Origin of the sequence: Micromonospora sp. DT227 (assembly GCF_049841835.1) — a bacterium.
GTDB lineage: Bacteria > Actinomycetota > Actinomycetes > Mycobacteriales > Micromonosporaceae > Micromonospora.
Window position 1 is genome coordinate 63,449 of the sequence record NZ_JBNCLA010000001.1, and the last position, 225,330, is coordinate 288,778.

General features: G+C 70.9%; 225 protein-coding genes, 3 tRNA genes and 7 pseudogenes (2 of these 235 only partly in view). 109 read left to right on the forward strand and 126 right to left on the reverse strand.

Annotated features, from left to right (window positions below; translation table 11 throughout):
• From ACLQ2W_RS00310 to ACLQ2W_RS00335, 6 genes are all read right to left on the reverse strand, one after another.
• On the reverse strand, positions 1 to 661 hold the 5' portion of the coding sequence (locus tag ACLQ2W_RS00310) for an IS701 family transposase (RefSeq protein WP_425785976.1). Its footprint begins 476 nt before the window's first position; 661 of the gene's 1,137 nt are visible here — the first part of the coding sequence; its start codon is at positions 659 to 661; its stop codon lies beyond the left edge, outside the window.
• 188 nt (positions 662 to 849) lie between these two features.
• Positions 850 to 2,130, reverse strand: coding sequence for an Ig-like domain-containing protein (locus ACLQ2W_RS00315; RefSeq protein WP_425785977.1), 1,281 nt, complete (start codon positions 2,128 to 2,130; stop codon positions 850 to 852).
• A gap of 327 nt (positions 2,131 to 2,457) precedes the next feature.
• Positions 2,458 to 3,957, reverse strand: coding sequence for a twin-arginine translocation signal domain-containing protein (locus ACLQ2W_RS00320; RefSeq protein WP_425784745.1), 1,500 nt, complete (start codon positions 3,955 to 3,957; stop codon positions 2,458 to 2,460).
• A gap of 147 nt (positions 3,958 to 4,104) precedes the next feature.
• Complete coding sequence (locus tag ACLQ2W_RS00325; RefSeq protein WP_425784746.1) at positions 4,105 to 4,743, reverse strand: vitamin K epoxide reductase family protein; 639 nt, start codon at positions 4,741 to 4,743, stop codon at positions 4,105 to 4,107.
• Positions 4,740 to 5,402, reverse strand: a complete 663-nt coding sequence (locus tag ACLQ2W_RS00330; protein ID WP_425784747.1) for a DsbA family protein — start codon at positions 5,400 to 5,402, stop codon at positions 4,740 to 4,742. The genes ACLQ2W_RS00325 and ACLQ2W_RS00330 overlap by 4 nt, the downstream gene beginning before the upstream one ends.
• A 130-nt stretch (positions 5,403 to 5,532) precedes the next feature.
• Positions 5,533 to 6,333, reverse strand: coding sequence for a cytochrome c biogenesis CcdA family protein (locus tag ACLQ2W_RS00335; RefSeq protein WP_425784748.1), 801 nt, complete (start codon positions 6,331 to 6,333; stop codon positions 5,533 to 5,535).
• A gap of 438 nt (positions 6,334 to 6,771) precedes the next feature.
• On the opposite strand from ACLQ2W_RS00335, the gene ACLQ2W_RS00340 reads away from it, so the two are divergent.
• Both ACLQ2W_RS00340 and ACLQ2W_RS00345 read left to right on the forward strand, forming a co-directional pair.
• Positions 6,772 to 7,467 (forward strand): C39 family peptidase, encoded by a 696-nt coding sequence (locus tag ACLQ2W_RS00340; RefSeq protein WP_425784749.1) that lies wholly within the window; start codon positions 6,772 to 6,774, stop codon positions 7,465 to 7,467.
• Positions 7,468 to 7,743: 276 nt separating this feature from the next.
• Positions 7,744 to 8,469, forward strand: coding sequence for a class F sortase (locus tag ACLQ2W_RS00345; protein ID WP_425784750.1), 726 nt, complete (start codon positions 7,744 to 7,746; stop codon positions 8,467 to 8,469).
• Positions 8,470 to 8,610: 141 nt separating this feature from the next.
• On the opposite strand, the gene ACLQ2W_RS00350 is transcribed toward ACLQ2W_RS00345, so the two are convergent.
• The 10 genes from ACLQ2W_RS00350 to ACLQ2W_RS00395 all read right to left on the reverse strand — a co-directional run bounded on the left by ACLQ2W_RS00350 (position 8,611) and on the right by ACLQ2W_RS00395 (position 17,717).
• Positions 8,611 to 9,588: a C40 family peptidase gene (locus tag ACLQ2W_RS00350; protein ID WP_425784751.1), complete on the reverse strand. Its 978-nt coding sequence runs from the start codon at positions 9,586 to 9,588 to the stop codon at positions 8,611 to 8,613.
• Between the two features lie 58 nt (positions 9,589 to 9,646).
• Positions 9,647 to 10,318, reverse strand: coding sequence for a DUF305 domain-containing protein (locus ACLQ2W_RS00355; protein ID WP_425784752.1), 672 nt, complete (start codon positions 10,316 to 10,318; stop codon positions 9,647 to 9,649).
• 2 nt (positions 10,319 to 10,320) lie between these two features.
• Positions 10,321 to 10,893 carry a DUF3105 domain-containing protein gene (locus ACLQ2W_RS00360; protein WP_425784753.1) on the reverse strand — a complete coding sequence of 191 codons (573 nt, stop codon included), beginning with the start codon at positions 10,891 to 10,893 and terminating at the stop codon, positions 10,321 to 10,323.
• A 410-nt stretch (positions 10,894 to 11,303) separates the two neighbouring features.
• Entirely contained in the window at positions 11,304 to 11,681 is a 378-nt protein-coding gene (locus tag ACLQ2W_RS00365) for a hypothetical protein (RefSeq protein WP_425784754.1), read from the reverse strand.
• Positions 11,682 to 11,744: 63 nt separating this feature from the next.
• Complete coding sequence (locus ACLQ2W_RS00370; RefSeq protein ID WP_425784755.1) at positions 11,745 to 12,428, reverse strand: DUF1775 domain-containing protein; 684 nt, start codon at positions 12,426 to 12,428, stop codon at positions 11,745 to 11,747.
• A gap of 94 nt (positions 12,429 to 12,522) precedes the next feature.
• Entirely contained in the window at positions 12,523 to 14,535 is a 2,013-nt protein-coding gene (locus tag ACLQ2W_RS00375) for a cytochrome c oxidase assembly protein (RefSeq protein ID WP_425784756.1), read from the reverse strand.
• Entirely contained in the window at positions 14,532 to 15,125 is a 594-nt protein-coding gene (locus ACLQ2W_RS00380) for a copper resistance CopC family protein (RefSeq protein ID WP_425784757.1), read from the reverse strand. The genes ACLQ2W_RS00375 and ACLQ2W_RS00380 overlap by 4 nt, the downstream gene beginning before the upstream one ends.
• A gap of 72 nt (positions 15,126 to 15,197) precedes the next feature.
• Positions 15,198 to 16,112 carry a cation diffusion facilitator family transporter gene (locus ACLQ2W_RS00385; protein ID WP_425784758.1) on the reverse strand — a complete coding sequence of 305 codons (915 nt, stop codon included), beginning with the start codon at positions 16,110 to 16,112 and terminating at the stop codon, positions 15,198 to 15,200.
• Positions 16,113 to 16,177: 65 nt separating this feature from the next.
• Positions 16,178 to 16,750, reverse strand: coding sequence for a PH domain-containing protein (locus tag ACLQ2W_RS00390; RefSeq protein ID WP_425785978.1), 573 nt, complete (start codon positions 16,748 to 16,750; stop codon positions 16,178 to 16,180).
• A gap of 523 nt (positions 16,751 to 17,273) precedes the next feature.
• A complete protein-coding gene (locus ACLQ2W_RS00395; protein WP_425784759.1) occupies positions 17,274 to 17,717 on the reverse strand; it encodes a hypothetical protein in 444 nt (147 codons plus the stop codon).
• Between the two features lie 71 nt (positions 17,718 to 17,788).
• Between ACLQ2W_RS00395 and ACLQ2W_RS00400 the strand changes: the two genes are divergently transcribed.
• A complete protein-coding gene (locus ACLQ2W_RS00400) occupies positions 17,789 to 18,331 on the forward strand; it encodes a hypothetical protein (RefSeq protein ID WP_123111663.1) in 543 nt (180 codons plus the stop codon).
• Positions 18,332 to 18,345: 14 nt separating this feature from the next.
• Here ACLQ2W_RS00400 and ccsB read toward each other — a convergent pair whose 3' ends face one another.
• The 3 genes from ccsB to ACLQ2W_RS00415 all read right to left on the reverse strand — a co-directional run bounded on the left by ccsB (position 18,346) and on the right by ACLQ2W_RS00415 (position 20,162).
• Entirely contained in the window at positions 18,346 to 19,275 is a 930-nt protein-coding gene (gene ccsB / locus ACLQ2W_RS00405; RefSeq protein ID WP_425784760.1) for a c-type cytochrome biogenesis protein CcsB, read from the reverse strand.
• Between the two features lie 68 nt (positions 19,276 to 19,343).
• A complete protein-coding gene (locus ACLQ2W_RS00410; RefSeq protein WP_082171188.1) occupies positions 19,344 to 19,571 on the reverse strand; it encodes a cation transporter in 228 nt (75 codons plus the stop codon).
• A 159-nt stretch (positions 19,572 to 19,730) separates the two neighbouring features.
• Positions 19,731 to 20,162 carry a hypothetical protein gene (locus tag ACLQ2W_RS00415; RefSeq protein WP_425784761.1) on the reverse strand — a complete coding sequence of 144 codons (432 nt, stop codon included), beginning with the start codon at positions 20,160 to 20,162 and terminating at the stop codon, positions 19,731 to 19,733.
• A gap of 592 nt (positions 20,163 to 20,754) precedes the next feature.
• Between ACLQ2W_RS00415 and ACLQ2W_RS00420 the strand changes: the two genes are divergently transcribed.
• The 3 genes and pseudogenes from ACLQ2W_RS00420 to ACLQ2W_RS00430 all read left to right on the forward strand — a co-directional run bounded on the left by ACLQ2W_RS00420 (position 20,755) and on the right by ACLQ2W_RS00430 (position 23,701).
• Positions 20,755 to 21,789, forward strand: coding sequence for an FAD-dependent oxidoreductase (locus ACLQ2W_RS00420; protein ID WP_425784762.1), 1,035 nt, complete (start codon positions 20,755 to 20,757; stop codon positions 21,787 to 21,789).
• 492 nt (positions 21,790 to 22,281) lie between these two features.
• Positions 22,282 to 23,480 (forward strand): annotated as a pseudogene (locus ACLQ2W_RS00425) (IS110 family transposase).
• A 35-nt stretch (positions 23,481 to 23,515) separates the two neighbouring features.
• Positions 23,516 to 23,701 (forward strand): glutaredoxin family protein, encoded by a 186-nt coding sequence (locus ACLQ2W_RS00430; RefSeq protein WP_425784763.1) that lies wholly within the window; start codon positions 23,516 to 23,518, stop codon positions 23,699 to 23,701.
• Between the two features lie 83 nt (positions 23,702 to 23,784).
• Here the strand turns inward: ACLQ2W_RS00430 and ACLQ2W_RS00435 are convergent, their stop codons facing one another.
• The 6 genes and pseudogenes from ACLQ2W_RS00435 to ACLQ2W_RS00460 all read right to left on the reverse strand — a co-directional run.
• Entirely contained in the window at positions 23,785 to 24,708 is a 924-nt protein-coding gene (locus tag ACLQ2W_RS00435) for a M56 family metallopeptidase (RefSeq protein WP_425784764.1), read from the reverse strand.
• A complete protein-coding gene (locus ACLQ2W_RS00440; protein WP_425784765.1) occupies positions 24,705 to 25,067 on the reverse strand; it encodes a BlaI/MecI/CopY family transcriptional regulator in 363 nt (120 codons plus the stop codon). The genes ACLQ2W_RS00435 and ACLQ2W_RS00440 overlap by 4 nt, the downstream gene beginning before the upstream one ends.
• 204 nt (positions 25,068 to 25,271) lie before the next feature.
• Positions 25,272 to 25,961, reverse strand: coding sequence for a DUF305 domain-containing protein (locus ACLQ2W_RS00445; RefSeq protein WP_425784766.1), 690 nt, complete (start codon positions 25,959 to 25,961; stop codon positions 25,272 to 25,274).
• A gap of 77 nt (positions 25,962 to 26,038) precedes the next feature.
• Positions 26,039 to 26,446, reverse strand: coding sequence for a DUF6153 family protein (locus ACLQ2W_RS00450; protein WP_425784767.1), 408 nt, complete (start codon positions 26,444 to 26,446; stop codon positions 26,039 to 26,041).
• Between the two features lie 76 nt (positions 26,447 to 26,522).
• Positions 26,523 to 26,975 (reverse strand): DUF2752 domain-containing protein, encoded by a 453-nt coding sequence (locus ACLQ2W_RS00455; RefSeq protein ID WP_425784768.1) that lies wholly within the window; start codon positions 26,973 to 26,975, stop codon positions 26,523 to 26,525.
• A 395-nt stretch (positions 26,976 to 27,370) separates the two neighbouring features.
• A pseudogene (locus ACLQ2W_RS00460) lies at positions 27,371 to 28,807 on the reverse strand (HAD-IC family P-type ATPase); the annotation flags it as partial.
• Between the two features lie 134 nt (positions 28,808 to 28,941).
• On the opposite strand from ACLQ2W_RS00460, the gene ACLQ2W_RS00465 reads away from it, so the two are divergent.
• Positions 28,942 to 29,058 carry an SHOCT domain-containing protein gene (locus ACLQ2W_RS00465; protein ID WP_425784769.1) on the forward strand — a complete coding sequence of 39 codons (117 nt, stop codon included), beginning with the start codon at positions 28,942 to 28,944 and terminating at the stop codon, positions 29,056 to 29,058.
• 14 nt (positions 29,059 to 29,072) lie between these two features.
• On the opposite strand, the gene ACLQ2W_RS00470 is transcribed toward ACLQ2W_RS00465, so the two are convergent.
• Both ACLQ2W_RS00470 and ACLQ2W_RS00475 read right to left on the reverse strand, forming a co-directional pair.
• The gene (locus ACLQ2W_RS00470) at positions 29,073 to 30,197 is read right to left on the reverse strand and encodes a sensor histidine kinase (RefSeq protein ID WP_425784770.1); all 1,125 of its coding nucleotides are present in this window, start codon (positions 30,195 to 30,197) and stop codon (positions 29,073 to 29,075) included.
• Entirely contained in the window at positions 30,194 to 30,886 is a 693-nt protein-coding gene (locus ACLQ2W_RS00475; protein ID WP_425784771.1) for a response regulator, read from the reverse strand. The genes ACLQ2W_RS00470 and ACLQ2W_RS00475 overlap by 4 nt, the downstream gene beginning before the upstream one ends.
• A 152-nt stretch (positions 30,887 to 31,038) precedes the next feature.
• Here ACLQ2W_RS00475 and ACLQ2W_RS00480 point away from each other — a divergent pair, with 152 nt between their 5' ends.
• Positions 31,039 to 32,571, forward strand: a complete 1,533-nt coding sequence (locus ACLQ2W_RS00480; RefSeq protein ID WP_425784772.1) for a multicopper oxidase family protein — start codon at positions 31,039 to 31,041, stop codon at positions 32,569 to 32,571.
• Between the two features lie 58 nt (positions 32,572 to 32,629).
• Here ACLQ2W_RS00480 and ACLQ2W_RS00485 read toward each other — a convergent pair whose 3' ends face one another.
• From ACLQ2W_RS00485 to ACLQ2W_RS00520, 8 genes are all read right to left on the reverse strand, one after another.
• On the reverse strand, positions 32,630 to 33,646 hold the full coding sequence (locus tag ACLQ2W_RS00485; RefSeq protein WP_425784773.1) for a C40 family peptidase: 1,017 nt from the start codon (positions 33,644 to 33,646) through the stop codon (positions 32,630 to 32,632).
• Between the two features lie 177 nt (positions 33,647 to 33,823).
• On the reverse strand, positions 33,824 to 35,221 hold the full coding sequence (locus ACLQ2W_RS00490) for an NADH-quinone oxidoreductase subunit N (RefSeq protein WP_425785979.1): 1,398 nt from the start codon (positions 35,219 to 35,221) through the stop codon (positions 33,824 to 33,826).
• 18 nt (positions 35,222 to 35,239) lie between these two features.
• A complete protein-coding gene (locus ACLQ2W_RS00495; protein WP_425784774.1) occupies positions 35,240 to 36,730 on the reverse strand; it encodes a complex I subunit 4 family protein in 1,491 nt (496 codons plus the stop codon).
• Between the two features lie 4 nt (positions 36,731 to 36,734).
• On the reverse strand, positions 36,735 to 38,567 hold the full coding sequence (locus tag ACLQ2W_RS00500; protein ID WP_425784775.1) for an NADH-quinone oxidoreductase subunit L: 1,833 nt from the start codon (positions 38,565 to 38,567) through the stop codon (positions 36,735 to 36,737).
• Entirely contained in the window at positions 38,564 to 38,866 is a 303-nt protein-coding gene (locus ACLQ2W_RS00505; RefSeq protein WP_425784776.1) for an NADH-quinone oxidoreductase subunit NuoK, read from the reverse strand. The genes ACLQ2W_RS00500 and ACLQ2W_RS00505 overlap by 4 nt, the downstream gene beginning before the upstream one ends.
• Positions 38,863 to 39,426, reverse strand: coding sequence for an NADH-quinone oxidoreductase subunit J (locus tag ACLQ2W_RS00510; protein ID WP_425784777.1), 564 nt, complete (start codon positions 39,424 to 39,426; stop codon positions 38,863 to 38,865). Before ACLQ2W_RS00510 ends, ACLQ2W_RS00505 begins: the two co-directional genes overlap by 4 nt.
• A gap of 1 nt (position 39,427) precedes the next feature.
• A complete protein-coding gene (locus ACLQ2W_RS00515) occupies positions 39,428 to 40,360 on the reverse strand; it encodes a complex I subunit 1 family protein (protein ID WP_425784778.1) in 933 nt (310 codons plus the stop codon).
• A complete protein-coding gene (locus ACLQ2W_RS00520) occupies positions 40,353 to 41,096 on the reverse strand; it encodes a hypothetical protein (RefSeq protein WP_425784779.1) in 744 nt (247 codons plus the stop codon). Before ACLQ2W_RS00520 ends, ACLQ2W_RS00515 begins: the two co-directional genes overlap by 8 nt.
• A 6-nt stretch (positions 41,097 to 41,102) precedes the next feature.
• On the opposite strand from ACLQ2W_RS00520, the gene ACLQ2W_RS00525 reads away from it, so the two are divergent.
• Positions 41,103 to 41,555, forward strand: a complete 453-nt coding sequence (locus tag ACLQ2W_RS00525) for a hypothetical protein (RefSeq protein ID WP_425784780.1) — start codon at positions 41,103 to 41,105, stop codon at positions 41,553 to 41,555.
• A gap of 329 nt (positions 41,556 to 41,884) precedes the next feature.
• Here ACLQ2W_RS00525 and ACLQ2W_RS00530 read toward each other — a convergent pair whose 3' ends face one another.
• Both ACLQ2W_RS00530 and ACLQ2W_RS00535 read right to left on the reverse strand, forming a co-directional pair.
• Positions 41,885 to 42,208, reverse strand: coding sequence for an NADH-quinone oxidoreductase subunit A (locus ACLQ2W_RS00530; RefSeq protein ID WP_425784781.1), 324 nt, complete (start codon positions 42,206 to 42,208; stop codon positions 41,885 to 41,887).
• A 224-nt stretch (positions 42,209 to 42,432) separates the two neighbouring features.
• Entirely contained in the window at positions 42,433 to 43,539 is a 1,107-nt protein-coding gene (locus ACLQ2W_RS00535; protein ID WP_425784782.1) for a glycoside hydrolase family 3 N-terminal domain-containing protein, read from the reverse strand.
• 183 nt (positions 43,540 to 43,722) lie between these two features.
• Between ACLQ2W_RS00535 and ACLQ2W_RS00540 the strand changes: the two are divergent.
• Positions 43,723 to 44,118, forward strand: a pseudogene (locus tag ACLQ2W_RS00540) (hypothetical protein); the annotation flags it as partial.
• A 225-nt stretch (positions 44,119 to 44,343) separates the two neighbouring features.
• On the opposite strand, the gene ACLQ2W_RS00545 reads toward ACLQ2W_RS00540, so the two are convergent.
• The 3 genes and pseudogenes from ACLQ2W_RS00545 to ACLQ2W_RS00555 form a co-directional block, all read right to left on the reverse strand.
• Positions 44,344 to 44,715, reverse strand: coding sequence for a HAMP domain-containing protein (locus tag ACLQ2W_RS00545; protein ID WP_425784783.1), 372 nt, complete (start codon positions 44,713 to 44,715; stop codon positions 44,344 to 44,346).
• Positions 44,712 to 44,966 carry a hypothetical protein gene (locus tag ACLQ2W_RS00550; RefSeq protein ID WP_425784784.1) on the reverse strand — a complete coding sequence of 85 codons (255 nt, stop codon included), beginning with the start codon at positions 44,964 to 44,966 and terminating at the stop codon, positions 44,712 to 44,714. Before ACLQ2W_RS00550 ends, ACLQ2W_RS00545 begins: the two co-directional genes overlap by 4 nt.
• Positions 44,966 to 45,598: pseudogene (locus ACLQ2W_RS00555) on the reverse strand (winged helix-turn-helix domain-containing protein). Before ACLQ2W_RS00555 ends, ACLQ2W_RS00550 begins: the two are co-directional and overlap by 1 nt.
• Positions 45,599 to 46,017: 419 nt before the next feature.
• Here ACLQ2W_RS00555 and ACLQ2W_RS00560 point away from each other — a divergent pair.
• The gene (locus ACLQ2W_RS00560; RefSeq protein ID WP_425784785.1) at positions 46,018 to 46,152 is read left to right on the forward strand and encodes a hypothetical protein; all 135 of its coding nucleotides are present in this window, start codon (positions 46,018 to 46,020) and stop codon (positions 46,150 to 46,152) included.
• A gap of 43 nt (positions 46,153 to 46,195) precedes the next feature.
• On the opposite strand, the gene trxB is transcribed toward ACLQ2W_RS00560, so the two are convergent.
• The 6 genes and pseudogenes from trxB to ACLQ2W_RS00590 form a co-directional block, all read right to left on the reverse strand.
• The gene (trxB, locus tag ACLQ2W_RS00565; RefSeq protein WP_425784786.1) at positions 46,196 to 47,125 is read right to left on the reverse strand and encodes a thioredoxin-disulfide reductase; all 930 of its coding nucleotides are present in this window, start codon (positions 47,123 to 47,125) and stop codon (positions 46,196 to 46,198) included.
• A gap of 71 nt (positions 47,126 to 47,196) precedes the next feature.
• Positions 47,197 to 47,604 carry an arsenate reductase ArsC gene (locus ACLQ2W_RS00570; protein ID WP_425784787.1) on the reverse strand — a complete coding sequence of 136 codons (408 nt, stop codon included), beginning with the start codon at positions 47,602 to 47,604 and terminating at the stop codon, positions 47,197 to 47,199.
• Between the two features lie 194 nt (positions 47,605 to 47,798).
• Positions 47,799 to 48,529, reverse strand: a pseudogene (locus ACLQ2W_RS00575) (aquaporin); the annotation flags it as partial.
• 55 nt (positions 48,530 to 48,584) lie between these two features.
• A complete protein-coding gene (locus ACLQ2W_RS00580) occupies positions 48,585 to 49,247 on the reverse strand; it encodes an arsenate reductase ArsC (RefSeq protein WP_425784788.1) in 663 nt (220 codons plus the stop codon).
• Positions 49,240 to 49,932: a helix-turn-helix domain-containing protein gene (locus ACLQ2W_RS00585; RefSeq protein ID WP_425784789.1), complete on the reverse strand. Its 693-nt coding sequence runs from the start codon at positions 49,930 to 49,932 to the stop codon at positions 49,240 to 49,242. Before ACLQ2W_RS00585 ends, ACLQ2W_RS00580 begins: the two co-directional genes overlap by 8 nt.
• Positions 49,933 to 50,060: 128 nt before the next feature.
• Complete coding sequence (locus ACLQ2W_RS00590; protein WP_425784790.1) at positions 50,061 to 50,435, reverse strand: ArsR/SmtB family transcription factor; 375 nt, start codon at positions 50,433 to 50,435, stop codon at positions 50,061 to 50,063.
• Positions 50,436 to 50,585: 150 nt separating this feature from the next.
• Here ACLQ2W_RS00590 and ACLQ2W_RS00595 point away from each other — a divergent pair, with 150 nt between their 5' ends.
• The 9 genes and pseudogenes from ACLQ2W_RS00595 to ACLQ2W_RS00635 all read left to right on the forward strand — a co-directional run bounded on the left by ACLQ2W_RS00595 (position 50,586) and on the right by ACLQ2W_RS00635 (position 60,167).
• On the forward strand, positions 50,586 to 51,056 hold the full coding sequence (locus ACLQ2W_RS00595; RefSeq protein ID WP_425784791.1) for a GNAT family N-acetyltransferase: 471 nt from the start codon (positions 50,586 to 50,588) through the stop codon (positions 51,054 to 51,056).
• A gap of 78 nt (positions 51,057 to 51,134) precedes the next feature.
• Positions 51,135 to 52,553, forward strand: a complete 1,419-nt coding sequence (locus tag ACLQ2W_RS00600; protein WP_425784792.1) for an FAD-dependent oxidoreductase — start codon at positions 51,135 to 51,137, stop codon at positions 52,551 to 52,553.
• On the forward strand, positions 52,553 to 53,887 hold the full coding sequence (locus ACLQ2W_RS00605) for an MFS transporter (RefSeq protein ID WP_425784793.1): 1,335 nt from the start codon (positions 52,553 to 52,555) through the stop codon (positions 53,885 to 53,887). The genes ACLQ2W_RS00600 and ACLQ2W_RS00605 overlap by 1 nt, the downstream gene beginning before the upstream one ends.
• Positions 53,833 to 55,527, forward strand: coding sequence for a tyrosine-type recombinase/integrase (locus ACLQ2W_RS00610; RefSeq protein ID WP_425784794.1), 1,695 nt, complete (start codon positions 53,833 to 53,835; stop codon positions 55,525 to 55,527). The genes ACLQ2W_RS00605 and ACLQ2W_RS00610 overlap by 55 nt, the downstream gene beginning before the upstream one ends.
• Before the next feature lie 403 nt (positions 55,528 to 55,930).
• Positions 55,931 to 56,134 (forward strand): annotated as a pseudogene (locus ACLQ2W_RS00615) (HNH endonuclease); the annotation flags it as partial.
• Positions 56,135 to 56,143: 9 nt separating this feature from the next.
• A complete protein-coding gene (locus ACLQ2W_RS00620) occupies positions 56,144 to 57,781 on the forward strand; it encodes a DEAD/DEAH box helicase (RefSeq protein ID WP_425785980.1) in 1,638 nt (545 codons plus the stop codon).
• A complete protein-coding gene (locus ACLQ2W_RS00625) occupies positions 57,778 to 58,353 on the forward strand; it encodes a hypothetical protein (protein ID WP_425784795.1) in 576 nt (191 codons plus the stop codon). The genes ACLQ2W_RS00620 and ACLQ2W_RS00625 overlap by 4 nt, the downstream gene beginning before the upstream one ends.
• Before the next feature lie 234 nt (positions 58,354 to 58,587).
• A complete protein-coding gene (locus ACLQ2W_RS00630; RefSeq protein WP_425784796.1) occupies positions 58,588 to 59,073 on the forward strand; it encodes a hypothetical protein in 486 nt (161 codons plus the stop codon).
• 17 nt (positions 59,074 to 59,090) lie between these two features.
• Complete coding sequence (locus ACLQ2W_RS00635; protein ID WP_425784797.1) at positions 59,091 to 60,167, forward strand: protein kinase domain-containing protein; 1,077 nt, start codon at positions 59,091 to 59,093, stop codon at positions 60,165 to 60,167.
• Between the two features lie 485 nt (positions 60,168 to 60,652).
• Here ACLQ2W_RS00635 and ACLQ2W_RS00640 read toward each other — a convergent pair.
• From ACLQ2W_RS00640 to ACLQ2W_RS00650, 3 genes and pseudogenes are all read right to left on the reverse strand, one after another.
• Positions 60,653 to 61,455 (reverse strand): annotated as a pseudogene (locus ACLQ2W_RS00640) (IS256 family transposase); the annotation flags it as partial.
• Between the two features lie 165 nt (positions 61,456 to 61,620).
• A protein-coding gene (locus tag ACLQ2W_RS00645; RefSeq protein ID WP_425784798.1) for an IS3 family transposase occupies positions 61,621 to 62,789 on the reverse strand; the annotation gives its coding sequence in 2 pieces (ribosomal slippage) (positions 61,621 to 62,502 and positions 62,505 to 62,789; 1,167 coding nt in all).
• A gap of 115 nt (positions 62,790 to 62,904) precedes the next feature.
• Complete coding sequence (locus ACLQ2W_RS00650) at positions 62,905 to 64,098, reverse strand: helix-turn-helix domain-containing protein (protein ID WP_425784799.1); 1,194 nt, start codon at positions 64,096 to 64,098, stop codon at positions 62,905 to 62,907.
• A gap of 385 nt (positions 64,099 to 64,483) precedes the next feature.
• Here ACLQ2W_RS00650 and ACLQ2W_RS00655 point away from each other — a divergent pair, with 385 nt between their 5' ends.
• The 6 genes from ACLQ2W_RS00655 (at position 64,484) to ACLQ2W_RS00680 (ending at position 70,806) form a co-directional block, all read left to right on the forward strand.
• Positions 64,484 to 65,482 (forward strand): zinc-dependent alcohol dehydrogenase, encoded by a 999-nt coding sequence (locus ACLQ2W_RS00655; protein WP_425784800.1) that lies wholly within the window; start codon positions 64,484 to 64,486, stop codon positions 65,480 to 65,482.
• Positions 65,469 to 66,617: a DegT/DnrJ/EryC1/StrS family aminotransferase gene (locus ACLQ2W_RS00660; RefSeq protein WP_425784801.1), complete on the forward strand. Its 1,149-nt coding sequence runs from the start codon at positions 65,469 to 65,471 to the stop codon at positions 66,615 to 66,617. Before ACLQ2W_RS00655 ends, ACLQ2W_RS00660 begins: the two co-directional genes overlap by 14 nt.
• On the forward strand, positions 66,614 to 67,084 hold the full coding sequence (locus tag ACLQ2W_RS00665; RefSeq protein WP_425784802.1) for an NUDIX hydrolase: 471 nt from the start codon (positions 66,614 to 66,616) through the stop codon (positions 67,082 to 67,084). The genes ACLQ2W_RS00660 and ACLQ2W_RS00665 overlap by 4 nt, the downstream gene beginning before the upstream one ends.
• Before the next feature lie 241 nt (positions 67,085 to 67,325).
• Complete coding sequence (locus ACLQ2W_RS00670) at positions 67,326 to 68,015, forward strand: PIG-L deacetylase family protein (RefSeq protein WP_425784803.1); 690 nt, start codon at positions 67,326 to 67,328, stop codon at positions 68,013 to 68,015.
• Between the two features lie 164 nt (positions 68,016 to 68,179).
• Entirely contained in the window at positions 68,180 to 69,538 is a 1,359-nt protein-coding gene (locus ACLQ2W_RS00675; RefSeq protein WP_425784804.1) for a glycosyltransferase, read from the forward strand.
• A 5-nt stretch (positions 69,539 to 69,543) separates the two neighbouring features.
• Positions 69,544 to 70,806, forward strand: a complete 1,263-nt coding sequence (locus ACLQ2W_RS00680) for a glycosyltransferase (protein ID WP_425784805.1) — start codon at positions 69,544 to 69,546, stop codon at positions 70,804 to 70,806.
• Here ACLQ2W_RS00680 and ACLQ2W_RS00685 read toward each other — a convergent pair.
• On the reverse strand, positions 70,796 to 71,818 hold the full coding sequence (locus ACLQ2W_RS00685) for a phosphotransferase (protein ID WP_425784806.1): 1,023 nt from the start codon (positions 71,816 to 71,818) through the stop codon (positions 70,796 to 70,798). The genes ACLQ2W_RS00680 and ACLQ2W_RS00685 overlap by 11 nt on opposite strands.
• Positions 71,819 to 71,876: 58 nt before the next feature.
• Here ACLQ2W_RS00685 and ACLQ2W_RS00690 point away from each other — a divergent pair, with 58 nt between their 5' ends.
• Positions 71,877 to 72,608, forward strand: coding sequence for a hypothetical protein (locus tag ACLQ2W_RS00690; protein WP_425784807.1), 732 nt, complete (start codon positions 71,877 to 71,879; stop codon positions 72,606 to 72,608).
• An 80-nt stretch (positions 72,609 to 72,688) separates the two neighbouring features.
• On the opposite strand, the gene ACLQ2W_RS00695 is transcribed toward ACLQ2W_RS00690, so the two are convergent.
• Positions 72,689 to 72,913, reverse strand: a complete 225-nt coding sequence (locus ACLQ2W_RS00695; RefSeq protein ID WP_425784808.1) for a hypothetical protein — start codon at positions 72,911 to 72,913, stop codon at positions 72,689 to 72,691.
• 45 nt (positions 72,914 to 72,958) lie between these two features.
• Between ACLQ2W_RS00695 and ACLQ2W_RS00700 the strand changes: the two genes are divergently transcribed.
• The 4 genes from ACLQ2W_RS00700 to ACLQ2W_RS00715 are packed head-to-tail and all read left to right on the forward strand — an operon-like array spanning position 72,959 to position 75,096.
• A complete protein-coding gene (locus ACLQ2W_RS00700; protein WP_425784809.1) occupies positions 72,959 to 73,477 on the forward strand; it encodes a hypothetical protein in 519 nt (172 codons plus the stop codon).
• A gap of 17 nt (positions 73,478 to 73,494) precedes the next feature.
• Entirely contained in the window at positions 73,495 to 74,127 is a 633-nt protein-coding gene (locus tag ACLQ2W_RS00705) for a class I SAM-dependent methyltransferase (protein ID WP_425784810.1), read from the forward strand.
• Between the two features lie 2 nt (positions 74,128 to 74,129).
• Complete coding sequence (locus ACLQ2W_RS00710; protein ID WP_425784811.1) at positions 74,130 to 74,828, forward strand: HAD family hydrolase; 699 nt, start codon at positions 74,130 to 74,132, stop codon at positions 74,826 to 74,828.
• Positions 74,829 to 74,835: 7 nt separating this feature from the next.
• The gene (locus ACLQ2W_RS00715) at positions 74,836 to 75,096 is read left to right on the forward strand and encodes a hypothetical protein (RefSeq protein ID WP_425784812.1); all 261 of its coding nucleotides are present in this window, start codon (positions 74,836 to 74,838) and stop codon (positions 75,094 to 75,096) included.
• Between the two features lie 198 nt (positions 75,097 to 75,294).
• On the opposite strand, the gene ACLQ2W_RS00720 is transcribed toward ACLQ2W_RS00715, so the two are convergent.
• From ACLQ2W_RS00720 to ACLQ2W_RS00770, 11 genes are all read right to left on the reverse strand, one after another.
• The gene (locus ACLQ2W_RS00720; protein WP_425784813.1) at positions 75,295 to 76,137 is read right to left on the reverse strand and encodes a class I SAM-dependent methyltransferase; all 843 of its coding nucleotides are present in this window, start codon (positions 76,135 to 76,137) and stop codon (positions 75,295 to 75,297) included.
• A gap of 128 nt (positions 76,138 to 76,265) precedes the next feature.
• Entirely contained in the window at positions 76,266 to 77,195 is a 930-nt protein-coding gene (locus ACLQ2W_RS00725; protein ID WP_425784814.1) for an endonuclease/exonuclease/phosphatase family protein, read from the reverse strand.
• A 284-nt stretch (positions 77,196 to 77,479) separates the two neighbouring features.
• Positions 77,480 to 78,166 (reverse strand): helicase associated domain-containing protein, encoded by a 687-nt coding sequence (locus ACLQ2W_RS00730; protein ID WP_425784815.1) that lies wholly within the window; start codon positions 78,164 to 78,166, stop codon positions 77,480 to 77,482.
• Positions 78,167 to 78,517: 351 nt separating this feature from the next.
• A complete protein-coding gene (locus ACLQ2W_RS00735) occupies positions 78,518 to 79,267 on the reverse strand; it encodes a class I SAM-dependent methyltransferase (RefSeq protein ID WP_425784816.1) in 750 nt (249 codons plus the stop codon).
• A gap of 20 nt (positions 79,268 to 79,287) precedes the next feature.
• Positions 79,288 to 80,214 (reverse strand): hypothetical protein, encoded by a 927-nt coding sequence (locus tag ACLQ2W_RS00740; protein ID WP_425784817.1) that lies wholly within the window; start codon positions 80,212 to 80,214, stop codon positions 79,288 to 79,290.
• Positions 80,215 to 80,253: 39 nt separating this feature from the next.
• A complete protein-coding gene (locus tag ACLQ2W_RS00745) occupies positions 80,254 to 81,384 on the reverse strand; it encodes a class II histone deacetylase (protein ID WP_425784818.1) in 1,131 nt (376 codons plus the stop codon).
• Positions 81,385 to 81,400: 16 nt separating this feature from the next.
• A complete protein-coding gene (locus tag ACLQ2W_RS00750; RefSeq protein ID WP_425784819.1) occupies positions 81,401 to 82,597 on the reverse strand; it encodes a histidine decarboxylase in 1,197 nt (398 codons plus the stop codon).
• Positions 82,598 to 82,611: 14 nt separating this feature from the next.
• Positions 82,612 to 83,379 carry a hypothetical protein gene (locus ACLQ2W_RS00755; RefSeq protein WP_425784820.1) on the reverse strand — a complete coding sequence of 256 codons (768 nt, stop codon included), beginning with the start codon at positions 83,377 to 83,379 and terminating at the stop codon, positions 82,612 to 82,614.
• 331 nt (positions 83,380 to 83,710) lie between these two features.
• On the reverse strand, positions 83,711 to 85,174 hold the full coding sequence (locus ACLQ2W_RS00760; RefSeq protein WP_425784821.1) for an APC family permease: 1,464 nt from the start codon (positions 85,172 to 85,174) through the stop codon (positions 83,711 to 83,713).
• Positions 85,171 to 85,431, reverse strand: coding sequence for a hypothetical protein (locus ACLQ2W_RS00765; protein WP_425784822.1), 261 nt, complete (start codon positions 85,429 to 85,431; stop codon positions 85,171 to 85,173). The genes ACLQ2W_RS00760 and ACLQ2W_RS00765 overlap by 4 nt, the downstream gene beginning before the upstream one ends.
• Positions 85,432 to 85,661: 230 nt before the next feature.
• Positions 85,662 to 86,267: an N-acetyltransferase gene (locus tag ACLQ2W_RS00770; protein WP_425784823.1), complete on the reverse strand. Its 606-nt coding sequence runs from the start codon at positions 86,265 to 86,267 to the stop codon at positions 85,662 to 85,664.
• A gap of 559 nt (positions 86,268 to 86,826) precedes the next feature.
• Here ACLQ2W_RS00770 and ACLQ2W_RS00775 point away from each other — a divergent pair.
• The 4 genes from ACLQ2W_RS00775 (at position 86,827) to ACLQ2W_RS00790 (ending at position 89,952) form a co-directional block, all read left to right on the forward strand.
• A complete protein-coding gene (locus ACLQ2W_RS00775) occupies positions 86,827 to 87,714 on the forward strand; it encodes a helix-turn-helix domain-containing protein (protein WP_425784824.1) in 888 nt (295 codons plus the stop codon).
• A complete protein-coding gene (locus tag ACLQ2W_RS00780; protein ID WP_425784825.1) occupies positions 87,711 to 87,941 on the forward strand; it encodes a DUF397 domain-containing protein in 231 nt (76 codons plus the stop codon). The genes ACLQ2W_RS00775 and ACLQ2W_RS00780 overlap by 4 nt, the downstream gene beginning before the upstream one ends.
• Positions 87,942 to 88,082: 141 nt before the next feature.
• Complete coding sequence (locus tag ACLQ2W_RS00785; RefSeq protein ID WP_425784826.1) at positions 88,083 to 88,541, forward strand: PPC domain-containing DNA-binding protein; 459 nt, start codon at positions 88,083 to 88,085, stop codon at positions 88,539 to 88,541.
• 34 nt (positions 88,542 to 88,575) lie between these two features.
• Positions 88,576 to 89,952, forward strand: a complete 1,377-nt coding sequence (locus ACLQ2W_RS00790) for a hypothetical protein (protein WP_425784827.1) — start codon at positions 88,576 to 88,578, stop codon at positions 89,950 to 89,952.
• Here the strand turns inward: ACLQ2W_RS00790 and ACLQ2W_RS00795 are convergent.
• Positions 89,949 to 90,734, reverse strand: coding sequence for a phosphotransferase family protein (locus ACLQ2W_RS00795; protein WP_425784828.1), 786 nt, complete (start codon positions 90,732 to 90,734; stop codon positions 89,949 to 89,951). The genes ACLQ2W_RS00790 and ACLQ2W_RS00795 overlap by 4 nt on opposite strands.
• 18 nt (positions 90,735 to 90,752) lie before the next feature.
• On the opposite strand from ACLQ2W_RS00795, the gene ACLQ2W_RS00800 reads away from it, so the two are divergent.
• Positions 90,753 to 90,938 carry a hypothetical protein gene (locus ACLQ2W_RS00800; RefSeq protein WP_425784829.1) on the forward strand — a complete coding sequence of 62 codons (186 nt, stop codon included), beginning with the start codon at positions 90,753 to 90,755 and terminating at the stop codon, positions 90,936 to 90,938.
• 216 nt (positions 90,939 to 91,154) lie between these two features.
• Here the strand turns inward: ACLQ2W_RS00800 and ribD are convergent, their stop codons facing one another.
• The 13 genes from ribD to ACLQ2W_RS00865 form a co-directional block, all read right to left on the reverse strand.
• Positions 91,155 to 92,051 carry a bifunctional diaminohydroxyphosphoribosylaminopyrimidine deaminase/5-amino-6-(5-phosphoribosylamino)uracil reductase RibD gene (ribD, locus tag ACLQ2W_RS00805; protein ID WP_425784830.1) on the reverse strand — a complete coding sequence of 299 codons (897 nt, stop codon included), beginning with the start codon at positions 92,049 to 92,051 and terminating at the stop codon, positions 91,155 to 91,157.
• On the reverse strand, positions 92,051 to 93,253 hold the full coding sequence (locus ACLQ2W_RS00810) for a hypothetical protein (protein WP_425784831.1): 1,203 nt from the start codon (positions 93,251 to 93,253) through the stop codon (positions 92,051 to 92,053). The genes ribD and ACLQ2W_RS00810 overlap by 1 nt, the downstream gene beginning before the upstream one ends.
• An 819-nt stretch (positions 93,254 to 94,072) precedes the next feature.
• Complete coding sequence (locus ACLQ2W_RS00815) at positions 94,073 to 95,539, reverse strand: tyrosine-type recombinase/integrase (protein ID WP_425784832.1); 1,467 nt, start codon at positions 95,537 to 95,539, stop codon at positions 94,073 to 94,075.
• Positions 95,540 to 95,633: 94 nt separating this feature from the next.
• Positions 95,634 to 95,909 carry a helix-turn-helix domain-containing protein gene (locus ACLQ2W_RS00820; protein ID WP_425784833.1) on the reverse strand — a complete coding sequence of 92 codons (276 nt, stop codon included), beginning with the start codon at positions 95,907 to 95,909 and terminating at the stop codon, positions 95,634 to 95,636.
• Positions 95,910 to 95,984: 75 nt separating this feature from the next.
• Positions 95,985 to 96,437: an XF1762 family protein gene (locus ACLQ2W_RS00825; protein ID WP_425784834.1), complete on the reverse strand. Its 453-nt coding sequence runs from the start codon at positions 96,435 to 96,437 to the stop codon at positions 95,985 to 95,987.
• Entirely contained in the window at positions 96,434 to 97,618 is a 1,185-nt protein-coding gene (locus tag ACLQ2W_RS00830) for a DNA-methyltransferase (protein WP_425784835.1), read from the reverse strand. Before ACLQ2W_RS00830 ends, ACLQ2W_RS00825 begins: the two co-directional genes overlap by 4 nt.
• Positions 97,588 to 98,469 (reverse strand): hypothetical protein, encoded by an 882-nt coding sequence (locus ACLQ2W_RS00835; protein WP_425784836.1) that lies wholly within the window; start codon positions 98,467 to 98,469, stop codon positions 97,588 to 97,590. The genes ACLQ2W_RS00830 and ACLQ2W_RS00835 overlap by 31 nt, the downstream gene beginning before the upstream one ends.
• Positions 98,438 to 98,983, reverse strand: a complete 546-nt coding sequence (locus ACLQ2W_RS00840; protein ID WP_425785981.1) for a DNA cytosine methyltransferase — start codon at positions 98,981 to 98,983, stop codon at positions 98,438 to 98,440. Before ACLQ2W_RS00840 ends, ACLQ2W_RS00835 begins: the two co-directional genes overlap by 32 nt.
• Positions 98,979 to 99,869: a hypothetical protein gene (locus ACLQ2W_RS00845; RefSeq protein WP_425784837.1), complete on the reverse strand. Its 891-nt coding sequence runs from the start codon at positions 99,867 to 99,869 to the stop codon at positions 98,979 to 98,981. Before ACLQ2W_RS00845 ends, ACLQ2W_RS00840 begins: the two co-directional genes overlap by 5 nt.
• Positions 99,866 to 100,828 carry a TRM11 family SAM-dependent methyltransferase gene (locus ACLQ2W_RS00850; protein WP_425784838.1) on the reverse strand — a complete coding sequence of 321 codons (963 nt, stop codon included), beginning with the start codon at positions 100,826 to 100,828 and terminating at the stop codon, positions 99,866 to 99,868. Before ACLQ2W_RS00850 ends, ACLQ2W_RS00845 begins: the two co-directional genes overlap by 4 nt.
• Positions 100,821 to 101,696, reverse strand: a complete 876-nt coding sequence (locus ACLQ2W_RS00855; protein WP_425784839.1) for a hypothetical protein — start codon at positions 101,694 to 101,696, stop codon at positions 100,821 to 100,823. Before ACLQ2W_RS00855 ends, ACLQ2W_RS00850 begins: the two co-directional genes overlap by 8 nt.
• A gap of 353 nt (positions 101,697 to 102,049) precedes the next feature.
• Positions 102,050 to 102,940: a hypothetical protein gene (locus ACLQ2W_RS00860; protein WP_425784840.1), complete on the reverse strand. Its 891-nt coding sequence runs from the start codon at positions 102,938 to 102,940 to the stop codon at positions 102,050 to 102,052.
• A gap of 667 nt (positions 102,941 to 103,607) precedes the next feature.
• A complete protein-coding gene (locus tag ACLQ2W_RS00865) occupies positions 103,608 to 103,817 on the reverse strand; it encodes a hypothetical protein (protein ID WP_425784841.1) in 210 nt (69 codons plus the stop codon).
• 1,605 nt (positions 103,818 to 105,422) lie between these two features.
• Between ACLQ2W_RS00865 and ACLQ2W_RS00870 the strand changes: the two genes are divergently transcribed.
• The 24 genes from ACLQ2W_RS00870 to ACLQ2W_RS00985 all read left to right on the forward strand — a co-directional run bounded on the left by ACLQ2W_RS00870 (position 105,423) and on the right by ACLQ2W_RS00985 (position 127,025).
• Positions 105,423 to 105,806, forward strand: a complete 384-nt coding sequence (locus tag ACLQ2W_RS00870; protein ID WP_425784842.1) for a pilin — start codon at positions 105,423 to 105,425, stop codon at positions 105,804 to 105,806.
• A gap of 2 nt (positions 105,807 to 105,808) precedes the next feature.
• A complete protein-coding gene (locus ACLQ2W_RS00875; RefSeq protein WP_425784843.1) occupies positions 105,809 to 106,729 on the forward strand; it encodes a conjugal transfer protein TrbL family protein in 921 nt (306 codons plus the stop codon).
• Positions 106,726 to 107,685, forward strand: coding sequence for a PrgI family protein (locus ACLQ2W_RS00880; RefSeq protein WP_425784844.1), 960 nt, complete (start codon positions 106,726 to 106,728; stop codon positions 107,683 to 107,685). The genes ACLQ2W_RS00875 and ACLQ2W_RS00880 overlap by 4 nt, the downstream gene beginning before the upstream one ends.
• Positions 107,682 to 109,469 (forward strand): VirB4 family type IV secretion system protein, encoded by a 1,788-nt coding sequence (locus ACLQ2W_RS00885; RefSeq protein ID WP_425784845.1) that lies wholly within the window; start codon positions 107,682 to 107,684, stop codon positions 109,467 to 109,469. The genes ACLQ2W_RS00880 and ACLQ2W_RS00885 overlap by 4 nt, the downstream gene beginning before the upstream one ends.
• Complete coding sequence (locus ACLQ2W_RS00890; RefSeq protein WP_425784846.1) at positions 109,466 to 112,009, forward strand: type IV secretory system conjugative DNA transfer family protein; 2,544 nt, start codon at positions 109,466 to 109,468, stop codon at positions 112,007 to 112,009. Before ACLQ2W_RS00885 ends, ACLQ2W_RS00890 begins: the two co-directional genes overlap by 4 nt.
• 257 nt (positions 112,010 to 112,266) lie before the next feature.
• A complete protein-coding gene (locus ACLQ2W_RS00895) occupies positions 112,267 to 113,190 on the forward strand; it encodes a replication-relaxation family protein (protein WP_425784847.1) in 924 nt (307 codons plus the stop codon).
• Positions 113,191 to 113,737: 547 nt separating this feature from the next.
• Positions 113,738 to 114,535, forward strand: coding sequence for a hypothetical protein (locus ACLQ2W_RS00900; RefSeq protein WP_425784848.1), 798 nt, complete (start codon positions 113,738 to 113,740; stop codon positions 114,533 to 114,535).
• A gap of 167 nt (positions 114,536 to 114,702) precedes the next feature.
• Complete coding sequence (locus ACLQ2W_RS00905; RefSeq protein ID WP_425784849.1) at positions 114,703 to 115,116, forward strand: hypothetical protein; 414 nt, start codon at positions 114,703 to 114,705, stop codon at positions 115,114 to 115,116.
• Between the two features lie 135 nt (positions 115,117 to 115,251).
• Positions 115,252 to 115,824 (forward strand): hypothetical protein, encoded by a 573-nt coding sequence (locus ACLQ2W_RS00910; RefSeq protein WP_425784850.1) that lies wholly within the window; start codon positions 115,252 to 115,254, stop codon positions 115,822 to 115,824.
• Positions 115,825 to 115,951: 127 nt separating this feature from the next.
• Positions 115,952 to 116,335 carry a hypothetical protein gene (locus ACLQ2W_RS00915; RefSeq protein WP_425784851.1) on the forward strand — a complete coding sequence of 128 codons (384 nt, stop codon included), beginning with the start codon at positions 115,952 to 115,954 and terminating at the stop codon, positions 116,333 to 116,335.
• 374 nt (positions 116,336 to 116,709) lie between these two features.
• Positions 116,710 to 117,573 carry a hypothetical protein gene (locus ACLQ2W_RS00920; RefSeq protein ID WP_425784852.1) on the forward strand — a complete coding sequence of 288 codons (864 nt, stop codon included), beginning with the start codon at positions 116,710 to 116,712 and terminating at the stop codon, positions 117,571 to 117,573.
• 190 nt (positions 117,574 to 117,763) lie between these two features.
• Positions 117,764 to 118,597, forward strand: coding sequence for a MarR family transcriptional regulator (locus ACLQ2W_RS00925; RefSeq protein ID WP_425784853.1), 834 nt, complete (start codon positions 117,764 to 117,766; stop codon positions 118,595 to 118,597).
• 94 nt (positions 118,598 to 118,691) lie between these two features.
• Complete coding sequence (locus ACLQ2W_RS00930) at positions 118,692 to 119,321, forward strand: diguanylate cyclase domain-containing protein (RefSeq protein ID WP_425784854.1); 630 nt, start codon at positions 118,692 to 118,694, stop codon at positions 119,319 to 119,321.
• 100 nt (positions 119,322 to 119,421) lie between these two features.
• Positions 119,422 to 120,000 carry a hypothetical protein gene (locus tag ACLQ2W_RS00935; protein WP_425784855.1) on the forward strand — a complete coding sequence of 193 codons (579 nt, stop codon included), beginning with the start codon at positions 119,422 to 119,424 and terminating at the stop codon, positions 119,998 to 120,000.
• 214 nt (positions 120,001 to 120,214) lie between these two features.
• Positions 120,215 to 120,718: a hypothetical protein gene (locus ACLQ2W_RS00940; RefSeq protein WP_425784856.1), complete on the forward strand. Its 504-nt coding sequence runs from the start codon at positions 120,215 to 120,217 to the stop codon at positions 120,716 to 120,718.
• Positions 120,715 to 121,830 carry a C40 family peptidase gene (locus ACLQ2W_RS00945; protein WP_425784857.1) on the forward strand — a complete coding sequence of 372 codons (1,116 nt, stop codon included), beginning with the start codon at positions 120,715 to 120,717 and terminating at the stop codon, positions 121,828 to 121,830. The genes ACLQ2W_RS00940 and ACLQ2W_RS00945 overlap by 4 nt, the downstream gene beginning before the upstream one ends.
• 72 nt (positions 121,831 to 121,902) lie before the next feature.
• Entirely contained in the window at positions 121,903 to 122,574 is a 672-nt protein-coding gene (locus ACLQ2W_RS00950) for a hypothetical protein (protein WP_425784858.1), read from the forward strand.
• Positions 122,575 to 122,634: 60 nt separating this feature from the next.
• Complete coding sequence (locus ACLQ2W_RS00955; protein ID WP_425784859.1) at positions 122,635 to 123,144, forward strand: hypothetical protein; 510 nt, start codon at positions 122,635 to 122,637, stop codon at positions 123,142 to 123,144.
• Positions 123,145 to 123,243: 99 nt separating this feature from the next.
• Positions 123,244 to 123,912: a hypothetical protein gene (locus ACLQ2W_RS00960; RefSeq protein WP_425784860.1), complete on the forward strand. Its 669-nt coding sequence runs from the start codon at positions 123,244 to 123,246 to the stop codon at positions 123,910 to 123,912.
• Positions 123,913 to 124,057: 145 nt separating this feature from the next.
• On the forward strand, positions 124,058 to 125,197 hold the full coding sequence (locus tag ACLQ2W_RS00965) for a DUF4314 domain-containing protein (RefSeq protein WP_425784861.1): 1,140 nt from the start codon (positions 124,058 to 124,060) through the stop codon (positions 125,195 to 125,197).
• A gap of 86 nt (positions 125,198 to 125,283) precedes the next feature.
• Entirely contained in the window at positions 125,284 to 125,448 is a 165-nt protein-coding gene (locus tag ACLQ2W_RS00970) for a hypothetical protein (protein ID WP_425784862.1), read from the forward strand.
• Between the two features lie 281 nt (positions 125,449 to 125,729).
• Complete coding sequence (locus ACLQ2W_RS00975) at positions 125,730 to 125,978, forward strand: histone-like nucleoid-structuring protein Lsr2 (RefSeq protein WP_425784863.1); 249 nt, start codon at positions 125,730 to 125,732, stop codon at positions 125,976 to 125,978.
• Positions 125,978 to 126,646: a hypothetical protein gene (locus tag ACLQ2W_RS00980; RefSeq protein ID WP_425784864.1), complete on the forward strand. Its 669-nt coding sequence runs from the start codon at positions 125,978 to 125,980 to the stop codon at positions 126,644 to 126,646. Before ACLQ2W_RS00975 ends, ACLQ2W_RS00980 begins: the two co-directional genes overlap by 1 nt.
• A gap of 28 nt (positions 126,647 to 126,674) precedes the next feature.
• Positions 126,675 to 127,025 (forward strand): hypothetical protein, encoded by a 351-nt coding sequence (locus tag ACLQ2W_RS00985; protein WP_425784865.1) that lies wholly within the window; start codon positions 126,675 to 126,677, stop codon positions 127,023 to 127,025.
• 51 nt (positions 127,026 to 127,076) lie between these two features.
• Here the strand turns inward: ACLQ2W_RS00985 and ACLQ2W_RS00990 are convergent, their stop codons facing one another.
• Positions 127,077 to 127,364: a hypothetical protein gene (locus ACLQ2W_RS00990; RefSeq protein WP_425784866.1), complete on the reverse strand. Its 288-nt coding sequence runs from the start codon at positions 127,362 to 127,364 to the stop codon at positions 127,077 to 127,079.
• A gap of 25 nt (positions 127,365 to 127,389) precedes the next feature.
• Between ACLQ2W_RS00990 and ACLQ2W_RS00995 the strand changes: the two genes are divergently transcribed.
• From ACLQ2W_RS00995 to ACLQ2W_RS01045, 11 genes are all read left to right on the forward strand, one after another.
• The gene (locus ACLQ2W_RS00995) at positions 127,390 to 127,749 is read left to right on the forward strand and encodes a hypothetical protein (protein WP_425784867.1); all 360 of its coding nucleotides are present in this window, start codon (positions 127,390 to 127,392) and stop codon (positions 127,747 to 127,749) included.
• A 193-nt stretch (positions 127,750 to 127,942) separates the two neighbouring features.
• Complete coding sequence (locus ACLQ2W_RS01000; RefSeq protein WP_425784868.1) at positions 127,943 to 129,058, forward strand: AAA family ATPase; 1,116 nt, start codon at positions 127,943 to 127,945, stop codon at positions 129,056 to 129,058.
• A gap of 19 nt (positions 129,059 to 129,077) precedes the next feature.
• On the forward strand, positions 129,078 to 130,676 hold the full coding sequence (locus ACLQ2W_RS01005; RefSeq protein ID WP_425784869.1) for a VWA domain-containing protein: 1,599 nt from the start codon (positions 129,078 to 129,080) through the stop codon (positions 130,674 to 130,676).
• Positions 130,677 to 130,939: 263 nt separating this feature from the next.
• On the forward strand, positions 130,940 to 131,458 hold the full coding sequence (locus ACLQ2W_RS01010) for a hypothetical protein (RefSeq protein WP_425784870.1): 519 nt from the start codon (positions 130,940 to 130,942) through the stop codon (positions 131,456 to 131,458).
• 209 nt (positions 131,459 to 131,667) lie between these two features.
• Positions 131,668 to 132,834, forward strand: coding sequence for an FAD-dependent monooxygenase (locus ACLQ2W_RS01015; RefSeq protein WP_425784871.1), 1,167 nt, complete (start codon positions 131,668 to 131,670; stop codon positions 132,832 to 132,834).
• A gap of 31 nt (positions 132,835 to 132,865) precedes the next feature.
• Positions 132,866 to 133,297 (forward strand): DUF3085 domain-containing protein, encoded by a 432-nt coding sequence (locus ACLQ2W_RS01020; protein WP_425784872.1) that lies wholly within the window; start codon positions 132,866 to 132,868, stop codon positions 133,295 to 133,297.
• Complete coding sequence (locus tag ACLQ2W_RS01025; RefSeq protein ID WP_425784873.1) at positions 133,245 to 135,530, forward strand: ATP-binding protein; 2,286 nt, start codon at positions 133,245 to 133,247, stop codon at positions 135,528 to 135,530. Before ACLQ2W_RS01020 ends, ACLQ2W_RS01025 begins: the two co-directional genes overlap by 53 nt.
• Before the next feature lie 619 nt (positions 135,531 to 136,149).
• A complete protein-coding gene (locus ACLQ2W_RS01030; protein WP_425784874.1) occupies positions 136,150 to 137,166 on the forward strand; it encodes a hypothetical protein in 1,017 nt (338 codons plus the stop codon).
• A gap of 223 nt (positions 137,167 to 137,389) precedes the next feature.
• Positions 137,390 to 137,983 carry a hypothetical protein gene (locus ACLQ2W_RS01035; RefSeq protein ID WP_425784875.1) on the forward strand — a complete coding sequence of 198 codons (594 nt, stop codon included), beginning with the start codon at positions 137,390 to 137,392 and terminating at the stop codon, positions 137,981 to 137,983.
• Positions 137,984 to 138,134: 151 nt separating this feature from the next.
• Positions 138,135 to 138,545 carry a hypothetical protein gene (locus ACLQ2W_RS01040; protein WP_425784876.1) on the forward strand — a complete coding sequence of 137 codons (411 nt, stop codon included), beginning with the start codon at positions 138,135 to 138,137 and terminating at the stop codon, positions 138,543 to 138,545.
• Positions 138,542 to 139,000: a DUF4262 domain-containing protein gene (locus ACLQ2W_RS01045; RefSeq protein ID WP_425784877.1), complete on the forward strand. Its 459-nt coding sequence runs from the start codon at positions 138,542 to 138,544 to the stop codon at positions 138,998 to 139,000. The genes ACLQ2W_RS01040 and ACLQ2W_RS01045 overlap by 4 nt, the downstream gene beginning before the upstream one ends.
• A gap of 314 nt (positions 139,001 to 139,314) precedes the next feature.
• Here the strand turns inward: ACLQ2W_RS01045 and ACLQ2W_RS01050 are convergent, their stop codons facing one another.
• The 13 genes from ACLQ2W_RS01050 to ACLQ2W_RS01110 all read right to left on the reverse strand — a co-directional run bounded on the left by ACLQ2W_RS01050 (position 139,315) and on the right by ACLQ2W_RS01110 (position 150,958).
• Positions 139,315 to 140,340, reverse strand: a complete 1,026-nt coding sequence (locus ACLQ2W_RS01050; protein WP_425784878.1) for a DUF2637 domain-containing protein — start codon at positions 140,338 to 140,340, stop codon at positions 139,315 to 139,317.
• Positions 140,337 to 143,474 carry a BTAD domain-containing putative transcriptional regulator gene (locus ACLQ2W_RS01055; protein WP_425784879.1) on the reverse strand — a complete coding sequence of 1,046 codons (3,138 nt, stop codon included), beginning with the start codon at positions 143,472 to 143,474 and terminating at the stop codon, positions 140,337 to 140,339. Before ACLQ2W_RS01055 ends, ACLQ2W_RS01050 begins: the two co-directional genes overlap by 4 nt.
• Before the next feature lie 31 nt (positions 143,475 to 143,505).
• Positions 143,506 to 143,940, reverse strand: coding sequence for a hypothetical protein (locus ACLQ2W_RS01060; RefSeq protein ID WP_425784880.1), 435 nt, complete (start codon positions 143,938 to 143,940; stop codon positions 143,506 to 143,508).
• Positions 143,937 to 144,326 carry a TadE family protein gene (locus ACLQ2W_RS01065; protein WP_425784881.1) on the reverse strand — a complete coding sequence of 130 codons (390 nt, stop codon included), beginning with the start codon at positions 144,324 to 144,326 and terminating at the stop codon, positions 143,937 to 143,939. Before ACLQ2W_RS01065 ends, ACLQ2W_RS01060 begins: the two co-directional genes overlap by 4 nt.
• Positions 144,327 to 144,432: 106 nt before the next feature.
• On the reverse strand, positions 144,433 to 144,780 hold the full coding sequence (locus tag ACLQ2W_RS01070; RefSeq protein WP_425784882.1) for a TadE/TadG family type IV pilus assembly protein: 348 nt from the start codon (positions 144,778 to 144,780) through the stop codon (positions 144,433 to 144,435).
• A 50-nt stretch (positions 144,781 to 144,830) separates the two neighbouring features.
• A complete protein-coding gene (locus ACLQ2W_RS01075) occupies positions 144,831 to 145,037 on the reverse strand; it encodes a hypothetical protein (RefSeq protein ID WP_425784883.1) in 207 nt (68 codons plus the stop codon).
• Positions 145,038 to 145,048: 11 nt separating this feature from the next.
• A complete protein-coding gene (locus ACLQ2W_RS01080; protein ID WP_425784884.1) occupies positions 145,049 to 145,915 on the reverse strand; it encodes a type II secretion system F family protein in 867 nt (288 codons plus the stop codon).
• Positions 145,912 to 146,775 carry a type II secretion system F family protein gene (locus ACLQ2W_RS01085; RefSeq protein ID WP_425784885.1) on the reverse strand — a complete coding sequence of 288 codons (864 nt, stop codon included), beginning with the start codon at positions 146,773 to 146,775 and terminating at the stop codon, positions 145,912 to 145,914. Before ACLQ2W_RS01085 ends, ACLQ2W_RS01080 begins: the two co-directional genes overlap by 4 nt.
• Positions 146,772 to 148,073, reverse strand: coding sequence for a CpaF family protein (locus tag ACLQ2W_RS01090; protein WP_425784886.1), 1,302 nt, complete (start codon positions 148,071 to 148,073; stop codon positions 146,772 to 146,774). The genes ACLQ2W_RS01085 and ACLQ2W_RS01090 overlap by 4 nt, the downstream gene beginning before the upstream one ends.
• Positions 148,070 to 148,816 (reverse strand): hypothetical protein, encoded by a 747-nt coding sequence (locus tag ACLQ2W_RS01095; protein WP_425784887.1) that lies wholly within the window; start codon positions 148,814 to 148,816, stop codon positions 148,070 to 148,072. The genes ACLQ2W_RS01090 and ACLQ2W_RS01095 overlap by 4 nt, the downstream gene beginning before the upstream one ends.
• A 23-nt stretch (positions 148,817 to 148,839) precedes the next feature.
• Positions 148,840 to 149,451, reverse strand: coding sequence for an SAF domain-containing protein (locus tag ACLQ2W_RS01100; protein ID WP_425785982.1), 612 nt, complete (start codon positions 149,449 to 149,451; stop codon positions 148,840 to 148,842).
• Between the two features lie 59 nt (positions 149,452 to 149,510).
• Entirely contained in the window at positions 149,511 to 150,335 is an 825-nt protein-coding gene (locus ACLQ2W_RS01105; RefSeq protein ID WP_425784888.1) for a hypothetical protein, read from the reverse strand.
• 23 nt (positions 150,336 to 150,358) lie between these two features.
• Positions 150,359 to 150,958, reverse strand: coding sequence for a hypothetical protein (locus ACLQ2W_RS01110; protein WP_425784889.1), 600 nt, complete (start codon positions 150,956 to 150,958; stop codon positions 150,359 to 150,361).
• 449 nt (positions 150,959 to 151,407) lie between these two features.
• Between ACLQ2W_RS01110 and ACLQ2W_RS01115 the strand changes: the two genes are divergently transcribed.
• From ACLQ2W_RS01115 to ACLQ2W_RS01125, 3 genes are all read left to right on the forward strand, one after another.
• A complete protein-coding gene (locus ACLQ2W_RS01115) occupies positions 151,408 to 152,088 on the forward strand; it encodes a prepilin peptidase (protein ID WP_425784890.1) in 681 nt (226 codons plus the stop codon).
• 847 nt (positions 152,089 to 152,935) lie between these two features.
• Positions 152,936 to 153,547 carry an RNA polymerase sigma factor gene (locus ACLQ2W_RS01120; RefSeq protein WP_425784891.1) on the forward strand — a complete coding sequence of 204 codons (612 nt, stop codon included), beginning with the start codon at positions 152,936 to 152,938 and terminating at the stop codon, positions 153,545 to 153,547.
• Positions 153,548 to 153,561: 14 nt separating this feature from the next.
• Positions 153,562 to 154,356, forward strand: coding sequence for a hypothetical protein (locus ACLQ2W_RS01125; RefSeq protein WP_425784892.1), 795 nt, complete (start codon positions 153,562 to 153,564; stop codon positions 154,354 to 154,356).
• Positions 154,357 to 154,710: 354 nt separating this feature from the next.
• Here ACLQ2W_RS01125 and ACLQ2W_RS01130 read toward each other — a convergent pair whose 3' ends face one another.
• The 3 genes from ACLQ2W_RS01130 to ACLQ2W_RS01140 form a co-directional block, all read right to left on the reverse strand.
• The gene (locus ACLQ2W_RS01130) at positions 154,711 to 155,169 is read right to left on the reverse strand and encodes a hypothetical protein (protein WP_425784893.1); all 459 of its coding nucleotides are present in this window, start codon (positions 155,167 to 155,169) and stop codon (positions 154,711 to 154,713) included.
• Between the two features lie 188 nt (positions 155,170 to 155,357).
• Positions 155,358 to 155,636 (reverse strand): hypothetical protein, encoded by a 279-nt coding sequence (locus tag ACLQ2W_RS01135; protein ID WP_425785983.1) that lies wholly within the window; start codon positions 155,634 to 155,636, stop codon positions 155,358 to 155,360.
• 54 nt (positions 155,637 to 155,690) lie between these two features.
• Entirely contained in the window at positions 155,691 to 155,891 is a 201-nt protein-coding gene (locus tag ACLQ2W_RS01140) for a hypothetical protein (protein ID WP_425784894.1), read from the reverse strand.
• A 202-nt stretch (positions 155,892 to 156,093) separates the two neighbouring features.
• Here ACLQ2W_RS01140 and ACLQ2W_RS01145 point away from each other — a divergent pair, with 202 nt between their 5' ends.
• Positions 156,094 to 157,050 (forward strand): DUF5954 family protein, encoded by a 957-nt coding sequence (locus tag ACLQ2W_RS01145; RefSeq protein WP_425784895.1) that lies wholly within the window; start codon positions 156,094 to 156,096, stop codon positions 157,048 to 157,050.
• A gap of 143 nt (positions 157,051 to 157,193) precedes the next feature.
• On the opposite strand, the gene ACLQ2W_RS01150 is transcribed toward ACLQ2W_RS01145, so the two are convergent.
• Positions 157,194 to 157,631 (reverse strand): hypothetical protein, encoded by a 438-nt coding sequence (locus ACLQ2W_RS01150; RefSeq protein ID WP_425784896.1) that lies wholly within the window; start codon positions 157,629 to 157,631, stop codon positions 157,194 to 157,196.
• 535 nt (positions 157,632 to 158,166) lie between these two features.
• Between ACLQ2W_RS01150 and ACLQ2W_RS01155 the strand changes: the two genes are divergently transcribed.
• The 4 genes from ACLQ2W_RS01155 to ACLQ2W_RS01170 all read left to right on the forward strand — a co-directional run bounded on the left by ACLQ2W_RS01155 (position 158,167) and on the right by ACLQ2W_RS01170 (position 161,076).
• Complete coding sequence (locus tag ACLQ2W_RS01155) at positions 158,167 to 158,460, forward strand: hypothetical protein (protein WP_425784897.1); 294 nt, start codon at positions 158,167 to 158,169, stop codon at positions 158,458 to 158,460.
• A gap of 171 nt (positions 158,461 to 158,631) precedes the next feature.
• The gene (locus ACLQ2W_RS01160; protein WP_425784898.1) at positions 158,632 to 159,159 is read left to right on the forward strand and encodes a MarR family transcriptional regulator; all 528 of its coding nucleotides are present in this window, start codon (positions 158,632 to 158,634) and stop codon (positions 159,157 to 159,159) included.
• Positions 159,156 to 160,478: an APC family permease gene (locus ACLQ2W_RS01165; protein ID WP_425784899.1), complete on the forward strand. Its 1,323-nt coding sequence runs from the start codon at positions 159,156 to 159,158 to the stop codon at positions 160,476 to 160,478. Before ACLQ2W_RS01160 ends, ACLQ2W_RS01165 begins: the two co-directional genes overlap by 4 nt.
• A gap of 220 nt (positions 160,479 to 160,698) precedes the next feature.
• Positions 160,699 to 161,076 (forward strand): hypothetical protein, encoded by a 378-nt coding sequence (locus tag ACLQ2W_RS01170; protein ID WP_425784900.1) that lies wholly within the window; start codon positions 160,699 to 160,701, stop codon positions 161,074 to 161,076.
• A 46-nt stretch (positions 161,077 to 161,122) separates the two neighbouring features.
• On the opposite strand, the gene ACLQ2W_RS01175 is transcribed toward ACLQ2W_RS01170, so the two are convergent.
• On the reverse strand, positions 161,123 to 161,503 hold the full coding sequence (locus ACLQ2W_RS01175) for a hypothetical protein (protein WP_425784901.1): 381 nt from the start codon (positions 161,501 to 161,503) through the stop codon (positions 161,123 to 161,125).
• 321 nt (positions 161,504 to 161,824) lie between these two features.
• On the opposite strand from ACLQ2W_RS01175, the gene ACLQ2W_RS01180 reads away from it, so the two are divergent.
• Positions 161,825 to 162,322, forward strand: a complete 498-nt coding sequence (locus tag ACLQ2W_RS01180; RefSeq protein ID WP_425784902.1) for a hypothetical protein — start codon at positions 161,825 to 161,827, stop codon at positions 162,320 to 162,322.
• Positions 162,323 to 162,553: 231 nt separating this feature from the next.
• Here ACLQ2W_RS01180 and ACLQ2W_RS01185 read toward each other — a convergent pair whose 3' ends face one another.
• The 7 genes from ACLQ2W_RS01185 to ACLQ2W_RS01215 form a co-directional block, all read right to left on the reverse strand.
• The gene (locus tag ACLQ2W_RS01185) at positions 162,554 to 163,018 is read right to left on the reverse strand and encodes a hypothetical protein (RefSeq protein ID WP_425784903.1); all 465 of its coding nucleotides are present in this window, start codon (positions 163,016 to 163,018) and stop codon (positions 162,554 to 162,556) included.
• Between the two features lie 95 nt (positions 163,019 to 163,113).
• Positions 163,114 to 164,229 carry a nitric oxide synthase oxygenase gene (locus ACLQ2W_RS01190; RefSeq protein ID WP_425784904.1) on the reverse strand — a complete coding sequence of 372 codons (1,116 nt, stop codon included), beginning with the start codon at positions 164,227 to 164,229 and terminating at the stop codon, positions 163,114 to 163,116.
• The gene (locus ACLQ2W_RS01195) at positions 164,226 to 165,461 is read right to left on the reverse strand and encodes a tryptophan 2,3-dioxygenase family protein (protein WP_425784905.1); all 1,236 of its coding nucleotides are present in this window, start codon (positions 165,459 to 165,461) and stop codon (positions 164,226 to 164,228) included. Before ACLQ2W_RS01195 ends, ACLQ2W_RS01190 begins: the two co-directional genes overlap by 4 nt.
• Positions 165,458 to 166,507, reverse strand: coding sequence for an aminotransferase class V-fold PLP-dependent enzyme (locus tag ACLQ2W_RS01200; protein ID WP_425784906.1), 1,050 nt, complete (start codon positions 166,505 to 166,507; stop codon positions 165,458 to 165,460). The genes ACLQ2W_RS01195 and ACLQ2W_RS01200 overlap by 4 nt, the downstream gene beginning before the upstream one ends.
• A gap of 119 nt (positions 166,508 to 166,626) precedes the next feature.
• Positions 166,627 to 167,349, reverse strand: a complete 723-nt coding sequence (locus ACLQ2W_RS01205; RefSeq protein ID WP_425784907.1) for a tryptophan 2,3-dioxygenase family protein — start codon at positions 167,347 to 167,349, stop codon at positions 166,627 to 166,629.
• A gap of 55 nt (positions 167,350 to 167,404) precedes the next feature.
• Positions 167,405 to 168,031: a hypothetical protein gene (locus tag ACLQ2W_RS01210; protein ID WP_425784908.1), complete on the reverse strand. Its 627-nt coding sequence runs from the start codon at positions 168,029 to 168,031 to the stop codon at positions 167,405 to 167,407.
• Between the two features lie 652 nt (positions 168,032 to 168,683).
• Positions 168,684 to 169,517 (reverse strand): SAM-dependent methyltransferase, encoded by an 834-nt coding sequence (locus ACLQ2W_RS01215; RefSeq protein ID WP_425784909.1) that lies wholly within the window; start codon positions 169,515 to 169,517, stop codon positions 168,684 to 168,686.
• A 283-nt stretch (positions 169,518 to 169,800) separates the two neighbouring features.
• Between ACLQ2W_RS01215 and ACLQ2W_RS01220 the strand changes: the two genes are divergently transcribed.
• Complete coding sequence (locus ACLQ2W_RS01220; protein WP_425784910.1) at positions 169,801 to 170,694, forward strand: DUF6545 domain-containing protein; 894 nt, start codon at positions 169,801 to 169,803, stop codon at positions 170,692 to 170,694.
• Here the strand turns inward: ACLQ2W_RS01220 and ACLQ2W_RS01225 are convergent.
• The gene (locus ACLQ2W_RS01225) at positions 170,677 to 173,115 is read right to left on the reverse strand and encodes an EAL domain-containing protein (RefSeq protein WP_425784911.1); all 2,439 of its coding nucleotides are present in this window, start codon (positions 173,113 to 173,115) and stop codon (positions 170,677 to 170,679) included. The genes ACLQ2W_RS01220 and ACLQ2W_RS01225 overlap by 18 nt on opposite strands.
• Before the next feature lie 643 nt (positions 173,116 to 173,758).
• On the opposite strand from ACLQ2W_RS01225, the gene ACLQ2W_RS01230 reads away from it, so the two are divergent.
• From ACLQ2W_RS01230 to ACLQ2W_RS01240, 3 genes are read left to right on the forward strand one after another with little or no spacing between them, the layout of a single operon-like run.
• Positions 173,759 to 174,721: an ABC-three component system protein gene (locus ACLQ2W_RS01230; RefSeq protein WP_425784912.1), complete on the forward strand. Its 963-nt coding sequence runs from the start codon at positions 173,759 to 173,761 to the stop codon at positions 174,719 to 174,721.
• A complete protein-coding gene (locus ACLQ2W_RS01235; RefSeq protein ID WP_425784913.1) occupies positions 174,718 to 174,987 on the forward strand; it encodes an ABC-three component system middle component 6 in 270 nt (89 codons plus the stop codon). The genes ACLQ2W_RS01230 and ACLQ2W_RS01235 overlap by 4 nt, the downstream gene beginning before the upstream one ends.
• Positions 174,962 to 176,704 (forward strand): ABC-three component system protein, encoded by a 1,743-nt coding sequence (locus ACLQ2W_RS01240; protein ID WP_425784914.1) that lies wholly within the window; start codon positions 174,962 to 174,964, stop codon positions 176,702 to 176,704. The genes ACLQ2W_RS01235 and ACLQ2W_RS01240 overlap by 26 nt, the downstream gene beginning before the upstream one ends.
• Before the next feature lie 211 nt (positions 176,705 to 176,915).
• On the opposite strand, the gene ACLQ2W_RS01245 is transcribed toward ACLQ2W_RS01240, so the two are convergent.
• The 3 genes from ACLQ2W_RS01245 to ACLQ2W_RS01255 all read right to left on the reverse strand — a co-directional run bounded on the left by ACLQ2W_RS01245 (position 176,916) and on the right by ACLQ2W_RS01255 (position 177,776).
• On the reverse strand, positions 176,916 to 177,149 hold the full coding sequence (locus tag ACLQ2W_RS01245) for a hypothetical protein (protein ID WP_425784915.1): 234 nt from the start codon (positions 177,147 to 177,149) through the stop codon (positions 176,916 to 176,918).
• Between the two features lie 427 nt (positions 177,150 to 177,576).
• Positions 177,577 to 177,649: transfer RNA gene (locus tag ACLQ2W_RS01250), tRNA-Arg, on the reverse strand.
• A gap of 36 nt (positions 177,650 to 177,685) precedes the next feature.
• A tRNA-Ser gene (locus ACLQ2W_RS01255) sits at positions 177,686 to 177,776 on the reverse strand.
• A gap of 510 nt (positions 177,777 to 178,286) precedes the next feature.
• On the opposite strand from ACLQ2W_RS01255, the gene ACLQ2W_RS01260 reads away from it, so the two are divergent.
• Positions 178,287 to 179,516 carry a hypothetical protein gene (locus ACLQ2W_RS01260; RefSeq protein ID WP_425784916.1) on the forward strand — a complete coding sequence of 410 codons (1,230 nt, stop codon included), beginning with the start codon at positions 178,287 to 178,289 and terminating at the stop codon, positions 179,514 to 179,516.
• Here ACLQ2W_RS01260 and ACLQ2W_RS01265 read toward each other — a convergent pair.
• Positions 179,477 to 180,250, reverse strand: a complete 774-nt coding sequence (locus ACLQ2W_RS01265) for a CPBP family intramembrane glutamic endopeptidase (RefSeq protein WP_281934165.1) — start codon at positions 180,248 to 180,250, stop codon at positions 179,477 to 179,479. The genes ACLQ2W_RS01260 and ACLQ2W_RS01265 overlap by 40 nt on opposite strands.
• Before the next feature lie 122 nt (positions 180,251 to 180,372).
• Here ACLQ2W_RS01265 and ACLQ2W_RS01270 point away from each other — a divergent pair, with 122 nt between their 5' ends.
• Complete coding sequence (locus ACLQ2W_RS01270; protein ID WP_425784917.1) at positions 180,373 to 181,494, forward strand: globin domain-containing protein; 1,122 nt, start codon at positions 180,373 to 180,375, stop codon at positions 181,492 to 181,494.
• 115 nt (positions 181,495 to 181,609) lie between these two features.
• Here ACLQ2W_RS01270 and ACLQ2W_RS01275 read toward each other — a convergent pair whose 3' ends face one another.
• Positions 181,610 to 183,142, reverse strand: a complete 1,533-nt coding sequence (locus tag ACLQ2W_RS01275; RefSeq protein WP_425785984.1) for a peptide deformylase — start codon at positions 183,140 to 183,142, stop codon at positions 181,610 to 181,612.
• Between the two features lie 318 nt (positions 183,143 to 183,460).
• Here ACLQ2W_RS01275 and ACLQ2W_RS01280 point away from each other — a divergent pair, with 318 nt between their 5' ends.
• The gene (locus tag ACLQ2W_RS01280; RefSeq protein WP_425785985.1) at positions 183,461 to 184,237 is read left to right on the forward strand and encodes a hypothetical protein; all 777 of its coding nucleotides are present in this window, start codon (positions 183,461 to 183,463) and stop codon (positions 184,235 to 184,237) included.
• Positions 184,238 to 184,289: 52 nt separating this feature from the next.
• Here ACLQ2W_RS01280 and ACLQ2W_RS01285 read toward each other — a convergent pair whose 3' ends face one another.
• A complete protein-coding gene (locus ACLQ2W_RS01285) occupies positions 184,290 to 186,059 on the reverse strand; it encodes a hypothetical protein (RefSeq protein WP_425784918.1) in 1,770 nt (589 codons plus the stop codon).
• 208 nt (positions 186,060 to 186,267) lie between these two features.
• On the opposite strand from ACLQ2W_RS01285, the gene ACLQ2W_RS01290 reads away from it, so the two are divergent.
• Positions 186,268 to 186,972, forward strand: coding sequence for a class I SAM-dependent methyltransferase (locus ACLQ2W_RS01290; RefSeq protein WP_425784919.1), 705 nt, complete (start codon positions 186,268 to 186,270; stop codon positions 186,970 to 186,972).
• Between the two features lie 83 nt (positions 186,973 to 187,055).
• Here ACLQ2W_RS01290 and ACLQ2W_RS01295 read toward each other — a convergent pair whose 3' ends face one another.
• Both ACLQ2W_RS01295 and ACLQ2W_RS01300 read right to left on the reverse strand, forming a co-directional pair.
• Positions 187,056 to 187,589, reverse strand: a complete 534-nt coding sequence (locus tag ACLQ2W_RS01295) for a YbhB/YbcL family Raf kinase inhibitor-like protein (RefSeq protein ID WP_425784920.1) — start codon at positions 187,587 to 187,589, stop codon at positions 187,056 to 187,058.
• Positions 187,590 to 187,661: 72 nt separating this feature from the next.
• Positions 187,662 to 187,748, reverse strand: a tRNA-Ser gene (locus tag ACLQ2W_RS01300).
• 70 nt (positions 187,749 to 187,818) lie between these two features.
• Between ACLQ2W_RS01300 and ACLQ2W_RS01305 the strand changes: the two genes are divergently transcribed.
• Positions 187,819 to 188,793, forward strand: coding sequence for an NAD(P)H-quinone oxidoreductase (locus ACLQ2W_RS01305; protein WP_425784921.1), 975 nt, complete (start codon positions 187,819 to 187,821; stop codon positions 188,791 to 188,793).
• 3 nt (positions 188,794 to 188,796) lie between these two features.
• Here ACLQ2W_RS01305 and soxR read toward each other — a convergent pair whose 3' ends face one another.
• On the reverse strand, positions 188,797 to 189,249 hold the full coding sequence (gene soxR / locus ACLQ2W_RS01310; protein WP_425784922.1) for a redox-sensitive transcriptional activator SoxR: 453 nt from the start codon (positions 189,247 to 189,249) through the stop codon (positions 188,797 to 188,799).
• A 46-nt stretch (positions 189,250 to 189,295) separates the two neighbouring features.
• Between soxR and ACLQ2W_RS01315 the strand changes: the two genes are divergently transcribed.
• Together ACLQ2W_RS01315 and ACLQ2W_RS01320 are read left to right on the forward strand one after the other, a co-directional pair.
• Complete coding sequence (locus ACLQ2W_RS01315; RefSeq protein ID WP_425784923.1) at positions 189,296 to 189,979, forward strand: transketolase; 684 nt, start codon at positions 189,296 to 189,298, stop codon at positions 189,977 to 189,979.
• An 8-nt stretch (positions 189,980 to 189,987) separates the two neighbouring features.
• Complete coding sequence (locus ACLQ2W_RS01320) at positions 189,988 to 190,866, forward strand: transketolase family protein (protein WP_425785986.1); 879 nt, start codon at positions 189,988 to 189,990, stop codon at positions 190,864 to 190,866.
• 48 nt (positions 190,867 to 190,914) lie between these two features.
• Here ACLQ2W_RS01320 and ACLQ2W_RS01325 read toward each other — a convergent pair whose 3' ends face one another.
• The 6 genes from ACLQ2W_RS01325 to ACLQ2W_RS01350 form a co-directional block, all read right to left on the reverse strand.
• Positions 190,915 to 191,625 carry a glycosyltransferase family 2 protein gene (locus ACLQ2W_RS01325; RefSeq protein WP_425784924.1) on the reverse strand — a complete coding sequence of 237 codons (711 nt, stop codon included), beginning with the start codon at positions 191,623 to 191,625 and terminating at the stop codon, positions 190,915 to 190,917.
• A 79-nt stretch (positions 191,626 to 191,704) separates the two neighbouring features.
• Positions 191,705 to 192,337, reverse strand: a complete 633-nt coding sequence (locus ACLQ2W_RS01330; RefSeq protein WP_425784925.1) for a hypothetical protein — start codon at positions 192,335 to 192,337, stop codon at positions 191,705 to 191,707.
• Between the two features lie 56 nt (positions 192,338 to 192,393).
• Positions 192,394 to 193,842, reverse strand: a complete 1,449-nt coding sequence (locus ACLQ2W_RS01335; protein ID WP_425784926.1) for a sensor histidine kinase — start codon at positions 193,840 to 193,842, stop codon at positions 192,394 to 192,396.
• Complete coding sequence (locus ACLQ2W_RS01340) at positions 193,835 to 194,527, reverse strand: response regulator transcription factor (protein ID WP_107156506.1); 693 nt, start codon at positions 194,525 to 194,527, stop codon at positions 193,835 to 193,837. Before ACLQ2W_RS01340 ends, ACLQ2W_RS01335 begins: the two co-directional genes overlap by 8 nt.
• A 69-nt stretch (positions 194,528 to 194,596) precedes the next feature.
• On the reverse strand, positions 194,597 to 195,109 hold the full coding sequence (locus ACLQ2W_RS01345; protein WP_425784927.1) for a hypothetical protein: 513 nt from the start codon (positions 195,107 to 195,109) through the stop codon (positions 194,597 to 194,599).
• 70 nt (positions 195,110 to 195,179) lie between these two features.
• Positions 195,180 to 196,352, reverse strand: coding sequence for a thiolase family protein (locus tag ACLQ2W_RS01350; RefSeq protein ID WP_281934145.1), 1,173 nt, complete (start codon positions 196,350 to 196,352; stop codon positions 195,180 to 195,182).
• 112 nt (positions 196,353 to 196,464) lie between these two features.
• Here ACLQ2W_RS01350 and ACLQ2W_RS01355 point away from each other — a divergent pair, with 112 nt between their 5' ends.
• Entirely contained in the window at positions 196,465 to 196,920 is a 456-nt protein-coding gene (locus ACLQ2W_RS01355; protein ID WP_425784928.1) for a PH domain-containing protein, read from the forward strand.
• Positions 196,921 to 197,026: 106 nt separating this feature from the next.
• Here ACLQ2W_RS01355 and ACLQ2W_RS01360 read toward each other — a convergent pair whose 3' ends face one another.
• Together ACLQ2W_RS01360 and ACLQ2W_RS01365 are read right to left on the reverse strand one after the other, a co-directional pair.
• Positions 197,027 to 197,971, reverse strand: coding sequence for a rhomboid family intramembrane serine protease (locus ACLQ2W_RS01360; RefSeq protein WP_425784929.1), 945 nt, complete (start codon positions 197,969 to 197,971; stop codon positions 197,027 to 197,029).
• 25 nt (positions 197,972 to 197,996) lie between these two features.
• Complete coding sequence (locus ACLQ2W_RS01365; protein WP_107156502.1) at positions 197,997 to 198,527, reverse strand: peptidylprolyl isomerase; 531 nt, start codon at positions 198,525 to 198,527, stop codon at positions 197,997 to 197,999.
• Positions 198,528 to 198,611: 84 nt separating this feature from the next.
• Between ACLQ2W_RS01365 and ACLQ2W_RS01370 the strand changes: the two genes are divergently transcribed.
• A complete protein-coding gene (locus ACLQ2W_RS01370; protein WP_425784930.1) occupies positions 198,612 to 199,433 on the forward strand; it encodes a hypothetical protein in 822 nt (273 codons plus the stop codon).
• Between the two features lie 99 nt (positions 199,434 to 199,532).
• Here the strand turns inward: ACLQ2W_RS01370 and corA are convergent, their stop codons facing one another.
• Together corA and ACLQ2W_RS01380 are read right to left on the reverse strand one after the other, a co-directional pair.
• The gene (corA, locus tag ACLQ2W_RS01375; protein ID WP_425784931.1) at positions 199,533 to 200,681 is read right to left on the reverse strand and encodes a magnesium/cobalt transporter CorA; all 1,149 of its coding nucleotides are present in this window, start codon (positions 200,679 to 200,681) and stop codon (positions 199,533 to 199,535) included.
• 285 nt (positions 200,682 to 200,966) lie between these two features.
• Positions 200,967 to 202,061, reverse strand: coding sequence for a PLP-dependent aminotransferase family protein (locus ACLQ2W_RS01380; protein ID WP_107156499.1), 1,095 nt, complete (start codon positions 202,059 to 202,061; stop codon positions 200,967 to 200,969).
• A gap of 198 nt (positions 202,062 to 202,259) precedes the next feature.
• On the opposite strand from ACLQ2W_RS01380, the gene ACLQ2W_RS01385 reads away from it, so the two are divergent.
• Positions 202,260 to 203,138 carry a 3'(2'),5'-bisphosphate nucleotidase CysQ gene (locus ACLQ2W_RS01385; RefSeq protein WP_425784932.1) on the forward strand — a complete coding sequence of 293 codons (879 nt, stop codon included), beginning with the start codon at positions 202,260 to 202,262 and terminating at the stop codon, positions 203,136 to 203,138.
• Positions 203,139 to 203,242: 104 nt separating this feature from the next.
• The gene (locus ACLQ2W_RS01390; protein ID WP_425784933.1) at positions 203,243 to 204,922 is read left to right on the forward strand and encodes a hypothetical protein; all 1,680 of its coding nucleotides are present in this window, start codon (positions 203,243 to 203,245) and stop codon (positions 204,920 to 204,922) included.
• Between the two features lie 63 nt (positions 204,923 to 204,985).
• On the opposite strand, the gene ACLQ2W_RS01395 is transcribed toward ACLQ2W_RS01390, so the two are convergent.
• From ACLQ2W_RS01395 to ACLQ2W_RS01410, 4 genes are read right to left on the reverse strand one after another with little or no spacing between them, the layout of a single operon-like run.
• A complete protein-coding gene (locus ACLQ2W_RS01395; RefSeq protein ID WP_107156496.1) occupies positions 204,986 to 205,900 on the reverse strand; it encodes a glycosyltransferase family 2 protein in 915 nt (304 codons plus the stop codon).
• Positions 205,897 to 206,895, reverse strand: a complete 999-nt coding sequence (locus ACLQ2W_RS01400) for a sulfotransferase family protein (protein ID WP_107156495.1) — start codon at positions 206,893 to 206,895, stop codon at positions 205,897 to 205,899. Before ACLQ2W_RS01400 ends, ACLQ2W_RS01395 begins: the two co-directional genes overlap by 4 nt.
• Positions 206,892 to 207,470, reverse strand: coding sequence for a glycosyltransferase (locus ACLQ2W_RS01405; RefSeq protein WP_425784934.1), 579 nt, complete (start codon positions 207,468 to 207,470; stop codon positions 206,892 to 206,894). The genes ACLQ2W_RS01400 and ACLQ2W_RS01405 overlap by 4 nt, the downstream gene beginning before the upstream one ends.
• Positions 207,470 to 207,946, reverse strand: coding sequence for a UDP-N-acetylglucosamine--LPS N-acetylglucosamine transferase (locus ACLQ2W_RS01410; RefSeq protein WP_281934126.1), 477 nt, complete (start codon positions 207,944 to 207,946; stop codon positions 207,470 to 207,472). Before ACLQ2W_RS01410 ends, ACLQ2W_RS01405 begins: the two co-directional genes overlap by 1 nt.
• Positions 207,947 to 208,446: 500 nt before the next feature.
• On the opposite strand from ACLQ2W_RS01410, the gene ACLQ2W_RS01415 reads away from it, so the two are divergent.
• The 14 genes from ACLQ2W_RS01415 to ACLQ2W_RS01480 all read left to right on the forward strand — a co-directional run.
• Complete coding sequence (locus ACLQ2W_RS01415; RefSeq protein ID WP_425784935.1) at positions 208,447 to 210,303, forward strand: Wzz/FepE/Etk N-terminal domain-containing protein; 1,857 nt, start codon at positions 208,447 to 208,449, stop codon at positions 210,301 to 210,303.
• Entirely contained in the window at positions 210,300 to 211,307 is a 1,008-nt protein-coding gene (locus ACLQ2W_RS01420; RefSeq protein WP_425784936.1) for a DUF3048 domain-containing protein, read from the forward strand. Before ACLQ2W_RS01415 ends, ACLQ2W_RS01420 begins: the two co-directional genes overlap by 4 nt.
• Positions 211,304 to 212,794, forward strand: coding sequence for an O-antigen ligase family protein (locus ACLQ2W_RS01425; protein ID WP_425784937.1), 1,491 nt, complete (start codon positions 211,304 to 211,306; stop codon positions 212,792 to 212,794). Before ACLQ2W_RS01420 ends, ACLQ2W_RS01425 begins: the two co-directional genes overlap by 4 nt.
• Positions 212,794 to 213,999 (forward strand): hypothetical protein, encoded by a 1,206-nt coding sequence (locus tag ACLQ2W_RS01430; RefSeq protein WP_425784938.1) that lies wholly within the window; start codon positions 212,794 to 212,796, stop codon positions 213,997 to 213,999. The genes ACLQ2W_RS01425 and ACLQ2W_RS01430 overlap by 1 nt, the downstream gene beginning before the upstream one ends.
• Before the next feature lie 17 nt (positions 214,000 to 214,016).
• Positions 214,017 to 214,880, forward strand: coding sequence for a sulfotransferase domain-containing protein (locus ACLQ2W_RS01435; RefSeq protein ID WP_396759649.1), 864 nt, complete (start codon positions 214,017 to 214,019; stop codon positions 214,878 to 214,880).
• Positions 214,847 to 216,472, forward strand: coding sequence for a flippase (locus ACLQ2W_RS01440; protein WP_425784939.1), 1,626 nt, complete (start codon positions 214,847 to 214,849; stop codon positions 216,470 to 216,472). Before ACLQ2W_RS01435 ends, ACLQ2W_RS01440 begins: the two co-directional genes overlap by 34 nt.
• Positions 216,473 to 216,500: 28 nt before the next feature.
• A complete protein-coding gene (locus ACLQ2W_RS01445) occupies positions 216,501 to 217,433 on the forward strand; it encodes a sulfotransferase family protein (RefSeq protein ID WP_405091702.1) in 933 nt (310 codons plus the stop codon).
• A 144-nt stretch (positions 217,434 to 217,577) separates the two neighbouring features.
• The gene (locus tag ACLQ2W_RS01450) at positions 217,578 to 218,624 is read left to right on the forward strand and encodes a glycoside hydrolase family 26 protein (RefSeq protein WP_425784940.1); all 1,047 of its coding nucleotides are present in this window, start codon (positions 217,578 to 217,580) and stop codon (positions 218,622 to 218,624) included.
• A gap of 217 nt (positions 218,625 to 218,841) precedes the next feature.
• On the forward strand, positions 218,842 to 221,898 hold the full coding sequence (locus tag ACLQ2W_RS01455; protein ID WP_425784941.1) for a malectin domain-containing carbohydrate-binding protein: 3,057 nt from the start codon (positions 218,842 to 218,844) through the stop codon (positions 221,896 to 221,898).
• Between the two features lie 147 nt (positions 221,899 to 222,045).
• Entirely contained in the window at positions 222,046 to 222,495 is a 450-nt protein-coding gene (locus ACLQ2W_RS01460; protein WP_199199666.1) for an NUDIX domain-containing protein, read from the forward strand.
• Between the two features lie 86 nt (positions 222,496 to 222,581).
• Positions 222,582 to 223,313, forward strand: a complete 732-nt coding sequence (locus ACLQ2W_RS01465; protein WP_425785987.1) for a sugar phosphate nucleotidyltransferase — start codon at positions 222,582 to 222,584, stop codon at positions 223,311 to 223,313.
• Positions 223,301 to 224,368, forward strand: coding sequence for an iron-containing alcohol dehydrogenase family protein (locus tag ACLQ2W_RS01470; RefSeq protein ID WP_281934104.1), 1,068 nt, complete (start codon positions 223,301 to 223,303; stop codon positions 224,366 to 224,368). Before ACLQ2W_RS01465 ends, ACLQ2W_RS01470 begins: the two co-directional genes overlap by 13 nt.
• On the forward strand, positions 224,343 to 225,062 hold the full coding sequence (locus tag ACLQ2W_RS01475; protein WP_425784942.1) for a CDP-alcohol phosphatidyltransferase family protein: 720 nt from the start codon (positions 224,343 to 224,345) through the stop codon (positions 225,060 to 225,062). The genes ACLQ2W_RS01470 and ACLQ2W_RS01475 overlap by 26 nt, the downstream gene beginning before the upstream one ends.
• Before the next feature lie 210 nt (positions 225,063 to 225,272).
• Positions 225,273 to 225,330, forward strand: the beginning of a protein-coding gene (locus tag ACLQ2W_RS01480; RefSeq protein ID WP_425784943.1) for an AAA family ATPase. The gene runs 1,268 nt beyond the window's last position; 58 of the gene's 1,326 nt are visible here — the first part of the coding sequence; it begins with the start codon at positions 225,273 to 225,275; its stop codon lies off the right edge, out of view.

Sequence of the window (225,330 nt, forward strand, 5' to 3'; positions counted from 1 at the left end):
CATAACCCACATCCCGGTGTTCCAGCCACAGCCGCAGCGACTTCGACTGGCCGTAGGCCTCGTCCATGGTCACCCACCCCACCGGCACCCCGGCGTCGAAGGCTCGGGCCAGCATCGTCCGAGCCATCTGCACCTTCGTGGCGAACTCGACGTCGTCCGGGATCCCGGCGGCTCGGCACCGGTCCCGGTCATCGGTCCACGACGCCGGAAGGTAGAGCTGCCGATCGATCAACGCGTGACCCTTGCTGGATCGGTAGGCCAGGAACGTCCCGACCTGGCAGTTCTCCGTCCGGCCAGCGGTGCCGGAATACTGCCGCTGCACCCCGGCCGACCGGGTGCCCTTCTTCAGGAACCCGGTGTCGTCAACGATCAACACACCAGCCGGGTCGCCGAGGTGCTCGACCACGTAGTCCCGCACATCGTCACGGACCGCGTCGACGTCCCAGCCCGCCCACCGCAACAGCCTCTGCATCCCGTCCGGCGACCCATCCCCGGCCTGCTCAGCCAGGGTCCAGCCGTTCTTACGGCCCAGACCCGAGACCAGCCCGCACAGGTACTGCCGCGCCCGCCGCCGCGGCTCAGAACGGCGAAACCGACGCCCGATCCGCGCATGCAACCGGTCCAACTCGCCATGCCACTGATCGACATCAACGTCCGTCACAGCCAGACCAACGAACACGAGCCGAAGGCGATTCGCCTACTGCCGTTGCAGTACTAGGGCACACGGCAGCGCGCCCGCCGGCGTCTTCGCCGACGGGCGTGCGTGCGTGTGGAGTGGTCTTCCAAGGGGCCATCGCAGCGGTGTCGATCAGAGGCCCGGTCCGGGCGGCTCCCGGTGGACTGCGCGGGTCAGTTCCCGCCTGCGGACGGGGTTCGTACCGGCGAAGTGGTGGGCGCTGGGGAACCGCCGGCGGCGGCGCCTGGTTGCACCGGGACGGTCGGCGCCGAGGCCAATCCGGCGGGCACCGGCAGGGCACTGCCCTTGATGAATTCGGCCCAGCTGACGTTCCAGGCGGTCCAGCCGTTGCCGGGTTGCAACTGCACCTCGGTGCCGGTGAAGGTGACGAGGTCGCCGACCTGGGTGATGCCCATGAGCCAGTCGGCGGCGGCGGCGGACACGTTGGTGCAGCCGTGGGAAACGTTCGTCTTGCCTTGATCACCCTCGGACCACGGGGCGCCGTGGATGAACTCACCGCCCCAGGTGAGCCGTTGGGCGTCTTCGACGTCGACCACGTAGCCACCGTTCGGCTCTCCGCGGGTGTCGAAGGTGGTGTACTGGTGTTTCTCCATGATCACCATCTTGCCGCTGGAGGTCGGCGTGCTCGGCTTGCCGAGGCTGACCGGGATCTTGCGGATCAGCTTGCCGTCCTGGTAGACCGACATCTGCTTGGTGGCGTTGTCGACCTCCAGCGACACCTGCCGGCCGATCTTCGAGGTGGCGGTCCGGTCGGCGTCACCGATCGAGTTCTTGCCGATGGGCAGCCCCTCCAGGCCGGCCCGCACGCTGATCGTGGTTCCCGGCCGCCAGAAATCGGGAGCCCGGTAGTAGACCTGACTGCCGTCGTCGAGCCATGACCAGACGCCCGGCTGTGGCGGGTCCGTCTTTACGAACAATCGGCGCTGGACGTCCGCTCTGCCCTCCTTGGGAATAGGCGGGTCGAACGCGACAGTTACCGGCATCGCGGTGCCGTACGTCTGTTTGTTCGCGAAATACAGGGTGCTGATGATAGCGGGCCTTGATGATTTCGCCATCGTGGTGAAGGTGGCCTTGCGGGTGGTGGTCTTGCCGGAGCCGCTGGTGGCGGTGACCTCGGCGCGGTAGGTCTTCTTCGGCTTCAGCGGCACGCTCGGGACCCAGGCGGAGCCGTCCTCACGTGGCCCTGACTTGACCTCCCTGCCGGTGTCGTCGGTGAGGCGCACGGTGGTGACCTGGCCGCCGGCGACCCGGATGCCGATCTCGGCGCTGAGCGGGACCTCCGCGGCCCGGTCGTCCGGGGTCAGCGTGAGTTCCGGTGGCGCGGATCTTTCCTCGGCCGAGCCCGACTTCCGGTCCTCCGTGCAGGCAGTGACGACCAGAGGAGCAGCTACGACAGTTACCGTCAACAGCTTCAACCGCTGTCTCAATCTCATCAGGCATCCCCCGTTGTTTTGCCGTCCGATAGGCAACATTGTCTCGGCGCCGCCCCAGTTGTCTGCCCGGTTCCGTAAATTCGGAGGAGCCTCTTTCGCAGTAGGGTCCGGGCCGCATTCGGATGGGGGGAATGAGAAGGTGTCGAGTCGCCTGATCGATTGTGAGCGCGGACGAACAATTGGGCGCTGGCGGGCGGACAGGATCAACCCGTGCCCATCTGGCAGGTTCCCCTTCCGCCGCACTGCGGCGGAAGGGGAACCTGCAGCGGCTGCGACGGGCACGGTCCGCCCTACGCCCAGGTCGATTCCAGGGCGTGGTGGTGGTTGTTAGCGGACGTGGACGAAGACCGGGTTCGAGTAGAACCACAGGTCCTCCCACGGGCTCTCCAGCCCGTCAGCGAGGGGCTCGGCCTCGTCGGTGTTGGTGCCTCGCACCCGGGCGTACAGGTCACTGTCCACGTCGCGCAGCGTGTGGCGGATGACGTAGTCGGCACCCTGCCTGCGCCAGTCCCGAGGGCCGAAGCGGGCGACGACCTTGGTGGTGGGGTTCGTGTCCGCGTCCGGGTTGGGGTTCGGGCCGGTGATCTCGCCGACGATCAGGTCGACGCGGCGGACCTCCGGGCGGTCGCCGTTGGCGTTGAGGCCGTTGAGCGGACGGAACCGGATCTCGATCTCGATGTCGCGGCGCTGGCGCCGGCTCACCGTGATGGTCTCGCCGGTGTCGGCGGCGAGACCCTGACACCGGGCGGTGAGGTCGAGGCTGGTGATGAGGTCGCCGGTGGTGACCCAGATCCGCCCGTTACGCAGGCCGTCCATGATGTCGCCGTAGTCCTGCCGGGCCAGGACGTACGTCTTGCTGTACTCGCCGGGCCAGAAGTCGGAGCCACCGCGGGTCCAGTGCACGTGCGAGTCGGAGGTCGCGGTGATCCACCAGCGGCGTCCCTCGCCGAGCAGGGAGTCCCACAGCCCGCCGACGCGGGCGGTCATCTGGTCGAAGCCGCCGTGGGTGGGGTGGTTGCCGTAGCCGCCCCGCTTGCCGCCGTTGAGCGGCCCGGCCTGGTGTCCGGGAGCGCCCTCGAAGCCGACGTACACCTCCGGTGCGACGTTGTGGCCGTTGCGGAACTCCCGCGGCGTGTCCTGGCCGTAGACGCCGAGCCCGGTGGCCGACCGGGAGGCGTGGTGGGCGATCACCAGCGGCTTGAGCGGCATGCCACGGGCGACCTTGAGGAACTCGATCATCTTGGCCTCGGTGTCCCGGGCCGGATCGGCCGGGAACGGGTCGCGCTTGGCGAAGCGGCTCTCCAGTTCGAAGAGCATCTTCGCCTCGTCGTCGTGACGCGGGATCATCAGCGTGTGGTGGTCCAGCGCCGGTGCGTCGAACTCCATGCCCCAGAACTGCAGCACCTCGGGTACGAGCCGCCGGGACAGCAGCAGGTCCGGGTACGCCTGCTCCAGGTTGACCTTCGAGTGGGTGGGGCCGCCGTGGTCGGTGCACATCGCCCAGGTCAGTCCGAAGTTCTTCGCCATGATGGCGTTGGTGACGATGGGGTACACCGCGTCGGCGCCCTTGTGGAACGTCGGCGGGTTCGTCGAGGTGTCGAACTCGCCGCTGTACTCGGAGTGGACGTGGTGGTCGCCGGCCCGCCAGGCCCGGTTGCGGGAGTGGCCACGCTTGGTGCCGCTCCCCTGGCCCTCTTCAGCCCATGCGGTGCCGCTACCGACCAGGGGGCCGGCGGCGGCCAGCGTCGCGCCAACGCCCGCGTATTTGACAAGTTGCCGCCGGGACAGCTGCGACCGCCCGGCGTTTTCCAGGTCCTTGTCCGTCAAGACGAGCACTCCTCGATCCAGCAGTTGCCTTGTCAAGCAGCGAGCCTTGGCGAGGCATCTGAATCCCGCCTGCACCAGGAGCGGGCACGAGGTGAACAGCGCCCCGTGGCTGGCTGAAGCCCCGCAGGCGACGCGGGAGCGGCGGAATCAGCCGAGTGTCGTCCAGTACTCCCAGAAGCGATGCAGGACGGCGACGACGATGGCGGCGTACCACGAGACCAGAATCAGGCTGTGGTAGCGGGCCGTCGCGGCGGCCAGCGCGCGCAGGCCCGAGGGGATTGCGCGGGCGTTGTCGTGCAGGTTGTGCACCGTCACGTACAGGAAGATCGCGATGGTGACGGCCCAGACGAGCATGCAGTAGGGGCAGAGGGCGCCGATGACGTAGAGACTCTGGTAGATGAGCCAGTGCACGAAGAGCACGCCGAACGCGGCGCCGGCCTGCACGCCGAGCCAGAACCAGCGCGGCAGCCGCACCCGGGCGAGCAGGGCAACACCGATGGTGGCGACCACGGCGAATCCGGCGACGCCGATCAGGGAGTTCGGGACGCCGAACGCCTGCGCCTGCGCGCTGGACATCACCGATCCACACGACAGGATCGGGTTGATACTGCAGGTCGGCACGTACGCGGGGTCGGCGGCGAGGTTGAGCTTCTCGATGGTGAGCACGGCCGCGGCGAGCAGCCCGGTCAGGCCGCCGGCAGCGCAGGTCCAGGCGGTGACGCGGCCGAGGAACGCCGTGTTGACGGCGGTCGGTGCGGTGCTGCGGTCGGAGACGCTGGTGCTCATCCGGCGAGCGCGATGTCGATGGCGGCGACGAGGTCGTCCTGGGTGCGCACCTGCGTCAGTTGCCGGCTGTTGAGGAAGAACGTCGGCGTGCCCGTCACCCCGGCGGCACGCCCGTCGGTCCTGTCCTTGGCAACGCGTGCCGCGGTCGCCGGGTCGTCGAGGTCACGCTGGAAGCGCGCCATGTCCATCCCCAGCGTGCGGGCGTAGCCGAGGAACACCTCGGTCTGCGGATCGTTGTTGTGACTCCAGCTCGTCTGGTTCTCGAACAGCTGGGCGTACATGTCCGGGAAGCGGCCCTGGTTCGCGGCGGCCTGCGCGGCGCGGGCGGCCAGTTCGGCGTTGGGGTGGCTGGGGATCGGGAAGTACCTGACGACGAACGTGATCCGGTCCTGGTAGGCGGCCACGATCTGCTTGATCGCCGGGTAGGCGGCGGCACACGATTCGCATTCGAAGTCGAGGAACTCCACCAATGTGACCTTGCCGTCTGCGGCTGTGGACAGCCGGTGGCTGTCGTCGCGCACCAGCACCGCCGCGTCCACGGCGCCGCTGGCCTGCGTTGCGGGGCTCGGCTCGTCGCGGCGGGTGACGGTGAGCAGTCCGGCGATGAGCAGCACGAGCGCGGCGGCCACCGCCAAGGTCAGACGGGTGTTCTTCGTCATCGGCGATCCTCATCGATCGGTACCACGGCGGTCAGCCGCCGAGGCGAACCATACGGACGGCGCTCCAGCGTCTGACTGTCAGCTTCCTGTGAGCCACCTCGGCGGTCTGCGACCCGGGTCGAACAGGCTCTCAGATGCCGATCTGTCCTGGCCCGACGGTGGCTCGCAACCAGTTCATCAGCTCGCCCCAGGCCCCGGTCAGCAGGGCCACACCGATCGCGACCAGCAGGGCGCCCCCGACGCGGGTGACCCAGCGTTGGTGACGCCGCACGAAACCGGTGAGGGCCATCGCGTGCCGTAGCCCGAGGCCGACGAACAGAAATGGCAGACCGAGACCGGCGCAGTAGGCCAGGGCGAGCACGGTGGCCCGGGTTGCGGTGGACTCCACGGCGGCCAGGCCGAGCACCGCGCCGAGGGTCGGAGACACGCACGGTGTCCAGGAGAGCCCGAACGTCGCGCCGAGCACCGGTGCGCTGGCCACTCCGGCGGAAGGCAGCCGAGAGGCGCGGACCTGCCGTTGCAGGACGGGGAATGCCCCGAGGTAGCCGGCGCCGAGGAGCACGGTCAGCGCTCCGGCGGCGATCTCGATGGTGCGCGCATTGGTCAGGAGCGCCCGGCCGGCGGCGTTGAATGCGACGGCGACGGTGACGAACACGACGGCGAACCCGGCGATGAACCCCAGCGTGCCGGCCACGACCCGGTGCCTGGCCCGCTGCCGGGCCTTCACCGGTACCGTTCCGGCCCCGGTCTCTGCTGGCCGGGCAGCCGCGGCGAGGTCCGTGCCCGCCAGCCCGGTGACGTAGGACAGGTAGCCGGGCACCAGAGGCAGCACGCACGGCGACAAGAAACTCACCAAACCGGCGGCAGCGGCGACGGCCATCGCCACCAGGAGCGGGCCGGTGGAGGCGATCGCCGCGAACCGCTCACCCATCCGCGCCGACCACCCGCACCGGCAGCTCCGTCTTGTTCCGACGTCGCACGGTCAACCTCCCATACGTCAACTTGAGCCCCAATCCTCGCACCCCTACTACATGCCGTAGTAAGCGGTATCCTGGTTTTCCATCGGGTCACCACGGGATACCGCCAGCCCCGAGACGACCCATGAGCGGGCAGTTTGAGTGTTCACCCAGGTCACGTGATCGCCCGGATTCGGGCACGAGCCGAGCGACGACATTGGCCGTCGCGTCCGTCAACGACGTCCCGCCGCCTGATGTCCGGTTCCGAACAAACGACCAGCGGCTGCGGGTGGAATGCCGGCGGACCGGGGGCGGTTGAACCCGTCCGATGCCCCGAGCACCCCGGCTCGGGATCCCCTGCGGCCCGGTCCCACGCGAGGCCGGCCGCATCCCCCGGACGAGAGGTGAGAACGATGACCACGATCACCCGTTGGCTACCCGACTTCACCCAGGCTCCGGTGGTTCGGAAGGCCGCGCTGGCCGTGGCCGGCCTCGCGGTGGCCGGTGGCGCAATCGCCGGGCCCGCGGCTGCGGCGAGCGCCGCACCGGCCTCGGCCGATAAGTCGACCGTTGCCGTGCAGGAGCAGCGGGACAGCGGCAAGCGGAACGGCGGCAAGGAGCTGGGCTTCACCTACAAGTTCCAGGAGACCTACTTCTACTGTGCGCCGGCGGCGACGAAGATGGCGCTGTCCGCGCTCGGTAAGAACGTGAGCCAGGACGAGCTGGCCAAGAAGCTGCGCACCACCGAGGCGGGCACGAGCTCCGCACTGGAGACCACCCGGGTGCTCAAGGAGGTCAGCGGTAAGGACTACCGCACCGTCGAGATCCCCGGGCAGAAGGCCAGCAAGGCCGAGACCGATCGGCTGCGCGAGGACATCGTGCGGGCGGTGGACGACAAGCGTCCGGTGGTGGCCAACATCATCGGCACCTCGACCGACACCGACGGTCACGGCCACTCCTATGAGGGCGGGCATTACATCGCCGTGGTCGGCTACCGCGACGGCGGAAACACCGTCAAGATCGGTGATTCCTGGTCGGATGAGGGCCAGTACTGGATCAGCACCGACAAGCTGGCCAACTGGATCGCCTCCCGCGGCTACTCCGCCTGATCCGCACACCATCGGCAGGGGCCGGCCCAACATGGCCGGCCTCTGCCGATGCCATTCCGGCTTGCCGCCAACAGCAGGCACGACACCGCCAAGCGGTTTCAGGACGGCAAGGCCACCGTCGACCGCCGCTGCACGACCCAGAGCGGATGGACAGGCGGGCCGCGATCGAGTAAGCACCAACCCGACGGCTCCGCACGAACCGAGGGCATGTCACCTTTAGGAGCATCCAGCTCACTTTGGGCGGCTTGCCCGCCGGTCGCCCGTTAGCGTGCCGACATGGGTGACGAGGCAGTCAGGGCAGCGCCGAGCACCGTGCGCGGCACGTCACGAAGATCGGCACGGCGGACAGCGACAACCTTGGCGCTCGCGCTGTGTGGAATGGCAGCACTCACCGGCGCGGGGATGGTCGGCGCCTCGTGGCCGACCGGCGCTTCGTCCCCACCGCCCCAGCCACCCGCTGCGGCCGCTCCCCCGTCACCGTCGCAGCAGGCTCCCGACGCCTCGCCTGACGCCACGCCGAACCGTTCCGCTCTGGCCGCCTCACCGCCCAGCCGGATCACGATCCCTCGCATCGGCGTACGGGCCGACGTTCTCGCGCTCGGTGTCAACGACGACGGAACCGTGCAGGTGCCGCCGCTGGATCAGGCCATGAACGCCGGCTGGTACAAGCTCGGCGCCAGCCCGGGCGAGCTCGGCAACGCCGTGATCATGGGCCACGTCGACTCGGCCAAGATCGGCCCAGCGGTGTTCTTCCGGCTCGGGGAACTACGCCCCGGAGACACGGTTAGCGTCGAACGCGCCGATCGCACAGAGGTGACCTTCCAGGTCGACGGCCTCAAGTCCTACCCGAAGGATCAGTTCCCGACCGAGTTGGTGTACGGGCCGTCCGACCGGGCCAGCCTTCGGGTGATCACCTGCGGCGGCCGGTTCGACGAACAGAAACGCAGCTACACCGACAACGTCATCGTCTTCGCCACGATGACCGGTGTGCGGCAGCGTTGACGCGCCGGGGCTCCGGCAGCCGGCGTGGCCGCCCCGATCGCCGCTGCCAGGCGCCATCCCGCTCGGGCAGGACAGCTCTGACCCGGGCGGCGTATCGGGGACGGCCGGACCTCACCGACAGAAAGTCGGTGGCACGGGTCCTCAGCCGGGCCGGCGGAAGCCGACGACCGGCATGATGCTGATGGGAGAAACCTGGATCAGCTTGCCCGTGCGAGGGGCATGGACCATCAGGCCGTTGCCCAGATACAACCCCATGTGGTGCAGGTCGCTGTAGAAGAAGACCAGATCTCCCGGACGGGCCTCGGACCTGGACACCGGCCGGCCCTCGTTCCACTGAGCACCGGTGAAATGGGTCAACGCGACGCCAGCCGCCTTGTAGGCGAACTGGGTCAGTCCTGAACAGTCGAAGCCGTCCGGACCGTTGGCTCCCCACACGTACGGGTCACCCACCTGTTGGCAGGCCACCCGGATCGCCGTCTGTGCGGCCGTGCCCACCACGCCGGTGATCGTCGGGCATCCTGGCACCTTGACGGTGGTTTTCGGCATAATCGCCTGCAGCCGTTTGATCTCCGTGTTGATTTGAACCTTCTTCGCCGCAAGTTCCTTTTCCTGAGCGGCCTGGCTGGCGATGAGGGTCTCCAACTTCTGCTTTTCGGCCTCGTAGCGGCTACGTGCGAGAATGACGTCCGCTACCTCGCGGCGCTGCGCGGCAGCCAGGCGATCGAGAATCGTCAACTGTTCGGCGAGCATGCCCGGCCTGGTGGCGGTCAACAGGGCCGCCACGCCCCGGGGCGGGCCGGTCATGTACTGCTGGGCGGCGAGGTCACCGATGCGGTTCATGGCCAGCGCGGTGGTCAATGCCAAGGGTTCGATCTTGCGCTGCAGGGCCGCCGCCTTGCCACGGTTGACCTTCAGCTGGGCGCGGACCTTGTTGTAGGTCTCGATGGTCGGTTCGAGCTGTCTCCACTGCTTGTCGATGGCCGCCTCGACCTGCTCGGGCGACGGTGCGGCCGGGGAGGCGACCAGGCCGACACCGAGTAGGGCCAGCGCGGCGACACCGGCAAGACGACAGGCGGTACGGCGTACGCGCGAGGTCCAACGAGGGTGGAAGGGTGACACCGGAGTTGAGCTCCTTCACTCCAGGGAAAGGTAATCTCGTGGCAGGTCGGTGGCGGGTTCAGTCGCCGCCGGCGCCGTTTGCGGCACGGTTGTCCGTGGTGAGCCGGTGCAGCAGGTCGCGCATCGCGGTCAGTTCGGCGTCCTGCCCGGCGCGCATCTGCGCGGCGAGGTCGCGGACCTCGGATCGCGGCTCGGCGGCCAGCACGGCGTCGACCATGGTGATCCCTCCTTCGTGGTGACGGATCATCAGTTGTGTGAACGAGATGTCCAGGTCGCGGCCGGCCGCCCGGCGGAGGCTGTCGAGTTGCGCCTTCGTGGCCATCCCGGGCATCGTCGCGGCGCCGCCGTGGTCCATACCGGGGGTGTCCTCGGGTGTCTTCATCCAGGCCATGGGTTCACGGCCGGTCGGGGACAGGTTCCAGGCGGTCAGCCAGGCGCGCATCGTGCCGATCTGCGCCTGCTGGGTCAGCGCGATGTCCTGGGCCAGTGTGGTCACCTCAGGGCTAGCGCTGTTCGCGTAGGCGATCATCGACATTTCCACCGCCTGCGCGTGGTGGGTGGCCATGTCCCGGGCGAACCCGGCCTCAGCGGAAGAGTCCGACGGCGCCCGGGTGCCGGGGACGAGTAGCCCGATCGCCACCCCCACGGCCAGGACCAGCAGAAACGCCCCGACGCCGAGTGCGAGACGGCGTAGGAGGTTCTGTGTGGGCTGGGGTTCGATGCCGGCCACGGTCACATCCCGGCGCTGTCGCGGGGCGTGGTGCCGGTGGCGGTGATGCCACCGGAGCAGGTGGCGCCGCGCTCGGGCCCGGCGTTGATCCGGGCGGTGCGGATGAAGTCGTCGATGCGCTTGTCGTCGGCGGAGGTGACGGTGAGTCGGTAACCCCAGGCCTGAACGCTGATCGGCGCGTCCAGGCCGTCGGCGGGACTGAGCATGAGGTAGTCCAGTCCACGTACCCGGTCGGCGAGGCTCTGCACCTGGTCCGCGGGCAGATCCGGGCGGTGGGTGATCCACACGGCGCCGTGTTCCATGCTGTGGGTGGCGTGTTCGGCGGCGATCGGCGCGTCGTAGACGTCGCCGGTGCAGTTCTGCCACGCGCTGTTGTGGTTGCCGCCCACGGATGGGGTGATCTTGTAGGTGAGCTGTCCGCTCTTGTGCTCGCGAGTGAGCCAGTCGGCGGAGGTGTAGGAGGTGACACCGGACAGTGCGGTCAGCCGCTCGGACCAGGGACGGCTTCCCTGCCAGGTGGACAGGGCGGCGTATCCGATGATGCCGGCGGCGACCAGGCTGACGGCCGTCACCATGCTGATGACGCCCCAAGGTCGAGAGGGTCGGACCGCGACGGGCTTGCGGCGACCGCCGCGGGTGGGCGAAGAGGTCTTGCTCATTGATGGTGCCTTTCGCGACAGCAGGAAATGACCGCCTGGTGCGGTGGCGGCGAAAGGTCACGCCGCAGGGCCGGCGACCAGGCATTCGTGCACGTGGAGACGGCGGTGGGTGCGAGGGGTGGCGCGGCCGCGGCGTGCCGGATGGCCTGCCGTAACCCGACCTACGGGTGGGTAACGCCGACTCAGAATTCCGAAGCAACCAGCGACGGGGATGTCGTCGGGTTCGCCGCCTCGAGTTCGAGGGCGCTGACCGGTGGTAGGCCGACACGGAGGTCGTCACCGCAGGCGGGACGGGACACGCAGCCGGCGCGGCCGGCGCGGCCGGCCTATGTGCGGTAGACGACCATCTGGGCGAGGCGTGGGCGCAGATGCGCGGGTGGCACCAAGGCAGGGGCGGTGACGTCGGTCATGGGCGCGACGATCAGCCGCGTCAGGGTGGGGCTGATCGGCTCGGCGACCGGCACCGCGCCTGGCGATTCCGCCGGGCACGTGCCTGTGACGTGGCCGGGCACGTCCTCGGGACAGGGCTGCAGGTGTAGGACGACAGACGACGAGGACGAGTCTGCGCTGGCCGCTACGGCCAGGTCGAGGCTTCCGTGGGCCACGATCGCCGTGACGACGGCGGCAACGATGAGAATCAACAGCCGGCGCAGACGGAGGCCGCCGCGTCGGCCGGCCGCGTCGTCCCACCGGTGTGCCAGCACAGGTCGCAGCCTACCGGCGCCGCTGTGGGCGGCGGACATCGGCGTGGCTGCGGAGTCTGGTACTCACGAACGCCGTCGCCGTAGCGCGACGACGATGCCTGCGAGGGCCACCAAGGCCAGGGCGACACCGGCGAGTAGCACCAGCATCCCGCTGTTGTCGGCGTCCGCCTGAGTGCTGGCCGCCGGCGCGGCGGTGACGGGGGCGTCGGTGGCGGGCGGCGCGCTCGGGCTGCTCGACTCGACGGTGGGGCTGCTGCTTGGCGCGGCGGTAGGTGCGGCGGCGAGCTTCACCGTCGGGGCCGGGTTGGCCGGCTCCGGGTTGGCGGAGCTGGGCACCTCGATCCACCGGTCGATACGCCCGTCGCCGTACTTCTGCAGGATCTTGAACGACACCTGCGCAGTGTTGGGCAGCTGCCGCACACGTACCTGGTGTTCGGCGTCCTGCCCGACCGGGACGGCCGGTCCGGCGACGGTGTAGCTGTTCGGCGTGGTGGTGGACAGTTTCCAGCCGGGCGGGGCCTTGAGCAGGGTGATGTCCGACGCGGCGATGCCCTCGGGCAGGTAGACCTGCACCGAGGTGGTGCCGGCGGTGCGGGACTCGGCCTCGGCGTCGACGGACAGCACGGCGTTGGCGGCGCCCGCGCGCGCCGGCGTCAGCTTCGCGTCGGTGTGGGCCCACGCGGGGCTGGCCGCCGTGACGGTGGCGGCCGCAGCGGCCAGTGCGACGATCGCCCATCGGTGTCTCATCCGAACCAACCTTCTGCCTCGTGTGCCGTCGTCGACAGGTAGTCGTTGATCGCCCGCTGCCGGTTCCCGGCACCGGCATTCGGCGGGCGGCGATTCACCGGGGAACCTGCCGGTCACGTTCGGCGAGCCCGGCGAGCATGCGGTTGTAGGCGGCCAGTTCGTCGTCCTCGCGGCCCTCCGCTTCGGCGCGGTCGGCCGCGCGGTCACGGCGGCGGGCTTCCCGCTCGTCGGCGCGGATCCACTGCAGCATCAGGGCGCCGAGCACGATGACCGTGGGCAGTTCCCCGAAGGACCAGGCAACCCCGCCGGCGTTGCGCTGGTCCTGCAGTGGGGTGGGCCCCCAGGGACGGGCGAGGGCGGTCCACCAGTCGGCGGCGAGAACGCCGCCCGACTGCATGAGCGCCACACCGAGGAAGGCGTGCAGCACCATGCTGATCAACAGCAGGATCGCCTTCAGCGGGTGTGGCACCCGCCGGGGGGCGGGGTCGATGCCGATCACGGTCCAGAAGAACAGGTACCCGACGCCGAGGAAGTGGCCGATCATGGCCAGGTGGGCGGCATGCGAGCGGACCGCCAGCTCGTACAGGCCGGTGAAGTACAGGACGTAGAGGCTCGCGACATACAGCGCCAGGGTGACCAACGGATGGGTCAGCGCGCGGGAGACCTGCGAGTGCAGGGCGGTCTGCAGCCACTCGCGGGGGCCGGGCCACCGGGGGTCGGTCGACGGGGGCAGCGCGCGCAGGGCCAGGGTGACCGGCCCGGCGAGCACCAGCAGGATCGGGGCGACCATCATCAGCAGCAGGTGCTGCACCATGTGCACGGCGAACAACACGGGACCGTAGCGGGCCAGGCCGCTGGACGTTGCGATGACGATCACCGCGCAGCCGGCCAGCCACAGCGCGGTGCGGGCGGGCGGCCACGTGTCACCGCGGCGGCGCAGTCGCCACACCCCGGCCAGGTACAGGCCGGCGGCCGCCACCGCGGCGGCGATGATCAGCGGATCGGGCAGCCACAGCCTCGCCACGGTCTCGATGCTCAACGGTGGCGGCATGGGGAAACCGAGCAGGGCCGCCAAGGGTTCCCCCTCCGCCTCACCCAGGGGTGCGGGTGTACGCGACAGCGCCACAGCGGCGCCGAGGGTGGCGGCGAACAGCAGCGTCTCCACCACCGCCACCCGCAGGAACGGACGCCGCCGTCCCGCATATAGGGCGGGGATCGCGCGGCGGCGGTGCAGCAGCCCGGCCACCCCGACCGCGGCGAGCGCCGCGATCTTGACCAGCAGCAGTTGCCCGTAACGGGTGGTCAGCAGCTCCGCCGGGGCGGACAGGCGGGTGGCGGCGGACACCAGGCCGGAGGCGCCGACGACGACCAGGCAGGCCAGCGCGAGCGGCGAGAACCGGCGCACCGCGACGGCCAGGTCGGCGGTCGACCCGCGGGCGGTGACGGCCAGGGCGAACAGCCCACCGACCCACAGGGTGACCGGGATGACGTGCAGCAACTGCCCGGACACCGCGACCTGGTGGTTGCCGGACCCGGCGGCGTGCCCGGTGAACACCGGCGGGATCGTCGCCGCCACCGCGGCGCACAACGCCGCCAGGGCACCGCCCGGACGCAGGCTCCTGGCGGCGATCAGCGCCACGAGCAACGCGAGGACGCCGCTGAGGGCCAGCGCCTGCCCGAGCGCCACGCTGAGCGCGAAGTGCAGCACCGCCCGCACGGACAACACCTGGGCGGCGGGCAGCCCGAACAGGTCGACCAGGGTGTAGCAGACCGCCACCGCGGACGCCGCCGCCCAGGCGGCGGCACTGAACGCCGCGGCGCGCAGGCGGCGGTAGCCCAGGGCCGACAGGCGACCTTCGTCGTCGCGGGGCGACAGCATCACCACGGCCAGCAGCAGCCCGACGGTGATGACCGCACCGACCTGCATGCCCAACCGGGCGGCCGGCAGGATCCACGCGGTGGTCGGGCCCGGGTCCGGCAGGCCGGGCACCGTCTGGGGTACCGCGCCGCCACCCCACCACAGCAGTGCCGCTCCGACTGCGGCCGCGACGAGGACAGTGCCGGCGGGCACCAGCACCGGACGCCGCACGACGCTCTGCATGCTCATCGCCGGGCCGCCCGCTTGCGCCACAGCAGCAGACCCGCCCCGGCCGCCACGAGCGCGAGCAGCACTCCCACCAGCCCGACCCGCATGCTCGGGGCGCCATCAGCGGCGGCGGCAGAGGAAGCGGCGGTGGTCGCCGGCGCCGACGGCGGTGTGGTGGGGGCCGACGCCGACGGCGCGGATGCCGCGAGCGGGGACGCGGACGCCGATGCGGTGACGGTGAACGTGTAGGAGTCCTGCACCGGATGCCCGTCGACGGACACCACCCGGTACGCCACCGTGTACCTGCCGGCGGGCAGGTCAGACTTGAGCGGCTGGGTGGCGCGGGTACCCGACACGGCCGGCCTGCCGGCGACGGCGGGAACGTCACCCGGTGCGGTGACCGCGATGGTGGTGAACCGCGGATCGAGCCGTTCGACGAAGACCAGCTCGACCTGCCGCGGGGCGGTGGCGAGGCTGGCGTTCGCGGCGGGCGTCGACTCGCGCAAGGCGTTGTGTGCCCACGCCGGCGTGGCCGGCACGAGCAGGGCGGCGGCCACGCAGAGGGCCGCAGCCACACGGACGGGCAGGACGAAACGGTACGTGCGGGTCAAGGCCGGACTCCCAGCTAGCGGGTCATTCCTCAGATAGTCGCGCAGAGGCAGCGGAAAATTCCCCACAAACCATTACCAACCGCTTGCGTCGCAGACGCCGTCGGCGCCCTGCGGCTCGGCCTGCAGGGTCGCGTGCTCGATGGAGAACCGGTCGTGCAACACCTGCCGGGACGCGGCCAGGACCGCGGCCAGGTCACTGTCGCGGGCGAGGATCAGATGCGCCGACGCCACCTCCATCCCCGAGGTCAGGGTCCAGACGTGCAGGTCGTGCACGTCCGCGACGCCGTCGACCGCGGCCAGGGCGTCGCGGACCTGCGCGACGTCCAGGTGCGGCGGGGCGGCCTGCACCAGCACCCGCACCGCGGCCCGGCCCAGCTTGTAGGTGCGGGGCAGGATGAACAGGCCCACCGCCACCGCGATGATCGGGTCGGCGTACCACCAGTTGGTCAGGGCGATGATTCCGGCGGCGACGATGACGCCGACCGAGGTGAACAGGTCGCCGAGCACCTCAAGGTAGGCGCCCCGCACGTTCAGGCTCTCCTCCGAGCCTGAACGCAGCAGAAAGAACGCGACGATGTTGGCCACCAGGCCGGCCACCGCCACGATCAGCATCGGCCCGGCCAGCACCTCGTGCGGCGCGGAGAAGCGGCGCACCGCTTCCACCAGCACGTAGATGGCCACGCCGAACAGCAGCACCGCGTTGGCCAGCGCGGCGAGGACCTCCATCCGGTACAACCCGAAGGTGCGCTGACCGTCGTGGGAGGCCTTGCTGGCGGCGGTGATCGCCGCCAGGGCCATGCCGATGCCGAGCACGTCGGTGAACATGTGCCCGGCGTCGGACAGCAGCGCCAGCGAACCGGTCAGCCACGCCGCGACCGCCTCGACCAGCATGAAGGCGACCAGCAGGGCGAACGCCGCCCACAACCGGCCGCGGTGCTTCTCACCGGCGCGCATGATCTGCTGCCCGTGGTCGTGTCCCTCGCCCATGCCCGGATGCCCCCTCCCTGTCGACCGACCGAGCCAACATATGCTCACATTGCAATAAGTGCAACTCAGCTGGAGGTGGATCGATCCCCCGCAGCAGGGGCCGCCCCCTCAACGGCTGGCCCGCCCTCGGCGGGTGGCGCCGTGGCACCGGCCCCGTCCGCCTCCATGGCCCGGGCGGCGGCGAGCAGGGCCCGCAGGCGTCTGACGGCAGCGACCGCGTCCGCGTGGTCGATCACCTGCACGCTCAGCAGCGGCACCACGTCGCCGTTGACCAGATCCAGCGATGCCCACACCGCCTTGCGGTCGAACCGCACCCGCTCCACCACCTGCCACGGCACGGTGACATCACCGAGCAGGTTGCGCACCCGCACCCGCTCGACGTCGGCCTGCACCCGCAGCCGCCACGGCAGCAGCGCCAGCCCGGTGAAGAACACCCCGACCCCGATGACCGCCCACCGGTCGGCGGGAAACAGCTTTCCCCCGTTGGAGGTGGTTCCACTCAAGGTGAGCCCCGCGTACACGTTGATCGCCAGGATCACCGCTGCGGCGCCCAGGCTGATCTGCCGTATCCGCCTCGGCCGCACCGTCACGTCCCCGGCCGCCGGATCGTCGTGCCCGGCTGTCGCCGGCGTACTCATGTTCACAGGCCCTCCTGGTCCTCGTGATCAACGTCGGGTGTTCGGCCGCACGGGCCGTCGCCAGCCATGCCGGTCGGCTGGCAAGGCGGGCCGGGCGGAGGCACACCCCAGCGGCGCTCGTCCGCCACCGGTCGAGGGCGCCCGCGCGTGGGCCGCGACCGACGATCGAGGCGTGACTTCGGCGAGCAGCGGCCGGCAGAACCACGCATCGCCATCGAGGCGAGGCCCGACCCCACGAACTGCCTATCGGGCGCGGCCGCGTCCGCGGGCAGCCGCAGAGCAGCGTGGCGGGAGCCGCCGGCGGGACGCCTCACGGCACTGGAGTGACGACCTTCGCACAGGCGCGGCCGCAGGTGGTTGTCTGCGCAGCGGCGCCGTGGTGGCGGCACGATGTCGATGCGAACATCTGTCAGCAGGCTCGGTGCTGCGGATACCGCCGGCGGCGTTTGCCTGAGCCGGCAGCCGTCATCCACGCCGGTGCGACGGGACCGTGCCGGCAGCGGCGCGTTCGAGGTGTCGAGGTCTAGCGGTCCTGGAAGCCCGGGTAGTCCGAGACGTGCCGGCGGGGGTCGTCGTTGAGCCACCGCAGCATGTCCTCGTAGGCGGCCACCTGCGGATCCTGGGCGTCGGTCTGCGTCACAAAGGCGGGCGTCATCCGCGCCGGCGCCGCGCCGTCCGGGTCGCTGCGCTCGAAGCGCCAGCTGTGACCCAGCGACGGCACCGCTGCCTGCGGCCTGCCCCCCTGCCGTCGGACGTCGGCGTGGCTCAACCGCTCGCGCACCACCTTGACCCAGAAGAAGACCCCGAAGGCGGCAAAAAGCGGCCACTGCAACGCGTACCCGTAGCTGAGGGTGTTGCCCTGCCGTGCGTGTTGCCACTGCCACCAGCCCAGCCGCAGGAACACCACCGCGACCACACCGACGATCACGTGGCCAACGAGCCAGCGGGGACGAAGCCAGGGCGACACGCCCCGACGATAGCCGCTCGGGAAGCCAGGCATGTTGTCCGCCCTCTCTCTGCGTGACGTACGGTAGCGGCGTGAAGGTGTTCCCCGTTGCGCTCGACTCCGGCGAGACCGCCAGCCTCCGCTCCGACGACACCACGGTGTGGATCACCCCCGCCGCCACCCGCTGGCGGCGGCTGCTGCACTGGTCCGCCGGAGCGGTGATGCTCGGCCTCGGCCTCGCTGCCATTTCCATCGGTGTCGGCCACGCGATCGGCCCGGCCGTCGGCCTGTGGGCCACCGCCGCGACAGTCGGCCTGATCATCGCCGGCGGCATCGGTGCAGCCGTCGCCGCAGTGCTGCTCTGGCGCGCCGAGCGCCACCCCGGCTCCGCCATCCACGTACGGGACATCAGCGCGGCCCGCAGTGAGCAGGCCAACGGCGGCATCACCGTCACGATCGAACACGTCAACGGGGTGACCCACCGGTTCACGGGCACCGGCATGACCGGCGCCCGCACCGCCCAGCTGTTCGCCCGGCTGCTCTCGGCCGCCGCCGCGCCGCACGACGAGGAGAGCTCCGCGCCGCACGCAGGTGCGACAACCGCCGCGGGCCGCGGCGCAAACCCCGTCAAGTAGCGGCTGACCACGGCTCAGGCCCCCGCGTAGGAGTGCAGACCGGAGATCACCAGGTTCACCGCGAACAGGTTGAACATCATCGTCGCCCAGCCCACCACCGCCACCCACGCCGCGGTGGTGGCCCGCACACTCGCGGTCGCGTTCGCGTGCAGGTAGGCCGCATACACCACCCAGGAGATGAACGCCCACGTCTCCTTCGGGTCCCAGCCCCAGAAGCGGCCCCACGCCGCCTCCGCCCACACCGCTCCGGCCATCACCGCGAAGGTCCACACCAGGAAGCCCGCCGCGTGCATCCGGAACGACAGTCGCCGCCACACCGCCGTCGCGGGCAGCCGCGCCGCCAAGGTGTCACGCAGATCCCCCGATCTCGGCGTGCCCCGTCGCTCATAACGCGCCCGTAGCAGCAGGGCCGCGGCGGCGACGAACCCGATCAGGAACAACCCGGACGCGATCGCGGCGGCGCTGACGTGCACCGCCAGCCACACCGACTGCAACGCCGGCACCAGCGGACCCGCCGGCGTGTATACGTGCAGGCCCGCCGCGGCGAGCAGCACCAACGCGCACACCGCGACGTACAGGCCCAGTGGCCGCACCGCGGGGCGCCGGACCGCCAGGACCAGCCAGGCGAGCACCCCGACCAGGGTCACCGCCACGATGAACTCGTACATGTTGCCCCACGGCACGCGCCCCGCCGCGGCCGCCCGGGCGACCAGGCTACCGGCCTGCGCCGCCGCGGCCGCCCCGACCGCGCCCAGGCCGACGACGCGCCCGATGGCAACCCGGCGCGACACGGCAGCCATCGTCGGGACGGCAGCCGCAGGAACCGTCGCAGGAACCGGTACGGCAACCCGCCGCGGTGCCACCTGGGCCGCGGCAAAGGCAATCACGGCCGTGAGGTGGCCGAGGAGAGCAAGAGTGAACAGATTGTCAGACAGAGCAGCCATCGACTCTCCACGAATGAGTCAACCCGCTACCGCACGCCCCGATCACGAGGCGGCGGGCGGGCCGGAGATCAGAGCGATTCCAGCCGGGACGGATAGCCGGACGCGGCGAGCGCCGCGGTCAGCACGGGAGCGGTGACGACGACCGGGTCGGCGTCCACCACCGCGCGGCCCGCCGCTGCGGACACGTGCGCCCGATGCACCCCCGGCAGATCTTCCAAAATTCGCCGTACCGCGCTCTCCGCACGGTCGCAGCACAACCCGCGCACGGCCAGCATGTAAGTGACGGTGTCGTTCACGGCATCCTCAGACCCGACGAAGGGACAGCCGAGCTTGCTGGCCGACTGGCCAGGACCACGTTTGGCAGACTCGGCAGGAACGAAGGCCCGCGACGGCTACTCAGCCGGCCACGTATCAGGACGCGTGGAGCGCCACGGGCTCACAACCGCAAACCGGTTCTACACCCGCGACACGCACAACAGTGACAGCAGCCGGACCGTCACAGGCCGGCTCACCGGCCGGTGACGCAACCCCCGGCCAACAGGTAGCCGGCGGACCCAGCGCTGGAATGCCCCCAGTACGACGGCGCCGCCGATCACCAGCAACAGCAGGCAGGCCGTCACGGCCACGCTCCCGCCATCTGCCGGCGCATGATGCCCGTCAGTCGCCTCCGGATCGGCGGAGGCGAGGGCATCAGCGAGGCTGTTCAGGGCCGCAGACGCGTCGTAGGAAGCGAGGGAGGGCGTGGAACTGGCAGCCGCCGAAGGTGTCGCAGTGTCCAGACCCGTGGCGCACTGCAGCGCGTGCAGGACCAGAACCGCAGCGACGACGACCGCCACCGCGACAGCGCGGTAGCCGCGCATCGCACCAGCCGGACCGTCCCACGTCACCAGCGCAGACTACGACACTCCACGGCCGCAGCCGTCGAGTGGATGCCGGTTCTCGTCCTGCCCCTGATGCTTCTCTCAGATCGGCGAACGACGGTGCACCGTGTCGCTAGGCCCTACCCACCGGTGTGAAGCACTTCGACCGCGTAGCCGTCAGCTGGTGGAGAGCACGTATTGCGGGTTCTTCGCTATTCCTCCTTGGCTGTGAGTGCGTCGCGATGGAGGCAGCCAGTAACCGGCAACTTAAGGCCCAGAGGATCTGCTCACGGGGCCGGTCCGTGTTCACCATCAGCGAAAGTCGAATCTCCACCAGGATTTGGTCGCTCAGCCCGACGCCGCGATCGGGCTCTTCGGCAACCGGACCGGTGACGGGGCGTCGCCGTCGGCGCGCTATTCCGCGACCTGTTCGTGTTCTCGGACGTTGCTTCCGTGCGCCGGGTCGGCGGTTGGTCTGGGGCAGCAGGCAGGCGGCTGGCTTGACCGGCGGCCCAGGAAGATGGCGGCTGGCCACGCCGCGGCGACGACCGCGGCGCCGACGCCGAGGGCGATGCCGCCCTGGGTGAAACCGCCGATCCCGCCGAGGACTCCGGCGAGGATGAGTAGGTGGCAGATCGTGGCCGGCACCGCCAGATTCACCGGCGACCCTGACCAGCCGCGCCTGGCGGTGGAACAGGCCAATGGGGACACCTGCACGATCGAGGCCACGCACTACGTGGTGGCCACCGGATCCACACCATGGGCGCCGCCGATCGCCGGGCTCGCCGACGCCGGCTACCTGACCTCCACCACCGCCATGGACCTCGACCGGCTTCCCGAGTCGATGGTCGTCATCGGCGGCAACGCGATCGGCCTGGAACAGGCGCAGCTGTTCGCCCGCCTCGGCACGCGCGTGACCGTGGTGGAGACCCTGGACCGGCTGGCGCCGTTCGAGGAGCCGGAGATCTCCGCAGCCATCGAGGGCGTGTTCGCCGACGAGGGCATCCCCGTGCACACAGGCCCAACCGTCACCGCCGTCGCCCGCGCCGACGACGGTTACTCGCTCACCCTCACCACCGGCGCCGGCACTGTCGAGCTGGCCGCGGAGCAACTGCTGGCCGCCACCGGCCACCGCCCCCTCACCGGTGGCCTGAACCTGGATCAGGTGGGAGTGACGGTCGGCCGGCGCGGCGAGATCGTCGTCGACGAGCGCCTGCTTACCAGCAACCGGCGGATCTGGGCCGCCGAGGACGTGAAGGGGCATCCGCAGTTCGTGTACGTGGCGGGCGCGTACGGCGCCCTGATCGTGGACAACGCCTTCGGCGGCGCCGGCCGCCGGATGGACTACACCAACCTGCCGCAGGTCATCTTCACCACCCCGGCGATCGCCGCCGCCGGGCTAATCGACGCCCAGGCCGCCATGCAGGGCCTGGACTGCGAATGCCACGTGCTGCCCCTGGACTTCGTGCCACGGGCGATCGTCAACCGCGACACCCGCCTCCTCGTCAAGATCGTCGCCAAGCGTGGCAGCGGCCGCATCCGGGGCGTGCACGTCCAAGCCGACAACGCCGGTGCCCTCATCGCCGCCGCAGTCTACGCCGTGCAGGCGGGCATGACCGTGGTGCAGATGGCGACATCTGGTGCCCCTACCTGACCATGGCCGAAGGTCTGAAACTCGCCGCCCAGACCTTCACCCGCGACGTGGCGAAGCTGTCCTGCTGCGCCTCCTGACCGCCCCACCCGGGAGGCCACGATGACCGCACAGGACAGCCAGAACATTACCCCCAACAGGACGACCGCGCGGCCCAGCTCAGCCCGCCCGGCTGGTCCACCGCATGATCTCGACCACCGACGCACACACCGCCTGCGGCATCGCCGAATTCGGCGCCCTCCGCACGATCACCCCCGTTACCTTTTTGATCGTCCCCAGCCGGGGACCCTCGGTCGCCCGGCCTGGTATGACTTCCTGCCCCTGTCGTTCGGATGATCCGGGGGGTGTTGTCGCCGGGTCGGGTGGCGTCGGTGGACCGCTGATAGGGACACGGCCACCCGTGTTCGGGGTAGGTCTCTTCGTAACGTGGCTGCCGGCAGTCCGACGCTCAGACCAGCGGCCGAGGCCACGGAGCGATGCGTGGAGGCGGGTGTGGTGCACGGCGGATATGGCGTCTACCTCGGCTTGGACGTCGGCAAAGAGGGTCACCACGCGGTCGGGTTGGCGCCGGACGGCAAGCGGCTGCACGATGCGGCGTTGCCGAACACTGAGGCCAGGCTGCGGCAGTTGTTCGACAAGCTCGCCCGTCACGGCAGGGTTCTGGTGGTGGTCGATCAGCCGGCCTCGATCGGTGCCTTGCCGGTCGCGGTGGCTCGATCATGTGGTCATCACGTGGCCTACCTGCCTGGCCTGGCGATGCGGCGCATCGCTGACCTGCATCCCGGTTCGGCGAAGACCGACGCCCGGGACGCCTACGTCATCGCCGATGCCGCCCGGACCCTGCCGCACACGCTGCGGCGGGTCGACGTCGGCGACGAAGCCCTCGCGGAGCTGGAGGTGCTGGTCGGCTTCGACGACGACCTCGCTGGCGAAGCCACCCGCGTGTCGAACCGGATCCGTGGTCTGCTGACGCAGATCCATCCCGCCCTGGAACGGGTCCTCGGCCCGAAGGTGCACCACAAGGCCGTGCTGGAGTTGCTGTCCCGTTGCGGCGGCCCGGTCGGGCTGCGCAAGGCAGGCCGCCGCAAGCTGATGGCGATCACCGCCGTCCACGCACCCCGCATGGGCGAACGCCTGGTCGAGCAGATCATGACCGCCCTGGACGAGCAGACCGTCACCGTCCCCGGCACCCAAGCAGCCGAGACGATCCTGCCCCGCCTCGCCGACACCCTCCGCGACACCTTGCGGCAACGCGACCAGGCCGCCGGCGAGGTCGAAAGGATCCTCGATGCACACCCTCTTGCCCCGGTCCTGACCTCGATGCCCGGCATCGGCGTCAGGACCGCCGCCCGAATCCTGCTCGAAGTCGGCGACGGCACCGCCTTCCCGACTCCCGGGCACCTCGCCGCCTACGCCGGCCTCGCCCCTGTCACCCGACGATCCGGCAGCAGCATCCGCGGCGAACACCCACCCCGCGGCGGCAACAAGAACCTCAAACGGGCGTTCTTCCTCGCCGCGTTCGCTGCCCTCGGTGACCCCTGAGCCGCGCCTACTACGACCGAAAGAGAGCCGAGGGCAAGCGCCACAACGCCGCCCTCATCTGCCTCGCCCGACGCCGCTGCGACGTCCTGTTCGCCATGCTCCGCGACAAGACCCCCTACCAGGCCCGCCCAGCCACGCCGATCGCCGCTTGACGAAACCCATAGGGACACCCCCCCGGGTAGTGGTGGTGTACGGCACCGGTTGCTGCCCCGACGTCCGGCGTAGCCGCACCCTGCTCGACCGGGCATACACCTACATCGACCTCGACGACGACAAGATCGCCGCTGAGATCGTACGGCAGTTGCAGCGGGGGCAACGACGGGTTCCCACCCCGACGGCAACTTCCTGGCCGAACCCACCGATGGCCAGCTGATAGCGCGCGCGCCTGAACACGGAGGCATACAGGCCTACCGACCTCCCGGGCTGAGGCGCCTACGGATGTTCAGGTGGAGACACCTACAGGCAGGAGACGATGCCTGCGAGCAGGCCGACGCTCATGGGTGCGATCAAGGCAACCGAGGCGAGCACCCCGCGAGCGGCAAGGTTTCGTCCAGGCGGACGGTGCCCCTGAAGTCGTTGCAGTCGGATGGCAACCTCTGCGCCCGCCATCGACAGCGCGGACGGCGGATGCGGTGCGCTGGCGAAGGTCAGCAGGGCATTGCGTACCGCCGCTTGGCCGCATTCGCGTACCGCGGCGGCGTCCGCGCGCAGCTCGACGAGCAGACGTACGGCTGACGGCGCTTCCCGGGTCAACGGCAGCCAGGGCACGGCCGCCGCGAGCCCTTCCACAGCGGAAACGAGGATATGGTGACGCTCACGCAGATGGGCCCGCTCATGGCTGAGGACCGCGGCGAGCTGCTCCGCCGGCAGGTCGCGGGCACAGCTTGCCAGGACCGTCACGCCATGCGATCCGCCGAGGCTGTAGGCCAACGGCGTCGAATGGGGAATCCACAGCACCCCGTCCTCGCCGAATTCTGACTTCCCGCCGGTGAGTGTGAGTAGATCGGCGTGGGCTTGCCGAGCGCGGTGGGCGCTACGTGCCCGGCGGGCGCATGTCATGGCGAACTCTGCGAGCGCGGCGATCATTGTCAGGGCTCCGACCGCACCGACGATCTCGTCAAGGGCGGGTGGACGGCTGGGCCGGGTCCAGTGCCAGCAGATGCGGGCGAGATCGTGCAGTGCCCACTCGTGGGTTGTCCCTGGCGCGAGAAGCATGGCGATGGCGAGGCCGAAGGTGGCGGTCACCGCGACGAGCAGGCCGACCCAGCCGAGCAGCACCGCGAGAGGGTCAGCCACGTGCCGGAAGCACAGCCGCAACGCGGCGGGACCCCACCAGGCGACGGCGGCGGCCCCGGTGAACAGGTCGAGCGCGAGGCTCACGAGCCGGACTCCCGCTCGTGCAGCACCTGCCTGAGGATGTGCAGTTCGCGGTCGGAGGCCGACCGGGCGAAGTGCAGGAGCACCAGGTCGGGGTGGCTGCTCGTCTCGATCACCTGGCGCAGCGTGCGCGCGGTGATCTCTTCACGGGTGCCGGCTGGGCGGTAGCGGTAGGCCTTGCCGTCTTTCTCCCGCATGGCCCAGCCCTTACGATGCAGGTTGTCCAGCACGGTGAGAACTGTCGTGTAGGCCAGGGCCCGGTCGGTGGTCAGTGCCTCAAGGACATCTCTGACCAGCAGGGGTTGGTTGGCGCGCCAGAGGGCGTCCATGACGGCCGATTCGAGTCTGCCCAGCTCCGCCACGTGCTCTCCCTTCGTGACCGTCAGGGTACGCGAGGCTATCCGCCGGGTCGTCAGGACATGTCGGGGCCGCGGACGCTGCTGCCGGGCACAGATCCCGATCCTTCGGGAGCGCCACGGGAGCCGCAGGGCGCTTGACGTGCTGGGGATGGCGGGTCCGGGCCGGTCTCGCCGCGGTGACGTCGAGACCGGCCGCAGAGACGCCGCTTACAGGCGGTCGAGGATCTTCTGCAGGGTCTGCACCTCGGCGGCCTGATCCGAGGCGATCTTGGTGGCGAGCGCCTTGGCCTCGGGGTTACTGCCGTTGGCCTGCTCGGTCTTGGCCATTTCGATGGCGCCGTTGTGGTGGGCGATCATCATCTCGGCGAACTTCTTGTCGAAGGCCGTGCCCTTGGCGGCGGCGAGGTCGGCCATCTCCTGGCCGGACATCATGCCGGGCATGTCCGAGTTCATGCCCGGCATGTCATGGCTGGGGGAGGCCGACATCCCCGGCATGTCGTGCCCCGGCGTCGAGCTCATGCCGGGCATGTTGGGGTTGCCGGGGAGCGTGGTGGGCTTTCCCCAGGCGGTCAGCCACCCCTTCATGGTGGTGATCTCGGGATCCTGCGCTGTCTTGATCTTGGCAGCCAGGTCCTTCAACTCAGGGTCGCTCGCCCGGGTCGGGGCCAGGTCGGCCATCTCAACCGCCTGCTGGTGGTGCGGGATCATCATCTGGGCGAACATCACGTCCGCGTCGTTGAAGGTGGCGTTGGCCGAAGAGGAGGCGCTGGTCGACGGACTGCTGTTGCCGTGCTCCATGCCGGCGGTGTCGTCACCGCCGCCGCAGGCGGCGGTGACGAGCAGAGCGGACAGGGCGACGCCCGCGAGGGCGCTGCGGCGCAGGATGGTTCGCTTCATCAGGTATGTGGTCCTTGTCGCTAGGTTTCTTCGGAATCGGGGTCGTCGGCTCCGGGCGCTCCCGGATTCGCGCGCTCCTATGTCCGCAGGACCGATACCGCGGTGAGATGCAATCCGATGGGGCGGCGTGGCGGACCTCGACGGCTGCCCGTCGCCCAGGATCGTCGGCTGCCGGCCGGCCGGCAGGGGTCCCACCGGCGCTGCCGCAGCGTCGGCAGGAAGCTGAGGAGCAGGACGCTGCCCAGCACAGCCAGGCACACGGCGAACGGGTGAACTCCGTCGTCGTGGCCGTGCGAGCCGCCGTGGCCCTGCTCCGCGGTCGAACCGGTCGAGCTCTGGTGGGCGGCGGTTGCCGTGTGTCCGGTGCCGGCGGCAGCGGGGTCGGGTGGATGGCCGAAGGTGTGCATGCCGAATACGCCGAACGCCAGGGCGACGAGCAGTACCAGCCGCAGGAGCGGCGGCCTCCGGAGGCTCGCTTCGTACACGGTCGGACTTTTCATCCCATACCCAGAGTAATTGGCGGGAAGATCGTAGGGAGAGGCGAGGGTCACACGCGCCGGATTAGGGGGTGAGGTTCGGAATGTCGAACCAGGCGAACGGCGGCCACGGCAGGTTGCGAAGGACCGTGCTGTAGAGCAGGAAGGCGACGCCGTAGGCCCAGTAGACGCGTGGCGACAATCGCAGTGCGGGAAGCTCCCGCCCGAACCAGGCGATGCCGGCCCAGCGGACGCCCGCGCAGAGGAGAAAGGGAACGGCGATCAGAGCGACCAGGTGGTGGCGAGCCGCGTTGACGAGATCGCCGTGCAACAGGTAGTAGAACATCCGGGTTCCGCCGCAAGTCGGACCGTTGATCCCGGTCACTGCGTGCCACAGGCAGGGGCCGGTGGGATCGGCGACCCGGTCGGTCGGGTTGAAGCGGAGAACAAAGGCCGCCGCCGCGCCGAGAGCGCCCGCCAACGCCAGGGTCGCCGCACGCTGCGCTCTGCGATGCGGATCCACCGCCACCTGTCGCATCCGATTCCCTCACGTGTTCATCTGCGCCGACGCCGGGGTTGACAGGAGTCACCTGCCCCGGAACGGGTCTACTAATCAGGCATAGTAGATGGCGTAGTACGGGGACGGCGCTACCCCCTCCTGACCCGGCAGTCCACAGACCGGGAGCGACGACCGGGTGAGGATCAGCGAAGCTGGCCCGGCTAGCTTCGGGCCGGCCGGGCCAGCGCCCGGCCGCTCAGTCGCGTCCAGGCATCAGGCGTACCCGGCGCAGCAGTTGCGCGTTGAGCGCCACCACGATCGTGGAGGCGGACATCAGCAACGCGCCGACGGCGGGGCTGAGGGCGATTCCCGCCCAGGCCAGGGCGCCGGATGGCGTCGAGTTCCCGCAGCAGGGCGGGGCCGCCGACCGCCTAGGACGTGCCGCCGATGACGCCCTCGAGGCCGCGTCCAGTCAGCGAGCGAAAGTCCTGGGCCTCGGCCGCCGGGCCGCGGTCCTGGGCTGCCTTGACCAGGGCCCGGGCGAGTGGGTGCTCGCTGTCCGCCTCGATTGCGCCGGCGATCCGCAGCACCTCGTCCTCGGTGACGCCGGCGGTGGCGGCGCTGCCGGCGAGAGTGTGGGCGCCCTTGGTCAGGGTGCCGGTCTTGTCGAACAGCACCGCGTCAACGCCCCGCATGCGTTCGAGGGCGAGGCGGTCCTTGACCAGGATGCCGGCTCTGGTCGACACCGCCGTCGACAGCGCGATCACCAGCGGGATGGCCAGCCCGAGCGCGTGCGGGCATGCGATGACCAGGACGGTCACGGTGCGGACCACGGCCTCGTTGAGGTCACCGAGTGCCCACCACGTGCCGAAGGTGATCAGCGCTGCGGCGGTGGCGAGGTAGAACAGCCAGGCGGCGAACCGGTCGGCGAGCACCTGCGCACGGCTGGCGGACGCCTGCGCCTGAGCGACGAGCCGGCCGATGCCCGCGAGGGCGGTGTCCTCGCCGACGGCGTCGACGCGTACCCGCAGGGCGGAGTCGGTGGCCACGGTGCCGGCGACCACCCGGTCCCCGACGCCACGGGAGACCGGACGGGACTCTCCCGTGATCATCGACTCGTCCAGTTCCCCGGCGCCGTCGACAATGCGGCCGTCGGCGGGGACCCGGCCACCGGAGCGGACCAGCACCAGGTCGCCGAGCCGCAGGTCCCCGACCGGCACCCGGTGCGGTTGTCCTGCCTCCTCGTCGAGGCGTTCGGCGTCGTCGGGCAGCAGCGCGGCAAGGGCTGCCAGGGCCCCCTGGGCCTGCCCGATCGCCTTCGTCTCCTGCCAGTGGCCCAGCAGCATGATGGTCACCAGCGCCGCCAGTTCCCACCAGAAGTCGAGGCGGAACGCGCCAAGACGGGTCGCCAGTGAGGCGGCGTAGGCGACGGTGATCGCCATCGAGATCAGCAGCATCATGCCCGGTGCCCGGTCGCGGACCTCGCGAACGCCGCCGATCAGGAACGGCCAGCCGCCGTAGGCGAACACCAGGGATCCGAGGACGGGTCCGACCCAGGTCATGCCGGGAAAGTCGAGGGTGTAGCCGAACCAGTCCATGACCATGTGGCTGGTGGCCACGATCGGCCCGGTCAGCGCCAGGCTCAGCCAGAATTTCCGCCGGAACTGCTCCGGGTCGTGCCCGGCGTGCTTGTCGTGCCCACCGCCGCGGCCGGCTTGCCCCCCATGGTGGCCATGGTGCTCACGGTGGTGCGGGGAGTCCGGCGACGTGGTGTGCAGCTGGTGGGGGTGCGCGATGTGCAGTTCTTGCGCGCCGCGCGAATGGTCGTGCCCGGTCGCGACCGCGCCGTGGCCGGTGTGCTGACGCGTCATGGGTCCACCTCCACCCGCAGCTTATACCCGTAGGGGGTATACGGCACGCGCGGTTTCCCTTGCCTCTCAGGTCTCTCGTTACCGATACCGGGCACAGGTAGGACCTTGGTCCCGAGAAGCAGGGGCAATGGGCGGTGACGCCCGGGGCGTGCCGAGAGCAGGGTTCGAGAAGAAGCATCCTGGCCGAGCGCTACGCCCGCGGCGAACTCGATGCAGAGGAGTACCAACGCAGGTTGGACGGATTGCGCTGACCGGATGGGCCGTTTCAGCACTGCTGGCTGCCGGCGAGTGGTCCCCCGGCGGGCAGGGTGACGATGAACGTCGCGCCCGTGCCGGGGCCGTCGCTGGCGGCGGTGAGGCGACCTCCGTGCTGTGTGACGAGCGCGCGGGCGACCGCCAGGCCGATCCCCGACCCACCGTGACCACGGTCCCGGGCGGCGTCCGCGCGGTAGAAGCGCTCGAAGACGTGCGCCAGGTGCCGAGCCCCGATGCCGTCGCCCGTGTCGGCGACCGAGATGTGCACACCGTCGCTGTCCCGGATGGCGTGGACCGTCACGTGTCCAGCCGCAGGGGTGTGTCGTAGGGCGTTGTCGAGGAGGTTGCCCAGCACCTGGCCCATCCGCTGCGCATCGGCGTCGACCAGTCCGGCATCCGGGGCAACCTGCTCATGCAACGCCACGCCCTTGGCGGCGTACCGGGGTCGGGCGGCGGCGACAGCGGCGCCGACCAGTTCGCCGACCCCGATCGGTCGGCGGTGCAGGTCGAGTTGGTGCTCCTCGGCGCGGGACACGGCGACGACGTCCTCGGCCAGGCGCCGCAGCCGGTTCGTCTGGGCCCGCAGCACCGTCCAGGTGTCCTCGCCCTCGACCGCGATCCCGTCCTCGGCGGCGTCCACGTACGCCTCGATGGTGGCCAGTGGGGTGCGCAGCTCGTGGCCGAGGTCGGCCAGGAGGCGGCGGCGGGTCGTCTCCGCGTCAGCGAGGCGGGCGGCCATGGTGTTGAAGGCGGCGGCGACCGTGTCGAACTCGGGGCCGAGGCCGGGGACCGCTACCCGTACGCCGTAGTCACCCCGACTCACGTCCGCGGCGGCGGTAGCGAGCTGGGTGACCGGTTGGGCGAGGCGGCGGGCCAGGTAGGCGCTGGCGGCGAGGGCGGCCAGCAGCGACGCGGCGATCGCGACGCCGAGAGCGAGAGCACTGGCCGACGCATACGCCTCCTCGACGTGATGGGCGGTGCCCGGGTCGACCGCACTGGCGGCCCGCCGCAGGTGGCTGTGGAAGATGGCCGGACCCACCACGGCGGCGATCACCGCGAGAGTCGCAGCGCCGACCAGCACCACGAGGGTCTGGGCCGCGAGCAGCCGGCCCGGTAGTCCGAGTTGCCGTCTCATCCCCGTCCCATCCGGTAGCCGATGCCGCGCACGGTGCGGATGAATCGGGGGGCTGCGGGGTCGTCACCGAGCTTGCGGCGCAGGTGAGCGATGTGCACGTCGACGAGGTGCTCGTCACCGACCCAGTCTGCGCCCCACACCAGGTCGATGAGCTGACGGCGGCGCAGCGCGACATCCGGCTGGGCCGACAACGCGGCCAGCAGGTCGAATTCGGTGCGGGTGAGCTCCACGGGCTGCCGGTCCACCCACACCTCCCGACCGGCGAGGTCGATGCGCAAGGCCCCGACGGCGCGTTCGGACGGCTCCGGCGGCGGGGCCGGCGCGACGCGCGGGCGACGCAGCATGGCACGGATGCGGGCCACGAGCTCCCGCGGGCTGAACGGCTTGGTCAGGTAGTCGTCCGCGCCGACTCCGAGGCCGACCAGCTTGTCGACCTCCTCACTGCGGGCGGTGAGCATGACCGCGTAGCAGTCGGTGAACGTCCGAATCCGGCGGCAGACCTCAATGCCGTCCAGACCGGGGAGGGCGAGGTCCAGCACCACGACGTCCGGCCGGTCACGCCGGACGGCGTCGACCGCCGCGCGGCCGTCGAAGACGCAGCTCACCTCGTGCCCGTCGCGCTCCAGATAACTGGCGACGACCTTGGCCAGGCTGCGCTCGTCGTCGACCACCAGCACACGTACGCCCATGGGGTCCATCCTGCCCGGGCGGCGGAGGTGGTCGCGTCCGGGTGACGCGGCGGCGCTCATGAAGATTCACTGAAGATCGTGGCGGGACGTGGTCACCGGCCGGCTGGGGCGACCAGGCTGCAGGCAGGGTTCCCCGTTGTGAAGGAGCAGCCATGTCCCCCACCCTCACCCGTCGGCGGCTGTTGGCCGGAGTTGCCGGGGCGGCCGGTCTCGCCGGGGCCGGCGGCGCCGCGGCCTGGGCAGGCGGGCTGTTCGATTCGCAGCTCGTGGCGCCGACGGCGGACCTGGTGGCGCGGACGGAGGCGGCCCGGCGGCGGGCCGACGGCCGCACGGTGCGGGTGGCGTTGAACCCTCGCCCGGTCACCCTCGACCTGGGCGGCCGGCAGGTGCAGACCTGGGGGTATCACGAATCCGCGCCCGGGCCGCTGATCCGCGCCCGGGCCGGAGATGTGCTTCGGGTCGAGGTGACCAATGGTCTGGCCGCTGGAACGAGTGTGCACTGGCACGGGGTCGCGTTGCGCAACGACATGGACGGCGTGCCCGGGGTGACCCAGCAGCCGATCGCCGCCGGCGGCCGGCACACCTACGAGTTCACCGTCCCCGACCCCGGCACCTACTTCTACCACCCCCACTCGGGCGTGCAGCTCGACCGCGGGCTCTACGGCGTGCTCGTCGTCGACGACCCGCACGAGGCCGGCCGGTACGACCAGGAGTGGATCGTGGTGCTCGACGACTGGGTCGACGGCACCGGCCGTACGCCCGACGACGTGTTGGCGTCGCTGCAGTCCATGGGCGGCCACGGCGACATGCCCGGCATGGCCGGCATGGATCACGGCAGCATGGGCGGCATGAGCGGCATGCCGATGGGTGGCATGGAGACGATGACGTCCCCGCTGCTCGGCGGTGCCGGGGACGTCACGTACCCGCACTATCTGATCAACGGCAGGACGCCGGAGGCCCCCGTGACGTTGGCGGCTCGGCCGCGCCAGCCGGTGCGGATCCGCCTCGTCAACGCCGCCTCCGACACCGCCTTCCGGGTCGCCCTCGGTGGTCACCGTCTCACCGTCACCCACTCCGACGGCTTCCCGGTCACCCCGACCGCCTGCGACGCGCTGGTGCTGGGCATGGGTGAGCGGGCGGATGTCACAGTGGAACTGAGCGATGGCGTCTTTCCCCTGGTCGCGGTCGCCGAGGGCAAGGGCGGCCAGGGCCTGGCCCTGGTCCGCACCGGCGCCGGAAGCGCGCCGAGCGCCACCGTCCATCTGCCGGAACTGGACCGTCGGGTGCTCCTCACCGGGGGGCTGCGGCCGGCCGACGCCGTGCGGCTGGAGCGCCGCGAGGCTGATCGGGTGCACCGGTTGGTGCTGGGCGGCTCGATGATGCCCTACCGGTGGACCCTCAACGGCGCCGCCTTCGACAAGCTCGATCCGCTGGTGGTCGGCCAGGGCGAGCGGGTCCGGTTGGAATTCGTCAACCAGACCACTATGTTCCACCCTATGCACGTGCACGGTCACACTTTCGCGGTCGCCGACACCGGCGTACGGAAGGACACAGTGATCGTCGTGCCGAAGCAGACAGTGGCGGTGGAGTTCGACGCGACCAACCCGGGTCAGTGGATGACCCACTGCCACAACATCTACCACGCCGAGAGCGGCATGATGATCAACCTGGCCTACCAGAAGTGACGGTATGCGGAGGCTCCCCGCCCCAAAAGGGGCGGGAGCCTCGGCATACGCTGGCGGGTCAGGTCACCCGGCGGAAGCCGGCGATGGGCATGTAGTTGATGTTGAGGACGTTGACCGGCTTGCCAGCTCGCGGGGCGTGCACCATCAGGTCGTTACCCAGGTAGAGGCCCATGTGGTGCAGGTCGCTGTAGAAAAAGATCAGGTCGCCGGGCCGGGCGTCGGCCCGCGAGACCGGCCGCCCCTCGTTCCACTGGGCACCCGTGAAATGGGTGAGCGAGATGCCCGCAGCCTTGTACGCGTACTGGGTGAGACCGGAACAGTCGAAGGCGTCCGGACCGTTGGCCCCCCAGACGTACGGGTCCCCCACCTGCTGGCAGGCGACCCGGATCGCCGTCTGCGCGGCACTGCTGACCACACCGGAGACAGTAGGACAGCCTGTCATCTTCACCGTCGTCTTCGGCAGCGATGCGGTCAGGCGCTTGATCTCGGCGTCGATCTGCTTCTTCTTCGCCGCCAACTCGTCACGCTGCTTGATCTCCGCGGCGATCAGCTCATCCAGCTTCTGCTTCTGCGCCTGATACCGGTCGCGGACAGCCAGCACGCCGGCGATCTCCTGATGCTGCTGGGCCGCGAGCCGGTCGAGGATCACCAACTGTTCGGCAAGAGTCCCGGGCTTGGTGCTCACCAGGAGAGCGCCCAGTTCCTGTGACGGACCACGCATGTAGTGCCGGGCGGCGATTGCGCCCACCCGGTTCATCGCCAGCGCGGACTCCAGCTCCAGCGGCGCCATCTTCTTCTCAAGATCCGTGGCCTTCTTCTGGTTGGCCTTCAGCTGGGCCCGGATCTTGTTGTAGCCCTCGATCGTGGGCTCGAGTTGCTCCCACTGTTTGTCGATCTGCGCCTCGATCTCGTCGGGCGACGGTGCCGCGTGCGCTGGAGCCGTCAGCGACGCGGCGCCGACGGCGACAGCCGCTATCACGGTGAGTAGACGGCGGATCAACTGACGGCCGCCGACCGACGGTGCGGGCGAGCGACACGGGACCTGATGGTGGAGGGGCATGGATGCCACCAGCACGAACTCCTTCTACCGCGGAACTGGGTGGATGTCGTCTTGGCACTCACCGGGGCGAACGCCACCCGGCATCCTGCCCTACTATTCTCGGATAGTAGAGGAGTCCCCTGGAAGCAGGAGAACCGACGCACCGGGATCCGACGAGCAGCCCGACCAGCCGTCGTCGAGCGGCTGCCTCTGCTACCGGCTGACGAGGTACCACAGCGGCCCGGCGGCGAGACCTGCGGCGAGGCTGAGCGCCGCCGCGGACACCGCCAGGCCCATCGACCACCGCCGAGGGCTCAACCGCGACTGCACGCCCCGCTCGTCGTCGGCGTGGCGGTAGGCGGGGGTGATCCAGCGCAGGTAGTAGAAGAGGCTGAGCACACTGTTGGCGAACACGACCACGGCGAGCCAGGCGTACCGCCCGTCCCAGGCGGCGGTGGCGGTGGCGAGCTTACCGACGAACACCGCGGTCGGTGGCGTGCCGACCAGGCCGAGCAGCGCGACCAGCAGGGCCGCGGCGAGCCAGGGCCGCTGTGCGGCCAGACCACGGTAGTCGGCCAGGTCGCGGTGATCGGGCACGGCGGCACCGACCGCGAACGCGGCGATGTTGGTCACCGTGTAGCCGGTGAGATACACCAGCAGCGACGGCAGGGCGAGGTCGCTGCGGCCGGCCGCGACGATCGGTACGAGCAGGAAGCCGACCTGGCTGACGGTTGACCAGCCGAGCAGCCGCCGCGGGTCGGACTGCCAGTACGCGGCAAGGTTGCCCAGTGTCATGCTCGCGACCGCGAGTGCGGCCACCAGCACCGCCCACGACGAGGATGGGGGAAGCACGGTGGCGAGCCGGTAGACCGCGACCAGCGCGCCGATCTTCGGCACGGTGGTGAGGAACGTCGCGGCCGTGGCCGTGGCTGCCTGGGCCGCGTCGGGGACCCAGAAGTGGGCGGGCACCCCGCCGGCTTTGAACATCAGCCCGCCGATGACGGCGACCGCTCCGACGGTCACCGCCGCCTGCGGTGAGCCGGTGAGCCGGTCGGTGAGTTCAGCGTACCCGGTGGTGCCGGTGAGCCCGGACAGGACGGTCACCCCGAGCAGCAGCAGGATGCCGAACAGCGCCCCCATCAGGTACGTCTTCATGGCCGCTTCGGCGGCTGCACCGGTGTGCGCGAGGCCGATCAGCGCGTAGAGCGGGATGCTGGCGAGCAGGAACCCGACGGCGAGGGCGAGCAGGTCAGTGGCGCCAGCCAGCAGCACGGCACCGGCGGTGGAGAACAGCAGCAGGGCGTACGTTTCGCTTTCCCGCGCGCTGCCGGCGATCTCGTCGGCGGCGACCGCGAGAATGAGCAGGGTGCCGGCCGCGGCGAGGATGCGGGCGATGCCGGTGGCCGTGTCGACGGCGAACGAGTCGTCGAAGGCGCTCGTCGCCGGGCTGCGCATCTGGATCGCCGCCGCGATGATGGCGGCGACGAGCACGATGGCGGTGAGGGTGCGGATGAGCCATTGCCGGTGGCGGGGGACGAAGGAACCGCCGATCAGTGCGGCGAGCGCGCCGCCGACGAGCAGCATCTCGGGTATCAGCAGCAGCGGTCGCATCGTCGTCGTGTCCACCGGTCACCGCCCGAGCAGGCCGACGACCGCGTGGGCGGCGGGTTCGATGACGTCCAGCAGCGGGCGCGGCAGCACTCCGATCGCCAGGGACAGTAGCAGCAGCGGCCCGGCTGACCACAGCTCCCGAGCACGCAGATCGGTGAACCCGACCGACTTGCCGGCCGTGTCGCCGGTGAAGACGCGCTGCAGCGCGCGGAGGAACAGCGCCGCGGTGAGCAGGATGCCCAGCACGGCGATGGCGGTGACGGGCGCGGCGGCGATGCTGCCGATGAAGATCTGGAACTCGGCGATGAAGCCGGAGAAGGCGGGCAGGCCCAGGGAGGCGAACGCGCCGACGGCGAACAGCGCCGCGAAGGCCGGCGCGGGTGCAGCGAGCCCGCCGAAGTCACGCATGTCGTAGGTGCCGGCGCGGTTCTGCAGGACGCCGGCGAGCAGGAACAGGGCGCCGGTGATCAGGCCGTGGCTGACCATCTGGGTGACTGCGCCGGCGACGGCCACGTCGCGGGCCTGGGTGGTGTCGGCGGCGACCAGGCCGGCGACGCCGACGGCGAGGACGATGTAGCCCATGTGGTTGACCGACGTGTAGGCGATCATGCGTTTGAGGTTGGGCTGGGCCAGCGCCACGAGGGCCCCATAGATCACCGACACGACGCCGACGACGATGATCACCCAGGCCCAGGCGCGCCAGGCCTGCGGCAGCATCGGCATGGCGATGCGGACGAAGCCGTAGGTGCCCATCTTCAGCAGCACCCCGGCCAGGACCGCCGAACCGGCGGCCGGTGCGTCGGTGTGCGCGGGCGGCAGCCAGGTGTGGAACGGCACGGTCGGCGTCTTCACCGCCAGGCCGAGCAGGATCGCCCCGAGCACCAGCGCGCCAGCGACCGGCCGGCCCTGCAGGGGCGGCGCGGCGGTGAGTTGCGGCATGTCGAAGGTGTGCGGGGCGGCGGCGACGTACAGGCCGATGAACCCGACGAGCAGCGCCAGGGAGCCGAGGAAGGTGTAGAGAAAGAACTTCAGCGCCGAGTGCGCCCGGTTGCCGTGGCCCCAGCCGGCGATGACGAAGTACATGCCGACTATGGACAGGTCGAAGAAGACGAAGAACAGGATCAGGTCGGCGGCGACGAACAGCCCGAGGCTGACGCTCTGCAGGAACAGGAACAGTGCCGCGTGGGCGCGGGGGCGGTGCCGCTCGCGCAGCGCGTACACCGCGCAGGCCAGGAAGATCACGGCGGTCATCGCCACCAGCGGCAGCGACAAGCCGTCCACACCGAGGTGATAGTTGCTGTTCACGCCGGGAATCCAGGCTGCCTGCTCGGTAAAGGCCAACGTGCCCGGCCCAGGGGTGTCGTAGCGCATCCACACGACGGCGACGAGTCCAAGGTCGATGGCCGCCACGGCGACCCACGCCCAGCGCGCCAGCGTGTCGCCGAGGCGCGGCACGGCGGCCAACACCACGGCGGCGGCCAGCGGCAGGAAGACGATCAGACTGAGCAACGGCCTATCTCCACACGATGAGGACGACAACGGCGACGACCAGGACGACAACGGCCTGCAGGTAGTACTGGTGCAACTGACCGGTCTGCGGCCGGCGGGCCAGCTGTCCCAGGCGGCGAACTCCGGCCGCGAGCCGTTGCACGGCAACGTCGATCCACCGGTCGTCGACGTTGCCTGCCCGGATGGCCAGGCGCAGCGTCCCGGCCGAGACGGACTCGACGCCGCGGTCGAGCACCTGGTCGTCGAAGCGGGCCAGCGCCTCGGCGCAGCGCAGGGTCGGGCGGACGACCAGCGCCCGCGCGGCGACTTCGAGCCCGAGCCACCGCAGCGCCCACCGCGGCTCGGGGAGCGGACGGCGGACGACCAGCAGCACGACCGCCACGGCGAGCACGCCCGAGACCGCGAGCTCGACCAGGGACACATGAGTGGCGCCGGGCTCACCAGCGAACCGGGCGACCACGGCGCCGACGGGTGGGAGGGCCAGCAGACCGGCGTAGGCGGCGCCTACAGCGAGGATGACCAGCGGCACCTGCTGCAGGCCACCGATCCGCCCGCCTTTCCGGTGGTCGCGGTCGCTGTCGCCGCGCCGCCAGATGACGGCGAGCAGCTTGCCCGCGTACGCGGCGGACAGCGCCGACGCGGCCAGGCCGACCGCATACAGCCACGGAGACTGTTCGAAGACCTCGCCGAGGACGGCGTCCTTGGTCGCCCACAACGACAGCGGCGGGATCCCGACCAGCGCCAGCGCCCCGACGGAGGCGCACCAGCCGACGAGCCGCCACCGCCCGACGACGCCGCGCAGGTCGGCGAGCTTCGTGGTGCCGAGCGCGGTCAGCCACGCCCCCGCGGCCAGGAACAGCAGCGCCTTGGTGGCGGCGTGGGCGATCAGCTGGGCGGCGCCGCCGGCGACCGTGCCGGCGCCGGCTGCTATCGCCACGAACCCAAGCTGGGCGGCGGTGGAGGCCGCGAGGAGTTGCTTGATGTCCCGCTGGGCGACCGCCACCGCGCCGAGCAGCAGCGCCGTCAGACCGCCCACCCACATGGCCGCCGGGGCGGCCCAACCGGTGGCAGCCAGCAGGGGCTGCACCCGCAGCAGCAGGTAGCCGCCCATGGCGACCATCGCCGCCGAGTGCAGCAGCGCGCTGACCGGGCTCGGGCCGGCCATCGCCCGGGACAGCCAGAACGACAGTGGCAGTTGCGCGGCCTTGCCGAGCGCGGCGGCGAGGATCCCGGCGGCGATGACGTGCCGCCACCCGGGGCTGCTGTGGGGTAGGTCGGCCAGGGCCAGACCCGCGCCGCCGGCCAGCGCGGCCGCCGCCGCGACGTAGAGCCCCAGGTCGGCCGTGCGGGTGGTGACGAACGCGGTCAGGCCGGCGGCGACCCGGTCCTCGTCGCGCCACCAGAACCCGATCAGCGCGTACGAGGCGGCGCCCATGATCTCCCAGGCGAACAGGAGGGTGGGCAGGGTCGCCGCGGTGACGGTCAGCGCGGCGGAGGCGGCGAAGAGCAGCATCAGCCCGTGGAAGCGGGCCTGCGCGCGGCGGATCTCCCCCGCCGCGGCGGTCAGCACCAGCAGGGTCACCCCGGCGAGCATGGGCACGAGCAGCGCGGTGAGCCCGTCGACGGTGAGCGCGAAGTCGACGCCGGCCACGAACGGCACCGCCACGGCCGGCCGGGACACGGCGACCACCACCGACAGGACGACCGAGGCGGCGGCGACGGTGAGGGAGACCGGCGCGGCGGCCCGCTCCGCTCGCCGGTTTGTGGCCAGCAGGGCGCCCGCCGCCGCGGGAAGTGCTACCAGTGACCACAGTGCGGCCTGCGCGAGGTGGCTCATCGGGACAGGTCCGCGGCCATGTCGGTCATGTCGGTGCGGCGTATCCGGTGCAGGTGGGTGGCCACGGCGAAGCCCATCGCCATCTCCACGGTCATGGCCACGATGATGACCAGCAGCAGGACCTGCCCGGACGGGTGCGGGGCGAGGAACCACCAGAATCCGGCGGCGGCCAGGATGAGGCCGTTGAGCATCAGTTCCAGCCCCATCATCACCATGACCACGACCTGCTGGGAGAGGGCGCCGTAGAGGCCGACGCTGAACAGCGCCGCCGCGACGAGCAGCACGGTCTGCAGGGTCATCGGCCGACACCTCCCGGTTGCGGGTCGTCGGCGGGTCGGCGGCGCAGGTCGTCGCCGAACCGGTCGTAGCGGCTCCGGTGGGCCGCCAGCGCGACACCGGCGACGATGGTCACCGCCATGACCGCGCCGACGCCGGTCATGACCAGCATCTTCGGGCCCATCAACTCCTCCCCCAACGCCTTGGTGACGTCGACGGGCGGGGTGCCGCGTCGGGTGGGCCACGGCACCAGCAGCACCCCGGCGGCCAGCAGGACGAACACGCCGATCGACACCGCCAGGGCGTGCCGCTTGCCGTGGACCATGCTCATCGGCATCAGCGCCGGGTTCATGCCCATGAACATGACCATGTAGACGGCCATGACGGCCATCTCCATGACCATCATCAGGATCGTCACCACCCCGACGTAGTTCTGCTGCATCAGCAGCACCTGCAGACCGACGGCGATGAACGACACGGCGAGCGCGTAGCTGGCCCGCGCCATCGAGTCGACCACGAACACGGCGGCACCGGCGAGCACGGAGACGACCGCCATGGCCCAGAACACGACGTGGGTGATCACGTCAGCCCCTCCCGGCGGCGACGACCGCGACGATGAGGTCCTGCAGCAGCACCGCGGGGAGCAGCACCAGCCATCCGACCTCCATGAACACGTCCGGCCGGGCCGCCGGCAGCCGGCGGCGCAGCCACACGAAACCGGCCAGCAGGGCGACGGTCTTGACCAGCACCCACGCCCAGCCGGGCAGCAGCGGGCCCGAGCCACCGCCGAGGAACATCGGCACCGCGAACGCCGCCCCGGCGGCGAGCAGCGCGTACCGGCCGCCCTGGAACAGCAGCCGATCGACTCCTGACAACTCGGCGGTCACGCCGCCGGCCACGTCGGCGCCGAGGGCCGGAGAGAACGGACCCCACACGGCGATCGCGAGGACACCCATGCAGAACACGAGGAACGCCACCGGCATCCAGACCACGAACCAGAGGCCCTGCTGGGCGGCGGCGATCTTGCCGACGTTCAGGCTCGCCGCGCCGACCGCGGGCGCCACGAGCGCGAACATCAGCGGCAGTTCGTAGGCCAGGCCGTGGGCGAGGAACCGGTAACCGCCGATCAGGGAGTGCGCCGAGTTGGCGCCCCAGCCGGTCAGCCACACGAACGCCCAGGCCAGTACGTCCATGGCGTTGAACCAGATCACCCCGACGTCGAAGTCGAACAGCGTCCACCGACCCAGCGGCACCACCGTGATGATCATCAGCGCCATCAGCAGCAGTCCGGCCCCGCCGATGCGCCACAGCAGGCTGTCCGCCGCGACGGTGGTCCGCCGCCGCTGGCGGATCAGCCGGGCCACCTCACCGAACGGCTGACTCAGCCCTGAGGAGCTTGTGCCGGATGCCCGTGCGGTCAGGAACCCGTCGAAGGAGGCGGCTGCGGCCGCCAACAGTCCGAGCAGCGCGGCGGCGGCCAGCGCCCACCCGGAGGGGAGCACGGTGACGTCAGGCATGACTCACCTCGCGGTCCGCGACGAGGGGGTCGAGGTCGAGACTGGCGACGATGAGGCGGGCGGTGGCGAGGTCCCACCCGCGTACGAGATCAGGGATCGCGTCGACGGGTACGCCGAGCGACGGGCCGGTGGGCTGCTGGCCGCCGATACTGTTCGCCGCGTGCTCGAGCATGGCCAGCAGCCGGTCACGCACGTCGCCCGCCATGGTGGCCGGCAGGCCTCGGCGGGCGAGGTCGTCCGCGTCCAGTGGCCCGATGCGGTGCAGTGACCGCCGCAGCCACCACGACCGGCCGACCAGGCGGCGCAGCCGTTGCAGTTGCCCCACCGGCCCGGCCCGGTCATCGGTGAACAGCAGGGAGTCGCGGATGCGCCGAGCGCGGGATGCGGCATCACCCCATCCGGCGAGCCCCAGGAGGCTCGCGGCGTTGTCGCAGCGTCTGGCGGCGAACCGGCGCGGGTCCTCCGGGTCGTGCCGGGACTCCAGCTCCGTGGCGGCGACGAGGCTGATCTCCGCATCGACGATGACGTCGCCCTGAAGGGTGCACCGCAGGACGAGGCCCGCCGGCCAGTACGCCAGGACCGGGCCGAGTCGCAGGTGCAGCAGGTCCGTCTCCAGGCCGTCGCGGTCTTCGCCGCCGGAGGCGAGTGGGATACCGCCGGGGGTCATGTCCATGCCCCCGTGCGCCATGCCTCCGTGGCCCTCGTGCGACATCGCGCCGTGGGGAGGCTGGCCCATGCCCTCGTGATGGATGTGTTCAGAATCGGCGTGGGCGGCGTGCCCGGCGTGGTTCATCTCGCCGTGGCCGTCGGAGGGCATGTCTTCGTGGCCGGGGTGCGCCGCACCACCATGACCCGCCTGCTTGCCGGTCGCCCTCTCGTCGCGGTGGCCGTGCTCGGTGTGGCCGTGATCGCCAGGCCCCTGGCCGCCGTCGCCGGCGTGCTCACCGCTGCGCTGTGGCGGTTCGTCGTGGCCGTGCGCGTGGTGCGCCGGCCCGGGGCGGTACGTGCGTTCGTGGCTCTCCGCGGAGTCGACGCCGGTGCTGTGGTCGGCCTGCGGCTCATGGGCCGCTTCGCCCTGCTGACCGTCCCCATGGCGGTGCTCAGGTGTGGGATGGGCGGTGTCGTGACCAGCGTGGTCGTGTGGAGCGTGCCGCTCGTCAGCGTGCTGGTCACCGGGGTGGGCGTGGCCTGGTGACCGGTGCTGGCTGTCCGCCCACTGCCCGGCGAGGTCGAGCAGATCTTCCTGCGCTGCGACGAGAGCGGGCAGGACGGCCCGAGGGGATTCAACGTCGATGCGAGCGCGCGGGCCGGGCATCTGCTCCCACAGCCGGTGCAGCGGCTCCGCCAGGTGCGAGGGCGGAAGACCGCAGACGGCCAGGATGTCGGCCTCTGCCGGGGACAGAGCGAGCCGCCAACCGCGGTCCAGGACGTGTCGTTCGACTGCGGCCCGGGTCACCCAGTGCCCCGGCACCTCCGCTACGAGCACGTGCGCGTGCCGGGCGGCGATCCGACTCAACGCGTCGCTCAGACCCATCGCAGCGCGCCTTCCCGCCAGGCCCACAGCACCGCAAGGAAGACGCCGCCGAGGAAGACGAACATCTCGACGATCGCGGTGGCCCCGAGCCGGGCGACGACCACCGACCACGGGTACATGAACAGCATCTCCACGTCGAACGCGAGGAAGAGCAGCGTGGCGAGATACCACCGGACGTGGTAGCGCGACAGTGCGTGCTCCTCAGGCTGCCAGCCGGACTGGAAGGGCACGCTCTCCAGCGGTGAAGCAGCGATCGCCAAGGCCCGGTGGGCCAGGTACAGGCCGGCGACGATGAGCGCGGCCACCAGTGCCATGGTCGCTGGCCCTGCGTACATTCCGCTCCCATCCGCGCTGCCGATTCCCAAGCTGCTCACTGGGCGCCCGGTTATCCAGGCACGCCGTCCGGCGCTGTCTCCCTTCGCCGCTCGCCGTCAGGCACTGTGCGAGAAGATCTAAGGCCCGCCCCGCGCACGGGACCCTCACCCGGCACATGGCAAGCCCAGCTTCCGGTCCGGCGTCGGCCAGTCCACACATCTCCTCACCCACTTCTACTACCACGTGGTAGTAGCCGACGCACGTTGTACCGCGAACGCGTACGCGGGGTTGGAACCTGCCCGAGCAGGTCGGTCACCGTTTCGGGCGGAGGGAGTCCACGCGCGCGACGGACTGGTCGATGCGGTCCTCGGTGATGCGCCCGGCCCGGACGTGATTGGTGATCGTGTCGACTGTTTCCTCGACGATCCGCGCCGTTGTAAACCTGCTGGTTGGCGAAGACGAGCAGGTCCAGGCCGGCCTGCAACGCCAGGGCGACCGCCTCGGCGGCACCGTACCGGTCGGTGATCGCGACCGCCTGCATGTCGTCGCTGACCACCGGCCCGTGCCAGCCGAGCTGGCCGCGCAGCAGGTCGGTCACGGTCGCGGTCGACAGCGACGCCGGGTACGCCGGGTCGAGCTGCTTGTTCAGCACGTGGGCGGCCATGACCGAGTCGGCGAGGCCGGCCCGGATCAGCCGTTGGAACGGTTCGAGTTCCTTTTCCTGCCAGGTGTCGCTGACGTCGACGACCTCGAAGTCGGTGTTTCCGGCGGCGCTACCGGATCCGGGAAAGTGCTTCAGGCACGTTTTCACGCCAGCCGCCCGGTGCGCCTTGATCTCCTCCGTGGCGTTGCTGACCACCACGTCCGGGTCGGCGGAGAAGCTGCGGCCGAGCTTGCCGATCGCTCTGCTGTCGGGGTTGATGTTCAGGTCGACGACCGGGGCGTAGTTCAGATTGGCCCCGATCCGCGTCAGCCCCGCCACCAGTCCTCGCGCCCAGTCGCGGGTCGCCGACGTGGAGTTCGCCGCGCCGATCTCGGCCTCCGACCTGGTGGCCGGGAAGCCGTTGCTCGGGTTGAGGCGGGAGGTGCGGTCGCCTTCCTGGTCGATGGAGACGATGAGCCGCCCAGGCGAGGCGTCCTTCAGGGTTGTGACCAACCGAGTGACCTGCTCGGGCGAGCGGATGTTACGCACCGACTTGCTCTCCAGGTCCTGGTCGAGGATGATCACTCTGCCCAGACCGTCCCGCACCGCCTTGATGATCCAGTTCCGGGCCTGAGTGCCCCGAAAGCCGACCACGAGCAGGCTGGCGATCTTGCGCCGCAACGCCACCGCGGCTCCGCGCGATGCGCCGGTCGACCGCGGGCTGTTCGTTGGCCGGGGCGTCGAGGATGCGGCGCGGTGTGACTCGCAGCCGGCCACGGCTGCCACTGCGGCTGAGCCGAGTCCGGCGAGCAGCAGGCGGCGGGGCACGTGCACGCTGTTCCCCCCGCACGTTAGACCCATGCCCGCCTGATGCGTCCTCCCCGAGGAGATGTCATCCGCCGGTGGGACGTCTCGACGAAGCGTGGTGAGAGTTACGTCCCGCATGGAAGTGGTGCTGGGCGGTCTGGCATACGTCACCGTCGGCGAACAGGCGATGCGACGCCGGCGCCGACGGCCGGCGCCGAGCACGCCGGATGGCTCCTCGACTACACCGGCGTCGACCTCGCGACGGAGGGGATCCGCGAGACGCTCTGCACAATCGGCAACGGCTACCTGGCCACCCGGGGCGCGGCACCGGAGGCCGATGCCAATCGGGGCTATTACCCGGGCACCTACGCCGCCGGGATCTTCAACCGGCTGCGGACCCGACTGCATGAGCACGTCCATGAGACGAGAGCCTGGTCCCACCTGCCGAACTGGCTCACGCTGCGCTGGCGACGGCCCAGAAAACGGTGGGTGAAACCGGACGCGCGGCGTCAGCGAGTACCGGCAGACGCTCGACCTGCGCTCGGCGAGCACCCGCTCCGACGCAGGACTGGCCCGGTGTTCGAGGAAGATCTCCTTGTCTGCGTAGCCAGTGGCGGCGGCGCGCACCGCCTCGTCGACGACCGCGTCCACGTCCAGCGGCTCGATACGCAGGTCGGTCCGGCGCTACTCTGCCCACGACAGGCCGTCGATGTCATCGGCCAGCCGGCCCAGCCGCCTGGTCTGATCGCGAAGCGTCCGCCCGGTGTCCGGGGTGGCGGGGATGACGCCGTCCGCGATGCCCTCGAGGAAGCTGTCGACGGTGGCGATCGGGGTACGTAGCTCGTGTGCGAGGTCGGCGAGCAGCTCCAGGCACCGGCGCTCGGTGTGCTGCAAAGCGGCGGCCATCCGTTTGAACGCGTCGTCCACCGCGGCGAGCTCCGATCCCAGCCGGCTCGGTGGCATCCGCGCGGCGTAGTCGCCGTCAGCGACACGGGTCGCGGCTTCGGCGAGTTCGGACAGCGGACCGGCCAGCCGCCGCGTGATGAACCAGCTCACCCCAACGACATCAGCAGGGCCGCGCCAACCGCCACACCAAGCGCGACAAGCAGCGTGGTGATCAGGGCGGACTCGAGATCCTGGGTCATTCCGGCAGACATTGCCATCATGCGGTGCAGCTGACTGCGGAACAGTCCCGGCACGACGGCGAACGCCACCAGCACCAGGGTGACCGCCCCGGCAGCCACGATCAGCGACTGCGTGACGAACAACCGGCTCGACAACCGACCGGTTCGCAGTCCGGGCCGCATCAGCCCGGACCTATCCGGTAGCCGACGCCATGGACGGTGCGGATGTAGCGCGGACGGGCGGCGTCGTCGTCCAGCCTGCGGCGCAGGTTACCGACGTGCACGTCGATGACGTGGTCGTCGCCGTACCAGTCGCCGCCCCAGACGTGGTCCAGGAGCTGACGCCGGCTGAACGCCACCCGCGGCTGCGCGCTGAGGGCGTCGAGCAGGTCGAACTCGGTGCGCGTGAGTTCCACGTCCCGGCCGCGCACGCGGACCTCCCGCCCGGCCACGTCGATCTCCAGGTCACCGAAGCGGCGGACCTGCGCCTCCGGTACGGCTGCCGGGACACGCGGGCGACGCAGCATGGCGCGCACCCGGGCTACCAACTCCCGGGGCGAAAAAGGCTTCGTCAGGTAGTCGTCGGCACCGACCGACAGCCCCACCAGCTTGTCCACCTCGTCGCTCTTGGCAGTGAGCATGATGACGTACGCGTCGCTGAACGTTCAGATGCGTCGGCACGCCTCGACGCCGTCGATACCGGGCAGCATCAGGTCGAGCACGATCACGTCCGGCTCGGTGTCGCGGGCCGACTCCACGGCGGTCGGTAGCTGCACACGGTGCACTACACCTCGCCGGAGGAGTTCCGGGGGCAGCGGGTCGTCATCGTCGGTGGGGGCAATTCCGCGGCGCAGATCTTGGCGGAGGTGTCGCGGGTCGCCGAGGTGATCTGGGTTACCCTGCGTCCGCCGCGGTTGATGCCGGACGACGTCGACGGTCGGGTGCTGTTCGGTGTGGCCACCCGTAAGGCCGCCGGTGGTGCCGGTGGCGGTGTCAGCGAGCTCGGGGACATCGTGATGGTGCCCAGCGTCCGCGACGGGCGGGACCGCGGCGTTCTGCACGCCCGTCCGATGTTCGTGCGGCTGACCGGGCGTGGCGTGCGGTGGGCCGACGGTACGGAGGAGGCTTGCGACGCGGTGATCTGGTGTACGGGTTTCCGGCCGGACCTCGCTCATCTCGCGCCGCTGCTGCCGGGATGGCGGCAGGGGAAGGTGGCCGTCAAGGCACCCGGTCGGTGGAGGAGTCCCGCCTTTACCTGCTCGGCTACGGCGACTGGACAGGCCCGGCGTCGGCCACGCTGGTGGGGGCCGGCCGGACCGCGAAGGCGACGGTCGCCGACATCGCCTCCCGCCTGCGCGATTCACCGTAGGCCCGAGGGCCGGCCGCGCTGGCCGGACCCCGGGCGGTGCCGGTCAGGCGAGGGAGGCGAGGTAGCGCTCGGCGTCGAGGGCTGCGGCGCAGCCGGTGCCGGCGGCGGTGATGGCCTGGCGGTAGGTGTGGTCGACGAGGTCTCCGGCGGCGAACACGCCGGGCAGGTTGGTGCGGGTGCCTGGGGAGTCGACGGTGACGTAGCCGTCGGCGTCGAGGCTGACCTGGCTGCGGAACAGTTCGCTGCGGGGGTCGTGGCCGATGGCGAGGAACACGCCGGTGACGTCCAGGACCTGGGTCTCGCCGCTGTGGACGTCCCGCAGGCGGACGGCGGTGACGGCGCCGTCGTGGCCGAGGATCTCCTCGACGACGCTGTTCCAGACCACCCGGATCTTGTCGTTGCCCAGTGCCCGGTCGGCCATGATGCGGCTGGCGCGGAAGGTGTCGCGGCGGTGGATGATGGTGACGCTGCGGGCGAAGCGGGTGAGGAAGGTGGCTTCCTCCATGGCGGTGTCGCCGCCGCCGACCACGGCGATGTCCTGGTCGCGGAAGAAGAACCCGTCGCAGGTGGCGCAGGCGGACACGCCATGACCGAGCAGCTCCTGCTCGCCCGGGACGCCGAGGGGCCGCCAGGCGGAGCCGGTGGCGAGGATGACCGCCCCCGCCTGGTGCGTCTGCTCGCCGACCCACACGGTCTTCGTGGGGGTGGTGAGGTCGACGCGGGTGACGTCGTCGGTGATGAACTGGGCGCCGAACCGGTCGGCCTGCTTGCGCAGGTTGTCCATCAGCTCGGGGCCGGTGATGCCGTCGGGGAAGCCGGGGAAGTTCTCCACCTCGGTGGTGGTCATCAGCGCGCCGCCGGACTGGCTGCCCTCGATGACCAGGGGTGCGAGGTTGGCGCGGGCGGCGTAGACGGCGGCGGTGTATCCGGCGGGCCCGGAACCGATGATGATCAACGGCTGGGGATCGGACATGACAGGGCTCCTGCTCAGGGGTGAACCGCCCGCCGGGCGGGGTGGTCCGGCGGGCGGCGTCGCGGGTGACGTCAGGCGGTGGGACGCAGCTCGGCGAGGAGCTTCTCCACCCGGGTGCGGATGTCGTCGCGGATCGGGCGGACGGCGTCGACGCCCTTGCCGGCCGGGTCGTCGAGCTTCCAGTCCTCGTAGCGCTTGCCGGGGAAGACGGGGCAGGTGTCGCCGCAGCCCATGGTGACGATCACGTCGGAGGACTCGGCGGTGGCGTATTCGAGGAGTTTGGGGGTCTGGTCGGTGATGTCGATGCCGACCTCGCGCATCGCCTCGACGGCGGCGGGATTGACGGTCTCTGCGGGTGCGCTGCCGGCGGAGCGGACCTCGACGGTGTCGCCGGCGAGGTGGCGCAGCCAGCCTGCGGCCATCTGGGAGCGGCCGGCGTTGTGGACGCAGACGAACAGGACGCTGGGCTTGTCGGACATCAGGTGCCTTTCGTGCAGTGCGGATTGCGGGACCGGTTGACCAGCGCCTCGTCGGAGGTCACGGGCGGGTGTGATTCGGGGTTGCTGTTGCGGTCGAGCGCCCAGTAGCGGCCGCCGGCACGCGGTGGGTCAGCCAGGCCCTGGTGCGGCCTGCGCGCTCTAGCCTGCTCCGGCTCGACAGTCACGGGCGGTGGTCCAGCGCCGAGCCACTGTCGGCGGGAACGACCACCTGGTCGGCGGCCTGCCCGGCGTCGGGGTACAGCGCGGCCAGGAGACCGATGCCGACGGCGAGTCCGACAAGCTGGGCGATGACGAACCCGGGAACCGAGGTTGGGGCGATGCCGGCGAAGGTGTCGGTGAACGCCCGGCCGATCGTCACGGCGGGGTTGGCGAACGAGGTCGACGAGGTGAACCAGTAGGCGGCGCCGATGTAGGCGCCGACGGCCGCGGGTGCGACGGGGGCGCGGCCGGAACGGGCCAGGGCGAAGATCAGCAGGATCAGGCCGGCGGTGGCGACGACCTCACCGAGCCACAGGTGCCCGGCGGCGCGGTCCTTTCCGGAGAAGTCGACCGCGGCGAGGTCGAACATCAGGTTCGCCAGCACCGAACCCGCGATCGCACCGAGCACCTGCGCCACCGCGTAGCCGCCGAGGTCGGAGGCGGTGAGGCCGGTGCCCGCGCGGCGGCCGAGGAACCAGTCGGCGGCGGACACGACCGGGTTGAAGTGCGCGCCGGAGATCGGCCCGAAGATCAGGATCAACGCGCCAAGGGCGAACGCGGTGGCGATCGAGTTCTCCAGCAGCTGCAGGCCCACATCGCCCGGGGAGAGGGTGGCGGCCATGATGCCGGAGCCGACCACGGCGGTGACCAGCAGGGCGGTGCCGGTGAACTCGGCCAGCAGGCGCCGCCAGAGTGCGATGGTCATCAGTTCGTTCTCTCCCGTGTGCGGTGACGTCCCGGACCGGTGTCGGCCGGGGGTTCTATCGGTTGACGGAAACGTGCAGGTCGTCGAGGAGGCGGCGGACCCGGCGTTCGATCTCGTCGCGGATGGGTCGCACGCCAGCGGTGTCGAGGCCAGCGGGGTCTTCGAGGTCCCAGTTCTCGTAGCGGGTGCCGGGGAAGACCGGGCAGGCGTCGCCGCAGCCCATGGTGATCACGACGTCGGCGGCGCGGACGACCTCGTCGGTCCAGGGCTTCGGGAACTCCTCGCCGATGTCGATGCCGCGTTCGGCCATCGCGGCGATGGCGGCGGGGTTGACCTCGATGCCCGGTTCGCTGCCGCCGGACCAGGCGACGGCACGGTCGTCGGCGAGGTGGGTGAAGAACCCGAGCGCCATCTGGGAGCGGCCGGCGTTGTGGGTGCACAGGAACAGCACCACGGGGCGGCCGTCGCGGTGGTGACCCTCGACCCGGGCCAGGGCCTGCAGGCGTTGGCGGGCGAAGCGCTCGGCGAGCAGCGGCAGATAGTGCGGGATGGTGCTGGCGGTGGCGAACTGGTCGTAACTGGAGAGCAGGAACCGCTCGATGGTCTCCGAGCCGTAGACGCCGGTGAACTCCTCGGCGAGCCGGGTCGCGGCGGTGCGCAGGGCGACCTGCTGGTCGATGGAGACCTCGTCGTAGGGGTGAGGGCTGATGTCAGTCATGACGGTCTCCCGGGGCGGTGATGGCGGGGGCGACCCGGTCGACGCGGGCGGCGAGGTCGGCGAACGCGGCCTCGAACGCCTCGTCGGTGTCGACGCGAACCGGGTCGGGCACCGACCAGTGCAGGCGGGAGCGCACGGGCCCGGTGAGGTCTTCGTGGGCGTTGTCGCACACGGCGATGAGCAGGTCGTCGTCGCGGACGACGTCGGTGACGTGGGCGGTGGCGGTGGGGTCCAGGCGCAGCCCGTGCCGGCCGGCGACGGCCACGGCGCGAGGATGCACCCGGGAGGCCGGTCGCGTGCCGGCGGACGCGGCCGGGCTGTGGGTGCGGTCCTGCCACAGCGCGGCGGCCAGTTGGGAGCGGGCGGAGTTGCGGGTGCAGACGAACACCACCCGGCCGACGCCGGTCAGCGGCGGCGGGGTCAGCGCGGCGAGGGTCTCCGGCAGCAGTCGCAGGTAGGTGCGGCGCTTGTCGCCCTCGGAGCGGCCCTTGACCACCAGGCCGGCTTCGGTGAGGACCTTGACGTGGTGGGCGACGAGGTTGGTGGGCAGGTCGAGGGTGTGGGCGATCTCGCCGGGGGACGCGTCGCCGAGGGTGAGCGCGCCCACGATCGCCAACCGCGCCGGGTCCCCGAGCGCGGCGTGGATCCGCGCCCGCCCAGCCAGAGAATCACGCTCAGCGTTCATTGACTCAACCATAGCTGAGGTAATCGGTACTGGCAAAGAATGGTCCTGAGACGCGCTTGCGCTCGGCATCCGCGGAGGGGCATGTTCGACCTTCCCCGCCCGAGCCCGCCCTCAAGGCGGGCGCGTTGCTACGAGTCGGCGGGTTCGACCGCGAGCAGGGACGCCAACTGGCGCAGGACACCGGGCCGGGCGCGGTAGTAGACCCAGGTGCCGCGCCGCTCGGCCTCGACCAGGCCCGCCTCACGCAGCGTCTTGAGGTGGTGGGAGATCGTCGGGCCGGTCAGGTCGAACGCCGGCGTGAGGTCGCAGACACACGCCTCCCCGCCCTCGGCGGAGGCGATCATCGACATCAGCTGCAGGCGCACCGGGTCGCCGAGCGCCTTGAACGCCGCCGCGAGGGCCCCGGCCGCCTGCGCGGACACCCGCCGCTGGGTCAATGGCGCGCAGCAGGAGGTCACCGCATCCAGGTCGATGGCAACGAGCGGCGCCGACTGCTTAGACATGTCTCTAGGTTGACATCCTTCTAATCAACGTGCAACTCTCTGATTTGACGGACGTCGAGACAAGCTGCGGCGAGGTGGAGGATCACGATGACTGCCGGAACTGACCGCCCGACGACCCCGGTGGGCAGGGCAGGTGTCGCCGTTCGACCCATGGCCGCGACGGACGCCGGCGACGTGCTGGCGATCTACCAGGCGGGCCTGGACGAAGGCAACGCCAGTTTCGAGACCACGGCGCCGGCCTGGGTGGACTTCGACGCCGCGCGGCTGCCGGCGCACCGTTACGTGGCCGTGGTCGGCGGTGTTGTTGTCGGCTGGGTCGCGGCGTCGCCGACCTCTGTTCGGGCGGTCTACGCGGGGGTGGTCGAACATTCCGTCTACGTGCACCCCGCCGCGCAGGGGCGCGGCGCCGGCCGGCTGCTGCTCGACGCGCTGATCGCCTCCACCGAGGCCGCCGGGATCTGGACCATCCAGTCCGGCGTCTTCCCCGAGAACACCGCCAGCCTGGCCCTGCACGAGCGGGCCGGCTTCCGGGTCGTCGGCGTCCGCGAACGCCCCGGCCGCCACCACGGCCGGTGGCGCGACGTGGTCCTGATCGAGCGCCGCAGCCCCACCATCACCTGACCCGTTCCTGGCCCCGGACACCCAGGGCCCGCCGACCTTTCTGATTCGACAGTTATCAACGCAGAGGAGAGTTGCCTGATGAGCGCCCTGGACACCCTTCCGGTCGTGGTGATCGGCGCCGGCCCCGTCGGCCTGGCCGCCGCCGCCCACCTGCACGAGCGCGGCCTGCCGTTCCTCGTCCTCGAAGCCGGCGACACCGCCGGCGCGGCGGTGCGCCAGTGGGGCCACGTGCGGATCTTCTCCCCCTGGCGGTACGACATCGACCCCGCCGCCCGGCGGCTGCTCGACGACGCCGGCTGGGTCGCCCCCGACCCGGACGCCCTGCCCACCGGCGCCGAACTGGCCACCGACTACCTCCAGCCCCTCGCCGAACTGCCGCAGCTCAAGCCGCACCTGCGCTACGGCGCCCGGGTCGAGGCGATCAGCCGGCTCGGCCTGGACCGGCTGCGCACCGCCGGCCGCGACACCACCCCGTTCCTCATCCGCCTCACCGACGGCCAGGAGGTGCTCGCCCGCGCGGTCATCGACGCCTCCGGCACCTGGGGCACCCCGAACGTCCTCGGCGCGTCCGGCCTGCCCGCCCGCGGCGAGACCGACGCCGCCGGGTACCTGGAGCACGCCCTCCCGGACGTGCTCGGCGCCGACCGCGACCGGTTCGCCGGCCGCCATACCCTCGTCGTCGGCGCCGGCCACTCCGCCGCCAACACCCTGCTCTCCCTGGCCGACCTCGCCGCCCAGGCACCGGGCACCGAGGTCACCTGGGCGATCCGCACTACCTCGCCGGCGCGCACCTACGGCGGCGGGGACGCCGACGCCCTGCCCGCCCGCGGGGCGCTGGGCTCCCGGCTGCGCGCGCACGTGGACGCCGGCCGGATCCGGCTGCTCACCGGCTTCACCGTCCACGCCCTCACCCCGACCGGTGACCGGGTGACCGTCGTGGTGCGCCACGGTGACGGCAGCGAGGAGTCGGTCACCGTGGACCGGATCGTCGCCGCAACCGGTTTCCGCCCCGACCACTGGATCGCCGCCGAGCTGCGCCTGGACCTCGACCCGGTCATGGGCGCCACCCGTGCCCTGGCCCCGCTCATCGACCCCAACGAGCACTCCTGCGGCACCGTGCCCCCGCACGGCGTTGACGAGCTCGCCCACCCGGAGGTCGGCTACTACGCGGTCGGGATGAAGAGCTACGGGCGGGCGCCGACGTTCCTCATGGCCACCGGCTACGAGCAGGTCCGCTCCGTCGTCGCCGCCCTCGCCGGCGACTGGGCCGCCGCCCGCGACGTCCAGCTCGACCTGCCCGAGACCGGGGTGTGCAACAGCAACCCCGACGACTCCGCCACCGGCGACAGCTGCTGCGGACCCGCACCGGCCGCCGAGCCGACGTCACGGGGGCTGGCCACCGGAATCTCCGGCGGGCTGCTCGCCGCGCCGCTGAACCTGGTCACGCTCGACGCCGCACCCGCCGGAGCGCAGACTGGCGGCTGCTGCGGCAGTTGATGCCCCCCGCCACGACGGTGCCCGCCGACCCCACCGTCGGCGGGCACCACGCCCACGGCTGGCGCATCGTCGCCGCCCTCGCCGTTACCTCGACCATCGGCTACGGCACCCTCTACTACGCCTACCCGGTCCTGCTGACCCCGATGGCCGCCAGCCTCGGCGCGTCCACCACCGCCGTCACCGGAGCGCTCACCGCCTCCATCCTCGCCGGCGCCCTCATGGCCATCCCCGTCGGCCGGTGGCTCGACCACCACGGCGGTCGCGCCCTCATGACCGCCGGCTCGACCACCGCCACCGCGCTGCTGATCGCCTGGTCCCAGGTCCACACCATCAGCCAGCTCTACGCCGTCATGATCGGCATCGGCGCCTGCGGCGCGATGGTGCTCTACGAACCCGCCTTCGCCGTCATCGTCTCCTGCTTCACCCCCGACCGACGCGCCACCGCCCTCCTTGCGGTCACGATCGTGGCCGGGTTCGCCAGCACCATCTTCATGCCCCTGACCGGCCTGCTGACCGCGCACTTCGGCTGGCGCGGCGCGCTGCTCGTCCTCGCCGCCGTCCACGGCGCGGTGACCGTCCCGCTGCACGCGCTTGCCATCCCCACGTCAGTGGCAGCGACGTCAACCCTGCCCCACCCGAACCGGTCCGAGCCCGCCCCGCGCCACGCGGTCGCCAAGGCCGCGATACGCGACGCCCGCTTCTGGATCCTCGCCGCGACCTTCACCGCCCACGGCGCGGCCACCAGCACCATGACCGTTCACCTCATCGGCTACCTGATCAGCCGCGGACACCCCGCCACCTTCGCCGCCACCGCCGCCGGCCTGCTCGGCGTCCTGTCCGTCACCGGCAGGCTCGTCCTCACCGCCGCCCGTCGACGACTGCCGGTCACCAGCGTCGTGGCCGCCGTCTTCGCCATCCAGGCCGCCGCCGTGCTCGCCATGCCCCTGCTCGCCGGCACCCCTGCCGGGGCCGTCATCACCATCGTCGGTTTCGGACTCGGCTTCGGCATCACCAGCCTCGCCACCCCCGCCCTGCTCACCGACCGGTACGGCACCACCGCCTACGCCACCATCGCCGGACGCCTCGCCGCCCCCGTCACCATCGCCAAAGCCACCGCACCGCTCGCCGCCACCGTCCTCCACACCACCGCCGGCTACACGCCGCTGCTCGCCGCGGTCACCGCATGCTGCATTCTCGCCGCCATCGGCATGCTCACCCGGGCCAGCAGCACCCCCACGACTGTCCCCGCCGGCCAGGACGCACCCCGTATCGCATCGCCGTGGCCCGACCGGCCCGAACACGCGACAGCCGCACAACCACCTCGACATCCATAGCTGACATAACAGGAACCACTAATCCTGATCCCGACAAGACGGGAACGGGACCGGAGGTCACCATGACGACCACAGGCGTGATCTTCAAACGATGCGGATGCCGCGACGAGGGCCGACGTCTGGAGAATTCCTGCCCCCGACTCGCCGAGCGCGGGCACGGGACCTGGTACTACCACTGCTCCGGGACGAACCTGCTCGGCCGCCGCGAACGGGTCCGGCGTGGTGGTTACCCGTCGCAGGCCGCCGCCCGCCACGCCCGCGACGAATGGCTGACCACGACCGAGGCGGACCGGACGGCACAGGGTTGGACGGTCGAGCGGTGGCTGCGGCACTGGCTCGACAACCGCACGAAGATCCGGCCCACCACCCGCTTCCACTACACCCGCGACGTCGACACCGTCCTCATCCCCCACCTCGGCCGCTACCGCCTGGCCGACCTCGGTGCCCCGCTCCTGCGCACCGTGTTTGCCGAGATAGCGGCGACGAGGAACAGCAAGGGCCGCCCACAGTCCGCCTCGGCGATGAACCACCTGCGCACCACCCTGCGGGCCGCCCTCAATCTCGCCGTCAAGGAAGGAATCCTGGACTGCAACCCGGCCCGGCACATTGAAATCGCCGGCTACCAGCAACCCCACGCCAAGGTGTGGACCGATGCCCGCGTCGCGTCCTGGGAACAGACCGGCGCCCGGCCGGCCGTGGCCGTCTGGACCGCCGACCAGCTCGCCGAGTTCCTCAGCGCCGTCAACGACGACCCCCTGTTCGCCCTCTGGTGGCTCGCCGGCCTGCGCGGACTCCGCCGCGGTGAACTGTGCGGGCTGCGATGGTCCGACATCGACCTCGACCGCGGCACCCTGACCATCGAACGCCACCGCACCACCGCCGGCTACCAGATCGTCGAAGGCGAACCGAAGACCCCGGCGGGGCGGCGGTCGGTCGCTCTCGACAAGCGCAGCGTGCAGATCCTGCGCGTGCACCGCCGCCATGAGCAGGACCGAAAGGCGGAGGCGGCGGACAACGGCACGCCCTGGACCGACACCGGATACGTGTTCACCCGACCCGACGGCCAACCGATCAACCCGAACTACGCCACCACCCGCTTCCGGATCCTCGTCCGTCGGGCCGGGTTGCCCCCAGTGCGGCTGCACGACCTGCGCCACGGCGCCGCGTCCCTCGCCCATGAAGCCGGCGCCGACCTGAAGACCCTGCAGGACCTCCTCGGGCACTCCAGCATCGTGGTCACCGCCGACACCTACACCAGCGTCCTGCCGCAGATCCAGCGCCGTTGCGCCGACGCCACCGCCCAACTGGTCCTCAACGCCGCCCGTCGCACCCGGAAGAAGATCAAAGCCAGCGCCCGCAAGAACCGGCCCGACCGCGGCCCCAAAGCCGGCACCTCCGCGCCGACGAAACCGAAAACAGGTGCTCCCGCCCCAACGAAGCGCAAGCAGGCCGCAAAGCCGCAGGTCACCTCCCGACAAACCCGCGAGAACGCCGCTTCCGGCGCTGCACCCACATCGCACCCACGTGACACCCACCGTCCACGCCGGCCAGAAAGCACAAAGGGCCTGACCCGCGTTTCCGCAGTTCAGACCCCTCCTGATCTTGTGCGCCCGAAGGGACTCGAACCCCTAACCTTCTGATCCGTAGGGCGACTAACGGTCCTCGAAGGAGCTTCGCGATAGCCCTCAAATCCGGCTGCGCCCCGGTACGTCCGTGCCCGTTCCCCGACGTCCGAGCACCCACCGAGCACCACCGGATCGCCACCCACCCCCGCTTCGGCCGGCACGACGCCCGTGCAGGCAGGGCCGCGACGAGGCCGTCGGCACGAGCCGTGCCATCGCGGTGGTGATCATGTCGTCGGCGCTACCGCATGACGTGGATCGGCGCCTCGACCTGGCCGGCTTGGCTAGCCATCACACACGTCCTTAGCAGGCAGCGGGCGGCCTGCGGCCGTTACGGCACGGGAAGCTTGCTGAAGGCGTGTCCTACCGTCCGTCTACAGTCGAGTGACGTTATGACGTAACTCGTGTGAAGGAGCGTGGGATGGCGCAACCTATCGACCCCCGGCGACGCTTCTCCGCGAGCGAGCGCGCCGCTCTGTACCTGGCAGCGAACGGTCGATGCGTCCGTTGCGGCACGAAACTGCCGCCGGGCTGGCACGCCGACCATGTAGATCCACATTCGAAGGGCGGGGTCACCGACGTCACTAACGGGCAAGCGCTATGCCCGACGTGCAACCTCAGGAAGGGGTCAAGCTTGACTACTCTCCGCACATGGCAGCAAGAGGCCCTGCGGGTCATCAGCAACGGTTCGAAGCCCGACCACTTAATCACTGCTACTCCTGGTGCCGGAAAGACCACCTTCGCCTTGGCGCTGGCCGCTCGGCTGCTTGAGGAGGGGACGGTGCGCCGGGTGGCTGTGGTCGTGCCCACAGACTCCTTGCGTGAGCAGTGGGCTGATGCGGCGGGGCGGATTGGGCTGAGTCTCATGCCAGTTTCCGCGCCCGAGGACTACGACAAGCCGGGCTATCAGGGATGTGTAGTCACCTATGCACAGCTAGCGACCGGGGCTGGCCGGGATCTCCTCCGGAGGTGTACCCGGGTGCCGACGCTGGCGGTGCTCGACGAGATCCACCACGCGGGAGAGTCCCGGTCTTGGGGCGATGGCCTGAGGCACGCCGTCGAACATGCAGTCATGCGGGTGGCTCTTACCGGTACTCCTTGGAGGCGCGACAACAGGTCCCCCATCCCTTTCGTTACTTACGACGACGATGGACAGGTCGTTGTCGACTACGCCTACGAGTATGGTGCAGCAGTCGCTGACGGCGTGTGCCGTCGCATTGAGTTCCACGCATACGATGGAGAAGCAAGGTGGGTCGACTGCGGCGTTGTGGGGCAGGCTAGCCTTGGCGCCGAGTTGAAAGACGAGGACGTGTCCACCGTCCTTGATGGCGTCTATCATCCGAATCACGCATGGATGCCAGTCTTGCTTGCGCGGGCCGACGAGGCGTTGACCGAGATCCGCCAGGAGATCCCGGATGCGGGCGGATTGGTGGTCGCCGAGCGGCAGTGGCATGCTCAGCAGTACGCGGCGCTGCTTAGGAAGATTTCTGGTACGGAACCAACGGTAATTGTGTCAGAGGATCCCGACGCCAAAGCTTCAATCGATATGTTTCGCAAATCGACAAGCCGTTGGATTGTCGCCGTTAAGATGGTTTCTGAGGGGGTCGACATTCCCCGCCTCGCCATAGGGGTTTACGCCTCAAAGACTCGCACCCCCCTGTTCTTTCGGCAAGTAGTGGGTCGGTTCGTTCGCACTCGGCCGAATGAAGAATTCAATGCTCGACTATTCATACCTGCAGTGCCTGCACTGATGGCGCACGCTCTGCAGATTGAGCAGGAGCTGCGTCACCAACTCGACCTCGAAACGGGTGAAGGCAGCGCCGACGGGGAGCATGGGAACACGCACGAGCAACTCCCACTGCCGACGCGGGAACTGGTGTCAGCAACCGAAGCCGCGTTTGACAGGGCGATTCTTGCAGGCGAGGAGGTGTCACCCGAGGATCTCGCCGCAGCGCAGACCACTGCTCGCCAGCTCGGTATTCCGACGCAGTATGCCCTAAACCTCCTTCCCCTGCTGCGTCAGCAAGCTCCAGAAGTCAATCCTGTCCGTCCGCCGGCAACAGAGATTATTACGCCAAGGCACCGCCAAGAGAGGATGCTGCGCGCCGAGGTTGAGGCACTGGCACGCAAGTACGCCTTCAAGGCGAAACTCGAGCCGCGAGAGGTGAATACGGAGCTGCGCCGCGCTGGTTTCCCGCCTCGGGCCAAGGCTTCGATCAATGACCTGCAGCGCATGCTCGACACGCTGGCCCGCTGGCACGGTGACCTATGACCGAGGGCGTAAATCATCTCGCGCGCAATCGCCACCTCATCGAGGACCTTGGCGGGGCGTTGCGCAGCGGACAGCATAGCCTCGACACCGTGCCGGGATTGTTAAAGCGGCTACTGGCTGAGGAATCGTGGCGCGAGTTTACGACACAGCGCGGCGAATACGTCTCGCATGAGCGTTTCGTGGACTTCGTCGCCACCCCACCGCTGAAGGGTCTCGGTGCGACCATTGACCTCATCCGACGCGTGATCGCTGAGGATACAGAAGCCTTGGACCTACTCGACCAGGCCCTTGAGGACTCGCCGGGAAGTAATAGAACAGCCAACAATTCTGAGGGGAGGCCCAAGGCGACCCCGAAGGAGCTAGCGCTGCGAAGGCTGCGCAAGGACGCGCCTGACCTTCACGCCGAAGTGCTTGCCGGGCGGCTGTCCGCGCATTCGGCGATGGTGAAGGCTGGTTATCGCGCGCCCACGTTCACGGTGCGAGCAGACTCCCCAGAATCAATCGTTTCCGCACTGCGCCGGAGGCTTCCTGCGGAAATGCTGGCCGAGGTGCTAGACAGGCTGAAGAGCTGAGTCCGAGATGGGCGCCTTGCTGGCCAGAGCTCAGCGAGGCGTCCCGGGCCGAAGTGTCCAATCGTAGACGCGGAGGGGCCCCCGCGCGGTACCCGACCTCTCCGGCATCGCCCCGAAGGGACTCTTCCACATCCACACGCGCTGTGACCTTTTTGCCCCTTATGCGTGTCCAATTGGCGACGGGGGTCCGTGTGGCGGCTTTACCGAAACGCGCGAAGCCTTCATGCTGTTCTGATGCGTGTCGCGGGCGTCAGCGTTAACTCGGGCGATCTCTACTTTGCGGTGGTGGAGCCCTCCGGTGCGGGGCTGATAGCACAGCATGTCGACGTTGGGGCTCCACGCCTCCGCCCGGCGAGCGCCCTGCCAGCAGACCGGCGGGCTGCCGATCTGCTTGGCCGAGTTAAGCAGGAGCTGCGCGCACTAGAGGTTAAGAAGCTGGGCGTCCTCGACGTTCGCATGTTCAATAGCTGGAAGTACTCGGCTGCGTATTCGCGAATTTCGGCACTCACGGTGCTACAACTTGCCTGCCATGATCTCGGGATTCCCTACCAGGAGGTAAAAACCGACCCCGTGGGGCGTGTGGTGGGCGTAGCTGCGAACCATCTCGACAGCTTGGATCCGGCTCGATTCGGCTTCAACGAGAGCCCTCTGTACTGGCGCATCGGCCGATCTGGAGCCTTTGCGGTAGCCGCTACCGTTCTCGACGAGGAGTCCGCGTAGTAGTGGAAGAAGAAATCTTGGCTGCCCGGCAGAACATCCGCAAACTAGAGCTTGAATTCGAGTGCCTTAAGAGTATTCCAGGGGGGATGAGCGAGGTTCACCTCTACTGGGATCCATATCTTCGCGTGGAGCGAGTCGGAAAGGCGTTCGACATTTCGGGCCTTGAGGCGGACGACTCCCTTCCGGAGCCCGCGACGTTGCAGGCTATCAATCATTCGAATGTTGTTCGGGTGGTAACGGCGGCACGGCTTCCGGATTACCCACCCCCGATGGAGGTAGTGGAACTCATTACCCCGTACTACCCTCGTGGGAGTATCACCGATGCACTCCTGCGCGGCGAGCGTTTCGCCCTGACCGACGCAATAAGGATTGCGAAGTCATCACTACTGGGGCTTGCTGAACTTCATGACGTGTATCGAATCCTTCACCGGGACGTGAAGGGCGGAAACATCCTTCTCACTGACGACCACCATGCAGCGGTCGTCGCCGACCTCGGCCTTGCGGCAAAGCTCGATGGGAACGGGCTGGCCATTACGGCCAACAATCCAACACCATACTCTCCGCCTGAGTTCTTTTCCGGAGCACTTTCGGTTGCTAGCGACATCTACTCCATGGGGGTAGTGCTTAGGGAGCTGGTTGCCGGGCACTATCCGTACTCAAATTATCCTCGAAACCTGATTATCGGCCGACTCGAGGATGGGTTGACCGCTATTCCTCTAAATGATGTGACGTACCCGCCGTATGTTCCGTCAACGCTTCGCCGAGTGATCGCGAAGGCATGCGATAATAATCCCGGACGCCGTTACGTCTCGGCTAGGGCGATGATCGAGGCGTTGGCGAAGGTTGTAGTACTGGATTGGAAGCAGTTGGGAGACGGCCGTTGGGAGGCGCCCTTTCTCCACCATCCACGCTCCTTGGTCAGCGTGGAGTGCAAGAAGAAGCGTGACAGAACCTATGGGGTAACAGTTCGGACACGGAAACACGGCTGGGCGACTTGGCGACGACTGGGAGCGGACTCCGTGGTCCCTGATTTGTCCAGTGGCGCTCTGGTTGGAATCTTCGACAGGGCAACGGCGGCTGCCTCGACACGGTGACCAGCCTTCAGGAGGGCTTCTCGCTCGTCATCGTCGAGGCTTTCCCATTCGGCCGAAACTCGCTCTTGCCAGTCAGCGGAGACTGCAAGGCGGGCGTTGCGGCCGACACCGCTCGCTTCGAGGACGCCTACTGCAGCAAGTCTGAGCAGCAGCGAGAAGGTCGGGCTTTGCTGGAAGCCAGTTGCTTGGCGGTGTAGCAGCCCTAGCTCCGACCTAATCCCGCTGGAACTTCTCGACGAGCCGAACATCTCCTCGGCTAGCATCGTGGCTGCCCAGCGATGCCTAGGCAGGCCACCGGGCACTGCCCACACGCCCAACGTCAGAGCCCGCCAGGCTGGCGGATGACGGCCCTCGCTGGTGCCCATACCACACGGTAGCTCTTGGGAGCCGGGCGCGCACCCTCCCCGAGTATCAGGTGTGCTACACGTGCGGTCACGTCCGCGCTGGTGGTGTAAGAGACGACCATCGCGTGATCCGGTCTGATGTTATGCGGCGATCGGGGTGGGGTCGGGTTGGTCGGTGTCGCGTTGGCTGGTGTCGACGGTGATGAGGCGGGCTTTGGCCAATAGTTCGAGGCCCATGTAGCGGCGTCCCTCGGTCCATTCATCGGTTTGCTCGGCCAGGACCGCGCCGACGAGGCGGATGATCGCCGCCCGGTTGGGGAGATCCCGACGACGTCGGTGCGGCGGCGGATCTCCTTGTTCAGGCGTTCCTGCGGGTTGTTCAACCAGATTTGGCGCCAGGTCTCGCGGGGGGAGCCGGCGAAGGCGAGCAGGTCGTCGCAGGCGGCGTCGAGGTGCTCAGCGGCGGCGGGGAACTTCGCCTCGATCGTGGCGACGACCCGCTGGAACTGGGCGCGGACGGCGTCGGCGTCGGTTGGTCGAAGATGGTGCGGACCAGGGTGGTGATCCACGGCTGCGCCGACTTGGGCACCTTCGTCAGCAGGTTGCGCAGGTAGTGGGTGCGGCACCGCTGCCAGGTGGCGCCAGAAAGGCGGTGCCGATCGCCGCGACAAGGCCGCGGTGGGCGTCGGAGATGACCAGGAGATGACCAGCTGGACCCCGGACAGTCCGCGGGCCGTCAGTGACCGCAGAAACGCCAGCCACCCCGCGCCGTCCTCGTCCGAGGCGACGTCCACGCCCAAGACTTCACGCTGGCCGTCGGCGTTGACCCCGACCGCGACCAGAGCGTGGACGTTGACGGTCCGGCCGGCCTCGCGGACCTTCATCGTCAACGCGTCCATCCACACGAACGTGTAATGGGCGGCGTCCAGGGGCCGATTGCGGAAGACTCCCTTCAGCTCCATCAGAGCATGATCGAAAGCCTCCGAGCTACCGGGGGAACCTCCGATCGTCTTCGCCGTGGCGCTTCGGCCGCGCTGGCTGGTCGGACCGACGAAGCGCCGAGACAGAATAATGGTCGGGTCTGCTGCACCGATAGGTGACAGTTTCAGTCACGCGGCCTGACTGGCCGGTGGGGTCATGATGGTCTCGTACTCGACGGGGGTCAACCGGGACAGGGATCGTTGGCGTCGACGGCGGTGGTAGGTCCGCTCGATCCAGGTCACGATCGCGGTCCTCAGTTGCTGCCGGGTCGTCCAGGTTCGGCGGTCGAGGACGTTGTTCTGCAGCAGGCCGAAGAACGACTCCATGGCAGCGTTGTCGCCGGCGGCGCCGACCCTGCCCATCGACCCGGTCACGTGGTGCTGGTTGAGGGCGTGGACGAATTTCCGGCTTCGGAATTGCGATCCACGGTCGGTGTGCAGCACGCAGCCGGCCACGTCACCACGGCGGGCTACGGCGTTGTGCAGGGCGTTGACAGCCAGGCGGGACTTCATCCGTGAGTCGATGGAGTAGCCGACGATCCGGTTGGACCACACGTCCTTGATCGCGCACAGATACAGCTTGCCTTCACCGGTGCGGTGCTCGGTGATGTCGGCCAGCCACAACCGATTCGGGCCGTCCGCGGTGAAGTTGCGGCGCACCAGATCGTCGTGCACCGGCGGACCGACCTTGCCGCCCATGCCCCGACGCTTGCGCTTGCTGAACGCGCTGAACCAGCCCATACCGGAGCAGATTCTCCAAGCGGTGCGCTCGACCATCGGCTGGCCGCCAGCGCGGGCCTCATCGGCCAGGAACCGGTAGCCGAACTCCGGATCGTCGCGGTGGGCGTCGAACAACGCGTCCGCCCGATACGCCGCAGCCAACTCGGCGTCGGTGACACGGCAGGCAAGCCACCGGTAGTAAGGCTGACGAGCGATCTTCAACACCCGGCACGTCACCGCCACGGGGATCCCGTCGGCCGCCAGCTCGCTCACGAGCGGGTAGAGCCTTTTCCCGGCAGATGCGCCTGCGACAAGTACGCCGCGGCCCGACGCAGGACTTCGTTCTCCTGCTCCAACAACCTGATCCGCTTACGCGCCTCCCGCAGCTCGGCCGACTCGCTGCCGGCCGTTCCGGGGGCGGCGCCGGCGTCGACGTCGGCCTGGCGCAGCCACTTGAACAACGTCATCGGGTGCACCCCGAAGTCCTTCGCGATCTGCTCGACCGTCACGCCTGGCTCGCGGTCACGAGCAACACGCACGACGTCATCGCGGAACTCTCGGGGATAGGGCTTGGGCACAGCGACATCCTTCCAGCTCGCCCGCATGGCAAGCCATCTCAGATGTCACCTATCGGTGCAGCAGACCCTCACGCGCGCCCGCCAGTAGGCTGTTGCTTCGAGCTTGCAGGCTCATCTATGCAAGTTGAATGTGACGGGTCAGCTCATCCAGTTCAGGCTGTCGACCCGCAGGGATGCGGGCATTCAGCTCGGCAGTAAGGTCCCTGGCCAGCCGGTGGTAGCGGATCCACTCGGGTGTGAGCAGACGCGCCTGGTGCAGCGTGGCAACCGCCGGTATGTCTTGACCGAGTTCGACTTCTGCTTGTGCCAAAGCAAGGAGGTATCGAGATTCCCAAGTAGCCGGCACACGACTGCGGACGGCCTCCACATCCGCGGCGAGGCGGACGGCGGTCTCGAAGTCGCCAAGCTCGGTGGCGTTGACGACGGCGCTTTGCGCGACCAGCCGTGGCCCGAAGACGCTCCACCGATCGACTCGGTCCTGGCCGAGCCTCACAGCTGCGGTACGAGCGAAATCGAGCAGTTCGGTCGCTGCGACGGCGCGGTCGTCGCGAGCGGCGGCGCCAGCGGCGTTGACCAGAAGGCCACCCCAGACGGTTAGTTGAGCTGGGGTGGCGCGTGTCATCCGAGGCTCGTGAATCTCGGCTGCCCGGGTAGCGGCTGTAAGGCTATCGCGGTACCGGCCCTGCCGGCGAAGGATCCACGCGGCCCAGTAAACGGCGGATGCCTTGGTGACCTCGTCCCCGCACTGTTCGGAGGCCGCTACCGCGCGCTCGACGCTGAGCCAGGCGAGGTCTTCGTGTCCGAGCATGACAGTGACGCCGGCCGCGAGTTCAAAAACGGTCGCCAGTAGGGAAAAGGCGTGTTCCTGGTCGTCGCCGGCGCATTCCCTGGTGGCGTGGCGGGCCTCGGCGATGAGGGCGGGCAAAAGTCGGCCGAGGATGCTGTACTCGCCGCGTTGCCAAATGTGCCATGCACTGTCGACCGAGGCGGTCAGTCGTTTGAGGTCGATATCCGCGTCGGTTTCGGCGAGGCCGCCGAGCTGGTCGACCGTTGAGCTGGTGATCGCTTCGCGGATCGCTGGGATGCCGCGGTCCGGCTCGGGTGCGAACGTTGTTCGCGGCGCGATGATCACGGCTAGTTCCGCGCCGAGCGCGGCGGCGATCTTCGTCAGCGTGTTCAAGCGCGCGGAGTGGCGGACGCCTTGTTCGAGACGTCGGATCACGTCGACGGAGATGCCAGCCCGTTCGGCGAGCTGTTCTTGGGTCAGGTGCGCGGCGCTTCGCAGCCGGACGATCTGTTCACCAATCATGATGATCCTCCCGCTTGACCGTCTCCCTGCACGGTACGCGCCGACACCGGATCGCGGGACCGTCCCGTGGGGACTGTGTGCGGCGAACGACCTTGCCGCCTCGTCGACTCTGACGCCATGGCATAGCTGCCCGCCGGCACCGCGAAGAGGTAGGCCCTAGCGACCTATTCGAGCGGTCCCCAGAGGCTTGGTCTATGACCCCACGGCGCTTCACGTTGAGCACATATCCAGGCACTCTGTGTTGCATCGAAACTCTCCGAACTTTGGCAGGTCCCCGCCCAATCAACCGGAGGTCCTCATGACAAGCCCCGCCCCGACACTCGCGCCGCAGCCGACGGCCACCGCACGCCGACAGGTGATGATCGCATCTGCGGGTGAGGTGTCGATGCTGCCCCAGCCGCTGGAGCCGATGGGCCCGGCTCAGGTGCTGGCGGAGACTGTGCTGTCCGGTATCAGCGCTGGTACAGAGTTGGCGTGGCTACGCGGCACCGCGCCAGCCCTGCACCGGACGTGGGTTCCGGACGGTCGGTTCTACCGCCCAGGCCCCGGCCGGGCGTTGCCGATCGCGCCCGGCTACGAGAGCGTGGCGAGGGTCGTTGCGTGTGGCGATGAGGTGACCGGCGTCGGGATCGGCGACCTGATCGCGGTCGACCGGCCCCACGCAGACATGCACCTCGTGGACGCCTCCGACGCGGCGGGCGGGCTGCTGCCGGAGGCAGTCAACCCGGACCACGCGGTGTTCTTCATCCTCAGCCGAGTTGCGCTCGGTGCGGTACACGACACCGGCTTGCTTGTCGGTGACGTGGTGGTGGTGATGGGCCTCGGCGTAGTGGGGTTGCTGGCCGCGCAACAGGCCCGCCTGGCAGGCGCCCGGGTCGTCGGGGTGGACCGGTACCCGCTACGGGTGCAGGCGGCCCGCCGGCTGGGCTTGGAAGCCTTGCTCGCGGGCACGGGAACGGATGTTGCCTCGGCGGTGCGGGAGTTGGTGGGTACCGCTGGCGCCGACGCGGCAATCGAGGCGTCCGGTTCCTACGTCGGGCTGCACGAGGCGATCCGGTGCGTGCGGGTCGGCGGCCAGGTGACCACGGTCGCGTCGTACCACGCGGACCAGCCGGGCCTGCGGTTGGGCGAGGAGTACCACCGCAACCGAATAACGCTGGTGTCGTCGATGACGGTCAACGGCTGCCCGTCGCGGGCGCATCCGCGGTGGGACAAGGCCCGCCTGGACGAGGTGGCCCGGGCGCAGATCATCTCGGGGCAGGTGCGGGTGGAGGACTTGATCACGCACCGGGTGCCGTTCGGGGATGCACCGGCCGCGTACGCGTTGTTGGCGGAGCGGCCGGAGGAGACGATCAAGGTGGTGCTGACCTATGGCGACCACTGACCTCGACAGTCCGGCCGTGGGCGTCACGGAGTTCACTGCGGAGAGCCCGGTCGAGGATCGGTACGGGCCACCGCTGTCCGGCGAACTGGCTGAGCTGGAGCGGGTTCTCGCCTCGGGGCGGCTGTCCGGCGGTGCCGCGGTCGTCGCCGACTACGAGAGGGCACTGGCCGGCTGGTTCGGCGTGACGAGGGCGATCGCCGTCAGCTCGGGCAGCTCCGCCCTGCACGCCGCGCTCGTGGCGGCCGGCGTGAAGCCCGGTGATGAGGTGCTCCTCCCGGCAACGGCACCGTTGCCAACCGCGATGCCGATCCTGACCTGCGGCGCCATCCCGGTCATCGTGGATGTCGTCCCGGTTGGGCTGGCCATGGACCCGGCGGACGTCGCTGCGAAGGTCACCGGCCGAACGGCAGCGGCAGTCAGCTTGCCCCTATGGGGCTACCCCGCCGACGACCGGCCGGCGAAGGAGGTCTTGGACGCAGCGGAGATCCCGCTGATCGAGGATGCATGCCAGGCCCACGGCACCCGCGTCGACGGCCGATATGCCGGGACGCTCGGCACCGCCGGCTGCTTCTCCACGCACGAACGCAAGCTGCTTGCCACCGGCGAGGGCGGTTTCGTGCTCACCAATGACGAGGAGTTCGGCGAGCGGTTCGACTTCTACACCCACCTCGGGCATCTGCGGGGTGGCCACGGTGTGAACTACAAGCTCGCCGCGCCGCTGGCGGCGATCGGCCGGCGGCGCGTCGACGGCTTGGAAGCGCAGCTGAGGGCTCGGGCGGCGAACGCGGCCCGGCTGCGCAACGTACTGGTCGCCGGCGGGCCGCTGATCGAGCTACCGGTCGGCGCCGACGACAGCCCGAACTACTACACGTTCGTTCTGCGGGCCGCGCGGAGTGCTGGCGAAATCGCGGCAGCGTTCACCGACGCGGGCTTGGCACCGGACTCGGTGCGCTTCGGCTACCGGCCGCTCTACCACCGGCCGCTGTTCGCCCCGTACGCCACCGACTGCCCGAACGCCGAGGCCCTAGCCGCCACGACACTCCAGCTTCCCGTGCACCCCGGGCTGAGTCCGCGCGAACTAGAGTGGATCGCTGACCGGATCGCCCGGTTCGCCAGAGGGATGGGCAGCCGATGAGCGCGGGTATCCGTCACATGACCGCGTCCGCGATCGTGCTCGACGACGACGATCGGGTACTGCTGGTACGGCACCTCAAGTCCGGGCTGTGGCTCTACCCCGGCGGCCACCTGGAGGGCGACGAGGAGCCCGCCGCCGCCGCAGTCCGCGAAACCGTCGAGGAAACCGGCCTGGCCGTCGAAGTCATCACCGACCCGCTTTTCGCGCATCCGGCCGTAGTAACCCATCCCGCCCCGTTCGCGGTCATTGAGATGCCCGTCAGCGACAAGGCGGTCGGCCCGCATCACCACATCGACATGGTGTACGTGTGCCGACCCGTCCCCGGTGACGCCGCACCGGTCCCGCAGTTGACCGAGGTTTCCTCCGCCGTATGGGTTCCAGCGGCCGATGTCGCCACGTTGAGGACGCCGGCCGAGCTGCCGGGCCTGATCGGCGCCGCCACCGTGTGGGCCAAGGCCCGCCGCTAACCCATACCCGGGGCCCCACCAGCGCCTCTGTCGGAAACCCGGCCCCGCCAGCGACCAGGCGATGCCGCCGGCATCACCCGGAACGCCCGTGAGGTGTGCCTCGCTGATGCCGCCGGCATCACCCCGGGCCGCCCCCGTCCACCCATGCACTGCCACCACCGCACCGTTGCTGCTCATCGCCGGCCCGCCGTTGGGCTAGGCCGGCCTTCGGCGCAGCCTGATCCCCTTGCACGGAGTCGTCATGCGAGTTCTGGTCATCGCACCCCATCCCAACGACGAGACCATCGGCCCCGGCGGATCCATCGCCCTGCACACCGACGCCGGGCACCAGGTGACGATCGGACACCTGACCAACGGCGAGCGCGGCAGCCGTACCGTCGCCGCAGCCGAGTTGCGCCGCACCCGACAGGCCGAGGCCGTGCGCGCCGCCGCTGTCCTGGGTGTGCCCGAGCCGCATATACGCTTCCTTAACCTGCCCGACGGCGGGATCAACCCCTACGACATCGACCAGTTCACCGCGGTCATCGGATTGCTGCGGCAGATGCGCCCGGACCTGCTCTATCTGCCCCACCCACACGACGGGGCGTTCGACCACGAGGCCGCGTTCGCCCTATGCTGGCGAGCCGCCGGCATGTCCGGCAGCAGCAATTTCGGCGAGTACGGGCCGCCGCACTGGGTCCCGACCGTCCTCGGGTACGAGGTGTGGCAGCCCATCGCCGCCCCCGCCTACCTGCGTGACATCACCACCGCCGTTGACCGAAAGGTCACCGCCCTGGAGTGCTACGACAGCCAGTCGCCAGCGGCGAAGGGCGCCGGGCAGTCCAGCCAGGTCGGGCCGGGTGGTGTGCTGCTGTCGGCGTGGCGAGGCGTCACCACTACCGGCGGGCACCGAGAAGCATTCGCTGTTCTCCGCCTCGGAGCACTGCCGTGACCGCCCGCCGTACCGCCGCCGCTCTCTGCTGGGCCTCGGCCGCTGCCGTCGCCTTCCGAGGTATCACCGGCAGCGCGCAGACGGCCGCCTCACTGCGTTGGCTTCGCCGGCAGCGGCCGGCGCCCGGCGCGACGGCCGCAGGCGAGGTCGACAGTAGGCGGCATGTGCTGCTGATTCTGCCGATGCTGCGTGAGCAGACCCTGATCGCGCCAACGGTGGACCACTTCACCGCCCTTGCACAGTCCTGGGGACCGGCGGCGACCCTCGTGCTGACCACCACCGAGCGCGAGCACCACGACCGTCAGGTGGCCGCCGCCCGGCTCGGAGAGCTGGCCGCCGCGCTGCAGCGGCGACGCACTGTGGCGTTTCTGTCCCGCCGGTTCGCTGATGTCCTGCCCACCGCTCTACTACGGCAACTCGCGGACGCCTCCGGCGACCAGGCGGCCGACTATCGCAGCCGCGTCGAGTCGGCATTCCAGGAGCTGCCGTCTACACCGGAGCTGGCGGCGAAGCTCGCCGCAGCCAGCGCCGGGCGTGCGCGCCATCACCATCACCCCGACCCGAGCGCGGTGATGGTCCACCAGATCAACCACGCCGTAGACGCCGAGCTGCGCCGCCTCGCCGCCGAGGGCGTGGCACCGGAGACGGTGTGGATCGGCGTCTACAACGCCGACTCTCGCCCCCACCCCCAGACGCTCACGGCCCTGGCCGCTGCACCACCCGCCGCCCGGGTGGTGCAGCAGTCCGCGCTACACACCCTCACGCTCGGCGCCGGCCGCGGCCTCGGTGGTGTGGTGTGCGACGGTGCGGCGTTGCTGCAGTCCCGGTGGAGCCTCGCCCGCGAGATCCCCCGGCTGCGCGCCCAAGCCGCCCAGGCCCGCCGCGGCCCGACCCGGTGGCCCCGGCTCGGGCACTGCACCGGCCACGGCCTGTTCGTCCGTGGCGACCTCTGGCACGAGGTCAACGGGCTGCCGACCGCGACGATGAACGAAGACCTAGCGTTCGGCTACCAGCTATCCGCCGCCGGGGAGCCCATCCACGTGCTTCCACTCTTGGAGGTTGCCGACTCCCCCACCACCACCAACGCCCTGGTCCGCCAGCACCGGCAGTGGTTCTTCTCCTACCCGCAGTACCCCGCCGCCGCCAGACTCGCGGCGGCGGCAGAGCGCGGCGACAGCCGCACTCGGGCCTGGCTGGCTGTGCAGGGCCTGGCCCGGGGTGCGCTGTGGCTCGGGCAGTCCCCGGCCATCGCCGCGACCCTCCTGCTGCCGGCGGTCGCCCGGCACCGCCGGGTCGCCGCGGTGACCGCGACCGCCGCTGTGACCGCGTACCTTCTAGCGCCCACCGCTCTGCTGACCCGCTCCGGTGAGCCCGGCGCGCCGCGACGCTGCGGCCCCCGGGAAGCCGCCGGGATCCTCGGCGCGTCGCTTATCTTCAGCGCCGGCCCGTGGCGGTGCCTGCACGACCTAGCCCGCGCCGCCGTCGACGGGCACCAGCTCGTCCATGACAAGACGGAACGGTGATCACGATGGAGATCCCGACCCTCGCCGCCGATCCCGCGTTCACTGCCGCCCTGCACGACGTACCTGCCGGCAGCGTCTCGGCGGTGCTGGCCACCTACAACCGGTGCCCGTTCGACCCGGCCGCCGGCCGGTTGCGGGACAACCCGCTCACCTGGGCCCTGGATACCCTGCGTGGGCAGACGGGTGTCGCCCTGGCCGAGATCGTCGTCGTCGACGACGGATCTACTGACCACACCCCCGAAGTCCTCGACCTCTACCAGACCACCCCCGGTGTCCCACTACGGGCCGTCCGGCTGCCCGCACACGCCGGCGCTCATGCCGCGCGAAACGCGGCGGTGGCGGCGGCCTCGTGCCGGTGGCTGCTGTTCGGCGACGACGACTGCGCCTTCACCCCGTACGTCGCCGCTGGTGCCGCACACACGATGAGCGTCGTGCGTGAACAGGACCGGGCCACCGGGGCGGTGATGCTGCCGTTCTACTACCGGGCGCTGCGCCCGTACCAGTCCCGTCCGGCGGCGGGGATCGGCCGGCTCGACCCAGCACAAGCCTTGTTCACCACGCACTTTCACACCTGGCCCGCCGAGTACGGCGGCACCCCGCCACGGCTGGACTCCCCAGCCGGGATCGTCGCGCCGCTGCCGGTGGAGCTGATCGGTGGCACCGCGCTACTCAACGCCGATGCGCTGCGTCGTGCCGGCGGGTTCGTGGACCTGTCCAGCTGGGCCAGCTCGTACTCCGATCACCTGCACCTGTCTGCCGACCTGACCGACGCCGGCATTCGACTGTGGCACTGCCCCGACCCCCGCCTCGGCGCCGCCCACCTCAAATGGGGAGCCGTCGGCCGCTACCCGCTCGACCCCGCCGACCTGGCCACGATGCTGCCGATCCTCGACCGGCCGCTGAGTGATCTCGTCGCGTTGGCCGCCCGGCCCCGCGCCCACACCGGGTGCCGCGTGCCGGACCAGGTGTTCCACGAGGAGATGATCGGCAGCTTCTTTGCGTTCTTCGCCGGCCGCAGCCTGCCCGGCGCGACCAAATGGGCGGCGCGCTGCTGGCGCGACTTCGTCAGCAACGGCGTGGTGTACTCCGCCGCCATCGCCGAGGCGCCACCGGTGGAGCAGCGGGTGGCCGCCTGGCGGTCCGGGCTGGCCCGCGGTGCCCGCACCGTCACCCGCGGCCAACTACGGCCGGCACGCACCGCCGCCGAGTTGGCGACGGTGCTCGACCAGGTGTGCGCCGAGGCGGGACAGCCCCCAATCAGTCCGTGAACGCGGTCGTGACCTGCGAACGGTGTGCGGTCCACCAGCTCAACAGTGCCTCAGCCGAACGGAACAGGTGATCACAGGAGGTGTCGGCGTGCTCGTAGCGGCGACGCAACTGCCACGTGTCGCACACCCGCTCCCACCACAGCCGATGCACCGCGTCGGCCAAAGCCTCATCCGACAGCTTCCGCCGCGACCTGTACCCGGCGGCGAATGCGCTCACCCGCGCCAGATCAAGCCCTCGCGCGTCACCGAAGCCGAACAGCAGCGTCGCCGAGCGCACCACCTCCGCCGCCAGCGGGCGCGGCTTGAGTCGATCCCAATCCAGGACGGCGCTCACCTCGCCGTCGGCGTACAGCAGGTTCAGGTGCTGGAAATCGCCGTGCACCCAGCCGCACGGGCCGACATCAACATCGTCGTTCGGGCGCAGGTGCCCTACCTGCGCCAGCAGCTGCCGCCGCCGCCGCAACCGGTCCAGGACGAACTCGTCCATCGCGTCCCGGTCCGGCCGAGCTGCTGCTGCTGCTGCGTATCGGTCGATCTTGTCCTTGGTCGTGGCCGGCTCGGTCACCGGCTCCCGCATCATCTCGGGCACAACCGGCATCACCATTGCCAGATCCGCATGCAGGTCCGCCAGCACGGCGCCGAGCGCCCTTACCTCAGCCGGCGACAGATCCAGGCCCTCGCGGTGCGCGCCCCGCGCCCAACCAGCCACCGCATAGATATGTCCGTCGTGCTCCAGCAGTGTGTCCCCTCCCGCCGTGGTCAGCGGTGCCGGGACGGGCCGACCCCGCTCCGCCAGCGCTCGCGTCGCCGCGTGCTGCCGTCGGGCGGCGGTGGCATCGATATCAAGGACCTGCTTCACCGCGAACACCCCGCCATCGGTGGTCACCCGCCAGTTGCGGTTCATCAGGCCGGCATCGATCACCTCGACGTGCTGGACCGCACCAAGACCAAACGCCATAGCCACGGCACCAAGCGCACGAGCATCACCGGCTTCATCTGCCACATCAGCCACTTCTGTCACCACGGTCTATTCCTACCGCCCCGCGAAACCCGGATCCGGGAGGCACGCCGTGACAACCTCCACGCCCAACTGCCCCTACGACAAGCCGCCGGTCATCGTCGCCATCGAGGGGCTGTGCTACTCGGGCAAGAGCACCCTCATCCACCACTTGGCGGCCCGACTCCACCCGATCATCGCCCCCGAATACACCGACCTCGCCACGCTGCCACCGTGGCCACCCACCGACCACAGCCAGGTCGACGCGGCGTTGCGGCAGTTTCTGCACCTTGACCAGCAGCGTGCTAGGCAGGTCCGCACCAGGATAGCCAGCCGCGTCCACGCGGCCGGCGCATGCCGGTCCGAGGTCGTGCTGCTGGACCGCAGCCCCCTAACACTCATCGCCCACGAATATGGCATGCAGGCCCTCGGTGTCCCCGCCGACCCGGACGGCGCTGCCACCCTCTACGCGGGCGCCGCAGCCGCCGGACAGATCCTCACCCCGAACGCCTACCTCTACCTGACCATCCCCGAGCCGGTTGCAGACGCTCGCCGTGCCGCACGCGGACCGGTCGCCGCCCACCTCGACGACCCCGCCGTCCGCGCCCGCATCGACCAGACCTGCCGCACCTGGCTGCGGCTGCTCCCACCCCGCCGCCGGCTGATCCTCGACGGGACCGCGCCGCCCTCGCTGCTCGCCACTACCGCCGCTGCGTTCATCACCAGCCTCGGCGGGCCACCCGTGCCGTCGTGGCAACTCCTCGCCAAGCATCGGACTGCTTCCGAGTCGGGGGCACCATCATGAACAGCCTTGCCCTCGACGGACACCTCCAGAACTCCTGCCCCGGTTTCACGCCCACCGGCACCCAGATCCGCACCGGTACCTCACTCCTGCAACGCGGACTTCTGCATGGCCAACCCGTCATCGCCAAACGCCCCATCGACCCGCGCCCCTGGTGGCAGGACCGCTGCCGTCACGAAATCGACATCTACCAGGCGTTTAACCGGATCGGTAAACCGCCAGTGCCGGTCGCGGATCTCGTCGCGGCTGACCCACAGGTGCCGCTGCTCGTCGTCACCGAACTCCCCGGCACCCCACTGCACCCACACCGCTACCCCCGTGCGGGCACCGTGAGTGCAGCGACCACACGGCGCATGCTCACCGCGCTCACCGCGCTACACCAGTGGCAACCCTCGTCCCCGGCGGACATCCCGGACGACACGGACTACCCCGCCCAGCTCGCGCCGTTCGCTGGCGGCGTCCTCGACGCCGCAAGCGCCCGCCTGCTCACCGACCTGCACACCCGGGCCCGGCCACCGATCGAGGTGAGCCACGGTGACGCGCACCTGGGCAACGCCCGCGCCACCGCCAAGGAGGTCGCGCTGCTCGACTTCGAGTTCACCGCCTGGCGACCCGTCGGCTACGACCACGCCAAGCTGTTCATCTTCCTCGCCGACAACCCCGCCGCCCGCCGCATCGTCCTGCGCAACATCGACCCCTCGGCCGCCGCGCCCGTCGGGCTCTGGGTCGCGGTCGCCCTTGTCGCCTGCCGCGAACTGGTCTCCCACCACAGGCACGCCGACCTGCCGGACCGGAACCGGCGCCTTCATCAGCTCAGCGACGACCTGCGGCTCGCGCTCACCCACGCCCGCCGCCTGCACGCCCGGCTCTAACTCCTTGGAGGCACGTGGTGAACCTGCCCCTGGGCCCGGTATCGGACTGCTACGGCTACGACCGAGGGACGCCCGTCGACCGTGTCTACATCGATGACTTTCTCATCCAACACAGCGCACTGATTCGCGGCGATGCCGCCGAGGTGAAGGACGACACCTACCTGCGCCGGTACGGCCGAGAACGACTGACCTCCACCACAATCATCGACATCGACCCCACCAACTCCCGGGCCACCCTCCAAGCCGACATCACGGTCCCCGGCAGCCTCCCGGCCGCCACGTTCGACTGCGTCGTCCTGACCCAGACCCTGCAACTGCTCACCGACGCTTCTGCCGCACTGCGCACCTGCTACACCGCACTGCGACCCGGGGGAGCCCTGCTGCTCACCGTCCCGTGTCTTGCGCGTGTCAGCCCCAGCGGCGGCACCGCCGACCGCTGGCGATTCACCCCCGCCGGCCTACACCACCTGCTCACCGACTGGCCCGGCCCCACCCAGGTCACCGGCTACGGCAACCTGCGCACCTGCCTAGCCGCGCTCCTCGGCGAAGCCGCTGAAGAACTCACCGCGACCGAGCGCAAGCACATCGACCCCCGATTCCCACTCCTCGCCGTCGCCACCGCCCGCCGAGCCACCAACCAAGGAGCATGACCATGGCCGACATCAGTCAGCGCCAAGCCCGACCCTTCCCCGCAGGCCCTGTGATCTTCGATTGCGATGGCACGCTCGTCGCCACCGAAGGCGTCTGGGACGGTGCCTACGCCATCCTCTTCGACCGCTACCAGACCGTCCTCAGCCGACCGGACCGGCATCGCCTCCTCGGCCTCACCCTCACCGGCCTCGGCCACGAACTCGGCCGCCTTCTCGGCCAACCGCACCGACACCAGGAACTTGCCGCCGAAGTCCTTGACCTCGTCACCAACAACCTCGGCCGCGGAGTACCCGCGATGCCGGGCGCGGTCGACCTCGTCACTACCCTCGCCCGCTCCCGACCCATCGGCGTCGCCTCGAACACCCTGCACGACGCCGTCATGGAGTACCTCACCAAGATCGGAATCATCGACTTGGTCGACGTCATCGTCGGCAGCGACGATGTCGACGCGCCTAAGCCAGCCCCCGACGTCTACCTCGCCGCATGTGATCGCCTCGGCTCTGACCCCCACACCGCGATTGCGGTCGAGGACTCCGCCGCCGGAGCGCTCGCGGCCCGAACCGCTGGCCTCTACGTCATCGGCGTACCGTCACAGCCGGACCTTCTGATACCCGCCGCTGACGTCGTCTACCCGAGCCTGACCGATCCCAGGCTGCGCCACATACTGCAACACCCGGCAACCAGACGACTGACTGCATGATCTGGCCTTGAAGGTGGAGCGGATCGACTGTCGATGTGGGCTGGCGGGCTCAGAGGGCCGGCTTCGCCGCGAGGAGGACCGTGAGGGATTCAAGTTCTTCTGCGATCTCGACCCGGTCTTCCAGATGCGGATCGGCGAGGACAGCATGATTGCGGTCAGCGCGACGCCGTCGCCGGAGTCCGTCATGTTCACGTTGGCGGAGTATGCCGAGGATGGGATAGACGGCGGGGCCGGTAGCGGGCTCGCGCGTTGGTCCCGGCGTGGATGACTGGTGCGGCCCGTCATGTCAGTGGTTCGTGGGATGGGCCGGCGGCAGGAGTCGGGGGCGCCCGCAGCCGCCGGCCCGGTGACCGGGCGTCCGTGGCTGCCCCTGTCACGGGGTCCGGTCAGGTAACCGCCTGAAGGCGGCTATCGTGGGGGTAACGCGGTTCGGGTCTGCGCCACCCCTGGTCACGGGGGTGTGGTTTCAGGCTTGAACGGAAGGTGTGGCCGGCGTGGCCGGATGCTGTGGTGTAGCCGGTTTGCGGGCGTGCACGGTGCGGCGCTCGTAGGAGCCGAGGATCACGGTCGGGTCGGCCATGAGGTTGACGAATCGGTCGAGGTCGTTGTGGCCGAGTTCGGGTTGGACCAGGCGAGGTCGCAGGTGTTCAGCGGCGTCGGCGAGGATCTGGCAGCCGGGGCCACCGCCGGTCCAGGTTTCGACGCTGCGGTGGGCGCAGACCGGGTTGAGGCCGGCGGCGACGAGCGGCCTGGTGACATCGAGTGGCCAGGTGGGTCGCCCGGTGCCGGTGAGGAAGCCGTAGATCATCGTCATGAGGTGTTGGATCAGGTCGGCGTCCTGGCTGCATGGATCCGACGTCCACGTGGCGTAGTCGGGGCGCGGCTGGAATACCTGAGCGGGCGTGAAGGGGACGTCGGCGAGGATCAGCCAGCCGCCGGGCTGTAGCCGGTCGATGATCTGTCGGATCACGGCGTTCGGGTCGGGCAGGGCACCGTGCATCCAGCGGGCGACGGCGACGTCGAAGCTGCCGGGTTCGCCGGGCAGCTCGTCGGCGTCGAGGGCGCGTTGGCAAACGTCGATGATGCCGGTCGGTGCGAGGTAGCGGGTGTCGCGGTCGACGGCGGTGACGTTGCCGCTGGGGCCGACGAGGCGGGCCAGGCGGGTGGTCAGCTGGCCGGTGCCGGCGCCGATGTCCAGCACGCGCTGACCCGCCTGGATCGGGATGCGGTCCAGGACGCGATGGATGGGCGGGTCGAGGAGTTCGAGCAGCCGCGGCGGACGTTGGCGGCCGATTGGGGTTGTCGTCACCATGGCGCTCCTGATCGTGCTGGCTCTCGGGCGTAGGTCGCGGCTGAACCCGCCGGGCTGGCGGCGACATGCCGGGATGCCGGTTGCGGCGGATGGCTGGATCGGGCAGGGGCCCGCTTGCTGGGCGGTCACGGGTGTTCCGCATTGTCGGGAGGGACGCAGGAGGCTGCGGGAGACATTGCCTGGGGGTCGAGGTCGACCATGATGGGTAGGTGGTCCGACAGCGTGCGTGCTGCGGGGGTGTCGATCACCTGGTAGCTGCGCAGCGCTTGTGGGCGGTTGGTCCAGAAGACGTCTTCGCGTCGGCTCCAGCCGCCGTGAAGTCCGCTGGTGGCCTTCCAGGCCGCGCCTAGGTGGGGTGCGGCGTCGTGGAAGCCGCTGCGCTGCATCATCTGCGAGGGGCGCCGGTCGGCTACTGGCAGAGCGTCGGGGTCATCGCTGAAGCGGACATGCCGGGCGATCCACTCGGTGGGTAGAGCCGTCCAGTCTGGCTCGGGATCGTATTCGGGGTCGATGCCGAAGGAGTTCCAGTCGGCGGCGAGGATCGTCGCGTCCGATAGGGGTAGTTGCCCGGTGAGGGTGTACGCGTCGGCGAGTTGTTTGTCGGGGTTCCAGGGCGCGAGGTGGGTGACCGCCACTGTCAGCGGCACGGGCGCGCCGACGTCTAGCCGCACCACGCCCAGGCCGTGCCACATCAGCAGGTCGTACGCCCGCTGGGACAACACGGCGTACTCGGGCCGCCACAGAATCGCGAGGTGACAGTCGGAGTGTTTCGCGGGGACCGCGAAGCACTCCATCCCCAGCGCGTCGGCTATCGCGTTCGCGAGCCGGTCGAGTTCCCCTGCGTCGGCGCCGACGGTGTAGATCTCCTGCAAGCACACGATGTCGGGGCGTAGGAAACGCAGCAGCTCGTGCTGCTGCCGCCGCGTCGGGAGCCCTGACTTTCCGTACGACATGAGGTTCCAGCTGACGGCGCGGAGCGTTCGCTGCGCCGGTGGTGCAGGCGTCGGAGCCGCCGCCGTCATGGGTGTGATTGATGCCGAGACGCCTTGGTTCATGGCTGCTCCTGGAAAGCCGGCGCGGGGTGTTCGGGTGGGTTGGTGGCTGGGCGTGGCGTCTGCGGGGCGGTGACCTGTTGGACGCCGGTCCAGCCGTTGGCGGGTTCCCAGGGCATCCCTACGGCGTCGGGTGCGGCAATCTGTTCGACGGACATGGCGCCGGCTCGTCGGACGGCGCGCTGGGTTGGAGCTGGGCGAGCACGGCGCGGGCGTCGGCCAACTCGCGCGGCCCACGACCGGGCCCGGGTGCCGCAGCAGGACGACGATGCGCCGGCGATCGACGATCAGCGGCCGGCGAGGCATGCCCGATCCCCCTTGTCCGGTGACGGTGCGGAGCCGGCCCGCATCTCCGTGGGTGCCCGGGTGCCCTGGTGATGCGGCTCCTGGGTGGCAAGGCGGCCCGCCATGGCGGCCCGGGGCATGAGGACTTGCCACTCGAAGCCGAGCACGTCGAGGACGTCGATGCGCCACTGCGGGTACTTGCCCGCCCGACGCTGCTTGCGGATGTTGTGCGTGACGTGGCCCAGCTTGATTCCGTGCTCGCGGTGCTCGCGGGGCACTCGTAAGTGCCCCTCGCGGCGGGCGAACGCGGTGAACGCGGGGATGTAGACATCCGCGAACCGCGTGTCGTTGACCCGCCACACCATGCCGAGGGCTTCCATGATCCACACCTGCTCTTCGTCGAGCTTGTCTTTGCTCGGGCGTGCGCACAGGTAGCGGTTGCGGATGTTGTGGATGAACCCGCCAAGGTCGTACCCGTTTTCGACGTGGAATCGGGGCACCACAAGGTGGCCTTCGCGTTCTTGGAAGGCCACGGCAGCGGTGACCGCTTCGAACCAGCGGCCTGTGCGCGGGTTGTTGTTGAGGCGTTCAACGACGGCACGGCGAAGCCTGGCGCGCTCGTCGAGATTCCGTGGCGGCGGTACGGGAGCAACGGTGTTGGCGTAGGAGGGAGGCACGTAGGCGGGCATGAGGAGGCTCAGAGGTCCTTGTCAGAGATCAACCGGGTGAGGCGCCGCCCCGAACCTGAGGCGGATGGGCGCAACCTCGTCCGCACGAGGTTGCGAGTGGTGGTTGATGCCGGCGGCATCAATTCGTGTGCCGACTATTCGGGGTGTAGGGGTGTGTGGCCGGCGGCAGATTCGGGGTGTCTGCCGCCGGCCTGGCCGACCCGTCGGGCCCTCATCCCGGCGTGGTCGTCCTAGCGGTGCCCGGACCTTGGGCGGTGGAGGCCCGGCACCGCTATCCGGTGACCACCTCGGGGGTGGTCGCCGGACGTGCCGCTGGAGGTTGCCGATCCCCCAGCGGCACCGCTCGGGCCGTTAGGCGGGTTTGCGGGCGTGCAGGCCCCGGCGCTCGATTGAGCGCAGTACGAGGTGATGGTCGGCCATGACCGTCTGGAAGTAGTCGATGTCGTCGGCGGGGATGCCGAGGGCCTGGAGGGTGGTCCGGGCATGGTGGACGATGCCGGCGAGGACGTTGCAGCCAGGCCCACCGCCGGTCCACGTCTCTGACGCGGCGCTCAGGCACACCCCGTGCATGCCCCGGCCGTGCAGGAGTCCTTCGACGTCGGCAGGCCAGCGGCCGGTGCCGCCGGGGCCGAGGGTCGTGTCGTAGAGCCTGCGTACGACCCGATTGATCAGCTCTTCGTCGCCCGAGGTGGCGGCGCGGTGCACATGCGGGCGAGTGTCCGTGACATCGGCGAGGACAAGCCATCCGCCCGGCCGGAGGCGGGCGAGCATGCGGTCGATCAGCGCGGCCGGGTCGACCAGCCGGTGGTGTGTCCACCGTGCGATGACCAGGTCGAAGCTTGCGGCGTCGCCGGGCATCGCGTCGGGGGCAACGGCGACGTCGCGGCCGTAGACGTCCACCACGCCGGTGGGGTTCAGGTAGGTGGTGTCGTCGTCGACCGCGACGACACGACCCAGCGGGCCGACGGCGCGAGCGAGGAGGGCGGTGATGTGGCCGGTCCCGGCGCCGATCTCCAGCACCCGCGAGCCGGGGTTGAGGTCGAGTTGGTTGATCTGCTGGGTGATGGTCGGGTCGAGGAGTTCCCGCAGCGGTGTGGACATCCCGGCGGTGTGAGTTGGTGTCATCGTGCGGCGCTCCAACGTGTGGTGCGGTCAGTGGTGCAGGACGTGTCGTCCCCCACCGGCCAGATACCGGCGTGGGCGTATAGCGGCCCTTGTAGGGGCTCGGTCGACTGCTGTTGGGTGGGTGGCTCCCACCAGCGGCGCGGGGCGTGGGTGCGGGTGAGCAGCAGCAGGTACATCTGCGCGCGCCACCCGTTCGTGGTGAGTGCGGCGGCTTCGTAGGCGAGGATCTGCCCGGTAGCCCGATCCAGGATGAGCAGGTGCCGGCTGCGGCCCTGGTCGGAGAACGCCGCGATGCCGATGCCGAAGCGGCCGGCGCGGTCCGCCACCGTGTCGTGTGCCGTGAGGCCGGGGGTGTCGGCGAGGACCCGGGCTGCGAGTTGCCGCTGCTGCCGGTTAGGGCTGTACCACATTCCCAGAGCGGCGACGCCCTCTATCAACGCCGCGGGGTCGTCGCCCCAGCTTTGCATCTGCGCTTGGCTAATCAGCCGCTCGCAGCTGGTGTATGCCTTGGTCAGGTCCTGGAGGCGAAGTCCGCCCGGCTGCCACCAGTCCTTAGCCACCTGCGGGTTGGGGGAATGTATGGCGAGTTCCGCGCCGGAGTCGTCGTCGGCGTACCAGCGCACCACGTCGTGCTGCCGCGTGTTGCTGGCCTCGTAGCGCCACAGGTGATGGCGCACGACAGCGAACCTTCCGGGCGTGGCGTCGCAGCGGTCGGCGCCGAGACGCCGGGCCAGGTCCAGCAACACAGGGCGTGCCGGCCTGCCCGGAGGCATCTGAATGCCCCCACTCTGCGTCGAGGACGTGGGCGTCGGAATGGGGTTCGGCACCGCGCACGGTGCGTGCAGGTCCGCCCGACGCGTCAGCGCCGGTGGGGGCGGGATGACCACGGCGGTGACCGCCGCGAGCCAGGCTACGGTGCTCACCGCCGCGACCATTCGTGAGTTCGGGAGCATGCGCGTCGGTCAGTCGGCCGAGACGGTCGCGGTGATGCGCGGCACCAGGCGGGCGGCTCGGTCGACCACGTGCTGCTGGTGGGGCAGCATCGGCGCGGCGGCGTATCCGGCGGTGATGCCGGCGTAGGGATCGCTGAGGCTGCCATTGCGTCCGATCAGGCCCTCGACGAAGCCGACCATGCACCACGGTGCCATGCCGGAGCTGTAGCCGCCCTCGCTGATCGCGACGACTCGGCCGTCGCACAGCCGGTCGGCCGCTTTGGTCAGCAGCGAGGCCATCTGCCGGTAGGAGTCCACGACCAGCGCCTGGCGGGCCAGTGGTTCGAAGCAGCCGCCGTCGAACCCCACCGGAACGATGATCAGCTCGGGTTGGAAGCGTTGCAGTGCGGGGAGCACGACCTGGTGCATGGCGTAGAGCCAGGCGGCGTGGCCGCTGCCCAGGGGCAGCGGAACGTTGATGGTGTATCCCTCGCCGGCGCCGGCCCCGGTCTCCTCGATCCACCCGGAGTCGGGCGGAAAGGACCCTGCCTCGTGGATGCTGATGTGCAACACCGTCGGATCGTCATAGAACAGCTGCTGGCCGCCGTTGCCGTGGTGCGTGTCCAGGTCGACGATCGCGACCCGGCGCAGCCCGAGCTGGATCTGGGCGTGTCGGGCGGCGAGCGCCGCGTTGTTGAACACGCAGAAGCCCAGGCCCGCGCCGGCGAGGGCGTGGTGCCCGGGGGGCCTCACCAGCGCGAAACCGTTGGTGAGGTTCTCGGACGCGACGGCGGTGACGAGGTCCAGAACGCCGCCGGCGGCGAGGCGCGCGATCTCGGCGCTGCCTCGACCCAACGGGGTGAAGCCGTCGCCGGCGTCGCCTCCTCGCGGTTGGGCGCTCGCCTGGGCCACGCGCTGCACGTACGCGTCGGTGTGCACGCGCAGCAGCTCGCCGATCAGTGCGGGGCGCGCCCGTACCCTCCTCATCTCGTCCAGCAGGCCGGTGACGTCGAGCAGCTCGAAGCCCCTGCGCTTGGTTCGGCCGCTTTCCACGTGCGCGTCGGGCTGGACGCCCGCCATCGGGTCGGCCGGCAGCATGAGAGCGGCTGTGCCGGTGTCGTGCCAGAAGAACAACGTGTCGGTCATGAAACCGGTCGCCATCGTGGCCTCTCCTTCATCAACGGGTAGTGGTGATCAGGCCGGAGTCGTCGGCCGGTGTGCGGGGTCGCGGTGCCGCCGGGCGAGGTGTGGCGGCGGCCAGGTCGGTGACGAACGCGTCGATCTGGGTGCGGGTGATGCCGGGCATGCAGATCAGGTGACTCACGGCGCCTTCGGTGGCCAGCACCCACTTCGTCCGCACCTCGGCGGGTGGGGTGTCGAGCACCACGGTCATCGCGTGTTCATGGCGCCAGGCGCGCCAGCCGATTGCGGTGATCTGCGTGACGGCGTAGGCGGCCAGCTCGCGGGCGTGCACAGCCCGCCAGCGGTGTCCCTCCCGGCCCTGCACGGCGATGGCATGCCACAGCAGCGCCGCCGCCAGTCCGCATCGGGAGCCGCTGATCGTGGTGTCCACGGTGCCGGTGTAGGCGATCGGCTGGCCGAGGGTGCGGACGGTGTCGCGGACCAGGACCACACCGCTTGGCACTGGCGTGCCGAGGAACTTGTGGCCGCTGATGGCGATGCTGCCGATGCCGGCGGCATCATCGAGACGCAACCGCCCGTCCAGCGCGAGCGGAATGCCGGACAGGGCGGCGTCGACATGCAGGTGCCCCCCGGCCGGGTGTTCCGCCAGGAGATCCCGTATCCGGGCGGTGTCGTCGACGGCCTCTGTCAGGGTGGTTCCAGCGGTGCCGACCACGATCGCGGGGTATCGCTTACGGCGGCGGAGCTGCGCGGCCAGGTCGTTGTAGTCCATCTCTCCGCGCTCGTCGGCCCGCACTGGCACGCCGTGCGCGCCGAGGACATCGACGAGTTTGGGGATGGAGTAGTGCGCGGCCCGGGAGTAAAAGACCCGGGCGGTGGGGTAGCGGCGTTTGGCGGCGTAGAGCGCGGCGAGGTTGCCCTCGGTGCCGCCGCTGGTCACATACCCCCAGCGGTCAGTGGACGGCATGGCGAACAGGTCCGCGGTCCAGGCGACCACGGCCCGCTCCAGAACGCGGGTATGGGCGACGCCTCCTCCGTCGGCGGGGTCGCCGATGTTGTTCCAGAGCCGGCTCCCGAGCCGCCTCAACACCGCGTCGTGGCTCGCGTCGACGGCGCCCGGGTAGCCGATCGTGGTCGCCGCCGACGCGTCCGCGTTCCCTACGAGCTGATCGAGGACCGCTGCGATGTCGATGCGATCCTGCCGGAGGTCGGCGGCGACGGCCAGGTCCATCACCTCGGCCGCAGTCACACGTCACGTCCGGGATTGAGGTGGGCGGTCAGCAGCTCGTGCAGGGCGGTGAGTCGCTGCCACATCTGCTGGTGGTCGTGATCCCCACGGCTGGTCAGATCCGCATACCGCCGATAGGAGTCGTAGTGATCGATGTCGACCGGGCGGGTGCAGCGGATCCCGTTGTCCCCGAGCGCGGGATAGGCATCGCGGTCGACCTGCATCGCGGTGCCATCCACCAGCCGGGCGTAACAACGGCCAGAAATCTGCTGCGACGCCCCGAAAATGCCCGCGGCTAGGGTCTCGTGCAGGGACGGGGCGATGTCGGACCAGAGGCCCTGGTCGGTGTCGAGCGTGCTGACCCCCACACCCAGATACCGCGCCTCGGCCGGTAGGTGCACGTCCTTCCCGTTGATCATGGAGCGGGAGGTGTACAGCGGGTGCCACTGCGGGCCGGCCGCGGCGATGTGGCCCCGGGCGGTGACGGTCAGGTCGTCGAGCAGAGTCGGCAGGTGGTAGGCGTCCCGGCTGTCGCGAAACAGCCGAGAGGCGGTGTGGATCAGCCGTCCGCCGGGCTCGTTGGGTGCGTCAGAGACGAAGAACAGCAGCAGCGCGTGCGGACCAAGCGCCTCCCGGGTACCGAACTTCAGCCCCGCCGACGACAGATGCCCGGCGTTGGCCCGCTTGAGGCGTGACCCCACCTGCCACCGCAGTGATGCCAGCGTCCTCGCGTCCACTGACTCGTAACCGAAGCGCGGCTCGGCGGACTGCTGCTCGTCCGCCATGGCCGGACCGGTTGCGGCATGCGGCTCGAACGCCGGGGCGGGCCCTGGGGACGGTGGCGCTGTCGGATAGGCCGCAGGCGGTTGACTGTGTCCCGGCCATGCCGCCTCGGGCGGCCCGCCTGTGGCCACCGGCGGTGGGCCCGGCGGCGCGGGATGGTGACGCGCCGGGGGTTGCGGGGCCGGGTACGACGCGCCGGGGTGTCGGGGTGTCGGGGGCTGCCGCTGCGGCGGCGGCCCGTACGACGGGGCGTCTTGGACGGGCTCGCCGTAGTGGCCGCCCTGACGTTGGTAGGCGTGCACGGTGTCGGGGTTCGATCGCATCGCCGGGGCCTCAGATCGACTCGGAGATGTTGTCCGGCACCGCGTTGCGGCGGGGCTGGCCCTGGCCGATCCCCGCCGAAATCTCCGGCCTCGACCGCTCCAGTCGGGCCCCCCACGCCGCGCCCACCATCGCGGTGACCGCCAGGGACGCCGGCAGCAGCAGCGGATACAGCGACCCCGGAGCGGCACCCAGCAGCGAGTCGGCGTTGACGACCATGACCGCCAGCACCACCAGGCCGCCGAGCACGCCGAGCGTCGGCGCGATCCGCCACCGCCACCAACTCCACCCCTCGCCACGCACCCAGGCCGGGGCCCGCAGCGCGGCCACCGACGCGGCCAGCAGCAGACACAGCAAACCCATCGCGCCCAACGCCGACAACCAGGAGAACATCACCCGCACCGGATCCAGCCCCGCCACGGCGAACACGCCGACCACCACAGCGGCGAGAGTCGACTGAGCCAGCGACGCCTCCCGCGGCGCCGCTACCTGCCGACCGGTCGAAGACTGCGCCAGCCAGCCGGGCAGCACCTGCTCGCGGCCCATCGCGAACACATACCGGGCCACGGTGTGATGGAACACCAGCATCGAAGTGACGATCGCCGCGATCAGCAGCACCTCCGCCAGCAGCACGCACCACCCACCGAGCCGGGCGAGAACCGAGAACGGCAAACCACCGTCGGGGTCCGCCGCGACCGCGGCGACCGCCCGAGGGCCGACCGCCACGCCCATCGCCCACGACGCCACCGCGTAAACAGCGCCGAGCAGGAGCACCCCACCGACCGTTGCCCGGTAGATCGCGCCGCGATCGGTGGCCTCCTCACCCAGCGACCCCGGAACGTCGACACCCATCAGCGCCGCCACGCACAACGCGCACGCACCGCCGACACCACCCACCGTCAGCTCAGCCGCCGAGAACCCCGTCCACGGCGACCCGCCGCCCGGCGCCGGCGCACCAAGGCCCGCGACCACGAACAACGCCACCACCAGCAGCGACAGCAGCAGCACCACCGCGACCACCCGGGTCGACGTCACGATCGTGTGGACCCCGAGCCACCCCACCACCACCAGCGCGGCCAGCGCCCACACCCACCACGCCCCGCCCACGGTGGCGGCGGCCACCGACCCGAGCAGGCCGTACAAGCTGATCTGAATCGCGTTGTACGCCAACAAGGCCACCAGGCCGCCGGCCACACCCCACCGCCGGCCCAAGCCCGCCGCCAGGATCCCGTAATACGCCGCCGGATGCCCCACCCGCACCGCCATCGCCGCGTACCCCACCGCCAACAACCCGACGACGACGGTCACCCCCAGGAAGACCAGCGGCAAGGCCACCACACCCGTGGCCGCGAACGTGGTCACGATGCCGCCAACGAGCACCACCATCGGTGCCGACGCCGCGGCGCCCACCACCCGCAACCCGAACGGAGTCGCCGTGCCGCGTTGCAGCGCCACCGGCGCATACGTCGACCTCACCGGCTCTCCTCCATCGGATAGCCGGGGCACGACGCGGCGCGGCAGCCCGACGTCGGGTGATCCTTGACGGCCTGCTCAGACACCGCTACCAGATGCAGCGCCGTCGGCCTGACCGGGCCGCGCTGCCAGTAGCGGCGCTGGGCCTCCCGCGCTCTTATGGCGGCCTCGACGTCGTGGGTGTGGCCGAACAGGTCGTGTCGTCCGTCGGGCCACTGTCGGCGAATTGCGACGCCCAGACCGAGCCCGGCCGACGCCACGTCTCCCGCGACCGTGACGGCAGCACCAAGCCCACGAGACCGATGCCGAGTTCTCAGCCACGGCCGTGCACGACGACGCCGTAAGGACGCCCTTGCGCGGAAGCGGGGAATCGGGGACAGCATGAGGATGCCTCCAACTGATCGAGGGTGTGAGGGGGCGACCCGCCCGGTTGTGGAATCCGACCGGCGGGTGGAAGGGGTGGTGCGGCTAGCGGCTACTCACGTGTCACTCAATGAGCCGAACCACTCCAATACGGGGTTGTGACCTGGTGGAGCCGGGCGCGTCGTGGATACAGACCTCTCGGCTGCGAGCGGGGTGAGCGCCACATCCGCCACAGCACCGGGCCGGCTGGCGCGAGCTGCGCTGGCGCCCGCGGCACGTAGCCGAGCTGCCCGAGCACACTGTCGCGCGGCTCGGCGGTGACGAGGGTCGCGTAGGCTGGCTGCCCCACGTTGTCGAGCAGCCGATGGTGATGCTCCAGCAAGGCCACAGCCGCCTGCCCGCGGCCGGGTCGGGCCGCCAGCACCGCGAGGTGAGCGTGCGGGCCGGCCGGAATAGTCGCAGCGAGGCAGGCGTGCAGAAGAGCGAATCGATCAGCTTGGCGTCCCAGCGCTCCATGCAGCTCCTCGACGGTGACCCCGGCCGCCGCTCGCGGCAGGTGCCGCTCGTACCAGACGGACACCGCCGTATCCTCGCCGGCCGTGTGGACCTGACCGGACCGCATGCCTGCGTTCAGCAGCAGCCGAGCGTAGGCACGCAGCAGCGGTAGCCGTTCACTCACCTCCGGAACCAACCACGCCCCGAGGGCACCCACGACGAGGGAATCGGCGACCACCGCCGAGAGGGAATCGACCTGCGCCTCAGTCGCGAACCGCACTGCGAGGCCGTCGCTGCTGGCCCTATCCGCCGCGACCTCGGGACCAGCAGTCGGCGAGGAGGCACACTCGACGTCCGACGCGCGGGCAGAGCCAATGATCTCGCACCCTGACTGTTCAGGACTCTCGGCACAACGTCGCACACCACCGCCGACCGGCCTCCCAGGGGTGGCTGTCGCCGCGGCGTGCCGAGGCGAGCGCACGGCCCGGACACGCCGTCGGCGCGTCACGATAGATAACAACCTCAACATGCCGCGCTCCCCTCTCCCCACCTCGACGTTGCGCCGCCGCCGTATAGCTGATCGCTAATCCACAATCACCGACCTTGACGATGCTGGGAATGCCGACTTCCGGTCCGACTTCGCGTACCGACTTACGGTCCGACCAGCACCTGAACAGCACAAACGCAGTAACAGGCCCGGTCGCACCCACCTCACAGGCCGCGACAATGGGGCTACGCTGACCCCAATCAGATCGGCTGCCGCCGATCGGGCACGAGTGGTATCCGGAGGCTTGCCGGTGCATCGCCCCAGTCCCTACGTCCGTCGGCAATGGCTCGCACGCGAGATCCGCCGCCTACGCGAAGAGCACGGCATGACCGCCGACGCTCTCGCCCGCGCAGTCCGTTTCCCGCGCCAACAACTGAGCGCCCTGGAGAACGGCCACCTCGGCCCGGACATCGACCTCGTCAGCGGGATCTGCGACTACCTCACGGTCGGCGAGCGCCGCCAGCAAGCGATCATGGACGCGGCCACCGACGGCTGGGCACAAGGCTGGTGGGCACCGACCATCCACCAGATGGGCAACCGACAGGCCATCTACGCCGACCTCGAAAGCGGCACCCGCACGATCACCGAGTACGCCATCTCTCTGATCCCCGGCCTACTCCAGACGCCTGCCTACGCCGCTGCGCGGCTCCGTAGTGAACCAGCCCGCCATGGCGACAGGTTCGACCCCGCTACAGCGGTCACCGCCCGGGCCCGCCGGCAAAGCCTGGTGCTCGCCGCCGGCGGGCCGCGATACGAAGTCGTCATCGACGAGAGCGCGATCCGGCGACGCGCCGCTGACCCCGTCGTCGTCGCGCAGCAGCTTCGACACGTCATCGCCGTATGCGCGAACCACCCAACCGTGGTCGTTCAGGTACTGCCGTCCGACACATCGATCACAGGTCACAGCGCGCCCCGGTCGGCGTACTCGATCTACCGCTATCGCGACCCGCAAGGCTCACGAGCTGTCGCGGTCGACACCCTGACCCGCGACATCATTCACACCGATCCGGACGAGCTGGACCCATACGTGAGCCTGCACGGCCGACTCAAAGCCGCAGCCCTTCCTCCCGACTCAAGCATTCGTCTCCTCCGCGCCGCGGCGGAGAGCCTGACACCTACCGAAGGAGCCCCAGTATGACCACACGGCCGAGCACCCCGCTCATCTGGCGCAAGTCCAGCCGCAGCGACGACGGCAACTGCGTCGAGGTCGCCGACACCCACGAACGGATCCTGGTACGCGACTCCAAGGACAGCACCGGACCGATGCTGCGATTCACCCCCGATCGGTGGAGCACCTTCACACAGGCCGTTCGTGACGGCGGATACTCGTCGCCGACGGCGAGAGAGAGCAGTAGCAGGATCTGAGCAACTCCACGCGCTGCATCCAGGGCGCCGAGACCGGCTTTCCGGTCTCGGCGACGCCTCTCAAGGCTGCCTGACTCTGCGTGACGCGGCCGTGGCCCAATCCATCCCAGACCGACGATCGATCGGAGGCTCCAGCAGCGCATGCGTAGCCACGACCTAACCCCAGGACGCATGATCGGCGTGGTCTTCGACCACGGCGACAACTTCTTCACCGCCCTCGCCGACGCCTGCCGCACCCACCACATCAAGCAGGGCTACATCCCAATGTTCATCGCCGGCCTGTCAACCGCCAAGATCGTCGGCACCTGTCGCCGCCTCGACAACCCCGACGCCCCCGTCTGGAGCCACGTCGACCTCACCAACGTCGAAGCGCTCGGCGGCGGCACCATCGCATGGGACGACACCAACCAGACGATCCTCCCGCACATCCACCTCACCGCCGGGCTCAAGGAACACAGCGCTACCGCTCACACCAGCCACCTACTGGACGCCACCGTCCAATTCCTCACCGAAATGCTCATCATTGAGGTGGCCACACCCGCCATGCGTCGAATACCAGACACCAGCCTCTACGACGTTCCACAGCTACATCTCGGCTAGCAGCCTCGGACCGGGCTTCGGAGGGAGGTACAGGATGGCCCGCCACCCAGACACAATCATCACGCCCAACACGCTGCTCGCTGAGGCGCGCCAGCGCCTTAATTCACCGCAACGGCCCGGCCAGCACCTTTCGCGAGCCGAACTTGCCGATGCCATCAACGCGTCTCTCGATAACCTGTACCCCGACCGAAGCCTCACCGCTCACTACGTTGACCACCGCTGGGTCGGCAAACTCGAACGCGGCGAACACCGCTGGCCCAGCCGCGAACGGCGCACTGCCATCCGCCAAGTGCTCGGTGCCGCGACAGACGCCGATCTTGGCCTCTACAGCCCTCGACGCACCGAGGGCCACGCGGCCTCCGATCGCCAGCAAGTGACGGCTGCATGGTTCGGCAAGCTGCCAAGTGCCCTTGCCCAGCTTGCGGGACCATGGGCGACCAGATCAGAACTGCAGGCACCGGCCAAAATCGAGTCGCCTCATGTCGCAGCGCTTCAACGCAGCATTACCCTGTTCGAAGAGTGGGACCACCAGCACGGTGGTGGACTCGCCCGTGCAGCGATGGCCGGACAACTCGAATGGGCTTGCCGAGTCGCCCGCCAAGCGTCGGCAACGGAAGCAGTACACCGCACCTGGCTGTCGACGGCAGCACGACTTTCTGACCTTGCCGGATGGGCATGCTTCGATTCAGGCGACAGACCCAGCACAGCCCAGCGATACCTGGCCAACGCGATCCAGATGGCCAGCGAAGCCGAAGACGTGCAGCAGCGGGCTCACACCGCCACCACCTTGAGCAGGCACCTCACTTACCTCGGACAGGTCTCAGACGCTTTTGATGTCATTAACCTCGCCCAATCAGATTGGCGGAAAATTCCCCCGCTGGGACGCGCGGCGATTCGTATCGTGGAGGCGCGCGCCTACGCAAGAAGCCATGACAGGCAAGCATGCATACGCGCAGTCGCCCTATGCGATGACGAGTTCACGGCCAACGGGTCGGAGGGACCGGAAGATCCAGTTTGGGGCTACTACGCTGATGTCGGTCAGATTCTCGGCGACGCTGGCCATGCCCTGTTTGATATCGCCGTAGCGACCGACAAACACCAGCAGTCGGACGCAGTTCTCAATCGATTGCAGTCCGCGTACTCCCACCACCCGACGGAAGCTGCCAGATCGCGGGCTCTCACCATGATACGGATCGCCCATCTCCAACTATCAAGCGGCAATTTCGCCGATGGATTGAGATCGATCAAAGCTGGCTTGGCAGACGCTCGGGGCGTCCACTCCAGCCGACTGCGGGATGATCTTCGCGCCCTTGGCTCCATCCTCGCGAACACAGATCCAGAGACGGACTTTGCAGGTGAGTGGGAGACGGCGCGGATGCACGTAGCGGAGGCCGTGCGCTTACAGATCTAATAGCCCGTCCAGCCAGTAGGAGCGGTTCCGTCTCGCAACGTGTCGATGCGATGCCTCATCTGACGCTGGCGTTGCACATCATTGCCCGCCGACTGAGCCAGCCAGAGAGTCATCCGCAGCATGCGAGCCAGCCGCAGTTCCGACCACGACGGGCTCAGGCGGACATCGAAACCATACGTCTGAACGAAGTCAGCGTAATCCTTATCGGGGAACCACCCACACTCGTAGTAAAGGGCCGTCAAGGTCAGATCCCACTCCGGCGGTCCGATACATACTGTCTCCAAATCCACGAATGCTTCTCGGCCTCCTGCCGCCACCAAGAGATTCTCCATATGCGCGTCGCCGTGCAGCACTGACTCGCCAAGCGTGAATTCTGCGGTGGCCCACCGAGTCGAGAGTTGATCGCGGAGTTGGCAAAGAAAACGGCGGTCTTCGGTGTCGAGGCAGGCACCCCTCTGTAACCGCTCTTCGAACCTGTCAAAGGGCGATAAACAGGGCAACAGACCTGCCGGCATGGCAACCGCGTGTAGCCGACGCAGGCACTTGGCGAGAGTGACTAAGTCGGCTGGTCGACTATCGACCAGGTACTCCCACAGCGTTACCACGTACTGTCCGACGATTATTGGCTCCGGCCGCGCGGGGTGAACGACAGGAACTTGACGCGAGGCGAGCCAGACAGCGATGTCGATCTCCCGACGGGGGTCGCTTCCCTGGGCACCCCTTGGTACCACTCGCGCCAGCAAACCAGCACCAGGCAGCAGGACCACACCGTTCTCGCCCACACGCACTATGCTGGCGTCGTGAGCCGGAAGGCCCGCTCCGGTGGCCGCCAACGTCACCGCCTCGATCGCCTCTTCCTCACGCACGAGACTATCCTCCCCTCGGCCAGCCAAACCGCGCCGCCGACCGCCGGCCTTGAGCAGGTCAAGGCGCTGGCGGTCGTCCGCGAACCGTTCGAGCGGACGGCGCGGCATGGCGACGACTGACGAGCTGCGTTTGATTGGAACTGCTGGGTTCCCGACCATGGCACGACACCGAGGCGATGCTGTATGCCAGGCGTGACGTAGAGGACGGCCCGACCCGCGTAAGAACAGGTGCCGTCCCCCGTCAATCCTGACACGTCGTCACGCTCAACAGGCTACTTGTCCGGGTACGCCAGCGAAGGACGTCGCGCAACGGCCTGGCCGGCGCAACACCGGCGCTTAGGCAGCAGGACCACCCCGTTCTCGCCTCGACCGGCAAAGACGAACACGCACACCCGTGCCTAAGGACGAGATCTCAGCAAACTCGAAACCTGCCAGCGTGAGCTCTGCGGTGGCTGCCGCGAAACCGCCCGCCGGTGGGGTCTTTTCGACAGCAACCACAATCTCATCGATGCAATCAAGATTGTCGCGAAGTATGCCGAAATAGCGCCCGCCAGTGACGATGGCCGTCCGCGAGCCGGTGGCGTAGCAGGCCGAAAGCCACCGTTGGAGATCGTCGTCCGGCCGCCCTGGCAGGGCGAAGTGTTGAGGGGCGTGGCTTTCCGGCGTGCCTTCTTCGATTGTCTTCTCGCCGAGGACGAGATCCGCCCCGCTGCGCAGCTCAGCAGTTAGCTGCTCAGCGACGTGGCTGTTTTGGCCGTCGAGGGCGCAGGCCCAGGTGAGGTAGGGGCGGCGGCGGCGAGTGGCGGTGAGCCAGGGGCCAAGGACGGTGAGTGCCTCGTCGGGGAGCACGTTGGTCTCAACATCAACACCGTGGGCGGTGAGCACCGCGGCGCCACCACCGCCTCGGGAGGTCGGGTCGATGACGCTGATAACGACTCGCGCGATGCCGGCGTCGATGAGTTCCTGCCGGCAGGCCGGAGTGACACCGACGTGGTTGCAGGGTTCGAGCGTGACGACAGCGGTGCCGCCTCGCGCTGCAGGGCCCGCTGCGCTGAGCGCGTTGACCTCGGCGTGTGCCTCACCTTTGCGCCGGTGATAGCCCACGCCGACGGTCGCGCCATGGCGATCGAGGATGACGCAGCCGACGGGCGGATTCGGGCTTGTGGATCCGAGACCGAGCGACGATAGAATGATTGCTTGGCGCATCGCTGCGAGTTCGGCGTCGGTTGCCATCAGGTGATCTCCTGGAGATCGTGGAGGAAGGCGTGGACCTCAGGTAGTTGCTGGTGCCGGCTGACCGTAGCGCCGAGTTGCGCGAGCTGATGCAAGACCCGTCGTGATCCTGCCCGGCGTGCGATGGGCAGCGCGTGGTGTGCCGCTGCCGCTGCCTGATCCGGTTGGCGAGCTGCGGCATGTGCCATCGCCTTGATCAGCAGAGCTGAAGCGAAGTCCTGGCGGTGCCGGCGCGGAATCGCCGGTAGCGCTTGGTCGATTACTTCGATGGCTTCTTGGGGCCTCTGTGCCAGTCGGAGACACACCCCGCGGTGTAGTTCGATGTATCCGCTGGTGCAGTAGGAGCCGTGCTCGCCTTCCGGCTTCCCCGGGTAGCGGTCCGCTGCCCAGTGCTGGGCGGCGTCCAGCAGCCGCATGGCTGATTGGTGCTCGCCCGTCACAGCGAGGGCATGCGCGTGCTGCACGCGCAGCGCCGCGCGCATCGGACGAGAGAGCTTCGGGTCGTGCAGCAGCGCGGCCTCTGCCTGCTCGACGGCTTGGGCGGTGTGCCCCGATGCCAGCCTTTGTTGGCTGCTGCGGTAGGTGGCCCAGGCGGTCATCGTCGGGTCGGCGATAGCCTCTGCCCAGGCGAGTGCCTGTCGTGCTCGATGGTGGCCGGCGGCGTGGTCGTTGAGAGATTGGTGGAGCCATGCCGCGGATTCGGCGTACTGGGCGGCGAGCCGGATGAGGGCGGGGCGAAGTGCTTGGGGCATCCCGGACAGGGTGTCCTCGATCGTGGCCAGTTGTCTCGTGACACCCATCAGTGCGTACTCGGGGCCGAACATCTTGTCGTTCTGCACGAGTAGATGCCACTGCTCGTGTAGCAGATAGATGGCCTCGTCCCAACTACCTGGCTCAGGCTCGACCACAGGCCCTGCAGCGCCTACGCCATCGCTACGTCGAGGGCTGTAGAGATCGAGATCCGCATCGGTGACAGCACCGAACACCTGACGCAGAGCTTTCCGCCGCGGTTCGCTAGGCCAACGATGCTCGCCGCGTTCGAGCTTGCCGACCCAGCGGGAGTCGACATATTGGGCGGTGACGTCACGGCTGGGGTAGATCCGGTCGAGCGCCGCGTTGACCGCATCGGCCAGCTCGCTACGGGACATGCGCTGGCCGGCTCGCACAGGTGAGGACAGCCGATGCCGGGCGTCGCTGAGCATGGTGTTCGGACTGATCGTGGTGTCCGGATGACGAGGCACGAGTTCCCCCTACCCAGCTCGCTAAGCTCAGCCGACTATGCCACCGGTTGTTTCGATCATCCAGCCTTCTGCCCGCTGCAAGGCGGCCCAGGTCACCGCGAGTCGACCGCAAATCGGCATTTCCACACCGCTCCTCAGTCAGCGCAACGCGTCGACTTGGTCGCATCCCGGCGGGTAGGCGGCCCGCTCACCTCGGCAGCGGGCCGCCTACCGGTCCGCCACGTCAATTGAACCGAGACGGCACGCAAAACAGCTTGCGGGCAAGGCGACGACTGCTCGGCTCGTCCACTTCGATGCAGACAGCCAGGGTTGCCGGATTGATCTGACTCACCGGCAAATCTCGCTGACGACGGCTGTCATCGCAGCTAAGCACGCCGCGAGAGCGCTCAACAGGGCCGCCCATTCAGCCAACGGCCGCCCCTTCCGCTTGCCTCTGCGACCACTCGGCCGAAGCCTGTTGTGCCTGAGCTTCGTTGGTTTCATCAGACCTGCGCTCCAACCTACGGTGTCAGTGCAGGTTGGGGGCGGCACCCCGGGCCCGCGAAGCCATCGGTGCCGCCCCCTCCCATGCCTGCGGTTGCCCGCTCCTGCACAACGACCAAGGTGACGCGAGGTCACATGTGGCACTCGTTCCAACACCTGCGATACCGCAGCCGCAAATAGGGTAAATGGCCTCTAGTCTGGAGTTTCTTTCCGATCGAATCGGACCCATTGTGCGATTTTCTGCTTCATGCAAATTGCATATAGCAAGCGTGGGGCGCCGATCCACAAGACCCGACGCTACGCCGCCTTGGGGCGGTTGCGGCGCGGGATCAGCTTGGTCGTCGCCTCGGCCGTGGTCTTCTTCAGCTCCGCCAGCACGGAGGTGTAGGTGTCGGCGGTCAGGTTGTAGGAGGAGTGGCCGAGGGTGTCCTGGATCTCCTTGATGGTTGCCCCGGTGGCGAGCATCAGGGTCGCGGCGACGTGCCGTAGGTCGTGGAACCGTACCGGTGGCAGCCCCTTGCGTTCAACGAGCCGGTCGAACCGGCCGGTGACCGTCTCCGGGTGCCACGGCTGACCGTCGCGTTGCCTGACGAAGAAGATGTCCCCGTCGACCCAGGCGTCACCGGCGATGACCTTCCATCCGGCCCGGCGCGACAGGTACCGACGGAGGCTCGTTACGCTCTCGTCGCTGAGGTCGACGACCCGGTCCCCGGCTGCCGACTTCACCGTCTTCTCGACGATCTTGTAGCCGACGCTGGTGCGCTGGGTGGTGATGGTGATCGCGGCGGCCTCCAGGTCCACGTCGTAGTCGTGCAGGCCGCACAGTTCGCCCCGGCGTGGCCCGCGGTGGACAGCCAGGTCGAACAGGGCATACAGCTCGGGGTCCTGGGCTTCGGCGAAGTCCAGGAACTCGCCTACCTGCGTTGGTGTCCAGACCATGACCGGGCTGGGTCGCTGCCCTGTGCGGCGCCACCGGTTGACCGCCACATCGGTCCACAGCCGAGGCTTGGGTGGCCTGCCGGATTTCAGCTCGACCGACTCGGCCGGGTTGTGCTCGAGCAGTTTGTGGCGGTAGAGCCGGCGCGCGTCGTTGAGCGCCTTACGTAGCGTCGCGAGGATTCGCTGTTGGCTTGCGGCGCCGACCGTGCGGATCCCCTTGACCGTTTCGCGGATCTCTCTGACCGGGCTCGCCTTGGCGGTAAGGATCTCGGTGTTGCGCGCGTCGATCGTCGCGAACACCGACTCGATGTGCGCTACGCCGAGTTCCTGCAACACGACCTGCCCCAGATGCGGCGTCCAGTACTTGTCGATGTGGTCCTGGTAGCTGCGCCGGGTCGCGGGCGCCAGCTTGGTCCGACCCTTGATCCACTCGGCGAGGTACTCGCCGAGGGTGAGTCGGTTGTCGATGGGCGCGTCGGCGCGGATGCGGCGGGCGACGTGGTCGGTGTCGGGGAGGGGCTGGTTTGGCTTGCACGCCTGCAGCAGGTCGGCTATTTGCCGACGTAGCACCTCGTCGCGGCCGGCGAGGTCGAGCAGCTTGCGGGCGTGGTCGCGTTCCTGTGCGGCCTCGTCGCGGGTGTCGAAGCCGGTGCGGCGTAGTTGCCGCCGTTCTCCGGCGGCGTTGGTTGGAAGTTCGATTTGATAGCGCCACGAGCCGTGGTGGGGGTTCCAGCCGCTGCCGCGGCGCAGCTTGGGGCATTGGGCGCCGAGGCGCTTGCCGTCTTTGCGGCAGCCGCAGCGTTTGGTGATGGATCCGTCTGCCATGACGAGTTCTCTCCTCGCCGATGGTCGCCGGTGGCGACCATCGGATTGTCGGGTGTCCGTTGGGTTGTGATCACCGCTCGTTTTGTCGGCGTGATCAAGTCGTGGGCGGCGGGGTGGGGTGTTCGGTGGGGACGCCGAGGGCGGTGAGGATCGCGGCGACGGAGACTCGGTAGCGGGATCCGACTCGCAGCACCGGCACCGGTAGCCGGTTCCGGCGTGCCAGTTCGTAGGCGCTGCTGCGAGATAGGCCGAAGATCTCGCCGACGGTGGCGACATCGGTGACCGCCCCGAGCGCGCGGATGCGCTCGATGGTCCACACCGAGGCGGGCAAGGCGGTAACTCCTGCAGAAGTGCTGGCAGTGCTGTCCATGAGGTCTCGTCCTTTGGTCAGAGAGGAAGGGGCCCGCCACCGTGGCTTCGGATGGATGTTCCGCTGGCGCGGTGGTCAGTTCGACGGTTCCCAGCGGCTGCGCGCGATGTCAGCGGTGCCGTGGTCGACGCGGGGGCGACTGGGTCGCGACCAGCCCGGTTGCGGTGGTCGGGAGGCGACGATTCGCCACCCGCTCGCTCGTAGACTGACTCCGCTTTCCCCCTGTTGGGTGTAGGTGACCAGTCGTCGGTAGCCGAGGGCTTTCGCGGCTCTCCAGGCGGCGCCGTAGAGCATGCTGCAGCCGTTCGGAGCGGTGTCGGCGACGGCGACGCGGGTGACTTCGAGGGTGTGGCCGTCGTCGAGTAGCCGGGCGACGGGCCGCCCGACCACGGCCACTCCGACGAGAACGTCGTCCTGAGCGATGCCGATCGAGAACTTGTGTCCTCGGGGTGGGCTGTGGTGGCGGTGCCAGTCGGTGATGAACTGGCAGGCTTGGGCGAAGGTGACCGGTACGAGACGCAGGCTCATGGCCGCGCCGGTGGAAGGTGTGGGCGTAGTCGGGTGAGGGCTTCGTCATGGAAGCGAGCGGCGATGTCGATGCCGATGTAGCGGCGGCCGAGTTGCATTGCGGCCAGGCCGGTGGTGGCGGCCCCGGAGAAGGGGTCGAGGACCACGCCGCCTGCCGGGCTGCCGGCGGCGATCGCTCGTAGTGGCAGGTCGATGGGGAATGGGGCGACATGGGAGCCGCGGTAGGGGCGGGTGGCGATACGCCACACGTCACCCGGGTTACGGCCCCTGTGGTGTGCGGCCGTGTGGGCGTGTCCGAGTGGTTTCAGGTTGCCCGCCGCAGCGCGCGGCTCGGTGGTGTCAGTGAAGGTGTACTTATTGCCGTAGGCGGTGGCGCCCCGACGGCGGGCGGTCGCCCCGATCCCGCCGGTGGGGCCTTTGCGGGTGCCGCCGATAACTCGGGTGCCGTCGGCGGCTGTCGGGTGGAGCAGGGGTATGCGGATGGGATCGAGGTCGAAGAAGTAGATGGGCGACGGGGTGAGCAGGAAGATCAGTTCGTAGGTGGTGGAGAGGCGGTCGCGGACGGATTCGGGCATCGGGTTGGTCTTGGACCAGATGATCGCGTTGCGCAGCCACCAGCCGTCAGTTTGTAGCGCGAACGCGATCCTCCAGGGCACGCCGAGGAGGTTCTTGGGCGCGAGGGTGTCCTGCGCGCGGGGGCGCGCTGGGCGTCGGCCTCCGGGTTGTGGCCGGCCTGCTTGGGGTGCGCCGCCGGAGGCGCTGCTGTAGCTGTCCCCGAGATTGAGCCAACACGTGCCGGTGGGTGTGAGCACCCTACGCACGTGACGGAATACGTCGACCAGCCGGTCGACGTATTCGTCGAGGGTGGGTTCGAGTCCGTACTGCGGGTCGGACCAGCGGGCGGGGCATCGCCGGCAGGCGGCGCCGTCGACCCGGCGGCGCGCGTCGTGCGGGCAGTCGGGGTTGCCGCCGCTCCAGCGGCCGGTGCCGTAGTCGCGCAGACCCCAGAACGGGGGTGAGGTGACGACGCAGTCGACGGACGCCTCGGGCATCGCGGTCAGCACTCGTTGGGTGTCACCGAGGTAGAGGGTGAGCGGCCCGTCCTGGTGGTACTGGTAGTCGGCCAGGCTCGCCGGGTTGTTGTCTAGGGTCATGACGGCGCCTGCCAGCGGTGGGGGCACAGCAGGAGCCGCAGCGCGGCTGCGGCCTGTTGCGGGACGACGCCGTTGCCCAGGACCCGCAGCGCGAGGGTGCGCGGCAGGCCCAGCGCTGGGTCGGTGACGTGGCCTGCGTTGAGGCCCATGAGCCATTCCACGAACGGTGGGGCGAGCACGGGCTTGCCGTGCTGCCCTGCCTGGGTGGGCTCCGGTGCGCCTCGGCCGAGCAGCAGTTCCCACCGGGCAACGGCGGAGGCGTAGCCGCCCCACCGGTCCTCGTCGAGGTGACCGAAGCCGGCGACGGTGGTGCGCAGGTCCGCGCCGCCGTCGCCGTGGTGTCCGGGGCCGCGTCCGTCGGATGCGCGGGGGGTGGGCAGGGTGCGGGTGGGTACCCGCACCGCCGCCGACGGCAGGGTGAGATCGCCGTGCGAGCCGCGTTGCCCCGGGCAGCCTTTCGCTCCGTCGGTGGCCCGTGGGGTGGGCAGCAGTACCTGCGACAGCGGGGGCCGGAACCCGGCCCCCGCTTTCCGGCCGGGGGTGCCGGTGTCGCTGGCGCGTGGGGTGGGCAGCAGCCGGGTGGCGTCGGTCAGCGTCCGGCCTTGGTGATCGATTGGGGTGGCGCGGCTGGCGGTGACGTTGGCCGAGGAGCGGCTGTCGGCCACCGTCGGAGTGGGCAGGAGCTGTCCGGCGATGCCGGCCAGGCTGGGCCGGCGCGCCGCTCCCGCGGACGGGGACTTGTTGGATCCGTAGGCCACCGCGGTGGGGGTGGGCAGCAGGCTGTGGCGGCTGCCGGCCGGTTCGATCAGGTCGGGTAGCCCGTACTGGTGGCCGGGACCCTTGCCGTCACGGGCGCATGGTGTCGGCAGCGTCCGCACCCCCTGGGAGTCGCTCTGCGGGTACGGCGAGCAGGAACAGCCGGTCGCGGCGGTGCGCGGCGCCGATGTCGGATGCGCGTAGGCACGTCCAGCTCGTGTCGTACCCGATCGCGGCCAGGTCGGCTTCGACGACGTCGAAGCCGCGCCGCAGGAGCGCGGCGACGTTCTCCACGAACACGAGCGGCGGTCGAAGCGCGCGAACGGCGTCGGCGACAGCGCTCCACAGGCTGGAGTGCGCTCCGGTGATGCCGGCTCGCTTGCCCGCGTTGCTGATGTCCTGGCAGGGGAAGCCTGCGGTGAGGATGTCGACGGGTGCGACGGTGTGCCAGTCGACGGCGCGGATGTTGCCGAGGTTCGGCACGGCGGGCCAGTGGTGGGCGCAGACGGCGGCGGCGTGCCGGTCGGTCTCGGCGTACCAGGTGAGTTGGCCGCCGAGCACCAGCTCGACGGCCATGTCGAGGCCGCCGTAGCCGGTGCACAGCGATCCGATGCGGGGTGGGAGCTGTTGCTCAATGGCGCACCTCCCGCCCCGGCGGGACCGACGAGTCGGGCGTCGGCTCGGTGACCGTGTCGGGGTGGGGACAGGTCCACGGCCCACACCCGGGCGTATCCGCCTGCGCCTCGACCCGGGGGCGCAGGCGGACCTGATCGAGGGGGACGCGTTGTCGGTGCAGGAAGAACTGCCCCCGCAAGGGCTGCCCGGCGGCGTTGGCCCGCGCCGACCCGTGGCGGATCGCCGCGTCGAAGGCCACCGCGTCGTCCCAGCCGGCGGGGTCGTCGCGGCGCAGCCGCACCCATTCCGCGTCGGTGCGGAACGGGCATCCGACGCACGCGCTTCGAGGGGTGTCCGCCCACCCGTGATCGGTGAGGTAGGCGAGGCAGTCCGTGCGCCGCCACCCGAGGTCGAGCAGCGGGAACGTGTTGCGCATGTAGGCGACGTCGGCGTCGCGGGCCCGGCCGATCTCGTCGAGGCTGATCCCGATCGCCATCTCGGCGACCACACCAGCTGGGACCCGGGCGGGGTGCGGGTAGCCGAGGCGGCGCCGAACCTCCACCTTGATGGGTTTGATCTTGTACTCGCCCGTGCACTGACGTCGGGCCATACCTCGCTCACCGTGGCGTCCGAGGGTGAACAGGGGCATCGAGGCGAAGCGGTGTTCCGGGTCGAGGGCGTCGCGGCGGATGTCACCCGCGGCGACCCGTACGACCGGGATGCCGGCTGTGGCGGCGAGTTGCTCCAGGCGGCGCAGGTGGGTGTAGACCGCAGCCGGTTCCCAGCCGGTGTCGGCGAAGATCGCCGCGTCGAAGGAGGGGACCTGGCCGTGCGCGGCGAGCAGCAGCAGGGTGGAGCTCTGCACTCCGGCACCGAGGCTGAGGTATCGGTGCGTGGGTGCGCTCACGCGATCACCTCACTCTCGCCGGGGTTCGAGATTCCTGAACCGGAGTGGTCCGGCGGCTGGCGGAAGATCAGCACGTCCTCGTGCGTGATCAGGTGCAGCGGGGTGCCTCGTGAGCGGGCCTTGCGGATTTGTTGCAGTTGAAAGAAGGACGGGCGGGCGATGAGTTGTCCGTCGCGGACCGCCGCGAGGAGCGCGACGCACCGCTCGGTGGGGGTCAGGCCGGCGCGGACGCCGGCGGCGATGACGGCCGAGGGCAGGTCGACCAGATGTCCGTGTTTGCGCCACGGTCGGGCGGTGACCACGACGGTGCCGCCGGGTCGCAGCAGCGTGGCGCAGCCTCGCAGGATCTGCTCGAAGCCGTCGGCGAGGCCGGTGAGGTCGCGGTAGGCGAGGTTGCCGCGGTCGGCGCCGTCGTTGTAGGCGTTGTCGAACTTGCCCACCCCGTGCTCGCCGGGGCGGACCAGTCCGTGCACGGTCGGCCCGTACGGCGGGCTGGTGACCACCAGCGCGACCTGTCCGGTGAGGGCGGCGGGCAGGAGAGCGGACAGGCGGGTGGCGTCGCTGCGGACCACGGACGCGCGGCCGGTGGCGCCGTGGTGGTGGGCGTGGGTGATGTTGGCGTCGGCGATGTTGGACCAGCGCGGCTCGTACTCGACGCCGATGGCGTCGCGGCCGGCGTGGATGGCCTCGACGAGGGTGGTGCCGATCCCGCACATCGGGTCGAGGACGAGGTCGCCGGGCCGGGTGTAGGCGTGCACCGCGTGCGCGGCGATCGCCGGGAGCATCCGCGCGGGGTGCTTGACGGACTCGGGCACGTAGCGGCCTCGTCGCTGCACCGGTCCGGTGCGCTGCGCGGTCGCCCACACCGACAGCCCTTCCGACGGTGTCGGGTGGCCCTGCCGGTCCTGCGCGTCATCGGGGGCCGGCTGATTGGGGTCGCGGGTGGGGTGGTCAGTCACGCTGTTCACCCCCGTCGCGGCGCCGCGCGCCCGGCACGGGGGAGAACACGAGCAGATCCGCGTGGACCCGCAGGTGCGCCACCCACCGCGGGTGAGTGAGGGTGAGCAGTTCCTCGTCGGTGGCGTAGTAGGCGAAGTGGTCGCTGTCGGTGTCGGCGGTGACGGCGACGATGTGCTGCAGGTAGCCCAGCCCGGCCTGGGCGGCGGCGGTGGCGACAGGGCTGAAGTCTTCCGGAGCGGGCGTCGTCGTGGTGGGGCCGGTGACGACGAGGACGAGGCAGCCGCCGTGGCGCAGCAGCCGCGCGCAGACGGTCAGCAGCCATGCCAGTCGGACCCGGTTGACCGCGTCGTCGCGGTCCAGCGGCCAGGTCGCCACGACCAGGCTCGTCGCCCCCGCCACGGACGTGCGCCCCGCCTCGACGAGGTCGGCGGGCGAGGCGTCGGTGAGGTCGTCACCGAACCACGCGGCGATGTCGGGCACCGCGTCGCCGTCGCCGTCGCCGTCGACGGTGGCGGCGGCGGGGTCGCGGCGGGTGGGTGGGGTGGCCGGTCCGATGATCAGGCTGGACACCTCGGTGAACCAGGCCGGGTGGTGGCGGCGGCCTCCGGCCGCGCTGACGTCGGTGAGCGCGTGGTCGGTGGTGAGGTCGACGACGGCCTCACCGGGACGGGTGTAGGCGGCCACGAGCCGGTAGGCCAGCCGGGCGCCAACGCTGCGGCCGGCGTCGGCGGGGTCCTCGGCGGTGCGCCACACGGTGACCGGTACCGGCGGTTCGCCGGCGACCACGTCGATCAGGGTCGGGTCGGCCACGGGCGGGCCGAGCGGGTGGACGGGGACGGTGTGGTGCTGCGGCGTGTGCTCGCTCATCAGGTGTCGGCTCCGCGCCGCGCATGCAGTGCGCTGACTCTTATAAAGCCGCGTTTGTGTGCTCCAGCGAACGCCTGACCCGCTCACCGCGACTCACACGAACTCACGGCCGCCGCCAACAATCCACCCGCTACCGCGTCCGAGCTGCGGATACGCGCTCACAGCGTCCCCTCGACGACGGGAGAAGGCGCGGCAGTCTCCAGTCGCGTGCGAGGTGTCACGGCTCGCTGATGCCCGGCGACCCCCGCGGCTGCAGGGCCGTCCGCCGCGCCACCCGTCGGCCGGGCAGCGGCGGAGCAGCGCCCGCACCGGACGGGCCGGTGCGGGCGCCGCTGGGCACTGCCCTGATGCGCTCAGGCGGCGGCTGCCCCCTGCGCCGCGGCCCCGCTCGTTCTGCGGGCCGGCGTGCGGCCGGGCTTGCGGGCCGCACGCAGGTTCGCGCGCCGGCTGGCCTGCGCGGCGAGGTTCTCAGCTGCTTGCGGGGATGCCACGCCGGTGAGCACACCGCTGGCGAGCGCCTCGGCGATGCGGGTGTCGATACGACCGAGCCGCATCCGCATCGCCGCGGCGGTAATACCCAGACCAGCGGCGACGTTCTCGACCGATTTACGGCCCAGGCGCACCTCGATCCACGGGAATTCGTCCTCGGCGTCGATGACTCCGAGCCGCACCGCCCGGTTGACCAGCACATCCGGATGCCCGTAGGGCATCCGCGGTGTGCGCGGGCCGGTGATGTGCTCGACGTCGTCGACCGTGGTGTACTCCGAGGCCTGCTGGCGCAGCGTGAACCCCGCCCGCCACCCGAACCGGCACAACGCCGCGTAGGGAGCGGGCTGGGCGAGGTCCACCTGGTCGCGCAGCGCGGCCAGGAATCCCGCGAGGATCTCCGCCTCAAGGTCGTCGAGGTCACCGCCGTAGCCGACGGCGAGCTGGCGGGTGTAGCGGCGCAGCACGGGCATCGCCATGCCGACCGCGGCGATGACCCACTGCGGGCCGTCCAGGCGGGCCTTGCGGATGAGCTCCGCCCACACGGCGTCGCGTGCCTGCACGTCGCGCGGGCGCTGCAGCAGCCAATCCCGCACCTGCGTCAGCGGTAGCACGCCCGCCGGCAGGGTGAGGTCGCCGTCGGGATTGACCAGGTCGCAGTCGATGGTCAGCGGGTCGGGGTCGCCGGTCAACGCCTCGAACGCCACCTGCGCGGCGATCAACGGCGAGTCCGGCCAAGTGGTAGGGGTCGCGGTCATGACGAGGTACTCCTCACGAGTCGGTGACCGCCGCCGCTTTCCGCGACGGCGAGGCACCCATTAGCCCCCCGACCGCTCACACCGGCTCACACCGCAGCTCAGCCCCGAAATCCCCTGCATGGGCTTCCACAAGCGAGCACGTCCCGCTACCGCCGACCGGCCGTCGCGACACGGCCCGCGGCGACCTCGACAGGGCCTCTGGGCAGGGATGTGAGCGCCACGCCGTCGATGTTGTCGTCCGCTGCGAGCGAGCCGTCGACGGTGAGCCGCCGCCCGTCGCCGCGCCACTCACCGCCACTCACAACAACTCACAACGACTCACGCCCAGGACGGCACGTCGCGCGCAGCGGTCGGCGTCGAGCGGGTCGGTGGTCACCCACGATCCGCGTGCGGTCAGCCGCCTCGCCCGCTGCCGTCGGTTGTCGACGGCTATGCGTTGATCAGGACCTGAAGGGTGAGCCGGGCAGCCGCGAATGGTTCGGCGTCGGTGGCTGCCGATCGACCGGCGCACCGCATGTCTAGCGGCGCCGAGCACCATTCGACCAGACCGCCACATGAGCATGCTGCCTCCCGCCGATGGCGCCCAGCTCGCCGCGGTCGCCGCCTCCGCGCCCGCCTTCGGCCCCGCCGGCAGTCAACGAGCCGGGTCTACGACCCGATGACCATGTCAGCGGCATGGGTCGATGCCGGTGGTGTGCGGTCGACCGGCGGAGGTGGCCAGGACGAGCCGCCGGTCGACTGACACCAGGGCCTGCTCACCGTGACACAGGCAGTGGCGGACGTGTATGCCGTTGCGCACGTGCACCGGTGGCGCGGCGGCGGCGCCGCGCTGCCCGCGCCAGCCGGGGCGGCACGTCACGTCGCGGCAGCGCCGCATCCGCGCAATCTGATGACATGTCCTCACGGCAGGGCTACTGAGCTGGGCTTTGACATTCTTGGCCGCGCGCCTTACCCGTCGAGGCGGTGGCGTCACGGCGTGTCCACGCAGCCCGACCGCGGCATGGCCGGTCACGCCGTCCGGACAGGCGCACCACGCCCGCTTGGACGCACCGGCGGACGGTGTCCGGGCTGCCGCCGCCGACGCGACCTGGACACGGCGCCAAACACCTCGTGACATCGCAGACAATGGATGCCTGTGACAGGGGTGCTGCGGTCCGGGATGTGGAGACCGGGTGCACGGGGACGACCGTCGCGGCAGGCGCACATGATGCCGGGCATGGCGTGCCAGTGACACTCGTGCTGGCGCCGCTCGCATCGGCTCTCGATCGTCACGGCGCCGGCCAGTCGCGCGGATCCCCGCACCCCAGCGGTCCGGCCCGGGGATACCTTCGCGGGTCTGAACGCCTTCGCCGGCCCGTGCTCCGACGAGTTCGATTGTCTCAGCTGACCGCGACCGCGACGGTGAGGGTGGCCTCTCCCCGATGCGGTGGACCCGTCGTCTGAGCAATGGGGCGAGGTCAGCGCCCTCGTGAGGCGGTGCGATGCCACCAGTAACGGCCGCCGCCGGTGTGCGTGTGAGCGCGGATGCGCAGCTCAATGGGTGTGGGAAAGCCGGGGCAGGTCGGCGTGGTGAGTTGCCGTGAGTGCAGCGGCCGGTCGCGGGAGTACCTCGCCGACGGCGGTGGCGCCGCCGCGGTGAGTGGCGTCGGCCCGCTCAGGCCCTGCGCCGTCAGTAAGGCCACCGACCGGGCCCGCGTGAGCGCGTATCCGCAGGTCGTCGACGGCCAGGATCGGACTGTCCGTTCTCAAACAACCTGCTCCGACCGCAGCGCGCTGAGCTGGGCGGATCAGTTCAATTGAGAAAGCGGCAGGTCGGTTGTTCTCAGTTGATCTGCTCCGCACCGGCGTTCCGGGCAGGGTTTCTCAGTTGTCCTGCTCCGCAGAGCGGTTCGGTCCCGGCGCGCGACTCTGGCATCGCCACCACGGAGCCGTAGGGCAGCTCGGTGCCGCACCCGCCTGACCAGGTGATACCAGATCTCTTCGGTCGGCTGGCGAGTGAACAGCGGCGGTCGTAGCAGCGGCAGCGGAGCACTTTGACTGAGAAAGCTTGCGGGTCGGAGCAGAAACGTTGAGAACGGAGCAGGTCAGCTGCGAAAGGACACGGACGGCCGGCGACAGCCGTGAGTGGACGTGAGTTGCCGTGAGCGGGGCAGGCGTTCTCTGGAGCACACAAACGCCGCTTTTATAAGTGCGAGACCTTTCCGCACGCCGACCGGCGCTGGCGGAGGGTTCCGCTCGCCGCCGCAGGACGGGGCCCCTTCGACGGGCTGGTCGCGTCTGACGCTATGGACGTTTCCGGGTGCCGCGCAGATCGGTGCGCTGACACCTCATCGACTACACCGCTACCCGACAAGGGAGGACGTGCTCCTCCCGGGAACGAACGGTGCGTCGTGATGTCGTCCACACCCGTCCTGCGGCGGCGGTCCACCCCGTCCACTCGATGAAGCGTCCCGCATTCCGCGGGGCCGGAGGTGACCGTCTCATGTTCCGCATCCCGGCACGCGCGCGTGCCTTCATCCACTCCCGGACCGCTCGCCGGGTCGGCCGCACCGCCGCGCTGACCTGCCCGGTGCTGCTGTTGCTGTCCGTGTCCACCACCGCCTACGCCGACCTAAGCGTGCCCGCGCCGGCGGTGAACTCCTTGCCGGTCGTCATCGCCAACCTGCGGTATTGGCTGGTCGGCATCCTCGCCGCGCTCGCCACGCTGTTCCTCGTTCTCGCCGGCGTGTACTGGGCGACCGCCGGCGGCGATCCGGCGCAGGTCGAGCGGGCCAAGGGCGCCCTGCGCAACGCGCTGATCGGGTACGGCGTGGCCGTACTCGCCCCCATCCTGCTGGAAATCGTTCAAGGCATCGTCGGAGGCTGACCATGAGCTACGTCCTCGGCCAGATCCTCGACTGGCTCACCACCGCGATCCTGGCGACCCTGGACGCGCTGATCGGGGTGATCAGCAGTGCGCTGCTGATCACCCCGGACGTCACCGGCCTGCCGCAGGTGCAGGCCCTGACCGGCCGTTCGGTGTGGGTCGTGGACACCGTGTTCGTCCTGGCGTTCGTCGCCGCCGGCGCGCTCACCATGACAGCTGGCGGCGACGAACGCTCCCGCTACACGATCAAGGACCTGCTGCCGCGCCTGATCGTGGCGTTCGTCGCCGCGCACTTCTCCCAACTGTGGTGCGGCATGCTCATCGACCTCGCTAACGCCCTCACCACGGCGCTGAGCACCGGCACCGGCGACCACGCCGGCGCGCTGCGCGCGATCAAGACCCACATCGCCGCGGGGCAAGACAAGACCGCCGCGCTGCTGTTCGTGATCTGCGTGGCGATCATCGCCGTGCTCCTGGCCGGCACCGCGTTCAGCATGATCGTCCGGTTCGCCGTCGTGCTCGTCCTGACCGCCGCCGCGCCCCTGGCCCTGGCGTGTCACGCGCTGCCGCAAACAGACCCGGTCGCGCGGATGTGGTGGCGCTCCTACGCCGGTGTCCTGGCGGTGCCGGTCGTGCAGGGCTTCACCCTCTACGCCGGGCAGTGGATGCTCACCGACCCGGCGCACCTGCTGCCCGTGCTCGGCCTGCCGGTCGATCCCGGCGGGGTGCTGAACCTGTTCGTCGTCATGGTCATGCTCTGGACCACCCTGCGGGTGCCGCACATGATGCGCCGCTACGTCAGCGCCGGCAACAGCGGTGGCGGGGCCAGCATGATCGGCGCCGCGGTGCGGGTGGTCGTCGTGCAGCAGGCCACCCGGGCGGTGCCCGGCCTCGGCCGGGGTGTGCGGGCGGTGACCCGATGACCACCAACACCCAGCGGAGCGAGGCGGGACGGGCGCGGATGCCCGCCGACGTCGACGCGCCCGACAAGGTCGCCTACGGGTTGACCTTCCGTCAGCTCGCGATCCTCGCCGTCGCCGCCCTCGGCCTCTACGGCGCGTGGCGGGCCCTGCACACCGTCGTGCCCGTGCCGGTGCTCCTCGGCGCCGCGGTGATCGTCGGCGGCCTCGTGTTCGGCGTCGCCGTCGGCCGCCGTGACGGCCTGCCGCTGGACGTGTGGCTGCTCGCCGCCGTCCGGCACGCCCGCGCTCCTCGCGCCCTGTCCACGACGGACACCGCGTCGACGACGCCGGACTGGGTGCAGACACCGGCGAGCCGGGTGATGGTGCCGGCGCCGCTGAGACTGCCCGCGAACGCCATCGACGACGACGGGGAGATCCACCTCGGCGGCACACGAGCGGCGGTAGTCGCCGCGACCAGTGTCAACCTGGCGCTACGCACCGCCGGCGAGCAAGCAGCGCTGGTCGAGGTGTTCGGCAGGTGGCTCAACAGCCTGTCCACGCCGACGCAGATCGTCGTGTCGGCGCAGCCGGTCGACCTACGCTCCGCCGCCCACGCTCTCACGCAGGCCGTGGGGCAGATGGCGCATCCAGCCCTGGCGGACGCCGCAGCCGACCACGCCCGGTTCCTCGACGACCTGGCCGCCCGCCGGGACCCGCTGCGCCGCCAGGTCCTCATCGTCTCGCGCGCCACGGCTGGTGAGCGAGGTGAACACGCGGCCCGGCGGCGCGCCGACGACACCGCCCGCACCCTGTCCGGTCTGGGGGTCACTACCCGCGCGCTGGACGCGGCGGCGGTCACCGCGGCGATCGCCGCCGCCGCCGATCCCTACCGGCCCTCGCGCCCCGGCGGCCTCGCCGCCCCCGACGCCGTCATCACCGTCCCCACCACGCCACGACAAGGAAAGGACCCCCGATGAGACTCCAGCACCGATCCCGCGCCGACACCGGTGCCCGTCAGCGCTCGTCGCTGGCGGGCACCGTCGCTCCTGCCGCCGTGGAGGTGACTCCGCGGATGCTGCGCGTCGGCGACGGCTACGCCGCGACCCTCGTGGTCACCGGCTACCCCGCCGAGGTGGGCCACGCCTGGCTGGAGCCGCTTCTGTCGTGGCCGGGCCGCCTCGACCTGGCCCTGCACATCGACCCGCTACCCGCCCCGATCGCCGCGACCCGGCTGCGTAACCAGCGTGCCCGCTTCGAGTCCAGCCGCCGCGCTGACCACGCGGCCGGCAAACTGACCGACCCGAGCACCGACGCCGCCGCCGAAGACGCCGCTGACCTCGCCGGGCGCCTCGCCCGCGGGCAGGCCAAACTGTTCCGCGTCGGCCTGTACCTGACCGTGCACGCCCGCACCGAAGACGAACTCCTCACGGCCTGCGCCCAGGTGAAAGCCGCCGCCGCGTCCACCCTGATCGAGGTGCAACCCGCGACCTGGCGGCACCTCGCGGGCTGGACCACCACGCTGCCGCTGGCCACCGACAGCCTGCAGATGCGTCGCACCATGGACACCGAGGCCCTGGCCGCCGCGTTTCCCCTCGCCTCCGCCGACCTGCCCGCCCCCCTGCCCGGCGACCCACCCGCCGAAGGCGGGGTGCTCTACGGCGTCAACCCCGACTCCCAGGGCATCGTGTGGTGGGACCGCTGGGCGCAGGAAAACCACAACTCCGTCGTGCTCGCCCGCTCCGGCGCCGGGAAGTCCTACTTCGTGAAGCTGGAGATCCTGCGCAACCTCTACCAGCAGGTGCAGGTCGCCGTCATCGACCCCGAAGACGAATACCTCCGGTTGGCCGACGCCGTCGGCGGCACCGTCGTGCGCCTCGGCGCGCCCGGCGTGAAGATCAATCCTCTCGATCTGCCGGTCGGTGACCGCCGTCCCGACGTGCTGACCCGCCGCGGGCTGTTCCTGCACACCCTCATCGGTGTGTTGCTCGGTCAGCAGCCACCGCCGGCCGAACGGGCTGCCCTGGACCGGGCGATCCTGGCCGTCTACCGCAACGCCGGTATCACCGCCGACCCGGCCACCCACCACCGGCCCGCCCCGCTCCTGCGGGACCTCACCGCCTGCCTCGACGCAGACACCGACCCGGCGTCGGGGCAACTCGCCGCCCGCCTCGCCCCGTGGGTGCACGGCTCGTTCTCCCAGCTGTTCGACGGGCCCTCCACCACCCGCCTCGACGGGCAGCTGGTGGTGTGGTCGCTGCGGCAGCTCCCCGACGAGCTGCGCACCGTCGGCACCCTGCTGGCCCTCGACGCGATCTGGCGGCGCGTCGACGCCCCCGGCCAGTCGGCGACGCGCCGGCTGGTCGTGGTCGACGAGGCGTGGCTGCTCATGCGCGACGGCGAAGGCGCGAAGTTCCTGTTCCGCATGTCGAAGGCCGCCCGTAAACGCCACGCCGGGCTCGCGGTCATCACCCAGGACGTCGCCGACGTCCTGGGCACCGACCTCGGGCAGGCCGTCGTCGCCAACGCCGCCACCCAGGTGCTGCTCAAACAAGCCCCCCAGGCCATCGACGCCGTCGGCGACGCGTTCGGACTCACCGCCGGGGAGCGGCGGCTGCTGCTCGCCGCCCGCGTCGGCACCGGCCTGCTCATCGCCGGCCCGAACCGGACAAGTTTCGAGGCGATCGCCTCCGACACCGAACACCAATTGGCGACCACCCGCCCGCAGGACCTCGCCGCGCTTCACGACGAGGAGGAGCTGTGACCACATCGATCACGCACCTGCCCACCACGCTGACGCACCCGCCCACCCCCAACCCAGGGCCGGCGCCGAGCGTGCCGGGCATCGCGCCGCCCGCCGGGCTCGCCCGATGGGTCCTCGACGCCGCCGCATGGGCGGCGGCGCGGCCGTGGCTGCTCGCCGTCGCCGCCGGCGCGCTGATCAGCGTCATCGCCGCCCGCAACCTGCACGCGTCGTGGCGGCACCGCCGTCACGCCGAGGGCGCCCGCCTGATCACCGTCGCCCCGCCACCGGAGGTCGATCCGCGCAGCAGCGCCGCGCTGTGGGCTAACCTCGCCGGCACCCTGACCCCGTCGCTGCGCCGCCGGCTGCTCTACGGCTGCCCGCACGTCGTGTGGCAGTACACATGGACCGGGCGGCGGCTGCTCATCTCCGTGTGGGTACCCGGCACCGTGCCGCCCGGTGCTGTGGAGGCCGCCGTGCGCGCCGCCTGGCCCGGCGCCGCCTGCACCACCGACGACAACCCCGGCCCGCCGATCCCCGCCGACACGGCAGCCGTAGGCGGTCACCTGCTGCCCGTCGCCGCCGAGTGGCTACCGCTACGCACCGACCACGACACCGACCCGCTGCGCGCCCTGATGTCCGCAGGCTCCAGCCTGCGCGCCGACGAGCACGCCTGCGTGCAGGTCCTCGCCCGCCCCGCCGCCGCCCGCCGCGCCCGAAGGGCCCGCCGCGCCGCCAGACGGCTGCGCGACGGTAGGACCGCCCTGCCCACCATCAACCCGGCCGCCCCGCTGCTGTGGCTCATCGAAGCGTTCCTACCCGGCCGTAGCGCCAGCACCAGCCGAGCTGCGCCGGCGGCACGCCGGGACCCGAGCGTGGAACGCGACGTGCGCGCCATCCTCGACAAGAGCGCCCACCCACTGTGGGAGACCGCCGTGCGCTACGCCGTGGCCAAGGACACCGGTCGCGCCCACACCGACCAGCGGCCCCGGCTGCGCGGCCTCGCCGACACGATCGCCTCGGCGTTCGCCGTGTACTCCGCCCGCAACCGGCTCACCCACCGCACCCGCATGCCCCACCCGGTCGCGGTGCTGGCCCAGCGGCGCCTGAGCGCCGGGTTCATCACCAGCGCCCCCGAGCTGGCGGCGCTCGCCGCGCTACCCCAGGACCTGGCAGTACCGGGCCTGGACCGGGCCCGCGCGAAGTCCATGCCCGCCCCGGTCGCCGTGACCGGCGGCGGGCGCGGAGAGAAAATCCTCGGCGACGCGCAGATGGGCGGGCACCGTGTCGGCCTGTCCGTGCCGGACTCCAGGTATCACCTGCACGTGATCGGCTCCACCGGCTCCGGCAAGACGACCCTGCTGGTGAACATGGCCGTCGACGACATCAAAGCCCGCCGCGGCACCGTCGTCATCGACCCGCACGGCGACCTGGTCCTGGACATCCTCGACCGGCTACCCGCCGACGTCGCCGACCGGGTCGTGCTGTTCGACCCCGACCAGCCCAACCCACCCACCATCAACCCCCTCGAAGGCGACGACCCCGACCTCGTCGTGGACAACCTCGTGTCGATCTTCGGCAACATCTTCGCCAAGGCGTGGGGACCCCGCATGGACGACGTCATGCGCGTGGCCTGCCTGACCCTGCTGCGCCACGCCAACGTCACCCTGCAACACATCCCGCCGCTGCTCAACAGCGCCCAGTTCCGCTCCGCGATGACCGTCAACCTCGACGACCCCGCCGGCCTGCACGGCTTCTGGCAGTGGTACGACGAACTCAACCCCGCCCTGCGCTCCCAGGTCATCGGACCGGTCCTCGCCCGGCTGCGCTCGTTCCTGCTACGCGACTTCGTCAAACGCACCATGCAATACCCCAAGTCGAGCTTCGACATGGGCAAGGTCCTCGACGGCGGCGCCCTGCTCGTCCGCATCCCCAAGGGCCAACTCGGCGAGGACACCAGCAAACTGCTCGGGTCGCTGATCCTGGCGCAGGTGTGGCAGGCCGCCACCGCCCGCGCCCGGCTCAACCCGGAGCAGCGCCGCGACGCCACCCTGATCATCGACGAGGCGCAAAACTTCCTCACCCTCGCCAACAGCCTCGACACGATGCTCGCCGAGGCCCGCAAGTACCGGCTGTCACTGGTCCTGTCGCACCAGGACCTCGCCCAGTTCCCGAAGGACCTCCTCGCCGCCGCGTCGGCCAACGCCCGCAACAAGGTGTACTTCTCCTGCGCTCCCGAGGACGCCCGCGTCCTGGCCCGGCACACCCTTCCTGAACTGGACGAGCACGACCTGACCCACCTCGACGCCTACACCACCGCGACCCGCCTGGTCGCCGACGGCCGCCAGACACCGGCGTTCACCATGCGTACCCGCGCCCCGAAGCCCGTCGTCGGCGAGGCCACCGCCATCCGCCAGGTGGCCGCGGAGAAGGTCCTGCCCCAGGACAAGAGCGCCATCGACGCCCTCGTCGAGCAGTACTCCCGCCCGAAGAAAGACGCCGCCGACCCCAGTGAGGGCGGAGCACCCGACGCGGAGCGGGCTCGCCGGCAACGCCGCTGACCCTGCCACCACTCGACCGAGTCACACCCTCGCTCCGCCGGCATCCTCGGTCAGGTGAGGGCTTCGGTGGCACCTTCGCTGGGGTCTTCGCCGCGCCTTCACCACCCCTACCCGCCGTCGCCGGTGATCACGCCGGCCGGACGGCCCGTCACCGCAGCACACCGCCGGTGATCACTGCCGCTCACCGGCGGTGACAGTTCCAGACTCCCTCCTGAAAGGAGGGGGATTCCTCTCCACTCTCCCTGAGGAGAAATCTCATGTCCCGCCACTCACCCACTCCTGAACCCGACCCGTCCGACCCTCGACCCACCCCACCCGCCCGCCGGCTCAGCAAGGATGAGCGGCTGGCCCGCCTGCGGCTGCTGACCCTGCGCGACCACGACCTGCTGGGCTGGCTCGCCGAGCACTACCTGCTCTCCGCCGACCAGATCGCCGCCGCCCTGTTCCCCTCGAAACGCTCCGCGCTGTTGCGCTTGGCCGCCCTGCACCGCTACGAGGCCGTGCACCGATTCGGGGACCTCCGAACCGGCACCGACCAGTACCTCTACACCCTCGGCCCGCTCGGCGTCGACGTGCACCCCCGCGCCTACAGCGACCCGCTGCGGCCCGACGCGCCCGCGCCCCGCACGAGCGTGGAGCGCGCCCACCGCATCATCGGCAGCGGCCGAATGAAACACCTGCTCGGCACCAACCAACTCTTCATCGACCTGCACGCCTACACCCGCGCCGACCCCGACGCCGAACTGGTCCGCTGGTGGTCCGAGCAGCACGCCACCGCCGCCTACGCCATCGCCGGTGTGCGACCCGACGGCCACGGCATCTGGCGCGCCGCTGGCCGCACCGTCGGGTTTTTCCTCGAACACGACAACGGCACCGAGCCGCTGCGCACCGTGCTGGGCAAGCTGCGCGCCTACGAACGCCTCGCCCAGTTCGGACCCCGCTACCCGGTCCTGCTGCGCGTGCCCAACCGCCGACGCGAAGCCAACCTCCTCGACGCCCTCGCCGGCGTGCCCACCGTCATGCCGGTAGCCACCGGCCTGCACCACGAACACCCCGCCGGGCCCGCCTGGACCCTCGCCTCCGACCCCGGCTCACGCCGCTGGCTGCACGAGCTGCCCAGCGACCACGGCCCCGACACCGCCACCAACCCCCACCACTTCACCGAACCCGGCGACGCCTGACAGCCCGCCGGCTCGCTCACAGCCGCTCACACCGCAGGTCACCCCGCCCGCCCCGCCATCACCACGGCGCGGCGGGGACGGCCGCGGGCCGGGGCGGGTGTGGGCGGGCCCGCCACTCACAACGACTCACACCCACTCACACCCACGCGGCCCTCACCGGCAGTTGATCTCTCACACCCCAGGTCAACCCACTTATATCGGCTGATCGGCGACTGCTGGCGTTGTGAGTGCGAAGGGCTACCGTTTCGGCACTAACACAACCCCATATATCGCTTCACCCGGTTCGGTCCCACCTCCAGGATCATCGCCGCACCCACCCGGTGCGCCCCGCCCACCCGCTCACGCCGGTCGGCAGCACACCGCGCGGCGACCCCCGAGGTCGCACCAACCACCCCGCGCCACCGCATCACCTCCCGACCCGCTCCACGCACCCGGTGGACACGGTCGATCCCCGCACAGTTCCTGCTCCGTCGATCACCCGACCCACGTACCCGGTGGGCCGGGCCGTCGTCGTGCCCCCACGACGCCAACCCCTCAAGGAGGCTCCATGTCCCAGACCAACGGCACCGCGCTGACCCGCCACGGCAGCCGCGTGCAACGACTCACCGCCCTGGCCAACACGCCCCAGCAAAGCACCCCGCGTCCCCAGGTGATGCCGCAGGCCGTCATCCGCCAGATGATCGTCTGCGTCAGCGACGACCTCGCCGCGACCCTGCACACCGGCGTGCGCAACCTCGAGCGCCACTTCGGCGTCTCCGGCACCAGCTGCCGCCGCCTGTGGGCGTCCCCGGCTATCTGGGCGTGGCAACGCCGCCAGCTCATCGACGCGCAGAAGGCCAAGACCGGCCCGCAGTGCTGCGCCGGCGGCCCCATCCGCCTGCTCGACCTCACCGGAATGCGCGAAGGCGCGCACGTCAGCGCCATGCTGCGCCACCAACAGTGGAACCACGTCGTCGCCGGCACCCGCCCGGCCACGCCGTGGCCGGTGTTCCTGCAACGACACCTCAGCAACCCGTCGGGCTACCCACTCGACGTCGCCAGCGCCGAGTTCCACCGGCAGCCGCGCGTGCACGCCATGCGCCTGCACAACGCCGCAGCCACCACCGCCGGGCAGCTCACCACCGACGACCTGGAGATGTTCCAGGCCGGCGCCGCCGCCTACGCCAACTACCGCGCCCTCTGGGCGCTGTGCACCGACGCACTCCTCACCGAGGACGGCAACCAGCTGACGCCGGCCAGCGCGTACCTCGCCGACCGGATCACCTACCTGCACCAGGCGTACCGGCACCTGCAGAACCTGCACCACACCCAGCAGATCTTCGCCATCGACCTGCAAACGCCGTAGCCGCAACCTCGCACGGCCACCAACCCCCGGCAACCCAGGGGGGCCAGAGGGTCTGCCCGCATCCCGCGGCAGAGCACCGGACGGGCAGCACACCTCACCTCGACACCTGAGGCAGGTGTGCTGCCCCGTCCTGGCCCACCCCCACCCGCACCTTTGGAAGGAGCAGCATGTCCCGCTTCCTGTACTTCGACCTGCCCGCCGTCGCCGCCCACGCCCAACACGCCGTCCTCTGCGACTGGACCATGCACACCCGCCGCTGGGCCACCGACATCCAAACCGCCGAACCGGCGCTGCGGCTGTTCCGCTTCCGCGGCATGGCGTGGCTGACCAGCAACGGAGGCGATTCCCTCTACGACCCGATGCCCTCGATGGCCCCGGCGCGCAAGTCACTGACCGCGCCCGGCGTCCACCTGCCGGATAGGGCGAATGCCTGGGGCCTGCCGCTGCTACACGACAGCGCACCGCAGCTGATCGACCTCATCAGAGCCGGCCACACCGACGGCGCCCCCGTATTCGTGGTCGACCCGAACACGCTCACCGCCGGCGTCGGCCGCCGGCGTCACCTCCGCGCCCGCACCTGACACCACCCGAGCGACCGCACGGCACGCCCACCCTCCCCATCACCTAGGGACAACGGGCGTGCCGCTGCGGCGCCATCGCACGCCTTTGAAAGAGCAACCCAACCAGCCATTCCGGATCAGACCTGGAGGAAGCCCATGCAACCCGAACGCCGCTCCACCCTCGTCATCAAGGCGCTCACCGCCGCCGAAGCCCTCGCCGAGACGCGCGGCTGGGGCAACTACCCCACCGTGCTCGCCCTCATCGACGCCACTGCCCACACCAACGTCGGCAGCATCAACGTCGAGGAACTTCCGATCGACCAGGAGGCATGGCGGTTCCTCGCCGTCCCCGGCAGCTGTATCACCGTGCCGTACCGGATCGGGTTGGAATTTGTCGCCGACACCCTGACCACCGTCAGAGCCCCACGGCTGCGGGACTGGATCCGCGCGCAGATCGGCCCCGTGATCGCGATGGCGTTCCTCGCCGAAGGACTCGACGCCAGCGACACCGGCCGCCGAAGCGCCGCCGCCCGCGGCCTGCCCGCCGACCCTGACGGCGTCCCGGTCCGAGCGGTCAGCGCCTACGACATCGACGGCCGCTTCTACCGACTGCTGCGCACACGCGGAGCGGACACTGTCTCCACCACGGTCGACGATCCGGACGCGCGGACATCGGCCGGTTTCGTCGCGGCGAACCTGCGACGTCTGCTCACCGCAGCCCGCACCTGACCACAGGATCGCCGCGCCCGCCACGAGCGCTTAGGTCGAGGCCGCGAAGGACTTCTCACGACCTGCCGCGATCTTGCCCACGGCGGGACCTCGCCGGCCACCGCAACTAAGACAGGAGGCACATGCCATGGCGCCGATCATCAACCTGACGCCGCACCCGGTGCGCATCTTCGCCGGGGACACCCCGGATCGCATTGAGCCGGGCAGCGTCACCCCACTACGTGTGGTCCCCGTCAGCAAGGAACACCGGCCGGCGCGGTTGGGTCAACACGTCATCGGACCCGACCACCTCGACCTCGACGTCCCCGTCGAGCGCGTCGCCTACGGCGCGGCCCACCACGACGTCCCGCCACTGCCACCGCCGTTCCCGGGCACCTACTACCTTGTGTCCCTGGTCGTCGGACTGACTGCGATCGGCCGCGAGGACCTGCTGGTCTGCCACGACACTGTCCGCGACCTGGACGGCTGCATCATCGGCGTCCGCAAGTTTGCCCGTCCGCACCGCGGCTGACCACCAAGCCCGGCCACTACCTCACCGGTCGGGGCAGCGTCACCTGCTGCTCAGCAACTGCGGGGACAGGTGTTGCGGCCGGACCGGCTACATCTCCTTTGCTGGAGCGCTGTGGTGTTCTCGCACCCCCCGGATCAGCTAAGCGGGCGCGCTTTGGCATGCCGTGCTTGGCATGAAGCGCAGCCTCCAGCGCTCGACCTGGCCCTGATCCCGCGGGGCTGCACATCGCGTCTCACCCGATGGCGAGGCGCGTGAACCGGTGCCCCACCACCGGCCGGGCGCCCCGGGCATGGGGCGCCGTCACCTCCTGGCCTGAGACAGGCCGCTGTTCCTCTTCCATCCCTTTCCCTTCCTCTCAAGGAGGTTCCCTCACCATGTCTAGCCGCCTGTGGTTCCGTGTCGAAGACGTGCTGCCCCTGGCCGAGCACGCCCTCGCGTGCACCACCCACCGCCTCACCCGCGCCCAGATGTCGGCCGGCGAGCACAACGCGCCCGCCCTGACCCTGCGCCGCGTCGGCGCCGACGGGCACCTGCGGTCCAACGGAGTACCGACCTGGCACACCGTCGACGGGGACGAGCAGGCCGCCCACGGCCGCGCCGTGAGGCATGTCGACGAGGCCGCCGACCCCGCAGAAGACCTGTACCTGCCGCTGCGTCACCCCGGCCCCGACGGGCGTCGACTCATCGACGTGCTCCGCGCCGCCGCCGCCCTGGACCACCACTGGCTGGCCATCAACACCGACACCTGGCCCGGCGCCGTCCTCGACACCAGCCACATCGAGGCGTACGACCACCGCGCCGACACCGTCGCTCCGGACGCGCGGTGGCGGCCAGCGATGGTCACCGCCGCACGGTTGGACGCCCGCTACTACCCGGCGCTGGTCGCGCGGGACTACGTCCTCGGTGAGGACGGCCACCTGATCTGTCGGCTGCACCCACGCACGGTGCGGCAGCTCGCCGCCGACCTCACCGGGCCCTGGCGCGCGGCAAGCATGCCGGGAGAGCACCCGCTCGTACGTTTCGGCACCGCCACCGCCGTGCTGCTCGAGGAAACCGACACCGGCGACCTCCGCATCGAGGTCGATGACCGCTGCCACCCCGACCGCGACGGCTACTACCACCTCGGCGTCGACCGGTGGCACTGGCACACCCGCGCCGCCGTCGCCATGCCCCTGCACGACCGGCTGCGGCTTCACCTCACCGTCCTGCAGGGCCGCATGCGCACCCGCCGCCACTGACCCGACTCCATACGCGACACACCGGTGATATCCCGCCGTACCAGCCGGGGTACGCCGATCGCCGCCTGTCCGCTGCGTGTGCGCCGACACACGGCGCACCGATTCCACGAATCCGCGAATCGCACTTGATCTACGGGGCGAGCGAAGCGTGGATCAGTGCTGACCTCACCTCACAGAAGGGAAATCGCCCATGACCGACGCTCCGGAGCCAGCCGCACCGCATGCGATGTTCAAGGTCCTCGCCGCGCTCGCCGAACTCGGTGAGGACACCGCCGCCGCCGTCGCGGACAAAGCCGGGCTTGCCTACTCCACCGCCACCGCGAAGCTGCGCGCCTGGGAAGCGACCAGGCAAGCCGAACGGGTGCACACCGACAGCAAGCGCGCTGTCTGGCGGCTCACCGACGCCGGCCGCGCCACGGTCGGCACCGTCACCGCACCGCCGCCCCCCACCAGTGGAACCGACACCCCGTCTCCGAACGCGGCCGACGACCTCACCGAATCCGCTGACGCGAATGCCTCTGCCGAGACCGCGCCCCACGAGGCGCCACTGGACGGAGAGAGGGAGCGCGCCGACGTAGATGACACCTCACCCGCGCCGCCGGCACAGCCAGCGGCGCCGGCCGACCTGCCGACTGCCGTCGATCGCCAGCAGGAGCCCACGACCGGCGCGTCGACCATCGCCACCGACCCGACGGAGGACATCGGCGAGCAGACACCGGCGACCGACCCGGCCGGGCCGCCCGGAACGGACACCCCGCGCACTGGCGCAACCTCGGCCGGTCGTCCTCGCCGGGCGATGGGGTCACTGCGGGCGGCAGTCCTCGACGTCCTCGAAGCCCGCCCCGAGCAGGCGTTCAAGACCAGTGAACTGTGCAAGCTCATCGACGCCGCGAACGCCGGCACCGACGCCCGAAAGGCCAGCCCCGGGGCGGTCGCCAACGCCGCCGACAAGCTCGTCATCGCCGGCAAGGCCATCCGCACCGCCGACAAGCCCGCCACCATCCAACTCGCCCCCACCCCGTAACCAACAGTTCCGAGGTAGCCCGGAGGCGGGCGGAAAAGTTTGACGGCTGCCCCGCCCGCCCCCGGTGCTCCTTCCTGCGAAAGGAGCGTCTTCCATGATGCACCACCTCGCCGCCGCCTTCGGCGGTGTGCTCGCCGGCCTCGCCCTCGCCATCCCCGCGCTCGTGCGGCAACAGCGGATCCTGACCAAGGTCCGCTGGATGGCCAATCACGACGATGTCACCAACCTGCCCAACCGGCGGCTGTTCCTCGACCGGCTACATTCCGCCCTCGCCGACGGCACCCCGACCGGGGTCGTACTGCTCGACCTCAACGACTTCAAGGCCGTCAACGACACCCTCGGTCACGAAACCGGCAACGACCTGCTCGATCAGGTCGGTCGCTGCCTGTCGGGGCTATCCGGTCCGATCCTCGCAGCCCGACTGTCCGGCGACGAGTTCGCGCTGCTCGTCACCGGCGACCGCCTCGCCACCGAAGCCGCCGCTGACGCGGCGTGGCAGGCCATCGCCGCCCATGCGTTCCGCGTCGCCAACGGTGTCCTGCGCGTGACGGCCTCGGTCGGCCACACCCACACCCACAGCCTTCAACCCCACGTCAGCGCCCGCCATCTACTCAGCCAGGCCGACAGCGCCATGTACGAGGCCAAGATCACCACCGGCCGGGTACGCGAGTATCTGCCCCACCGCACGGCGACCGTGCGCAGCCGCAGCCGCCAACGGCCCTGACCGCCTCCCCTCTCCGAGCCCCGATCCGTCAAGGGACCCCGCAGCCGACACGGCCGCGGGGTCCCTTCACGTGCTCCAACCTCTCGAGTTGGGAGACCCCGTGCTGTCCGACAACGCTGTCCGCACCCTCACCGCCTGCCTCGAATACGCCGACGCCGACGCCGCGCACCTCGGCTGGGGAGACACCGCAACCCTGCTGCTCATCCACGACTGGTCCCTCGAATCTGCCCGGCCACGGCGGCGCACCATGCGCAGCCTGGAGTTTCCCCTGCACCCCGAGGACCTCCTCGCGCATCCCGCAGGCCTGCCCGCACTGCTGCACCGCCTCGCCGAGGACCTGCGCGACCCAGCCGCCGCAACCCCGTACCAGAAGACCCTGCAGACGATGCTCGCCCGGGCCCGCGCCGCGGCCCCGGACGTGCGGCTGCTGGCCTGGGCCGTCTGCTACCACGACATCCACCTGCGCGACGACCACCTCGACAGGGTGCGCCGGGTCGACGCCGTCGACATCGACGGACGCGTCTACCAACTCAGCCACGCCCTCGACGAGGAGCATCCGATCATCCTCGTCGACGACACCGGCGACCCTGCCGACAGCCCCGCCACCCAGCAGGGACTCGCGGCGCTGCTCAGCGCCACTGTCGGCCCCATCGAAGAGGGCCCGCCTAAGCCGCGCTGAGCTGCGGCGGCAAACGTTCGCCAGGTGCGGCCGGCGAGTCCGTCCACGGCCTCATCTGCGGAGCCCTCGACGAGGTCACCGTCCCCGAAGCACCCCGCCGAGACCACGTGTTCGGCCGGCGACACCAACAAGCCACTTGGTCGCCTCCGGTCGAACCACACCAGCCCTTGACCCGCACCCATCGCGCACAGCCTGCTGAAGGAGTCCTCGACCCGTGAGCACACACTGCTACATCGGCGCCACCAGCCCCGGCCAGCCCCGCCGCGTGCGAGCCCGGGCCGTGCTCTACGACGCCCACCCGCACGTGGTCCTGCCGGCCCTCGCCGCGATCTGGGCCCACCACACCCGGCACGACACCGCCGCGCTGATCACCGCGATCCTCGCCCACGACTGGGAACACCTCGACCCGGACGCCACCACCGCCACCACCTCCTCCTCGCTGGCCGGGCAGCGGACTGTCGCCGGGGTGGGCGTCGCCCTGACCAGCACCACCCGCGGAGTCGTCGACTCGCCGGAGCCGGTCACGGTGTTCCCGCTGTGCCACGCCCGGCACCTCGACGCCGAATGGATCTACCTCCTGCACCCCGACACGGACACCGTCACCGTGCACAGCACCGACGGCACCCGCATCGCCACCTACCCCCTGCACTGCTGGTCACCCACCAGAGCACCAGTCCAACGGCTGCCCCAACCCACTCACGGCCGGGACGACCGGTGAGCGCCCGGGCGCTCACCGGCGTCGCCGCCGCCATAACCGTGCTGCTGGCGCTGTGCGCCGGCGGCCTCGCCGCGCTGCTCACCTCGGGCGGCGCCTCCGCCGCCGGCTGCTACACCGCCCTCGCCCCCGACGGGCAACCGCTGCTGCCCACCCCCACCATCACTTCACCCGCCGACGGCAGCATCGGGTGGACCCGCGAGCAGACCGCGAACGCCGCCGTCATCGTCACCGTCGGCGCAGAACGCGAGATGCCGCCCCGCGGCTGGGTCATCGCCCTCGCCACCGCCATGCAGGAATCCACCCTGCGCAACCTTGCTGGCGGCGACCGCGACTCCGTCGGCCTGTTCCAACAACGCCCCTCCCAAGGCTGGGGCACACCCACCCAACTCCAAGACCCCCGCTACGCGGCCGGAAAGTTCTACACCGCCCTGCTCGCCGTCACCGGCTGGCAGGCCATGACCTTGACCGACGCCGCGCAGGCCGTGCAACGCTCCGCCTATCCCGGCGCCTACGCCAAATGGGAAGACGACGCCATCGCCCTCCTACGCGTGCTCACCGGCGGCACCCCCGCCGGCCCCATCGCCGTCGACCTCGAACAGGCCATGGCCAACCCACTGTGCCTGCTCGACGGCGGCGACGGCCGACCCGGCGCCGACCAGGCGCCCCTACCGCCCGGGTTCACCCTGCCACCGGGCACCCCACCGCAGATCACCACCGCCATCGCCTGGGCCCTTCAACAACGCGGCACCCCATACACCTTCGGCGGGGACTGCACCGCGCCGCACTCCGGCGTCCCCGCACACCAGTGCGACTGCTCATCGCTGATGCAACAGGCCTACCGGGCCGCCGGCATCAACCTCCCGCGCACCACCAGCGACCAGGTCCACGCCGGCACGCTCGTCACCAACCCGCAGGACCTCCGCCCGGGTGACCTGCTGTTCATCCCCGGCAGCCGCGGCAGCACCAGCCGCCCCGGCCACGTCGGCATGTACCTCGGCCAAGGACTACTCATCCAAGCGCCCCACACCGGCGACGTCGTCAAAATCAGCCGGCTATCCGCCTGGCTGCCCGACCTCGCCGCCATCCGCCGCATCGTCCCGCAAACCCCGTAGCGCCGCGTGGTTGCCCCACCCGCGACGGCCGCCACAGACACCCACCCACTACCGAGAAGGAGGACCACGACCGTGAGCGCACCCGCGCTGATCGGTGAGGCCGCGTTCCGCGGCACCTACGTCGCCCGCCACATCCAGCTCGGCGACGAACCGGAAGTTCTGGTGCCACTGCTGCGCCGGATCTGGACCGACACCTTCAACCGCGACGTGGGCGCGATGGCAGCCGCGCTGCTGGCCCGCCCCTGGCTCCAACTCGCCGCCAACCCGAAACCCCGCCGATGGGACCAGCACCCGCCCGTACCCGGGGTGGGATACCCGAGCGCCACCGGACACAGCACGCCGAGGCAGGGCTCGCTACGCGAGACCGTCGATGGACCGGTGCAATGGCTGTACCTGCTGAACCTGGAGCACCGACGGCTGGTCGTGTACGAGGCGACGGTCCACGGCCGCTGGCTACGGCACAGCGCCCACCACCTCAACCCGGACGAGGCCCTCTTCATCACCGAACCCGCCCTCGACAAAGGCGGCCCCGACACGACGAGGTGCACTGCGTGCGGCGGCGTCAACGACATCGACCACTTTGAAGCGCCGTCTATCGCCGGCTACGGCCTCGACACCATCACCTTCTGCAACCGCTGCGGCTCCCTGGTCGCCACCAACCCGATCTTTGGTGACCACCTCGTTCGCAAACCCTGGCCACCGCCGGCACCCACCACCGACGGCGCGTCGGGCAATACCGGCTGAGCACGCGCGCAGCACCGCTTCCCCTCATCAAGCACAAGCCAACAGTTGGAAGGAACACTCATGATCCCCGTGGCCCGGACACAAGAGGAGATCCTGCACCGCATCGACGAGCACGCCGCCGCCGGTGAGGACACCTTCGGCTTCCGCCGCGACCTGTTGATCAACGCCCTCGACAATGACCGTGCCCGCCCGTTCCTGCAGTCCGAGATCACCGCGCAGCAGTGGAACAACCTGCGGTGGGACGGTCACGCCGGCCCCGAGGCGTACGGCCGCGAGTACCTCTGGTTCGCCGTGCACAAGATCCTGAACCACCGCAGCGGATCCGCGGCACGCGCGGTCGACAAGCTCACCGAACTGGCCTGGCTGCTCGGCCGCGACGACGTCATCACCGCCATGACCAGCGTCCCTTACCCGATGTACGGGGCTCCGAAGATCACCGTGTTCGCCGAAGGACTCGACTGGCCGCTGCACAGCCCCGCGCAGGACCCCGACTGGCGTGACGCCTTCACCCGCATGGCCGCCGGGCAGCCCTGCACCCCCGACGGCTGCATCTGGGGCTGCCAGGACTAACCCGCACGTCCCGACCACCACCTGGCTCACCACCGGCCGCGCCCCCACATCCGGGTCGCGGCCGGTTCCCATCTGCCTCTTCACCGGAAGGACCACCTCGTGACGTCTGAACGGCCCTCGCCCGAACCCGCCGGCTACACCCTGCATCTGCCGCCACAGCCGCCGCCCGCGCCCGTTGACCTCACCGCCTACGTTCACCACCCGGACAGCCCGGTCCTCGACCGCGCTGCCGCCGAAACCTTCCTGGCCGGCCGTGGCTCTCCCGGCAGTGCCATCGCCGTCGGGGACATCGTCCAACCAGCCGGCGAAGCCATCCGGCACCGAGTCGCGGCCGTCGACCATCAGACCGGCCTGATCACCATCACCGGCGAGGGCGACATGTCCCGCACGGTGGCTGGCGTGGCGGTCGAGGTCGTCAGCCTCGCCGAGCGTCCACCGGTGCCCGACGACCTCCTCGAAGGCCTGACCTTGGCGCAGGCACGGGAACTCATCACCCAGATCGCCTCCGACTACGGCAGATATCCCCAGTACACGGCGGCGTACTTCGCCGATTGGGTGTTCGGCCGCGTCGTGGCCGACATCCACTGGCGCGATGACCCGGCCGCGCCGGTGGAGTTCCCCGCCGGGCAGCGCGTGCTCGTACGTCCGGACAACCAGCCCGTCTACGGCGCGACCGTCCCGCGCACCCTGACCGCCTACTGCACCCGAGAACCACGGCCCGGGACTCCCACCGCAGTGCGGGCGCATCACATCCGTCTCGAGAGCTGACCGCTTTACACGCCTGCCGGTCCCGCCGCGACGACGTTACGGGCGCAGGTGCGCAGCGCCACACCGCTGATTCACGCACCGCCGCATCGGCGGCACCCCCACCCCATCCGATAACACAACGATGACCACCGATGGAGATGCGACGATGACAAGCCCTATCAGCAGCAATCAACCCGAGCTCTGGCCTTCAGCGAGTGACTATCGGCCCGGTGATCGGGTCGCGCTGGAGCGCACCAGCGACCCCTACACCCGGTTGCGCCCCGGGGACGAGGGCACTGTGCGCGGCTACGACCCCGACCAACGGATCCTCGACATCGCCTGGGACAGCGGCTCTCAACTGTCGATCGTCCTCGACGCCGGCGACCGCGTCCGTCCGCTCTTCGACGCGGCCTGGCAGCTGGTCCTGACCGCGCTGCGTGAGGCGGGCGCCGTGGCCGGCCGGGACGCCGCGCAGCGGTGGACGCAGGACACCATCGGCGGTCGGGCCCACGGCGATGTGACGGGCGTCGCCCGCGAGGTCCTGGCCAGCATCGTGGCCACCGACGGGCGGACCATCGACGGGTTGCCGCTCGCCGACCGCGGCGACGCCGCCGGCCGCGCCCGCTACGCCGACCACGCCCCACCCGACGCCCCCACCTACACAGAACTGACGGGCCCGCAGGCGGACCAGGCGCGGCAGGCATGGTGCGACGGCTTCGACCAGGCTGTTGACGACGAGGCCGCCCGGCAGTGCCGCAGGGTCCTGCACCCCGACGGCGACGACCGGGACCTGCGCCACGTCTACCCCGACGCCGTGCGTGTGGGCGGCCCGGGCGTGTTCGCCGGGGACTGGGCGGCCACGCCCAACTCGACCGGACAGATGCGAATCCCGGTCGCCTTCACCGGCACCCTCATCGACCGGTGGAACGGCTGGGCGGTGTTCCGCTGCACCCGGCAGGTCGCCGCAGCGATCGTCGCCGACCAACAAACCCACCGCGACCAGCACCGCCAACGCCTGATCGAGGGCGGCGCCACCTCCAGCGACGCCGACCAGCGCGTCGACGAAGCATGGGGGCGGATGTCGTTCGACGGCGACGTCATCGTCTGCGACGACAGCCGCGTCCAACACGACCCCGACGCCATCGACCGTATCCGCCCCGACGCCGACGGCCAGTACGTGGTGATGGGCTGGAACTGGACCTGGCAGGCGGTACACCCCTACGACTGCGACCGCATCGCCGGCACCATCCCCGACCCACCCACCACGAGCGGTGCCCGCCTGCCAGGAAGCCCAACCAATGCGTGAGGTCGACTGCGACGAGCGGGCACTGCAGCCGGGGGAGATCGTCACTGTCGCGCCGGCGCTCGCCGTCGAGGGGTCAGCACCTCCAAGTGGGCATCGACGGTTTCAACGACCCTCGCTACACCCTCGCTCTGCTCGGCGGCAACGGCTACCCGTGGCCCAACGTCGCCCGCGAGGACATCATCCCGGTCACACCCCAGCAGATCGCGCGCGTCGCCACCGGCGACGGCGCGGCGGTCTACGCAGCCGCCTAGCCGCCATTGCGGCGACGTGAGCCGCCGACCCCGGCACGTGTCGGCAGCGCCGCCTCCACCGCAGCAACTCGCGGTCGCGGATCGCCCCGCCCAACGAGCACACCACCCGCTGCCCATGCCACCGCGCACGCGGGCGTCTACACCGCCCAGATGACGCAACCCATGAGGCCGGATCCGGCACGGATCCGGCCGTTGCTCTCCGCCCTGCCGGTGTCGCCCCCGGTCACCCCCACGACGACCGGGGGCGACACCGCACTCCATCGATCGGAAGGAAACCCGCAATGGCAACCAAAACGATCGTCGTCGTCACCGACGACCTCGACCACAGCAGCGACAACGTCACTACTCACCACCTCGCTCTCGACGGGGTCGCCTACGAGATCGACCTCGGCCCGGACAACCTGCGACGCCTCCGCGAAGCGCTGGCCCCGTACCTCAGCGCCGGCCGCCGGACCGGGAAGGGAACCTCGACGCGCAGCAAGGGAACGCGCCGCGCCGCCACCGCCACGCGCGAGCAGGCAGCGCACTGATGGCACATCACCTGATCGCGGCCCTGATCCCCGCCACCGCCACCGTGCACACCATCGACGCCCACCTGATCCGGCCGATGCGCCTGCTGGCCCGCCATCTCCCCATCGACGGATATCGGCTCGGTGGGCAGGTCACCGGGGCGTGGGATCCCTCCTACCAGCCACACGCCGACCCGAGGAACTGGCGTACCTGCGACACGTGCCGGGGCACCACCCGCGTCGGCGACACCGCCTGCCCCGGCTGCGCCGACACGTTAGTCGCCGGCCGACGACCCGGCACCGTGGCGCTCTGGGACTACACCGACTGGGCGCCGTATCCAGGGGACATCGTCGCGCTGCCGCGGCTACTGCATCCCGGGTGGCGGTTCCCACCGGGGCGCACCCCTGTCGCCTGGGTCGACGCCGCCGGAGTGGTGTGGCTCGACACGACCCACGCCGTCCCCGCCGGCACCGACACCGGCGCAACGCCTCCCCGGCTACTGCACGTATTCCGGGACCTGCTGCACGAACATCGCATACCGGACCCCACCGCCGCCCCGACCCGACGGATGCCCCGCCCGGTCGACTGGGCTGTTCACCAGCGGCGCCATCCGGGACGACCCTGGCGACCGCGCAACCGGTTCAACCCCACCGACTGGTCCGTGGCGGTGATCGATGCCCACTCCTGAATACCTACCACCACGGGGCAGCACAGCCGTGTTCTCCGGACCGTGGCTGTGTTACAAGAACCCCGCAGGCGTCGACCGCTACCTGTTGGGCTGTATCGCCGTCGTGCTGGGCTGGTGGAACGGCGCCGTCGAACTCGACGTCGACGCCGCGGCCCTACGCGCCGTCGCCGCCTCCTTCGACGACATGGCCGAGTACGTGGGCAGGGACTGGCGCAGCGTCGACCTCGACGCCGGTGTGCTGACCGTCGCCCGGCCGCTGTCGCTCGGCGGCGGCGTCCACCAGACCCAGCCGATCCACGGCCGCTACCGCATCGGATGGGGCCTGCCCTGGTTGGCCGTCGACCCACGCCGCTGCGACACCGTCGCCGGAGGCACCTAAATCGGCCGTCCGCAGCAGCACGAGTCTCCCGGGGCTGCGCGGCGCCGCCGATCACCGCCGATGCGCGTCGCCGACGCCCACCGCATCGTCGTCGGCGCCGACCTGCCTACACAACTCATCACCCGAAGGAGGACAACCATGAAACTCGAACCTCGCACCCGAGACGCGCTGAGCCGCGCGCTGGTCGATGTTGAGGCGGCGCACGAACGTCGCGGATGGGACCTTCCACCGACGCTGCTCGGCGTGTTCGACCTGCCGCAGCCCAACCCGCACCCGGGCGTACACGTCGACGCCGGCCTGATCGACCCGACCGTCTGGCACAACCCGGTGCTCGCCCACGGCGACCCGACCCCTGCCCCCGGGCGTGATCCTGCACAGCCTGGCCGATCTGCTCGACAGCCCGACCGCGCGACCGAAGCTACACGCGTGGCTGAACCTCGGCGGCCGGCGCTGCGTCGCCTTCGCTCTGGTTTTCGAGGCGTGGGCCGCGCAGCGACCACAGAACTACCGCCACGGCGACCTCGCCAAGGCGCCACCCTCAACGCGGATCGAAACCCGTCTCGTCGCCGCCGTCGACCTCGACGGTCAGCTCCATCAGATTCTGCGGGTTCGCGGCGAGCGGCAGGCCACCGTCAGAAGACCGTCGCAGCCGCCGCCGGGCATACCTGACAGCCGGATCGCGGCCAGCCTCGACCGACTGATGGCACTCGCCCGAGCCCTCTAGACACCTTCACCTGCTGATACGTCACCGACCGAGCAGGCAGCGAATCCCCGGACGGAAACCGGGGCGGCACCCCGCTCGCCGGTCCAACCGCATCTGATCACCCGTCTCCGCAGCGCGCGGACGCCGATAGCCCGCGCGCCCCGGCAGACGGGGCGCGCGGGCTCCCACCCACCAGCGAATGGGAGGAACCCGCATGCACCCCACGACCGCAGCCGCCGCTTCGCCTCCACCGGCCGGCAACCGGCGGCCAGGCCACCTGTACCAGAAGGTCGCCGCGCACCTCGCCGCTCACCCCGATCAGGTCTTCACCGTCAGCGAGCTGACCAAAGTCCTCGACGTGCCCTCGACCGGGGCGGTGTTCGAGGTGTTGAAGAAGATGGCCACCGCCGGCTACGCCACCCACCAGAGCGCGCCACACCGCTACCAGATCACGCAGGCCGGCATCGACGCGGCGGGGCAGATGCCGCCGCCCGCCCCGCGCACACCCCGCCAAGGACGACGCGGAACGGGCCGACGGCAGCCGGTCACCCGACCTAACGGCGAGTTGTACTTCCCGCGCAAGCTGGCGGGAGCCACCGACGTCGACGTGCTGCAACGGCTGCGCGACAAGCGTATCCCGGTGCTGCTCTACGGGCCGCCCGGCACCGGCAAAACCGCGCTCATCGAGGCCGCCTACCCCGACCTGCTCACCGTCGCGGGCACCGGCGACACCGTCGTCGAGGACTTCCTCGGCAACTTCATCCCGCTGCCCGACGGCGGGTTCGAGTTCGTGTACGGCCCTCTCGTCACCGCGATGCGCCATGGCAGGGCGCTGCTGGTTGACGACGCCACCCTTATTCCGCCGAAGGTCCTCGCCGTGCTCTACCCGGCCATGGACGGCCGGCGGGTGATCACCATCCCCGGTTACCGCAACGAACGGGTCGAGGCCGCCGACGGGTTCTACGTCGTCGCTGGTCACAACCCCGGCGTGCACGGCGCGATCCTCACCGAAGCATTGGCTTCCCGCTTCGACGTGCACATCGAGGTCACCACCGACTGGGACCTCGCCCGTCACCTCGGCGTGCCCCCACCCGCGGTGGAGACTGCGATCGCCCTCAACGGCGATCTCGCCGCAGGGCGGATCAGCTGGGCGCCGCAGCTACGCGAGTTGCTCGGCTTCACCCGCGTCAGCAAAACCCTTGGACGCGCCGCCGCGGTGGCGAACCTCGCCGGCCGCGCCCCCGCCGAGGACCGCGACCACGTCCTCGCCGCCCTCAAAGCGCGATTCGGCGCGGACGTCACCCCACTGACCCTCGGCAAACAACGCTAACCACGGAAGGAACACCCTCATGCCTCATCCCTCAACCCACCGCGACCCGGTGGCGGGCACCGCACCGCTCAGCGATTCCGACTGGTTGGCGTGGAGCGACGCCTGGACCCGGCACCTGCCCACCCTGACCGGCCGTCACGACCTGAGCGCCCACGTCGCCCCCGGCGCGGGCGGCGGCGCCCCGGCCCGCTTCCTGCCCCGCGCCTCCCGCGTCGAGGTCGACGCCACGTACATCGGGGCGCCCGACATCACCGACCCGTACAAGGCCGGCCACAAGAAGGTCGTACCCACCGCCTACGGGCTGCTCGTGCACGAAGCGGCCCACGCCGCCCACAGCCTGTGGGACACCCCACCCGGCACCCCGCCGGTCGTCGCCGATGTCGCCGCCGTGCTCGAGGAGTCCCGCGCGGAGAACCGGCAACGCGGCAGGCGCCGCGGCGACCGCCGGTGGCTGCGCCACACCGTCACTGCCCTGCTCCATCCCGGCGACGCCCCCGTCGACGACGCCTGGCACGCCGCCAGCCTCGCCGGTCTACTCCTGGCCAGGGTCGATGCCCGCATCATCACCGCCAAGGACATCAAAGGCGTCCGCGCTGCCGTCACCACCGTCCTCGGCCGGGCCACGCTGCGGCAGCTCCGCGACATCTGGCGGCAAGTCCACACCATCGACGACACCGACGCCGACACGATGATCGACCTCGCGTGGCAGTGGTGCCGCGTCCTCGGCATCGACCCCCGTCACCAGCCGCAACCACCGCGGCCCGACCCCGGCCAGTTCGCCGGCATGCTCGCCCAGGCCCTCACCGACTACCTCGCCCACGACCTCGGCCTCACCCCGGCCCAGTACGCCGACCAGCAGATCGTGTCCGCGCACGGCGCACCGGCGTCCTGGACCCGCCGCGACCCCACCGACGCTGAGCGCACCGCCGCGACTCTGCTCGCCGCCCGGCTGCGGCGCGCCCGCACCCACGTCCCTGAACCCGACACCCGCCCCAGCACCACACCGCCCGGACGGCTACGCACCCGCCACGCCATCACCGCGAAGGCGCAGATCGCCGCCGGCAGCATGCCCACCGCCACGCCCTGGCAGCGCCGCACCCAGACCCCGCCACCGAAACCCACCCTGCACCTGGGCGTCCTCGTCGACACCTCCGGCTCCATGCGCTCCTACGCGGCACCCATGTCCTCCGCCGGCTGGATCCTCGCCCACGCCGCCGCCACCAACCGCTCGGCCACCACCATGATCGGCTTCGGCACGCGCGCCACCGTGCTGGTGCCACCGCGCCGGCCGCCGACCCAGGTCCTGCAGATGTCCGCGCTCGGTGGCACCACCGCGTTCCTCGACGCGGTGAAGATCGCCGACCAGTTGCTGAACCTGCGCCAACCCGGCCGGGTCCGGATGCTCGCCGTCGTCTCCGACGGCGACCTGCCCGACCTCGAGCCGGCGCAACGACTCATCACCACCCTGCATCGCACCGGGTGCGCGGTGCTGTGGCTGCGACCCGCCGACCTGGCCGGACACACCTTCACGCACACCACCACTCTGCTCGTCGACAACCCGATCCAGGCCGTCGACGCCATCGCCGACACCGCGGTCACCGCCCTCGAGCAGGCATAACCCTTCAGCGGCCCGCCACGGGCTGCCCACTGCGACCCACCAGCGGCTGCGCGATGTGGTGACGGCGGCAGCCGCCGCGCCCCTCGACAAACCGCGACACCGCGACCCGACGACGGACGCCGATGACAACGACACCAGACGACGCCGCGGCGCACCGTCGGCCGCGACCGGCCGTACGGAGCCGCGGCCCACCTCACCAGCGCCGACACCTTCTCGAATGGCCCACACGTCCACTGATCGCATCACCGTGAACGGAGAAAAGAGTGCTTACCCCTCGGCAACAAGCCATCTCGTACTGCCTGGACGGCATCGACCAGCACGCTGACCACGCCTACCCATGGCCCGGCCCCACCCTGCTGGCGGTGCTGCGGGAAGCCCCGGTCCCCGGACATCCCGACCCCACCGCACGGCACATCAGCGTGGCCACCGCGCCCCGCACCGCCACGCAGACGGCACACACCGACGACCCCGTCGCGGTACTGCGCCACGCCGTCGAGGACCTGCACCAGCCGGCCGTACAGGCAAGCCTCGTCACTCACACCGGCCCGATCCGCATCGTGGCCTGGGTGTTCATGCACGCCGCCGCCACCGACGCCGTGGACCCACCACAACTCGTCCGCTACGTCCACGCGGTAGACGACAACGGCGCCTCCTACGTCCTCACCCGCTTCCGCGACCAGCCAAAGGGCCTCACCGCCATCGACGACGACCCGCAGGCCGGCACCGACGACGTGCTGGACCTGCTGCTCACGCTGGCACGGCTGCTGCGCCCCAGCACCTGAGCGGCCCTCCGCCGCAAGCGACACCGCACATCCGCACCCGTCAGGCCACGCACCACGCGCGCTGACCAGCGCGCCACCGCGGCGCTGACCTGACCCGAAACCGCACCACACACGGCCGATGCCCGGCCACCTCGCGCACCACGCGCACCCGCCCGGGCACGGCCGTACGGCCGTGCCCGGGCTTCCCCCTCGATTGGAAGGACACCCGGATGACACAGCCGCACGATCGAATCGCCGCGATACCGGCCACCGTGGCGCTCCCACCGCCGCGAGCGTCTCAGCCCCGCATCGCCGTGGTCGGTGGCTCCCTGACCGGCGCCACCTGCGCCTTGCTTCTGCTGCGGGCCGGCTTCTCGGTCACCGTCTACGAGGCCGCGCCCGCCGCGGCGCCGCGCGGCGGCGGGCTGATCGGCCTGGAACACCCTGCCCTGGATGTCCTCGACCGCGTCGGAATCAGCCAGGACGAAATCCTCGCCCATCCCTCCGAAACGGTCCGGGAAGTCACCCTCCACGACCGGCAGCCCATCCACACCGCCCAGCACCGGTACCCGGGACGCAACACCACCTGGTCGCTGCTGCACCACGCCCTGACCCGCCGCCTACCCGAGGGCGTTCTGCGGCCAGGACACCGCGTCACCGGTCTCACCACGCGCGGTGGGCGCCCGCGCCTGCTGTTCGCCGGCCACCGCCACGCTGCCGCGGACCTGGTGGTGTTCGCCGACGGCCGCACCTCCACCGGACGGCGGCTGCTGGACCCCGGGCGGCGACTGCGCTACGCCGGCTACGTCGCCCACCGCGGACACACCGACAGCACGCTCGCGCCGGTGCGGGACTTCCTGCGCCTGGAACCCGGGCCCGGCTGCCAATACAACGTCGCCCCCATCCCCGGCGGCCTGGACTGGACGCTGTACCTCACCTGCAGCACCGCCGACTACACCCACTGCTTCGGCGCCCCGCCGCACCGACGCACTTTCGCCCTGCCCCGCCACGTCTCCGACACCGCCCGCGCGCTGGTCGACGCCCGCGCCGCTCTCGTCCTGCCCGCTGCGCACGCGGCGATCGTGCACGCCACCACCGTGCGGATGGCCACGCCGGTAATGGACATCGACGCACCCAGCCGCATGGCCTGGCCCATCGGCGCCGGCTGGGCGGTGCTCATCGGTGACGCCCTCGCCCCCGTGCGCCCCCACACCGGCAGGGGCGCCAACAACGGCATCGAACAGGGCGCCGCCCTCACCGCCGCCCTGAACCAACACCACCGGTGGGGCGCCGACCTCGCCACCGCCCTTGACGGCTGGCAACGCCGCCAACTCCCCACCGCCGTCACCGCCGTGCGGCAAGGGCCGCTCCTCGGCGCCCACCTCGCCACCACCTGATCCTGACCACCGCACCCACAGGAGCCCTTCGATGGCACTGCACCTGTACTTCCCTCTGCCCGCAACGCTGCGGCTGGCCGAACACGCCGTCGCCGCCACCGAGCACGTTCCCAGCTACACCGAACGAGAGGACGGCGTCGCCTGCCTGGGGGCGTTGGAGTGGGTCCACGACGACGGCGTGTACCTGATGTCCAACGGCCTGCCCCGGCTGACCGACCCGCAGCGGCCCGGCTCCAGCCTCACCGTCTACGCCCACGGCTGGAACCCCCGCCTCGACGAGCACCGCAGCGATCCCGACCTCGGCGGTGACGACTTCGTCGAGCACCTGCACCTCACCGAGGAACCCCACCCGCTGATCGAGCAACTGCGTCGCGCTCACACCGTCGGCTACGAGTGGCTGGACCTGGTGGTTGAGGCCGAAACCTTCACCCATCGGTTCACCCGCACATCCCGCCTCGCCTGACCCCGCCGTCGGCCCCGCCGCGCGCAGCGGCGGGGCCGGCGGACACCACCCCACCAACCAGTCCCACGACCAAACCGTTCCCACATCGACGATCCGCGACCGAATCCGGTCGCGGATCTCTCTATCTCTGCGGAGGACCTTCGTGTCCGAGCCCATCAACGCCACCGACACCCCAAGCACGACAGCAGCCTCATCGACCGGGACCACGGCGGATGCCGACAGCCTGGCCTACCCCATCTCACCGGAGTACGTGCGGTCGTGGACGCCCGTGCGGGCGATCTCCGAACTGATCGCCAACGCCCTCGACGAGGACCGGCACGCGGCGGTCCGCTGGGCCGACGGGATCCTGACCATCACCGACGGCGGTCCCGGCATCCCCGAGGAAGGCCTCATCCTCGGCGTGTCCAGCAAGACCGACGAGCAGATCGGGCAGTTCGGCGAGGGCAAGAAACTCGCCTGCCTCGTGCTCGCCCGCAGCCCCGAGATCGGCGCCGTGCGCTGCGAAACCGTCTCCTACGGCTTCGTGCCCACCGTCGAGCGCCGCAAGCTGCTCGGCGGACTCATCCCGTCACGCACCCAGCAGGGCAGCGAGGTCCTCGTCTACCACTTCCACCCCAACACCCGCACCAGCGGCACCACGTTCACCATCGAATGCGGTCGCGAGCTGGCGCAGGAGGCCATCGGACGGTTCCGCGCCCTCGCCGAGCCCGGCTACCAGCCACCCACGTCGCCCGGCGTGTGCGTGCGCGACGGCGACCCGGGACGGGTGTGGATCGGCGGAGTGCTCGTCACCCGCATCCCCGGCTTCCTCGCCTCCTATGACCTGTCCCTCGACCACAAGGCGCTGCAGAACCGCGACCGCACCCTCGTGGAAGCCGCCGCGCTGCGCACCGCGGTCCGCGACATCCTCGCCACCAGCGAAGACCTGTCCCTCATCGGCCTGTTCGCCCGGCACGTCCTCGACGGCGGGAAACTCCGCGAACAGGAACAGTTCTTCACCGCGGTGAACCTGCCCCGGACTCGTGCCGCATGGCGGACCTGGGGACGCGCCAACCTCCCCGAGAACACCTACTACACCTTCCCTGGCGGTGAGGAAGCGGCACTGGATCTCAAGGACAACGGCTACACCGAACTGACCACCACCGGCCTCGCCGGACACCAGCAGGCCGCAGTGATGGGGCTGCTCGGCGTAGAGATGGCCAGAGCCCGCCAGCAGCGCCACCACACCCGCAACCGCAACCGCACCACCTGGGTCACCCTCAAGAAGCTGACCGGCCCGGAGCGCGAGGTCCTGCGCGAAAGCTGCGAGCTGGTGCGCCGCGCGATCGGCCCATTCGCCCTCGACCGGGTCAAGGTCTACGACCACAGCGACGAAGCACCCTGCGCCGAAGGCTTCTACCGGCCCCTGACCGGAGACATCGCCATCCACCGCGACGCGCTCACCAACCGGCACCGCGCCCGGCTGGTACTCCTACACGAAGCCGCGCACCGCGTCGCGCACCGAGGCGGCGGCCCCTTCACACCCGTGCAGGACTACTACGACCGCAGCCGAGGCTTCGAACACATGCTCTGCGAATTCGCCACCCGCCTGCTCGCCCAGCTCGCCGACGGCAACGGCCTCCCACCCCTCGACACCACTGGCACCGACGGTCAAGACAGCGCCTCGACCACCACAACCCCCGTCAGACGAGGCCGCAACTGGCGGGCCGACGACCCGAGCGTGCCCGCCGTCCGCCGCGAACTGGCCCACCTGCTCCTCGACCAACTCCCGCACGCCCTCGCCGCCGGCGGCTTCCGCGACGCCAAAGACCTCGTCGCCTCCACCGCCGTCTATCCCGGCTACTGGCGGCTGCTCACTAACCCCCGCCCCGTCGGCTACCGCCCGGTCCGCGGCGACCAGGCCGGCGACTACGACAACGTCGCCCTACTCGCCGAAGCCGCCGGCCTACATGCCCCAGTGGTCTGGCTGGGCTACCACCTCTGCGAAGGCCCCATCCGCGGACGACGACGTGAAACCTGGGGCCGGCCCGGACCCTGGACCGGCAAAGCCCGCGCCGCCATCACGCGCGCCTGCACAGACCTGACCGCGCTCGGCGGCGTCTACGCCGAGCAGGTCCCCGCGATCCAGGCCCTCGCCGACGGCACCACCACCGCCCCGCTCGACGACGACACCTGGCACCAACCCGCCCGCACCCTCCTGGCCGCCGAACGGCGCCGCCTGCACCTCACCTGACCCGACACCCACCGCTTACTCGTCCTACGGCGCAAACCACGAGTAACCCGCCGCTGCGGCAGCAAGTGGTGGCTCCTCGACAGGGCGACACCGGAATCGGTGTAACCAAGTCGCCTGCTCCCTCATCGGCGGGGCAGGCGGCACCCCGCCACGGGCGCAACGACTTGATCAATACCGAAAGTCGAGCGTCACTGCACCTGGCCCGCCACCGCTCGCGGCATACCCGACCACGTCCTGACCCGGACGCCGGCCCCGAGCGGTGGCGGCCACCCACCCCTCACCACAAGAAAGGAACTGCCGCTCATGGCCCGTCACCGCCGCGCGATCCCCCACACGGTCACCGATGTCCTGCTCTGGCTCCTCGCCACCGACGTCGCCGCCGCCCACCAACCCCACCCCCGCAACCCCGACCGATGCACCAACCTGCGCTGCGCCAACCAGGCATACCCCTGCCCTCCCGCACGCGACGCCCATCGCGCCCAACACGCCGCCACCGCCCCCCGCCCCCGCGCGCGTGGCCGCGCCCGCGTCATTTCCGCCCTCACCGGCTGGTTCCAGCCTTCCCGTCTCCGCCCACGCGCCGCGTGAACTCTCCCGAGAACACCTCATCGGAGGCACCATGACCTTCCGCCACGAGTCGACCCTCGCCAGCTACGCCCGTGTAGCCGTCGATCTCCGCACCCGCATGATCGAATACACACGCACCCCGCTCGCGACGAGCTACATCAACGCCTTCCTCGACACCCACACCTACGACGGCCCCGAGCCCGACGCGACCGCTCTCGACGCGTTCACCCGCATCGCCCACCAGCCGTGGCAGGACGGCGAAAGCTACGTCCTCGCCCCGGCGATGACGGCGATCGTCGCCGCTGCCGCACAAGCCCTCGACTTGTCCGGCGACATCGTCGGCAACGACGTCGCACCCAGCGATGCCGGTGTGCTTTTCCTGCCCGAGCCCGTCTACGAACGCCGCCTCGATGGCCGAGTCAGGTCCATCGGCGCCATCACCTGGGCCAAGTTTCACGTCCGAAGCACCGGCCGCACCGGCTGGTATATCACCGGATGGGCCGACCGCGACGACCCCCTCGACCCCTCCGCCGCGCATCGCCGGCGGCAACTCGCCGATCAGCCCGACATCGCCGCCCAGTTCGGCCCCTACATCCTGCACACTCTCGCCGACATACCTATCGGCGTCCCCCTCACCGCGATCGGCGACCTACCGCCCGTCGAAGACCGAGACTGGGAAACCGCCCCGGACGGCCGCTACTGCGTCGACCAAGAATCGATGCGCATGCGCTCGGTCACGGCGCTGCTGTACGCCTTCTGGCGCATCCAGGAACAACCCCTCGCCACCATCGCCCGGCCACCACTGGACCGGCCAGCCCGCCGCCGCGCGCACCGAGCCGGTCTTCGCCATGACACCCGCGTTGTCATGCTCCGCCGCACCAAACCCGTCACCGAACCGACGGGCGAGGCCCAGTGGCACTACCGCGTGCGGTTCGTCGTACGCGGGCACTGGCGCCGCCTCACCACCGCAGACGGGCAGCCCTACCGCATCTGGATCCACTCCTACATCAAAGGCCCCGACGGCGCGCCACTACTACTCGGAGAAACCGTTTCCGTCCTCGCCCGATAGCCCCGTCCGTCGTCCCTCTGCCCGCAGGGCACGGCCAGGAACACAACCGCCAGCGACGAGCACCTACCGACTCCGAAGCCGCGACCTCGCTCCTGCCGCCCACAACATGCACGACACGTGGGACCACGACAGTGCCGTCATCTGCCGACGCCAACTCGAACCGCCTTCTCCTGCCTCACCATCTGCGCAGTGCCAGGCGCACCAACCTGATCCGGGAGAGCCCGTGAACGACACCGAATACCCCTTCGACACCAGCAACCGCGCCTACCAGCGGTTCCTCACACTTGCCGGCGACCACTTCGAGGTCATCACCTGGAACAGCGCTGACACCAGGCGAACCACGATGATCACACTGGTCGACATCGGCAGCCGCGACGCGTTCAGCCTCGCCCTGCTCGACACCGCCGAGGACCAGCAGCCCCACGCCCTGCTCGCCGTCACCACCGTCAACGCCCTGTCCCTACATGGACCGATCCCCGGCCGCGCCGCCGCCGCTGACTACGCACCCGACCTCGCCCTGCACGACGCGAACATCGCCGCCACCACACCGATCGCCCTGCACGACCCCGACGAACCACATCTCGCCGACAACGAGTGGACCTCCGTACCACCGGACATCGCTCACGCGGCCCGCACCACCACCCTCGACGGCGACCGCGTCGCGCTGGCCCTGCTCGACCGTCAACGCGGCACCATCGCCGTCGTCGGACCGTTCACCACCATCGACACCGCCGACGCCTGGCAGCCCGCCTCCGACGGGTGGCCACCGGCCGACCGGCTCCTGCTCGCCGTTCACGCCCCCGTCAGGAGTCTGTGAACGCGCCTCGACCACCGGCGCACACGACGCGACTGACCCGACCCGCCAACCACGCATCGACGGCAGGGCCTTTCCCGACCGCACCACCATCCGACAGCAGGGGGCGTCGCCATCAGGCGGCGTCCCCTGCCCGATCGACAAGGTAGGCATCATGGACCACGTGCTCCACCCCAGCGACGACCCCGTCGAGCCGAACCTCCACGCCGGGGACGAGAACATCAACGCAGACCTGAACGTCGGCGATCCGCTCCTCGGAAAGTCGAGGCTGCTCTCTCGGCAGTGCGACACCTGCATCTTCGCCCCCGGCAACAAGATGCACCTTTCTGCCGGCAGGCTGCGCGACCTCGTCGCCGAGACACGCCGACGACAAACGTTCATCGTCTGCCACAACACACTCCCGCACTACCTGTACCCCGATGCCGAACCAGCGATCTGCCGGGGCTTCGCCGACCGCTACCAAACTCAAGCACTGCAACTCATCGAGCGGCTCTGGGGTTTCGTCGAAGTCGAACCGCCGTCAACTATCGAGGGTCACGACCAGCCGGAGGAAGTTGACCGATGAGCGGCGTTGAGGAGTTCCTGCGCCGTCAAAGCGAGATCATCGACCGGGTCGGCTGGGCTGTGACGCTCGTACATCCCGACGCGGACGACGCCGGCGACAGCACTCCGTTCGCCTACACCGTCGGGCTCACCGCTCACGGCCATCCCGAACTGCTGATCGCCGGACTCGATCCCGCCACCGCACAGCAACTGCTCAACGACCTTGCGACCCGCGTCTATGACCGAGCCGAGCGGTTCAGTGACGGTCAACGCGTCGGTGACCTGATAGCCGGCCACGACGCGGTCATCATCGACGGTACTGCGACCGACCAGCTATATCCCGGCGCCGCGATCGCTCGATACGACCAGCAGGTTCGGCTGCAGCAGATCCTGTGGCCTGACCCGCAGGGCCACCTTCCCGGTGAGGCCGGCTACGCCTACCCGCCGTCGGTGCAGCCGGTCATCCGACGTGCCTGACCACCACGGCAGGAGCGTGCGCGACCCAGGGATGTTCGGTTCGGCAGTTGGTGCCTGACGGCCGTCAGGGGCGGCGGCATCGGTCGCCTGCCGTGGGTGCCGTCGGGAGGCGTCCGCCCGCAGAGCGAGGGTCTCGACATTGCGTTGGGCTGCACAGGATCGCTCCCGTGCAGCCCACCGCCGCGCCGAAGTCGTCCTAGCGCTCGTGGCGTCTGGCCCGGCTGACGCCGTCCGTCGCCGCAGAGAGCGTGAACGTGGTCGTTTTTGTCGTTGGGCCGCCGTCCGCGCCACTGGTCAATCAGGTCGGCCAAGGATCAGCGTCGCCGCTTGCTGGTGGGATGACCATGGGCGCGCGCGGATTGACTTCCTGTTCGCGGTTGCCAGTGGCGGCGCACGGTCCGCTCTGATCTACCGATGCGAGCGGCGACCTCAGCGGGTAGCAGTTTCGGATCGTGATGTTGCCAGTAGGCCACGGCCGAGGCGGTTGTGGTGTCTGCGGTCGGTGCCCCACGACGCGCTGCGGCGCCAGCCGCGCGTGGGGCATCGGCCTGTTTCGGCCCGCGGCTCGTCGCGATCTCGGGCTTCGCCCTCCATGTGGCTTCATCGCCGTGGGTCAGCACAGTAAACGGCACCCTTTCGTCGTCTATGCCCTCGGCACCCGGCGATGGTGCAGTCGGCTCGTCGTCGGCTGTCTGGTCGAAGCTGAGTGGCTTTCGCGGCTCGGCGGCAGACGGCACCGCTTCGATGGCGTCATCGGCGTTTGCGGCGATGTCCGGCTCGGCGGCGAGCGGCAATCGTTGCGGTGATGCGCCACTTGGGGGTCTGTCGCCCTCGGTCAGGGGCTCGATGATCGGTGACGTGGGGGCTGGCACGGATGCGGCGTCACGGGCGATGGTGGCGGCGCGGATGCGGGCGCTGATCTCGACGAGGCTGACGCTGGCGACGATGACGAGGCCGTCGACGGACAGTGGTAGGAGGTAGGCGGCGCCGTAGCTGTTCTCTCCGTAGCGGGAGGCGACGCCGACGAGGTGCCAGTAGGACACCCACGCGGCGATCGCGGCGATGCAGGTGGCGGCGGTGACACGGATCGCGCCGAGCTGCCAGCGGTGGTGCGGGACGCGGGAGATGAGCTCGACGGTAAGCAGGAGCGCCAGGGGCGGCCATGCGGCGATGATTTGGCTGATCGGGTTCGGTCGGGCGTGCAGGATGTTCGCGGCGACCGACGCGGCGACGCCGAGGGTCAGGGTGGCGCGTACCGCCCACCGCAGGGCGCCCAGCCGCCGGGTGTCGTGAGGGGTGGCGGGCGGCACGGGGCTTGCCTGCGGGGCGGTGCTGGTCATGCCGGTTGGCCGTCGGAGGGCCGGGGGTGACGCTGAGGTCGGGCGTCGTCGATGAGTTGGTGGGCGAGGTGCAGGGTTTCCTCGGTCGGCTCGGCGTCGATCTCACGAAGTCGCTGAGTGAGGGCCCGGCGTAGCGCGCGGACGGCGTCGAGGTCGCCGAGCGCGGCGTGGGCGCGCATGGCCTGCTGATGGAGCAGTTCGTTGTAGGGGTGGTGGGGCAGGGCGGTGGCGCAGACGGCGGCTTGTTCGGTGGGGTTGTCGGCGTAGGCGTCGAGTAGCGCGGTGACGGCGTCAAGGGCGTCGCGTTGTGCGGTGTGTCGGTAGGCGTCGAGCCATTCGTAGTCGCAGTCCTCGGCCAGGGGACGGTAGTGGTCGACGGCGTAACGCAGTTTTGGTGTTCGTGTGGGGTCGTTGCCGGGTGTGCGCAGGGCGGCGCGCAGTCGCCACAGGTCGATGTCGAAGCGGTCGGGGTTGAGGCGGTAGCTCTGGTGCGGGTTGGTGAGGTAGCTGCCGGGTCCTGCGTGCTGGCGTAGTACGGCGCGTAGGTCGGAGACGTAGGTGTGCAGGCGGTGCAGGGCTCTGCTGCTGGGTGCCTCGGGGAGCAGGTCTTCGAGGATTTCCTCCGTGGAGGCGGTACCGTCGCGGGCGGCGAGGTAGACGAGCAGTTCCAGCGACTTGGTGCGCAGCGTGCGCGGCTGGCTGGCGTCGACCAGAGCGGGACGGCCGAGCACCGTCACCCTCACCCGCTCGACGCGCGCCGCGGCAGGTGCTCTGCTGTGGGGGGCGGGCTCGTCCAGTCGCCCTGGTGCCACGGCGCAGGGGTCGTCTGCGGTGGGCTGTGCGTGTGCGGTGGATGTGCGGTCGATGTCGGGTGGGGTCGACTGGACAGCGTCGGCGCCGGTCAGGGTTTCATGTTCGGCCGATGCAGATTGCATCGGCGGTGGGTGGTGGTCGGTGCCACTGAGGTCCGGTCGGCCGGCGGCGCCGTCGTGGGTGGGGTCGGGCTGCGAGCCGGCTGCCGCGTCTGACGCGTCAGGGGCGGTATCGGCCACGCCGGGTTCAGGTTCGTCGGTGTCGAGTGCGTGGTGCTGGGGTGTGTCGGCTGCGGTGCGGGTGGGCGCGTCCTGGGGCGGTTCGGGTGGGGGTGGTGGTGCGGGTTGTGGTGGGGGTGCGGGTTCTACGGGTGCGGGCGCGGGGGGTTGCCCGGTGTGGGCTTCGGCGAGGGTGACGAGCAGGTCAACGGTTTCGGTGGGGTCGAGCACGGCCAGGCGTTCGACGTCGGCGGGGTGAGGGCCGTGGCGGGCGTCGGTGGGTGCGCGGGTGACGGTGCCGTCGGTGGCGACGATGGCGGTGTCGCCGTCGGGCCAGGCGCCGAGGAACACGCCGTGGATGTCCAGGCGGCCTCCTTGGGTGAGTAGCGCGGAGATGCGGGTGCGTCCGTGGCGGCTGCTGGCGTCGGCGAGCAGCATGATCGGTGCGAGTGATTCCTCGCCGGGGTCGGCGGCGCGCACGGCGTCGACGGTGTCGACTTCGTGGTCGTAGACCAGTCGGCTGCGGTGCAGGGCCTGGTGTTCCAGGGTGATCAGGGCGTCGTCGAGGTCGGCGGTGACGGTCAGCCGTGGGGTGCGGGGCAGGTCGATCGCGGCGGCGCCGAGCAGGGTGGCGGCGGTGCTGGCGGGGATGATCACGGTGGGGCGGGCGTCGGGGGGCTCGTCGCCGGTGGTGGCGAGGGCAGCGGTGAGGAAGCCGCGGGCGGCGGCGTGCGCGCCGGGCCCGGTCAGGCCCAGTCCGGCGGGAGGCCACACCGCCGACAGGGGATGAGTGAGAGCCGGCGCCACGGGTCCGGCATGCAGGGCGGTGACGTTGGCGGGCTCAGGTGCCGCGCCGGCATCGTGCGGTGCGGTGTTGGTGTCGTGGCCTGCGCGGGGCGCGACGTCGGCGGCAGCCTCACTGTGGTGCTCATCTGGGTTGAGGTGGGGTAGGTCAAGGGCGGTGGCGTCGGCGTGTAGGCCGCGTCGGATTTGCCGTATGACCTGGGGGATCGGCGCCGCTGCGGGTGCGGGGGCGCGCCGCGGTTCGGACGGTGTGCGGGGGCGGTAGCGGCGTTGCCGGTGCGCCCAGACCAGGGCGAGCGCGGCGAGGATCGCCGCGGCGAGTCCGCCGTCGATCCAGCTGCCGCTGGGCAGTGACACGCCCTGGTCGGCTCTCGCCGGCCGGCTGCCGTCGTCGGTCGGCGCCGCTGGGGTGCTCTCGGAGGGAGCCCGGTTGCTGGCGGTGGGGGCGGGGGCGTTGGTCGTCGGCGGGCTGCTCGGCGTCGGGGCGGCCGGTGTCGGCGCGGGCGCTGTGGATGGTGGGGGCGTCGGCTGGTGGGGTCGGTGGCCGGGGGGTGGGGTGGCGTCGTCGGGTAGGTCGAGGGTCCAGCCTGGGTGGATGATGTTCGGGTTGCGCAGGGTGCCGCCGACGTGTGGGTAGTGGGTGCCGCGGTTGAGGGCGAAGATCTCCGGCCATCGGTCGGCGTCGCCGAGCCACTGCTGGGCGATCTTCGACAGGGTGTCGCCCCGCTTGACGATGTGGGTGTATGGGCGGCCGTCGGCGACCAGCGTCACGGGCATGTCCGTCAATGCCGGCGCGTCAGCGGTGATCGCTGGCGACGACGAGGCAGGTGTGGTGTCGGCGGTCCGGTCGAGCGTGTCGATGTCGGCGCCGGTCGCGGCGATTGCTGTCGCGGCGGCGGGCCGCGCCTGGGCTGCGGGTGGTGCGGCGGTGGCGTGCGCGGCGGTGGCGAGGACACTGCTGGTGATCATGGTGACGAGAAGGGTGGCCAGGCCGCGGGCGGGGGTCAACGCGCGGGGCTGGGGTAGGCGTCGGCCGGTGAGGGCGGTGGCGAGTTCGGCGAGCAGCGACCATACGAACGACGCCCACGCGGCCCACAGCAAGGCGGTGAGCACGGTGAGGATCATGTCGTCGCTCAGGCGGCCGGTCAGGGTGGTGACGACGGTGTTCCAGGTGGGCGGCCGGTCGGGTAGCGGCGGGTCGGTGAAGCGCAGCAGCAGGTAGGGCGGGCCGGCGAGGAGCAGCAGTGAGAAGGCGGCTGCGGCGGCGCGGCGGACGACGGCGGTCAGCGTGGTGATCACGGGTGGTGCCTCCTCGCTTCCGGTGGCGGGGTTATTCGGGGGCGGTGACGCCGGTTTCGGGTGTGGCGGTCGCGGTGGCGGTCACCGGGATCGAGGTGATGCCGACCAGGTGCAGCAGGTGGGTGCGGTGGCGGGTGGTGACGGTGACGGTGACTGCGGTGGTGGTGGCGGACACCGTGCCGGGTTGACCGGCCTGGGTGAGGAAGGCGCGCGCGGCGGCGCTGGCCGCGGCGGGGTCGAGTTGGGCGGCGCCGGTGGCGCGGTGAGCGCTCAGGTCGAGTTGACCGGCGCCGGCGCGGGCAGCGGCCTGCGCGGTGTCGTAGGCGGACACCTTCGTGGCCATGGCGGTGCCCATGTCGAACACGAGGCCGGCGAGGATGAGCACGATGAGCGTGCCGATGATGGTCCACGGGGTGATCTGTCCCCGGTCGCCGTGGAGTGACCTGTTGCGGCGGCGGCTGGTCACGGCCGGGCGCCGAACGGGTCGAGGGGTTGGTGGGAGGTCGCCAAGATGCTCACCGCGCCGGGCAGTCCCAGCCCAGACAGGTCTTGCAGCCGGACTGCGCAGGTCACGGTGGCGCTGACCTGCCCGCCGGGGATGAACGCGCCGGGGTCGATGGTGACGGTGGAGGGCCGGCAGGTCATGCCTCGGCCGGTCAGCGCGTTGGTGGCGGCGTCGACGCCGCGGCGTCGGGCGTGAGCGGGGGTGTCGGCCAGGGATGCTTCTCGGGCGGCAGCGGCGGCGGCGGAGTGCACGTCGATCGCGGCGGAGGCCAGCCGTTGGCAGGCCACGATGGCGAGGATCGCGAGGATCATCAGCGGGACGTAGCCCAGCGCCAGCTCCACGCTCACCGAGCCTCGGTCGGATGCCGGCCGGGCGCGCCTGCGCGCGAGGGCTTGGTCGGGGGGATGTCGCATGAGCGGCTCCCTTCGGTCAGTGGTGGGGTTGGCTGGTCTGTCAGGGGCGGAATCTCTCGACGGGTGCGGCGACCCGGGTGTCGACCGGTAGGCGCAGGCCGGGGATGACAGCGGGCGCGCGGCCGGCGACCACGACGGTGGCGGTGTCGGCGTCGCGCTGCACGGACACCCGGGCGTCGGTGACGACGTGACCGGCGACCTGCGCGAGCACGGCGGTGGCGTCGGCGTGCCCGGCGGCGGCGGTGCCGCCGGACACCCGGGTGCTCTGCAGGGCGTGGTTGGCGGCGTGTTGCACGCCGAGTTGCGCCAGCGCCCACAGCGCCATTTGCACACCGAGCAGGACGAGCAGGAACAGCAGCGGCGCGTACAGCACCACCTCGGTGCTCACCGACCCGCGGTCGCCGCCGCGCCGAGGGCGGCCCCTGGCGGTGGGCCGGTTCACAGGCTGATCCCGTTGATCTTCGACAGGATTTTGGAGCGGAAGATGCCGTAGACGGCGAGGACGAGGGTGACCAGCAGTGCGATCCACATGACTTTCTCGGTGGTCTCGCTGCCTCGGTCGCCGTCGGCGCGTAGCCGGCGGATCCGGTCGGCTACGCTCGCGCGCAGCAGGATGAGCTGGGTCAGCAGCCAGCTGAGCCGCATGGTTGACCTCCTCAGAACGTATCGACGGTGCTGACGGCGGGGTAGAGCAGGAACAGCAGGTAGGCGGCGGCGAGGAGCATGACCGGCATGGACATGCGTTCGGTCGCGGCGTTGGCGCGGGCTTCCAGGGCGGCGGCCTCGTGGGCGCGCAGCGTCGCGGCGCGGATGCTCAGCGAGTCGCGGATGCGGGCGCCTTCGCTGCCGGCGAGGCTCATCGTGGCGGCCAACTCCCGCAACTCGATGACGCCGGTGTCCGCGCCGAGTTGGTCGAGTGCCTGCCAGGGCGGTATGCGCAGCAGCCGGGCGGTGTCCACCGCGCGGCGCAGCCGCTGCGATGCCCAGCCGGCGTTGTCGGCGCAGGCGTCGTCGAGGGCTTGTTCAAGACCGGCTCCGCCGGCGAGGGAGATCACGACAAGGTCGAGCACGGCGGACAGGGTGTAGCGCAGCTCGTCGCGGCGCCGTCCGGCTTCGGCGCGCACCGTCGATTCAGCCAGCCACCAGCCGCCCGCGGCGCCGGCCAGGGACACCCAGGCGGGCATGCCGGTGGCGAAGGTGACCCCGCCGGCGGTGAGGGCGGCCATCACCGTCGGCGGCAGGACCAGGCCGGCGAGCACGGCGAGGGCCTGATCGGCTAGGTGCAGCGCGGTCGGCCGTTCGAGCACGGCCAGGTCGGCGCGCATCCGCCGCCGCGGCAGACCGAGCGCGCGCAGCGGCGCGGCCATCAGCCGCACCCGCGCCGACGACGGCTGCTCAGGCGCGGCGGGTGCACGGCGCAGCGCGTCGAGCGCGTCAGCGAGGGCGGGGCGCGCCGGCACGAGACCAGACGCGGCGAGGAGCAGGCCGAGGCCGGCGAGCAGTCCGCACGCGAGCACGATCACGACGCCCGCCCTTGGCCGGCCGCGATCTCGGCGGGGCGGGCGAGGACTCTCGGGGGTTCGGGGAGGCGGGAGACACGGGCCAGCCACCAGAATCCGGCGGCGAAGACGGCGCCGACGGCGAGGAGCACCACCTGCCCGGTGACACCGTGGTAGGGGGCGAGGAAGCCGCGGTTGAGCAGAATGAGCCCGGCGACCATCGCGGCGGCGGTGCCGGTGATGACGCGGGCGGCGGTGCGCGTCGCGGCCCGTTTCGTGGCCACCCGCATCCTGATCCCGGCCAGTTCCCGCGCGGTGACGGCGAGGCTGGTCAGGCACTGCGACAGCTGCCCGCCGTGGTAGCCGGCGGCCTGCCTCAACGCCGCGACCACCAGGTCGGCGGTCGGGTCGGCGAGGTCGTCGGCGAACACCCGCAGCGCGTCCGGCAGGCGGGCGCCGCCGCGCACCGCCGCGGCGAGTGCCCGCACCTGGGGGCGGATCGGCTCGGGGGTGACCGGGGCGGTGGCGGTGATCGCCTGCTCCAGCCCGGCGGCGGACGACAGGGTGTCGCGCAGCAGCTCCGCCCAGGTCGCGATGGCCTCGATACGCGCCACTGCCCCGGTGTGCTCGCGGTCCGGGCCGAGCACACGGGGCAGCGCCCAAACGGCGGCGCCGGCCAGCAGCACCGCCACCGGCCATCGGGTCACCACCGCAGCGGCGACGCCCCCGCCGACGGCGGCCAAAATCCGCGCCCGCTCGACGCCGGCCCACCCTCGCCGCCGTCGTCGCGTCGGGCTCGCGAGCGGTTGACGGCGCAGCCCGTCGGCGATGAGGGTCAGGCCGGCGGCGCAGCCCAGTCCGAGCAGGATCGGAAGCAGATTCACCGTCCCCACCTCTTCCCGTCGAGAATGCCGACGTTGAGGCCGGCGGCGATCAGGTCGTCGAGGGTGTCGGCGCGCAGCGGCGCGGCCGGCACCGCCCGCCGGTCGGGGCCGGGTCGGAAGATTTCGTTGGACGGCACCTGCGTGCCGTCGGTCTCCAGGACCTGCCGCATGGAGGACAGGACCCGGGTGCCGTCGGTGGCGACGTCGAGGTGCAGCACGAAGTCGACGGCCTGACCGATAAGCACGTTCGCCGCGTCGAAGCTCAACTTCTCCGGGGCCTGCATCACGTACATCGCCAGCCGGGTCAGGGCCTGCTTACTCGACGACGCGTGCACCGTGCACATCGACCCGTCGTTGCCCTGCGACATCGCCAGAAGCATCGGCACCGCCTCGGCGCCGCGCGACTCCCCGACGATGACCCGGTCCGGACGCATCCGAAGCCCCCACGTCACCATCGTGGCCATGTCAATCCCGCCGACGCCCTCCAGGTTCGGCTCGCGCTGTTGCAGCGCCGTGGTGTTCGGATGCGCGTCGGTGTCCTCATCCAGGCCCAGCTCAAACGCGTCCTCGACGGTGACGATCCGCTCCGACGGGCTGATCTCGGTAGCGGCAGCGCGCAGCAGAGTCGTCTTCCCCGCGCCCGTCCCACCACAGATCACCAGGTTCTTCCGGGCCCGCACCAGCGCCCGGATCAGGTCCCGCAGCCCAGGCGTCAACTCTCCCCGCGCAACGAGATCGTCGAGGGTGACCCGGTGAAGGACGTTGCGGCGGATCGACACCGATGGCCTTTTCGACACGGCCATCACCGCGAACAGTCGTTGCCCGCCCGGCAGGCGCAGCGACAGCCCTGGTGACCCGCGGTCGAAGCGCCGCTCCTCCTGGCCGCTGCGCGCCGCTGCGGTCCGTACCAGGTCGATGAGGTCGTCGTCGGTGGCCGCGACCGGGGGCACCCGCGACACCTGTCCGTCGGTGGTGCGGACCCACACGTTGTCGCAGCCGTTGGCGAAGATGTCCTCCACCCGCTCGTCGTCGAGCAGCGGCTGCAGACCACCCAACCCGAGGAAGCTGTCGCGCACGGCCCGCGCCAGTGCCGCCTCAACCTGCCGCGACAACGGGGTACGACCAGCGGTGATGATCTCTCCGGCGTAGGCGAGCAACTCTTCGGCGATGTAGCCGGCGATGACCGGCCTCCGCTGCGCATCGGGAAGCTGCGCGCCGTGCGCCGCCAGACGGTCACTCACCCGGGCTCGCAGCACCGCCACCAATTCCGGCGCCACCACGGTCACCGGCGCGCTCACCGCACGACCTCCAACGCGGCCCGCGCCGCACCCGGCTGCCGTGGCGGCAGCGCGGCGAGGACGGCGCCCAGGCCTCGCAGCCCCTGCGCCAGGCGGGTGCGTGTCCACGCCGGCCCGGCCAGTCGGCCGGTCAGCACCGCCGCGCCCCATCGGTCCGCGGGCAGGTGCGCCCACACCGGCGCGCCGAGGCGCCCGCTGATTTCACGAGGTTCGTAGGAGCCCTTGCCGCAGACCGCCACTCCGAGGTGCGGGCTGCGCATCTGCGCGCGCAGGGCAGGCAGTCGGGTGTCGACGTGGTCGAGGTGCGCGGTGTCACCGGCCGTCACGACCACCAGCACGTTCACCCTGGGCAGCAGCGCGTGGGCGGGGCTGCCCGGGTAGAGGCGACCGGCGTCGAGGACCACCACCGGCGCCAGCCCGGCCATCACGTCCGGCCGGGCGCTCAGCACGGACACCGCCTGCGCGCAGGTGTCGGCCGCGCCGGGCCCCACGACCGCGTGCACGCCCAGCGGCAGCGGCTGCACGAACCGCGCCGGCCCGCCCGAGGGCAGGCCATGACGCGACGCCGCCGCCAGGCCGGCCAGACCCGGCTCCTGCGCCACCCCGAACCGGGCGGCCAGCACCCCGCCGCACGGATCGGCCTCCACCACCAGACCCGGTCCGTTCGGCCACAACGCGGCCAACCCCACTGCCGCAGCCGACACCCCCGGCGCGCCGGACACCGACGCGAGCATCACCAACATGACGCCGCCCCCTTTCCTTCTCGTTACTGGCCTGGTCCGAGTTGCACCAGCGCCACGTCCCCCACCGCCGAGCTGACCGCCTCGGCCTCCTGCGCGGCCAGCAGCAGCGTCACCACCTGCCCGCCCTGTTCCGCCTCGTCAACCGCCACCACGGAGGCGACCGCCCGCCGGGCTTGCGCCGCTTGCCCCGCGGGCGCGCTGGCACCGGTCTCGCCGGCATCCGCGATGGGGGTGACCAGCACCACGACCCGGGCGCCCGCGACCAGGCCGGCGGGGGCACGACCGGCCTTGACCGCGACCGCGATCACCGCCTGCCCCGCCGCCGGCCACACCGGCGGCCCCACCTGCCCCGCCGTCAGCAGACTGCCCGCGGCCAGAGGGACCGCCGCCGTGCGGCCAACGACCTCGCCGCGTCGATCCGCGCCCATCAGGTCCAGACCCGCCGGGTTCGCCACCCGCACCACCCGCACGTCCGCCTCGCTGATGACCGCGCCGGCAGGCACCGGCCGTGTCACGGCCAGGAACTGCTCGCCGGCGTGCCGACGCAGGTCGACCTGCCAGAACGTCACCACCGTGGCCACCACCAGCAGCAACCCGACGGCTACCCGCCGCCCGCCGCGCCCTCGCACCAACATCCGCCCCGCCTCGGGCGCCGCCAGCGCGGCGGCTGGCTGTGGGCGAGTGGCCGTGACGCTCACCGCGGGCTCCCGACGATCGCCTGGGACTGCGCGACCCGCACCGGCACGCTCGCCGTCGTCGTCAACGGCGCCAACGCGCCCCCGCCCTGCGGCCCGGACCACACCACCGACCAGGTCACCGTCGCCCGCAACATGAACACCGCACCCGGCGCAGAGGCCGACGACCGCAGGTAGGTGTGCCCACACGGCGACGCCGCCCGCGGATTCATCCCCGGCGTCCACGGCCTACCCGGGCCGGCGCAGGTCACATCCCGGCTGCCATCGGAGAACGACCACCGCACCGATGTCGGCGTCGCCGTCGCTGTCACCGCCACCCCCGGCACCGACGCCGACACCGACCGGGCCGCCCACGACACCGGATCCACCCACAACCACACCGGCACCCGCACCAACACGAACGGCGTCCCGGCAGGGTTCGTGCGAATGCCCGGCGCAGGCAGCCGTAACCGCGACCGCGCGGTCAGCGCCAACGCACCCACATCCACCCCGGGCGGCTGGTCCAGCCACTGCGGCATCCTCTGCGAGCCGATGCCGTCGCTGATGCAGGTCCGCGCGTACCAGCCGCCCTGCGGCCCCTTCCCCGCAGGCGGCGGGCGATCACCGGGCACCGGTGCCCAGTAGCAGCCGCTGTCGCCGTTGCCGCCCGCGCCACCGGAGCCCTCGTCGGAGTCGTCAGACGCACCGCCTGGGGCACCCGGAACCTCGACGGTGAGGTCACAGCCCGGGGTCGACGGCTTCTGCGCGCAGTCAACGTGGCCGATTCCGTCGTCGGCGAAAGCGACGTCTGGCGCGGTCGTGACGGCAGCAGCGATCAGCAGCACGACAAGACCGCGGACGCGGTGGCTCAACATGTCCCCACCGCCTGAGCGGCAACAGTGGACACCTTCCATATGACGTCGTCGCGCGTGACCGTGGCGAGCACCGCCCGGTTACCGCCGGGGGTGTCGTTGGCCAGCGTCCCCGAGGACGCCTTGTAGGTGAGGAAGTCGGTGGTGTTCAGACAGTCCTGCACCGTGACCGTGTCGCCGGCCGGCGATGGTGTGGTGGCTGTGACGACGTGTGGTGACGACTGGTACTGACCCTTGATGATCTCGCCTTCGGCACGAAGCTTCGTCAGGCCGGACGTGAGCAAAGCCAACGCCGGGCCGGTGGTGTAGCGGGCCAGGTCGGGCTCCTGCGGATTCGCGGTCAGACCGGCCTTCGCGTACGCCTGCCACATCCCCCGGTAGGCGTCCAACGCCGCTGCCTCACGGCTAGCGGCCGACGCAGTCGCGACCGGCCGCCTAGGCGTCGAGGAGGATGCTGACGACGACACCTCTCCTCTGTCGTCCGTACTGCAGGCGCCAATCACCGCCGTCAGGCTCAGGCCGATGGGGATCGCGACCAGGCGCAACCGGCACGGCTGCTCGCCGACGCGACGGTTCTTGCCGATGAATGTCGTCATCAAGATGATGTCTCCTCGTAGGCGGAGGGTTGTCGCGCGGCGGTTGACGAGAACTCGCCGGCGACCGGCCGAAAGTCGAGCTGGCTTGCCTGGTCACGAGACTCGCCAGTCGGCAAGTGCGGCAGCCGACCGACCACCCCGCATCGCGGATCCGGCTCAAACTGTGGTCGGCCGCACTGGAACTACAGTTCGGCTTACTCGCTTGAGCTAAGCACGAAGCACCCTCAGACGTCAACCACACTTAGATAGCAGCCAACTATGGTTGATCGCATGGTGTGGTCCCATCGCTTCGCGGCGCGCCAGCGGATGACAGCGCTCGTCGTTTGCGTCAGACGGCGTGCCGGTGGCCCGTGGACGACGAGGGAGCAGGCACAGCGAATCCTGACGTCGCGAAGGTCCCCCCGTGGCCGGTGCCACCGGACGGTTGCCAGCGACGCCGGAGGGCTGTGATGAACCCGGTGATTCGCTACAGCGCGCTGTGCGGGGCGCTGGCGTCGCTGACCCTGCCGTACGCCTATGCCCGAGTCATGGGCACGCTGGGCGCCGGGTGGCTCGGCCCGCGCGGGTGCATGGGTGGACCGTGCAGATGGTGGCGATGGTGGTCGCCGCTGGCGTGCGCTGCGGGCGCCGCCGCCTCAGCCGGAATCGCCCAATTGACGGGCGCCCGGCCCGGCGGGCCGCTGTTGGTCGCCGGTTGGCTGGTCGTGCTATACGCGGGCGCCTTGCTGTGCATGGTGGATGTCGCCGTACAACGGCTGCCGACACCGGTGATCGGCGCGGCGGCGCTCGCGCTCATGCTCGTCCTCGTTGGCCACTGCCTCACGACAGGTCAGGCACAAACACTCATTCGGGCAGGCTTGGCAGCCGGCGCACTAGGCGGCGGATATCTGCTCGTCGCGGTCCTCGGCGGCGACTCGGTGGGGCTGGGTGATGTCCGCCTGGCTGCGCTACTCGGCGCGGCTCTGGGCGCCCTGGGTTGGCCCACCGTATTCTACGGCGCTTTGCTGCCATATCCGCTGGCCGTCCCCGAGGCCGTCATCCGGCTCGCGCTGCGCCGCTCGCGCGACCTAGCCTTCGGTCCCTACCTTGTGGTCGGAGCCTTCCTCGCGGTCGGTCTTGTTCGCCACTGACCGCCATACTGCCGCAGGCACTGATCGCCGCGACGGCGCGGAGCAGTGTGTCGATCTCTGTTGCGAGCGCTGTCGAGGGCGTTCGGCAGGATGCACCCGCCGCAGGCTTAGCGGGATCGGTGCCTTCTCTTGCAGCACCGACCCCGCCGAACGGGTCAACGCCGGGTGCCGCCGCCCTTGCGCTACCAACTCGCCCCGATGGCGGTCGCGACGATTCCGCCGATAGCGGTGATCGCGGTGCCAGCGACGGACTGAGCCGTGTCGAGAGCGATCCAGAGTATCGACCCCATGCCCGGCCTGGGCCGCGAGCTTCGACCCGTGCATATCATGATCGTCCGGCCCTGCAGGCGTCGGCTGGCCTCCGGACGGTCGCCGCGACCGCCTCACCACGGCATCGCTGAGAAGTCCCATGAACGCTGAGCAGCCAGCCCTCGACCATATGGCAGTCACGCTGAACATCTGGCAATGCACTGGCCCATACGCGAGCCCCTACCACAGGTTCCAACTGGCACTGACCTAAAAATCTTGGACCTGGCGGTTAACGCCAGCCCACTTTTTTCCCTCTACCTATCAGTGCCACGCACCAGCGTGGCCCATCGACTGAAGCGAGGCTCAGTGGAAGTACTGAACTGGGGTGGATTCGCGGCTGCCGCTGTCGCCAGCGTCACCGGCTTGACGGCGCTGTGGATCCGCGTTCGGTGGCGCATGCGACAGGAGAGGGCCCGCGGTGATTCGCTCGTCGCGATCGCCGAGGTCCTGCCCTTCGGTGGACGGCTGCGCGACCAACGCGCCGACGGGTCCTGCATCACCCTGACGGTTCCCGCCACACCCGTCAGCGGGAGCCCTCGTGGATGACAAGACCACTGAGCGGCCCGAGCCATCGGTGCAGAGCCACGGAACCATTTACGGAAACATCGGTCTGACGCCATGCGCACCGACAATCGAACTCACAGCGCTCGACCGGGACCGGATCCGCAACGAGTTCAGTTCCTTCTACGAAGGGTTCATGGCTCGCCTGAGCGCTTGGGTGTACCTGCACGGGTGGGCGTCCGAAGCTGACGCCTACGACATCGCGCAGGAGACGATGCGCCTGGCTTTCGAGAGATGGCCCACGATCGAACACCCGAAAGCCTGGGCGCGCAGGACCGCCTCCCGGCTGTCCGTTCAGCGGCTCGCCAGGGACGAGCTCCTTCCGCTCGAGGACAACGAGGACCGAGTTCCTCGCAAGGTGGATGCGTGCGAGTTCGCCGCCTCGGACACTCTGCACGACTTCCGGGCGGCGTTGCAGCAACTGCCGCCGCGCCAACGCCAGCTGCTGCTGTGGGCATCCGAGGAGTACGAGCCGGCCGAGATCGCCAAAGAGCTGAAGATGACGCCGGAGGCGGTGCGAACCAGCCTGTGGAAAGCGAGGCGCCGACTCGCCGAAATCATGCAGACGCAGGACGCGGGCGACCAGTGAGCGAGGGGGCGACCATGAACGACCAAGCCACAGGGACGCCGAAGAGGCACCCCGCCACCACCGACCCGAGGCCGCTGCTGGACTTGATGGGCGGTGAAGACATCGACGCGGCGAGCCGTGCGGCCCTCGACGAGATCGAGCGTCGGTTTGAGGAGACGTGGGACATCAAGGCGGGGCTGCAGGAGATCCTCCTCGCGGAGCACTACCACCGCGCAGTCACAGCCCAGGAAAACAAACTCGATGCCAAGGTCGGGTTGGCGGCGATTGTCGGCCCGGCTCGACCCGGGGCCGACTGGGTAGAGCAGCTCGACCCCGCCGGTGGCGGCGCAGACATCATCGCAACGAACAACGACACCCAAGAGGCGTATCTGGTTGAAATCAAGCGCCACCACCTCCCCACTCCACCCAACACCCTGCAGCAGATCGAGACGGTGGCGCGCAGGATGCTCGCAGTCCTCAATCGCGTCATCGAGAAAGACCGGATGGAGTTCCACGGCACCACCCCGCTCGCCACGGCTTTGTCGATCGCGTACAACTCGGCGAACAGGCTGCGATGCCTCCCAGCCGCCATCGAGGACCGCCTCGTCACTCGCGAACAGGCGGTGCAAGTCGTAGAAAGCGCGGGGAGCGCCTGCGAAGACCTGTGGCACCGGGTGCACGAGCGCACTCTGACTGGGAAGTGGCTTCCGCGAGATCTCGCGGGCTACGAAGAGACGATGCTGCTGCTTTCCCGCGAGGCGTACAGGCTCCGTGTGCCCGTCCAACGCCTGTTCGACCCCTCGGGCGACTTGGTCGACATGCTGCGATGACGGCACCGCAGCAGCCAAGGTCCAGTCTCGGATGCCATGACTATGCCTGCCGCTAGCGAACCGGAACCTCCGTGAATGTCCCGGCACCACGGGCCCCGCTGGCTGCTCGACGTCCGCTTTCCGTCCCGACCACGGCGCTCGAAACAGCGGAACCGCCCACCGGTTCGACTGCCCGCCGGCGGCGGTCAGCCGGTCGTGGTCGACGAGCAGGTTCTCCAGCTCGCCGGTCATTGCTACCCACCCGGGCGGTCGGTGCTCATCGCCTCGGCGCGGGCCAGATCGAGTTGGGCCTTCAGCTGCTCCGGCGCGGGCCTCGGCGCGCTGGGCCGGGTCGACGACGGCCTCGGCGGCGGCCTAGTGCCAGCCCAGCTTCTCCATGGCTCTCATGTGAGCTTGCTCGACATGCCGGGCCCGGTCGGTAGCGGCCTGGGCCACGTCGGCACGGGCGAGCGCGACGGCGAACTGGGTACGCAGGTCGGCCAGCTCCGCGCGGACGGCGTCGCGGTCGGCGGTGGTGGCGGTCAGCTGGGCGTCGAGGCGGGTGATCCGGTCGTGGGCGACATCGGCGCGGGACGTCGCGGTGGCGAGTTGGACGCGCACGTCGGCCAGCTCGCCCTGGGCGTCCTTGAGATCGGCGCGGACGGCCTGGGCGCGTTCGCCGGCGGCGGCCTCGGCGCGGCCCTGGGCCTCGCGGGCGTCGGCGACCTGCAGACATGTGTCGCGCTGCATCCGTTCGGTTTCGATCTCAACGTCGCGGGACCGCCGCTCGGCGACGCGCTGGGCCTCCTTCGCGGCGGCGGGCCGCGGCGTCACCCCCGGCTACGGCTAAGCACGGAGCTTGCCAGCTCGCCGACCTCAGCCCGATCGAGCTGGCCGGATACGCCAGACGGTCGGGCGCGAGCGGGGCCTGTGCCGCGGGAGGCGGGCAGGGGAGCGTCGCCGGCTCGAATGCGCCGGTGAGTTTGAGTCCGGCCCGGCCGGAGTGAGCCGCAGATGCGCGATCAGTGTTGCCGCTTCTTCTGCGTCGCGGTGACGCGGCGCGGGTCTGCCGGCTCAGTCGAACCGCTGCGCTGCTCACGCCACTGGCCGGCGTTGTCGGCGCGCAGAAGACGGTCGATCATGGCGGAGGCGTCGTCGCGGGAGTCGTATGTCCAGCGTAGGACTGTGCCGGTGTCGGTGTCTCCGGCGCGCGCTACGACGGTCCACTGGCTTTCGCGCACGAGCCATATGTCGCGTCGGGTGAGCCGGCCCCAGCTGCCGTTCCACCACCGCTTGACCATCTCCCGCACCCCTAAATCGTACACGTGTTCGAGGAGCTGTCATCAGCGGTTGGGCTACTCGCAGCGGTCGTCGCTGCCGCGGCCATGGGGTTGGCAGCAGTCGGGGCGGTGCCGGTAGACGCGCAAGCTCGGCCCGCCACGCCGGTGGCCGTAGTCGCTGGTGGCTTCGTACAGGCATGCCCGCCAGAGCGCGACGTCGCCGGTCGCCGGTACGACCTGGCCGTCGCCTGGCCCGCCGCGGAGCAGCACGTCCATCCTGCGACGGTATCCAGTCTGCGGCACGTCCATTGCGCTGACGCCCCATCTCACCCGCGGTGGGCGCTGAGCACAGGAGGGCCACGGTCTCCTCAGAGGGTCGCGGCATGGGCTTGGCGCGAGCGGAGGAGGAGGACAAGTTGCCCGTGTGTCCCGCGAGCCTGATCCGCAGGCGACGCGAAGCTGTCACACAATGATCGCTATGAGTGAGCGTGAGGAGTTGGCGCCGGCGGTCGTGGTGCGGGTGCAGCAGCGTACCGACCCGGTCGGCGCGTTGACGGAGGACGACTCGGCCCGTCGTGCTGCCCGGTACCCCACGATCCGTATCGGCGCGCCGCTGTTCGGTCACGCGGTCGCCGATCAGGGTCGGTGGCGGGTTCACGCGGTGGTGGCGGACACGCCGCAGGAGGCGCGGGACACGCTCGCGCACCGGCTGCGGGTCAGGCTCGCGGAGACGGTGCAGCCAGCGGTGGTCGCGGATTTGACCGCGGTGGTGCAGGTGCTGGACCGGGCAAAGGTCGACGAGGTGATGGTGGCGGGGTGCGCGCATCGCATCGTGCGGGTGGACACGTTCGCGCGGTTCGGCGTGGATGGGCCGGAGCCGCCTCGACCGACGGATCGTGACCCTCGAGGGGCCGACGAGCACGACAGTTTCCTCGACGAGGAGATCGTCGCCGATCCGGACGCGGCGACCGGTGTCAGCGAGGCGGTGTTACGGGTGGAGTTGATGACCGCGCACTACCCACGCGGTCAGGTGCCCGCTGACGTGTACGCCGACAGCAAGGCCGCCGTGATCTCGCATCCGCTCGGGGTCGTTCTTCCGCCGCGGTTCGCCGCCGCCGAGTTCGTCGGAGACTCGTGGCGCCCGTACAGCCGGGCGGTGGCCACACCGCAGTTGGCCCGCGACGAGATCGCCTTCGGTCTGCGTCACCTCGAACCGCTCCGGCTGCGCCTGACCGACGCGCAGGCAGGCCTCTATCAGCAGGCCGCCGACGAGCTTGACGCCGAGCCGGTGGACGAGTTGGTCGTGGCCGGACGCCGCTTCCGGGTCACCCGCATCGAGACGCTGCTGCGCCTGTCGCTGGCGGGCCCTGAAGTTCCCCGGGCGTCGGATCCCGATCCGGATCAACCGCCTGCCGCCGACGAGGAACCGGCGTAGCCGAACGCGCCCTGGCGACTGCCCTCGCACGGATCGCCCCGCCACCCATGGTCGGCGCCCCGCGCCGTTGACGACCTCCGACATCGGTAGTCGTCTCCGGTGGCATCGGCACCGCGTCGCGCCGGGGGCGTGAGCGAGCCTCGTTACCGCTGCCGATCCGGCGGCGGTTGATCGTCGGCGTCGCCTCGCGCCGCCTTGTCCACCTGCAGAAATTCGTGGATGACCCGTGCGAGGCTGGCCCGTGAGCGGGGGCTGAGTTCGTCGAAGGACCGGGCCATCACTTTCGCCTGCCGGCTGGCGGTCTCGCCCTCGTCGTCGCCGAGGAGATGACCGGCGGGGACCTTGAAGAACTGGGCGAGGGCGCGCAGGGTCGTGGCCTTGGGATTGATGCGCTCGGAGCGCAGCAGATTGCGGATCCCCTCGGCAGTGATCTTGTGGCCGGAAGCGGTCAGCGCGCGGGCGACCTCGGTCTCGGTGTAGGGCGCTCGGGCTTCGTCGCGCGCGTCGAACAGTGCGCGCAGACGAGTTTGGATCAGTCGTGAGGTGAGGTCCTCGGCCGTCTCACCAGGCTTTTCGCTCACCAGACCTCCCCAACTATGCTTGACTTTCGAACAACTGTGGTTGACGGCATCGTGGTGTCGTGCTTAGCTCGCCGTATCGCTTCATCAACTGCGGTTCGGTTTCGTCGAACTTAAGTTGGTTGCAGCGTAGCGGATCGGGATGCCGTACGCGATAGGCGCCCCGGTGCGCGGGCGACGGCGGTCGGAGGGGGACACGCCGTCGCCGCGAGCGCCGCACTTCGTGCACCCGCCACAGATCGGTGGGAGCCCCGCCCCGGGCCGGCGGCCGTCACCGAGACGCCGCTAGCGCCGCGACGCCTCCGTGTGAGGCGCGGGCCAGGGCGCACGAGACGCGGGCGCTGGCCCGTCGCGCTGTCCTTCACCCCCGTGAGGACGCGCGGCGGGCGGGACCTGGCCGGCGAAGCGACGCCTTCGCCGGCCAGGGTCCCCGTTTCCCCCGCAGCCCGCGGCTGCCCCCGAGCCGACCGCCTCACGGCGGTGCGGCCGGTCGTTGCCGCGACCCGACCGACAGCGCACCCCTAAGGAGCCGACGGCGATGGAGCAACGACCCAGCGACGCGGAGCACGACTCGCATCAGCCGCCTACCGCCGCGCCGCCGCCCAACCCGTCGCCGCCGCCCGGGCCGCCTACGAGCGAGACCGCGCCGCACCCGGCCGTCGAGTCGGTGCTGCGGGACCTCGGCGGGAACGTCGAGGCCCTCGTCGCCGTCTCGGCGTCCACTGGGTCCACGTCGCCGCGAGCGGCGCTGGTGGATGTTCACCACCGACTCCGACGGCTCGCCTGGCTAGTCAACGCCGCCCTCGCCACCACCTTCGGCGACCAGCGGTAACCGGAGCCCAACCCGCCTCAACTCGACGAACAGGAGGTCTGTCTTGCACGAGGACCAGTCGTACCCACACCGCGCACGAGCGCCACGGCAGCCGCCGCCGGCCGACCGGCGCGGGGGACGCCGCCGGGATCGGCAGACGGTGCGGCGGCCCCGCCGGGGCAGGTGGTCGCGGTGAGCGCGTCGACCCGCCGACCGACCGATCGGATCTACCGGCCCCAGGTGCGACGCCGCCCCGCCCGCCCCGCCGGACTCGACCCGGTGACGCAGCTGTGCCGCACCGCCCAGGCGGTGCGCACGCAGTTGGAACGGGTCGTGCTGCACGAGGTGGACCTGACCTGGACGAGCTACGACGTGCTCCTTCTCGTCTGCGCCCGCCGGGTGATCGAACCTCCCCACATCGCCCGCCTCGCCGGCGTCGCGCGATCGACGGCCACCGCCGCCCTCGCCACCCTGACCGACCGCGCCTTAGTGGTGCGGGAGATGCACGAGCACGACCACCGCAGGATCGTGGTGCAGCCGACCCCGGCCGGCGCCGCACTCGCGGACATGCTGCGCCGCGACATCGACGCCCGGCTCGCGCAGATGTTCGCCGCCGCCGGCATGCCCCGCCACGACGACTTCGCCGACGCCCTCGCCGCCCTGGCCCGACAGACCACCGCCACCAGCAGCGGCCCTGCAAGCTTCGGGACACGCCGGTGAGCGGCGGGATCGGCACCGCTCGCGGCGTCGCCCTGAGCGTCGGCGCCGTCCTCGGCCCCGGCGTCCTGGTGCTGCCGGCGATAGCGGTACGGGCCGCCGGCCCCGCATCGCTGGTGGCATGGGCGGCGCTGCTGTGCGTGTCCGCGCTGATCGCGACGTCTTTTGCCACCCTCGGCGCCCGCTACCCCGACGCCGGCGGCGTCGCCACGTTCACCCACCACGCCTTCGGCGCCCACGCCGCCGCCGTCGTCGGCGCCTGGCTCTACGCCGCCGTCCCCGCCGGAGTCGTCGCCGGCGGCATCGCCGGCGCCCGCTACGTCACCGCCGCGCTCGACGCCCCCACCTCGGCAACCGGCCCGGTCGCCGTGGCGCTGCTCGGCACCATCTACGGAGCGAACCTCGTCGGGCTGCGACTGTCGGCGCGACTGCAACTCGCCCTCACCGCCGTGCTGATCGCCACGCTGGCCGCAGTGCTCACCGCCGCCGGCCCGCACGTGGACCCGCAGCGGATCACCCCGTTCGCGCCACACGGCATCGCCGGCGTCGGCAGCGCGCTCGCCGTGCTGTTCACCGCCATCTGCGGCTGGGAAGCCACCGCTAACCTCTCCGCCGACTACACCCACCCCACCCACATCCGGCGGGTAGCACGCGCGAGCCTGACCGTCGTCGCCGTGCTCTACACCGGCTTGGCCGTCTGCACCGTCGGGGTCCTCGGCGACGACGCCGCCAACAGCCCCGTGCCGCTGATGGGGCTGATCGCCCCCACCAACCAGCCATGGGCCGCAACCCTCGTCGCCGCGGCGGCGGTGTTGTTCACCGCAGCCGCCAGCATCACCTTCGTCGCCGCCGCCGCCCGCGCCGGCTTGGCCCTGGCCCGCCACCGCGTCCTACCCGCCGCTCTCGCCGTGACCGGACACGACGCCGAACCCCGACGCAGCGCCCTCGTCCAAGCCGCCGCCGCCACCACCATCACGATCGCCGCCGCGGCAGCGCCGCATACCGTCACCGTCGAAGCGCTCATGCGGGTGTTCGCCGCGCTGCTCGCCTGCGTCACCCTCGCCGGGCTCCTCGCGGCGGCGCGCCTACTGCCTCGGCGCCGCCAACGCGCCAGCGCCGTGGTCGCGGCGCTGGCCGTAGCGGTCGTCGCCGCTCTCAGCACGACCTACCTGATGGCCCCCGCCGCCGTTGCCTCCGCCGTGCTCGCCCGCCGCCGTACTCCATCGAACCCGCAACCACGCGGTGACTCGTCCAGCTCGCCCTGCGACAGGCGCGACACCCTCAAGCAGGACCCACTGACAGCGCTCGGCAGGATCCGATGACCACCCGGCCCGCGGTGAGCGCCGCGCGTCCGCCGCAGCACAGCTTCGGCGACCCCGGCCAACGGGCGCGCTGACCGGATCGGCCGCCTCCCGCGTCAGCCACCTCCACATGGCCGCCACCTCCCGCCCCGAAGTCGGAGGCGGGTCCGCGCCACGACCTTCACAAAACGCCACTCACCCGCCACGACACGACGATTGACCTCGGCAGAAGGAGGACCTGATGGTAAGCGGGCCTTATCCGCTGGAGCTTCGCCGGCGCGCGGTACACGCGGTGCTGAACACCCGCGATCAGTACCCATCGGAGTGGCAGGCCATCCTCGCCAACTCCGAACGCTTCGGCATCCGAACGGCCGAAACACTGCGCACATGGGTCCGCAAGGCCGAAGCTGACGGCGAGCACGACGCAGCCGAAGCCACCGCCACTCCCAGCACCGTTGAGGGCAACGTCGGACCAGGCGCAGCGCCTGCAGCACCGCAGCCCTCCGACATTGACCGGCTCAACGGGGAGAACGCGGAACTGCGCTGCACAATCGGCAGGCTAGCAGCGGTGGTTGCTCTGCTCGCCGACGAGTTGAACCGACAGATCCCCGACGTTTGACGGTGCCGCTACCTGGCCTCGCGGCGAGGATTCAGGCCAGATCTCGTCACGGCCGTCTGTCTTCCACGTGCACGACACGAAGCTCACGGCCGTCGAGGTCTCGCTTTCCCCGCCCATACAAACCCACGGCCAGGTCGTCACCCTCGACAACCTCGTCGGGCGTTACGTAGGTCAGCACGTCGTTGTGGTGGCCGTAGACCACCCACCCAGGGCCAGGGTCGAGAGTCAGGGTCCCGAAGTCCCCAGCCGGTGAGCCGACGTGCACGGGACCGTACTCGCGCAGGACATCGATGGCCTCAACGGCGAGATCGACCCCAGGCCGAGGATCCGGAAGGACGACGCACGTGCCGTGGGCGAACACGACCCACGACTTACCATCACCTCGAATGATGCGACGCCACGTCGCCGCCAGCTCATGCTCAGACATGACGGTGATCATCGTCGACTCGGGGCGCGTGGCACATCCGACAGACAGCGGACAGCACGGACGCCATCATGCTCGTACCGCTAACCTTTGGCTTTGCTCCTGCTTTTCCGCAAGGCCATGGTGGGCTGCCGCGCTGATCGCGCTGGCCGCCCGGGGGTGCTTGTCGTCCCGCTGATTGTGCGCCGGCGTACCGCCTAGCGGACCCAGCGTGGCCTGCGGGCCCAGGCGAGACCTGTCGGTCTACCGGCACGGTATTGCCCTGCGTTGCTCAGCCCTCAGGGCACTACACTCGCGGCCACCCTGCCTTGCGAGGAGCACATCGTGTCCCGAGTTCCGCTGCTGGCCGTTCTGCTCGCCGCGACCCTAGCCGTGGCCGGCTGCGGCCACCGGGCCGCCGCCGAGCCCGCCGATCCGTTGCCTGACGCCCGGGTCGTCCTGGACGCCATGGCTGCCAGCGGCCTGCCTCTGACCCACCTCGCCACGACGACCGCCGACACCGACCCCAACGCCGTGTTGGGCACTGCTGGCGCTTATGTGTCCCGAGCTGCCGCCGACGTCCCGCAGGGGGACCCGAACGCCGTCGCGCAGTGCGTGCAACGTGGCCTCGTCATCGAAGTGTGGGCCACCGACCACGAGGTCACCGACCGCGTCGCGAGCCTCGACATGGCGCTGATGCTGGGCGAACTGCCCGTGGAGCACCACTTCCGCCCAGACGATAAGCGAATCCTCGTCCGCCTCACCGGCAAAGTGCCCGACAGCGAAGCCGAACGGTACGACGAAGTCGTCGCGAATCTCGACGGCGGCCCGTCACGAGCGTAGACGCGTCACGCGTCTGCGATGGGCACGCCCTTGCTAGATGCCGCAGTCCCCTGCTTGCCGTCAGTGGCGCAGCGGGGCCGGCGGGCGCTGGTGAGGGGCGGGTGGGTTGCTGCTGTTCGCGGGGGTGGCTGCAGGCAGTCGCGGCGTCTGCGAAGGCGCGGGAGCGGGGCGCCGGGTCGTACGTGATCTGCCGCGGCGCCCCGCTCCCGTGTGGTGTGGTGTGCCTGGTGGCTACCAGTCGCCGACGGCGGTGAAGCCGTAGTAGCGGCCGAGGTCGATGCGGATCCAGATGTAGAACTTGGTGCCATCTTTGACGTTGGTGGCGAGGTTGCGCCATTGGCCAGTGGGCACGTGGGTCCAGTAGTTGCAGGTGGCGCGTCCGTAGAAGTTGACGCAGGCGTCGAAGAGGCCCCAGTCGTCGCCGTCGCCGAGGTTGCGGATCTGGATGTCGCTGCACTGGCTGGTGGTGCGGTAGTAGGCGGGGTACTTCGGGTAGCTGATGACGTCGGGGCCGTCGTACATCATGAACGGGTCGGCGGCGGACAGTTTCGCGCTGTAGGGCGAGGAGCGGCAGCCGGCGGCGTGTGCCGGCGCGGCGACGGCGGATCCGGCGGTGACGACGAGCGCGGCGACCGTCGCCGCGCCCAGGCGCGTTGCCCACTGTTGGGACCGTACGGTGCTGATTCCTGGTGGCATGGGTCCTCCTGGTGGTGCGGTTGGGTGGGACGTCAGCGGCCGAGGGGGACAGCGGCCTGCTGACGCGGTGAGGGGTTTATGCCCGAGGTTGCGTGCTACCCGGCGGTGGTGGCGTGCGGGTCTGGCCGCAGAGCCGGGGTGGGTTGGCTGGTGTCGTAGTAGCGGTTCCAGGACGGGTCCTGGGGTGTCATGGGGTAGGAGTTCAGCCAGCTCCAGTCGCCGGTGACGGTTCTGCCGGCGATCTTCTCGCGGACGGTGAAGCGGGCGAAGGCGCGGCTTTCGCGGTGGTGGTCGGTGATGGACACGCCGGCGTCCTCGTAGCTGTGCAGGACTGCTTCGTGCAGGGTGAGCAGGGCTTTGTCGGCGCGTAGCCGGTCGTGTTCGGGCAGGTCGAGGCCGTCGATGACGGCGGGGAGTTGGTGGTAGCGGTCGGGGTCGGCGAGGTTGCGGGTGGCGATTTCGCTGGCCATGAAGGCGCCGGAGAACGGGGCGGGGAACCGCAGTCCGCCGAGGTGCAGGGTCATGTTGCTGATGACCGGCACGGCGGGCCAGCGCAGCGCGAGGTCTTCCAGCCACCGGTGGTGGGGGTGGTGGATGGGCACCTGGCGGATGCGGGTGTGATCGGGGAGCAGCAGGTGCGGGCGGTCGTCGGCGGTGGCGGCGATCCAGGGCAGCAGGTCGAAGGCGCCGCGGTGGGTGGGACCGGGCCAGCCGAGGCTGACGGCCATGGCGGTCAGGGTCAGGTTGGCGCGGTCGCCGATGATCCCGCCGTCGGTGTGCCAGGCCGCGTAGCGGGCGAGCTGCGGACTGATGATGCGCAGCGGGGCTGGCGCGGTGGCGGTGGCGGGTGCCAGGACGGTGAGCACCGGGCGGACCCGCCCGCCGACCATGGCGGCGTCGAGGTGGCCGGTCAGTTCCTGCCGTAGCGTGGGCAGGGTGGTGGTGTCGCGGCGGTCGCGGACGGTCAGGTGCGACCAGCGGGCCCGGCCGATGCAGCGGCCGGCGTTGCGCCAGGCGACCCGCGCGGCGTAGGTCAACTCGTCGAGGGTCGGGTGCCAGCTTCCGGTGTCGGCGACCTCAGCGCGGACGTGACGCCAGCGTAAGTCGAGTTCGGGTGCACCTGTCTCGTGGTGGAACTGGCGCAGGAACTGGTGCGCCTGCTGGCCCAGCGCCTCGGCGGCGGCGTGATGGGACACCGCGGTGGTGCTCATCGGGCGATGGCCATGAGGCGGGGCGTGGTGGGGTCGCCGATGACGGTGGTGTCGCGGGTGCCCAGCAGGTAGGGGGTGCCGGGGGTGGCGCCGGTGCCGGGGGTTTCTGTGCCGAGCATGCGGACGGCGAGGCGGTAGTGGGTGCGCCGCCACTGGAACACGGCGGCGGTGAAGGCGCGGATGCCGTCGGCGAGCGTCGGGCATTCGGTCAGGATGTCGCGGTCGGCGCTGATGGCGCGCAGCGCGTCGTCGAGGCTGAGCTGCCCGGCGCGGATCCGGGCGCGGACGTCGGGCACGGACAGGTATGCCGTGGAGCGTAGGCGTTTCGGATCGGGGGTGCGGCACAGTGACTCGACGAGTTTGTAGGCGCGGGACTGGATGGCGCTGGCGCCGTCGGTGTGCGTCCGGAAGAGGTGGAACGCCTGCGGCTGCATCGTGGCGAGCATCGACCACAGGGGCGCGGTCTCGTGCAGCAGCCGGGCGGCGGAGGTGAGTCGGACACCGGCGGTGGACAGCTGGTCCTCGCTGGCGGCGGTGACGGCGGCGGTGAGGTCGACGGCGAGCAGGCCGAGGGTGACCTCGAAGGCTTGCAGGGTGCGCAGGAACAGCCGTTCGTCGTGCACGCTCGACACGGGCAGCAGGGTGGTGCGCAGCATCAGCCGTTCCGCTTCGGTGCGGTCGATGCAGGTCATGGTGACCAGCCGGCGGGCCACCGCGATCGGGTCGGTGACCTCGCGCAAGGGGAGGCTGAGTCGGTGCAGGGCAGGACTCGCGGCGCGCATCGCGTGCCGCAGCCGTTTGGCCACCAGCGGCCCCGGCGGACGGAGGCGGCCCATCGGCGCGCCGGGCCGGTCGAGGGCCCGTAGTTCGAAGGCGGACAGGTCAGCCAGCAGCAGCACGTGCAGCCGGTCACGGTGAGCGAGCAGCCGCTGCGACGCGTCGACGTCGCGGTCGGGGTCGGCGATGGGCAGCAGCCGAAGGCCCAGGTAGGTGCGGTAGTCGAAACGGTCATCGGTCTTGTCGAGCGCGACGTCGAGGAACGCGGTCAGCTGCTCAGGGGCACCTTCGACGCTGGGTAGCCGCTCCCGGGTGCGCCGCAGCAGGGTCGTCCACTCGTGCGGCACAAAGGGCTTGCCGTAATGCTGGTAGGCGTCAACGACCCGGTCGTAGGGGAAACGCCGCGCGGCGGGGGTGCGGTGGGCCAGCCAGTCCTGCAACGGTGCGGGGTTCATCGGATCCCTCCTGATCTGCGGTGGTGGTGGCGCCGGTAGGTGGCGACGGCGTCGCAGACGACGTCGATGTCCTCGTCGGTGCTGTAGGCGTGCACGGCCAGGCGCAGCACACCGGCGCGCGGGGCGGTGATCACACCGCGCTCGGCGAGCCATCCCGCCAGGATCTCGGCCTGCGGATCGACCAGCGCCAAGTGCGCGCCCTGCGCGTCAGGCGCGGCGGCGACCCGCACGACCTCGCCGAACGCGCCCAGGCGCCGCGCGGCCTCGCTGACCAGCCGTTGGGTGTGCCGGCGGACCTCATCGAGGTCGAGGCCGTTGACCAGCCGCAGGCCCGCGACCGCGGCGTACACCGACGCCACGCACGGAGTGCCGGTCTCGTAGCGGCGGGCCTGCGACGGCCAGTCCAGGACGGTCGCGCGCAGCGCGCGCGGGTCCGCGCGGCCGAGCCAACCCGTCAGCGCCGGCGCCGGCCCGTCGGGGTGACGGATGTACAGAAACGCCACACCCGGCAGCCCCATCAGGTACTTCCCGGCGCCGGCCACGAGGTAGTCACAGCCCAGAGTGTCGACGTGCAGCGGCATAACCCCGGCAGCCTGATAGGCGTCGACGAACACCCGCGCGCCGACGTCATGCGCGGCCCGGGCGATGCAAGCGACGTCCAGACCGGTCGAGTCGCGGTAGGTCACCGCCGGCACCGACACCAACCCGGTACGGGCGGTGATCAACGGCAGGAAATCCCCGGTCCGCACCGCCGCGCCGGGTGGGCCGGTCCACCGCACGCGCACGGTGGGCTGGTTGAGCCAGGTGTGCGCGACGCCGGGGAACTCCGCCGGCGTGGCCACCACGTCGCGGCGTCGCCTCCACCGCCGCCGCGACACCGCTTGATACGCCGCGACACTGGCGTTGGGTAGCACCGCGACCTGCTCGACGTCAGCGCCGACCAGCGCCGCGAACAGCGCCCGCGCCCGCTCGACCTGGTCCTCGCACTCGCGCCAGAAACCGGGCCCGGACAGGTCCCGCATCAGCCACGACAGCGCCTGCTCCATATCCACACTGCGAGGAGCGACACTGCAAACCGCGAGGTGCGTGTGCGCCGCGGTCGTGGTGACCAGCCTCTGCCGTACCGCGAGCAGGGACGGCGCAGCATCGCGCAGAACCGGCGCGCTCAACGGGGATCCTCGCCCGGGCACAAGCTTGCCGAGCCGGCGCGGGTGATCGCCGTCCGCGCCTCCCACAAAGTCGGGAACCTGCGGTGGCTGATCAGCGCCGGGAGACTGTCGACCGGGGTGCCTCGGGTGCCGCGCACCTCGTGACCGATGACCCGGGTGGCGACGCTGTAATGCTCGGTGCGCCACAACGCGATCCGCTCGTCGAGCTCGACCAACGCCTCCGCCAGCCGATACAACGGATCCGACGGCTGACCCCGATACACGTCGACCACCGTCACCCGCAACGACGACAACAGCCGGCTGTAGGCGATGTCCAACTCCGTCGTCGCCGAGCGCAACAACCGCCAACCCGGCGACTCGAACCCCGACCCGCTACCCAACACACCGCGGATGACCGCGAAGTGCGCCGGCGGCAGCGACCGCAGGATCCGCAGATGCTCAGTGATCAACCGCAGCGCCTCCGCCGCCCGATCCACCAGCAACTCCGCCGCACCCGGCTGCCCCGCCCCCAGATGCGCCAACGCCCGACACAGATGCGAACGCGTCAACTTCAACCACAACTCCGTGCTCTGATGCACGATCTGGAACAACAATTCATCCGGGTGCACCCACTGCCCCGGCTCCCGCTGCAGTCGCAGCAGCTCATCGGTACGCATGTACCGGGCGTAATCCGTAGCGTCGCGCCCCGGCAACACCGCGGGCAGCGAAGACGTAACCATGACAAAAACCTCCTTATGAGGAAAGGGTCGCGGGAAAAGCGAGAGGTCCGAAACGTCAGACCCGCAGCGCATCCAGCGCGGAGGACGCCGTGTCGCGCAGCGCCACAGCCACCGCATCAGGCAAGCGACCACCCGGACGCAACGCGGCGGCGGTAACCGTCAGGTAGACATTCGCGTCATACGTCGCCACCGTCACCCCGGCCACAGGGTCGACGCAGAAGTACGCGGCGGCGCCCAACCCCGAAAGGTCACTCACCTGCAGGTCGGCTCCCTGCGCTTGGCGCAGCCCCTCGAACATGACGCGGCCGGACCCCGCACCGCCGATGTCCGCGCGGACCGTCACCACCACCCCGCTCGGCAGCCGTCCCACCGTCACCACGCACGACGTCCCCGCGAACCGACCCGAGCCTGCGGACACGTCGCGCTGATCACCGGTTAGCCCGACCAGCCTCCCGACCTCCCGCAGGTCAAGACGGGCGCAGAGACCGCCCGCCGCCCGATACGACGGGACCGGCGGCGTAACCGCTGGCACGCTGATCGACCGGTCCGATGACGCCCGCCCCGCGTCCCGCGCGTCGGTGCCTTCCCGCATCGAGGCGCACCCCGAACTCAAGACGCCACCTCCACCAAAGGCCAGCAGCGCCAGCAGGAGCGATTGGCACAACCGCTTGACGTTCGACATCGAAGCACCTACCTGGATGCGGGAAATCAACCCGACAGGCAGGTGCGCGGCGGGCCGAGACCGATGGATTCGCTCACTGATGCGTCTGCATCAGCTCCGGCACCTAATTGAGCATTGCGCCGTCAGGCATGTCGATGATTGCTGCCGGCGTCGGCAGCAATTCCGTGGCCATCGCCAGCCACGAAGGTTCCATCCGGTGAAGCGCGCAGGCATGAAGGACAGCGTCTGACCAGGCACGCAGCGTGCCGTTCAGCGACTCGGGCTCACGGGGACGCAGCCGTGAGATCTCATGCGCCCCACGGCTGCTCGCTGGGAGGCGTGGCAGCCACTCGACAGAGTTCGAGTGGCACAGGGTTACCCCAGCGCGGGCGTCTTGGCGCAGTAGGCGAGGCTGGCGGACGGGCGAGTGTCATGTGCTCCATCGACGTAGATCGATCACTCAGCGTACCCTTAAATCGGCTAAACCGACGCGGAGCGGATCCAGGCGCTGCCACCAACCAGAACCAGCGACGCGCATGCGACGCGCGATCGTGGTTGCGTTCTTTGGACGCAGGCCGTCCGGTCTTACGTCCGCGCAGCCGATGCCGCGTCAATCGGATCGTGATCGAGACGGCGAGGCAGCGCTGAGGTGGTGTAGGAACGGGCAGCGGGGTTAGCGGCGGAACGCGACCGCGCCACGCATCGGTGACGGTATCGACGCGGCGACGAACGGGTCGGGTTCGCTGAGTTCGGGTCGCCAGCAATCCAGCGGCACAAGGCCAGGTTCGATCATCTCAAAGTCGCTGAATAGTGCCGTGAGCTGCTCGTCGGTGCGGAAGTGGATGTCCGTCGCGGCTTGGGTGCGAAAGACGTCGGTTGCCTGGTGGACGGTCGACGGGCCCCAGCGGTCGGGCACGTCGACGCCCACGTGGCTGATGACCATGGCGCTGCCCGGTACGAGCAGGTCACGGATGGGCGCGATGATCCCCTCGATCTGGTCGTCGGGGATGAGTTGCAGCACGGAGCACCACAGCACGACGACCGGTTCGTCGAGGTTGATGATCGAGGCGGCGTCACCGTCGGCGAGGGCGTCGAGGATGAGGTCGGGGTGAGTGAAGTCGGCCTCGATCGCCCGGCAGTGCAGGTTTCCGTCGAGGATCTGGTTCGACGCCACCACCGCGACGGGGTCGATGTCGACGTAGAGGACGCGGATGTCGGGATCGACCGCCTGGGCGATCTCGTGGACGTTGCCCTGGGTGGGGATGCCGGATCCGAGGTCGAGGAACTGCCGCATGCCAGCCTCGGCCAAAGTCTGCACGGCGCGACGCAGGAACAGCCTGTTCGACAGGGCGAGATTGGCCGCGGCGGGGACCTTGTTCAGGATGTCCTGCGCTGCCCGTCGGTCGGCTTCGAAGTTCTGCTTGCCGCCGAGGAGGTAGTCGTAGATCCGCGCGACCGTGGCTCGCGGTCGGTGCGTCGTCGGTGGGCTTTCCTGCTGGTTGGTCACCGCTGCTCCCGCCGGCCACTGAGGATCGATCCTGGACCGGCAGCCTAACGGACATCCACATCTGGCGGCGGCCCTCACATTGCGTGGGCGTGTGAATACCTACGGGAGCGGTTACACTCTGGCCTTTGATCGGCGCTGGCATCGGTGTCGGGAGGTCAAGGTGTTACTGGCTCGGTCGCGCATGAGCAGGCGGCTGGCGAGAACCGGCCTGCCCGCTCCGAGCCCCCCATACACCGTCGATGCCTGGTGCACCGCGATCAGCGCCGCTCGTCGCCGGCCACTCGTGATCGGCGACGTCGCTCTGGAAGCCGGCCACCCGCCCGGCGTCCTCATCACCGGACAGCCGGAGGGCGACTTCATCCTGGTCGACCGCTCGCTGCCGCCGGTGACCCGAACCCAGACCGTGCTGCACGAGCTCGCCCACCTCGTCCTCGAACACCCAGGGGACCTGTTGCACGACGGCATCGACCGGGTTGTCGAGGCGGAGGCGGAACTTGCCGCGGACCTGCTCTACCAACGACTCGTGCGGGCCGCCGGGCACGAAGAGGACGATGGCGATCAGCGGACCGACCACCAGCGATGGCTCCATCGGATCATGACGAGTTGGTGGAACGACCGCCGCTCGGACTGGCGCCTACTGCACCTGTGGATGACGCTGCGTGACAACATGCCCGACCTGAGCATCGTCACCACCAGCACCTCCATACCGGTTCCCACCGAGATCAGAGGCAAACGGCAGCGACACCGCACCGTTGTGGAAATACACGAGATTCTACGGGCACTGCGCCCCTGGTGCAGTGCCCAAGTGCACGCCAGCGCCACCGCACTAGCCCGCCGCCAGGGCCTCGATGCCGCTTCGACCGACGCGGAGGCCGACGCGGCGACAATCGCCGTAGCCCTACGGCACCTGCAGTTGGCGGTGGCGCCGCCCGCAACTGATCTACCGCTGCCTGCATCCGGGCGAGACCGCCACGATGTGCGCGCTGAGGCGCGGCACTTAGCTCGTGTGGATCAAGCCTTGAGTGACTCTCCGCTCGTTTCCGCGGAGATCGCCAGGTGGGCGCCGGTAGGTCCGGCCGCGTTGAGCCCGTCGCGCACGAGTTCACTCATCGGCGGCATCCCCGTCGTGCCGCTGCCCGCGGACCTGCCGTCCGCGCGCTCAGCCCGAGCGGTGTAGCCGCCGCTGGTGGGGTGCCCGCACGAGTGGGCGAGGCGTCCAGCCCTGAGCATGCGCGCGGATCTGGCTCGGGAACATCTCTCCGCCGAACAGCTCGCCGCTGCCGCAGGCACACCCGAGGACGGCCAGCTCTTGACGCTGCCCATGAGTGCTGATCCCCGGAGCGACAGCGACGAGATCGAGGTCGGCCGCGAGATCGACCGCCGCGCGGATGACTGACTTCGCTGTGCGCCAGCCCGCGTCGAGTGAGAAGGCCGGGTGCAGACGCAGGAAGCTCCACTGCGCGGCGTTGAGCGCCGCGAGATCGGTGTGCCGACTACCGTAGTTGTCGAGCAGGAGACGCACACCCATGCTGGTCGCGAGCTGCGCGCCGCTTCGTCCGCCCGAGTCTTCCGTACCGTCGCCGGCCGAATCAGTGCCTGCCGGCGGCCGGCTCAGTGCCAATACCAGCTGCGTCGCCGTGAGCCCATGAACCCGCAGCAGCTCGTGCATGGTGTCCACGAACTGTGGGGTGAGCGCGACGGCTGGTACCGGCACGACCAACGCCGCGTCGGGCAGCACATCGCGCCACGAAGCCGCCGCCGCCAGCGAGCGTGCAAGAATCTGCGAAGCCAACGCCTGCAAGCTTTCGACGTCGCCGATGTGCTGGTAGACGTAGTCATCGGCGGCGAGTAGGTCGTTGCGGGAATACAACCAGCGGGGCATGGTGTGCACCATGATGATCCGACCGCTGTGCAGGTCCACCACGGGCTCGTAGGAGATCGACATCCTCGCCTGCGTCAGCTCTCGGGCCAGCGACCATTCACCGACGGTGCCCGTCTTGTGCAACACGAGCCTGTCCTCACTGCGGCGCAACGCGCGCGACAGCACCCGTTCCGCCGCATACAGCAGCGTCGGCCCAGGCTCACCCGAGGCCATACCGGCGCTGGCCCGCAAGTCGACGCGCTCGGCAGCAACCTCAATGCCGTGGCGCAGCAGCGACACCGCGCGGCACGCCCGCTGATACGCCAGATCGGTACTCAGCCCCCGCAGGACAAGAGCAAAAGTGCTATCGCCGACACGCGCCGCGACGGCCGAGCCGTCCGCCGACAACTCCCGCAGCCGACTGGCCACCTGCGCGAGGACAGCCAGCGTGCGCTCCTGCCCCATGGCGTCCGCCAGGAAGTGCAGATTCTCGACCTGCACTACCAAAACATGACACGACTCGTCAGGTAGCGCGGAACACCACTGCGTCAGCCCGAGCCGGTTCGGCAGACCGGTGTCTCTGTCATGAGTCGCCTCACGAGCCAGCAGACCATAGGCATGCGCGGTGTCCAGGCTCGCGCCCAGCGTCGCCACGTAGGACTGCAGCGTCGAGCGCTCACGCTCCGAAGGCGCCGCCCGAGAGCCACCCAGCCGCAGCCGGACCTCCCCGCGTACGCCCGTCGTGTGGTCGCCGAAACCCTGCCTCCACATCGTCTGCCGCGAAGTCTCATCCGGAGCGGCCTCCACATCGCCGTCAAAGGCGACCAACGCAACGTCCCCCCGCAGGACCGCTCGGACCAGCCGCCCGTCTCGGCTGAGCTCGATATCCGCCGACTGCGCGCCGAACAACTCGACCGCCCCCGCGACGGCCGTGTGCAGCACCTCGTCCAGGTTCCGAGAGGACAGCGCGCTGCTCAAGGCGTTCAAACGCAGCCAGACGCGTCGCTCCTCCCGGATACGCAGTCGATTGCTCACCGCGAGATACAGCGCCAGCATCGTCGACGGCAGCGCGACGAGGACACGAAAGTCGATCATGAGGGCGGCGGCGATAACCACCGCGGTGATCACTTCACCGACGCCGACGACAAGCCGGGTCCGCCACAGGAAACGCACGGTCACCAGCACCGGCTGACCAGTCGACCACGTCACCGCCGCGGCCGTCACCAATTCCTCGAAGAGCAGCGCCGCGACCGCCGCGGCGAGGAACGCGATCATCACCGAAACGGTCTGCGGCCTCGCCTCATCCCACGTGACAAGACCAGGGCGGGACCCGGCCACAAACATCATGGCCACCGCGACAAACGCGGTGACCACATCCACACTCGTATTGTGGATGAGCTTATGCAGAGTCACCTTGTGAGAGGGCTGCCGCGCGGCGCGACCAACAGCGACCCCGACCGCAGTGCAAACTAGCACCCAGTGCGCGGGCAACACCGCCACGCACACGACACACGCGGTCGGAACCAAGGTGATCCTGATCGGCAGGCGGGACGGCAGTGGCATGGGCAGGACCGCCCCCATCGCCATCAACGCCGTCCCCACCACCACGAACATCCACGGCGTCGACGACGCTGGCGTGCCCAGGCGGGTCACCGCCCAAGCCAGGCACGCCAACGCTACCGTCGCGATGGATCCGGTCAGCACAACCAGCGCTTGCCTCCGGCGCTGGGGCGACATCAGTCATGCCTCCGTGGGCTCATACCGCAAGGTCAACGACGCTCCACGTTAGCCGGTCGGACCAATCTCAATTCCACTCGACGCCCTTACGCATGATCCACACCTCCTTAACGCAGCGACAAATGGAAGCTATTGCTGCCCATCGGCTGGAATCAACATCAAAGAGTCTTTTTGGCCGCCCAGTGCGCAACGTGGCAAGTCGCAATCACCGCCCGCACATCACGTGGCATCACTCTTCCGCGCGACGCATCGCCCTCAGCGACCTCGTGCACGGCTGCAAGTTCTTGAGCATCGATGATCGCTGTCAACCTCGTGGTGGACGCTGCGATCATCATGAACCCTCGGATGACAGGGCCGCCCCGGCGGGTGACAGCGGGCCTGGTCGCAGAGTTGGGACCACGGCGGCAGGCACGCCCACCGTGACCTACTCGCGACACGGACGCGCCGTCGCGGCACCGGCGCGGGTGCGAGGCATCGATCCGGGTTCGCCGACCGGCTGCGTCGTGGACACACGTCAAAGAAGTCGTTCGCTACACGGCGTCGCCCGACGCAACACTGCTCGGAAGCCATCGGCCGTTCTGGTCATTTACCCATCCGCACCGACCGGATACGTTCGGTGCGGGCCGGCTGACTGGAGGTGTTGGTGGAGGTCCTCAGCTTCACGGAGCGCATGTTCGTAAAGACCATGTTCCGCGATCGGATGGCAGAGCTGAACGGATTAGCGTTCGAGGACTTCTTCATCCGCATCATGACCGCCCGCTACAGCGACTTCGTCGAGGTGCGAACCCACGGGAACATCGGCGACCTCTCGTCGGACGGCCTGCGCCTATACGACGGTAAGTTGTACGCCTGCTATGCGCCCGAGACCTTTGACGCGGACAGCGCCCGAGACGTGAAGAAGAAGTTCACCGGAGACCTGACCGGCGCGCTGGCGAAACGAGCGGGTGAGTTCCAGACGTTCGTTTTTGTCTATAACGACCCGCGGCGCGGACTGCACCCGGAGATCACCCAACTGCTGGCGCAAGCGCGCCGCAGTCACGCCCCGCTGGCGTTCGAGACCCTAGGGCCACGTCAGCTGCTTGGCGAGCTGTTTCGGCTAGTGAAGTATCAGATCGAAGAGGTCTTCGCCGCTCCCATCCCGGTAGAGGACGTCGTCTACGGCGTGGGCTTGGAAGACCTCAAGCCCCTCCTGGATCATCTCGTCGAACGCCGGCGGCAGACCAACGGACAGCAGTCGCCGCGTGAGGTGTCTGCGCTGAAGATGGACTATAACCAGCTCGACGAGGATGATCGGGAGATGCTCCGCCGCGGGATGCTCCACACTCACCTCGTCGAGGAGTACTACCAGGGGCTCACGGACGTCACCGAGCGAGACGAGGTGGCAGCCGACTTCAACGCCTACTACCGCGACATCGCGACGCTCTACCCGGCAGCGGCCGACGTCATCTACGAGCTCGAAAAGTACGTAGCGGGCAACCGCCATCTCGACCGCGCGAGCGCGAGAGCCCTCTCCGTTGTCTTGGCTTACTTCTTCGAGACCTGCGACATCCTCGCGGAGCCGCCAACCGGTTGGACTCCGCCAGCCCGGGAACCTTCGCTGACATGATCATCCCAACCAAGGGCATCACGCCGCAGCGTTCGCTCATCGCCGTGGGCGCCCAGATCCTGGAGGTCATTGACGGGCCGCTCACGGTGAGCCAGGCATGGGCGAGACTGCGGGAATGGCGTCGCAGTCATGATCACCACGCCCCGGTACCTTTCTGGTGGTTTGTGCTAGCTCTTGATCTATTGTATGCCCTCGGAGTTGTCGAACTGGACAACGAACTCCTGGTCAGGAGGAGGGCAGATGCTGCGGCACTTGACCGCCGATGATCCACGTTTCAAGGCCCTGACTTTTCACCCTGGCCTCAACATCCTGGTCGCGGATACCACCGGCGCTTCGGCCGAGACCGACAGCCGTAACAGTGCCGGCAAGTCCAGCATGATCGAGCTGTTGCACTTCCTGCTGGGCAGCAGCGCGGACAAGAACTCCTTGCCGGCTCACCCGAGGCTTCGGCAGACAACGTTCGCGCTGAGCCTGGACTGGCCCGGCCTGCTCGAAGAGCTGACCGTCGAACGCACTGGAGCGAATGCCGGCGCCATCCGCCTACGGCCCTTGCCTTCGGGTGTCGGCTCGGACCAACTTGATTTCGGCGACGGTCAGGTCACGCTGCCCGAGTGGCAGACACTGATCGAAAGAGATCTCTTCAACCTTCCTGCCGAGCACGCGGGCATCACCGGCCGTAGCCTCTTCAGCTTCCTCATGCGCAGAGTCGGATCGCACGCCTTCAACGAGGCCACCCGCAGCTTCGCCCGCCAAGCGAACGCTGAAGCGGCCACGTCGCTGGCATACCTACTCGGGCTGGACTGGCGGCTTGCCGATCGCTACCGCGAGCTACAGGCCCGCGAAGCCGTCAGCAAGCAGCTCCGTAAAGCCGCCTCCGACCCGGTACTCGGACGAATCATCGGTCAGACCGCAGAGCTCCGAGGTCAGATCGCCATCGCAGAACACCGCGTCGCGGAGATCCAACGACGGATCGAGAACTTCCGAGTGGTTCCGGAGTACGACAACCTCCGCGCCCAAGCCGACCAGACCGACCAGCGAATCCGCCAGCTCCGCAACGACGACGTCATCGACCGGCGCAACCTCGCCGACCTGGAACGGGCCGTCGACGAAACCATAGATCCCGATCTCGCCTACCTCGAGACGGCCTACGCAGAACTCGGCGTGGTGCTCGGCGACCAGGTGCGCCGAAGTTTCGACGACGTACGGGCGTTCCACGGATCCGTTGTCCGCAACCGGCGCCAATACCTGGATGAAGAGGCCTCGGCGATCAAATCACGTCTCCACGAACGCGAGGCCGAGCGAGAACAACTCGGTGACCGCCTCGCTGCAACCTTGCGCACCCTCAACGAGGGCGGCGCGCTCGACGCACTGACCACCCTTCAACAGATCCTCGCCCAGGAACAGGCACAGCTCGGAGCCCTCCGACACCGCTTCGACGCAGCGCAGGCGCTCGAATCGAACCGTCGTGAGATTAAACAACAGCGCGTCAGCCTGCAACAGGAGGTGGAGACCGACATCGAAGAGCGGCGACCCATCGTCAACGATGCGGTCGTCCTGTTCGCCCAGTACGCCCAGGCCCTCTACGGCGCCAACCGCGAGGCGTACCTCCGTATCGGTCCAGGCGAAGCCAGCCTGAAGATCGAGACACACATCGCGAGCGACAACAGCGGCGGCATCGGCAACATGGTCATCTTCTGCTTCGACCTGACCGTCGCCGTCCTAGCGCACCGAAGCGGGCGAGCACCGGACTTCTTCGTCCACGACAGCCACCTCTATGACGGCGTCGACGAACGCCAACTCGCCCGCGCCCTCACCCTCGCAGCCGAAGTGAGTCGTCAGGAAGGGCTCCAGTACATCGTCACGCTGAACTCCGACGAACTTGACAAAGCCGTACGCCGCGGCTTCGATCCGGCCGGCCACGTCCTCGAACAACGGCTCACCGACAGCTTTGATGAGGGTGGACTCTTCGGCTTCCGCTTCTGACGCAAGATTGTGTCAACCAAATCGCCAAGTCCAGGCCGGTCGAGCAGGGCCTGCCGTTCTCGACCTGGAGCCTGGTCAAGCTGGCCAACTCTATGGTCGTCGAGGGGGTGGTCAACGACATCAGCCACGAGGGTTGCCTGCGCATCCTGCCCCGCGAAGAAGGCGTCACCTTTCAACGCGTGAAGACCTGGAAGACCTCCCGTGACCCCGACTACGCGGTCAAAAGGCCCGCGTCGAGCACCTCTACGCCATCGCGGGCGGCGAGGTCCTGCCCGAGCGGGTCGAACCCGAGATCGTGTTCTGCCTGGACGAGTTCGGGCCGCTCAACCTCCAGCCCCACCGTGGCCGCCAGTGGGCCGAACGCGGCGGTAAGCGTAAGGACCCCGACCGCGAACCGCGGGCACACCGCCGCGCGACCTACACCCGCCCGCACGGCGTCCGGCACCTATTCGCTGCCTACTACCTGGCCAAAAACCAGCCCCACGGCACCCGGCCGACAGGCGCATCGCGATCATCTGCGACAACTTTCTCCGCCCCTGACCACCAAGCGCTGCCGCCGCGTCGCGGGCTCGCAACACCACGCCACCGTCTGGAGTGGCACTCGACCGGGGCGGGTACCCAGGGGCGCAGCACGGGCATCAGTTGTGTGGCTGCGGCGGACCGGCGCACCGGCGGCGTCAGCGCGGCCATGCGCGCAGCTCAGCCAGTCATGATCAAAATCCAGGCGGACGCCACAACCGCCCACCGGACGGGACCGGACGCGAGGGACGCTCGTCGCACGAGCACCCACCGAGCACCCAACCGACCACAAGGGACAGACAGAAGGAGGGGCCTGACCGCCGTTCCGGCAGGTCAGACCCCTCCTGATCTTGTGCGCCCGAAGGGACTCGAACCCCTAACCTTCTGATCCGTAGTCAGATGCTCTATCCATTGAGCTACGGGCGCCTGGTGCTCGGCCAGTCTACACAACCGGCTTTCGCGCGGAGACTCCGGGATTCGAACCCGGGAGGGGCTTTAAGACCCCAACCGCATTAGCAGTGCGGCGCCATAGACCAGACTAGGCGAAGTCTCCTCGGTGGCCCGGAGGTCACCGCGCCCGAGAATACAGGTCCACACCCGTCGGGGGCAAAGCGGATACCGGCACCCCGCCGAACGCGCCGCGTCGTCGCCGTGTGCCAGGTCACGTCCACGACTACGCTCCATCGATATGCAGGAGCAGCCGCCGAGCGATCCGCCCCGTCGCGAGCCCCCCGCCAAGGCCCGGCGGAGCCGCTCCCCCCGACCGACCTTCAGCCCGCCACCGACCCCGGAACCGCCGTCGGCGGACTTGGGGGACGAGACGAACGACACGCCGCCCCGCAGGCGGGCGCGCGGGGCCGCGCCGAGCGTCCTCTTCCAGCCACCGACGACGGCCGCCGACGTCCCGCCGGCCCCGCGTCCGCGATTGGCCGCCGAGCCGGCCACGACCGGTCCGGGGCCGTCGGCCGGCGAACCGGCCGCACCGGAGACCTCCGGTTCGGGTACGCCTCCCGCTGACCCGGCCACGGCCGATCTCCCCACGGCACCCGGGACGGCCGACCCGATGTCGGCATCCGACGTGGCGGTGCGTACGCCGGAACCGGCCGAAGGGGGGCCGGACGACACGCCGCCCGGCACTGCCACTCCCGTGGGCGGGGCGGCCCCGAAGCGGGCGCGTCGCGCCCCCGCCGAGAAGGCCGCGAAGAAGGCCGCGCCGACCGCTCGGAAGGCGCCCGCCACCAGCCGGAAGACGACCGTCGCACCGGAGTTCACCGCGCCGGACCCGACGGACCGGTCCCCGTCGGGCACGTCCGACACGGCGGTGGACGCGGCCGGGGCCGCCCCGCGGCCGGTCCGGGCCCGACGGAGCACGAAGACCGCCCCGGCGGCGAAGACCAGCCCCGCGAAGCGCGCCACCACTCCGGCGCCCGCCGAACACGAGCCGACCACACCCGAGCCGGCCGAGCACCAGCCGGCTCCACCCGAGCCCGCCGAGCACCAGCCGACCGCACCCGAACCGACCGCACCCGAACAGCCCGAGCGGAGGCAGCACGACCAGGAACCGGCCGGACGGCAGCGGTCGGGCGCGGAGGTGGCCGGCGCACCGGACGCGGCGGACACGCGTACCCCGGTGGCGGGCTGGCGGGCGGTGGGGCCGCGCCTGCGCGACCACCCCGGGTTCGCGCCGGAGCTGCTGGCCCTGGCCGCGGTGGACGCGCTCGGGCCGCGGGCCCGGAGCTGGGTGGAGCAGGTCCGGTCGGCCTATCCGGCGGCGGACGCGGACGGGGTGGCCCGGCTGGCGACCCGGCGGTTCGTCCGGATGGCCGGTACGGGTGGTGCGCTGGCGGCGGGGGCCGGGGTGTTCGCGCCGGCCGCGGAGCTGGCCGCGGTGCTCTGGACGCAGGCGAACCTGGTGCTGCACGTGGCGGCCGCCTACGGGCGGGACCCGGCGCATCCGGACCGCGCGGCCGAGCTGCTGGTGCTGACATCGGTACACCCGGACGACGGGGCCGCGCGGGCGGCGCTGGCGGCGGCCCGGGCGGCGGACGTCCCGGCGGACGGGCCGTGGGGCCGGACCGCCGAGGCGGCCTGGCGGCTGGCCACGCCGGTGGCGGCGCAGGCGGGCGGCTGGCTCGGGTTGCGACTGGCGGCGCGGTTGTTGCCGGGCGCGGCGGTGCTGGCGGCGGCGATCGGCGGTACGGCCGCGGCGGAGCGGGTCGCCGCCCGGGCGGTCGCCCGGTACCGGCGCGCCGGTCAGAGCCAGTCGAACCAGGATCTCGGCAGCAGCGCGTAGCCGACGAAGGCGACCACGTCGAGCAGCGTGTGCGCGACGATCAGCGGGGCCACCCGGCGGGTGCGCAGGTAGAACAGCCCGAAGATCACGCCCATCACCGCGTTGCCGAGGAACGCGCCGAAGCCCTGGTAGAGGTGGTAGGAGCCGCGCAGCACGGCGCTGGTGGCGACGACCGCGCCGAGCCGCCAGGTGAGCTGCCGCAGCCGGGTGATCAGGTAGCCGACCACGATCACCTCCTCCAGCACGGCGTTCTGCACGGCGGCGAGGATCAGCACCGGCACCGCCCACCACAGGTCCGGCAGCGCGGCCGGCACCAGCGTGGCGTTCACCCCGAGCTGGGCCGCCGCCCAGAACAGCGCCAGCCCGGGCAGGCCGATGAGCGCGGCCAGGCCCGCGCCCCGGGCCAGGTCCGCACCGGGCCGGGTCAGGTCGACCCCGAGCGTCCGCGCCGGGTCGCCGGGGTCACGCGCCAGCAGGTGTACGGCGAGCAGCACCGGCAGCAGCGCGAAGACGATCCCGAGCAGTTGGTACGTGAGGTCGAGGTACGGCCGGGCCGAGGTGGACGTGTTCAGCGCGGCGGTCTGCTTCGACAACCCGCCCGACGCGGTCAGCTTCGCGATCAGCGAGACCAGCGCGTACACGGCCGACTGGCCGAGGGAGAGGCCGAGCACGAGCAGCGTCTCGGTGCCCAGCACCCGGCGGGAGACCGGCCGGGCCGGCTCGTCAACCGTCACCGGACCATGAAACCACTTCGCCGGGCAAATGAGCCGGTCGCACATTGTGTGCGACCGACATACACGCTGCGTGGACATTCTATCCGGGCCGATCCGCCCGCCCGGAGAAGGAGCGTGCCCCTGTGGAGAACGTCGCGCGGCTGTTGAAGGAGAGCTGGGCCCTGGTCGAGGAGCACGGGGAGCGGCTCTGCGGCCACTTCTACGCCCGGATGTTCCTGCTCGACCCGGAGCTGCGCAAGCTCTTCCCGGTGCAGATGAGCGGGCAGCGCGACCGACTGCTGGAGGCGATCGTGACGGCCGCCCAGACGGCGGACGACCCGGAGGCGTTCGACGAGTACCTGCGCGGGCTGGGCCGGGACCACCGGAAGTACCACGTCACGGCGGACCACTACGCGACGCTGGGCGTCGCGCTGCTGGACGGCCTGCGCACCGTCGCCGGGGACGGCTGGAGCCTGGAGTACGACCAGGCGTGGCGGGACGCGTACGCGAGCATCAGTGAGCGGATGCTCGCCGGCGCGGAGGCCGACGGGAGTCCGCCGTTCTGGCACGCGGAGGTGCTGACGCACGAACGGCACGGCCCGGACACCGCGGTGCTGACCGTACGGGCGCTCCAGGCGCCGCTGAGCTGGCAGGCCGGCCAGTACGTCAGCGTGGAGGTGCCCCGCTACCTGCCGCGTACGTGGCGGACGTACTCGGTGGCGAACGCCCCGAACGAGGAGAACGTGCTGGAGTTCCACGTCCGTACGCCGGCCGGGGCCGCCGGTTGGGTGTCCGGTGCGCTGGTGCGCCGGACCAGGCCGGGTGACCTGCTGCGGCTGGCCGCGCCGATGGGCTCGATGACGCTGGACCCGGACTCCACCCGGGACATCCTCTGCGTGGCCGGCGGGGTGGGGCTGGCCCCGATCAAGGCGCTGGTGGAGGAGCTGACCCGGGTCAACCGCACCCGCTGGGTGCACGTCTTCTACGGCGCCGGCCACCCGGACGAGCTGTACGGGCTGCCCGGCCTCCAGGAGCTGGTGACGGCGTATCCCTGGCTGTCGGTGACGCCGGCGTGCAGCGCCGACCCGGACTTCGCCGGTGAACTCGGCGACGTCTCCGAGGTGGTCACCCGGTACGGCCCCTGGACCACGCACGACTGTTACGTCTCCGGCTCGGCCGCCATGGTCCGGGCGACCCTGCGGGCGCTCGCCGCCGACGACGTCCCGCCGGACCACATCCGTTACGACACGTTCGGCACCCTGTAGACCCTCCTCCCCCCAAGCCGGGTCGCGTGCCCCCGCCCCCTGGGGCACGCGACCCGGCCCCCCGGTTCCCGGTACGCGGGCCAGGCGGCAACCAGCCCGCGTGCCGGAGCCCTTCTCAGTAGCGCCAGGGGGTGCCGGTCTCGCGGTACTCCTCCACCGGCACCAGGGGCACGCCGGGTGCCATCCGGTCGACGTAGAGCCGCCCCTCCAGGTGGTCGATCTCGTGCGCGACCAGGCGCGCCATCGCGTACTCGAAGGACGTGATGACGCGGCTGCCGTCCCACTGGGCGTGTTCCACGTCGATCCGCAGCGGCCGGGGCACCAGGCCACGGTGGTCGAAGAAGGAGAGGCAGCCTTCGTACTGCTCGTCGGTCTCGGTGGTGGCGTCCACCACCCGGGGGTTGAGCAGCACGACCGGTTCGGCCGCCCGGTCGGCGGGGCGGACCAGCGCGGCGGCCCAGCCGATCCCGAGTTGCGGCGCGGCCAGGCCGACGCCCTTACTGAACGGGTGCAGCTCGTCCAGGCGGGCCAGCATGCCGGCGAGCCGGTCGACCACCTGCCGGGCGTGCCGTTCCTCGGCCGGCAGTTCGAACTGGCGGGCGGGCTGCCGGAGCAGGTCGTCGCCGCGTTGCACGATGCCGACGGCGCGCATCCGGTCGCTGGCGCGCACCCGGGTCTCCCCGGCGGGCGTGCTGTCCGGTTCGGTGTCCGGCGCGGGGCTGCGGAACCGCCACTGCATCCGGTAGCGGGCGTTCAGCGGCGGGTCGTCGGTCCCCCACTCGTAGATCACCCGGGCGGCCTCCCGGGTCTGCTGGATCGGGGTCCGCAGCGGGCCCTCCTCCGCCGACAGCGAGGTCTCCGCGCCCCACACCTTGGGGTCGAGGTCCGCCGGCAGGTCGAGGCGCACCGCGAGGTGCCGGGTGGGCAGGCGTACGGCGCGCTGGAACCAGGGGCCCCACTTGTCCCGTCCGACGCGGTAGGCGTACTCGATGGTGACCCGGTCGCCCGGGTAGAGCGGGAAGCGGCCCTCGTCGTTCTCGAAGAGCAGCCAGATCTCCTTGAACGCGTCCCGGTCGTGCTTGGCCCGCCAGTGCATCGGCTCGCGTCCGCTGCCGTCGTCCCGGTACGCGGCGAGTTGCAGCTCGGCGAACGTGAGCGGGTGCTCGCGGTGGTGCCGGTTGGAGCGGCCCGGGTCGTTCGGGTAGCGGTCGACGGCGACCCGGACCAGGTAGCGGGTGACCGGTTCGGTGCCGGCGTTGTACAGCTCCCGCCGGATCGTGCAGTGGTAGCCGTCGCCGGTGTGGGTGAGCGTGGCGACCTCGCGTTCCACCACCAGGCCGGTGCCGGGGGGCAGCCACTGGCCGGGGACGGGTGGATCGCGGTGCGTCCCGGTGGCCCGGCTGTGCCGCAGCTCGTCGTACTCCCGGAAGCGCTGCCAGATCGCGCCGCTGGCCTCCAGGACGGCCTCGGCCCGGCGGGCGAAGTCCTCGGTGGGCCGGTGCCGGCGCCCTTCGACGTGGCTGACGTAGGACGGGTCGAAGCCCATCAGCGTCGCCAGCTGCTTCTTGGACAGCCCTCGGCCGGTGCGGTGCCGGGCGAGCTCGACCGCGAAGGACTCGGCGGCACGCTCGATCGGTGAGGTCATCAGCTTCCTCGTACGCGGGAAGACCATCTTCACGTTTCGTGGCCGAACGTGTACGGAAACTGCCTCGTATTCGACAGTCACCTTGACAATTCAGCGGCAGGCGTCGATGCTTGCGCGGCCCGGCGAGCCCTCCGGCCGGCGTTTTCCGCCCACCCCGCCGGGTAGTACACGACGGCGACGGAGTGACCGGGACCTCCCCATCAAGCCCGTGGTGCCACTTTCCCTCCGTCCAGGAGTGTGGTTAGGCTAGCCTTAGCTTCGGTCGACGGCACGCGCCGGCCGACGGGCTACCGGACGGGGGACGGCCAGGTGACTGCGGTGATGCCGGGGCGCGACGTCGCCACCCCGTTCGCCCCGGTCACCGCGACGCTGCGCGCCATGTTCGGCACCGACGACCTGCCCGGTCTCGCGCCCGGCCTGCTGGTCCGCGACGAGCTGGACCGCTGGGCCCCGGCCACCCGCCTGATCGACGGCACCCTGCTCCCCGGCTTCCTGGCCGCCGCCGGCCGGCGCTGGGGCGGCACCCCGCACGCCTGCGCCGCGCTCGCCTGGAAGTCCTACAGCTACTGGACCGCGCTGCCGGCCGTGCTCGGCTGGGCCTCGGCGCGGCGGGTGCCGCTGCTCGATCCCGCCGACGTGCTGGTGCACTTCGAGGACCACCACCAGTTGCTCACGCTGGGGCTGCGCGGCTCCACCCCGGTGGCCGTGCTGCCCGGCGACCCGTTGGCGCTGGCCGGCGCGCCGGGCGTCCGGGTCGTCGCCGACGAGGCGGCACTGCTCGGCGCGCTGCGCGCGACGCTGCTCGACGCGCACTTCGCCCCGCTGATCACCGCCATCCAGCGCGAGGTCCGGATCGGCACCCGTACGCTGCTCGGCTCGGTGGCCTCCGGCATCGCGCACGGCATCCTGCGCGCGGCGGACGCGCTGCCCGGCCCGAGCGTGGCGGCCGTCGGCACGCTGCTCGACGCGCTCGACCTGGCCGATCTGGTCGAACTGGTGCCCGGCCCGACCGGCGAGCCGACCGTGCAGCGGCGCACCTGCTGCCTGGCCTTCACGCTGCCCCGGCCGAAGGTCTGCCAGGGCTGCTGCGTCCGCTGACCGCCGCGGCCCCCCGTCATCGTCGCGTCGCCGGTCAGCGCTCCGACTCGGGTCAGTCGACGAGCGGGCGCACGTCCCACAGCCAGACCCCGCCGGTACGCGTCGGGGTGATCCCGGTCAGCTCGGTCATCGCCCGGCGCAGCGACTCGGCCGGCCGCAGCCGGGGGTCGAGGATCACCGCCCCGGCCCGCCAGTGCCGCAGGTCGTCCACGGCGTCCACCCGGTCCTGCGGAGTGATCGGCGGCACCGCGTCGGTACGCCGTACCGTCTCGAAGAACGTGCTGGTGGGGCGCGGCGGCGCGGTGAAGAGCGCGACCCGGTCGGCGCCCGGTCGGGTGTCCGGATAGAGGAAGTAGCCCCGGGCCAGCGGCATGTCCAGCCGGGTCTCGGCGGACCAGCGCAGCGGGACCGCGTAGGTGGTGTCGGGCAGCGGGAGCGTGACGATGCTCCGCCCACCCGCCACGTAGGGCCGCCACGCCCCGGAGGTGACGAACGCCGGGGTCGGGTCCAGCCGCGTCGCGGGCAGCGGGGTGGGCAGGATCGGCAGCAGCGCCATGGCGAGCACGGTGCCGGTGGCGAACCGGAGCTGTCCCCGGGCGGCCGGGTGCCGGTGGGCCAGCCGGCGGACCCGTTCGACGCCGAGCGCGAGCAGCACGCCGATGATCGGGGTGAGCGCGAGCGACCAGCGGGTGGGCACCACCGCGTGCAGGACCGGCAGGTTCTCCAGCGCGGCCCACGGCCCGGGGATGCCGGTCTCCCGCCCGTCGAACCGGATCTCCCGGCCGAGTGAGAAGAGACCGAACCCCACGCCGACCGCGGCCAGCCCGAGCACCAGCGCGTCCCGGCGCAGCCACCAGACCAGCGCGACCACAAGCACCACGAGCGGCCAGCCGAAGAACGCGTTCTCCTCGGTGGCGTTCTTGACCAGCGGCGCGCTGCCCCGGGCGTCGCCGGCCACCGACTCGCGGGCCCAGGCCAGGTAGGCGGCGAGGTCGGTGGAGTAGCCCCGGATCAGGGTGGAGAGCCCGGAGTACGCGCCGGGGCCGGCGAACTGCACGTGCAGCGGGTACGCCAGCAGCGCCCCGGCCACGACGGCGGCCACCCCGAGCCCGGCGGCGAACGGCCGGGCCGCCGACCGGAGCGCGGGCCGGCCGAGCACCAGCGCCAGCACCACGCCGCCCAGGCCGAGCGCGGTCATCAGCAGGATCTCCAGGTTGAGGAACGCCTGCCAGACGATCACCAGGCCGAGCAGCAACCCGTTGCGCAGCCAGCGGCCGGGCTGCGCCAGCCGGAGCGTCCGCCAGACGATCAGCGGCACCACGAACTGGCTGACGATGTTGGGATGGGCGTTCGCGTGCGACACCATGGCCGGCGCGAACGCGCAGAAGCCGGCGCCCAGCCAGGCCGGCCCCCGGGCGCCGACGACCACGCGGGAGAGCAGGAAATACCAGGCGGCGCCGGTGGCGGCCAGCCCGAGCGTGAGAAAAACGAGGAACGACCATCGCGGCCCGAACCACACCGTTATCGGCGACAGGGGCAAGGAAACGGATAATACGGACGTGTTCCCCATGAGATTGACGACGTCCGGCACATTCATCCGGTCCGAGGTGAACGGATAGGCGAAATGAGTGACCACACGCGCACCGTGTGCCATCATCCATTCGAACTGCGCCTGATCGGTGCGATTGTCCCGCACGCCGTTGGCCGGATCGATCCAGAGCCGGGCGGTCACCCAGAGCGCGAGCAGCACGAAGCTGAGCACGGCGAGGGCGTCGGTCCACCGTCCTCGTCGCGGGTCCACGCCCGGCTGGGGAGTAGTCATGACATTTCAGAGCGTAGTCATTGTATGACGGCCAGGTGACATATTCCGAGGACTCGCGTACTATGTGCCGGGTTCGCCGACCGCCGATCACGTGCCCCACCCGACCGCAATTCGGCCAGCGCGGTGCCCCGATTTTCCCGCCGGCCATTCAGATGGTTGACTCTGAACGGTCCAGGCGCGGGTCAGTCATATCGTGAGGAATCGACGCATGGCAGAAATCACTGGGGATCAGCGCGTCCAGGCGGAGGTGCTCGAAGGCCTGGCCACGGCGGTCAACCACCGGCGGTGGTTCGTCGAACTGGCTGTGCCCTACCTCGGTGACAACCCCATCGAGATCGGCAGCGGCCTCGGCGACTACGCACTCGCCTGGTCCGAGCACATCCCCCGCATCACGGCCACCGAGGCCGACCCGGACCGGCTGGTCAAGCTCAAGGAGCGGCTGTCCGAACACCCCGGCGTCGAGGTCCGGCAGATGCTGTTGCCGCACACCGAACGGGGCGACTACAGCGCCGCCGTGTCGTACAACGTGCTGGAGCACATCGACGACCACGTGGGCGCGCTGCGCAGCATGCGCGACCTGGTCCGACCCGGCGGCGCAGTGATCATCATCGTGCCGGCGTTCCAGTTCGCCATGGGCCCCGCCGACATCGCGACCGGCCACGTGCGGCGCTACACCAAGAAGACGCTCGCCACCGCGATGACCGACGCCGGCCTCACCGTGGAGAAGATCCACTACGCGAACGCGCTCGGCCTGATCGGCTACTTCATGGCCACCAAGGTCTTCCGGCTGATGCCGAAGGAGGGCCCGATGGTGAAGGTGTACGACACGCTGGTGCTGCCCGCCACCAAGGCCGCCGAGCAGCGCGTCCGCCCCCCGTTCGGCCAGTCCGTCTTCGCCGTGGCCCGGGTGTGAGGCGGGGCCCCCGCTTAACGCTTTCGGTAGAGGCGGGGCCCCTTCTTAACAACAACTGTTAAGAAGGGGCCCCGCCTTACACCTCAGTCCTTGACCTGGTACGTGGGGCGGATCACCGCGCGGGCCAGGGTGTGGAACGCGAGGTTGAAGCCGACGAAGGCCGGGCTCGCCTCCTTGCCCACGTCCAGGCCCTCCACGTCGACCGCGTGCACCGCGAAGACGTACCGGTGCGGACGGTCCCCCGGCGGCGGCGCGGCACCGCCGTAGCCGGTGTCGCCGTAGTCGTTGCGGATGCTGAACGCGCCACCGAGGTCGGCCTCGCGCAACGCGGCCGGCAGCTCGGTGACCGAGGCGGGCACGTTCACCAGCACCCAGTGCCAGAACCCGCTGCCGGTCGGCGCGTCCGGGTCGAAACAGGTGACCACGAAGCTCTTCGTCTCCGCCGGGAAGCCCGACCAGGACAGGTGCGGGGAGACGTTCCCACCACCGGCGCTGCCGTGCGCGTACCGCGCGTCCATCGGCTCGCCGTTGTGCACGTCGTCGCTGGTCAGGTCGAACGACGGCACGGTCGGCAGCAGCTCGTACGGGTCCGGGGCGATCGGTCGTTCCAGGGTCATCGAAACGGGTCCTTCCGGGTGCGCGAAATGTTTCTGCGCCCCTTCTTACCCCGCTGCGGGCGTTTACGGCGGCGGAGGGTGTGGGATTCGAACCCACGAAGACATCGCTGCCTTACCGGTTTTCAAGACCAGCGCCATCGGCCACTAGGCGAACCCTCCCGGCGCGCCCCCGAGAGGTACGCGACCGCGCCTAGTCTGCCACGAACGGCGCATCGGGTAAGACTGAGCCATGCGCGCTGTCACGATCACTGAACCCGGCGGACCCGAGGCACTCGTCTGGGCGGAGGTCCCCGACCCCGAACCCGGCCCCGGTGAGGTGGTCGTCGAGGTGCGGGCCAGCGCCGTCAACCGGGCCGACCTGCTGCAACGGCAGGGGCACTACCCGCCGCCGCCGGGCGCGTCCGCGTACCCCGGGTTGGAGTGCTCGGGGACGGTCCGCGCGCTCGGCCCCGACGTGACCGGCTGGTCGGTGGGCCAGGAGGTCTGCGCGCTGCTGACCGGCGGCGGGTACGCCGAGCAGGTCGCCGTGCCGGCCGGGCAGTTGCTGCCGGTGCCGGACGGGGTGGACCTGGTCGACGCCGCCGCGCTGCCGGAGGTGGCCTGCACGGTGTGGTCGAACGTGGTGGACCTGGCCAGGCTGGCCGAGGGGGACACGCTGCTGGTGCACGGTGGCGGCAGCGGCATCGGCACGTTCGCGATCCAGCTCGGGGTGGCGCTGGGCGCGACGGTGGTGGCGACCGCGCGGGCGGCCAAGCACGAGCGGCTGCGCGAGCTGGGTGCCGCGCACACCGTCGACTACCGGGAGCAGGACTTCGTCGAGGAGGTCCGCCGGGTCACCGACGGGCGCGGCGCGGACGTGATCCTGGACATCATGGGCGCGTCCTACCTGCCGCGGAACGTGGCGGCCCTGGCGACCGGCGGCCGGCTCGTGGTGATCGGCATGCAGGGCGGGCGCAAGGGCGAACTCGACCTCGGGATGCTGCTGGCGAAGCGGGCCTCGGTGCACGCCACCGCGCTGCGTTCCCGCCCGCTCGCCGAGAAGGCGGCGATCGTCCGGGGCGTACGCGATCAGGTGTGGCCGCTGGTGGCGGCCGGCCGGGTCCGGCCGGTGGTGCACGCCCGGGTGGGGATGGCGGACGCCGCCGACGCGCACCGGCTGGTGGAGACGAGCGACCACCTGGGCAAGGTGCTGCTGGTGCGGTGACGCTCAGCCCGGGTCGGCGCGCGGGAGCACCAGGCGCGCGCCGGGGCCCTCGGCGGCCAGCGAGTCGCCGGGGTTGTAGAGCGTGCAGCGCTGCAACGACAGGCAGCCGCAGCCGATGCAGCCGTCCAGGTCGTCGCGGAGCTTGCCGAGCAGTCGGATCCGCTCGTCCAGCCGCTCCCGCCAGCCCCGGGAGAGCGCCGCCCAGTCCTCCGGGGTGGGGGTGCGGCCGGCGGGCAGCGAGTCCAACGCCGCCCGGATCTCGTCCAGCGAGACGCCGACCTGCTGGGAGATCCGGACGAAGGCCACCCGACGCAGCTCGGTGCGGGCGTAGCGGCGCTGGTTGCCGCCGGTGCGGACGGCGTGGATCAGGCCGAGCCGCTCGTAGTAGCGCAGCGCGGAGGGCGCCACGCCGCTGCGCTCGGCGAGCTGGCCGATGGTGAGCGTTGCCTCGTGCATCACAGGACCTTGAGGTGAAGTTCGGTTGAGGTTCGAGGCTATCGGCATGACGACGACCACCGCCACCGAGCTGGCCGCGCTGCTGGAGCGGGTCCGTGCCGGCCGCGAGTTCGGCGCGAACGTGTACTCGACGCTGGACGTGCTCCACGTGCTCTACGACCGGGTGCTCCGGATCACCCCGGCGACCGTGGCCGACCCCGACCGGGACCGGTTCCTGCTCTCCAAGGGGCACGCGGTCGCCGGCTACTACGCGCTGCTCGCCGCGCGGGGCTTCGTGCCGGTCGAGTGGCTGGACGACCAGGGCGGGCCGGCCAGCCGGCTCGGCGACCACCCGGACCGGACGCTGGTGCCGGGCGTGGAGATCGGTTCCGGGTCGCTCGGCCACGGGCTCGGGCTGGGCGTCGGTACCGCGCTCGGCCTACGGGCCCAGGGCCGCCCCGACCCCCGGGTGTACGTGCTGCTCGGCGACGCCGAACTGGACGAGGGCGCCAACCACGAGGCGATCGCGTACGCCGGCGCGACCGGCCTGGCCAACCTGACCGCGATCGTGGTGGACAACCGCTCCGCCACGCACGGCTGGCCGGGTGGGGCCGCCAGCCGGTTCACCGTCAACGGGTGGACCGCCGCCACCGTGGACGGCCACGACCACGACGCCCTGCACGCCGCCCTGACCGGGCACGACCACCACCGGCCGCACGTCGTCGTCGCGGCCGTCCTCGACGGGGAGTGACCATGACCATGCGGGACGCGTTCGTGACCAGCACCGAGGAGGTGCTGGCGGACCCGAGGAGCGTGCTCGTGCTGGCGGACATCTCCGCCGCCGCGTTCGCCCCGGCCGCCGTCCGCCACCCGGACCGGGTGGTCAACGTCGGGATCCGGGAGCAGCTCATGATCGGTGTGGCCGGCGGGCTGGCGTTGACCGGCCAACGGCCGATCGTGCACAGCTACGCCCCGTTCCTCGTCGAGCGGGCGTACGAGCAGATCAAGCTGGACCTCGACCACCAGGGGGTCGGCGCGGTGCTGGTCAGCATCGGCGCCTCGTACGACCGGGCGGCGGCCGGTCGGACCCACCTCGCGCCGGCCGACGTGAGCCTGATCGACACGCTCGACGGGTGGACCGTGCACGTGCCGGGTCACCCGGACGAGGTGCGACCGCTGCTGCGGGACGTGGTGTGCGGGACCGACCCGGCGTACCTGCGGCTGTCCACCCGGGGCAACGCGTCCGCGTACCCGGAGGCGGGTGACCTGCGGGTGGTCCGGGACGCCGGGCCGGGCGCGCCGCTGCTGGTGGCGGTCGGGCCGGTGCTGGACGCGGCGCTGCACGCGGTGGCGGACCGGCCGGTCACGGTGGCGTTCACCCACCGGCCCCGGCCGTTCGACACGGCCGGGCTGCGGGCGCTGGCCGGCGGCGAGGTGATCCTGGTCGAGCCGTACCTGGCCGGCACGTCGACCCGGGTGGTGTCCGACGCGCTGGCCGACCGGCCGCACCGGCTGCTCGCGCTCGGCGTCGGCCGGGCGGAGCTGCGCCGTTACGGCGGACCGGCGGACCACGACCGCTGGCACGGGCTGGACGCGGCCGGGCTGCGCCGTTCCGTCGACGCGTTCCTCGGCGCCTGACACGAAGGAACCCCGCACCGCCGGGGTGCGGGGTTCCGGTGCGTCGGGTCAGCGCGCGGCGGCGGGACCGACCGGGCGGCGGCGGGCCCGCTCGCGGGCCAGGATCCAGATCGCCTCGACGCCGTCCTTCCAGGTGATCTTCTTGCCCTCTTCGCGGCCCCGGGCGCGGTAGCTGATCGGCACCTCGTAGGGGCGGATGCGCTGGCGGAGCAGCTTGCCGGTGACCTCGGCCTCCATGCCGAAGCCCCGGGAGCGCACCTGGAGCGAGCGGTAGAGCGCCAGCGGCATCAGCTTGAAGCAGGTCTCCAGGTCGCCGATGTAGGAGTTGTAGAGCACGTTGGCCGCCAGCGTGACGCCCTTGTTGCCCATCACGTACCAGAAGCTGTAGGAGCTGTGGCTGCCGAACGTGCGATTGCCGTAGACCACCGTGGCGTGCCCGTCGAGCACCGGCTGCAGCAGGCGCGGAATGTCCTGCGGGTCGTACTCCAGGTCGGCGTCGAGGATGACCATGTATTCACCCTCGGCGTTGTCGACGGCGGTCTTGATGGCCGCGCCCTTGCCGGCGTTGCGCGGGTGGGTGATCACCCGCAGCCGGGCGTCGTCCACCCGGCCGAGCACCTCGCCGGTGCCGTCCCGGCTGCCGTCGTCCACGACGACCAGCTCGATCTCGCACGGGTAGTCCACCGCCAACGCCTGCTTGAGGGCGTCCGCGATGCGTTCTTCCTCGTTGTAGACCGGCATGAGGATCGAAAGCTTCACGGGTTCTCCATGGAGGTGACGGCAGGTCGGGGCATAGCGTAGCCTGGCAGATTCCTGAGGTCACGACAGCCCGCCCACCTTACTCCTGGCGGAGCGGCACCACGACCAGCCGGGCGACCCCCTTGTCCCCCTCCTTGGCGCCGGCCACGCCGACCGTCGTACCGACCTTGATCTCGTTCGCCTGGATCGTCGCGCGGCGCTCGACCACCCGCAGCTTCTCGCCGAACGTCCAGGTCATGGTGAAGCCGTCGGTGGACTTCACGGTCATCGACTTCGCGTCGACCGCGGTCACCGCACCGCGCTGGACGGCTACCGTCTTCGTCCCGTTCTCCTTGGTCTGCACCACGACCTCGCCGTGCAGCCGGTTCTTGCGCAGCAGCACCCGGGCCCGGTGCCGCTTGCGCCAGTCCTGCGCCCGGTCCCCCTTGCGGTCCGGCCCGGCCTGCTCGCCCGGCGTGCCGGAGCCGCCCTGCGCCGCCGGCGTGCCGGAGGCCGACGGGGCGGGCGCCGCGACCGGATCGACGTCAAGGTCGGCCGGGTCGACGCCGAGCGCGGCCAGAGCCTGCCCGTCGGCGCCCATGGCGGCGGCCACCTCGACCGCGGTCTCCCGGGCCGCGTCGGCGCCGGTCTGCGCCGCGCCGCACCCGGCGAGGCCGAGCGCCGCGGCGGTGAGCAGCGCGGTGGCTCCGGTGACGATTCGCTGACGTGCCATCGGTGTTCCTCTCGTCGGTGGTGACGTCAGCGTTCCGCACCGGCGCGAGCGGACCGTCAGGCCGATGTTCGAGCCAGGTAAGGATCTCCGGGCAGCCGGACCGTGAACGCCGCGCCGCCCTCCGGCGCGTGCCCGGCGGCGATGTCGCCGCCCAGCCGGCGCACCAGCCCGGCGGCGAGCGCCAACCCCAGCCCGCTGCCGACCTTGCGCACCCCCCGGTAGCGCTGGTGCAGCGCACCCCGCTCGAACGCCACCGCCAGGTCGTCGTCGGTGAAGCCGGGCCCGCCGTCGCGGACCTCCAGGACCCCGCCGGCCGCCGGGTCCGCGCCGGCGGGCCGGACCGCGAGCACCACCGGCGCCCCCGGGGGTACGACCCGCAGCGCGTTCTCCAGCAGCCCGTCCACCACCTGCCGGATCCGGCCCGGATCGGTGTACGCCGGCACCGGCCCGCCCGGCGTCTCCACCCGGAACGGCACCCCGACCGCCGTGCACCGGTCCGACCAGGTGCGCTCCACGTCGGCGGCGAGCCGGGTCAGGTCCACCCGCCCCGGTTCCAGCGGGAAGTCCGCCGCCTCCAAACGGGCCAGCGCCAACAGGTCGCTGACCAGCCGGTCCAGGTGCTCGGCCTCGGCCAGCACGGTACGCCCGGTCGCCGGCACCGCGTCCGCGTCGAGCACCCCGTCGGCCAGCGCCTCGGCGTAGCCCCGGATGGCGGTGAGCGGCGTCCGCAACTCGTGCGAGACGGAGAGCAGGAACTCACGTTGCCGGCCCTCGCTGGTGGCCAGCGCGGCGGCCAGCCCGTTGAGCGCGTACGCCAGGTCGGCCACCTCGTCGGGCGGCTCGACCGGCACCCGGACCGCCCGGTCCCCGGCCCGGAGTCGGGCGGCGGCGGTGGCCGCGACGCGGATCGGTCGGGCCAGCCGGCGGGCCAGCAGCAGTCCGGCGACCGCCCCGGCGGCGAGCCCGGCGAGCAGCGGCAGCCAGAGCCCGCGCAGCACCTGCCGCCAGGGGCCGGCGGTGGCGGCGCGGGTGAGCACCACCCCGTCGCCGCCGGGCAGCGCCCGTGCCTCGACGAGCCGGCGTTCCCCGTCGACGAGTCGCCGGCCGGAGACGTTGCCGCCGGCGGCGACCCGGGCGACCAGCGGCGCGGGCAGGCCACTCCGGTCGGCCCGGCCGTCGCGGACCAGGTACACGTCGATCTGCTGCTGGCGGAGCTGCCGGATGAGCCGGTCCCCGGCGCTGTCGCGCTGGCGTACCGCGCGGACGCGCAGCACGTCGGCGGCGAGCCGGGCCTGGGCGGCCAGCGCGTCCTGGTCCCGGCGTTCCGCGCCGCGTACCGCCAACGGCACCGCCACCAGCGCGGTGACCAGCACCGACACCAGCGCCACCGCACAGGTGACGAGCACCGCGCGGGCGGTGAGCGTGTGGCCCGGCCAACGGCGGGCGGGCGGTGCGGCGGGCCCGGTCCGGATCACCGGCAGCGCCATGGTGGGCTGGTCAGGCATCGGCCGCGTACCCGACGCCGCGGTGGGTGCGGATCACGCTGGCCGGGCCGAGCTTCGCCCGGACCTGTGCCACGTGCACGTCCACGGTCCGGGTGCCGGCGTGCGCCGCGTATCCCCAGACGCCGGCCAGCAGCTCCTCCCGGGTGAACACCCGCCCGGGGCGGGCCATCAGGTGGGCGAGCAGGTCGAACTCGGTGGAGGTGAGCTGCACCGGCGCTCCGCCGACGGTCACCGCCCGGCGGGCCGGGTCGAGCGTGACCGGGCCGAGCACCCGCGGCTGTTCGGCGGTGGCCGGCGTGCCGGCGCTGCGGCGCAGCACCGCGCGGACCCGGGCGACCAGCTCACGCGGGCTGAACGGCTTGGTGACGTAGTCGTCCGCGCCCAGCTCCAGGCCGACCACGCGGTCCACCTCGTCGTCGCGGGCGGTGAGGAAGATGACAGGCGTCCAGTCACCGGCCGCGCGCAGCCGCCGGCAGATCTCGGTGCCGGCCAGGCCGGGCAGCGCGATGTCGAGCACGCAGGCCACCGGGCGCAGCCGCCGCGCGGCGGCCAGCCCGGCCGTGCCGTCCCGTTCCAGGTGTACGCCGAAGCCGTCCCGGGTCAGGTAGAGCCGGACCAGGTCGGCGATGGACGGCTCGTCCTCCACCACGAGGACGAGCCCGCGCTGCGCGGTGTCGGCGGTCACCGGCCCATGATGACCGACCGGTGGCCGCCGGGAAGGTCCGGGAGATGTTCGGGTTCGGTAAGGAGAACGTCAGCGGGCCGACGCCGGACGGAACACGACCGGCCGAGGGCTGGCCGGCCAGTCACCGATGGTGGCGACCAGGCGTTCCGCCGGGGTACGCAGCCGGGTCCGGAAGGCGTGGTGGAGCAGCGCGTCGAGCTGCCACACCCCCTTCGGGTGGTGGGTCCGGATGAGGAAACGTTCGCGTACGCCGTCGATGGCGGTGGCCGCCAGCTCCACGCGGTGCGCCCGTGGGTCCGGGCTCCAGGTGACGTTGCTGAGCTCCCGCAGCTCGGTGTTGAGGTGCAGGCGCAGCCGGTGCAGCAACCGGGTCTGCCGGGTCACCACCAGCCGGCGATGGGTGAGCAGCATGAGGTATTCGCCGCCGACCGGATGCTCCGGACGGCTGCACCTGGTGACCAGGATGGTGGCGTCGCCGGAGCCGACGCAGCGCCGGAACACCGGCATGTGGCGGGTGGCGGTCTGGGTGGCCAGGCCGGTCTCGGCCGCCGCCGGGAGGAACGTTCGGGAGAACACGTCCATGTCGGGTGCAACGAGCGGTTGACCCGTAGTGACATGGGTCACCCTGAATTTCTGGAACTTCCACCCGCTCTCAGAGCAGTTCGACGATGGTGGCGTTGGCCATGCCGCCGCCCTCGCACATGGTCTGCAGGCCGTAGCGGATGCCGTTGTCCCGCATGTGCTGGAGCATCGTCGTCATGATCCGCGCGCCGGACCCGCCGAGCGGGTGGCCCAGCGCGATCGCGCCGCCCCGGGGGTTGAGCCGCTCCGGGTCCGCCTCGGTCTCGGCCAGCCAGGCCAGCGGCACCGGGGCGAACGCCTCGTTCACCTCGTACACCCCGATCTCCTCGATGCCCAGCCCCGCGCGGCGCAGCGCCTTCGCGGTGGCCGGGATGGGCGCGGTGAGCATGGCGACCGGATCGTCGGCGGCCACCACGGCGGTGTGCACCCGGGCCAGCGGGCGCAGGCCGTGCCGGCTGGCCCACTCGGCGGTGGTCACCGCCAGCGCGGCGGCGCCGTCGGAGATCTGCGACGCGGAGCCGGCGGTGACCACCCCGTCGGCGCGGAACGGGGTCTTCAGTTCGCCGAGCTTGGCCAGCGTGGTGTCCCGGCGGATGCCCTCGTCGGCGGTGAACTTGCCGCCGTCGGCGAGCACCACCGGGGCCAGCTCCGGCTCGAACGCGCCGGCGTCCTGCGCGGCGGCGGCCTTCTCGTGGCTGGCCAGCGCGAACTCGTCGAGCTGGGTGCGCGAGAAGCGCCACCGTTCGGCGATCAGCTCGGCACCGACGCCCTGGTTGAACGGCAGCGGCGAATCCTCGGCGACGCCCTCGGCGCCGCGGTAGCGGGCCAGGATCGCCGGGCTGAACGGCATCCCGCCGGCCACGCTGGAGCCCATCGGCACCCGGGTCATCGACTCGACGCCACCGGCGACGACCAGGTCGGCCTGGCCGGAGAGCACGGTGGCGGCGGCGAAGTGCAACGCCTGCTGGCTCGACCCGCACTGCCGGTCGAGCGTGGTGCCGGGCACGGACTCGGGCCAGCCGGCCGCCAGCACGGCGTTGCGGGCCACGTTCCAGGACTGCTCGCCGACCTGCGACACGCAGCCCCACACCACGTCGTCGACCTGACCGGGGTCGATGCCGGTGCGCTCGGCCAGGGCGCGCAGCACGTGTGCCGAGAGGTCGACCGGGTGCACGCCGGCGAGGCTGCCCTTGCGCCGCCCGACCGGGGTCCGCACCGCACCGACGATGACCGCGTCACTCATGTCTACTCCCCGGTAACCTCGCTTGACCCAATACTACGTGCTGACCTGACCGTCGTCCCTCCTCGCCTTTCCGGGCGTGCCGGACGGCCCCGGCCGCTGGCATGCTGGGCGGATGGATCCCCAGCCGCCACCGGTCCGGCAGTGGCGCGTGCCCCGGGCGCTGCCGGTGGTCAAGGCGCTCGGCGCGCTCGCCCTGATCGCCCTGGGCCTGGCGCTCGCCGACGGCGACCCGGTCCGCCCGGCGCTCGCCGGCTCGCTCGCCGCCGCGCTGCTCGCGTGGGCGTTGCGCGACCTCGTCGCGCCGGTCCGGCTCGCCGTCGACCCTGAGGGCCTGACCGTGATCCGCGGGTACGCCGGCCGACGCCGGCTCCCGTGGGCCGCGGTGGAGGCGATCCGGCTGGACCGACGCAGCCGACGCGGGGTCACCGCCGAGACGCTGGAGATCGACGCCGGGGAGTCGCTGCACCTGTTCGGCCGCCGCGACCTGGACGCGCCGCTGGAAGAGGTGGCCGCCACGCTCACCGCCGCCCGCGCCGCCGCCGATCCAGGCCGCCGCCCGCCTCGGTGATCATGAAGTTGGCGGGTCGGTTCGACAGTTTCGTCCCCGCCAACTTCATGATCGTCGGGATGGGGAGGGGTGGCCGCGCGGGGGCGGGGGGCGGGGGGCGGGGGGATCAGCCGGTCAGCAGCGCGGCGGTGCGGACGAGGGCCAGGCCGATCAGGGCCACCAGCACGATCGCGCAACCCGCCGTCTGGAACACGGTCCGGCGCATCCGCGGGGCGTACGCCAGGACCAGCGCCGTCACGGCACCGACCACCAGGCCGCCGAGGTGCCCGGCCACCGAGATGCTCGGCACGGTGAACGTGAAGATCAGGTTGATCACCAGGATCGGCACGATCGCCGAGGTGTCCCGACCCAGCCGGCGCATGATCACGAAGATCGCGGCGAACAGGCCGAAGATGGCGGTCGACGCGCCGGCCGTGAACCGGTTCGGCTCGGTGAAGACGTAGGCGGCCACGTTGCCGCCGAGCCCGGCGAGCAGATAGAGCGCCAGGAAGCGCAGCGGCCCGAGCACCGCCTCCAGCGTCCGGCCGAGCACCCAGAGCGCCCACATGTTGAGCAACAGGTGCAGCACGCCGTAGTGCAGGAACATGGCGGTGACCAGCCGGTACCACTCGCCGTCGGCCACCCCGCCGACGGTGCCGTCCGGGAAGGCGGCCAACCCCAGCACCGCGCCCCACTCGGTCAGCGGCGTCCCGCCGCCCATCAGGCCGCCGAGACCGCCGCCGGCGATCGCGTTCCCGCTGCGGGCCGACGCGATGGAGAGCAGCATCATCAGCACGTTCAGCGCGATGAGGGCCTTCGTCACGTAGCCCTGGCGGCCGGCGGCACCGCCTCCGAAGGCGGTACGCGCCGGCCGCACGCTGCGGCGTCCCTCGGCGACGCACTCCGGGCACTGGTGGCCGACGGAGGCGTCGCGCATGCACTCGGGGCAGATCGGCCGGTCGCAGCGGGTGCACCGGAGGTACGTCTCCCGATCGGGATGCCGGTAGCAGACCGGAGTGGTCGGCACCGGCCCCTCGGTGGCGTCGCCTGCCTGCCCGGAGCGCTCAGTCATGCGAGCAAAGGTACCCGCGCGACGGTCAGGACTGCTGCCGCTCGATCTCGACCCGCTCGATCACCACGTCCTGGATCGGCCGGTCGCTCGGCCCGGTCGGGGTGTTCGCGATCGAGTCGACGACCTTCACCGACTGCTCGTCGGCGACCTGGCCGAAGATGGTGTGCCGGTTGTTCAGGTGCGGCGTCGGCCCCACCGTGATGAAGAACTGCGAGCCGTTCGTGCCCGGCCCGGCGTTCGCCATCGCCAGCAGGTACGGCCGGTCGAAGCGCAGCTCCGGGTGGAACTCGTCGTCGAACTTGTAACCCGGGCCACCGCGCCCGGTGCCGGTCGGGTCGCCCATCTGGATCATGAAACCGCTGATCACCCGGTGCGAGATGGTGCCGTCGTAGTACGGCCCGCTGCCCGGCTGGCCGGTACGCGGGTCGATGTACTCCCGGTTGCCCTCGGCCAGCTCCACGAAGTTGCGGACGGTCTTCGGCGCGTGGTTCGGGAAGAGCTCCAGCCGGATCGGGCCGGCGTTGGTGTGCAAGGTGGCGTAGACAGCCTCGGCCACGGGTACTCCTCACTCGTTGGTCAGTTCCTTGCGGATCCTCCCATGTGCCCGATCTGGCCATGCGGAGGCATCCGAAGGTGGAGGATGACGAAGGAACAACTCCCAGGAGGTGGGACCGTGTTTGGAATCGGGCGGCGAAAGACCCAGGGCCAGCTCGCCAAGGCCGAGTTGAACCAGGGCATCGGTCACCTGAGGCAGGCCGCCTCGCACGCGGCGAAGGGTGCCGGGGCCACTGTCGGCCCGCGGGTCCAGGCAGCCCGGGTCGCCGTCGCGCCGACCGCGGTCATGGTCCGGGACCGGGCGTCCAGCGGCGTCGCGTCGAGCGCCGCCGCGCTCGCCCCGGTGCTCCTGGCCGCGCGCAGCGCCCGGACCGAGGCGGCCGGCAAGGCGCGCACCGGTCGCAAGGTGGTGGCGGCGAAGCAGTCCGCGATGACGAAGAAGGCGAAGAACATGAAGCCTGGAAAGAAGAAGCAGCGCAGGTCGCGGGGCATGACCGCCGGTCTGCTGGTGGCCGGCACCGTCGCCGGCCTGGCCGGGGCGATGGCCATGCGCCGCCGCCGCGAGCAGCAGGAGTGGGCCGAGTACGACCCGACCGGCACGCTCGGCCCGACCGGTCAGGACACGTTGGAGCCGATGCGGGAGGACGTGGACACGATCGTGGTGGAGACCCCGGACGCCAGCGCGAAGGTGACCCAGGCCGGCCCGGCCGGCGCCGGCAGCTCGACGGTGGCCGACGGCAGCAGCGCCTCGACCACCACGCCCGGCCCCGACCCGGTGATCCACCCGAACAGCCAGGTGCCCTCCGTCGCCGAGGGCGCCCGGGACGTCTCCGGCCGGCCGGCCGACGACATCACCAAGGCCACCCAGAACGGCCGGAGCGCGGCCAAGGCCAGCGGTCGCCACTGAGCGCGGTTCGAGCCGTCGGAACAGCGCCGGCGCGCGGGCACGTCCCGCGTGGCCGGCGCTTCCGCATGCCGGCCTACCGTGCCGGGAGGGTGTCGCCGGTCACAACCAGCCGTTGCGGCGGAACCAGCGGTAGAGCACGAACGACAGCGTCAGGTTGACCGCCCACACGCCCGGATAGCCGTACGTCCAGGTCAGCTCGGGCATGTTCTGGAAGTTCATGCCGTAGATGCCGGCGATCGCGGTCCACACCGCACCGATGGCGGCCCAGGCGGCGATCTTGCGCATGTCGTTGTTCTGGTCGACGGTGACCTGGGCCAGCCGGGCCTGGAGGATCGAGTTGAGCAGGTCGTCGTACGAGTTCACCTGCTCGACGGTGCGGCTGAGGTGGTCCTGCACGTCGCGGAAGTAGCGCCGCACCTCCTGCGGCACCGCGCGGTTGACCTGGGCGGTGAGCGTCATCAGCGGGCGCTGCAACGGCACCACCGCCCGCTTGAACTCGACCAGCTCCCGCTTCATCTGGTAGATCCGCTGGATCCGGCCGCTGCTCTGCCGGTCGAAGACGTCCGCCTCCAGCACGTCGAGGTCGTCCTCCAGCTGGTCGGCGACCTCCAGGTAGAGGTCGACCACCCGGTCGGTGATCGCGTACGCGACCGCCCACGGCCCCTGCCGCAGCAGGTCGCGCTTCGCCTCCAGGTCGGCGCGGACCGGCGACAGCCGGCAGGCGTCCCCGTGCCGCACGCTGATCACGAAGTTCGGCCCGATGAAGAGCATCACCTGGCCGGTCTCCACCACCTCGGAGTTCTCGGTCAGCTCGGCGTGCTCGCAGTAGCGGGCGGTCCGCAGCACCAGGAAGACGATCTCGCCGAAGTGCTCCAGCTTCGGGCGCTGTTCCGCCTTGACCGCGTCCTCCACGGCCAGCTCGTGCAGGCCGAACGTGGCGGCGATCTCGGTCATCTCGGCCAGGTCGGGCTCGTGCAGGCCGAGCCAGACGAAGCCGTCCCGCTCGCGGCGGGCGGCGGCCAGGGCCTCCGCGTACTGCGGGCGGCCGGGTCGGCGCTCGCCGTCGACGTAGAGCCCGCAGTCGACGATGCCGCTGCGCCCGGGACGGGTCGGCTGGGGCGCTCGCGGGGAGCCGTCGGCGTTGAGGATGCGGGACATGGCGCGTACCGGCGCCGCCCAGGCCCGTGGCCGGGGCGGCCGGTCGCCGTGCTGGCCGTCGGTGCGGTCGCGTGCCACCCGGTCCGTCATCTCTCGCCCCCTCTCCACGAAGCTGCGGCTTGCAGGTTACGCCGCTCGGAGGCGGGGGCGGGCGGCCCGCGGTGCGGTGCCGGGCGGGCCGGCCGCGTCAGGGGGGTGAGGGGCGACACGGCCCACCCGGCACCCGTGGGGGCGGGAGTGATGCTGGCGGCGTCGCCGATCCGGGGCCGACCGCCGAAAGGTGAGCGACGCTCGCAGCATTGTGAGCCGAAGGCCGGCCCGGCGGGAGAGCCGAGCCGGCCAGTGGGGCCACTCTGTCGGAAACCCGACAGAAAATCAGGCGCGGACGGCGGCCATCGCCTCGGCGAGCCGCCGCACGCCCTCGTCGATCCGGTCCGCCGTCACCGCCGAGTACGCCAACCGCAGCGCGTGCCGACCGCCGTCGACCATGAAGTCGCTGCCCTTGACCACCGCGACGCCGCGCTCGGCGGCGGCCGGCGCCAGCCGGTCGACCTCGACGTCCTCCGGCAACTCGATCCAGAGGAAGTAGCCGCCGTCGGGCTCGACGAACCGGGCCTCCGGGATGTGCCGGCGCAGCGACTCGGCCAGCGCCCCGGCCCGCTCGCCCAGCGCCGTCCGGACCGTGTGGATCGACCGCTCGATCGAGCCGGAGACGCAGAACTGGTGCACGATCGCCTGGGCCACCATGCCCGGCGAGATGTAGAGGTTCGTGGCCCGCTTGGCGATCGCCGCGATCAGCTCCGCGGGGCCGACCAGGTAACCGACCCGCACACCGGGGCAGACCGTCTTGGTGAAGCTGGAGGCGTGCACCACCACACCCCGGGTGTCCATCGACAGCATCGAGGGCAGCGGCTCACCCCGGAACCGGATGTCCGCGTACGGGTCGTCCTCGAAGATCGTGAACTCGTACTCGGCGGCCAGGTCGAGCAGCTCACGGCGCTTGTCCAGGGAGAGCGTGACACCGGCCGGGTTCTGGTAGTTCGGGATCACGTGGGCCAGTCGCGGGCGGACCCCGGACTCCAGCAGCTTGCGCAGCTCGGCGGTGTCCAGGCCGTCCGGCTGGATGGTCACGCCGTGCACCTCGCCGCCCATCTGCTGGAGGTTGAGCAGCGTGCGGTCGTACGTCGGGCGCTCGACGACCACCGCGTCGCCCCGGCGGACCAGGTGGTCGAAGAGGAACGCGTCGGCCTGCAACGAGCCGTTCGTGACCAGCACCTGGTCGGCCTCGACGCCGTGCTTCTCGGCGATCCACTTCCGCAGGGGCGGGTAGCCGACAGAGGTCCCGTACGCGGTGACCCCGGCAGGGTCGGCGTCGAAGGCGCGGACGGCGGCGGCCTTGAGCCCCTCGACATCGACGATGTCCAACGAGGGAGCCCCACGGGCGAAGGAGATCAGCTGCTCGGCGGTCATGCGCAGAGCCTAGGGCCTGCCCGGCCGGGTCCGAACGGCATACACGCGAAGTTCAACATGCGGGCGGTGACCGGCGGCGACCAGCGCCGACAGGGAAACGAGGCCGGCTCGGGACTGTCTACGATCCGACCGGACGCTGGCGCCGGTGACACCGGTCGCCGAAGGATGACGGGTCGCGGCAGACCCGCGAGACAGGGGATGGGGCTCGTGACCGAGGACGAGACGGGACGACTCGACGACCAGCAGTTCGCGCAGTGGCTGGCCACCGAGGCCGGGGCGGCGCTCACCGCGCTGCGGGACCGGCAGGGCTTCGCCGACCCGAAGGCGCTCAAGGACGCCGGCGACCGGGCGTCGCACGAGCTGATGACCGCGGCGCTGGCGCGGTGGCGTCCGGCGGACGCGGTGCTCTCCGAGGAGGAGGCCGACGCGCGCCGCGCCTGGGCGGACGGGGAGCGGGCGCCCCGGCACGAGGCGGACCGGGTCTGGATCATCGACCCGCTGGACGGGACCCGCGAGTTCTCCGAGGCCGGCCGGGACGACTGGGCGGTGCACGTCGCGCTCTGGCAGCGCTCGGCCGCGCCGGACGGCGCGCTGATCGCCGGCGCGGTCGGCATGCCGGCGCGGACCACGGTGGACGGTGCGCCGGTCGTGCTCGGCACCACCTGCCCGATGCCGAAGGCGACCGACGGGCCGATCCGGATCGCGGTGAGCCGCAGCCGCCCACCGGCGTTCGTGGGCGAGCTGGTGGAGCTGCTGGACGCCCGGGCCGTCCCGATGGGGTCGGCCGGGGTCAAGGTGTGCGCGGTGGTGACCGGCGAGGTCGACGCGTACGTCCACGCGGGCGGCCAGTACGAGTGGGACAGCGCCGCGCCGGTGGCGGTGGCACTGGGCGCGGGCATGCACGCGTCCCGGATCGACGGCTCGCCGCTGCGCTACAACCGGGCCGACCCGCGCCTGCCCGATCTGCTGGTCTGCCGCCCCGAGTTGGCCGACCGGCTGCTCGCCGCGATCGCCCGCACCGGGGTCGAGATGCCCGCTTCGGCCGTCACCGGCGACCGGGGTGAGGCGTTCGGCTGAGAGTGACGGTACGTACGGCCAGGGTGAATCGGGGTTATCGTCGGGTGCGAATGCGCGTCCGACCGGAGCCCGAGACCTCGGGCCGCCGACAGCCAGGGAGGGCCATGCCGGCCGACCGAGACCCGCACGATGCTTTCGAGGAGCCGACCGGCCTGTGGCCGGGGCAGGACGTTTCTCGCCAATCGGGCAGCCCCGCGCTGCCCTGGCCGGAGACTCCGACCTCGCCACCGGTGCCGGTCCACGCCCATGCCCACGGTGATCTGCCGTGGCCGGAGCGGGAGCTGCCCGGCCCCGGTCACGCGGACCAGTCCTGGGTGGACGCCGCGCCGGCCTGGTCGGGGCACGAGCCGCCCGGCCGGGTCGGCGTCGAGCACGCCCTGCCCGGCCCCGACCGGACGCCCGCCGCCTGGGCCGACGGCACGACCACCGCGTCCGCCCACTGGGGCGACGGAACGACGGCCACCGCCCGCTGGGGCGACGCGCCCACCGCGCCGGCGGACTGGGCCGAGGAAACGACCGCGTCCGCGAGCTGGGGCGGGACCCCGCCCGTCGGCTGGGGCGGGGAGGCATCCGCCGGGTGGGGCGCGGCGACGACCGCGACCGCCACGCTGACCGGGCCGCCGCCCGGAGGCGTACCCACCGGGCCGGACGCCCGGCCGGGCGCGGGCGGTCCCGGCCAGCCGCCGCTTCCCCCGGTCACGTCGGACCCGCCGCCCGGCGGGCCCCGGCGGCGCTGGCGCGCGGTGCTGGCGACGGCCGTGGCGCTGGCCCTGACCGGCGGTGGCGTCGCGGTGGCCGCGCTGCGACCGGACGCGACCAACCCGCAGGCCAGCGAGGTGCCGAAGAGCGCCGGCCCGGCCCCGTCGGCCGGCCTGGGTGCGCCGGTCACGCCCGGCGCCGCCCCGAGCGCGGACCAGGGCCTCGGCGGCAAGCCCGGCGCGAAACCGTCGGCCTCCGCCGTCCCGGGCGCCAAGGGCTTCGCCGGTACGCGGGAGACGTTGCCCGGCGCGTCGATCGGCGTGCAGAACGGGGAGAGCTTCGGCCAGGCGCTGAGCCGCTCCGACCGGACGTTCGGCAAGCTCCAGATGGCCCGGATCTTCTTCCCCGGCCTGCCGCCGGCCTGGTCGGGCAGTCGCGCCGACGTGGTCGACCGCACCGTGGTGGTGTCCTTCAAGGCGTCACCCCAGGAGATCAACTCCGGCCGGCACGACTCCCGGCTGCGCTCCTGGTTCGCCTCGATCCCGCGCGACCACAACGTGTACTGGTCCTATTTCCACGAGCCGGAGGACGACGTCGAGCGCGGCGCGTTCAGCACCGACGCGTACCGGACGGCGTGGAAGCGGGTCGCCGGCCTGGCCGACCAGGCGGGCAACCCCAAACTGATCAACACGCTGATCCTGATGTGCTGGACGCTCGACCCGAAGTCCGGGCGCAGCTTCGACGCGTTCTACCCGGGCGGCAACGTGATCGAGGCGCTCGGCTGGGACTGCTACAACTGGGGCAAGAAGTGGAAGCGGTACGCCTCGCCGCAGGAGATCTACGGCCCGATGATCAGCAAGTCGAAGGCGCTGGGCAAGCCGTGGGGCGTCGCGGAGACCGGCAGCGACCTGGTGCCCGGTGACTCCGGCACCGGCCGCGCCGAGTGGATCCGGTCGATGTCCGGCTTCCTCAACGGCCAGCGGCCGGAGTTCGTGGCCTACTACAACCAGACCGTCAGCCAGGGCGACTTCCGGCTGCTCGACCAGCCGAGCATCCAGGCGTGGAAGTCGTTCTGCGTGGCCTGAGCCGGCCGGCGGACCACGACGGGCGGGCGACCTCGGTCGCCCGCCCGTTTCCTCGCGTACGGCTCAGATGCCCCGGCCGCGCTTGTGCAGCGTGCGCAGCACCCGGTCGGCCTGCACCGCCCGGCTCGCCACCGCCAGCGCCAGGTAGGCGCGCGGCTCCTTCGGGTTACGGGCCAGCGTGCGCCGGGCCCACCGGACCGCGTCCCGCCGGTTGCCCATCGCCGCCTGCGCGAACGCGATCTGCCCGGCCACCCGGGCCTCGCCGTGCGGCACGGTGGCGAACTCGGGATAGCGGCGCAGCAGCCACTGCAGCGCGGTCGAGATGGTCTCCCAACGCTGCGCGAAGTAGGACCGCTTGTGCCAGCGCACCAGCACGTACGGGCTCTCCACGTTGACCAGCGGCGCGTACCGGGCGGCCCGGAGCAGGAACTCGTAGTCCTCCGCGTAGCTGCCCGGGATCTGCTCGTCGACCAGCCCGATCGCGTCGAGCAGCGCGGCCCGGCGGATCAGGAACGTGGACGGGTGCAGCTCGGTGAGCCGGTCCCGGAGCAGCGCCTCCAGCGAGATCCGCGCCCGGTCCAGCGAGCGGTCCACCGTCCGGTCGTCGTAGCTGACCCGGATGCCGCAGCTCACCAGCGCGCCGTCCGGGTGCGCGTCGAGCGCCCCGAACTGGGCGGCCAGCTTGCCGGGCAGCCACTCGTCGTCGTCGTCGCAGAACGCCACCCAGTCGCCGGTGGCCGCCTCGATGCCGGTGTTGCGCGCCCCGGCCAGCCCCGCGGTGCGGGTGTTCGTGATGACCCGGACCCGCCGGTCACCGCGATCGGACTCCAGCGACCGGTCCGGCTCGGACTGGTCGTAGACCACGATCGCCTCGATCAGGCCGGGGTGCGCCTGGCTGAGGATGGCGTCGAGCGCCGCGCGCAGCAGTTCCGGACGGTCCCGCGTCGGTACGACGACCGAGATGCTCGGCCCACTCATGTTCTCTCCACGGATTCGTCGGATCCCCGCTGGCCCAGGTAGCCGTAGCGGACTCGGAGCGGCAGCGTGGCCAGGCTGACCACGGCCCGGCTGCGGCGCGGCAGGCGGTCCCGCCACGCCTCGTCCCGGCGTACCGTCAGCGGGCCGCCGCTGAACCGCAGCGGATTGCCCGCGACGCTGTGCGCGCGGAACGGCGCGGCCGGCTCGGCCGCCGGGTCCGGCGCGTCGCCGGCCAGGATGCGCAGCGCCGCCGGGTCGTCCGGCAGGCCGCTGAAGTCGCGTACCCGGCGGACGGTGCCGGCCGGGTCGGCGGTGAAGTCCTCGTAGCGCAGCCGGAGCACCTTCGCCCGCTGGGCGAGCAGGTGGAACGCGGCGTTCTGCGCGGTCCACAGCTTGCTCACCTCGAACGGCGAGAAGGTCGGCATGAAGTCCTCGCCGTCCACCACCTCGGGCCGGCGCACCTGCTTGCCCCAGGAGTACGCGACCGCCCGGCTGTCCCGGACCAGGTGCAGCACCCGCAGGTCGAGCCCGTCCGCCCAGCTCAGCGCGAAGGCGAGCGAGGCGTGCTTGCTGGAGTCGACCACCACCCGCGCCCCGGTCACCGCGAGCGCGGCGCGGTAGATCCGGGTGTAGAGGTCGGCGTAGCGGCGGACGTCGGCGAGTTGCTCCGGCGGGAGCGAGGTCTTCGCCAACCGGGGAATGTGCCGGGTCCGGTCGACCCGGTCCTTGAGCGCCAGCACGTCGTCCCGGTCGATCGCGGACCAGCCGCCGAACGCCTGCTCGCCGACCTGCTGCCAGAACGGGCAGGCGGTGAACCGCTCCCCGCAGCCGCACCGCTCGTCCGCGCCGAGGGCCCGCTCCCAGAGGTGCACCACCTCACCGACCGCGCACACGTCGGGACTCTGCGCCAGCAGCAGCTCCAGCAGCGTGGAGCCGCTGCGGCCGAGACCGCCGACGAAGAGCACCCGCGGCTGCGCCGGCTCCGGGGCGCTCATCCGCGCCGCCCGCCGGCCCGCTGGCGGACCCGTCGGGCCACCAGGTCGTCGATCACGGCGCCGACCCGGGCGACCGCCTCGGCGCGCGGGTCCGGCCGACCGGGGTCGGCGGCCAGCACGAACCGGCCCGGGTCGGCCAGCCCTTCGTCCAGCGCGGCGAGCAGCTCGGCCTCGGTCTCGCAGAGCCGGACCATGCCGGCCGCGCCGAGCCGCCGGGAGAACAGCTGCTGGTGGTTGTCGACGTGCTCGTCGTGGGCCGGGTCGCGGGGCACCACGATCGGCAGGTGGCCGGTGCGGCGGGCCTCGGTGATGGTGGCCGGCCCGCCGTGGCTGACCACGAGCGTGGACTCGGCCATCGCGCGTTGCAGTTCCTCGTGGCCGAGGAACGGGGTGGCCTCGGGCAGGGCCGGCGGGCGGCTGTGGCCGTACTGGAGGACCAGCCGGACGCCGGGGCGGGCGGCGTGCCAGCGCTCCAGCCAGCCGACGAGGCGGTCGAAGCGGTGCACGTCGGTGCCGACCACGACCAGCACGTAGGGCCCGGACCGTCGGTCCCGCTGCTGCGGAATGAGCCCCATCAGAGGAGGTTCCCCACGACGGTCGCCTCCGGGTACATCCGGCGCTGCTCCTCCCACTGCACGAGCATCGCGGAGAGGAACGGCCGGCAGAGTCGGGCGGTCAGCGTCGCGCTGTCGATGCGGTCGTAGACCTCGATGTAGACCGTGGGGATCCGGCGCAGCCGGGCCGCCACCACGAACGGCAGGGCGACGCCGGCGCCGGTGGTGACCACCGCGTCCACCCGGCGTCGGCGGATCACCTTCAGCGCGAGGAACGCGTTGCGGACCAGGTTCTTGACGTTACGGGTGGTGGGGTGGTGCGCCCAGACCACGTCCTCGCCGTCGAGCAGCGAGCGGGCGTCCGGTGTGTCGAAGGTGACCCATGCCCGGTCGCGTTCCCGGTACCACGGTTCGAGAGCCAGGAGCTGGGCCAGATGCCCGCCACTGGAGCCGACCAGCAGGACCTGCCCCGAGCCCTCGGTTGACCCGCTCACCACAACGTTTCCTCCCGTAACCGTGCGACCGCGCCCGGATTTACGTGAATGACCCTCGGACGCGCCCTGACAACCTACTGGCGCGGCCTGGGCAACTGAAGGGGCCGTTGGACGGATCCCGGCCGGCCGGTCGGGTCACCTCGGGATTCCCGTCGTCGGGATCCGGCCGGCGGTGCGACCCGCCAGGTCAGCCGCGTCGAGCCCGGGTCGGTGGGCCGGGACCACGGGCACCCGGGGGGATGTGTCAGGATTCCGTCACCGCTCCGTACGCGAGCCGGCGGCGACGCCGACTCCCGGGGGCAGGTCGGGCCCGATGCCGGGAAACCCGCTGAATGGCCAGCACGGATCGGCCATCTCTCCGCGGGCTGCCCACACCTGGGCAGGCTTACCGGAACGTGAGCAGACTTTCCCTCAACGTTCGGATCGGGGACACTCGAAGTCACGGTCAGTTCCAGCTGTGCCGTGGACTGCCCGGCTCGGTCGAAAGGGAGCGACAGACTCTGATGCCCTCACCCCATTTGGCCGAGAACGACTCCGACGGTCTTGCCCTGATGGCGTACCTGGGCTGGTTGCGCCGCCGCTGGTGGATCCTGCTGCTCGCCGCGGTCCTCGGCCTGGCCGGCGGACTGGCGATCAACCAACTCCAGGACGCGCGCTACACCTCGACCACCTCGCTGCTGGTACGCCCGCTCGGCTCCGGCGCGGAGAGCAACCCGAACGCCAAGGTCAACCTCGACACCGAGGCGCAGGTGGTCCGGTCGCTCGTGGTGGCGGAGCGGGCCAAGGGCCTGATGAAGGTCACCACCGGCGGTGACGAGCTGGTCAAGTCCGTGACCGTCAGCGTCCCGCCGAACAGCCAGATCCTCCAGGTGGCCTACGAGGCGGGCACCCCCGCGCAGGCCCAATCGGGCTCGCACGCCTTCGCGCAGGCCTACCTCGACCTGCGCAAGGCCACCGCGCAGAAGGCGCTGGAGAACGAGACCACCGCGCTCAAGCAGCAGATCGCCGACCTGAACAAGCAGCTCAGCGCCGTCGCCGGGCGGATCGCGGCGGCCCCCGCCAACTCCCCCGAGCGGGAGCGCGCCGAGGCCGACCGCAGCGTGCTGACCAACCAGCTCAACGGGTTGAACAACCGGCTCAGCCCGCTGGTCTCGGCCGACTCCGACCCGGGTGAGATCATCTCCGACGCCCGGCTGCCCGAGCGGCCCAGCTCGCCGAACCGCACGCTGAACCTGGCCAGCGGCATGGGCGCGGGGCTGCTGCTCGGCATCGTGCTGGCGCTGGTGCTGGACCGGCTCGACACCCGGATCCGGCGCGGACGCGACATCTCCGACCGGGTCGGCCTGCCGCTGCTGCTGGAGCTGAACACCCGGCCGCCGTCGCTCTCCGTCCTGCCCGCCACCCACCGGATCTCCCGCGAGCTGGGCCGGCTGCGCAACGTGCTGCTCTCCGCCGTCCCCGAGTCGGCCCAGGCCGGTCGCGGTCGTCAGCTCCTGCTCTGCGACGGCTCGGCCGGCACCGCCGCCGGGTTCGTCGCCGCCAACCTGGCCGCCGCGTACGCCCGCACCGGCGCGCAGGTCGCGCTGGTCACCACCAAGCCGGACTCGGCGCTCAGCGGCATCACCGGCGTCGCCGAGGGGCGGCACAGCCTCGCCTCGGTGCTCCGCCGCGACGTGCCGGTGCTCAAGGCGCTCGCGCCGGTGCCGGGCCTCGGCCAGCTCCGGGTGCTCGTCCCCGGCGAGTTGGACGCGGAGGTGGAGCTGCCGGTCGCCGGTCTGCTGGAGATCCTGCACGAGCTGACCGCACGCTTCGACCACGTGCTGATCGAGACCGGGCAGCCGACCCAGGCCGTGGAGGCCCAGGCGCTGGGCCGCTACGTCGACGCGGTGATCGTGGTGGCCGAGTCCGGCAAGACCCGCAGCGGTGAGATCACCGCCGCCCTCCAGCAGTTCGAGCAGGTCAACGCGCCGGTCATCGGTGCGGTGCTGGCACCGCGCCTGCCCGCGCCGACCGGCGGCGCGACCCGCCCCGTCGCGGCGGCCGGCTCGACCACCCCGACCACCTCGGCGACGCCTGCCAACCGGCCCAAGCCGCGACCGAGTCCCGGCCCGTCCGCCGAGTCGACGATGGTGCTGCCGCGCATGCAGTCGTCCCGTTCCGGCCCGGCCGTCGGGTCGCCGAAGCCGGCCGCCCCGGGCAAGGGCGCCGCGCCGGTGAAGCCGCCGGTCGGTCCGGGCAAGCCTCAGGCCGGTCCCGGCAAGCCGATGCCGGTCAACGGCACCGGTGGCACCTACCGTTCCCGGGGCGACGGCGGTGACGGCCGCAGCTACGCCATCGACTCCGGCGAGGACCTGGGGTGAACCGCCGGCAGATGCTCCGCGCCGCCCTCGCTCCGGCCGTCGTCCTCGGCGTCGGCACGGGGTGCAGTGAGCCCCAGCCCAAGCCGGGCAGCGTCGACGTGGCCGACCCGGGCAGCCCCGCCGCGACGCCACCGTCGGCCAGTCCGACGTCGAGCCTGCCCACCGGCCCGCTGACCGGGGCGCCGGTCGGCACCCCGGCGGCGGCCACCCGCCAGGCGGTCGCGGTGCCGATGCGGGTGAGCCCCGCCACCACCCCGGCCGGGCTGGACGCCGCCGATCTGGTCTACGCCGAGTTCGCCGAGTCGGACACGCTGCACCTGACCGCCGTGTTCCACTCCCGGGACGCCAGCAAGATCGGGCCGGTGACCGAGATCCGGCCGGTCGACATCCGCTCGGTCTCGGTGCTGCGCCCGTTCGTGGGGTATGACGGCGGTCCGACCGGTTTCCTCAGCCAGTTCGAGAGCTCCGACCTCGACGGCGTCACCCCGGACGACGACGGCAAGGTCTTCAGCGGCGACTACACCTCGACGGCCGCGCTGCTCAAGGCCGCCCCGAAGGGGGGTCAGCCGCCCACGCCGGCGCTGGACCACGCCACCGACGGCGACGCGCTGGCCGCCCGGGACCTCGTGCCCGCCACCGAGCTGTCGATCACCGTCTCCGGCGGCCCGCCGATGGTCTGGCGGTACGACCAGCCGAAGGCCCGCTGGGTCGGCAAGGTCGGCACCGCGACGGTGACCGCCGCCTCGGTGATCGTGCTGACCATGGAATACCGCACGTTGGAGGTGCGTAAGCCGTCGTTCCGCGCGCTGCCGTCGGCGAACGTCTTCGGCGAGGGCGCGGTGCTCGCGGTGTCCGGTCCGAGCAGCGCGAAGGGCCGCTGGCGCAAGCCCGGCCTGGGGATGGTCTGCACGCTCGCCGACGTCGGGGGTGACCTGCTGCACCCGCAACCCGGCAACGCCTGGGTGATCTACGCGCCGACCACCGCCAAGGTCACCGTGAAATGAGCACCGTCACCCCACCCCGCCCGGCGCGCGGGTCGGTCCCGGTGGGCGCGGTGGTGCCACCCCCCGGCGGCAACCGCCTCGCACCGGTGCGGGCCCGGCCGAAGGGCTGGTCCTGGCGGCTGCCGACCGCGTGGCCGCTGATCTCGCTCTTCCTGCTCTGGCCGGTGTGGTGGGCGCTCGGCGTGTCCAGCTTCGTCTTCATCATCTTCGCGGTGCCGATGGTGGTGCAGATGGCCCGGCGCGGTCCGGTCCGGGTGCCGCCCGGCTTCGGCATCTGGCTGATCCTGCTGCTCTGGCTGTTCCTGTCCATCTCGACGCTCGGGCTGACCGCCCCGAACACGCTGCCGCCCGGCGGTGGCGGCGGCCGCTATCTCGGCTGGGCCATCCGGCTGGCGAACTTCGTCGCGATGACCGTGGCCATGCTCTACGTCTACAACCTCAGTGAGAAGGAGCTGTCCCGCCGCCGGATGATCCGACTCTTCGGGTTCATGGGCGTGGTGGTGGTCGTCGGCGGCTGGCTCGGCTCGCTCTTCCCCACCACGGGGTTCGTCGCGCCGCTGCGCTTCGTCCTGCCGCACTCGATCGCCACCCACCCCTTCGTCGCCTCGCTGATGGACGTGAAGTTCGCCCAGGTGCAGCAGGTGATCGAGGGGGAGGCCAGCTCACCGCGACCGTCCGCGCCGTTCACGTACACGAACTCGTGGGGTGAGAACACCGCGATCCTGCTGGTCTGGCTGATCGTCGGCTGGGTGGTGCTGGGCCGGCCGCTGCGCCGTACCGCCGGCGTGGCGATCGCGCTCGCCGCGATCTTCCCGATCATCTACTCGCTCAACCGCGGGCTCTGGATCGGTCTCGGCATCGCCGCGGTCTACGTGGCGCTCCGGCTCGCGCTGCGCGGCCGGATGGTGGTGCTCGGCGGGCTCGCGCTGGCGGTCGGGCTGATCGGCGTGCTGATCGTCGCCACCCCGCTCGGCCGGACGTTCGACGAACGGTTGCAGAACGGGCACAGCGACGACATCCGCACCACGCTGTCCGAGGGCGCGGTCGCCGCCGCCAACCACTCGCCGATCCTCGGCTACGGCGGCAACCGCGCGCTGGTCGGCAGCAACCGGTCCATCGCGATCGGCAAGTCCGACGACTGCAAGCAGTGCGGCAACCGGGAGCTGGGCAGCAACGGCCAGCTCTGGGCGCTGCTGGTCGGCCAGGGCTGGGTCGGCGCGCTGGCCTACAACGGCTTCTTCCTCTACTGCCTCTGGCGGTACCGGCGCGACCACAGCCCGATCGGGATCGCCGGCACGCTCGTGATCATCCTGATGCTCTTCTTCCAGTTCACCTACGGCGCACTGGAAGCCACCCTCGCCTACGCCCTGATCTCGGTCGCCCTGCTGGCCCGCAACGACCAGCTCCGCCGCGCGCTCGCGCCGGCGCCACCCAAGGGCACGATCGCCGGGCTACGGGCCCGACTGGAAGCAGCCGGTGAACGTTGATGGTGCTCCGCGTACCCCCGGACGGCGACGGCCGTTCCGCCTACCTCGGTGAGCTGGCCGACCTGATCTGGCCCGCACCTGCCGAACCCGCGCTACGCCGGGGCGGCGCCGGCTGGGTGGTGGTGCCCTCGGCCGCCCGCCCCCGGCTGCTGGTGCCCACCGGCTCGGGCCGGGCCGCCGCCGGCGCCGTCCGGCACTCCACCGAGGCGGTCGGCCGCAAGGCCAAGCTGGTCCGGCAGGGGTTGGCCACCGCGTTCCGGCTCGGGCTGGGGCCGGTGGTGTTCCGCGACCGGCTGGTGGTCGCCGGTGGCGGGCTGGACGCCTACCTGACCGAGGTGCTGGGCGAGCCGGCGCTGGTCAGCCTGCACATCGGTCCGGCGCGGGCCAACCGCAAACCGGTGCTGCAACTGCTCGCCCCGGACGGCCGGGCCCTCGGCTACGCCAAACTCGGCGTCGACCCGCTGACCCGGGCCCTGGTCGACGCGGAGGCCGCCGCGCTGCGCCGCCTCGCCGGCCTGCCGCTCGGCCCGGTGGTCCTGGCCGGGGTCCGCCACCACGGCGACTGGCACGGGCACGCGCTGCTGGTCCAGGAGGCGCTGCCGGTGCGGCTGCCCCGGGCCGCCCCGGCCGACGCGGCGGCGGCCGAGCGGGCCGCCATGGTGGCGGTGGCCGCTTGTCTCGGCGTACGCCGGGAGTCGTGGGCGGGCAGCGGGCACGCGGCGCGGCTCGGTGCGGCGGTGGACGCGCTCGGTGACCGGCCGGAGGCCGGACGGCTGCGCGCGGCGCTGACGGCGGTCGCGGACGCCGACCCGGTGGTGGCGTTCGGCGCCTGGCACGGGGACTGGAACGGCGGCAACAGCGCGGTGCTGGCCGACGGCCGGGTGCTGGTCTGGGACTGGGAGCGGTTCGAGGCGGACGTGCCGGCCGGCTACGACGCGCTGCACCTGGCGGTGCAGGGTGCGATGAGCCACGCCGGGGTGGAGCCGATCGAGGCCGCCCGCGCGTTGATCGCCGGCGCCGACCGGACGCTCGCGCCGTTCGAGCAGGTCGGTGGGGGCGCCGACCTCGTCGCCGTGCTCTACCTGGTGGAGTTGGCGGCACGTTATCTGCGGGACCGGCAGGCCGAGGCGGGTGCGCGGCTGGGGCATGTCGACACCTGGCTGCTGCCCGCCGTCGAGGAGCACCTGGCCCGCCGGGCCCGGTGAGAGTGAGGAGTGGGGACGTGACGGTGGCCAGGGAGCAGGCGCTTCGCGCGGTGAAGTCGGTGAGTCGGACGGTCGGTCGGTTGACCGCGGGCTCCCGGATGGTGCCGGGATTCCTGATCGTGGGGGCGCAGCGTTGCGGCACCACCTCGCTGTTCAAGACGCTCTCGCAGCATCCCGGCGTGCTGCCGCCCGCGTACCACAAGGGCGTGCACTACTTCGACGTCGACTACCACCGGGGGATGAGCTGGTATCTCGGCCACTTCCCCACCAACGGCAAGGCGGACGCGGTGAAGGCGCAGCTCGGCGTGCGCGGGATCACCGGCGAGTCGAGCCCGTACTACATGTTCCACCCGCTGGCCGGGCAGCGGATCGCCAAGGACCTGCCGTCGGTCAAGCTGTTGGTGCTGCTGCGTGACCCGGTGGAGCGGGCCTACTCGGCGCACTCCCACGAGCTGGCCCGCGGCTACGAGACCGAGGCGGACTTCGAACGCGCGCTGGCGCTGGAGGAGCAGCGGACCGCGGGCGAGCGGGAGCGGATGACCGCCGACCCGACGTACGCCAGCGAGCACTTCCAGCACAACTCCTACCTGGCCCGGGGCCGCTACATCGAGCAGGTGGAGCGGCTGGAGGCGCTGGTCGGCCGGGACCGGCTGCACGTGATCGACAGCGACGACTTCTTCGCCGACCCGCGGCCGTCCTTCGACGCGGTCTGCGACTTCCTGGAGCTGCCCCGCTGGGCGGACATCGCGTTCGGCAAGCACAACTCGCGGTCCCGTTCACCGATGTCGGCCGAGCTGCGGGCCCGGCTGGAGGACCACTTCGCCCCGTACGACGAGCGGCTGGCCACGTGGTGGGGACGCGTGCCGTCGTGGCGGCGGTGACCCGGCAGGACGCCGACGCCACGGTCGTCCTGCCTGCGGTCGGTCCGGGTCCGGGTGCGGGCGCGGGCGCGGGCCTGGGCGGGGCGGCCCGGCAGGGCTTCGCCAACCTGCTCGGGGTGGGGCTGGCCGCGGTGGCCGGCTTCGGTCTCAACATCGTCATCGCCCGGGGCTGGTCGGTCCGCGAGGCCGGCATGTTCTTCGCCGCCACCAGCGCCTTCATGATCGCCGCGTCGACGGCCCGGCTCGGCACCGACGTGGGCACCGTCTACTTCGTCAGCCGGCAGCGCACGCTGGACCGGCGGGACCAGATCCGCGGCACGATCCTGGCCGGTCTGCTGCCGGTGCTGGTGGTCGGCGCGCTGCTGGGCGTGGCCGGCTGGCTGGCCGCCCCGGCGCTGGCCCGGGCGACCATGCCGGAGGCCGGTCCGGGCGCGGTGACCGCGCTGCGCATCCTGCTGGCGTTCGTGCCGCTGGCCGCGCTCAACGACTACGCGCTGGCCGCCTGCCGTGGCTTCGGTCAGATGCGCCCGCTGCTGACCGTGGAGCGGCTCGGCCGCACGCTGGTGCAGTTCCTGGCCGTGGCGGTGGCCGCCTGGCTCGGGCTCTCCGCCACCGTCGCGTTGCCGCTGGCCTGGGTGGTGCCCTATCTGCTCGCCGCCGTGGTCGCGCTGGTCTGGCTGGGCCGGCTGGTCGGCCGGGCCGGCCGGCAGGTGACCCGGCCGGTCCCGGTCGGGGAGATGGTCGGGCCGTTCTGGCGGTTCACCGGCCCCCGCGCGATCAGCAGCGTGGCCGCGATCGTGGTGCAGCGGATGGACATCGTGCTGCTCAGCGCGCTGCGGGGGCCGGCGGACGCGGCGATCTACACGGCGGCGACCCGGTTCCTGGCGTTGGGTCAGCTCTCCAGCGTCGCGCTCTCCAGCTCGGTGCAGCACCGGCTGGCCGCCGCGTTCGCCCGGAACGACCGGGCCGACGCCCGGCAGCTCTACCAGGCCGCCACCGGCTGGCTGGTGCTGCTCTCCTGGCCGGCGTACCTCATCTTCGCGGCGTTCGCCGCGCCCATGCTGTCGCTGTTCGGCGCCGGCTACGACGACGGTCGCCGGGTGGTCGTGCTGCTCGCGCTGACCATGCTGGTGGCGACCGGGTGCGGCATGGTCGACATGGTGCTCAACATGGCCGGCCGTACCGCGTGGACGTTCTACAACGCGATGGGCGGCACCGTCCTCAACGTGGTCGCCAACCTGCTGCTCATCCCGCGCTACGGCATCCTCGGCGCGGCCCTGGCCTGGACCCTCTCCATCCTGGTCACCAACCTGGTGCCGTTGACCCAGCTCTGGTGGTCGATGCGGCTGCACCCGTTCGGCGCCGGCACCCGGGCCGCGATGGCGTTGGCCGTCGCCGCGCTGGGCCTGCCGCTCGGCGTGGCCACCCTGCTCGGCGCGACGCCGCCGGTGCTCGCGCTGGTGGCGGTCGCCGGGGTGGCGGCGTACCTGGCGGGGGCGTGGCGCTGGCGGCGCACGCTGCACCTCGACGCGCTCCGGTCGCTGCGCCGGGGCCGCAACCGCGCCGGGGCGGACCCGGCGACCCGGTCCTGACCGTTCCTGCTCACCGATGGGATCTTCGATGACCAGCGACTCCTCCCCCGCCCCGCACGCCGGGCTGTCCACGGTGAAGGCCGCGAAGCTCGCCGCGGTCGGCCTGCTGGCGGACCGCAAGGAACGCCGGGACCTGGAGCGGCCGGTGGAGGCCGGCAAGCGGAAGCTCACCCTGAAGGTGGAGCGGCCGATCTTCATCCTCGGCGCCCCGCGCTCCGGCACCACGTTCCTGGGTAGCTGCGTGGGGGCGCTGCCGGACGTGTCCTACCACTACGAACCGCGGCTGACCAAGGCGGTCGCCCGCTGCGTCTACGAGGGAAGCTGGACCCGGCAGCGCGCCGCGCGCTACTTCCGTGGCTACTACGGCGCGCTGCTCGCCGCCGCCGGCCACGGTGGGCTGCGGTTCGCCGAGAAGGACCCGGAGAACTGCTTCATCGTGCCGTTCCTGGCCGAGGTCTTCCCGGACGCGGTCTTCCTGCACGTCTACCGGGACGGCCGGGACGTGGCCGTGTCGCACGCGGAGCAGCCCTGGTTGAACGCCGCCTCGACCGGCAGCGGGCGCAGCGGTCGCGGCGGTACGCCGTGGGGCGCCGCGCCGCGGTTCTGGGTGGAGCCGGAGCGGCGCGAGGAGTTCACCCGCGTCTCCGACCTGGGGCGGTCCGCCTGGATGTGGCGGCGCTTCACCAGCAGCGCGTTGGCCCAGCTCGCCGCGCTGCCGGCGGACCGGGTCCGGCACCTGCGCTACGAGGACGTGGTCACCCGGCCGGCCGAGGCGGCCGAGGTGGTCGCCGATTTCCTGGAGGTCGGCGACCCGGCCGGCCGGCAGGCGCTGCACGCCCGGTTCGGGCAGGCCCGGCCCGGCTCGGTGGGGCGCTGGCGGAAGCGACTGACCGAAGAGGATCTGACCGACGTGCTGGCCCAGGCCGGCCCGTTGTTGACGGAGCTCGGCTACCACCCGTGAGGGCGCTGGCACGGGTAGAGTGCCAGGGGTCGCCCGCCCGGCCCGGCGTGCCGTCCCGCTGACGCGGGCCCGCCGGCAGAAATGACAGTGGACCGGCGACCATCCTGGGGAGAGGTTGCGGTGGTACGACGGTTACGACGGGCGATGGCAGCCGTGTTCGCGTTGGCCCTCCTGGCACCGGCGGTCGCGGCGTGCGACTCGGGGTCGGGCGACCGGGCCGGGGAGACCGCGTCGGCGGTGCCGCCGCCGCCCACGGTGACGCCCCGCAAGGGCGCGGTCCAGACCACCGGGCGCGGGCCGGAGCTGCCGGAGAAGGGCGCCTGGGTGGGCGCCTGGGTGAAGCCGCAGTTCCACAACGCCACCGGCCGGGCGGCGGCGTGGGACGACTTCAACCGGGCGGCGGGCGGCCAGCTCGCCATCGCGCACATGTTCCACGAGTGGAACGAGCCGTTCCCGGCTGGCACCGAGCGGGCGTTCCAGGCGCAGGGCAAGCTCCAGATGATCTCCTGGCAGGGCACCGACACCCGGTCGACGGTCAGCGGCGTCTACGACAACCTGATCCGGCAGCGGGCGCAGGACGTCAAGGCGTTCGGCGTGCCGGTGCTGCTGCGCTACCGGTGGGAGATGGACCGGCCGAACCTGGCCGCCAGCATGCACTCCCCGGAGGACTACGTCGCCGCCTGGAAGCACGTGCGCGCCATCTTCACCGAGGTCGGCGCCACGAACGCGGCCTGGACGTGGTGCCCGCACGCGGACGGGTTCGCCGAGCCGGAACGCCGGGCCGCCGACTACTACCCCGGTGACGACCAGGTCGACTGGCTCTGCACCGACGTCTACCCGAGCCCGGAGTGGAACAGTTTCAGCAACCGGATGGACCACTTCATGGCGTTCGCCAAGAAGCATCCGCGGCCGGTGGTGATCGGCGAGTTCGGGCTGACCCAGGACGGCCGGCCGGGCCAGCGGGCCGAGTGGATGCGCGAGGTCGGTCCGTACCTGAAGAAGCACCCGCAGATCAAGGCCGTGATCTATTTCGCGGCCAAGCAGACCGAGAAGCCGCTGTACGACAGCACGTTCGGCAAGGACCCGGAGAGCGCGGCGGTGTTCCGCGAGTTGGCCACCGACCCGTACTTCAATCCGCCGATGCCGGATCTCCTCGCCTCCGGTGCGCCATCTCCCGCACGCACAGAGTGATCTTCACTCGTCTTTTCGTGCGACTCGGACCGCTTGTTGTGTCAAAAAGGCCGGTCCCGGGTGGACGGGCGGCAGGCGAATGCGAGAAGGTATTGCTCTCACGTCTGCGGTCGGCCGTGCGACGCCACACCTCGCGTCGGCACCGGCCACGATCGCAGCGCCTCCGACGTTCCCCCCGGAGCAGCCTGTGCCTTCCTCGATCCTGAGACACCGATCGGTGTCCGCCTTCGGTGCTGCCGTGCTCGGCATCGCCACCCTGTTCACACCGGTGCCGGCACTCGCCGCACCGGCGGCCACGGTCGCGCCCGACCACAGCACCCTGGTCGGCGAGGTGCCCTCGGACAAGACGCCGAACATCAACGACGGCAACGTCGTGGCCATCCACGACGCCGGCACGAAGGTGATCGTGGGCGGCTCGTTCACCGAGGCGCAGAACCGTGGCTCCTCGCCCACCCCGGTCGCTCGCCGGGGCCTGCTCGCCTTCGACAAGGCGACCGGCAAGATCGACAACGCGTTCGCGCCGGTGCTCGACGGTGACGTCACCGCGATCATCGCCGGCCCGACCGCGGGCACGGTCTACGTCGCCGGCACGTTCAACAAGGTCGGCGACAAGAACTTCCGCAAGCTCGCGCTGCTGAACGTCGCGGACGGCACCCCGGTCGACGGCTTCAAGGGCCCGGCGTTCAACGGCACGGTCAACGACATCGCGTTGATCGACGGTCACCTGCTGGTCGGCGGCATCTTCAGCACGGTCACCGCGACCACCAACCGCGCCGGGCTCGCCTCGCTGAACCCGACCACCGGCGCGGTGGACGACTACCTGACCGTGTCGCTGACCGAGCACCACAACTGGACGGCGACCAACGGCGGCGCCTCGGCCGGCGTCGGCGTCGAGAAGCTGACCGTCTCGCCGAACGGCAAGCACCTCGTGGTGATCGGCAACTTCAAGAAGGCCAACGACGCGGTGCACGACCAGATCGTGCGGATCAACCTGGGCGCCGACTCGGCGACCGTCGCCGACTGGAACACCGACGGCTACTCGGGCGCCTGCAAGTACAGCGCGTTCGACTCGTGGGTCCGGGACGCGCAGTTCTCCCCCGACGGCAAGTACTTCGTGGTGGTCACCACCGGCGCGTCGTACCCGGGCACGCTCTGCGACTCGGCGGCCCGCTGGGAGACCGACGCCACCGGCGCCGGCCAGAAGCCCACCTGGACGAACTTCAGCGGCGGCGACACGTTCCTCTCCGTCGGCATCAGCGAGAAGGCCATCTACGTCGGCGGCCACTTCCGCTGGGCGAACAACCCGCTCGCCCGCGACAAGGCCGGCCCGGGCGCGGTGCCGCGGGCCAGCATCGCGGCCCTCGACCCGGCCAGCGGCCTGCCGCTGTCCTGGAACCCGGGCCGCAACCCGCGCGGCTACGGCGTCACCGAGATGCTGGTCACCCCGCAGGGCCTCTGGCTCGGCAGCGACCAGGACTACATCGGCAACTTCGAGTACCAGCGGAAGAAGATCGCCTTCTTCCCGCTGGACGGTGGCAGCACCCCGCACTCGACCAGCACCAAGGGCCTGCCGGGCGACGTCTACCAGGCCGGCCGGGCAGCGCAGACCGAGGTCCTCTACCGGGTCAACGCGGGTGGTCCGGCCATCCCGGCGACCGACGGCGGGCCGGACTGGGCCGCCGACACCGACACCGCGCCCAGCCCGTACCACAACGGCGGAAACAGCGCGAAGTCGTACCCGACCAACGCGACGTTCGACGCCACGGTGCCGGCCAGCACGCCGGCGACGCTGTTCAACACCGAGCGGTGGGACCAGTCGACCGCGCCGGACATGCAGTGGGACATCCCGGTCGCGGCCGGCACCCGGGTGGACGTCCGGCTCTACCTGGCCAACCGCTGGAGCGGCACCGCCGCGGTGGGCAAGCGCAAGATCGATGTCAGCGTCGACGGCGTGCTCAAGCTGAACGACTTCGACCCGGTGGCGGCCGCCGGCGGCACCGACCGCGGCACCATGCAGTCCGTCTCCGTGGTCAGCGACGGCGTGGTCGACATCGACTTCGGTCGGGTCCTGGAGAACCCGCTGATCCAGGGCATCGAGGTCGTCAAGACCGCGCCGACGCCCGACGCGTCGGACGTGCTCTACCGGGTCAACGCCGGTGGCGACCAGCTCGCCGCGCCGAGCGGCCCGGCCTGGGCCGCCGACACGCTGGCCGCGCCGAGCGCCCTGCACAACGCCGGCAACACGGTGACGACGTACACCACCGACGCGACGGTCGACGGCACCGTCCCGGCCGGCACGCCGGCCCAGCTCTTCAGCAGCGAGCGGTGGGACGAGTCGCCCGCGCCGGACATGCAGTGGGACTTCCCGGTCCCGGCCGGCACGCCGGTGCAGGTGCGGCTCTACCTCGCCAACCGCTGGTCGGGCACCGCCACCGCCGGCAAGCGCAAGTTCAACGTCAGCATCGACGGGGTGCAGAAGCTGAGCAGCTTCGACCCGATCGCCGCGATCGGCGCCACCAACAAGGGCACCATGCGGGCGTTCGCGGTCACCAGCGACGGCAACATCGACGTCGACTTCGGTCGGGTCCTGGAGAACCCGCTGGTGCAGGGCATCGAGGTCGTCAAGCTGCCGCCGGTGCCGCCGGCCACCACGGTCGACAGCATCACCAAGCGGTCGTACGACGGCGCGACCGGCGTCGGCAACGCGATGTCGGTGCCGAACCCGGACGACACCCGCTGGTCGACCGTCAAGGGCGCGTTCTGGGTCGGCGGTGACCTGTTCTACGGCGTCGGCGGCGACCTCTACAAGCGCTCGTTCGACGGCACCGAGTTCGGCACCCCGAAGAAGCTCGACCCGTACCACGACGAGAAGTGGGACACGGTCGTCACCGGCTCCGCGCCGGAGGGGCAGACCTACGCGGGCATGACCACCAACTTCGCCGCCGAGCTGCCCAACGTGACCGCGATGTTCTACAAGAGCGGTCGGATCTACTACGCGCTGGCCGGCCAGGGCACGCTGTTCTCACGGCAGTTCACGCCGGACACCGGCACGGTCGGCGCGGAGCGGACCACGATCACCGGGACCACCGCGTTCGCGGACGCGGGCGGCCTGTTCCTGGACGGCGACAAGCTCTACGTCGTCTCCCGGAGCACCGGCAACCTGTCCTCGATGGACTGGGCGGACGGCGTACCGACCGGCTCCGCCACCACCCGCAGCGGTCCTGCCGTCGACGACGTGGACTGGCGCGGCACGACGGTCTTCGTCGGTCCCTGACGTTCACCGCACAACGATGGCCCGGCCGGTAACGGCCGGGCCATCGCCCTTTGCAAGGCCGGGCCCCCGCTTAACGCCTGCGGTAGAGGAAGGCGCCCCGCTTGACACCGCGTCGCCGGAAGCGGCGCGGATGGCTACTGTCGGAGCGTGCCCACCGACCCCCTCCGCTGTGCCGGCGCGCTGATCGTCGACGACGACGGCCGCATCTTCGTCCAGCGTCGCTCGCCCGAGCGGCGTCTCTTCCCCAACTGCTGGGACATCGCCGGCGGCCACCTGGAGCCGGGCGAGGAGATCGACGACGCGCTGCGCCGGGAGGTCGCCGAGGAGACCGGCTGGGCGGTGTCGCACGTGCTCGGCCTGGTCGGCGAGTACCGCTACACCGGCGACGACGGGCTGGACCGGGTGGAGACCGACTTCCTGGTCCGGGTGGACGGCGACCTGAGCCGGCCACGCCTGGAGCCGACCGAGCACACCGAGTTCCGCTGGCTGGCGGAACGGGACATCGCCCTGCTGGACGAACACCGGGACGTCAACGACGGGCTGCTCCGGCGGATCGTGGCGGACGGCTTCGCGGCGCTGCGGTCGATCGGGCTGTAAGGCGATCATGGCCTGAACCACGGCCGCCGGGCCGCCGACGATATCCTCACCTCGTGGAATCCGGTCGAGAAGAGGAGCGTGTCGGCATGATCGGGATGGTGCTCGCCGCGGGTGCGGGGCGCCGGCTGCGGCCGTACACGGACACCCTGCCCAAGGCCCTGGTGCCGGTCGACGGGGAGGTCACCATCCTCGACATCGCGCTGCGCAACCTCGCCGCGGTGGGGCTGACCGAGGTGGTCATCGTGGTCGGCTACGCCGCCGACGCGGTCCGGCAGCGGCAGGCCGAGCTGGCCGGGAAGTACGGCCTCACGATCACGCTGGTCGACAACGACAAGGCCGAGGAGTGGAACAACGCGTACTCGCTCTGGCTGGCCCGGGAGCACTTCTCCCGGGGGGTGCTGCTGGTCAACGGCGACACCGTGCACCCGGTGAGCGTGGAGAAGACGCTGCTGGCCGAGCGCGGCCCGGGCATCCTGCTGGCCGTGGACACGCTCAAGCCGCTGGCCGAGGAGGAGATGAAGACCACCTTCGACGCGGCCGGCCAGCTCACCCGGATCACCAAGCTGATGGACCCGGGCGAGGCGTACGGCGAGTACATCGGCGCGACGCTTATCGAGCCGCAGGTGGCCGACGCGCTCGCCGACGCGCTGGAGGCGACCTGGCGGCGCGACCCGAACCTCTACTACGAGGACGGCTACCAGGAGTTCGCCGACCGGGGCGGCGAGGTGCGGGCGGCGCCGATCGGTGACGTCTCCTGGGTCGAGGTCGACAACCACGAGGATCTGGCCCGGGCGCGGGAGATCGCGTGCCGCTACTAGCCCGTAGCGTCCTCACCCCGCTGCACATCGACGTGCGGCGGGGCGCGGTGGCGGACCTGGCGGCGATCCTCTCCGACGGCCGGATCTCGGCCGGCGGCGACGTCGCCGTGGTGGTCGGGCCCGGGCAGGGCGAGAAGATCGCCGAGCTGATCCGGCCGTCGCTGCGGTCGGCGGACGTGTTCACGGTGGCCGGGGGCACCCTGGACGCCGCCGACGAGCTGGGCGGCAAGCTGCGCGCCCGGTCGTACGACGCGGTGGTCGGCATCGGCGGCGGCAAGACCATCGACGTGGCGAAGTACGCGGCCACCCGGCGTGGGCTGCCGATGGTGACGGTGGCGACCGCGCTCGCAAACGACGGTATCGCCTCCCCGGTGGCCAGCCTGATCACCGAGGGATTGAAGGGCTCCTACGGGGTGCACATCCCGATCGCGGTGATCGTCGACCTCGACTTCGTGGAGGCCGGGCCGGAACGGCACAACCGCGCCGGCATCGGCGACGTGGTCAGCAACATCAGCGCGCTGGCGGACTGGGAGCTGGCCCGGCGGGTACGCGGCGAGCCGGTCGACGGGCTGGCCGCCTCGCTGGCCCGGGCCGGCGCGGAGGCGGTGCTGAACCATCCGGGCGACATGACCGACGACGCGTTCGTCACGGTGCTGGCCGAGGCGTTGATCTCCAGCGGCCTGGCGATGGCGGTCTGCGGCACCAGCCGCCCGTCCAGTGGCGGCTGCCACGAGATCATGCACGCGATCGACGCGCTCTTCCCGGGCACCGCCTCGCACGGTGAGCTGGCCGGGCTGGGCGCGTTGTTCTGCACGTTCCTGCGCGGCGACGAACGCCGGTTCGCGGAGATGTCCGCCTGTCTGGCCCGGCACGGGCTGCCCCGGCTGCCGTCCGAGGTGGGCTTGACCGACCACCAGTTCGTCGAGGCGGTGCAGTTCGCGCCGGCGACCCGGCCGGACCGCTACACCATCCTGGAACACCTGACGATGTCCGCTTCCGAGACCCGGGAGCGGCTGGCAGACTACGCCGGTGCCCTCCGCGACCACCTTGGCTGAGCCCCGTCCCACCGTCGCCGACTTCCACCGGGTCAACCGGGGAGGCGGCCTGTTCAGCGAGTCGATCAGCCAGTGGATCGGGGCGGCGTTCGCGCTCGTCGCCCAGCGGCTGGGGCTGCGCCCGACCGCGCTGACCCTGGCCAACCTGGTGCTGGGGCTGGCCGCCTCGGTGACAGTGGTCGCGCTCGCCGACGACGTGGCCGCCGGCACCGTTCCCGCCTGGGTGGTCGGCCTGGTCGCGCTGGTCGGTTGGCAGATCGCGTACGCGTTGGACTGCGCCGACGGGCAGCTCGCCCGGGTGACCGGCCAGGGCAGCGCGGCCGGCGCCCGGGTCGACGTGCTCTGCGACGTGGCCGCCCAGATCGCGCTGGTGGCCGCGTTGTCCGCCACGGCCGTGGCGCAGCGCCCGGCCACCCCGGTCTGGCTGGTGGCGGTCTTCGCCGGCACCTGGATGGTCAACCTGGTGACCTCGGTGATGCAGGCCGGCCCGAACGCGGCCAGCATGGTCACCTCGACCTCGTTCCCGGTGCGCGTGGTGAAGCTGGTCCGCGACTACGGCGCGGTGATCTTCCTGGCCGGGCTGGTGCTGGTGTTCGCGCCCGCGCTGGCGTTCTGGGTGGTGGTGGCGTTCACCGTGGTCAACGGCGGCTTCCTGCTCGCCAGCATCGCCTTCTCCGCCCGCGCTGCGTGGTAAGGCGGGGCCCCCTGTTAACGCTTTAGGTAGAGGCGGGGCCCCTTCTTAACACGGCACGGGCCGGCCAGCCCGGCTGTCACCGATCGGCACCGACGATCGTTCGTCAGGTTGCAGCTCAGACATCGCTGGTGCACCCTCGGCCTCCTTCGCGCATACTTTGGTTGTGAAAGTGGATGAAGGCGCAGCGGGCAAGCTAGCTCAGGAGGCAGCATGCTGATCACCTTCCGTGCCGAGAACTATCGATCTCTCCGCGATCTGGTGGAAGTGT

Bases quoted from the DNA above. Each gene is read 5' to 3' on its own strand.
- ACLQ2W_RS00315 (WP_425785977.1), bottom strand. From the start codon at position 2,130: ATGAGATTGAGACAGCGGTTGAAGCTGTTGACGGTAACTGTCGTAGCT.
- ACLQ2W_RS00325 (WP_425784746.1), bottom strand. From the start codon at position 4,743: ATGAGCACCAGCGTCTCCGACCGCAGCACCGCACCGACCGCCGTCAAC.
- ACLQ2W_RS00330 (WP_425784747.1), bottom strand. From the start codon at position 5,402: ATGACGAAGAACACCCGTCTGACCTTGGCGGTGGCCGCCGCGCTCGTG.
- ACLQ2W_RS00335 (WP_425784748.1), bottom strand. From the start codon at position 6,333: ATGGGTGAGCGGTTCGCGGCGATCGCCTCCACCGGCCCGCTCCTGGTG.
- ACLQ2W_RS00340 (WP_425784749.1), top strand. From the start codon at position 6,772: ATGACCACGATCACCCGTTGGCTACCCGACTTCACCCAGGCTCCGGTG.
- ACLQ2W_RS00345 (WP_425784750.1), top strand. From the start codon at position 7,744: ATGGGTGACGAGGCAGTCAGGGCAGCGCCGAGCACCGTGCGCGGCACG.
- ACLQ2W_RS00360 (WP_425784753.1), bottom strand. From the start codon at position 10,893: ATGGTGACGGCCGTCAGCCTGGTCGCCGCCGGCATCATCGGATACGCC.
- ACLQ2W_RS00370 (WP_425784755.1), bottom strand. From the start codon at position 12,428: ATGAGACACCGATGGGCGATCGTCGCACTGGCCGCTGCGGCCGCCACC.
- ACLQ2W_RS00375 (WP_425784756.1), bottom strand. From the start codon at position 14,535: ATGAGCATGCAGAGCGTCGTGCGGCGTCCGGTGCTGGTGCCCGCCGGC.
- ACLQ2W_RS00385 (WP_425784758.1), bottom strand. From the start codon at position 16,112: ATGGGCGAGGGACACGACCACGGGCAGCAGATCATGCGCGCCGGTGAG.
- ACLQ2W_RS00390 (WP_425785978.1), bottom strand. From the start codon at position 16,750: ATGAGTACGCCGGCGACAGCCGGGCACGACGATCCGGCGGCCGGGGAC.
- ccsB (WP_425784760.1), bottom strand. From the start codon at position 19,275: ATGGCTGCTCTGTCTGACAATCTGTTCACTCTTGCTCTCCTCGGCCAC.
- ACLQ2W_RS00420 (WP_425784762.1), top strand. From the start codon at position 20,755: ATGAGTAGGTGGCAGATCGTGGCCGGCACCGCCAGATTCACCGGCGAC.
- ACLQ2W_RS00445 (WP_425784766.1), bottom strand. From the start codon at position 25,961: ATGAAGCGAACCATCCTGCGCCGCAGCGCCCTCGCGGGCGTCGCCCTG.
- ACLQ2W_RS00455 (WP_425784768.1), bottom strand. From the start codon at position 26,975: ATGCGACAGGTGGCGGTGGATCCGCATCGCAGAGCGCAGCGTGCGGCG.
- ACLQ2W_RS00470 (WP_425784770.1), bottom strand. From the start codon at position 30,197: ATGAGACGGCAACTCGGACTACCGGGCCGGCTGCTCGCGGCCCAGACC.
- ACLQ2W_RS00475 (WP_425784771.1), bottom strand. From the start codon at position 30,886: ATGGGCGTACGTGTGCTGGTGGTCGACGACGAGCGCAGCCTGGCCAAG.
- ACLQ2W_RS00480 (WP_425784772.1), top strand. From the start codon at position 31,039: ATGTCCCCCACCCTCACCCGTCGGCGGCTGTTGGCCGGAGTTGCCGGG.
- ACLQ2W_RS00490 (WP_425785979.1), bottom strand. From the start codon at position 35,221: ATGCGACCGCTGCTGCTGATACCCGAGATGCTGCTCGTCGGCGGCGCG.
- ACLQ2W_RS00500 (WP_425784775.1), bottom strand. From the start codon at position 38,567: ATGAGCCACCTCGCGCAGGCCGCACTGTGGTCACTGGTAGCACTTCCC.
- ACLQ2W_RS00505 (WP_425784776.1), bottom strand. From the start codon at position 38,866: ATGACCCTGCAGACCGTGCTGCTCGTCGCGGCGGCGCTGTTCAGCGTC.
- ACLQ2W_RS00515 (WP_425784778.1), bottom strand. From the start codon at position 40,360: ATGCCTGACGTCACCGTGCTCCCCTCCGGGTGGGCGCTGGCCGCCGCC.
- ACLQ2W_RS00520 (WP_425784779.1), bottom strand. From the start codon at position 41,096: ATGGGCCAGCCTCCCCACGGCGCGATGTCGCACGAGGGCCACGGAGGC.
- ACLQ2W_RS00530 (WP_425784781.1), bottom strand. From the start codon at position 42,208: ATGGCACTGGTGGCCGCGCTCATCGTCGCCGGCCTGTACCTGGCCCAC.
- ACLQ2W_RS00550 (WP_425784784.1), bottom strand. From the start codon at position 44,966: ATGCGGCCCGGACTGCGAACCGGTCGGTTGTCGAGCCGGTTGTTCGTC.
- trxB (WP_425784786.1), bottom strand. From the start codon at position 47,125: ATGTCCGATCCCCAGCCGTTGATCATCATCGGTTCCGGGCCCGCCGGA.
- ACLQ2W_RS00570 (WP_425784787.1), bottom strand. From the start codon at position 47,604: ATGTCCGACAAGCCCAGCGTCCTGTTCGTCTGCGTCCACAACGCCGGC.
- ACLQ2W_RS00580 (WP_425784788.1), bottom strand. From the start codon at position 49,247: ATGACTGACATCAGCCCTCACCCCTACGACGAGGTCTCCATCGACCAG.
- ACLQ2W_RS00585 (WP_425784789.1), bottom strand. From the start codon at position 49,932: ATGAACGCTGAGCGTGATTCTCTGGCTGGGCGGGCGCGGATCCACGCC.
- ACLQ2W_RS00590 (WP_425784790.1), bottom strand. From the start codon at position 50,435: ATGTCTAAGCAGTCGGCGCCGCTCGTTGCCATCGACCTGGATGCGGTG.
- ACLQ2W_RS00595 (WP_425784791.1), top strand. From the start codon at position 50,586: ATGGCCGCGACGGACGCCGGCGACGTGCTGGCGATCTACCAGGCGGGC.
- ACLQ2W_RS00600 (WP_425784792.1), top strand. From the start codon at position 51,135: ATGAGCGCCCTGGACACCCTTCCGGTCGTGGTGATCGGCGCCGGCCCC.
- ACLQ2W_RS00605 (WP_425784793.1), top strand. From the start codon at position 52,553: ATGCCCCCCGCCACGACGGTGCCCGCCGACCCCACCGTCGGCGGGCAC.
- ACLQ2W_RS00625 (WP_425784795.1), top strand. From the start codon at position 57,778: ATGACCGAGGGCGTAAATCATCTCGCGCGCAATCGCCACCTCATCGAG.
- ACLQ2W_RS00630 (WP_425784796.1), top strand. From the start codon at position 58,588: ATGCGTGTCGCGGGCGTCAGCGTTAACTCGGGCGATCTCTACTTTGCG.
- ACLQ2W_RS00650 (WP_425784799.1), bottom strand. From the start codon at position 64,098: ATGATTGGTGAACAGATCGTCCGGCTGCGAAGCGCCGCGCACCTGACC.
- ACLQ2W_RS00655 (WP_425784800.1), top strand. From the start codon at position 64,484: ATGCTGCCCCAGCCGCTGGAGCCGATGGGCCCGGCTCAGGTGCTGGCG.
- ACLQ2W_RS00660 (WP_425784801.1), top strand. From the start codon at position 65,469: ATGGCGACCACTGACCTCGACAGTCCGGCCGTGGGCGTCACGGAGTTC.
- ACLQ2W_RS00665 (WP_425784802.1), top strand. From the start codon at position 66,614: ATGAGCGCGGGTATCCGTCACATGACCGCGTCCGCGATCGTGCTCGAC.
- ACLQ2W_RS00670 (WP_425784803.1), top strand. From the start codon at position 67,326: ATGCGAGTTCTGGTCATCGCACCCCATCCCAACGACGAGACCATCGGC.
- ACLQ2W_RS00680 (WP_425784805.1), top strand. From the start codon at position 69,544: ATGGAGATCCCGACCCTCGCCGCCGATCCCGCGTTCACTGCCGCCCTG.
- ACLQ2W_RS00700 (WP_425784809.1), top strand. From the start codon at position 72,959: ATGCTCACCGCGCTCACCGCGCTACACCAGTGGCAACCCTCGTCCCCG.
- ACLQ2W_RS00710 (WP_425784811.1), top strand. From the start codon at position 74,130: ATGGCCGACATCAGTCAGCGCCAAGCCCGACCCTTCCCCGCAGGCCCT.
- ACLQ2W_RS00725 (WP_425784814.1), bottom strand. From the start codon at position 77,195: ATGAACCAAGGCGTCTCGGCATCAATCACACCCATGACGGCGGCGGCT.
- ACLQ2W_RS00730 (WP_425784815.1), bottom strand. From the start codon at position 78,166: ATGCCCGCCTACGTGCCTCCCTCCTACGCCAACACCGTTGCTCCCGTA.
- ACLQ2W_RS00735 (WP_425784816.1), bottom strand. From the start codon at position 79,267: ATGTCCACACCGCTGCGGGAACTCCTCGACCCGACCATCACCCAGCAG.
- ACLQ2W_RS00745 (WP_425784818.1), bottom strand. From the start codon at position 81,384: ATGGCGACCGGTTTCATGACCGACACGTTGTTCTTCTGGCACGACACC.
- ACLQ2W_RS00750 (WP_425784819.1), bottom strand. From the start codon at position 82,597: ATGGACCTGGCCGTCGCCGCCGACCTCCGGCAGGATCGCATCGACATC.
- ACLQ2W_RS00755 (WP_425784820.1), bottom strand. From the start codon at position 83,379: ATGGCGGACGAGCAGCAGTCCGCCGAGCCGCGCTTCGGTTACGAGTCA.
- ACLQ2W_RS00780 (WP_425784825.1), top strand. From the start codon at position 87,711: ATGACCACACGGCCGAGCACCCCGCTCATCTGGCGCAAGTCCAGCCGC.
- ACLQ2W_RS00785 (WP_425784826.1), top strand. From the start codon at position 88,083: ATGCGTAGCCACGACCTAACCCCAGGACGCATGATCGGCGTGGTCTTC.
- ACLQ2W_RS00790 (WP_425784827.1), top strand. From the start codon at position 88,576: ATGGCCCGCCACCCAGACACAATCATCACGCCCAACACGCTGCTCGCT.
- ribD (WP_425784830.1), bottom strand. From the start codon at position 92,051: ATGGCAACCGACGCCGAACTCGCAGCGATGCGCCAAGCAATCATTCTA.
- ACLQ2W_RS00810 (WP_425784831.1), bottom strand. From the start codon at position 93,253: ATGCTCAGCGACGCCCGGCATCGGCTGTCCTCACCTGTGCGAGCCGGC.
- ACLQ2W_RS00815 (WP_425784832.1), bottom strand. From the start codon at position 95,539: ATGGCAGACGGATCCATCACCAAACGCTGCGGCTGCCGCAAAGACGGC.
- ACLQ2W_RS00820 (WP_425784833.1), bottom strand. From the start codon at position 95,909: ATGGACAGCACTGCCAGCACTTCTGCAGGAGTTACCGCCTTGCCCGCC.
- ACLQ2W_RS00825 (WP_425784834.1), bottom strand. From the start codon at position 96,437: ATGAGCCTGCGTCTCGTACCGGTCACCTTCGCCCAAGCCTGCCAGTTC.
- ACLQ2W_RS00855 (WP_425784839.1), bottom strand. From the start codon at position 101,696: ATGAGCGAGCACACGCCGCAGCACCACACCGTCCCCGTCCACCCGCTC.
- ACLQ2W_RS00860 (WP_425784840.1), bottom strand. From the start codon at position 102,940: ATGACCGCGACCCCTACCACTTGGCCGGACTCGCCGTTGATCGCCGCG.
- ACLQ2W_RS00865 (WP_425784841.1), bottom strand. From the start codon at position 103,817: ATGCGGCGCTGCCGCGACGTGACGTGCCGCCCCGGCTGGCGCGGGCAG.
- ACLQ2W_RS00870 (WP_425784842.1), top strand. From the start codon at position 105,423: ATGTTCCGCATCCCGGCACGCGCGCGTGCCTTCATCCACTCCCGGACC.
- ACLQ2W_RS00875 (WP_425784843.1), top strand. From the start codon at position 105,809: ATGAGCTACGTCCTCGGCCAGATCCTCGACTGGCTCACCACCGCGATC.
- ACLQ2W_RS00880 (WP_425784844.1), top strand. From the start codon at position 106,726: ATGACCACCAACACCCAGCGGAGCGAGGCGGGACGGGCGCGGATGCCC.
- ACLQ2W_RS00885 (WP_425784845.1), top strand. From the start codon at position 107,682: ATGAGACTCCAGCACCGATCCCGCGCCGACACCGGTGCCCGTCAGCGC.
- ACLQ2W_RS00895 (WP_425784847.1), top strand. From the start codon at position 112,267: ATGTCCCGCCACTCACCCACTCCTGAACCCGACCCGTCCGACCCTCGA.
- ACLQ2W_RS00900 (WP_425784848.1), top strand. From the start codon at position 113,738: ATGTCCCAGACCAACGGCACCGCGCTGACCCGCCACGGCAGCCGCGTG.
- ACLQ2W_RS00905 (WP_425784849.1), top strand. From the start codon at position 114,703: ATGTCCCGCTTCCTGTACTTCGACCTGCCCGCCGTCGCCGCCCACGCC.
- ACLQ2W_RS00910 (WP_425784850.1), top strand. From the start codon at position 115,252: ATGCAACCCGAACGCCGCTCCACCCTCGTCATCAAGGCGCTCACCGCC.
- ACLQ2W_RS00915 (WP_425784851.1), top strand. From the start codon at position 115,952: ATGGCGCCGATCATCAACCTGACGCCGCACCCGGTGCGCATCTTCGCC.
- ACLQ2W_RS00920 (WP_425784852.1), top strand. From the start codon at position 116,710: ATGTCTAGCCGCCTGTGGTTCCGTGTCGAAGACGTGCTGCCCCTGGCC.
- ACLQ2W_RS00925 (WP_425784853.1), top strand. From the start codon at position 117,764: ATGACCGACGCTCCGGAGCCAGCCGCACCGCATGCGATGTTCAAGGTC.
- ACLQ2W_RS00930 (WP_425784854.1), top strand. From the start codon at position 118,692: ATGATGCACCACCTCGCCGCCGCCTTCGGCGGTGTGCTCGCCGGCCTC.
- ACLQ2W_RS00955 (WP_425784859.1), top strand. From the start codon at position 122,635: ATGATCCCCGTGGCCCGGACACAAGAGGAGATCCTGCACCGCATCGAC.
- ACLQ2W_RS00965 (WP_425784861.1), top strand. From the start codon at position 124,058: ATGACAAGCCCTATCAGCAGCAATCAACCCGAGCTCTGGCCTTCAGCG.
- ACLQ2W_RS00975 (WP_425784863.1), top strand. From the start codon at position 125,730: ATGGCAACCAAAACGATCGTCGTCGTCACCGACGACCTCGACCACAGC.
- ACLQ2W_RS00980 (WP_425784864.1), top strand. From the start codon at position 125,978: ATGGCACATCACCTGATCGCGGCCCTGATCCCCGCCACCGCCACCGTG.
- ACLQ2W_RS01000 (WP_425784868.1), top strand. From the start codon at position 127,943: ATGCACCCCACGACCGCAGCCGCCGCTTCGCCTCCACCGGCCGGCAAC.
- ACLQ2W_RS01005 (WP_425784869.1), top strand. From the start codon at position 129,078: ATGCCTCATCCCTCAACCCACCGCGACCCGGTGGCGGGCACCGCACCG.
- ACLQ2W_RS01015 (WP_425784871.1), top strand. From the start codon at position 131,668: ATGACACAGCCGCACGATCGAATCGCCGCGATACCGGCCACCGTGGCG.
- ACLQ2W_RS01020 (WP_425784872.1), top strand. From the start codon at position 132,866: ATGGCACTGCACCTGTACTTCCCTCTGCCCGCAACGCTGCGGCTGGCC.
- ACLQ2W_RS01030 (WP_425784874.1), top strand. From the start codon at position 136,150: ATGACCTTCCGCCACGAGTCGACCCTCGCCAGCTACGCCCGTGTAGCC.
- ACLQ2W_RS01040 (WP_425784876.1), top strand. From the start codon at position 138,135: ATGGACCACGTGCTCCACCCCAGCGACGACCCCGTCGAGCCGAACCTC.
- ACLQ2W_RS01045 (WP_425784877.1), top strand. From the start codon at position 138,542: ATGAGCGGCGTTGAGGAGTTCCTGCGCCGTCAAAGCGAGATCATCGAC.
- ACLQ2W_RS01050 (WP_425784878.1), bottom strand. From the start codon at position 140,340: ATGACCAGCACCGCCCCGCAGGCAAGCCCCGTGCCGCCCGCCACCCCT.
- ACLQ2W_RS01075 (WP_425784883.1), bottom strand. From the start codon at position 145,037: ATGCGGCTCAGCTGGCTGCTGACCCAGCTCATCCTGCTGCGCGCGAGC.
- ACLQ2W_RS01095 (WP_425784887.1), bottom strand. From the start codon at position 148,816: ATGTTGGTGATGCTCGCGTCGGTGTCCGGCGCGCCGGGGGTGTCGGCT.
- ACLQ2W_RS01100 (WP_425785982.1), bottom strand. From the start codon at position 149,451: ATGTTGGTGCGAGGGCGCGGCGGGCGGCGGGTAGCCGTCGGGTTGCTG.
- ACLQ2W_RS01110 (WP_425784889.1), bottom strand. From the start codon at position 150,958: ATGACGACATTCATCGGCAAGAACCGTCGCGTCGGCGAGCAGCCGTGC.
- ACLQ2W_RS01115 (WP_425784890.1), top strand. From the start codon at position 151,408: ATGAACCCGGTGATTCGCTACAGCGCGCTGTGCGGGGCGCTGGCGTCG.
- ACLQ2W_RS01125 (WP_425784892.1), top strand. From the start codon at position 153,562: ATGAACGACCAAGCCACAGGGACGCCGAAGAGGCACCCCGCCACCACC.
- ACLQ2W_RS01135 (WP_425785983.1), bottom strand. From the start codon at position 155,636: ATGGTCAAGCGGTGGTGGAACGGCAGCTGGGGCCGGCTCACCCGACGC.
- ACLQ2W_RS01140 (WP_425784894.1), bottom strand. From the start codon at position 155,891: ATGGACGTGCTGCTCCGCGGCGGGCCAGGCGACGGCCAGGTCGTACCG.
- ACLQ2W_RS01145 (WP_425784895.1), top strand. From the start codon at position 156,094: ATGAGTGAGCGTGAGGAGTTGGCGCCGGCGGTCGTGGTGCGGGTGCAG.
- ACLQ2W_RS01155 (WP_425784897.1), top strand. From the start codon at position 158,167: ATGGAGCAACGACCCAGCGACGCGGAGCACGACTCGCATCAGCCGCCT.
- ACLQ2W_RS01170 (WP_425784900.1), top strand. From the start codon at position 160,699: ATGGTAAGCGGGCCTTATCCGCTGGAGCTTCGCCGGCGCGCGGTACAC.
- ACLQ2W_RS01175 (WP_425784901.1), bottom strand. From the start codon at position 161,503: ATGTCTGAGCATGAGCTGGCGGCGACGTGGCGTCGCATCATTCGAGGT.
- ACLQ2W_RS01185 (WP_425784903.1), bottom strand. From the start codon at position 163,018: ATGCCACCAGGAATCAGCACCGTACGGTCCCAACAGTGGGCAACGCGC.
- ACLQ2W_RS01190 (WP_425784904.1), bottom strand. From the start codon at position 164,229: ATGAGCACCACCGCGGTGTCCCATCACGCCGCCGCCGAGGCGCTGGGC.
- ACLQ2W_RS01195 (WP_425784905.1), bottom strand. From the start codon at position 165,461: ATGAACCCCGCACCGTTGCAGGACTGGCTGGCCCACCGCACCCCCGCC.
- ACLQ2W_RS01200 (WP_425784906.1), bottom strand. From the start codon at position 166,507: ATGGAGCAGGCGCTGTCGTGGCTGATGCGGGACCTGTCCGGGCCCGGT.
- ACLQ2W_RS01205 (WP_425784907.1), bottom strand. From the start codon at position 167,349: ATGGTTACGTCTTCGCTGCCCGCGGTGTTGCCGGGGCGCGACGCTACG.
- ACLQ2W_RS01210 (WP_425784908.1), bottom strand. From the start codon at position 168,031: ATGTCGAACGTCAAGCGGTTGTGCCAATCGCTCCTGCTGGCGCTGCTG.
- ACLQ2W_RS01225 (WP_425784911.1), bottom strand. From the start codon at position 173,115: ATGTCGCCCCAGCGCCGGAGGCAAGCGCTGGTTGTGCTGACCGGATCC.
- ACLQ2W_RS01235 (WP_425784913.1), top strand. From the start codon at position 174,718: ATGATCATCCCAACCAAGGGCATCACGCCGCAGCGTTCGCTCATCGCC.
- ACLQ2W_RS01240 (WP_425784914.1), top strand. From the start codon at position 174,962: ATGCTGCGGCACTTGACCGCCGATGATCCACGTTTCAAGGCCCTGACT.
- ACLQ2W_RS01260 (WP_425784916.1), top strand. From the start codon at position 178,287: ATGTCGGCATCCGACGTGGCGGTGCGTACGCCGGAACCGGCCGAAGGG.
- ACLQ2W_RS01280 (WP_425785985.1), top strand. From the start codon at position 183,461: ATGCCGGGGCGCGACGTCGCCACCCCGTTCGCCCCGGTCACCGCGACG.
- ACLQ2W_RS01285 (WP_425784918.1), bottom strand. From the start codon at position 186,059: ATGACTACTCCCCAGCCGGGCGTGGACCCGCGACGAGGACGGTGGACC.
- ACLQ2W_RS01290 (WP_425784919.1), top strand. From the start codon at position 186,268: ATGGCAGAAATCACTGGGGATCAGCGCGTCCAGGCGGAGGTGCTCGAA.
- ACLQ2W_RS01295 (WP_425784920.1), bottom strand. From the start codon at position 187,589: ATGACCCTGGAACGACCGATCGCCCCGGACCCGTACGAGCTGCTGCCG.
- ACLQ2W_RS01305 (WP_425784921.1), top strand. From the start codon at position 187,819: ATGCGCGCTGTCACGATCACTGAACCCGGCGGACCCGAGGCACTCGTC.
- soxR (WP_425784922.1), bottom strand. From the start codon at position 189,249: ATGCACGAGGCAACGCTCACCATCGGCCAGCTCGCCGAGCGCAGCGGC.
- ACLQ2W_RS01315 (WP_425784923.1), top strand. From the start codon at position 189,296: ATGACGACGACCACCGCCACCGAGCTGGCCGCGCTGCTGGAGCGGGTC.
- ACLQ2W_RS01320 (WP_425785986.1), top strand. From the start codon at position 189,988: ATGCGGGACGCGTTCGTGACCAGCACCGAGGAGGTGCTGGCGGACCCG.
- ACLQ2W_RS01330 (WP_425784925.1), bottom strand. From the start codon at position 192,337: ATGGCACGTCAGCGAATCGTCACCGGAGCCACCGCGCTGCTCACCGCC.
- ACLQ2W_RS01335 (WP_425784926.1), bottom strand. From the start codon at position 193,842: ATGCCTGACCAGCCCACCATGGCGCTGCCGGTGATCCGGACCGGGCCC.
- ACLQ2W_RS01345 (WP_425784927.1), bottom strand. From the start codon at position 195,109: ATGGACGTGTTCTCCCGAACGTTCCTCCCGGCGGCGGCCGAGACCGGC.
- ACLQ2W_RS01350 (WP_281934145.1), bottom strand. From the start codon at position 196,352: ATGAGTGACGCGGTCATCGTCGGTGCGGTGCGGACCCCGGTCGGGCGG.
- ACLQ2W_RS01355 (WP_425784928.1), top strand. From the start codon at position 196,465: ATGGATCCCCAGCCGCCACCGGTCCGGCAGTGGCGCGTGCCCCGGGCG.
- ACLQ2W_RS01360 (WP_425784929.1), bottom strand. From the start codon at position 197,971: ATGACTGAGCGCTCCGGGCAGGCAGGCGACGCCACCGAGGGGCCGGTG.
- ACLQ2W_RS01370 (WP_425784930.1), top strand. From the start codon at position 198,612: ATGACGAAGGAACAACTCCCAGGAGGTGGGACCGTGTTTGGAATCGGG.
- corA (WP_425784931.1), bottom strand. From the start codon at position 200,681: ATGACGGACCGGGTGGCACGCGACCGCACCGACGGCCAGCACGGCGAC.
- ACLQ2W_RS01380 (WP_107156499.1), bottom strand. From the start codon at position 202,061: ATGACCGCCGAGCAGCTGATCTCCTTCGCCCGTGGGGCTCCCTCGTTG.
- ACLQ2W_RS01385 (WP_425784932.1), top strand. From the start codon at position 202,260: ATGGGGCTCGTGACCGAGGACGAGACGGGACGACTCGACGACCAGCAG.
- ACLQ2W_RS01390 (WP_425784933.1), top strand. From the start codon at position 203,243: ATGCCGGCCGACCGAGACCCGCACGATGCTTTCGAGGAGCCGACCGGC.
- ACLQ2W_RS01395 (WP_107156496.1), bottom strand. From the start codon at position 205,900: ATGAGTGGGCCGAGCATCTCGGTCGTCGTACCGACGCGGGACCGTCCG.
- ACLQ2W_RS01400 (WP_107156495.1), bottom strand. From the start codon at position 206,895: ATGAGCGCCCCGGAGCCGGCGCAGCCGCGGGTGCTCTTCGTCGGCGGT.
- ACLQ2W_RS01405 (WP_425784934.1), bottom strand. From the start codon at position 207,470: ATGGGGCTCATTCCGCAGCAGCGGGACCGACGGTCCGGGCCCTACGTG.
- ACLQ2W_RS01415 (WP_425784935.1), top strand. From the start codon at position 208,447: ATGCCCTCACCCCATTTGGCCGAGAACGACTCCGACGGTCTTGCCCTG.
- ACLQ2W_RS01425 (WP_425784937.1), top strand. From the start codon at position 211,304: ATGAGCACCGTCACCCCACCCCGCCCGGCGCGCGGGTCGGTCCCGGTG.
- ACLQ2W_RS01430 (WP_425784938.1), top strand. From the start codon at position 212,794: ATGGTGCTCCGCGTACCCCCGGACGGCGACGGCCGTTCCGCCTACCTC.
- ACLQ2W_RS01445 (WP_405091702.1), top strand. From the start codon at position 216,501: ATGACCAGCGACTCCTCCCCCGCCCCGCACGCCGGGCTGTCCACGGTG.
- ACLQ2W_RS01450 (WP_425784940.1), top strand. From the start codon at position 217,578: ATGGCAGCCGTGTTCGCGTTGGCCCTCCTGGCACCGGCGGTCGCGGCG.
- ACLQ2W_RS01465 (WP_425785987.1), top strand. From the start codon at position 222,582: ATGATCGGGATGGTGCTCGCCGCGGGTGCGGGGCGCCGGCTGCGGCCG.